Raw genomic sequence first — 224,099 nt, forward strand, 5'->3', positions numbered from 1 at the left:
CCGCAGCGCGGTTCGTCCCTACCCTCCCTGCCCGAGTTGATGCAGCCGACATCCACATTGATCCCGAACGCGGTATCGCTCTTGCCGCCTACGGTGAGGGCGCCCTGCTGGCACAGCAGATGTCATCAAGCGTGGAGATTGCCGATAGTGACCGGGCAGCGCTTGCTGGCGCTCCGGTCATCACCGACCGGGGCCATCGGTTCGGAGAGGTGGAACGTCTCGCGTCAGAGCCCGGAGCCGGGCTGGTGCTGATGGTTCGCCTTGGTGGCGCTGGCGGCGGTATACAGCCTGTACCGTCCTCGTGTGCTGCTTTTGTCCGCGAGACAGGGCTGGTCATCGTGCGCACCTGTAATCTCGGCACGATCTGAGCAAAGCCTAGTCGTCCCAGCTCTTGCTTATGGGGAAGGAGACGGCGGCTTCATAGCCGCCCAGCCCGCTGACGCGTGTTTCAAATTGGCCGCCCAGCTGCTGGGCAAAAGCATGCATCAGGGACGAGCCTGTACCAGCGCTGGCCGAAGGATCAACGCCGGTGCCATCATCGCCAATCGAAATCAGGCACTGATCGTCTTCCTCACACGTCAGACGCACCAGTATGCGCCCCGTCTCTCGGCCGGAGAAGGCATGTTTGAAGGCATTGGTGACCGCCTCGGTGACGAACAGGGCCATGGGTGCGGCCTGATCGGGGCTCAGAGCCAGCTCTTCACAATCCACGTCCACCCTGATCTTGCTGTCATGTCCGCCCAGAACGTCGCCCAGATTGCGGATCAGGTCGTTCAGGAACGGCGCGACTTCAATGAAACGCAGATCATCGGTTTCGTAGAGACTGCGGTGGACCAGGGCGAGCGCATTGATCCGCCGGCGTGCATCCATCAGCGCCTCTGCCGCTGCCGGATCGCTTATCCGGCCAGACTGCAGATTCAGAAGGCTGACAATCACCTGGAGGTTATTCTTGACCCGGTGATGGATTTCCCGGAGCAGGCCCGAGCGCTGGTCAACGGCGTCTGCAAGCTCGGTACGTTGCTCGTCCAGCGAGGCGGCCATCTGTTCCATCACCGCCGCAAGCCGGGCCACCTCACGCGGCGCCTTGCGTGCGCGCTGCGGCACCAGATCCAGACGGCCTGCGGCGTATAGCTGTGCGATACGCTGGAGATAGGTAAGCCAGCGCAGGATGAAATAGTCCACCGCCACCCAGACACAAACCAGCACCAGCAAGGTCATGAGAGCCGGTATCGCGAACGTGCTGATGACGCTGATACCACTCCAGTCCTCAAACACGCGTGCGGGCGCCGCTATGGCGACTCCGAGCCGTTCCGGGATCAGCGAAGCAACGATCACCTCATAGCCGGACCGCATGCCTGTGCCTTGCGCGCGGATAGCTTCGCCAGGCTGGGCCTGCTCCAGAAGTGCGCCGACAGCGACATTCTCGAACAGATTATCAATGATGGTGCTGCCTTCGAGTTTCAGGGCGCCCTGGCGGCTGATCAGGGCGATCTGGGCGTCCGCGCTCAGCCGCTCGCGCCGGACAAGGCGTGCCGCGGCACTCATGTCTGTCGCAACCGCAACCACGCCGGCAAAGGTGTTGGATTCTGTCCCGTCAGCGGCCGGGACCGCGCGCAGGCGCCTGACGGTCAGTACCACCTGGCGCTGGGACATGGCACCGAAAACCACATCGCTATGGGTCCTGTCAGCGCCGTCACGTAACGCCTGAAACCAGTCGCGGGAGCCGAAATTCCGCTCATTGGTGGCCGGTTGCACGGCAGAGCAGACAAGCTCGCCTTGCGCATCCAGAACGGCGATGTTCGAGACGGTTTCGTCCGCCCGGGCCATGTGCTGGAGCGTTCGTTCGCACGCCGCGGGATCATCCATCAGCGCAAAAGACCAGGACGCAATCGCGCCTGCCTTGCCGTCAGCGCGCGAAAAGGCCGCTGTTATGGCTTCTGAGGCTGTGAGCGCAGCTGCATGCAGGCGGTCAATCTCGCGTTCGCGCTGCTGCTCATACTCCATAAGCCCCTGCACACTCGACAAGACGAGCAAAGGCATGAGCGCAAGGACCAGCACTGCGAGTAGCTGGATCCGCAGACCCCTGCGCGATCCGTTTTCCAGCGCTTCCGAGACCCCCGTCAGCAATACCGTCAGGCCCCCGATGTGAGGGATTTGACCTCAGCCATGATCAGATCAGCCGATTCAGAGGGCTTTATGTCGTCACCGGCAGAGCGCTGTTTGGGACCGGATTCCAGTATCGCGGCCAGTGCAGCGCGCGCCCGGCTGACCCGGCTTTTCACCGTGCCTACCGCGCATCCGCAGATATTGGCCGCTTCCTCGTAGGAAAAGCCGCCCGCACCAACCAGAATGATCGCCTCGCGCTGGTCATCGGGAAGCTCGAGCAGCGCGCGGCGCGTCTCGTCCAGCTCCATCACGCCATTCATCGAGGAGGGACCAGTCAGCGTCCGGTCCGCCTGTTCCTGGTCCCAGGCCACCTGGCGCCAGCTCCGCCTGCAATTTGAGTAGAACTGGTTGCGGACGATCGTGAATATCCACGCTCGGAAGTTTGACCCGGCGCGGAAGCGCTTGCGCGCATTCCACGCTTTCATAAGTGCATCCTGGGTCAGATCGTCTGCCGCGCTGTCATCGCCTGTCAGTGAGCGGGCAAAGGCTCGCATGTAGGGAATGGCCTCGGCCATCTCCCGCTTGAATTCGCCGACGGGCAACGGTTCGGCAGGCGTGTCCGCAACTGTATCGCAATCGGGGCTAACCATGTGTCAGCCCTCATTCCCGTTGGAGCCGTTCTTCACCGGGCCGCTCTGGTCATCCAGCTCGTCCAGCGCCGCCAGCATCTGCTCGAAATCGTCCGGCACGCCTTGACGTACGACATCGTCGTATACGGCTTGCAGGCGCGCACCTATGACACGCTGGCGGCTCTTGACCGCCTGCGCGTCCGGTTTGTCATCAGACTTGTTCATAGCACTCATACTTACTCTTTGCGGTTGCGCTTCATTCCGGCGGTACGGCTATCTGACATAGCGCCTGAAACATCTTGCTGTATCGTCCCATCGAGCCACAAAACGCGCCTGCGTCAAAGAGGTTCCGCTGAACGGCTGTATTTGTCAGCTGCCATGGAACGGGTATCGGCCGCGCGCGTTAACAGGGCAGGTTCCGTCCGGAGGAGACTGATGAGTTTTTCGAATGCTATCCGCCCGCATCTGCCATATTTGCGGCGCTACGCCCGTATTCTGACGGGGTCCCAGACAAGCGGTGACGCGTATGTGCGCGCTTGCCTGGAAGCTGTTCTTGCCAATCCGCAAGGGTTTGACCGCGAGCAGAGTCCGAAGATTGCGCTCTATCAGCTTTTCCACGCCACCTGGGACAGTTCCGGCGGCCTGGAGTTCGCGTCGGCGCTGGACAAGCGTCTGTCGCAGATAACCCCGCTGCACCGCCAGGTGATGCTGCTCACCTCCGTCGAGGGGTTCAGCCTTGAAGATGCTGCAACCATCATGCGCATCAGCAAGGAGCAGGCGGAGGGCGCTCTGGTAAGTGCGCAAAAAGAGCTGGAGCAGGGGCTTGCCACCTCCGTGCTGATCATTGAGGACGAGCCGATTATCGCCCTCGATCTTGCCACTGTGGTCGAGCGTCTGGGGCACCGCGTGTGCGATACCGCCCGCACCCGCAGCGAGGCTGTGCAGAAGGCCGAACAGCATCGTCCTGGCCTCGTGCTCGCCGACATTCAGCTGGCCGACAATTCTTCCGGCATTGATGCGGTGCGTGACATTCTCGCCGCTCAGGATGTGCCCGTGATCTTCATCACCGCCTATCCTGAGCGTCTGCTCACCGGCGAACGCCCGGAGCCGACCTATCTCATTACAAAGCCGTTTATGCCTGAAACCGTTGCCGCGACGATCAGCCAGGCGCTGTTCTTTGCAGCGGAACCTGCTGAAGCCTCCTGATCTGGAAGGGATGAACCATGTTTGGCTGGGCCTTGCTGTTCCTGATAATCGCCATTGTGTGCGCGGTATTGGGCTTCATGACACTTGCCGGAGCGGCCGCGACGATCGCTCAGGTGCTTTTTGTTATCGCGTTGGGGCTAGCTGTCCTGTCGGCGGTCATCCAGGCATTCCGTGGGCGCCCGCCGGTATAAATTCTCAGTTCTGAAGACATTAAAAGCCAGATCATAACATAAATTATGGTCTGGCTTTTTTAGTGAATTATTCTGGAACGGATACGAGGGTGTAACGTTTGTCTGCCTAGGAGCTTTCGACTCCTGATTATATGGAGGTGGACATGAAAATGTTTCTGAAAACATGCACGATTATTGCCACAGGTGGCCTGCTGTCGCCGATGGCTTTCGCAGACGAACCGTCATCCGGAAATCCCGACCGCTCACAGGAAGCGCGTGAATGGGCCGGAGACCGTGCTGACCAGGCTGGCAACTGGGCATCTGAAACCGGCGATACGCTGGGTAATGCCATTCTTCCGGACCGCACGCGCCTGACCGCGCGGACCCTGACCTCGACGGACCTTGAGTATGAGGGCGGTTCGGCGCCGATCCGTGATCTTCGCATGAGCACGGATGGCGAGATCGAGGCGATTGTCGTCGCCCATGGCGGTTTCCTTGGCATGTTCGGTGATGAGGTCGAAGTTGATGCCGTGTCGGCGTCTGTTCGCCATGATCTCGACGATGGCGAAATTGTCGTCGAGGCCAATATCACCGAGGCCCAGATGGAAGCCGTGGCAGAGGGCGAGCGTTCGGCCATGTCGCTGGAGCTGGTTGAAGAGCGCTCCGATACGGCGCTCTACTATTCCGACCTCTCCGGCGCGGAAGTCCATGGCGCCAACGGTGAAGCCATCGCGGTCATCCGCGATGTGGAACTGAGCGCAGATGGCCGGGCCGAATACGCCATCGTCCGCGATAGCGGCTTCTTCAACATGCTGGGCGAAACGGGCCGTCTGGCCTTTTCCGACCTGTCGCTTGAGCACAATGGCGATGGTTGGGAAGTACACGCCCGGTCGATCACCGAAGCTGATATCGAGCGTATTACCGAGGACGACGATGCCCGCTAGATAGCGGAGTATCCGTGCCAAAATGGCCCCTGCGCGGCAATGCGCGGGGGCCTTTTTTATTCTGTGCCGGGCTGCAGGGTGAACAGGCCGCTCAACATGGACTGCTCGGCCCGGTGCAGGGGCAAGTCGAGAATGAAGGCGGTTTCCGCCAGCGAAAAACCTTCTACACACACGAGTATCAGTGAGGCTCTTGCCGTGAAGGGCAGGCCCCACAGGGCCGCCGCAAACGAGGCAGGGCTTGCCGGGGCCGACGCTGGAAATGACCGCAGATTGGTGTTGGCCACCGGGCTGGCGTGCTGCAGCCGGGATGTAAACTGACGGAACAGCTCGCGCTCGGTACTGGTCAGCTGCGCGTCCGGGTCATTGGCGGGCGTGTCGGCAAGAAGCCGGCCAAGCACAATGCCGGCGGCGGCCAGATCAGCGGTCAGCAGGAATCCGTACCTGTGAAGGCGGATGGCGAGGGGGAGTTTGGAAACGGGCATTGGCTGACGGCATTGCCGCCTGCTCCTTTGTCTAACGCCCACTCCCCTTACCAATCGCGCGCGTCTGGCGCGCTAACATAGATTGTCTGGCGGCCCTCATGCCTGCCCGGCGCCTGCGAGGTCCAGCGCGTGATCGGGCCGGGCCAGATGCAGATAGCGGGTATCGTAGTCGGCTTCGCGCGCCAGCGCGTCGATGTCGGTGATCCGCAGCCGGCCTTGTGCTTCAAGGACGACCAGACCCTCGCGCCGCAATTCACTCAACGTGCGCGATACATGGACAGGTGTCAGGCCAAGGCAGTCAGCCATCACCTCGCGGGTCAGCGCCACCTCGACAAGCCCGTCGCTGGGTCCGCCGCCAAGCGCCTGCCGCCGGACGAGTTCGAGCAGCAAATGCGCCAGCCGGACACGCGCGCTGCGGCGGCCGATGCGGACGATGTGCTCGCGTAGAATGCCCTCCTCCTGAACCACGCTCCACAAGAGCGAGGTTGCCACTTCCGGGTCGTCGTGGAGCAGTTGCAGAAACCGCGCAGGATCGACTTCGCACAGCATGACCGCAGTCATCGCTTTGACGGAATGGTCAGCCCGGGTGTCGATCAGGCCCTGAAGGTCGCAAATGTCGCCGGGCAGCAGCATGTTCAGTATCTGGCGCCGCCCATTGGCCAGGTTGCGATAGCGCATGGCCCAGCCGCTTTCGATCCAGAACAGCGAGCTTGTCCTCTCCGCCTGCCGCATGAGGCAGTGACCTGGCTCCACCAGACGATTGCGTTTTCTGCAGGCGAGCAGCGCTTGCGCGGCGCGGTCACCCAGCTTGCCATGATGGCGCAGGCGCAAGATGAGAGGGCTTGTCATAGGGGACATCTCCACGGTGATCGCCCGCACAACGGCCGGGGCAAGCTGAAGATATACGTCCAAGCGTGAAGCCCGGTTCCGGGCCCTCAACGCAAATGCGCCCGCCGGAGCGGCGGGCGCATGGGAATATGCAGTCAAGACAGAAAGGCAAAACTACAGGTTTTCCAGTTCTTTCTCGGCCTCTTCGCGAGTTTTCCCGTAACGTTCCTGAATCTTGCCGACGAGCTTGTCTTTCTCGCCATCAATCTGTTTCAGGTCGTCATCGGTAAGCTTGCCCCAACGGCTTTTTATGTCGCCAGTGAGCTGTTTCCACTTGCCTTTGATTTCGTCGGAATTCATCTGGTTCTCCTTATCATGCCCCATCTGTAAACGTAGCTCATGCCGGGCAGTTCCGCCAAAAAACTGGCAGATGGCAGGGATCGCGTTGGAAAGTGCCGCGTTAGATGGTCTACAGTGAGGAGGACAGCTGTTTGCGGATTTGCCGCATACGGTTGAACTTCGTCTGTGGCATCATATCTGGAAAACTCATCGCCGGTTCCGGCGGATCATCCGGATTTTTCAACAGTATTGATTTCAGGAGGCATTTTGTATGTGCGGTATTGCCGGTGAATTGCGTTTTGACGGAGAACCTGCCGACATCTCCGCGCTGGAGGCTGTCACGGGCCTGATGACGCCGCGCGGACCGGATGCGGGCGGTCTTTATGTCCAAGGCGCGGCCGCCCTTGGGCACCGTCGCCTCAAGATCATCGATCTTACCGATGCCGCACAGCAGCCCATGGTCGATTCCGAGCTTGGTCTTTCGGGCGTGTTCAATGGCTGCATCTATAACCACAAGGAGCTGCGTGCGGAGCTGGAGGCCAAGGGCTACCGCTTCTTTTCTGACGGTGACACCGAAGTGCTGCTCAAAGGCTATCACGCCTGGGGGGAGGATTTCGTCCAGCGTCTGAACGGCATGTTCGCCTTCTCCATTGTCGAGCGAGATTCAGGACGTGTACTGATTGGGCGCGATCGCCTGGGCATCAAGCCCCTCTATTATAATGAGACAAAAGGCGCGTTCCGTTTTGCATCGAGCCTGCCTGCGCTGCTGGCCTTTGGCGATATTGACACCTCGCTGGATCCCCAGGCGCTCAATTTCTATTTCTCCTTCCATGCTGTTGTCCCGGCGCCGTGGACGATATTGAAGGGCGTGCGCAAGCTGCCCCCGGCAACACTCCTGAGGATCGAGCCTGACGGCACGCGCTCCGAGCGCCGTTTCTGGACATTGCCCTTCGGCCCGCGCGATGACGAAGCCGGTCTGTCGCGCGGCGAGTGGAAAGAGCGTGTCGCCGATGCGATGCGCCTGGCCGTTAAGCGGCGTCTCGTTGCGGATGTGCCGGTCGGCGTATTGTTGTCGGGCGGGCTCGACAGCTCGCTGATTGTCGGCTTGCTGGCAGAGGCCGGGCAGACGGGCCTGAAGACCTTCTCCATCGGCTTTGAGAGCGTGGGCGAAGAGGCTGGCGATGAGTTTCAGTACTCGGACATCATCGCGGAGCGTTTCCAGACCGATCATCATCAGATCCGCATTGATACCGCCCGCGCATTGCCTGCGCTGGAGCGCGCGATCGGCGCCATGAGCGAGCCGATGACCAGTCATGACTGCGTGGGCTTCTTCCTTCTCAGCGAAGAGGTGTCAAAGCACGTCAAGGTCGTTCAGTCCGGTCAGGGCGCTGACGAGATCTTTGCCGGCTATCACTGGTATCCGCCCATGCTGGACGCCAACGATGCCGTCGGGACCTATGCCAAGGCCTTCTTTGACCGTGACAGCGCGGAAATGGGCGAGTTGCTGCACGATGGATGGGCCGATGGCGATTTCGCCCGCAAGTTCGTCGCCCAGCACTTCGCGAAAGGCGGGGCGGAGCGGCCGATAGACAAGGCCTTGCGCATCGATACCGAGATCATGCTGATCGACGATCCTGTAAAGCGGGTCGACAACATGACCATGGCGTTTGGGCTGGAGGCGCGCGTGCCTTTCCTTGATTATGAAGTGGTGGAGCTGGCGGCGCGTGTACCTGCGGAGCTGAAAATCGCTGATGGAGGCAAGGGCATATTGAAAGATGTCGGGCGCGACGTGATACCGTCCGAAGTCATCGACAGGCCCAAGGGATACTTCCCGGTGCCGGCGCTGAAATACCTGCGCGGCCCGTATCTGGAGCGGGTTCGTGACGCTGTCACATCAGACAGCTTCCGGTCGCGTGGCATCGTGCAGGATGGCTATGTCGACAGGCTTCTGGCAGACCCGGAGGCCCATATCACGCCTTTGCGCGGCTCGAAGCTCTACCAGATCGGCTTGCTCGCCATGTGGCTTGAAGCGCATAATGTGTAATCGGGATGTGATCGGAGGCGGCACATGAGCCAGCCACGCAAGTCCGGCAAACGCAACCCGATGGGTCACCGCCTGAAGCGTATGCGCGATCAGTCCATGCGTGCTGCTGTTCCGGGTGCGGACGATGCGGCGCCTCCCTCTCTGCCCGCCAATGTTGTCGTTGATTGTGGCTGGGGGCGGCTGGCCTTTGCCCAGACCTTTGAAACCGCCGACGAGCTGGTGGACGTTCTGCGCAGCGAGGAAAGCGCAAAGCGCGACATCGCCTTCTACATCCGTGACCCTCATGTGGTGCTGGCCGCTGCGCCGCAGGAGCTGTTTCTCGATCCGTCGCATACCTACAGACTTGATCTTGCCACCTACCGCCCGCGCCGAACCCCTGTTCGCGGCTATTTTGTCCGGCGGCTATGTTCCGAGGCGGATGCCAAGGCGGTAAACCGGATCTACCGGGCACGCGGCATGGTGCCCGTGGAACCAGAATTTTTCTGGCGCCAGCGCGACAGCCGCACACTGACGGTCCTGGTGGTGGAGCACGATGAAACGGGCGAAGTTCTGGGGGCCGTCACGGGCGTCGACCATAGCCGGGCTTTCAATGACCCCGCGCACGGCTCCTCGCTCTGGTGCCTGGCGGTGGACCCGCGCGCCAGCCAGCCGGGCATTGGCGAAGCGCTTGTGCGCCGCCTGGCGGAGCTTTTCCAGGCCCGCGGTGCGGCGTTTCTGGATCTCTCCGTGCTTCACGACAATGAATCCGCGATAGCGCTCTACGAGAAACTTGGCTTCAAGCGCATCCCTGTGTTCACGCTCAAGCGCAAGAACACGATCAATGAAAAGCTCTTCATCGGTCCGCCCCCGGAGGAGCAGCTGAACCCTTATGCCCGCATCATTGTCGATGAAGCCCGGCGGCGCGGCATCGGCATCGAGGTACTGGACGCGGAAGGCGGCTTCTTCAGGCTGAGCTGGGGTGGGCGCGCCGTCACCTGCCGGGAATCCTTGTCTGAACTGACGACGGCGGTGGCGATGAGCCGTTGCGATGACAAGGCCGTGACGCGCCGGCTGATGGAAGCGGCCGGTGTTCCGGTGCCGCGCCAGCTCAGCGCAAATGCCAGCGAAGCCGACCGTACAGCATTTCTCGATGCGTGCGGCTCGGTGGTGGTCAAGCCGGCCCGGGGGGAGCAGGGGCGCGGTGTTGTGGTGGGCATTGAGACGCTTGCCGATATGGACGCTGCACTGAAGCACGCCGCATCGATTGGGCCTGACATTCTGATCGAGGAGTGCGTGCAGGGCGATGATTTGCGCGTGGTGGTGATAAATGACGAGGTGGTCGCGGCTGCGCTGCGCAAGCCGCCTGAAATTCTCGGCGATGGCGAGCGTACCATCCGCCAGCTGATAGAGCGTTTGTCCCGGCGCCGGTCAGCGGCCACGCAAGGAGAGTCCCGCATCCCGCTTGACGATGAGACGGGCCGGTGCGTACGGGCAGGCGGCTACAGCCTGGATGATGTTTTGCCACGCGGCGCGCACCTGCGTGTGCGCCGGACGGCCAATCTGCATACGGGTGGCACGCTGCACGACGTAACCGCCGAGCTTGGCCCGGCTATTGCGGCCAGTGCCCTGAAGGCGGCGCGCGCCATTGATATACCTGTGGCTGGCATGGACTTTATCGTCACCGATCCGGCAGGCACCCACCATGTCTTCATTGAAGCCAATGAACGTCCCGGCCTTGCCAATCACGAACCTCAGCCGACTGCCGAGCGCTTCATCGACCTGCTGTTTCCGCTGTCGGCGAGGCGCCCTGAATGAAGAATAGCGTCATGCCCCTTATCGACGACACCTATATTGCAAGCTTTCTCAAGACCTTGCTCGAGACCCCAAGCCCGACCGGCTACACCGATGCGGTAACACGGGTGTGTTGTGCCGAACTGGAGAGGCTGGGTGTCAGCTATGAGATAACGCGCCGCGGCGCGATCCGCGCCCGGCTGCAGGGTGGCCGCCGCCAGCCGGCCCGCGCCCTCATCGCGCATGTCGACACGCTGGGCGCGCAGGTGAAATTCCTCAAAGAGAACGGACGCATGGAGCTGGTACCGATCGGGCACTGGTCCTCGCGCTTTGCAGAAGGCGCGCGCTGCACGGTCTTTACCGCCGGGCACGGCGCGTTCCGGGGTACGATCCTGCCGCTCAAGGCGTCGGGTCACACCTTCAATGAAGAGGTGGACACACAGCCCGTGGCCTGGAGCCAGGTCGAGTTGCGCCCTGACATAGTGGCCGAGAATGCGGCGGATCTGGCCGTCACGGGCTTCAATGTCGGAGACTTTGTCGCCATTGATCCGCAGCCGGAGTTTCTCGATAACGGCTTTGTGGTTTCGCGCCATCTCGACGACAAGGCCGGTGTCGCGGCGATGTTTGGCGCCATCAAGGCCCTGGTTGAGGGCGAAGTGCAACTGGCGGTCGATACCTATTTCCTGATTTCAGTGACCGAGGAGGTGGGCCATGGCGCAAGCTCGGTTCTCACGCACGACATTGCCTCCATGGTGACCATCGATAATGGCACCACCGCGCCTGGACAGAATAGCCGGGAGTTTGGTGTCACCATAGCGATGGCCGACCAGACCGGGCCGTTTGACTATCACCTCACCCAGAAACTGCTGCGCCTGTGCCGGGAGGAAGAGATCGAGCATCAGCGCGACATATTCCGGTATTACCGCTCGGATTCGGCAGCGGCGATTGAATCCGGGGCCGATGTGCGAACGGCGCTGGTCACGTTCGGCATAGACGCCAGCCACGGCTATGAGCGCATCCACATGCATGCCTTGCACTCAGTGGCGCGCCTGATTCATGCCTATGCCGCATCGCGCGTGGAGATACGCCGCGACGCCGAACCGCTCACCGATTCGCTCAAAGGCTTTACCGGCCTGCCCATGGACCCGGCCAATGAGGAAAGCTGGGATGGGCGCGATGATGCACCCGAGCGCCCGTCTGAAGGCGGCCAGAACTAGCCCGCCGCTGCCAGCCCGACAGGGGCCGGCTCCGGCCAGCTGATGTCGGGCAGACCGGCGATTTGCGGGCGGGCAAAAAGGAAGCCTTGCATCAGATCAATGCCGAGCGACTGAAGTGCATGGAACTCTTCGACGGTTTCGATGCCTTCAGCGACAAGTTTCAGATCGAGAAGCCCGGCGGTCGCAACTATCCCTTTAAGGATGGCATTGCGGCCTTTGTCGGCATGTACATTGCGCACCAGCCCCATATCCAGCTTGATGACGTCGGGGCGGAACTCTGCCAGCAGGCCGAGGCCGGAAAACCCGGCCCCGAAATCATCAATCGCGGTAATCAGATTACGCGCCTGATACTCGCGGACAATGGATTTGACGTGATCCACGTCCTCCATTTTTTCGCCTTCAGTAAATTCGAGCATGATCCGGTTGACCGGGAAGCCGGTCCGGTCCGCGGCGTCCAGTGTGGCGCGGATGCAGGCGGCTGGCACATAGACGGCGTTGGGCAGAAAGTTGATGGACAGGATCGGGCCGTCAGCCTCGTTGAACAGCGCCGCTGCCATCTCGATGGCTTTTACCCGGCAGGACTGGTCGAACGCGTAGCGGTTCTCGGCTGTCACCTGATCAAGGACCCAACCCGCTCCCTGGCCTTCCGGGCCGCGAACCAGCGCTTCATAGGCCCACACCCGGCGGGCCCGGATGTCGATGATCGGATGAAACGCCATGGTGAAATCGAAGGGCGCCTTGACGCCGTCGCGGCATGCAGAGCAGGGCATAAGGCTGATCCGTAAAGCTTAAAACGTCATGAATTCTAGCTCCACAATCATAATAAGTTCTTACACTTAACGGGCGCCGGCGGCCCCCGCTGCCTGCCAGGCCTAACAGGGCTTGCGGCCCGGCAAAAACTGCTAAGATGGCTTCCGCATTGCAGCATAAACTGGATATTGCCCCATGAAATACGATCCCGCCCGCGCCGCCGAGCCCTTCCCCGTCGACAGTCAGGATGTGCAGGGGCTCGCCGATGGCCTTGCCCGGCTCCTGACCGTGGAGGAACTCGACACCGATCTTTACCGGGGGCCGCGCAATCCCGGCGGCAAGGGCCGCGTGTTTGGCGGACAGGTGGTGGGCCAGGCACTACGCAGCGCGGCAGCATCGGTCGATCCGGACCGCGTAGCTCACTCGCTGCACGCCTATTTCATGCGCGCGGGCAATGAGGACTACCCCATCATCTTCCGCGTAGAGCGCGATTTTGATGGCGGCAGCTTTTCCACCCGCCGTGTGATCGCCATGCAGAAGGGCCAGCCCATTCTGAACATGGCGGCCTCCTTCCAGCGTCACGAGGAAGGCCTCTCCCATTCGGACGACATGCCGGAGGTGCCTGGCCCGGAAGAACTCAAAAGCGAAGCGGAACTGGCGCTGGAACAGAAGGATTCCCTGCCGGAAGCCTTCTTCAACATGGTCACCCGCCCGCGCCCGATAGAGCTGCGCCCGGTCGGCCCGTGGTCGCCCGGCAATCCGCCAAAGCTCGATCCCGTGCGCCATATCTGGTTCCGCGTGCGCGGCAATCTGGGTGACGACCCGTTACTGCATCAGGCCGCGCTCGCCTATGCGTCCGACATGGCGCTTCTGGGCACGTCCATGCAGCCGCACGGGGTCAGCTGGGTGTCGCCGGGCCTGCAGTCCGCGAGCCTTGATCACGCGGTCTGGTTCCATGGGCGTGTACGCATGGATGAATGGCTGCTCTACACCACGGACAGCCCGTGGGCGGGCGGCGGACGCGGCTTTAACCGGGGCCGGCTCTTTACCCGCGATGGCAGGCTGGTCGCCTCCACCACGCAGGAAGGCCTGATCCGGGTACGCAAGAAGTAGGGCTGGGAATATCCTCGCGCATTGTCATCCTCCGGCCGCGAAGCGGTCCGGGGGACCCATGCCTCTTTTAGTTCCGCAACGCATCCGCGTTGCGATGTTCCGCGAAAAGTCGCGGGCAGCCGGTCGGCCTTGCGGCCCCTGCCGGGGCCGGACTGGCTCCCCGGCGCGCAGAGCCGCAAGCGCGAACGCGCGCCCGAGCTAATGCGAGGAGCGACGCACGGATGTGCGGAGCATCAAGAGAAAATGGGTGGCCCGGACAAGCCGGGCCATGACACCTCAAGAGCCTCTCAACGCCGCGAACCACGGCTCCATGCGGGAAATCGCCTCCTTCACCTCCGGCGTCGACACAGCGAAGCTGAAGCGCATGAAGCGGTGGCCATTGACCGGATCGAAATCGAGCCCCGGTGCGGTGGCCACAAAGGTGTCGCGCAGGAGCCGCTCGCAGAAGGCCAGCGAGTTGTCCGTTAGATGGCCAATATCAGCCCAGATATAGAAGGCTCCGTCCGGCGGCGCGATGGAGCTCAGCCCCATGCGCGGCAGGGCTTCCAGCAGCGCGGCCCGATTGGCGCGATAGGTCTGCACATGGGCTTCCAGCTCCTTGTGGCAGTCCATCGCGGCCAGTGCCGCATGCTGGCTTAAGGAAGGCGGCGTGAGGAAGAGATTGCCGCGATAGGCGCGCACCGTGTCGGCCTTGTCCTCAGGCGCAATGATCCAGCCCAGCCGCCAGCCCACCATGGAATAGTATTTGGAGAAGCTGTTGACGATGAAGGCCCCGTCATCGAACTCCAGAACGCTGGGCGTCGGCTTGTCGTAAGCGATGCCGTGATAGATCTCGTCGGAAATGATCCGTATGCCGCGCGCCTTGCAGACTTCAGCGATGGCGGCGAGTTCTTCCGGTGGCAGGATGGTGCCGGTAGGATTGGCCGGGCTGGCGATGATAATGCCGGCTGGTGCCGGGTCCATCTCCGCAAGCATCTGCGCACTGAGCTGGTAGCGGGTCTCCGGCCCGCAATCGATCTCGACGGGCTGCAGATGGATGGCGCGCGAGGTGTTGCGATAGGCGACGTAGCCGGGGCGCGCCATGGCGATGCGGTCACCGGCTTCAAACCCTGCCAGCATGGCCAGCAGCAGGGCAGGAGAGGCCCCTGCGGTCAGGACCACACGCTCCGGCGCAATATCCAGCCCATAGGTTTCGCGATACTGCGCGGCGATGCGGGCACGTAGCGGCGCGCTTTCCCAATAGCTCATCGCATCACTGTCGAGCACGCGGTGCGCGGTCTCAATGGCGGCCTTTGGCGCGCCGGTGGAGGGCTGGCCAAACTCCATATGGATGACGGGCTTGCCTTCGGCTTTCAGCCGGTGGGCAAGCTCTGAAATGGCAATGGCCTTGAAGGGTTCGATGCGTGTCGTCATGCGGCCTGTCTAGCCGCCAATCAGCCCCCGCAAAAGCCCCGATGCACGGCGCACCGGATCACGCCGGATGGAGCGCTCCTCCTCACCAACATAGTGGAAGATACCGCCTAGCGCGCGCTCCACGGCAAAGTCGGTCAGCTGGCCGCGCAAACTCGCCGCCGGGCTGTTCCCGCCGCCGCGCCCAAACAGCCCGCCAAGGCCGGAGCGCTGAGTGACAAGGTTTGATGCTCCATCGAGCGCGGAATATGCGCCAGACGCAGTGAGCGTCTCTTCCATGGGCGGACGTAAGAGGCGCGTCAGCGGCGTTTCAGTGCGGCCTCTCAAGTACTGCGTGGCGGCCGTATCCGGCCCACGCAGGATCGAGGCGGCATCCTGGATCGTCAGGGACCGGATGGCATCGACGACTAGGCGGCGCGCGGGCGGCATGGCCTGTTCCGCCGCGCGGTTCATGCGCATTTCCACATCATCGAGCGGCCCGGCGAGGCCCAGCGGCTGCAGGCGCTGCTGCGCGCTGCGCATCGTGCCGGGCAGGGGTATGCGCACCACCGGATCGCCAAAGAAGCCGTCACGCCGGCCAAGCCGCGTGGTCGCCGCTTCGGTGGCGGTGGTGAGAAGCTGGCGGATGGCCGCGCCGCCATCGGCTTGCGCAAAGCCCGCAGGCGTGATTGCGAAGGCCAGCCCCGTGGCCAGAAATGTGCGGCGGTCCATTGGTATAGCTCCTCAGCCCTTGATGCGTGCAAGAGTGACTATACGCCGATGAACGGGGGCTGACAGAAAAACCGGAGCCTATTTATTCCGCCGCGATTTTGTCGGCGCCCGCCGCGCCTGCATCACGGTGGCGCAGCGCCCGGCCCAGCTTGGTCGTGCCATGATCCTTGGTGAAGCCGTCCTTCGTCCAGACCAGCCCGCCACCGACCAGCACGTGGGTTACCACACCGTCAGAACGGTTCACCAGCTGCTCGTGGTCGAACACATCGCGATGGATGAATTGCAGCCCGGCATCGGAATCGTAGGTCTTGAGGGCCTCAGGGTCGATGATCGCAATATCGGCCACATCGCCGGTTTCGATACGGCCGGCCTCGATGCCGATGAAGTCTGCCGGGTCGCGCGTGAGGCGTTTCACCTGCGCGGCGACGCGTTCCATGCCATCGGCCTGCGCCAGCTGCAGGCAGCGTAGATTGCCGTCATAGAAGGCCATATTGGTCAGGTGCGCACCGGAATCGTTGAAGCCGGGGAAGATCTGCGGATCAACCAGCAGCTTTTTCACCACCTCCATGTCCCGGTTGGCCGAGATCGTCCACCAGCGCAGATCGGTATCGTAAAGCTGGAACAGGCCGATGATGAAATAGGGCTCGCCGACATCCGGCGTGGTCGCCATCAGCGGCAGGGCATCAAACGCCGCGCGCTCCTCTTCGGAGCGGATGACGTCCGGCATGCCAAAGCTGACCTGATAGCGCCGGAACACGTCCTCGAAGGTTTCGCCTACCCAGTCGGCCGGGCAGCCCGAATGGAACACCATCTGGGCCATGTCACGGTCGAACGCCATCTGCTCGGCGCGCATCTTGCGCTTGAAACCAGCCAGCCCGCCCTGCTTGCCGTGCATCCACATGGCAGCAAAGCGCGCCTGATAGTCCGGGTCGGCAAGAATGCGCTGGCGCGCCTCGCGGTCTTCAAGATCGGGCTCGTTCAGTTCGCGCAGTTCAGGAATTTCCTCCGCCAGCGGATTGACCGGCCCGTCCCAGTAGAGCCGGAAGGGGGCGGCGAGCGCCTGAAAGCGGAAATGACCCTTGAAGAGGCTGGAATTCAGCAAACGCGTCAGGATTTTGGCGAGCTTTACCAGATTGCGGTTTGCGGCGACGTCCATTGCGGCGACGGCGGTGACTTTGAGCGGTTTGCCGTGCGCGCGTCCGCTGGTCAGCAGGAAGTTGCGGAACACTTCTGCCGGATTGTCCTTTGGCGGGGTTGCCTGCCACAGCCTGTCCCAGCGGCGCAGGATCGCGGTCAGGCGCTTCAATTCCTTGTAGCTGCCGAACTGGGAGGGGATTTTGGTCTTGCGGTGCGGGTCTTCGGCCAGGAAGTGGAAGGGCAGCGCGTCGGTTGAGAAGCCGACATAGCCCTCGCCCATCGCGGTCTCCAAAAGGCTCTCCATCTTTTGCAGCTCGTCTTCGCGCGGATCACGCGTGACGCTTTCCCTGAGCCCCATCACTTCGGCGCGCAGCATGGAGTGGGGCACCATGGGGATCACATTGATGCCGAGTTTCAGCGTATCGAGATGGTCCAGATACTCAGCCGTCGTCGTCCAGGTCGCGAGGTCGGCAGCTTTTTTCAGCACGTGCTTGGGCATGTTCTCCACGCGCGCAAAGCAATCGACGATCGGATCCTCGCCATTGCGGCGCTGATGGCCAAAGCAGATACCCAGCGAGCAGTTCGACATGAGCACGGTCGTGGTGCCGTGACGCACCGCTTCGGGCAGGCCCGGATCAAGCTCAACCTCAAGGTCGAAATGGGTGTGGATGTCCAGTAGCCCCGGCATCACCCACTTACCCTCGGCCTCGATCACGTCTGTCGCCTTGGCCGGATCAAGCCCTGTCCCGCGCGCGGCGATCCGGCCATCCTTAATGGCGACATCGCCGGTCACCGGCATGGCGCCGGTCCCGTCAATGACGAGGCCGCCCCGGATCAGTGTGTCCCATTCGCGTCTGGCGGCCATCAGGGCCTCCCTTGTTTTGTTGCTCTAAAGAGTTTGCGGCATGCCGTGGAAATCCAGAAAGGCGGCCAGCACCGCGTCTGGCGCTTCCACCTGCGGGTAATGGCCGATCCCCTCAAGGATCACCGTGTCGGGGTCCGGCACCAGCTCGCGATAGCGGGCAACCATGTGCGCGCCCGATACCGGATCAGCCCCGCCATCGATGACCCGCAAGGGAATTTGCGCCGCCTGCAGCGCGCCAACCCAGCGTTCGCGGTTCTCGCGCCGCTCGGCGATATAGCGGATCAGCTTGTGGCCAATGGCGGGCATGCCGCCATTGGCGGTCACCAGCGCCCAGAACTCCTTGAGCGCCGCATCATCGGGCTGGGTGTCCGGACCGAACACCTCGGAAAAGCCCTTGCGGAAGCGCTTTTGCGTCATCAGGCGCGAGATTAGAAAGCCGATCGGCGAATGCAGGAGCTTCTGGTTGAAGGTCGCGTGATGGGTCTCCGGGAAGAGGCCGCCATTCAGGAACACGACCGATTGCAGCTTGGGCGTCCCGCCTTCGCTTTTGTTATGCCGGGCGAGCAATTCCTGCGCGACCGTATCGCCATAATCATGGGCTAGCACATGGCATTCGGCGATCCCCAGCGCCGCGCACAGGCCCGCATGCAGGTCGGCCTGATCACGGATGGAATAGTCATAAGACGGGGGCTTCGCCGAGAACCCGAACCCGATCATGTCCGGCGCGAGCAGGCGGAAACGGGCGCTCAAAGGCGCCCACATATCCACCCAGTCCCAGCTGGCGGTGGGAAAGCCGTGAATGAGCATCAGGACCGGCTTTGACGCGTCGGACCAGTCGCCGCCCTGCCAGAACGCGATTTCGTGCCCGCGCCAGTCATGGCGCTGGGCGGTCTTGCGCCAGTCTTCCAGGCTCGGCCTTGCGGCCATGCTGTCTCCTCCCGTCATGCTTTTCGCTTCAGACTATTGTTCACTGACACATCACTCAACAGGTTTTGCCGTATTGCGGTGCGCGCCCGTATTGGGAATGGTGGGCGAACCTGTCTGGAGGTCTTGCGCGTGCGCCCCGATGTGGATGTCATCATTATCGGTGCAGGGCTTGCCGGCCTCATGCTGGCAGAGCGTCTGGCCGTTTCGGGCCGCCGCCGCATGCGGGCCGAGGTGCTGGAGCAGGCCGCCGCAATCAATTTATCAGGGCGCAGCTGGAGCTGGTACGAGGCGGGAAAGCCAAGGACCGCCTTCGCCGCCAGCTGGCCAGCCTGGCAGGTGGGCGGGGGCAATCTCACGGCCGGGCGCAGGTTTGCAGACGGCCGCTACGGCCTCATGCGCAGCGAGACGGTGGTTCAACGGGCGGTGGATACGATTCAAGCCAGCCAGGATGTTGAGCTGCGCACCGGAGTCACCGTGAACGCGATGTACAGGGCATCCGGTTTCGTCCGGCTGGAAACCTCTGATGGCACGCTGACCGCCCTGCGGGTGATCGACACCCGGCCCGCCGGAGCAGAGCTGATGGACGCCGCGCGCTGGGTGCGCACAGGCGTGCGCGCTGAAGTCCGTGCCGGCTCTGCTTGCTTTGCGCCTGACACGGCTATTCTGGTGCATCGCCTGCGCCAGGAGGGCCGCGCCCTGGCTTTTGAGACCATTCTGCCTCTGGCCCCTGATCAGGCGGTCGTGGAGGCTGTTCGCATAGCGCCTTCAGGTGATGAGCGCCGCCCCGAGTTCGACGGCGCGCTGGAGCGTATTACCGGGGGCGGTGCTGCTGATACCGGTGTGCGCACGCGCAGCGCCAGCCCTCTGGGGCTGTCTGACCATTGGCCGCTAATGGCCGGCCCGGCCCACCTCGCCGCCAGCCGCGGGGCGGGCCTTGCCCTTGTCGGCGCGCCGGGACGCGATGCGCACCGGGCACTTGCCTGGGTTGAACCGGCCTTTGGCGCGCTTGTCGATGGCCGCCAGCCGCCCGGCCTTCATGTGCAGCCTGTGCTGGCCTGGCTGGCTGGCCGCGCCGTCATTAACCGCCTGATGTCCCGCCCCGCCCGGCTTGTCACGATGGCCGAGAGGACGGCTGGAGATGGCCTTGTGAGGTCACTGGGCGGTGCCGGCACGGTTCGCGGCGCGTTGAATCTGCTCTGGGCCAGCCGCTAGGCGCTGGCGAACGGGAAGGACGTCACCGCGCCATCGGATGCCGATGATACCAGCGCCGCATACTTGGCATAGGCACCGGACGGGTAGCGTGGTGCGGGCGGCGTAAAGCCTTCCGCCGCGCGCGCTTCCAGATCGGCGTCCACGTCAATCCGCTGGGCTTCCACATCGATGCGTATGCGGTCACCGTCGCGCAGGAAGGCAATCGGACCGCCATGGGCCGCTTCGGGCGCGACATGGCCGACCATGAAGCCATAAGTGGCCCCGGAAAAGCGTCCATCCGTGATCAGGGCAACATCATCGCCAAGGCCTGCACCCTGCAGGGCAGCCGTGACGGCCAGCATTTCGCGCATGCCCGGCCCGCCGGCGGGCCCTTCATAGCGGATCACCACCACATCGCCTTTTGCAATGCGCCCGGACTGAACGGCGGCAAAGCAGGCATCCTCGCTGTCGAACACGCGCGCCGGACCCTCAAAAGCCAGACGGTCATGCCCTGCCAGCTTGGCAACGCAGCCCTTCGGGGCCAGATCGCCATATAATATTCCGAACCCGCCGCGCGCCTTGAGAGGTTTGTCCGCTGTAAGGATGACGTCCTGGCCTTCTGCCTCTTGCGCGTGGGCGGCAAGCCCGAACAGGCTATCGCCGGTAATGGTGGGCGCGTCGGTGATCTTGCCCGCTTCCATCAGCCGCCGGGCGAGGAGCGCGGTGCCGCCCGCCCTTGCCATGTCTGGTGCCATATAGCGTCCGCCGGGCTTCAGATCGGCGATGACGGGGGTCTGGCGCGAGATCGCGTCAAAATCATCAATGCCAAAGGCGTCAGGTCCCAGACCGGCCTCGCGCGCCACCGCTACAAGGTGCAGGACGGCATTGGTCGACCCGGCAGTGGCGCTGACGGCGGCGGCGGCGTTCTTGAGCGATTGAGGGGTAACAAACTGTCTGGCATTACGCCCCTCACGGAAGGCTTCGACGACCAGCTCCCCGGCGCGCCGGGCGGCATCGGGCTTTCTGGGATCCGTTGCCGGAATATCATTGAGACCCATCGGAGAAAGGCCCAGAACGGTCAGGGCCAGTGCCATCGTATTGGCGGTGAACTGCCCGCCGCACGCGCCTGCTCCGGGGCAGGCTTGCCGTTCTACCTCGCCAAGTTCGTCCTCGCTGATCTTGCCAGCAGCGCATGCGCCGACCGCCTCGAACACGTCCTGGATAGTGACTGCCTTGCCGTGCAGCTTCCCCGGCATGATCGATCCGCCATAGAGCACGACGCTCGGCAGATCGAGACGTGCTGCGGCCATGGCAGCGGCCGGGATAGTCTTGTCGCATCCGGCCAGGAACAGGACCGCATCAAGGCAATGTCCCCGTACGGCCAGTTCGGCTGAATCGGCCACACATTCCCGGCTCATCAGGCTGGCGCGCATGCCTTCGGTGCCCATCGCGATGCCATCAGTAACGACGATGGTGTTGAAATCCACCGGCGTGCCACCGGCTGCGATGATGCCCTCGCGCGCGTAGTCAGCCAGCCGGTTCAGATGCATGTTGCATGGAGTGACGCTGGTCCAGGTATTCACAATGGCGATCATGGGTTTCGCCATTGCTGCATCGTCATAGCCTGCAGCCCGTAACATGGCCCGTGCCGGTGCCCGGCTGGGCCCTTCGACAAGTGTTCGCGACGGTGAAGAGGGGTGCCTTGCCATTATGCGTGTCCTGCGGCTGTTTGTGTGTAGGGAAAGGCGGCGGCCAGCGCTGCAGCCAGCGCGTCGGCATTCGCTGCCAGCTCATCCACCCTCGACGGGCGGCTTATAACGGCTTTCAGCGGTGTGCTGGGCTCGATAGCCTGTCCGATGAGAGGTTCGACAATGTCGGCAAACTTGTAAGGATGGGCGGTTGCCGCCGCGATCCAGACGCGCTGCTCGCGCGCGGCTTCAGGCAGGCGGTGCCAAGCCTCTGCCGCGATGGCGGAGTGCGGGCACCATATATAGCCTGTCCGCTCAAAATCGTTCCGGATCCGGGCGCGGATGGCATCATCATTGACAAGTTCAACACTGATGGCGCGCTGATCCGATGCCAGATGATCGAGCCGTTCGAAATTGCTGGGCGTGCCGATGTCCATCGCGTTCGCCACCGTAGCTATGGATGGACGCGGCCGGTACACGCCGGTCTGGTTCCATTCGTGCAAGGTGGCATTGGCATTGGTCGCGATGACCACCGGGCCGATGGGCAGGCCCATGGACCGCGCATAGAGTGCGGCCAGCCCGTGCCCCAGATTGCCGCTGGGGATTATCAGTCCGGGGACAGTGCCGCTGGCGCGCCATGCTTTCAGTGCCGCGTCGGCCAGATAGACCATTTGCGGCAATAGCCGCACGATATTGATTGAGTTGGCTGATGTCAGCCGGAACCGGCGTACCAGCGCGTTGTCGGCAAATGCCTGCTTTACAAGGGCCTGACAGGCGTCGAAATCGCCGCTGACGCGGTAGGCGCGCACCGGATCATTCCAGCAGGTCAGCTGGTGCTCCTGGAACCGGGACACCCGCCCTTTCGGGTACAGCACCGCCAGCCGCACACCTTTGCGGCCTTCCGCTGCCTGAGCGGCCGCGCCGCCGGTATCCCCGGAGGTGGCCACCAGAACCGTAAACGGATCATCTTCAGCGCCGAGATGATCCAGAGCACCCATCAGGAAACGTGTGCCGAAATCCTTGAACGCGCCGGTAGGCCCGTGAAACAGCTCCAGCGCCCGCAGGCCGGGTCTCGCCGGGTCGGGAATCGTGAGGGGGACGGGAAAGTCAAAAGCGCCCGCGCACAGGGACGGCAAATGAGCTTCCAGTGCGTCGTCCTCGAAGAAGGGGCCGAGAAGCCTCTCCGCAAGGCTGGCCAGTGACAGATCCGGACCCAGATCCTCAAGGGTCATCCGCGGCAGCGATTGCGGGATGAACAGCCCGCCTCCCGGCGCACTGCCCTGGCATATCGCCTCGCTCAGCCGGGCAGGCTGGCTACCGCGCGTTGAGACGTATTTCACCCCACCGCCTCCGATACCGGCTCGAGCCTCGCGCCGCGCGAGTTTATCGCGGCGTGATAGATGTGCGCCGACTGCCCCGCGGCGGCGAAAGCCGCGCGCATGGCCTCTTCAACATGCTCGCGGTCGCTCTCCTGGCACCAGGCAAACATGGATGGTCCCGACCCGGAGAATGAACAGCCCAGCGCGCCGGCCTGCAAGGCGGCAGCTTTCACGGCCGGGAGGGCGGGCAGCAGATAGCGGCGCTGGGGCTCGACCAGCACATCATCCAGTCCGGCACGGATCAGATCATGATCGTCTGCTGCGCAGCCCGCGACAAAGGCCGCCAGCCTGCGCGAATGTTCGACAACCGTCTCCATGGCCACGGACGGACGCAGTATCCCGCGCGCGGCGCGTGTCTCGATTTCGGCATCCGGGTGGGCAACGATGGAGACAAGGCCCGATGGCGCCGGTATGCGCCGCACCTGAGAGGCGTCCAGCCTGGCGGCAATAACCAGCCCGCCCAGAAGGCTTGCCATGACATTGTCCCAGGGCGGCGGATCAGACGATACGCGCTCGCCCTCAAGGCCGAAGGGCAAAAGCTCTGCATGAGGATAGGGCTTGTCGAGCAGGGCGTTGACGGCAACAGCGGCCGCAACCGCCGAGGCGGCAGACCCGCCCATGCCCGCGCTGAGCGGGACGCCTTTGTCGATGTCCAGCCTTACGCCGAAATCGGCTCCGGCATCATCCAGAAGGGCTTTGGCGGCCGCCAGCGCGGTATTGCGCTCGGGGGAATCGGGCAGGCTCTTCAACCGGCCGGACACCTTGCCAAGCCGCACGCCGGGCTCGGCCTCGCGCCGCGCCGTGACCTCGTCCTGAAGGGCGTCGAAAGCCTGGCCCAGAATGTCAAACCCCGGCCCGACATTGCCGATACTGGCCGGCGCACTCGCTCTTGCGATGTCTGTCATCGCGCGCATCCTTTCCTTGCCGCCCATCGGTCAGGCCCTCAGCAGTGCAGGCGCTCTGGACGGTGCCGATGCGGCGGGTTCCGCGCGATCAGGCTCCGACAGTCCGCGATGAATGTCCATGATGTCTGCAAACACCGCTGCAGCGGTCGGCCAGCGTCCGGCGCCCTTGCCAAACAGGGTGATTTCGCCGCCGTCTGCGTGGACAAGGGTGAATCGGTTCTCCTCGTTGCGGGCGCCCGCCAGCGGGTGCTCCACGGGTACCGCGCGCACCCGTACTTCTGCCTTCACCTCTCCGTTTTCAGATAGCTCGCAAACGCCGATCTGCTTGAAAGCCATGCCCTCGTCACGGGCAGATTTCACGGCTGCAGGGTCAATGTCGGCCAGCGAGTCCTTGGGTATGCCGGCGGGATCAACCGCCTTGCCGAAAGCGGCCCGGATAAGCAGGGACAGCTTGTCGGCAGCGTCATGACCTTCAACATCGGCTGCCGGATCGGCTTCGGCAAACCCCAGGCGTTGCGCTTCTTTCACCGCACGGTCGAACGCGTCGCCTGCGGCCAGCCGGTCCAGCAGAAAGTTCGCCGTGCCGTTCATCACGCCTTCAATCCGCGCAGCTCCGCCAGTGGCGGCCAGCCGGTCCAGCGTTTCCAGAATGGGCGTGCCGCCACCGACAGCGGCGCTGAAGGAGAGCCGGGCTCCACCGTCACGCGCGGCGGCGTGCAGACGGTCATAATGGCGGGCAAGGGCCGCCTTGTTCGCGGTGACGATATGGGCACCGCGGTGCAGGGCATCGGCCATTATGTCCGCAGGCAGCTCGGCGCCGCCCAGAAGCTCCACCACCAGATCCGGCTCGCCCGAGAGTGCGGCATCAAGAGTATCGGTGAAGCGTACCGGGCCATTACCTGGCCGCGATGCCGTATTGCGGACGAGTACGGGATTGATCTCAAACAGATCTGGCCGCGAACGCAGATGAGCTAGCACGCCTGCGCCGACGGCGCCGCAACCCAGCAGCGAAACGCGTAAACGCCGCGCCGGCCTCGCTGCCGCCTTGCGGGCCGGAGCCGCGCAGATGCGGGTGGCATCACCGGCGCCCATGGCTGCGATCTCGATGACGAGATTGGCAGCCTTCGCCGCCGCGATGGCCTTGGGTTGTATCAGGCCCGCGCTGACATCGGCGGCCGCGTCATAGTCCAGCTCTGCATAGCGTTCTGCCTGCGGGTTCTCGGCCGGATCTTCGGCGTAGACGCCGTCCACGTCCTTGATCAGGCGGACGCGCGCCGCCCCGCACTGCGCCGCAAAGAAGACCGCCGTCAGATCGGTGCCGCCACGTCCGAGCGTGACAGCGCCGAAACGGGCATGCATGGCGGTGAATCCCGGTACGGCCAGCACTTCATGATTGCAGAGCGCGTCTGCCACGGCCCGTCTGTCCAGCGCGCACAGATCGGCGTCCATCGGATCGCCCTCGGCTTCCAGTCCGATTTCATGCGGGTCCAGAACGCTCGTACGAACGCCGATCCGTCCCAGGGCCAGCCCCATCAGGGCGGCGGAGCGCAGCTCGCCCACCCTGGCAAGCCGTGCCATCGTGGCGGCGTGGGGCGTCGCCCCGCCGCCGCCAACCAGCTCGCCCTGCGCCAGCAGCGCATCGGTTTCTCCGGCGAGCGCGGAGACCACGGCGATGACTTTCTCGCCGCGCCGCACATGGCGGAAAACTTCCTGCGCTGCCGCGTCGTAATCGGCTTCTGATCCGAGCACGGAGCTGCCGAACTTGAGCACGCAAAGGGGCGCTGCGCCGGCTTTCATCGATTGGGGTTTCATGGCGGTGTCCTGTCTGGTGCTGAAAGTCTGGCCGGGTGGTTCAAGGCACGAAAAAACCCGCTCGCCGGGTGGGGAGCGGGTCGGTTTGGTGTGGTGAGGTTTACCTGCCTCGTCAGACCATATCCGCTCCGCCCCCGGTGCCGCCGGTGGTGGTGATGATGATCGTGGTAATGGTGATCTGAAGCGCAGGCACAGCGCGGCCGCCTCGGGCTTCAGCCCGGACGGTGGCGTTGCTGGTGAAGGCGTTAAGCGCCGACATTGATCTGCTTCCTCAATCTGACCGGCAAACGCATTGCTGCGGCTGCTAAGACTTGCTCAGCTTCGGTGCAAATTGTGCGCGGCGTCAAACAAAATTTTCCAGAAATGTCTCCAAAGCACACGGAATTTGACCCGGAAGCGGGTATAAGATGCTGAAAAAATTGTAGAAAATAAAAATTACACTAAGCGCCAAATTTCCTCTTGCGCTTTTGCTGCGCTTGGCTCACGGTTTTTGCAGATGCGAGACGTATCGGTTTCGCGCCGCCAAAACGCAGCCGTCAGGGCTGATGAAGGAAACAGAAGCATGAGCCGCCGCGCCATTGCCATGGCTGCCCGCGCAGAGCGCGAGACCCGGACACGGATGATTGCCGTGACCGGGCTCATTACGCTTGTACTTGTGATTGTACTTACCATTCCCATACCGGGAGCGGTTGTCCCTGCCTGACGGTCCATACAAGACCTGAAATGCAAGAACCCCCGCTCCCACCCGGAAGCGGGGGTTTTCTTTTGCGCCAAACGCACACCAAGGAGACCTCGAGAATGCAAGCCCGGATCTACACAGACAACGATGCCAACCCGTCCGCGATAAAGCCGGGGCCGGTGGCCATTATCGGCTATGGCAGTCAGGGCCGCGCCCATGCGCGCAATCTGCGCGACAGCGGCCATGATGTGATTGTCGGCGCGCGCGCCGGCGGCCGGGCGGAGGCTGCGGCGAAGGGAGACGGTTTTGCCGTGATGAGCCCGGCCGAGGCCGCAAAGGCCGCTTCGCTGATCGCACTTCTGACCCCCGATATGAGCCATGCCGAGGTTTATACCCGCGACATTGCGCCGAATATGAGCGCAGGCGACGCCCTGCTGGTCGCGCACGGCTTTTCCATCCATTACGGCCAGATCCAGCCTGCGAAGGACGTCGATGTCATCCTCGTCGCTCCCAAAGGGCCGGGCGATCTGGTCCGCCGCGAGTATGAGCGCGGGGCTGGCGTGCCGAGCCTCTTTGCCGTCTGGCAGGATGCGTCCGGAAAGGCGCGTGACAAGGCGCTGGCCTATTGCGCGGGCAATGGCGGCACGGCGGGCGGCGCCATCGAGACCACATTTGCCGAGGAAACCGAAACCGATCTCTTCGGAGAGCAGGCGGTTTTGTGCGGGGGGGCCAGCGAGCTGGTCATCGCTGGCTACGAGACACTGGTGGAGGCCGGGTACCAGCCTGAAGTGGCCTATTTCGAGTGCCTGCACGAGCTGAAGCTGATCGTCGACCTCATGTATGAGGGCGGTCTCGCCAAGATGCATTCCTTCATCTCGGAGACCGCCAAATATGGCGATCTGGTTTCCGGTCCGCGGGTCATCAATGCCGAGACCAGAGAGCGCATGCGCGAGGTGCTGCGCGACATCCAGACAGGCAGCTTTGCCCGCGACTGGGTGCTGGAAAATCAGGCAGGCAAGCCGCGCTATGCAGCTCTCCTGCGCGAGGATCTCGACCAGCCGATCGAGCACACCGGCGAGCGCCTGCGTGCGCGCATGGGCTGGCTGCAGCCCGGCGCGAATGCCGGTCAGGCGTAGAAGGCAGGGAACCGGATCATGACGCCCGCATCGCCCCCCAAACTGGATACAAGGCCGGACACGCGTTCGGGTGCGCAGCTGGTCATCGACGCGCTGGAGCATCAGGGTGTGAGCCATGTCTTCGGCTATCCGGGCGGCGCGATCATGCCGGTCTATGACGCGCTGACGGCCTCCAGCCTGAAGCATATTCTGGTCCGCCACGAACAGGCCGCAGCGCTCGCCGCTGATGCCTGGGCGCGGGTGACAGGCAAGCCTGGCGTGTGTCTGGCCACCTCTGGCCCAGGAGCGACCAATCTCGTCACCGGGCTGGCCAATGCCTTCATGGATTGCGTGCCCATGGTGGCCATCACGGGTCAGGTGGCGACCCCTCTGATGGGCACTGACGCCTTTCAGGAGATCGACACTTTCGGCCTCACCCTGCCGGTCGTGAAGCATTCCTGGCTGGTGCGCGATGCGGCGGACATCCCTGACGTTTTTGCTGAGGCTTTCCACTTTGCCAGATCGGGCAGGCCCGGCCCGGTTCTGATTGATCTTCCCAAGGACGTAACGCAGGCAAACGGCATTTCCCCCCGTTCGTTGGCCTGCCGGACGGCGGCGCGGGCCGTGTTTCCCCTGGATGCGAAGGCGCTCGCTGCTGCGGACCGTCTGATCGCTTCGGCCCGCCGCCCCGTCCTCTATTTCGGCGGCGGCATTGCGCTGGGCAGGGCCGAGGACGCGTTGCGCGCCTTCTTCCAGCGGTCGCGCATTCCTGCCGTGGCCACGCTGAAGGGCCTGGGCGCGCTACCCACCGACTGGCCGGGCTTTCTCGGCATGCTGGGCATGCACGGCACGCGGGCTGCCAACATGGCGGTGCATGACAGCGATCTGCTGATCTGTGTCGGTGCGCGCTTTGATGACCGGGCCACCGGCCGGCTGGACACGTTCGCCGCCAATGCCCGCGTTGTGCATATCGATGGCGATGCAGCGGAAATCTCCAAGCTGCGTGAGGCAGATGTGGCACTGGCGGGTGATGTTGCTGCAATCCTCTCCGCCCTGTCTGGCCAGACAGGGCCGATTGATGGCTGGCGGCGCACCTGCGAGGAGAATGCCGGGCGCTGGGCCTTCCGCTATGACGCGCCGGGTTCGGGCGTCTATGCGCCTGCCTTGCTCAAACAGATCTCCGAAGCCGCCGGGGACAAGTTCATCGCCACCTGCGATGTTGGCCAGCACCAGATGTGGGTGGCCCAGCATTGCCGCTTCTCACGGCCGCAAGCCCATCTGACCAGTGCCGGGCTCGGCACGATGGGCTATGGCCTGCCAGCAGGTATAGGCGCGGCTCTGGCCGAGCCGGACGCGACGGTTGTCACCATCAGCGGTGACGGCTCCATCATGATGAATATTCAGGAGCTGGCGACCCTGCGCCGCTATCGCATCCCGCTGAAAATCGTCCTTATCGACAACGCCCAGCTCGGCATGGTCCGTCAGTGGCAGGAGCTGTTCTACGAGGAGAATTTCTCCGAGGTCGATCTCTGGGATAATCCCGACTTTGCCGAGCTCGCACGAGCCTTCGGCATCGAGGCGTTCACGCTGGACCGCCGGGCCGATGTGCCGGGCGCCGTGGAGCGTCTTCTGTCCACGCGCGGGCCGGTCCTGTGCCATGTGCGCATCGACCCGCGTGAAAATGTCTGGCCGCTTGTGCCGCCGGGCAAAGCCAATTCCGACATGATGGAGGCCTGAGCCATGACCACACAGATCGATATCGATTTCCTGCCCGCCGAAGGGGCCGTGGTGCGTCTCATCGGCCTTGTAGAGCGCCGGGGCTATGAGCTGGACGCCATGAGCTATGCGCCTGCCAGCACGACGCACAGGCTGACCATGACGGTGCGGCCGCGCCCCGGTCCGCGCCGGATTGAAACCCTGAAGGCGCAGATCGCACGCATGTATGGCGTGACCTCTGTCAGTGAGCGGATGGGTTCACCCAGACTGGAAGCTGCATCATGACCCGGCAGATCACCGTATTCGATACGACCTTGCGCGATGGCGAGCAGGCGCCTGGCTTCTCCATGACCGAGGCGGGCAAGCTGTCCATGGCCAGAGCGCTGGCCGCCCTGAAAGTTGATGTGATCGAGGCGGGCTTTGCTGCTGCGTCACCCGGCGATGCCAGGGCGATTGCCCGCATCGCCGCCGAGATTGAAGGCCCGCGCATCTGCTCGCTGGCGCGGGCGTCGAAAGCCGACATCGATGCAGCGGCAGCGGCTCTGAAGGCCGCGCCGAAAAAGCGCATCCATGTCTTCCTCGGCACCAGCCCGATCCACAGGGAATTCAAGCTGAAAATGACCCCGGCGGAAATACTCTCCGCCATCTCCGACATGGTCGCCCATGCCCGCACCTATTGCGATAATGTGGAATTTTCCGCCGAAGACGCGATCCGTACGGAGCCCGGCTTTCTGGTTGAGGCCCTGTCTACGGCTGCTGCTGCGGGGGCCAGCACGCTGAACGTGCCCGATACGGTTGGCTATGCCACGCCGGACGAGATTTTCGAACTGTTCCGCATGCTGGGAAAAAAGGTCAGCCGGAATGACGATGTGATCTTCTCGGCCCATTGTCACAATGATCTGGGTCTGGCGGTTGCCAATTCTCTGGCGGCGATCCGCGGAGGGGCGCGTCAGGTGGAGTGTACCGTTAACGGTATTGGCGAGCGGGCCGGCAATGCTGCGCTGGAAGATATTGTCATGGCGATCCGTACACGGCGCGATGCTACGGGCGTCGCCACCGGCATCGAGACCCGCGAGATCATGAATGCCAGCCGCACTTTGTCGCGCATCACCTCAACCCTGCCGCCGCGCAACAAGGCGATTGTAGGGGCTAATGCTTTCGCCCACGAGGCCGGTATTCACCAGCACGGCATGCTGATGAACCGTGAAACCTACGAGATCATGAAGCCGGAAGATGTCGGCTGGCCATCCAGCTCGCTGGTCCTTGGCAAGCACTCTGGCAAGCACGCCCTGGCCGCGAAGGCTGCCGAACTGGGCTTCAAGCTGGATGATGAGGCCTTCGCGCGTGCCTTCGCCGAATTCAAGCGCGTGGCCGACGAGATCGGTACCGTCGATACGGCGCGTCTGGCCGCCATTCTGTCGCGCAGTGAAGGCGCGTCCGACGACGAGCTGTGGGAGCTCTCGAGGGTCGAGATCCGCGCTCCTCTGGCCTCCAATGCCGAGCCGGTGGCGCGTGTGGAACTCAACCATCCCCGCCGGGGGCGTGTGACAGATGTCGCTGCAGCGCCTGGCGCCATGGACGCGGCTTTTCTCGCCGTCAGCCATATCATCGGTATCGAGGGCAGCGTCGACTCCATCGACATGCGCTACATCGCGGCCGAGGCTGACGAGGCTGGCAAGGCAGGGCAGGCCGCCGACGTGCTGATCGACATGACTGTGTCGAGCTGCGGTGAAAGCTTTACCGGCCGCGCGCGCAACCGCGATATCCTGCCGGCCTGTGTTGGCGCGTATATAGACGCGTTGTGCAATGCCAGCGCCGTCGCCCGCCATCGTGCGGGCAGCGGCCCCGATCATCCAGCGGCCAATGGTGTCGCAGCAGAATAGGAATACGCCGATGAGCATTCAGGAAGTCGAACATATCTGGCACAATGGCCAGCTTATACGCTGGCAGGACGCCAAGGTGCATGTGCTCACCCACGCCCTGCACTATGGCACCTCGCTGTTTGAGGGTATCCGCGTCTACGACACGCCGGACGGGCCGAAGGGTTTCCGCGTGCATGACCACATGCAGCGCCTGGTGGATTCGGCGAAGATTTACGGCATCGAGCTGGACTATGACGCTGAAGCGCTGACCAAAGCCTGTCTGGATACGGTGGCCGCCAATAATTTGCGTTCGGCCTATATCCGTCCCGTGGCGTTCCTGGGCTATGGTTCAATCGGTGTTGCACCGCTGACCCTGCCGCCGGTCGAGATTTACATGGCCGCCTTCCCCTGGGGTGCATATTTGGGAGACGAGGGCCGCACCAAGGGCGTGGATGTCTGCGTCTCCTCCTGGAACCGCCTTGCGCCCAATACGGCCCCGACCGGCGCCAAGGCCGGCGGCAACTACCTTTCCAGCTTCCTCATCTCGCGCGAAGCGAAGTTGAACGGTTTTGCCGAAGGCATTGGTCTTGATACCGAAGGCCGCCTCTCTGAAGGCGCGGGCGAGAACATTTTTGCGGTTAAAGATGGCCGCATCCTCACCCCGCCGGCGGCCTCATCCATCCTGCAGGGCATTACCCGTGACAGCATCATCAAGCTGGCAAAGGCCGAAGGCATTGAAGTCGTCGAGCAGGCTTTGCCGCGCGAGATTCTCTACCTCGCCGACGAGATTTTCTTCACCGGCACAGCGGTGGAGCTGACGCCGGTGCGCTCGGTCGACCGCAAGCCCACCCGTGCAGGCGGCCCCGGCGAGATCACCAAGTGCCTGCAGGACCGCTTCTTCGGCCTGTTCGAGGGGCGCACGCCCGACCGCTGGAACTGGCTGGAGCCGGTTCCCGCCACCACTACTGACAAGGAAGCCGGAAATGGAACGCGCATCGCCGTCTGAACCGCGCACGCTGTTCGACAAGCTGTGGGACAGTCATATCGTCATGCCGGAAAGCCCTGAGGCACCGGCCATGCTCTATGTTGATCTTCACCTTGTACACGAGGTGACGAGCCCGCAGGCTTTCGCGATGCTGGACGAGCGGGGGCTGAAGGTGCGTGCGCCGTCACGCACCTACGCCACGCTCGACCATTCCACACCCACCACACCGCGCAGGAAAGGGCAGCGTCCGGCCTATATCAGCCCGGCGGCCAAGGCGCAGGTGGAGCGTCTGGAGGAAAACTGTGCCCGCCACGGCATTCCCCTGGCGGGCTGGGGCAGTTCAGACCGGGGTATTGTCCATGTGATGGGGCCGGAGCTGGGCCTGACCCAGCCCGGCATGACCATTGTCTGTGGTGACAGCCATACCTCCACTCATGGCGCGTTCGGTGCGCTGGCCTTTGGCATCGGCACCACCGAAGTCGCCCATGTGCTGGCCACGCAGACCGTGCTCCAGCGCAAGCCGAAGACGATGAAAGTCCATGTCGATGGCCGCCTGCCCTACGGGGTCGGTGCCAAGGATTTGATCCTGGCCATCATCGCAAAGCTCGGCGCGGGCGGGGCGTCGGGTTACGTCATCGAGTATTGCGGCCCGGCCATCGAGGCGCTCTCCATGGAAGGGCGCATGACGGTCTGCAATATGTCGATCGAGGCGGGCGCGCGCGCCGGCCTGATCGCGCCTGATGAGGTGACGTTCGCCTGGCTTTCAGGCCGGGAGTACGCGCCCAAGGGTGCGGCCTTTGAGGCGGCTCGCCTGAAGTGGAAGCAGTTGCGCAGCGATTCCGGTGCCAGCTTTGACCGCGAGGTGCATCTCGATGCCAGCCGTCTCGCCCCCATGGTCACCTGGGGCGCATCCCCCCACATGGCTGCGCCCGTGGATGCGATGGTTCCGGCGCCCGCAACAGCCGACGATGTCAAAGCGCTCGCATGGATGGGCTTTACCCCCGGCGAAACGCTGATGGGCGAGGCGGTCCACACCGTCTTTGTCGGCTCGTGTACCAATGCGCGCCTGTCGGACTTGCGTGAGGCCGCCTTCATCATGGCCGGACGCCATGTGAAGCCCGGCGTGCGCATGCTGGTTGTTCCCGGCTCGGAGCGCGTGCGCAAGGCAGCAGAAGCCGAGGGGCTGGATGCGATCTTCCGCACCGCCGGAGCTGAATGGCGCGAACCCGGCTGCTCAATGTGCATCGCCATGAATGGCGATAGCGGCAGGCCGGGGGAGCTGGTCGTCTCGACCTCCAACCGCAACTTTGCCGGCCGTCAGGGCCCCGGCGTGCGCACGGTGCTGGCAAGCCCCGCCACCGCCGCTGCGGCGGCTGTCGCCGGTGCGATTACCGATCCGCGAAAGATGATGGAGATGTGTGGTGCAGCGTGAACCCATAACCGAAATCCGCTCGCGCAGCTTTGCCTTGCAAGAGCACAATATCGATACCGACCAGATCATCCCGGCCCGCTTCCTGACCACCACAGAGCGCGGCGCGCTGGCCGATGCCTGCTTTCGCGACTGGCGCTTCGACGGGGCGGGAAAGCCTACCGATCACCCGCTGAACGCGGTTGAGACCGAGACCCATTCCGTTCTCATCGCGGGCGATAATTTCGGCTGTGGCTCCTCGCGCGAGCACGCGCCCTGGGCCTTGCGTGACTTTGGCGTGCGCGCCGTCATCACCACGCGCGCGGGCGATATCTTCAAGGCCAATGCGGCCAATAACGGGCTGGTCGTGGCCGAGATTGATGCCGAGGCGCATGCAGCACTACTGGAGCGGACAGGCGAGGAAGTGACTGTAAGCCTTGCCGATATGAGCGTCACCAGCGGCAATGTGCGGGCTGGTTTCACACTGGAGCCATTTGCCCGCACCTGCCTCATTGAAGGCCATGACGCGCTCGGCTTCCTCCTGGCGCGCGAGGATGCCATTACCCGCTTCGAGCAGGCCAGCGCGGCCTGAGACCGGCGCTGCCCGTCAGGGCTTTGCCAGAAACGCTGGAGCCTAGTAGAAGCGGCGGTTCATCCGCCGCTTCGCCTGTTTTCAAGGAAGGTTGCCTGCCCGTGTCCGACACTTATGATTTCACCGCGATTGAAACCAAATGGCGCCAGCTCTGGGCTGAGCGGGACACGTATCGCACGCCGGACCCCAAGCCCGGCGATCAGACCTTTTTCGTGCTCGACATGTTTCCCTATCCGTCGGGCGCAGGCCTGCATGTCGGCCATCCTGTGGGCTATCTCGCGACCGATATCGTGGCGCGCTACAAGCGCATGGCGGGCTTCAACGTGCTCCACCCGATGGGCTGGGACAGTTTCGGCCTGCCCGCCGAACAGCACGCGATAAAGACCGGCGAACACCCGGAAGTTTCCACCACCAAGAATATCAAGACCTTCCGCCGCCAGATGGATCTGCTGGGTCTGGGCTATGACTGGAATCGCGAGATCACCACGTCTAAGCCGGACTATTATAAATGGACGCAGTTCATCTTCGTACAGATGTACGAGGCCTGGTTCGACAAGCAAGCGAACAAGGCCCGTCCTATTCGCGAACTGCCCATCCCCGATGATGTGAAGGCCGCTGGCAAGCTCGCCATCCAGGACTATCAGGACAAGCACCGGCTGGTCTATTTCGACGATGCGCTGGTCAACTGGTGTGAGGCGCTGGGCACCATCCTCTCCAATGAAGAGGTGTTTGACGGCAAGTCCGAGCAGGGTTTTGACGTGGTGCGCGTGCCGATCCGCCAGGTGAAGATGCGCATTACGGCCTATACGGAGCGTCTTCTGGCAGGGCTTGAGGGGCTCGACTGGCCAGAAGGCATCAAGGACAGCCAGCGCAACTGGATCGGCCGGTCTGAAGGGGCCGAAATCCGCTTTGCGATTGATGGCGCGGACCAGAGCGTTACCACGTTTACGACGCGCGCCGATACGCTCGCGGGCGTGACCTTCCTCGCACTCGCGCCGGAGCATCCGCTGGTGGCAAGTCTGGTGCCTGCAAGCCATCGCGCGGAGGTGGACGCCTATTGCGAGGCGGCGGCCCGCAAGTCCGATCTCGACCGCACGGTGGATGCCGAGAAGACAGGCGTGCCTTCAGGTCTCATCGCCATCAATCCGGTGTCCGGCGCCAAAGTGCAGATCTTCGTCGCCGACTATGTGCTGCCTGATTACGGCACCGGCGCAGTGATGGGCGTGCCGGCCCATGATGAGCGCGATTTTGCCTTTGCGAAGAAGTATGGCCTGCCAGTCTTCCCCGTTATTGATCCGGGCGCGGACACCCCTGAGCGCGACGCCGTGCTGAAGGGCGAAGCCTGCTGGACCGAAGACGGCATCATGCTGGATCCGCCCGCCGGGACCGAAGCCGGGCTCTATCAGGCTGGCCAGCGTTGGCGCGATGCGCGCGAGGCGGTCGCCGACTTCCTTGAAACCCGTGGCCTCGGCAAGCGGGTTGTCAGCTATAATCTGCGCGACTGGATTTTCTCCCGCCAGCGCTATTGGGGCGAGCCGATCCCGATCATTCACTGGGAAGATGGCACGCGCACCAGCCTTGATGTGTCAGAGTTGCCGCTGACCCTGCCCCATGTCGATGACTACAAGCCGACGAGCTATGACGCGCCGGCTCTTGCGCGCGCGGCTGGCTGGGTGGAGGTGACCGATCCCAAGACCGGCATGAAGGGGCGGCGCGAGCTGAATACCATGCCGCAATGGGCCGGCTCGTGCTGGTATCCGCTGCGTTTCATGGACCCGAAGAACGCTGATGCGCCGGTTGATCCGTCTAAGGAGAGAGCGTGGGGGCCGGTTGATCTCTATGTGGGCGGCGCCGAGCATGCGACGCTGCACCTGCTCTATGCGCGCTTCTGGTATCTGGCCTTGCACGATCTCGGCGTCATTTCGACGGCCGAACCGTTCAGCAAGCTTGTCAATCAGGGCATGCTCACCTCGTTTGCCTACCAGAATACGCGCGGCGTGATCTTGCCCGTGGACGAGGTTGAGGAGCGCGGCGAGGGCGAGTTTGTCCACGTGCCGACAGGTGACCGGGTTGAACGCATTGGCGCGAAGATGTCGAAATCCTTGCGCAATGTGGTGACGCCAGACGATGTGGTAGCGCAATACGGATCGGATGCGTTCCGCGTCTGCCTGATGTTCATGGGGCCTGTGGAGGGCGGGCGCGTCTGGGAGACCGAGAAGGCGGCCGCCTCGCTGAAGTTCCTGCGCCGCGTCTGGAATTACGCCCTGTCCGGTATTGCCAGCCCGGCCGATGCGGAAAGCTCAGCTGTCACTATCGCCACCGGCAAGCTGGTCGAGGCGGTGACGGAGGATCTGGAGAATCTGCGCCTCAACACCGCCATTGCCGAGCTGATGAAATTCCTCAATGCGGTAGAGGGTCAGCCTGTCACCAGGGACGGACTTTTGACCTTCCTGCGTGTGCTGGCCCCCTTCGCCCCGCACATGGCCGAGGAGCTGTGGGAACGTGCCGGACAAAAGGGCAGTGTCTTCCATGCGGACTGGCCAAAGGCTGATGCCGACATGCTGCGCGCTGCGGTCGAAACAATCGAGATCGTGGTGCAGGAGGGCGGCAAGAAGCGCGGATCTGTGCAGCTTGCTCCGCAGGCGGATGATAAGCTGGTGAGGGATGCGTCCATCGCCATGCTGAAGGAGACGGGCCGCGATGTCGCAGGGCTCGATCCGGCCCGCATCATCGTTGTGCGCGACAAGAAAACCGGCTGGGTGCGGCTGGTGAACATACCAAAGGTGGGATAGCACCATAACCTGCTTGCAGGTCCTCAAACACAGGCTACCCTCTCCGGTAAAGATGCAAATATCGGGGAGGGTTTCATGCGGCATATATGGCTAGGTGTGTTGGGCGCGTTGGCGGTATCGGCCTGTGCAGGCAGCGCGGAACAGCGCCCGCCCGAACCGCTGGAGGCAAGCCTTCGCACGGTGGAGCAAGGCGAGCTGGTCGGCTTCCAGCATTCGCCCGGCGCCTGGGCCTGGCGCGGTGTGCCGTTTGCGGCTGCGCCCGAAGGCGATCTGCGCTGGCGCGCACCGCGCCCCGCCCCGGCCTTCAATGGCCGCTTCGAGGCGTTGGACCATCCTGAGCCCTGCCCGCAATTTACCAGCGCCCTTCAGGCGTCTTCTGGTGTGCGGCCCGGACAACTGGTCGGCAGCGAGGATTGCCTGCGCCTCGACATTTACGCGCCCGAAGGGGCAAGCGCGGACAACGCCTCGCGTCCCGTGATGGTGTGGATTCATGGCGGCGCCAATGTATGGGGCTTTGCCGGGCAGTATGATGGCGCGCAGCTGGCCAAGGATCAGGATGTGGTGGTGATCGCCATCCAGTACCGGCTCGGCGGGCTGGGCTTCTTCGCCCATGACGCCATTCGCAGCGATGCCACGGACCCGCGCGATGCGGCGGCAAATTTCGCGCTTCTGGACCAGATCGCGGCGCTGGAATGGGTGCGCGGGAACGCGGCCCAGTTCGGTGGTGATGCCGGCAATGTGACCATTTTCGGCGAAAGCGCTGGCGGGCATAATGTGGCGGGCCTGCTCGCCTCCCCGTTGGCGTCCGGCCTGTTCCACCGCGCCATCATTCAGTCGGGCAGCTTTGACAGTGTCAGCTGGGAAGCGGCCAGCGGCGCCGAACCTGGCCAGTCCAATACGTCAGCGGACATCGCTCTGCGTATAGCTGGAGATGGCTACACTGCCGACGCCCTGCGCAGCGCCGATCTGGAAACCGTGTTCAACGCCTATCGCGGAGAGGATGGCGCGCCCTTTCTCAACCTTCCGCGCATGATCGAGGACGGGGTGACGATACCGCGTGATGGCCTCGCCAACGCGTTTGCTTCGCCCGACACCTTCAATGCCGTGCCCGTCGTCACCGGCACCAACCGGGACGAGATGAAGCTGTTCAACGCGTTCCGCGACGATCTGGTGAAGCGCTATTTCGGCGTCATCCTGATCAGCCGCGATGCGCAATTCTACGACACCGTAGCGGAGTATCAGAGCCGCACCTGGCGCATCCTGGCGGTCGATCAGGCGGCCAGCCTCATGCAATCCGGCGGCCATCGCGATGTCTGGGCCTACCGGTTTGACTGGGACGAGCAGGGCCGCGCCCTGTTCGTGATGGACCTCTCCCATCTGCTGGGCGCAGCCCATGCGATGGAGATACCCTTCGTCTTTAACCATTTCGATTTCTTCGGGCGTCTGGATGGTGCGATGTTCAACAACAACAATGCCAGCGGGCGCGAAGCGCTGGCCGCTGCCATGGGTGCCTACTGGGCCGAGTTTGCCCGCACCGGCGAGCCGGGAACGGGCGGGCCGACCAACCTGCCGAGCTGGGAGCGGTGGAATGCTGACGGCCTGCTGATGCGTTTCGACAGCCCGGACGATAATGGACAGGAGCTCATCACGGGCACGGACAGTTTCGAGGCGCTGGAGGCTGACCTCGCCGCCGATACCCGCCTCGATGATGCCCAGCGCTGCGCGGTGGTTGAGGCTATCGCCGCCTGGCGTCCGCGCGGCAGTCTGGATACCATGCGCCAGCGGCTGAATTGCGGCTAGCCTGGAGGCTCTTGCCAGAGTGAAGTGAACAGTGTTCACTTTTCTTCAGGCAGAGGGTTCGGAGGCAAGGCGCCATGGCCGATAATCATGCGCAGAGTGTGGACGTGCTGATCGTCGGGGCCGGTATTTCCGGTATTGGCACGGCCTGGCATTTGCAGCACCGCGCACCCGGACAGAGCTATGCCATCATTGAGGCACGCGCGCAGATCGGCGGCACCTGGGATCTCTTCCGCTATCCCGGCATACGCTCTGACTCGGACATGTACACGTTCGGCTATAATTTCCGCCCCTGGGTGGACGGCAAGGTGTTTGCCGACGGGCCGAGCATTCGCCGCTATGTCACCGATACCGCGCGTGAGGCCGGGATTGACCAGCATATCCAATTCAATACGCGAGTCATTGCGGCCAGCTGGGATAGCAGGACTGCCCGCTGGACGGTGACTGCGGAAGGGCCGGGAGGCCGCCAGGCAATCTCCGCCCGGTTCCTGATGATCTGCTCTGGCTATTACCGTTACGAGCAGGGCTATATGCCCGAATTTGAGGGGCTGGCCGACTTCGCTGGTGAGATCATCCATCCACAGAAATGGCCTGAAGGCCATGATTATGCGGGCAAGCGCGTGGTGATTATCGGCTCTGGCGCGACGGCGGTGACGCTGGTGCCGGCAATGGCGGAGAAAGCCGCGCATGTGACCATGCTGCAGCGCTCCCCCAGCTATATCGCGGCGCGTCCCTCACGCGATGCGATTGCCGATGCCTTGCGCAAGTTTCTGCCCGGACGGCTCGCCTACACGCTCTCGCGGGTGAAGAATATCACCCTGTCCATGTTCTTCTTTCAGCTGTCGCGCCTCTGGCCGGACTTCGTGAAGCGTGGCGTCATCAAGGCGATACGCGCAGAGCTGGGAGAGGATTTCGACGTCGAGCGCCATTTCTCGCCGCACTACAAGCCATGGGACCAGCGCTTCTGCCTTGCCCCCGATGGCGACTTCTTCGCGGCCCTGAAAGGTGGCAAGGCCAGCATCGTCACCGATCATATCGAACGCTTCGAGAGGGCCGGCATCCGCCTGAAATCCGGCGCGCTGATCGAGGCCGACCTCATCGTGCCGGCGACGGGGCTGGAGATGCAGGTCGGTGGCGGCATGGACATAAGCGTGGATGGCGAGGCGCTGGTGCCGGCCGACAAGATCACTTATCGCGGCATGATGCTATCCGGCGTGCCCAATGCCGCTCTGGCGTTCGGCTATACCAATGCGTCCTGGACGCTCAAGATCGATCTGACGGCTGAGCGTGTCTGCCGCCTGCTGAACCATATGCAGCGGCAGGGCCAAGATTACTGCGTGCCAGTGCCGCCTGCCGATATTGAGCTGGCACCGCTGCTCGATTTCTCGTCCGGCTATGTCCAGCGCGCCCTGCCACACCTGCCCCGGCAGGGGACTAAAGCGCCCTGGCGCACCTATCAGAACTATGTGCAGGACATGCTGACCATCCGCTATGGCCGTCTGGAAGACGGGCATTTGCAGTTTCGAAAGGCGCAGGCCGATGCCGGTGAAGCCGGTCTGCCGCGCGCTGCTGAATAGCTACTCGTCAGGAGCTTCAACGCGCTCCACGGGCGGCATGGCCCAGCTTCCATCCAGCACGCTTTCCTGCGGCCAGTAGAGGCGTGCCAGCAGGGTGAAATCGCCGCTTTCCGGCGCAGGCAGCCAGTTCGCCTCGCGGCCCTCCTCTGGCGGCCCCGCATGAATGTCGAGCGTGATCGTTCCATCCTCATCAGCCACCAGTGCATCCCGGCTGGTCAGGGCGAAACGGTTTGCCTCATTGGCGATGAAATACCCGTCAGCGTCATAGAGCGTCACCGACCAGAAGGCGTTGACGGGCGGCAGGTCATCGGCTTCGAACCGGATCTGATAGCGCTCACCACCCCGCAAGGGCTCGCCATGCATATCCGTACGCGCCGCCGGATAAACCGCATCTTCGGGCAGGTTGGCGCCAAGGCCGTAGAGGGCTACCCCGGCCCTGTAGGCATAATCGGTCCCGTAGCGGCCAATATGGCTCTCCGGCACGACCCACCCTGTAGCTTGTGAGGGGCCTTCGGACAGCCGCTCGCGGGCCAGCCGTACCCCGCGCAGCATCGCCTGCATTGCCAGAATGCCGTACTCCGACCAGTCCACGCTCTCGCCGGGGCCAGCCCCCAGGGCCTGCATCCGCGCCAGCGCGCCGCGATCAGCATACGCAGGCGGATTGTCCATCATCAGGGCACCCAGCCGGCTGAAAAAGTCCGGCGCATCCATTGCCGCCACCCGTTCGGGCGGCGAGGGCAGGGACGGGTTTGCAGCGGGCCTTTCCAGCGCGATCCCATGGCCGCCGGGCATGGCGCGGTACGGATAGAGCCGCAGCGCATCCTGCAAGCGGTGGGCCGCCGACAGGTCGGTTTCGCCGTCTATTTCGATGCGGCCCAGCAACCAGGCGGTCCGGGTTGGCGAGCGGTAGAGCGTCATGCCCTCCGGTGCGGTGCCTTCAAAATCGGGACCGGCGATCAGCACACTGACCGAACCATCTCCCAGAGTGCGCACGCCCGGATCGGCGAACACGTTCGTCCACGCATCCAGCCCCTGAAAGAGCCAGTAGCGCCCTTCCATGGCGGGTATGTCGAGTTGCAGCGGGTGTACGCCAAGCTCAAGCCACGCGATGGAGTAAAGCGTATCCACGTTGGGACGCACCACCGCGGTGAAACCGGCGCCCGGCAGGCTACGGATATGCCCCAGCCGGTTGGGCGGCAGCCCGCCGCTTTCCGTCACATCGCGCCGTGTCTCGTCCATCAGGACCAGCGGATAGCCGTAAACATAGGACTGGCCGGCGGCCTGCCCCAGCTCCTGCAGGGTCAGTTCGAGCGGATTGCGTGTCGACCATACCCAGCCCATCGCCAGCACGCCCACCAGAGCGCTGACAATAACAGTGGCCATCAGAATACGGCGGCGGTTGCGGTGCATCGGCCCGGATTCCCTGTCGATTCCTGTTCGCAATAATTACCATCAACGCCCTGCTGCGGCAGCGCAAGGGCGCTGACAGCCCCGGCGGTTTGCGCTATCGCACGCATCATCATGGCTCCACCCCTTCTCACCTTGCAGGATATAAAGCTGAGCTTCGGGGTCACCCCCTTGCTCACGGGCGCCGAGCTGATGGTCGCACCCGGCGAGCGCATCTGTCTGGTGGGCAGGAACGGGTCTGGCAAGTCCTCCCTGATGAAGATCGCTGCAGGCCTGTTGGAGGCAGATGCAGGCGAGCGTTTCATCCATCCCGGCGCCACCGTGCGCTATCTGCCGCAGGAACCGGACCTGACGGGCTTTGACACCGTGCTCGCCTATGTCGAGGCCGGGCTGACGCCCGGCGATGATCCGTGGCGCGCGCGCATGCTGCTCGAAGCGCTGGGGCTGACCGGCGAGGAAAACCCGGCCCGCCTGTCGGGCGGGGAGGCGCGCCGGGCCGCTCTGGCGCGTACGCTGGCCCCGGAACCCGACATTCTCTTCCTCGACGAGCCGACCAACCATCTCGACCTGCCCGCTATCGAGTGGCTGGAGGATGAGCTGTCGCGCACGAAAAGCGCGCTCGTGCTGATCAGTCACGACCGGCGCTTTCTGGAAAACCTCTCGCGTTCCACGGTCTGGCTGGACCGGGGCATCGCCCGGCGGCTCGACAAGGGGTTTGCCCATTTCGAAGACTGGCGCGACGAGGTGCTGGCGGCCGAAGAGCTGGAACACCATAAACTCGCCCGCCAGATCGCGCGCGAGGAAGACTGGATGCGCTATGGTGTCACCGCCAGGCGCAAGCGCAATGTACGCCGTGTGGATGAGCTTAAAGCCCTGAAAGCCCGCTATCGCAGCCATTCCGGACCGCAAGGTGTGGCCAATCTGGAAGCCTCCGATGCTGAACAGTCCGGCAAGCTCGTCGTCGAGGCGAAGAATATTTCAAAGCGCTTCGGCGAGCGGGTGGTGGTGCGCGATTTCTCCACGCGGATCCAGCGCGGTGAACGTCTCGGACTTGTCGGGCCGAACGGGGCAGGCAAGACGACGCTGCTCAACATGCTCATCGGCAATCTGCAGCCCGACACCGGATCGGTGCGGCTGGGTGTCGGACTTGAGATCGCCCAGCTCGACCAGAAGCGCGCTCAGCTCAAACCCGGCTGGACGCTGGCCGAGGCGCTGACCGGCGGGGGCGGCGACCATGTCGAGATCAACGGCCAGACGCGTCACATCGCGGCCTGGATGAAGGACTTCCTGTTCCGTCCCGAACAGGCGCGCACGCCGGTTCACGTGCTTTCGGGCGGCGAACGCGCCCGCGTCATGCTGGCACGGGCGTTGGCCCTGCCGGGCAATGTCATGGTGCTGGACGAACCGACCAATGATCTCGATCTGGAAACCCTCGACCTCTTGCAGGATCTGATTGCCGACTATGCGGGCACAGTGCTGCTGGTCAGCCATGACCGCGATTTTCTCGACCGCACGGTAAACCGCGTCATCGCCTATGAGGGCGATGGCGACTGGCAGGTCTATGCGGGCGGCTATTCCGACATGGTGGCCCAGCGCGGCGAGGGCGTGCGTGCGCGCGCCCAGCAGGAAAGCGCGCAAAAGCAGACGGCTGCACCCGCCGCGAAATCACCGGCCTCAGCGCCGCCGCAGCAGCGGGCCAAGCTCTCCTTCAAGGACAAGCATGCGCTGGAAACCCTGCCCGGAGAGATCGAGGCGCTGGGGAGCAAAATCGCCAAGCTGGAGGCCGAACTCGCCGATCCGGCGCTGTTCTCACGCAATCCGGACCGCTTCCATGCCGCTAGCGGTGAACTGGCAAAAGCCAGTGAAGAGCGCGAAGCCAAGGAAGAGCGCTGGCTGGAGCTGGAAATGCTGCGTGAGGAACTGGAAGCCGGGCGCTAGCCCTCCTCATTGCGCAATGCTGCGCCTGCGATATGGTGTCCCGGATACTTGGGTCTGAAGGAAAATGTGCCGTGGCTGCGTCCGCATCCGAGCTGATTTCCGGTGTGCGCCGCGCCGTCGTGAAAATCGGTTCTTCCCTTCTCATTGATGCGCAAACGGGCGGTCCGGACACCGCCCGTTTCGAGGCGATTGCCGGAGCGCTGGCGCGCTGGCGTGCGCGCGGCATCGAAACCGTACTGGTATCCTCTGGCGCCGTGGCGCTGGGCCGCAAGCGGCTGAACCTGCCCGCCGGCAAGCTGGCACTCGATCAGAAGCAGGCCGCCGCAGCAGCAGGACAGACGGCGCTGATGATGGCGTGGAATGGCGCGCTGGAACCCCACGGCATGCCCGCCGCGCAGGCGCTTTTGACTTTTGATGACATGGAAAGCCGCCGCCGCTGGCTCAATGCGCGCGCGACACTGGATGCGCTGCTGGCTGCCGGTGCGCTGCCCGTCATCAATGAGAATGATACGGTTGCCACCGCCGAGCTGCGCTATGGTGATAATGACCGGCTGGCCGCGCGCGTGGCGCAGATGTGCGATGCGGAACTGCTCGTCCTCCTGTCGGACGTGGACGGGCTCTACAGCGCTGATCCGTCGCGTGTTCCCGGCGCAAAGCTCGTCGCCCATGTCGCGGCGATAACGCCGGAGATCGAGGCGCTGGGCGGGGAGCCGGGCAAGGCCGGCACAGGCACGGGCGGCATGGCGTCGAAGATTGCCGCTGCGCGCATTGCCGCGCGGGCTGGCATCGCCACGATCATTGCCGCTGGCGCTGAAGATGATCCGCTGGACAGGCTGAGCAGAGGCGCGCCCCATACGGTGTTTGCACCGGAGACCTCGCGTACCAATGCGCGGCGCAGCTGGATTTCCGGTGCGATAGCGCCTCGGGGTACGCTTCACCTCGACGATGGAGCGGCCCGGGCTGTACGGTCGGGCAAAAGCCTGCTGCCCGCCGGGATCGCGCGGGTGGACGGTGAGTTCTCGCGCGGGGAGACAGTGGCGTTGGCGGGCGTTGACGGCGCGGTGCTCGCCAAGGGAATTTCTGCCTACGGGGCGGAGGAATTGCGCCGGATTGCGGGCCTGCGCTCAGCCGATATTGAAGCGGTGCTGGGCTACCGGCGCGGCGTGGCCGCCATCCATGTCAACGATCTGGTGCTGGAGGATCAGGGATGAGCAAGTATCAGCCCGGCTGGGCAGGCCGCGCTGGCGCAGACCTTCGCGCCGCTGCGCGCACGCTGGCAGACACAAGCGCGGACAGGCGTACCGCCGCGCTCACCGCCATGGCCGATGCGCTTCAGGCAGCCTCAAAAAGCGTGCTGGCTGCCAATGCGGATGATGTGGCCCGCGCTCAAAGCAATGGAACGGGCGGGGCCATGCTGGACCGGCTGCGCCTTGACCCGGCAAGGCTTGATGGGATTGTCGAGGGTATCCGCGCCGTTGCCCGTCACACCGACCCGATAGGGCGTGAGATCATGCGCTGGACGCGTCCCAACGGCCTCGTCATGGCGCAGGTGCGCGTGCCCATCGGCGCGATCGGTGTGATCTTTGAAAGCCGCCCTAACGTGGCTGCTGATGCGGCGGCCCTGTGCGTGCGTTCAGGCAATGCAGTGGTGCTGCGCGGCGGATCGGACGCGGCCTCCAGCGTCGCGGCTATTATCGCGGCACTGCGAGGCGGCTTGCGCGAGGCGGGCCTGCCGGAAGCCATCATCACCACGCCGCCCGATGCAGACCGCGCCTATGTGGGTGACATGCTGGCCGGGGTGGATGGCGCGCTGGATCTCGTCATTCCGCGCGGCGGCAAGGCGCTGGTCAAACGCGTGCAGGAAGAGGCACGGGTGCCGGTGCTCGGTCATCTCGACGGGCTCTGCCATGTCTATGTGGATGGCGCAGCGGAGCCGGACATGGCCGAACGCCTGGTGGTGAACTCCAAGATGCGCCGCACCGGCGTGTGCAATGCGGCTGAGTGCGTGCTGATCGACCGGCAGGCTGGCGAAGCGATGGTCACGCGCCTCGTCAGCGCCCTGCAGGCTGCCGGGTGCGAGGTGCGTGGCGACAGCGCGGTGCGAGCCCTCGCGTCTTCTGTGACGCCCGCCAGCCCGGAAGATTTCGACACCGAATATCTCGACGCCATCGTCTCCATGGCGGTGGTGGAGGGGGTGGAAGGCGCGCTGGTTCATATCACCCGCCATGGTTCCGGCCATACCGAGGCGATCATCACCGGCGACGAGACGGCAGCGCACACCTTCCTCGCCCGCGTGGATGCCGGCGTAGTCATGCACAATGCCTCGACCGGATTTTCAGACGGCGGAGAGTTCGGCTTCGGAGCCGAGATAGGCATCGCCACGGGCCGCATCCATGCGCGCGGACCCGTCGGCGCCGATCAGCTCACCAGCTGGAAGTACCAGGTGTTTGGGACGGGGCAGACAAGACCCTAGAGCGCAATCCGAAAAGTGGGCACCGGTTTTCGGGAAAATTGCGCTCCAGATAAAAAGTTAGAGCGTGTGGCCTGACACAAGTCAGGTCATACAACGCTCTAACGCGCCTCCAGCCCCAGCGTCTCGAACATCTGCGCATCGCGCGTCAAAGACGGGTTGGGCGTGGTCAGCAGCTCCTCGCCGACGAAGATCGAGCCCGCACCGGCGAGAATGCACAAGGCCTGCAACTCCCGGCTCATGCCTTCGCGGCCCGCCGACAGACGCACCACCGAGAGCGGCATGATGATCCGGGCGGTGGCGATGGCGCGCACGAAATCAAGCCCGTCCAGCGGAGCCGACCCGGAAAGCGGCGTGCCCGATACCGGCACCAGATGATTGATCGGCACGCTTTCCGGGTGCGGGTCCAGCCGGGCCAGCTCGGTCAGAAGGCCAATACGGTCCTCCGCCCCTTCGCCCATGCCGATAATACCGCCGCAGCACACCTTGATGCCCGCGCTGCGTACCCGTGCAAGCGTCTCTATCCGGTCCTCCCAGGTGCGGGTGGTGATGATCTTTTCGTAGTATTCCGGCGAGGTATCCAGATTGTGATTGTAATAGTCGAGCCCCGCCTCTTTGAGCCGTTCGGCCTGGCCCTCTTCCAGCATGCCAAGCGTCATGCAGGTCTCCAGGCCGAGCGCCTTCACGCCTTCAATCATCTCGCAGATTTTCGGCTCGTCGCGTGTCTTTAGCGAGCGCCAGGCCGCGCCCATGCAAAAACGCGTGGCCCCGCCCGCCTTGGCCGCACGCGCCTTTTCCAGCACCGTATCCGTGTCCATGAGCTTGGACGCTTTAAGCCCGGTATCGAATTTGGCGGACTGATTGCAATATCCGCAATCTTCTGCGCATCCGCCGGTCTTGATGGAGAGGAGCTGGCTCTTCTGCACCTCGCCAGCACGGTGATGGAGGCGGTGGATTTCGCCCGCCGCATGCATCAGTTCGGCAAAGGGCGCATCATGGATCGCCTTGACCTCTTCGCGGGACCAGTCAGAACGGGGCGTGCCCGCAGCGCGAATCGTGTCGATCAGTGAAAGCGTCATGATGTTGTTCAAATCCTCAAATGGCCGGAGCGCTACATTAGGCGAGGGCGGCAGGCCGCCTCAAGCGCGTTGGGCGGCCAGGCTGGCAGACGTGTTCAGCCCCTGGTGGGGCTGGCTTTTCCTGATGGCGCTTCTGGCCACCAGCGTCTTCGCCCTTTGGCCAGGCAATGCCAGCTCGCCCTCAGCGCTGGGCTGGCATGTCGTTCACCATCTCGCCGCCTTCATCATACTGACCATGCTGGGGCGCGCCGCATGGCCTGGCCTGCGCCGGGTCTGGCTCTTTGCGCTTCTCTGGGCCTATGGCGGGCTGATAGAGCTTCTGCAATCGCTGCCGGTCATCAACCGTTCCATGTCGCTCTATGACTGGGCCGTGGATGCTGCCGGGATCATGCTGGGCCTTGTTCTGGTCTGGATCGCGGGCCGCCTGGCCGGTGAGCCGTGGTAGAAACCGGACGCACGCTGCACACACCCTGGCGCGATGGCCCGCCGCGCTTTGCTGTTGGCCTGAAGCCCATACCGCCGGAGAGCTGGCTTGTCCCTGATACACAGGCCGCCAGCCTGCCGGCGCGCCGCAGCCTGCTGGCGAACCGCGCCCTGACGAGTTTTGAGGCCGCTGCGGCCGGCCCTGCAGCGCGTGAAGCGGCAGCGCGGGCGATAGGCCATCTGCAGGACGCTGGCATGGATGCGCCCGAGCTGGCGGAGGGTCTGCCCGCGCTCTGGCAGCTCGCCCATCATGTCAGCGACGATCTGGTGCTGATGATGCCGGGCAGGGATGGCTGGTATGTGGGCGCGGCAGTGCTCACCTCGCCCACCTTCTTCTCCCTCCCCCATGCCGCGGGAAAGACACTTCACGCACTCCACCGGCCCGTCCCCGGCGGGGAGCAGCTGTCCAGCCGGATTGCCCGCGTGTTCGACCATGTCCGCCCCGGACAGGTGCTCGAGCGCTTCAACTGGACCCTGCAGGCGGGTGATGACCGATTCACGCCGGATGGCGCGCCCTTGCGCGCACGGGCACTGGCGGCAGAGCCGGGCGACGTAGAAGCCCTCCTGCATGTGCGGGTAGAGCGCCAGACGATCACGAAGCTGGCGACTAGCGGCGCGGTCCTCTTCACCATCCGTATCTGCCTTGATCCGGTGGCGGCGCTGGACGCAAAAGAAAAGGCCGCTCTCGGAGCGGCCTGGCACGGTGCGGATGACGCCGCACGCGGCTACAAGAAATGGGCAGTGCTGGACCATCTGGTGGCCACAGCACTGCCCCTTCCCTGATTTACCCGGCGGGCTTCTCGCCTTTCACACTCTCTGACTTGGCCGAAACCACCGGCTTGCCGTCCGCATCACGCGGGGTATCGCCGTGCCAGGCAGGCGGCACGATACCCTTGCGGTCATATTCCTGCGTATAGCGGATCACGACGCCGGTCAGCAGGAGAATGGCAATGACGTTCGGGAACAGCATCATCGAGTTGGCGACATCGCCCACCCGCCAGAGCCCGTCCACATTGACGATCAGCGTGCCGAGGAAAGCAACCGCCACCCAGACAAAGCGGAACGGACGCGCCGCCCAGTCGCCAATAATGTAGGTGGCCGATGTTTCGGCATAATAGGACCAGCCGATTATGGTGGTGAAGGCAAAGAGCGCCTGCGCCGTCAGAATGATCCAGCCGCCCGCATAAATGCCCTCCGCAAAGGCAGCGGTCGTGATCGCCGAGGCCTGGAGGGCGTCGGACTGCCAGGCAAACTCCACGATGGAGCCGTCCAGATTGGCATAGCTGCCCGATACGACGAGGATGACCAGCGCGGTCATGGTGCAGATGATCATTGTGTCGATGAACACGCCCAGCATGGCGATCTCGCCCTGCTTGACGGGGTTGCTGGTCTGTGCGGCGGCGTGCGCGATGGGCGCCGACCCTTGCCCCGCCTCGTTGGAAAACAGGCCGCGCGCCACACCGGCGCGGATGGCCGCCAGGATGACATAGCCGGCAAACCCGCCTGCCGCTTCCCTGAAGCCGAAGGCCTCGGTGAAGATCAGTACGAAGGCGTCGGGGATCTCGGACGCATGAGTGATCAGGATGATCAGGGCGATCAAGATGTAGGCCGCTGCCATGAAGGGCACGACGCGTCCTGCCACCGTGCCGATGGACTTGATGCCGCCAATGATGACGGCAAAGACCAGGAGGGCGAGGGCCGCGCCGACAACCCAGCGCGGAAGATCAATCCCGAGCGAGGTGCTGGCCTCGACGGCGGACTGGGTGACCGAGTTGGCCTGAATGGCGCCGCCAGTAGCAAGTGCGGACAATATGGTGCCGATGCAGAACAGCACGGCCAGCCATTTCCAGTTTTTGCCCAGCCCGTTCTGGATGTAGTACATGGGACCACCATGATAGTGGCCGTCGGGATGTTTTTCGCGGAAACGCACGGCCAGCGATGACTCGGCATAGGCGAGCGCCATGCCGAAAATGGCCGTTACCCACATCCAGAAGATCGCGCCCGGCCCCCCAAGCGTAATGGCGGTTGCCACACCGGCCAGGTTGCCGGTGCCGACCTGACCGGAGAGCGCGGTCGACAGCGCCTGCCAGGGCGTGATCTCACCCTCACCGCCGCTTTTGCGCCCTGCCCACAGCTCGGCAAAGGCCGGGAAGAGCCGTTTGAGCGGACGCCCGCCCAGCACGATCATCGTGAAAATACCAGTACCCAGAAGGGCGATGGTGATGATGCCAACGGGCAGGATGCGCTGCTCGCCCCACGTGCCTCCCCAAAGGAAGTCACTGAAAATCGTGACATTGTCGAAGAAAGTGTCCATTCCCGCTCCCCGGAATTTACTGATTTTGGCAAGACCCTAGGCAGGCGCATGCAAGACGGGAAGCCCCCGCGTGCAAATGGCGCTGAATTTCTACGGCGTGCCTGCCGGTTGATACGGCGTGATGGCAAACACGCCCCACGGCCACAGATCATCGTTCATGTCGGCCAGATCACTTTGGTTAAGGCGCGGCCAGACCAGCATGACGGGCCCCAGCCCGCCAACGGCCAGCGGATCGCCATCCGCCCTGAGCGCCAGTATCGGCTCGTAGCGCGCGATTAGCTCTGCCGGCACCTCGGCCTCGTACCCGTCAAAAGCGGTCAGACGGACGCTGGCCCCCTCCAGCCCGGCGCTGCGCAGCACATCAGACAGGCGCGGCCCGTCGAAGACGCGCGGCGCGCTGCCGACGGGAAAGTCCGCCCGTATCTGGCGCCAGCTCATCGCGGTCAGCTCCGGCCGGGTAAATCCGCGCGCGCCCTGCATCTCGATGCCGTAAATGGCATAGAGGCCCTCATAGGCAACAGGCCGGCTGCCACGATGGTCGCTATCGACCCCGGTGATGACCAGAACCACCGGGCCGGTGCGGGCGATCGCGTCTGAGTCCACGCTGTCCCGGCCGCAGCCGGTCAATATCAGACCCGTTGCAAGAATTGTGATGAGGCCCACAAACCCGGCCAGGGTGATACGCCGAGCGCGTGTCGCAATCTGCCAAGCCATCCGGTCTTCCCCTGTCGTGTCTGTCCCGGTGGGGCCACCATGCGCGAGTGCGCGGCGAAACGCTAGTGTGCAGCGCCCTGCAGGCTCGCGCGGAGGCGGGCTGCGAACCAGTCATGGGCAAAGGCTGTGCCCGCCTCATCATGACGCACGCGCGGATCGAATGGCTCATCAGGGGCGTCAAAGGCATGGGTCAGGCCATCGAGCACCTGCCATTCAATCTGCGCGCCGTCTTCGCTCTGCCATGTGAACATGTCGGCGCAGGCACCCGGATTGGCGATCATGTCATCAGCGGCCAGAAGGGCGTGGACGGGCGGAGAGGCAGTCAGGGCGTGGCGATGCACCCGGCTGAGAAAGCCGCACCACGGATAGACCAGCATGACCGAGTGAACACCTTCCAGCGCATTGTCCGGCATCGCGTCCATCCCGCCGGGCGGCGCGCCGTCATGGGCCAGCGTCAACGTGTCCAGCAAGGTCCAGCCGCCATGGCTCCAGCCGATGAGGGCCAGCCGGGAGGCATCAATGCCGGGCAGTGACCGGGCATGGGCGAGGGCGGCAACAACATCACCCGCCCGTTCATCGCCCCGCATCCGCGCAGCGGTACATACCGTCAGGCGGGCGCCCATCCGGCCAATTCCGCGAGCCGCGTGGGAGTCCACGATCAGCGCGGCTACTCCCGCCTCATTGGCAATGGCGGCGTAGTCATGCTGGACGGAGATCACCCCGCCGCAGCCGGAAAACATCAGCACCGCCGGGACAGGTTCCGAGGTGTCTTGAGGCATCTGAACGCTGATATACGGCTCCAGCATGGCGATCCGCTGTTCAAGCGTATCAGGCGCATTGCTGCAGGCCGCCAGCAGCAGTGCGGTGAGCGCCAGAATGGCGGCCCGCCAGACCATCAATGCCGGAAATGGCGCATGCCGGTGAAGACCATGGCAAGGCCGGCCTCATTGGCGGCTTTGATCACTTCCTCATCGCGGATCGAGCCGCCCGGCTGGATGATGGCCGTGGCACCGGCCTCAATGGCCGCGTTCAGCCCGTCGGCAAACGGGAAGAAGGCGTCCGACGCGCACACAGAGCCGCGCGTGCGCGGTTCGTCCCAGCCATTTTCCTGTGCGGCGAGCTCGGCTTTGCGCGCCGCCAGTACCGCCGCATCCAGCCGGCTGGTCTGGCCCATGCCGATGCCGGAGGTGGTGCCGCCCTTGGCGTAGACAATGGCATTAGACTTCACATGCTTGACCACCCGCCAGGCAAACAGGAGATCGGCCAGCTCGGTTTCGCTCGGCGCGCGCTCGGTGACGGTTTTGAGATCCTTGGCCAGCACATGGCCGGTATCGCGCGACTGGACCAGCAGGCCGCCCGCCACCGATTTGACCATCCATGCGGCCTGCGCAGGATCGGCGAGACCATTTGTCACCAGTACGCGGACATTCTTCTTCGCCGCCAGGACTTCCATTGCCGCATCATCGGCTTCCGGCGCGATCACCACTTCAGTGAAGTGCGAGGCGATGAGATCGGCCGTATCGGCATCCAGCTTGCGGTTAAGAGCGACAATGCCGCCAAACGCGCTGACCGGATCGGCAGCAAACGCACGGTCATAGGCGGTGGCAAGGCTGTCGGCAGCGCTGACCCCGCACGGATTGGCGTGCTTGACGATGACGCAGGCCGCCTGCTCCTCGGCGTCAAACTCGCTGACCAGTTCAAACGCGGCGTCTGCGTCGGCCAGATTGTTGTAGGACAGCTCCTTGCCCTGCAGCTGCCTGGCCGAAACAATGCCGGGCCGCGGCGCGGGGCTGGCATAGAGGGCCGCGTTCTGGTGCGGGTTCTCGCCATAGCGCAGGCCTTGCGACAGCGTGCCGCCAATGGCGAAGAAGCGATTGTCGGGCTCTTCCGTCTCGGTCGCCAGCCGCTCGGCAATCGCGCTGTCATAGGCGGCGGTGCGGGCAAAGGCTTTGGCTGCCAGATGGCGGCGCAGGGCGAGCGTGGTCTGCCCCTCATGCTTTTCCATCTCGCCAATGACCTTCTCCAGATCATCGCCTTCCACGCACACGGTGACATTGGCGTGGTTTTTCGCGGCAGCGCGGATCATGGCCGGGCCGCCGACATCGATCTTGGCAATACAGCCATCAATGTCCGCGCCGGAGGCCACGGCTTCCTCGAACGGGTAGAGATTGACCATGAGAAGGTCGATGGCCGGAATGCCATGCTCTTCCATCGAAGCGAGATCATCTTCCCGGTCGCGCCGGGCCAGCAATCCGCCATGAATGCGCGGATGCAGGGTTTTCACCCGCCCGTCCATCATTTCAGGGTATCCGGTGACATCGGCTGCGTCGCGCGCCTCCAGCCCGGATTCGCGCAAGGTGGCGAGCGTACCGCCGGTGGAGACCAGCTCGACACCCATCTCCGACAGCCTGCGGGCGCGGGCCACCAGGCCGGTCTTGTCCGATACCGAGATCAGCGCACGGCGTACCGGCGCAAGGAATTCATCCGACATGAGGGGAATGCTCCATACAAATCTGGCGTCTGGCTATCACGCCCCGCCGACGCGACCAAGGCGCTGGAACGCCCATCTTACACGGTTTGGCGGCCGCTCGCCTCCCCCATACGATTCTGCCTCGCCGGAAATCACCAGCTGGGTGGACCGCACTGGCGTGGCACCGCTTGCCAGATAGACCGACCGCTCCAGGCGGACAGGGCCGCCATCTGTGCGGAACCGCCAGCCATCGCCATTGGGCAGGACCAGCAGGGCGCTAAGGGAATCGCGTGACAGGGATGCCTTCACACCCGGATGCAGATGGAAGCGTATGGCGAAGCTGAGCAGCTTTTCAGGATCATCGGGCGGGCCGTCCTCGACAGGGCGGTAAATGCCGTCCTCGCCGCGCAGATCGCCGCCATCCACAGCCAGAAACAGGCGCCGGCGTATGCCGACGCCAAATTGTGCCCGGTAGCCGTCATGACTGGATTCCAGCCACACCCCGACATCTTCTTCATTGCGCCGCGCGCGCACCGGATCCGGCCCGGTCTCGAACCGCTCGCCCAGAAGATTGCGCTTCCAGCCCGGACGGATGAGACGGGCCGACGATGTCTCTTCAAGCGTCAGCGCAGAATGGGCCGCTGTGGCGCGCACGGCCTCGCGCCAGCCCGGAGGCTGGTCGTCGCTCCAGCCGCAATTAACAATCAGGCGGCCGCCCGGCGGGGCAAACTCGAACGATAGCGCGCTGGCATGGGCGTTCACCCCGTGCGCGCCTTTGGCCGGCCCGGCAGCATCGAGAATCACGACCGTGCCGCCTGCTTCCGCCCGGTGATAGCCGGAATGGGGCGCGACATTGAAAGGTTTCACCTTTTCGCGCCCGCGCATTGCGGTTTCGATGAGCCGCGTTGATCCTTCGCCGCCGCCATGAAAGCTGGCCAAGCCCTTTGGTCCCATGCGGAAGAAGCGGACCCCGCCTGCCAGCCGGTCCATCGCCCGGTTGATTTCGGTGTCGAGGGTCAGCCCTTGCGCGTTGGCCAGCGTATCGAGCTGCACCAGTGCGGCGAGGATCCGCGCGCTGGTCAGCGGTGCGCGGCTGATATGGCCGCCATCGGAAAGAATCTGGGCTTTCAGATCGGCTGCCAGCTGGCGTTCACCGGCCTGCCGGGTGCGCTGGCCCAGCTCCATGCTTATCGCCGCTGCCGTCAGGGCGATAGCAGCGTCAATCCGATCAGCACTGGCAGGCAGGAGTTGCAAGGCGCGCCGCAGCCGCGCCGCTTGCCGGACGAGGCTTTTCATCCGGGTGTCGCGGGCGCGCCGGTCCTCTCCGCTGTCCAGCAGGGGCAGGACTTGCAGCCAGACATGCACCCGGCGGGCCAGAATGGCCGGGCTCCAGGCAAAGCTGTTCCACCGGCCAAACCATGACAGCCAGTCATCTATCAGCGTGAGGGCCGCGTCCTGCGCATCGCCCTCGCGCACTGCCAGCAAGTCGGGGAGCCATTCAAAGCTGTGCAGCCGCGCAGCAAAGGCGCGCGAGGGCGCTGGCAGGGCCCAGACGCTTTCGCCTGCGGGCACGTTCAGCGTCTCCCCGCCCAGCGTGAACCGGCCGGCCAGCAGCGCCGCGCCGCGTGCGGCATCGCCGCCGGGCAGCGGTTCAAGCGGGTGAAGCGTGCGCCTGCCCGCGCCGCCTGACAGAGACAACATGCGGTAGGGTGGCAGGAAATTGGCAAAATCGGAAAACTCGCGGCGCATCGCGCCAAGGGCGGCCTGACCTATATCCCGGCTGGTGACGAGAGTGCCCATGGGCGCTGTGTCAGCCTCCGCGCAGAGCTTTGATATTGGCCGCGTAGCGTGCCGGTCCGCCGGTGAAAACGGCAGAGCCCGCCACCAGCGCATCCGCGCCCGCGTCCACGCATTGCCGGGCGGTCTCAGGGTTCACCCCGCCATCGACCTCGATCAGCGTGCCGCAGCCGGCTGCATCGATCAGGCTGCGCAGCGCCTCGATCTTCTTCAGCTGGCTGGCAATGAAGCTCTGCCCGCCAAAGCCGGGATTGACGCTCATCACCAGCACCAGATCCAGATCCTCGATCACAGGCGCCAGTATTTCCGCTGGCGTGGCCGGGTTCAGCGCCGCACCGGCCTTCACGCCGTGCGATTTGATCGTCTGGATGGTGCGGTGGAAGTGCGGCCCGGCTTCCGGGTGGGCGGTAATCATGTCCGCGCCCGCATCGGCAAACTGGGCGATATAGGGATCGACCGGCGAGATCATCAGATGCACGTCGAAAGGCTTTCTCGACCAGGGGCGCAGCGCCTTCACCACGGCCGGGCCAATGGTGAGGTTGGGCACGAAGTGCCCGTCCATCACATCGACATGGATCCAGTCGGCCCCCGCCTCGTCTATAGCCTTCACTTCTTCGCCCAGCCGGGCGAAGTCCGCAGAGAGGATAGAGGGTGAAATCTTGACCGTGCGCGCCATGGTAACGGGCATATCAGCGCCCCCCGTCAAGGGCAAGCTGGCCCTGCCAGTCAGGATTAATCAGGCTTCACCAGCCGTGCGATGAAGAAGCCGTCCAGCCCGCCTTCGCTTTCCCACATATCCGGCCGCGTGCGCACATCGCCCTCTGGTGTGAGAGCATCGCCAAGACCGGGCAGTTCATCGGCGCTGACGGGTTCGCGGCGGGCACCCGGCGTGCGGGCCAGGAAGGCTGCGATCTGCGCTTCGCCCTCTTCCGGTTCCAGCGAGCAGGTGCAGTAGACCAGCCGCCCGCCGGGCTTGAGCATGGCAAACGCATTGTCGAGCAGCTTTGCCTGCAGGGCGGCGAGGTTCGCAATGTCAGCCTCCCCCTTGGACCACGCCACATCGGGGCGGCGGCGCAGCGTGCCGGTCGCGCTGCACGGCGCGTCCAGCAATACCGCGTCGAGCTTCTGGTCGGGGTGCCAGCTGGTGGCATCGGCGGTGATGATCGTGGCTTTAAGACCCGTCCGGACGAGGTTTTGTGTCACGCGTCTCAGGCGTTTCTCCGAGCGATCAACCGCGATGACATCCGCGCCCGCGACCGCCAGCTGCAGCGTCTTGCCCCCCGGCGCGGCGCAGATATCGGCAATGTGCTCGCCTGCCTTGGGCGCCAGCAGCTTTACCGGCAGGGCGGCGGCTGCGTCCTGCGCCCACCAGTCGCCGGCCTCGAAGCCGGGCAGCGCCGTGACATCGCCAATGCCGTCCTTGCGCACCGTCCCGGTGGGCAGCAGCGCCCCGCCAATCTCCGCCGCAAAATCTGCCGCGTCGAAACCGGGCTTTGTGGAGAGGTCCAGCGGCGGGGCACCGGCTCTGGCCAGCGCCATCGCGCGGGCCGTGTCCTCGCCGTAAATCTCGCTCCATCGCGCACGCAGCCAGTCTGGCAGATCGGCCAGCGGATCGGCTGCCACGAATGCCTCCGCCCCGCGTTCGGACACGCGGCGCAGCACGGCGTTCACCAGCCCTTTCAGGCGGCGGCCCTCTTCGGCAGCGCCGGTAATCCTGACCCAGCCATCGACCACGGCATGCGGCGGCGTCATCAGCACCAATAGCTCGGCTGAGGCGAGGGTGAGCACGGCCCGGCCGAACACCTCGCGCGGACGCAAGGGCTTGTCGAGGAAGGTGTTAAACGCCGCTTCCAGCGTGCCCCGGCGGCGGATCGCGGCAGAGAGGATCGCGCGGGCAAAGGCGCGGTCGCGCGCCTCCATCGCCTTGTAGCCGGGTTGGGCCGACAGCGCGCTATCGAGCGCCGCGCCGTCCGCCTCCATGGCGAGAAAGGCTTTGAGCGCCGCCTCACGGGCGGTCAGCGGGCGGGGTCTGGGGCGAGTGGCAGGCCTAATTGTCACGCCGCCCAGCAAAAACACGAGCCATAATCGTTGCTGCTGGAAGGCCTCCAACACCGAGGACGGCGATGGCTACAGGAACAGCCCAACCCGCATCAATCCCATAAAAAGCCGGAACGGCCTTCATCAATGCGGCGATCGCCAGCGCAAAGAAGCCCAGACCAAACTGGGATATTTGTCCCCAACGGCGAAGACTGCGGGACTGAGCGGCTTCTGCTCGTTCAATTTCCAATCGATGGTCGCGTTGGGCCACAGCCCCTCGAACAATTTCTCTGAACAGCTCTTCGTCGAGAGCTTTGTAGTCTCGTAACATCGAAGGTGGTGGATAGGCGCCCGTCGTCATTTCCATCATGCTCATAAGAGCCGGGTTTTGCGCAAGTTGTTCAGCTGTAATGATTTCTCCCGTCTCTGCCGAAAGCTCTTCACTCAATTTTTCTAAGCCGCGCTTGTCGGCGCTGGCGCTGTGATCGTCATTCATTCAGCCTGCTCCAACGGAAGAGAAAGCTGCTCAGAGGCGTTTTGATTTTGATTGTAATTTTTTATTATTACAGACAATGCTTTTTTGAATTCAGATGCGTTTCTGTCAATGGAACTGACCGAATTGTATAGTGAGGCATAAAAGTCATTGGCGAAGTTTTGCCAATCAGATTTACACGATTTGAATTCATCTAATTCTATGTCGAGGTTTAACTGAACGTAGTCAGAGTCCCAACTGTTCATCCCAACTAGCACGTGGTGGAGGTGGTCGGGACGGCGCCGGTTCGTATGCGTTGCCATTCTTAAAATTCGCAAAGCAGCACGAAGCTCGATATCTTTCGTGTTTACAGCGGTTGACATGGCAGGCTCCAAACCTCTCGAAGGCGATAGGATTACGCAATTCGATCCCTTAGTATATGGGTAAGCGCGCTAGGGTTGGGTAGCCTCTCTCTCCAGACGGCGCTTTTCGCTGGCCCGCTGCTTCACGCTTTCAGAGCGCAGCTGCCCACAAGCGGCAAGGATGTCGCGGCCGCGCGGCGTGCGGATCGGGCTGGCATAGCCGGCCTTGTTCACGATGTCGGCAAAGCGCTCGATCGTCGCCCAGTCAGAGCACTCGTAAGGCGAACCCGGCCACGGGTTGAACGGGATGAGGTTGATCTTCGAAGGGATGCCCTGCAGCAGGCGCACCAGCGCCTTGGCCTCTCCGGGCGAGTCGTTCACGCCCTTGAGCATCACATATTCAAACGTCACCCGCTTGGAGTTGGAAAGTTCCGGATAGGCGCGGATCGCGTCCAGCAGCTCGGCAATCGGGTATTTCTTGTTCAGCGGCACCAGCTCGTCGCGCAGCGCGTCATTGGTGGCGTGTAAGGAAATCGCCAGCATCGTGTTGGTGCGCGCGCCCAGCTCCTCGATTTTCGGCACCACGCCAGAGGTGGAGACCGTAATGCGGCGGCGGCCAATGCCGATGCCCTCGCCATCGGAAATCACGTCAATCGCATCAGCGACATGGTCGAGATTATAGAGCGGTTCGCCCATGCCCATGAACACCACATTTGTGATCTGGCGGTCTTCCAGCCGGCTCGGCCACTCGGCCAGATCATCCTTGGCGATCAGCACCTGCTGGACGATCTCGGCGGCGGTGAGATTGCGCACCAGCGCCTGCGTGCCGGTATGGCAGAAGGTGCAGTTGAGCGTGCAGCCCACCTGGCTGGACACACACAGCGCGCCCGACCGGCCAACGCCTGGAATGAACACCGTCTCGCATTCCACGCCCGGCGACAGCTCGATCAGGTATTTGCGCGTGCCGTCGACACTCACCTGCCGCTCGGTCAGGCGGGGACGGGCGAGGGTGAAATGCTCAGGCAGACGCTCGCGCAGCTCCTTGGAGATGTCCGTCATCGCGGCAAAATCAGTGATGCCGTACTGATAGACCCAGCGCCAGATCTGGCCTGAACGCATCTTCGCCTTCTTCTCCTCGACCAGCCCGGTGGCGATGAGGCAATCGCGAATCTGGTTGCGCGTCATCCCGGCGAGGGATGGCGTGACGGCAGGCCGGTTGGCGGCGGAAAGATCAAGGGTCGTGCTCATGGCCGCGCGATATACGCCAATCAGGGCGAAAATGCGAGACCGCCTGCCCGATGCGGGTTCTCTGCCGTGACAGCGCGCGCTAGGTTCGCGCTGCAAGCCATTATGCGGACTGATCCATGAAACTTCTCTGCCATCCCCTCGCCGCGCAGGCCCCCACCATCCGTGCCGCCTCCGGCCGCCGCCAGTGGATGGATGACACGCCTGAAAGCTTTGCCTATCGCTGCCTGCCACTGGCGGTGGCTAATCAGCATGGCTGGGAGGTGTTCACGCCCTCAGGCCTCACCGCGCGCTGGAATGGCGGGGTGCGGGTGGAGGATGTCGAGGTGATCCTCGATGATCCGCTGACCATGCACCAGCCGGGCAGCGCCATGACCAATTTCGGCTCTGGCATCCTCACCTTCGAGATGAGCTTTCTCCTGCGTACACCGCCGGGCTGGAACACCTGGGTCACAGGGCCCATTAACGGCATCAAGGACGGCATCGCGCCGCTATCCGGTGTGATCGAGACCGACTGGAGCCCCTATTCCTTCACCATGAACTGGCGCTTTACGCGGCCCGGCGAGGTGCGCTTCGAAGCGGGGGAGGCGGTCGCCCATTTCTTCCCTGTGCGCCGTGATCTGTTTGACCGGATCACGCCGGAGCTGCGCACCATCCATTCAGACCCCAAGACGCTGGAACAGCTCAATGCCTGGCGCGAAAGCCGCGAGGATTTCGCGGGCCGCCTGAAAACCGGCGACAAGGCAGCGGCAGAGGAAAAATGGCAGAAGGGCTATTACCGGGGCCTGATGCCGGACGGAAAAAAAGGCCCCGCCGACCACAAGACGAAAGTGCGGGTGGCCGAGTTCAAACCATCAGAGCCCAAGCCGGGGAAGGGGCGGTAGGGCGATGAGCCTTGTCAGCAGAATGCTGCGGATGTTGGGCTTCAAGTCCTACGTCAAGATTCCCGGCAAGGGGTTCGATGACCTGACACACCGCGAACTCGCCTCCATGATCGAGGCATGCCTCGATGGCGAAAACAGCGATTTCGAGTATAGCGCATTATATGAGTTCACTCTCATGAAATACAAAAAGGAGCATCTCGAGAACGCGCGCCGGGCTATTATGGAAATTCAGGAAAACTGCAAAAGTCCCGTGGAGTACGATGGCTTTCGGACTGTCGAAGGGAGAAAGGCCCTTCGGCTGTTGATGGAGGAATGGCGCCGTTGATTGCGGCTATGCCCTACTTCCGCACCAGCGGCCAGGCGAGCTCGTGCGCGGTGCTGACCGGCTCCAGCCCTTCAATCCCGTAGTGTTCGGGATAGCGCCGCGTGATCTTGGCGGTGCCGAACAGCACATCCCAGAAGAAGAGCAGATTGCCGTAATTGCCCTTGTAGTGCGTCACGCCGTCTTCCTTGTGAAGGCCGTGATGGGCGGCATGGGTGGCGGGCGTGGAGATGGTGCGCTCGATCACCCACATCAGCGGTGAGAGCGCCTTGATCCGGTAGAGCGGCTCGTCCCAGCGCCAGGAGGAATGGGCGCCGAAAATCACACTCATTTTCACGATCAGATAGGCGATATAGACCGGGCCGAACCCCAGATAGACCAACACAGCCGACACCCAGATACCGGGCATGAAGAGATAGTAGAAAAGATTGTTCCGGTAGGCGATGCGCACGCTCATATACCCGCCCGAATGGTGCGCGCGGTGCAAGTTATAGAGCCAGGGGAAGGTGTGGCTCGCCCGGTGCCACCAGTATTGCGTCATGTCATCGCCGATCAGCAATATGGCGAGCATCACCCACCAGGGCAGGAAGGCCAGCGCGCCTTCAGAGCCGGGCCGCACCCATTCCACCAGCAGCGGCGCAATCGCGAAGATGGCCGGCACGGTCAGAAGGATGATGGTCAGCGTCGAGACCGCCTCGATCACCGCATCGCGCGTCGAGACGCGTCCTTTCGGGCTGAACCGGCCGACAAGAATTTCCAGCAACGCAAAGCCGATGAAAATGGCCGGGATGACAAGCTTTTCGTCGAACATGGATGGGGCTCCTCTTGACCCCACCATCTGCGACCCAAATCATAACTTCCAATACAAATAATTGATCGAAACATAACCAGATGGCATGGTGTGCGCATGCTCACCCTGCGCACCGCCCGCCTCTTCATCGCTTGCGCCGATCACGGCACGCTCACGGCGGCGGCTGGCGTGCTGAACGTCTCCCAGCCTGCGGCCACCAAGTCCCTTGCCCAGCTGGAAGCCGCGCTCGGCGGCGCGTTGTTCGAGCGCGCGGGCCGCCGCCTCTCCCTGACCGCGCTGGGCGAAGCCCTGCTGCCGCGTGCCCGCGCGCTGGTACAGCAGGCGCGCGATATGGAGGCGGAGGCAAAGCGCTGGCGCTCGGGCGAGGACGGCCTGATCCGGCTCGGTGCTGGCCCGGCAGTGGCGTTCAGCCTGCTGCCCGATGCCGTGAAACGGTTTTACGCCTCTGGCAGCGCCGCGCGCCTGACCGTGCGCTCTGGCGCCGCCGGGGAGTTGATCGAGCGCCTGCGCCGGGGCGAGCTGGACATGGTGGTGGCCGACCGGGGCGATGACGAGGCTGATCCGGCCCTTGCCACGCGCGCACTGCCTGATCAGGGCCTTGCCGCTGCCGTCCGGCCCGGCCACCCGGCACTGGCAGGCGCGCCGCTGGAGGATTTCCGCATCGCGACCGCCACGCCGCCAGAGCGCCTGCGCCAGTTTCCGCTCGGCTGGAATGCAGGCGCGCCGGGCATTGTCTGCGATGATTATGGCGTGCTGGCGCGCGCCTGCGCGGTGTCGGACCATATCCTGATCGCGCCGGAGCCGGTGATGGCGCGCATCCTCACCGAGTACGCGCTTGTACCTCTGCCCGGCCCGGTCTCGGGCCTTGTCGTGCGCCCGGCCCTGATCTGGCGCAGTGATGCGCCGGCCAGCGCCGCGCGCGAGGGCCTGTGCGCGTGTTTTGAGGGGGTGGCCGAGCACTAGACCTGAGATGAGCCGCCATGTTTGGGGCTTCAGCGTTGGGCTTTTTCGCGGCGTGTGCTGGGCTAAAGGGCAACTTCATTCACGAATTCTTACCTCCGGATGCGCGACGACTTGTGTTCAGGTGCTGCGTAGTGGCGCCGGTTGAGGAATTGCAGGAATGTTCGCGAGATCAAATGGCGACGAGCGTGTGCTGAAGGCGTTGCAGGCCTCCTATGCGGTAATCGAGTTCAAGCCCGACGGTACGATCGTCAAGGCCAATGATAATTTCCTTGGCGCCCTGGGTTACCGGCTGGAGGAGATTGCCGGGCGGCATCACAGCATGTTCGTTGAACCAGCCGAGGCCGCATCAGCGGACTACGCCGCGTTCTGGCAGGCGCTGCGCGCTGGCAAGCACCAGGCGGCCGAGTTTGAGCGCGTCAGGAAAGACGGCAGTAAGATCTGGATTGAAGCCAGTTATAATCCGGTACTGGACCAGAAGGGCGAGGTGGAGCGGATCGTGAAGCTCGCCCTGGACGTGACGGATAAGCGTCTGGCGCGCTTTGACTACGAAAGCCAGATCGCCGCGATCAACAAGTCCCTGGCCGTGATCGAGTTTGATCTCTCAGGCCATATTCTCACGGCAAACACCAATTTCTGCGACGCGATGGGGTATTCGCTGGCGGAATTGACCGGCCAGCATCACCGGATGTTCTGTGAACCTGCCTATGCGGCGTCGCCCGAGTATGACGGCTTCTGGAAGCGTCTGGCCGGGGGCGTTTTTGAGGCGGGCGAGTTCAGGCGGCTCGCGAATGGAGGCCGGCCGATCATCCTGCAGGCGAGCTATAATCCCGTGTTTGATCTTGCCGGGCGTCCGGTGAAAGTGGTCAAGCTCGCCAGCGACATCACCGAGCGGGTTAATGCAAGGACGGCGAGGATTGCTGGCGAGCTGAGCCAGATTGCCAGAGGCACGGCAGAATCCGTAACCATGGCGCGTGAGTCGGAAACGGCTTCCGGGCAGGCGTCAGAGAATGTTCAGGCCATCGCGTCCGGCATTGAGGAACTGTCGGCCTCGTTTGGCGAAATCGGACGGCGCGTCGGCCAAGCGCTCGAAACGTCTCGCCGGGCCGTGGACAGCGCGCGCGAGACACGCACGACGATGTCCGGCCTGTCTGAGTCAGCAAATGCCATCGGGAAGGTTGTCGAGCTGATCAATGCCGTGGCCGAGCAGACCAATCTGCTGGCCCTCAACGCCACCATCGAAGCTGCCCGTGCCGGGGAAGCCGGCAAGGGCTTTGCCGTGGTGGCGTCGGAAGTGAAATCACTGGCCGGTCAGACCGCGCGTGCCATTGGCAGCATTACCGAGCAGATAAACGTTGTGCAGACATCGACCGAAGAGGCCGTCCGGGCGATTGACGATATCAGCAAGGTTATCAGCCAGGTCGACGAGATTTCTTCCAGCATTGCTGCGGCCGTAGAGGAGCAAGGCGCGGTAACAGAGGAAATCAGCCGTAACATGCAGACCGCCGCTGCAAGCGTGGCGCAGGTATCGGCAACGGTGCGGGGGATCGTCCAGTCAAGCGAGTCGATTGACGAATCGACCCGGCGCGTGGGTGATCTGGCAGCTCAGGTCGGCTGAGCCCTGCGCGGCTGGCAGGCCATGAACGCCTAACGCAGCCGCGTCGTCTTTTTCTTCTTTTTTGCCCCTTGGGCCGTCATCACCAGCACGCCGGTAAAGCCAAGGGCAAAGAGCGCGCCGACAACCGCGCCCGCCACCCAGCTTTCCATGAGCAGGGTGAACAGGAGCGCCAGCAGCACCCCTGTCCCGATGGGCAAGACCATCACCCTTAAAGGCGGCAGTTTGCGATTATTCCGTGAGGCCGGTGATGTCACGATAGAAGGTCCATGTCATGCGCTCTGTGGTGATGAAACCCCAGTTCCACGCATCATGGAAGTCGCTTAGCGGATTTTGTTCCTGAATGGCCGCAAGATCATGGCCCTCCTCCACCAGCGCGGCAACGCGCGCGCGGCCCTCGATCAGCATGTCACGGCTGGCGATCAGGTCATTACGGGATGAGAGCGGGCCGTGGCCGGCGATGAAGCGGGTCTCCTCATCGCTAAAGCCGATAATCTCGTCCAGCGCCGCGATATAGCCTTCTACCGAGCCACCGGCATCGAGATCGATGAAGGGGTAGAGGCCCGAAAACAGCAGATCGCCCATATGGATGATGTTCGCACTGGCGATGTTGACGATGATGTCGCCATCGGTGTGCGCATTGGCAAAGTGCAAGACCTCGCCGGTCACGCCGAACTGCATCAGCATCATGGCCTGGCTGACGAAAATGTCCGGCAGGAAGGCCTCATCCAGCGCTTCGGGCGTGCTGCCGGTCAGCTGATTCAGTACAGGGTTGGCGAGGCGCTCGGCGACATTGCGGTGGGCGAGGATGCCGGCTCCCAGAGCGGCGAAATGCGCATTGCCCAGCACGTGATCGCCGTGGAAATGGGTGTTGATGACCAGCGTCGGCGCGCGTCCGCCGCTGGCTTCGCGTACCGCGCTTTCAAGATCATCCAGGAAAGGCGGCATCTGGGTATCGATCATGATCAGGTGATCGCCCGCATCGATAAGCCCCACATTGCCCGCCCGGTCATTGGCGATCATGTAGATGCCGTCTCCAAGATCGGTGGTCTCAAAACTGTTTTCCTGCGCGCAGGCCCCGGCAGTCAGGGCAAGGCTTGCAGCTATGGTGGTGAGGGTTCGCAACATGGGTGTCTCCCTAGGATTTTCCGTAGCATACATGGTTCGGCGCAAACGGGTTCCAAGCTTAACCTCGAATTCACCACAGCGCGCCAGTTTCGGCTGCTGTGATGATCCGCTTCGCCCTCGCCCCTGTTCTGGTTGCTGTGACCGCCGCGCTGTCGGCGGCTGCGCCCGCTTGGGCGCAGGCCTGCGACACACCGTCGGGCCAGCCTGTGCCGCGCTTTGTCACGCTGAGATTTTCTGAAGTGCGCGGGCGTATCGGCCCGTCGACCAGCCATCCGGTGCGCTGGGAGTATCGCCGTCAGGGCCTTCCCGTAGAGATCGTCGCCGAAACTCCCGACTGGCGGCGCGTGCGCGATCCGCAAGGCGAGGAAAGCTGGATGCACCGGCGCACGCTCTCTGGCCGCCGCGCAGTGCATGTGATCGAGGAAACCGGGCTGCACACGCGCCCCGATGTCGAATCGCCGGAGACAGCACGCGCCGAACCCGGCGCGATCCTGTGGCTGGAGCGTTGCCGCTCCGGCTGGTGCCGCCTGGAATCCGATGGAATACGCGGCTGGGTCATAGCCGCTCATCTATGGGGCACCTATGCTTACGAGCAGGCGGCCGCGCCGGACCCTGAGTCTGCTGCCGGGCCGCCCTGTCATGGCGCGCGGTCCGTGGCGCAGGAAGCCGCCGTGCAGGGCGCGGCAGGCCTGTAGGCACGGCACGGCTGCATCGGGGGGAGACACGGGCGCTTTGCCCGGTCTAGATTGCCCGCCAATCAGCAAGCGCCGGTTCGGTGTGAACCGCCTTGAAAATCCCTTCGCCGTTCTGGCGCCAAGGCGCGCCGTTCAGGATGGCTCATCAGGCAGAGACACACATGTCCCAATACCCTTCCAGCTTTAATTATGACGGTCTGATCGAGTGCGGAAAAGGCCAGCTTTTCGGCCCCGGCAACGCCCAGCTTCCCTTGCCGCCCATGCTGATGGCAGACCGCATCACCCACATCTCCGGTGAGGGTGGCAAGTTCGGCAAGGGCCAGGTCGTTGCAGAGCTGGATATCAATCCCGATCTCTGGTTCTTCGCCTGCCATTTCGAGGGCGATCCGGTGATGCCGGGCTGCCTTGGCCTTGATGCGATGTGGCAGCTGGTCGGCTTCTTCCTTGGCTGGTCAGGCGCGCCGGGCAAGGGCCGTGCGCTGGGCGTGGGCGAGGTGAAGTTCACCGGCCAGGTGACCCCGGACGTCAAGAATGTGCGTTACGTGATTGATCTCAAGCGCGTCATCATGCGCAAGCTTGTGCTCGGGCTTGCCGATGGCCATGTCGAGGCGGACGGGAAGGTGATCTACACCGCTTCCGATCTGCGCGTGGGCCTGTTCAAGCCCGAGGACATGAACCAGTCAGGAGCGTCTGCATGAGACGGGTTGTCGTAACCGGAATTGGCATTGTTTCGTCCATCGGGGAAGACAAGGAAAAGGTCGCAGCGGCGCTGAAAGCCGGCAAGTCCGGCGTGATTGCCGCGCCCGAATACACCGAGCTGAACTTCAAGTGCCAGGTCCATGCCCGCCCGCCGGTGAAGGCGGCCGACCATGTCGACAAGCGCGCCATGCGCTTCATGGGTGAGGGTGCGGGCTGGGCCTATATGTCGATGGAGCAGGCCATCGCCGATGCCGGCCTTGAGCCGGGCGATGTGTCCAATCCGCGCACCGGCCTGATCGTCGGTACGGGCGGCCCCTCGACCGAGGCTATTGTCACCGCCGCCGATGTGACGCGCGAGAAGGGTCCGCGCCGCATCGGCCCGTTCGCGGTGCCCAAGGCCATGGCCTCCACCGGCTCGGCAACGCTCGCCACCCCCTTCCAGATCAAGGGGATCAATTATTCGATCAGCTCGGCCTGCACGACTTCGCTGCATTGCATTGGCGCGGCGGCTGAACAGATCCAGTGGGGCAAGCAGGATGTGATGTTCGCCGGTGGCGGCGAGGAGCTGCACTGGTCGCTTTCCAACCTGTTTGACGCCATGGGCGCGATGAGCTCGGCCTATAATGACACGCCGGAGCGCGCCAGCCGCGCCTTTGACAAGGACCGCGACGGCTTCGTCATCGCGGGCGGGGCGGGCATTCTGGTGCTGGAAGAGTATGAGCGGGCGAAAGCACGCGGCGCGAAAATCTATGCCGAGATCGTCGGCTATGGCGCGACATCCGATGGCCATGACATGGTACAGCCCTCCGGCGAAGGCGCGGTGCGCTGCATGCAGAACGCCATTGCCGAGGCGGGCGGGCGCAAAATCGACTATATCAACCCGCACGCCACCTCCACGCCCGTGGGCGACATCAAGGAGATGGGCGCGCTGCGCGATCTGTTTGGGAAAAATGTCCCGGCGCTCTCGGCGACCAAGTCGATGACGGGCCACTCTCTGGGCGCAGCCGGTGTGCAGGAGGCGATCTACTGTCTTTTGATGATGCGCGACGGCTTCATCGCCCCGTCCATCAATATCGACAATCTCGACCCCGAATTTGACGGCCTGCCCATCGTGCGTGAGACGACAAAGGCCGAGATCACCACCGCGCTGTCGAACTCGTTCGGCTTTGGCGGCACCAATGGCACGGTGATCTTCTCGAAGGTGTAGGGGATTTTTATAGTTCCGCAGCCCATCCGGGCTGCGATGTTCCGCGAAAAGTCGCGGGCGCGCGTTCGCGCTTGCGGCGCTGCGCGCCGGGCAGTCCACCTCATTTCGTCATTCCAGAAAGCGCGTCAGCGCTTATCTGGAACCCAGTGCTTCTGGAAAAACTGGGTTCCGGGTCTCTCCTGCGGCTCGCCCGGAATGACGAGGTGTGTGGGTTGCGACCCACCAAGAATCCCACTTTTCCACCGTCATGCTCATCACATTTTCACGTCTGGCGCACACTAGGGGTGGACGTTAGGGTTAGCTTAACCACAATATCTAGATGTTGAGGGCGAGGCGCGATGTGATTCACGCAAGGGGCGCGGCAAATACGCGCCTTGCCGGAATCGGCCGCGCGCCCAACCATAGTCTCAACGCGCCAGACAGAAGGATTTGCATTCGCCATGAGCACCGGCCCCATCATTTCCAGCGACCGCCCCGGCCTGTTGACGCCCAGCTTTGCCTACAAGCCCTTCCGCTATCCGTGGGCCTATGAGTACTGGAAGCGCCAGCAGCAGGTTCACTGGCTGCCTGAAGAGGTGCCGCTGGGCGAGGACTGCAAGGACTGGGCGACCAAGCTCACCGATGGCGAGCGCAATCTGCTCACGCAGATTTTCCGCTTCTTCACGCAGTCTGATGTGGAGGTGGGCGCGAACTACATGGAAAACTACATGCCGCTCTTCAAGCCGGTTGAAGTGCGCATGATGCTGGCCTCCTTCTCCAACATGGAGACGGTCCACATCGCGGCCTATGCGCTGCTGCTGGAAACCATCGGCATGCCCGACACCGAATTCTCCGCCTTCATGGAGTATCAGGAGATGTCGGCCAAGCACGACTATCTCGGCAAGTTCGGGGTGGAGACCGACCGCGACATCCTCACCTCCATGGCGGTGTTTGGCGGTTTCACCGAAGGGCTGCAGCTCTTTGCCAGCTTTGCCATGCTGATGAACTTCCCGCGCTTCAACAAGATGAAGGGGATGGGCCAGATCGTGTCCTGGTCGGTGCGCGATGAATCGCTGCACTGCGAGGGCATGATGAAAATGTTCCATACCTTCGCCGAGGAGACGGGCGCCTATACCCAGTCCGTCAAGGACGACATCATCGATTGCTGCAAGACGGTGGTGAGCCTTGAAGACAAGTTCATCGAGCTGGCCTTCGAGGCCGGCGAGGTGGAAGGCATGACGCCGGACGATATCAAGGCCTATATCCGCTATATCGCCGACTGGCGCCTGCAGCAACTCAAGCTCCCGCCCGTCTATGGCGCGAAGGAGCACCCGCTGCCCTGGCTCACCGAGATACTCAACGGGGTGGAGCACGCCAACTTCTTCGAGGCGCGCGCCACCGAGTACTCCAAGGGCGCGACCAAGGGCGACTGGCACGGCGATGAAGGCGTGTGGTCGAACTTTGACAACTGGGTCTCCAAAAAGCGCACCCTGCCAACACAGGCCGAACTCGCGGAGTAGGGGCTACGGCCCATCCGGGAATGAGAAAGGGGCGGGGCAACCCGCCCCTTTTTTCTTGTTGTTGTCGGGTGAGTTTGAAAAACCGGATAAAGTTTGTTGAAGCAGGTTGCGCTAACCCCTGCACATTCCTAAGTGCATTGGTACGGCGTTCGCGCCGTGGTTTCGTTCCAGAAGCCCGTCCGCTTGGCGGCGAGCTTCGCAGGAGCGCTTCGCGTTAGTTGGTCCGGGCACCATGTGACCGTGTCGATCGGGGCGAGCGTTGATCTGCGGGCCAATGCTGCAATGGGGACTAATGCCCTAAGCGAAGAAGAGGAGTAAGGGCTATGGGTTTTTCTTACGAACGGCGCCACGAGGCCGGACGGCGGGGTCGCGCCAACACACGTTCTTGTTTTGTTCTGCCAAATTGGGCGGGGCTGGCTCGAGCAGCGGCGGGACATTTGGCTACGGTCGCTCTGAGGGCTTGCCCTTGGCTTCGCGCCGTGGTTGATTTCCAGAAGCCCGTCCGCTTGGCGGCGAGCTTCGCAGGAGCGCTTCGCGTTAGTTGGTCCGGGCACCATGTGACCGTGTCGATCGGGGCGAGCGCTTGAGCCTTGACGGAAGGGGCCGCTGAACTCCTCACCCCTTCCGGTACAAGATGAACGCGCTCCAGAAAAACTTCTCAACAAAAGCTCTCGCAGACTGCTACTCGCGAAACAGATCTAAGTTTCGTAAGGCAGGCTCCGCAGGAATTGACGGCGTCGGCCTGATCGATTTCGATGACGAACTTACCGAAAACATAGCAGACCTATCAAAGCAGATCATTTCAGGCGCCTATGTGCATAAGTCTCTGAAGGCATTTGCGTTTTTGAAGTCGAACGGCAAGGTTCGTTGGATTTGCGTTCCAACTATTCGGGACCGGCTTGTGCAGAGAAGAGTCGCAGAAGTCATTCTTCAGGGCGCCCACAGCAAGATTAGAACGGAGTTCGGCTTTGGCGCCCTCAAAAGGGAGGGGGCCGAGGCAGAGCGCACGGCGACCAAGGTTGCTTTAGCCCTACGACAAGAGAGCCCGTGGGTTGTAAAGTCTGATATATCAGCATTTTTTGACGAGTTGCGCCGGGATTCTGTAAAGGCTGCGTACCGAAACGTATGCAGACAGCGCTCATTGTACGCCCTTATCGATCAGGTGATCGATGTAGAGGCCGTGCCGCGTCCGGGAACTCCGCATAAGATGAATGAGTCCGGGATTACGCGTGGCCGCGGGCTTCGCCAAGGAATGCCTTTGTCGCCATTACTAGCTCACATCTCACTGGTAGCACTTGATAACTTCCTAGAAAGTCGCGGCATCAAGTTTGTGCGTTATGTGGACGATCTGGTCTTTTTTGGCGTTTCCAAAGATGAGGCGGTGCGGGCATTTGAAGTTGCTAAGAGCTGGCTTTCGGAAAGACATCTAGAGCTTCCAAATATACGGGAAGGGAAAACAGAGATATGCAAACCAAGTCAACATGTTGAATTTCTTGGAATAGATATATACAAAGCAAAAAACATCTATAGAATGCGAATTCCCAGTTCGAAATTTGATAGATTAGACGGCCGATTTTCTGAAAAGTCGTTCTTAAATCTTGAAAATCCAGCGCACGGCGAGGTTTTGTCTGCGCTCAGATTTGTATCCTCCGCGCGCAAGTCATATTCTGGTGTTTATCGCTTTCTTGATAACTGGCCTGCGTTCGAAAACAAGATCAGAGACTACGAACGACGATCCATTAGGATAATCTCTAAACGTTTGTCCGACATTAGTACGAAGAGGGGAGGGCTATCTCCGGAAGTGCTTCGAGCTTTCGGTGTCGCCCCTTAAAGGGGAGACGACAAACCCACCCCTCCCCCTCCCTCCCGCACAGTGCTAAACCTTGCCTTTCGGGATCAAGCGGAAGGGTGAGCGGCGCGTGATGGAGATACTGGCCCCATTGCTGGGTGGACTTGGCCTGTTCATGCTCGGCATGGCGCTGATGACGGACGGGCTGAAAACCGCCGCTGGCGATGCGCTCAAATCCATTCTCGGCGCATGGACACGCACCCGCGCGCGCGGCCTCGTCGCAGGCGCGTTCATCACGGCAGCAGTGCAGTCCTCCAGCGCAGTGACGGTCGCCACGATCGGGTTTGTCAACGCTGGCCTGTTGACGCTGGGTCAGGCGATCTGGGTGGTGTTCGGCGCCAATGTCGGCACCACGATGACGGGCTGGCTGGTCTCGCAAGTGGGCCTGAAGCTGGACTGGGGCGCGCTCGCCCTGCCGCTGATCGGACTGGGCATGATTGCGGGGCTGGCGCTGAAATCCCGCCCCAGGCTTGGCGGCGCGGCGCAGGCGGTTGCGGGCTTTGGTCTCTTCTTTCTGGGCGTCGGGCTGTTGCAGCAGGCCTTTTCCGGCCTCACCCCGCAGATTGCCGCTCTTGATCTGGAAGGGGCGGGAATGTTTGCCATCCCGCTCTTCATTCTGGTCGGCGCGCTGCTGACCACGCTCACCCAGTCCTCCAGCGCCGCCATGGCCATCACCCTGTCGGCGAGCGCAGGCGGCGCTGTGCCGCTATCGCTGGCCGCCGCGGCCGTGATAGGGGCCAATATCGGCACTACCTCGACCGCGCTTCTCGCCTCGATAGGGGCAACGCCCGCCGCCCGCCGCGTGGCGATGGCGCACGTGGCGTTTAACGCGGTAACGGCCATCGGCGCGCTGGCCTTGCTGCCGCTCTTGTTGTGGGCGTCAGAAGGCGTACTGGACGGCGCGCATCTGGTCGATGACACGCCCGGCCGGCTGGCCGCCTTTCACACGATTTTCAACCTGCTGGGCGTTCTCCTGATCCTGCCGCTCGCCCCGCGCCTGACGCGCTGGCTGGCGGGTCTGTTCAGCACGCCTGATGAAGCCGTGTCGCGCCCGGAATATCTGGATTCCAACCTGTTGCAGACGCCGTCCCTGGCGGTGCGCTCGCTGGCGCTGGAATGCTGGCGGCTCCATACGCTCGCGCTGGATCTGGCCTCTGCGTATCTGGGCGAATCCGGTAGGCGCACTACCGCGCCCGATCACCGGCGCGAAGCGCTGTCCGAACTGGCAGGCGCCATCCGGGATTTTATCGATCAGCTGACGCAAGTGAGCCTGCCGCCCGAAAGCGGCAAGGCGCTGGCCGACCTTGTCCGCGTCATCCAGCATACCGAGGAATTGCTGCAGGCCAGTGCGCAGCTGCAGGCCCTGCCTGCTCCCCGGACCGGACCTGCCCTGAAACCGGCCTGGGACGGGATGGATGCTGAGGTGCGCGCCAGCCTGTCCATAGCGGCAGACCGCGAGACCTTCACCGACACGGCCGCCCAGACCGAAAAGGCATTCCAGTCGTTGAAAAAGACGCTGCTGGCGGCGCTGGCCGAGGGTTCGGCGGGGCTGGGCCCGGTCGATACCGGCCTTGTCCGCGCGCAGGTCTTGCGGCGTATCGCCCTGTCGGCACGCGATGGGCGCCAGCGGCTGGGTGACTGGCTCAATGGCGGCGAGCCGGAAGCCGTCGAGCCGGATTGATACCGCCCGCAGCATAGCTCGGCATGCCCTTCAGCGTGTCTAACGGGCCGTGCGTATGGCCATTGCGCCGGCGAGGCATTAGCTCTGAAAGCCTGATGGTTGTGAAAGGGATGGATATGCGTTTTGCCGCCGCTTGTGTTTCGCTGATGGTTGCGGCAGGTCTGGCCGCCTGCTCGCCAGAGCCTGAGGAGATAGATGTGTCCAGTCTCGAGGTCACAGCCATTGATGAGCCCTACAGCGCCGAGGCCGATGCCCATGGCGAGCTGGACGCGGCCTATGAGCGCGCAGCGGAGCGCGGCACGCGCGTGCTGGTGAAATTTGGTGGCAACTGGTGTCCGGATTGCCGGATCTTCGCTGGTATGCTGGAGCTGGCGCCGGTGCGCGCCTACGCCGATGCGCACTACGAGATCGTGGCGGTCGATGTCGGCCGGTATGAGCGCAATATGGATGTCGTCGCCCGCTTCGGTCTGGACGAGCTCGAGGGCGTGCCGACCGTCATCATCACCACCGCACAAGGCGAGATCATCAATACCGGCACGTCTGCCGAATGGCGCACCGCGCGCGAACGCAACCCCCAGGACGTGCTCGATTACCTCACCCGCTACGCTGAAGCACCCGTGCCGGAAAATGCGCAGCGCGCGGTCATATCGCGCCCATGACCAGCCTGCCCTTTGCCGAGCTGCACGCCTTTTGTGATGGTGACGCGCCGCACACCGGCAATCCGGCGGCGGTGGTCCTGCTGGAGGGCGAGCTTGATGACGAAACGCTCGCCGGCATAGCCAGATCGAACAATCTGTCCGAGACCGCCTACCTGCTGGCCGATGGTGAGGATCATTGGCAGCTTCGCTGGTTCACGCCCGGCGCTGAGGTGGATTTCTGCGGACATGCCACGCTGGCCGCAGGCGCTTGGCTTCTCGGCAATGGCCGCACGGCAGGTGATATTGCCCGCTTCTCCACCCGCTCCGGACCGATGAGCGTGGCGCGCAGCCTGTTGAGGTCTTCGAGCTGGTACGCGCCGAACCCTGGCCCTGGTATATGGTGGTCTATGACCGCGCAGAGGCGGTCAGCGCCCTTGAGCCGGATATGCGCGTACTGAAAGACAGCGGCGCTCTTTGGACGGTCACTGCGCCGGGCGGCGATGGCACGGACTTCGTATCACGCCTGTTCGCGCCCGCGATCGGCGTAGACGAGGATCCGGTAACAGGTTCGGCCCATTGCGCGCTCGCTCCGTTCTGGGCGGAGCGTCTGGGCAGGGATGTCCTCAATGCCCGCCAGACCGGCCCGCGTCCCGGTCATCTGGTGGTAAAGGCCGGGCGGGCTGCGCCCGGAACAGGCCGCGTGGGTCTGGAGGGGCGTGCCCGGCTGTTTGTCGAAGGCCAGCTATACCTTTAGGCAGCATACCCTCATACAATGCTTGCCTTGCCGCTGACCGCCATGGTCAGGTGACGGCTGCTTTGGGAATGTGTATTGCAAGCCCGTAATGCGGGGCGTAGGCCGCCGCACGGGCTTTTGAGGGAAACAGGTATGCGGGCTTTTCTGGGCGCTGTTGCGCTTGCGGCGGGTATTGCTATTGCGGCGGCTGCCGCCGTTCAGGACCGGGCAGGTGCTGGCGTACAGAATCCGGCGCAGTCACTGCCTGTTGAGTCTGATCCCACCATACTGACGTCGCGCGACTACACGCGCATCCTGCAGCAATTCCAGAAACCCGCGCCCCAGCGCCCCGGCGATGCCCGTCCGGCCGGATTTACCGGCGATGACAGCTGCCGTCACGCCAATGACGGCGAATGTGACGAGCCGGGGATCGGCACAGGCGCGTGCGCGGCTGGCACCGATTATTCAGACTGCTGGCGCATCGCAACGGGCCAGGAAGATGATAGCTGCCGCTGGGCCAATGATGGCGAGTGCGATGAGCCCGGCTTTGGCACCGGCGCCTGCACGCAAGGAACGGACGTTACCGATTGCGGCGATGTCACCCATTTGCGCTTCCGTGACGATTCTTGCGAATTTGCCTTTGACGGCGTCTGTGATGAACCGGAGATCGGTACCGGGCGTTGCCCGGCGCGCACAGACCGCGCAGATTGCGGCGGGCGTCACCGCCCGCTGACCATCAATGACCATTTCTTCGGCAATGATGACCGTGTCCTCATGGATACGGCGCAGTTTCCGTGGAGCGTGGTCGGCACGATCCAGGCTGATCGCGGCGGCACCTGCACAGCGACGCTGGTTGCTCCGAACGTCATCGCGACGGCTGCTCACTGCATTCATAGCGACGGCCAGCTTTATGCGGGGGGCGTGTTTACGACCGGGTTCGCGCTTCCGGGCGGGCCGCGCACGGCACGTGTCGTCGATCATCTCATCGATGAGGAATGGGATAATCAGCGCTTCAGCCAGACTGACGACATTGATGGCACGGACTGGGCGCTGCTGCGCCTCGATCAGCCGCTTGGCGACGAGCTTGGCTATGTCGGTGTGCTCGACATCGTCGCAGACCGCAGCGAGCGTGAGGTGGGCGAGGCGCGCATCTGGCAGGCCGGTTATTCGTGGGACACCGGCGATAATCTCTCAGGCAATGAGGATTGCCGCATCCTCGTCGCTTACCCCGATGACACCATTTCCCACGATTGTGACACTACGCGTGGCGATTCCGGCTCACCCTTCATGGTCTATGAGGGCGGCGAGTGGCAGGTGATCGCAACGGACTCCAATTTCCGGCGCAATCCCGACGGCCCCTTCATCTATATCTCTTCACGCTCCAGCCGCTGGGTGCATCTGCTCGACGACTTTGCCGCCGGACGTATCGGTGCAGGCGGCGTGCGTCCGCAGGGCCCCGGAAAGCCCGGCTCGCCGGTGGCTATCAAGGCTGACGGCTAGAAGGGCGGCGCGTCAGAATTCCCGCACGATCGAGATGTCGGTGCGGCTGTCGCCCCGGACAAATCCCGGATTGGGCTCGAACTCGTAGCGGTAGCGGTATTGCAGGCGCAGCGACCACAGATCGTTGAGAGCCGAGTTCAGTCCGAACAGCTGGTCGAACCGGCTGGTATCGGCTACCAGCAAGCCTGTTTCCGAGGTGAAGTTGATGGACTCGGTCAGGCGCCAGGCGAGGTCCGACCCGACATCAAGCGCGCCAACTGTCTGTGTGCCGTGGCCGGGTTCGCCAAGGATGCGCACACCCGGACCCGCACGCAATATCCATGTCCGGCCAGGGCTGGTCAGGACGCGGTAACCGCCACCCACACCGGCAAAGGCCGTCCAGTCATAGCTGGCGATCCGGTCGCGTTCATAATCAGCTGCCGCAAAATAGGTAAAACGCTCACCAGCCTCGCGCTCGCCGCGCAGCCGGGTGCGGAAATTGTCCCGCCCGATCGTGCCGTTCACTTCTGAATAGGCATAGTCGATATGGCCCTGGAAGCCCCAGCCGGACAGCTCCCTGCGGACCTGCAGGCCAAATGTATAATCTTCGCGCGCTGTATTGCCGCTGTCGAAGCGTACCCCAAGGCTCGCCCGGCCCTGCCATAGCTCCAGCCGCCCGGAGGCAAAGGTGCGCGCAACGCCGACAGGCACCGCGGCCACCGTGCCGACAATGCCGTTAGTGTAGCCGGCCGCGTCGTCTTCCTCGGCGATCTCCTCAACGGCGGCAATGGCCGCATCGTCCGGAAGCTGCGGAGGCTCCAGGCCCAGCGCCTGGCGCGCTGCATCACCGCGCCCCAGCCCTTCTGCCGCGCGTACGATCTCGTCTGCCGGGCGGGTGAGCGCGATCAGCTGGACGGCGCGTGTGAACTCGGTGCGCCCCTGTTCATTGGCCGCCTCCAGCAGCTCGGTCAGGATACCGGGAAGCTGTGCTTCCTGCGCTGCCGCAGTGCCTGACAGTGCGACGGCGATTGCGAGGGCCTGCAGGGCGGGATGAGTACGGGCGCGAGGCGACATGGGGGTGTCTTCCTTCGAGGGCTTGCAGAGCCAGGTTCAAGATCATGCGCCGATGAGGGGTTCTGGCGCACGCAAACCTGTTCTAGCGTGATCGCAAGGCCGAGGCCAAACACCCTATGGAGTCGATCTGCATGTCAGAACAGGATAACGAGTTTTCGTCAGCAAACCGTTACAAGGAAGCTGGCGCGCTAATCCCGGAATGGACCGGCGCGGCCTATCTGGGCGTCGCCATCTTTGCCGCCCTGGTGTTTCTGGTGCTCGATCAGGTGACGGCGGGCGGTGCCCAGATCGCCCTGGTGAAAGTCAGCGGCATCATCCTGTTGGCGATGTACGCCGCCTTCCGAAAGGCGTTTGTGCTGGCTCTGGCGCTTGTCCTGTCTGCCGGCGGTGATTTCGCGCTTGCCCTGAACCCGCCGGAAATGGAGGCGGGGATCGGCTTTTTCGGTGCGGCCCACCTCGTCTATCTGGTGATCTTTGCCGGGTTTATCCTCAAAGATGGCTGGCGCAAGGACGGTCTGGTGCTCGCGGTGGCCCTGCTGGCCTTCGGCATTGCGATGTTTGTCTGGCTGCGGCCGGGCATGGGCGAGCTGCTGGTGCCGGCCAGCGCGTATCTGGGCATTATCCTTGCCATGGTCATCGCCGCCGGGCTGGTGCGCGGGCCTCGCCTGATCGTGGCCGGTGCGCTGCTCTTCCTCATCTCCGACAGCATGATCGCCGCGCGCCTGTTCCGTGAGACGCTGGTCTTTGACGGTCTGGACTGGGGCGGGGTCGCCGTCTGGATCACCTATTTCGCGGCGCAGTTCTGCCTCGCCATCGGCATCGTGCGTAGAAAGGCATTTCAGGCGGGGTAGAAAATGTATTCAGCAGAAGAAGCCGCAAGATATCTCGACTACTACGTGTCGCCAGACACCAAGGCGGAATATGCCGTGATGCTCACGGGTCCATGGGGCGTCGGCAAAACCCATTTCATCAAATCTTACTTTGAAAGCCGACTGGGAACTCAGCCCCGTCGATCCTCTCTGTGGCCTTGGCAGAACAAGAAGGAGCTAGAGCCACAGCGCCGATATCTTTACGCTAGTTTGTACGGGGTAAGCTCAAAGAATGAGATACTGGACCAGTTTTTTGTCCAGGCTCACCCGGCGTTGAGTTCGACGCATGCCAAAATTGGCGGTGCAATTATAGCTCGCTTTATAAACTTCCGCGCTGGAACCGAGGTGAACTCCGAAGATCAAAACCATGCTCTATTAAAGTCAGTATTTTTGAACTTGAAAGATAAGGTTTTAATTTTTGATGACCTAGAGCGTAGCGAGATGCCAATATCAGAGGCGATGGGCCTGATAAATTCTTTTGTTGAACACGATCGACTAAAGGCAATCATCATCGCTAACGAACACGATATCCGAGATGATGAAAAGGATAAATACAAACGACGAAAAGAGAAGCTTGTTGGAAAAACTATAGAAATTAGATCCGACCCTGATGTAGTTTTGGAGTGCCAATTAAATAGCGTAAAACCTGAAACAGCTGATATAATTCGAATGAACAAGGCGGCGTTTCTTAGAACCTTTAACGCTTGCAGCACTCCTAGTTTCCGAATTATGCGCGCAGTCTTGCATGATTTTGATCATTTGATCAATGCTGTCGATGAACGTTTGCGAAATTCAAAGGAGGTTGCAGGCAGTTTAGCGAATCATATGCTGGCTATTGAGCTAGAATGCAGAGGTCAAGGTGTTGCTTACGAGGAAATCGTTAAAATCGGAACATTCGAGTATTATTATAAAAAATCTAATCCGAATGATAGTGGGAGTTTAGCTGAGCAAACACAGATATTATCTGATATCGAACGCCGATACGATGATATCGATTGGGGGAACACCGTTTTACCCGCGGAGCTGTTAATCAAATTCACGAAATCGGGGATTCTGGAAACCACACAGATTAATGAAAGCATTGCTCAGAATCCTCAGCTCTCGGACCCTGTTGGCATCCCCGCATGGAGGAGACTTTGGCACTATCCGAACCTTTCGGAGGCGGACTACATAGAGGCGAAGAAGGAAATCTTGGAGCTTCTAGATTCCAGGTCCATTGTGGAATTTGAAGAAATATTGCACGTTGCCGGTTTAATTATAAAGCTTTCTGAATATGATGATCATTTTATAACGGATTGTAGTGTGGTTGATTATTTTAAGGGATACATGGAATCTATTCGAGATGTTCGGAAGGTAAACTTTAATCCGGACTTCGCGTCTGGTGATTGGATTTCATATGGTGATTTAGGATTTGTTTCCAGAGAGAGCGAGGAGTTTAAAGGGATTTTAGAAATTGTACGTAACGAGATAAAAATAGAAACTTTGAAATTTTTTAAAGAAAAGGTGGAATCTATAATAGAGATTTTATTCGATGAGCCAACGAAAAGAAGTCTGCTTTATGATTCAGATTTCTCCAGTGAAAAATATGGGCACTACCCGTTTCTTCATCTCGTAGAGCCGGAGATTTTTGCACGAAGATTAATCAGGAATGCGGTCTTGGATCAGGACATGATGAACTGCCTTAAGCGGCGCTATGAATATGATCGTGGCCGTGGGCGGTTGTTTGACGAGCATGATTGGATTGAGCGGCTTAAATTGGCTCTGGAAGCTCAAGCAGCATCGTTAGGCAGCCCACACAGAACAATAGTAAAAGGTCGGTGTGAGCGGTATTTTACGCAGATACAGCAGCTGATCCGGGAAGGCATCGGCATTCAGAAGCACATAAACGCCGCCGAGGCTGACACGGCCCCGGCAACTACGACACAGTCGATTGTTGAGGCCGTCAGGAATGAGCGTGATAGCCGCTGACTAAGCCGCCACCAGTCCGCGTTCTTCGGCGAGGCGCTTCATCTCGGTCTGCAGCTTCTCAAACGCGCGCACCTCGATCTGGCGGATGCGTTCGCGGCTGACATTGTAGACCTCCGCCAGCTCTTCCAGCGTCTTGGGCTCTTCGGCCAGGCGGCGCTCCTCAATGATGTGACGTTCACGCTCATTGAGCCCGCCCATCGCTTCCTGCAGAAGCGTCATGCGGGCGGAGAACTCGTCACTTTCGGCAAGGCTGTCCTCGGCGTCCTCGGCATTGTCGTCCGACAGCCAGTCTTGCCATTCAGCGTCGCCATCGACGCGCATGGGCGCATTCAGGGATGCGTCCGGCCCGGACAGGCGGCGGTTCATCGAGATCACGTCATCATTCGTGACGCCGAGCTTGGTAGCAATCGTGTCCACCTGATCCGGATGCAGATCACCCTCTTCGAGCGCCTGCATCTGGCTTTTCATCCGGCGCAGATTGAAAAACAGCTTCTTCTGCGCTGCGGTAGTGCCCATTTTCACCAGGCTCCAGGAGCGCAAAATGTATTCCTGGATGCTCGCCCGGATCCACCACATCGCATAGGTCGCAAGGCGAAAGCCCTTGTCAGGGTCAAACTTCTTCACCGCCTGCATCAGGCCGACATTGCCTTCGGAGATTACCTCCGCAATCGGCAGGCCATAGCCGCGATAGCCCATGGCGATCTTGGCCACCAGGCGCAAATGGGAGGTGACGAGCTTGTGGGCGGCCTCGGAATCCTCGTGCTCCAGCCAGCGCTTGGCGAGCATGAATTCCTCATCCTTTTCCAGCATCGGAAACTTGCGTATCTCGGTGAGATAGCGCGATAGCCCGCCTTCGGGCGACAATGATGCCAGACGCATGGCGTTCATATTCGTAATCCTCCCTTGGCGGGCAGCTCGTACCGGGTCTCAAGACCAACGCACTGGCTGCCGCCCCCGTTTCGCTGGCACCGATATTGGCGGTGCAGCTTCAGTCCATTTAGGGTGGCGGCAAGCCCTATGCGAGAGGCAGCGAGTGAAGAAATCCTCACCTCTGCCGTCAAGAATACAAAACCGGCCCGGAATTGTCCCGTGACGTTTCAGAAAGGCTGGCTTGCCAGAGCGGCGATTCTGGCCGTATCGCTGGAGCCATGGACACGCAATCTGTCACTATCCGGCGGGCCGGGCCCGGCGATGAAGCTGCGCTGGCGCTCGTAGGCGCTGCCAGTTTTCTGGAATCCTATGCCGGTATTGTCGACGGGCAGGGCATCATCCGCCATTGCCAGGAACGCCACACGCCGCAGGTCTATGCCCGCGCGCTGGCGGATACCTCGCAGGCGCTCTGGCTTGCCGAGATGGCACCCGGCAGCGCGCCGGTCGGCTATCTGCATCTGGCACCCGCTGACCTGCCCGTACCCACCGGGCCGAAAGATATCGAGATCAAGCGGATCTATGTGCTCTCGCGCCTGCATGGTTCAGGCCTCGGACGCGAGCTGATTGGTACGGCTCTTGATCATGCCCGGGAAACCGGCCGGAGCAACGTCGTGCTGGGTGTCTACAAGGGCAATGAAAGGGCACTGGCCTTTTATGGCCGGGCCGGCTTCGAGGCACTGGGCGAACGCCAGTTTGATGTGGGCGGCAATGTCTATTGCGACTGGGTGATGGGGCGCGCGGTCTGAGCCGGCGCCGGCCTTTTCATGGAACTTGCTGGCGTATTTTGCGTTTTCCCTCGGTATCGCGCAGGTGCGCGGGGCATTCGCTCCCGCGCTGGCGCACCCGCTGGACGAAGAGGAGACGCGTCATGATCGAGAAGGAAAAAACGGAAGCACGCCAAGGCGAGCCCGCTCCCAACCATATGACGCGTCACGCTCTGGTAGGCGGCGTCGTGCTTGCCGTTATCGGCATCGTCATCGCCTACATCGTCATCTTCTAGCGCCGCGAGGCTCAAGGCGGCGGTTATGCCGCCTTGATGCCGGAAACAAAGCGGGTCATCTGGCTTTTCAGATCCTCGGAGCGGGAGTTGAGCGTCTTGCAGGCTTCCAGCAACTCGCCCGAGGCTTGCGCATTACCGTCGGAAATCTGGTTGAGCGCCTCGATCGTGGACGCGATCTGGCTTGCGCCCGCCGCTGCTTCCTGAATGGCGCGGGCAATGTCACCTGTCGCTGCGCCCTGTTGCTCGGCAGAGGCTGCGACCCCGCCGGTCAGCGAGTTCAGGTCGCCAATCCGCTTCACGATATCCGCGATCCGCTCCACCGCATGGCCGGTGGCAGCCTCAATAGCGGTCATCTGCGCCTCGATGTCGCCTGTGGCCTTGGCCGTCTGGGTGGCCAGCGCCTTCACCTCGTTGGCCACAACAGCAAAGCCTTTACCGGCTTCCCCTGCACGGGCCGCCTCGATGGTGGCGTTGAGCGCCAGCAGGTTGGTCTGCTCGGCGATCCCCTGAATGAGGGTAACCACCTCACCCACCTTGCTGGCGTTCTCCGCGAGCGTGCGTACATCGGTATCGGTTGCGCGGGCCTGTCCGACAGCTTCGCCAATAAGGGATGAAGCTTCAGAGATCTGACGGGAGATTTCCTGAATTGAGGCTGAGAGCTCTTCCGACGCACTCGCGACAGACTGGACATTGGCCGATGTTTCTTCAGATGCAGCGGCTGCCGAGCTGGACTCTTCGGTTGTGCGGGTCGCGTTGGTGTCCACGATACCAGCCGCTGTGTAGACCTGCGAAGCGGCCTGGAGCACTTCGCCAAGCAGGCTGCCGACTTCGGCTTCGAACCTGTCGGCAGTCTCGATCATGAGCTGGCGCTGCATCTCGCGCTGGCGTGTCTCGTTTTGCTCCTGCTCGGCTTTCATTGCTTCTGCATCGGCCAGTGCCGTGCGCAGCACGCTCACCGTCGACCAGAGCTGGCCGACTTCGTCGCGGGAATGCACGGACGGCACCTCGATCTGAAGGTCGCCGCCGGCCACCTGCTCGAGCACGTCCGTCACTTTGGTCAGCGGCCGGCTTACCTGGAAGATCGCGACGTAAAGCGCGAAGCCAAGGCCGCCCAGAACGCCCAGAATGGCGATGCCGCTCAGCATGATGAAGCGGGTGCGGTAGAAATTGGCAAGATCGGCTTCGATGGCGTTCAGCTGTGCGCGGTCGCGCTCGACCACGGCGTCGATTTCTTCCTGATAGGCACGCCGGTTGGAGCGGTTCTCCATATTGTTGCCCTGCTCATTGGCGAGGGCAGGATCAATACCGCCAAGACGCACTGTCTCGGCGCGGAAGGAGCGGAATTCGGACGAACGTGCCACCACGGCCTCAAAGAGGGCGCGTTCCTCACCCGAGGCCGGCACCAGAGTGCTCCACTCAGCCAGCAGCTCGTCGATCTGGTCCAGCCGGCGCAACAGGCCTTCGCCGAACGGGGCTGCCTGCTCGGTGGTCTGCGAGGCATAGATGCCCCGCGCTTCCATCACCACCGTGGTCACCAGGCGGTTGAGATGTGCCCCGTGATAAGCCCGGGTCGCGGCATTCTCATAGGCGGCTACGCGGGTGTTGTAGGCCTGCATGCTCTGTATGCCGAGGCCCGCCAGAATGACAGACACAACACCCAGTACGCCGACAGCGGCCATGATCTTCAGACGAATGCTCATGTGCGAATCTCCTGCTTTGTATAAATCTATGCACCGCTACGAGTGAACCGCTGGTAAACCATATCGTGGCGGTGTTTCCGGCCGGTGTGTGGATTGAAGAGTTTGGCAGGTGACGAATCTGTCCGGCCGCGGCTAACGTCCCCGCATGGACAGTTTTATCGGACAGATTCTTCTCCCCCTCGCCCTTGCCTTCATCATGCTGGCTCTGGGGGTCGGTCTGACGCCGGGTGATTTCCGGCGCATATTCACAAAACCCAAAGCGCTGCTGGTGGGCGCGGTTCTGCAATATATTTCGCTGCCATTGCTGGCGATTGCGATAGTGGCATTCCTGCCCGCTCCGCCGGTTTTGAAGGTGGGTATTGTCCTTCTGGCGGCCTGTCCTGGTGGTACGACATCCAACCTGCTTACCCACATGGCGCGCGGCGACGTGGCGCTTTCAATATCGCTGACGGCGCTCACCAGCCTCACCTCCATGTTCACTGTGCCGGTTGTGCTGATGATTGCGCTGGCGCTCTTCATGGGACCGGAAGCGCCTTCGGTGGGCCTTGTCACCACAGGACTTGTCATCTTCCTGCTGACGGTTGTGCCGGTTGGCATCGGCATGACGATCCGCCAGTTCGCGCCGAAGGTTGCCAATGTGCTGGACCGCCATTCGCGCCTGCTGTCGGGCATCGTGTTCACCGCGGTCGTGCTGGCAACGCTCATAGCCGACCGCGATGAGCTGGTGGCGCGCTTTGCAGAGGCCGGGCTGATCGCGCTCAGCCTGAACGTGGCGGCCATGCTGGTCGCGTTCTCTGTGGCGAGCCTTGTCATGCTGAAGATGAAGCAGCGTATCGCCCTGACGCTGGAATGCGGGCTGCAGAACGCCACGCTCGCGATCGTCGTGTCGGTATCGATGCTGGGCAGCGTTTCTTACGCCGTGCCTGCCGCGATCTATGGCTTGCTCATGTTCGTAACCGCAGGCGCCTTCATATTGTGGGCGCGCCGCTGGTCAGGGGTGGCGTCGCGGGCCAGGCGCCGGGTGGTGGGTTAAACCCGCCTATCGACTCTGACTCCCCTTCCCGCGTCATTCCGGGCGGAGCGAAGCGCAGACCCGGAACCCAGAAAGAAGCTGCGCGCTGCCTTCACAGCGTTCATGATGGGTGAATGCGCGAACGGGAATTCCAGCCAGCGGTCTACATGCTCGCCAGCCGCCGCAACGGAACGCTCTATTGCGGGGTGACAAGCGATCTGGTGAGGCGCGTGTTCGAGCATCGCGAGGGGCGCGCCTCGGCCTTCACGCGCCGCTATGGCGTCAACCAGCTCGTCTGGTTCGAGATGCATTCCATGATGGATCACGCCATCGCGCGTGAGACGCACATCAAGGGGTGGAAGCGCCAGTGGAAGCTCGAACTCATCGAAGCCATGAACCCGGACTGGCGCGACCTTTACGAGACCCTGTTTTGAAAAGGCTGGGTTCCGGGTCTCGCCAGAGGCTCGCCCGGAATGACGCATGAGATGGAGTTGCGCGGGTCAAGCGAAGCGTCTCGAAGGACGAGGTAAATCATCCCTAAACCCGCTTCAGGGCCGCGTGCAGGCTTTGCAGATCATCGGGCAGGGGTGTTTGGAAGACCATTTCCTCGCGCGTTGACGGATGGACAAAGCCCAGTACCGAAGCATGCAGGGCCTGCCGGCCCAGCGCCTTGATCTCGGGCAGGTCGGGAACGCCTTTAAGCTGGCTGGTCTTTTGGGGACCGTATACCCGGTCGCCGATCAGGGCATGGCCCAGATGCTCCATGTGAACACGGATCTGATGCGTCCGGCCCGTCTCCAGCCGGCATTCCACCAGCGCGGCGAGGGGCGTGCCGATGGGTGCCTTGGCTTCCTGCCCGTAAATCTCCTGCACCTGATAATGGGTGATGGCGTCCTTGCCGCCAGCGCTTTCCCATTTGAGTACCGCCATTTTCAGCCGGTCGCGCGTCGAGCGGGCAAGCCGTGTGGCGATCACCCCTTCGCGCGGACGCGGCGCGCCGCGCGTGAACGCCAGATAGGCGCGCTCGACCGTGTGCTTCGCGAACTGCTTGGAGAGGTAACGATGGGCGATGTCGTTCTTGGCGACAACCAGAACACCGGACGTGTCCTTGTCGATGCGATGGACGATGCCGGGCCGCTCCACCCCGCCAATCCCTGAAAGGCTGTCCTTGCAATGATGGAGCAGGGCATGCACCAGCGTGCCGGTCCACGCGCCGGCGCCGGGATGTACCGTCAGGCCCGCCGGCTTGTTGATGACGATCAGGTCGTCATCCTCGTGCAATATGTCGAGCGGAATGTTTTCCGGCTTGGGCACAGCTGGTTCCAGCGCGGGCATGGTGAGGGTGTAGATATAACCCTCGCGCACCTTGGCTGAAGGATCGGTCAGCGCTTCGCCGTTCACGGCCAGAGCGCCGCCCTCGATCAATGCCTTGCAGCGGGAGCGCGACAGCTCCGGCCATTGTCCGGTAATCCAGCGGTCCAGCCGCTCACCGGCATCATCCGCTCCGGCTTCGATCTGACGGGTGTCTGGTGGGTTCACTGCTTGCATCCTGCCCGGGAGATTGCTGCGCCATGCGTGCTTTTTGTGCAACGCGTCAGTGTAATGCTGCAGCGCGTCAAAGTTCTGTAACATGAATGAAGCGTGCCCGTCACATTAGCGGCGTAGCAGCGGTCCCTCGACGCGGCAAGTGTGCCGCACGCTTTGGGCGAGGGAGCCATTATCATGATCCGCAAGTCAATCCTCATGTCTGCCGTCGCACTGGGTGCGGTATCGGCCCCGGCCTTTGCCGAGCTGAACGAGACGGCGCAGCCGGTTGAAGTGATCCGCGTGACGACGCAGTTCCGTGAGCAGTCCCTCGCCGAAGTGCCGGTAAACGTCACCGCCTTCAATGCCGAGCTGATCGACCGGCTCGACATCCGCAATCTGGAAGATATGGCCGCGTTCACGCCGGGCCTGGTGGTGCAGGAGCAGAGCCCGAACAATACCGGTTATTCGCTGCGCGGCATCACCACAGATAGCGGCGATACCTATGCGGAATCGCGCGTGGCGATCTTCCAGGACGGCATCTCGATCACCCGTTCGCGCGGTTCCTATGTCGAGCTGTTCGACATGGAGCGCATCGAGGTAGCCAAAGGCCCGCAGCCGACCCTGTTCGGGCGCGGCGCGCTCATTGGCGGCATCAACCTGATCCAGAACAAGGCCGAGGATGATTTCTCCGCATCGGCTTTTGCCGGAATTGGCAATTATGACCAGCGCGAGGTCGGTGGCCACGTCAATTACGGGCTTGGCGACGGGCTGGGCCTGCGTCTGGCCGGTGTACACCGCAGCCGTGACGGCCATATCGACAATCTGCTGGGCGGCACGCTGCAGGGCCGCGATGTCAGCGCGGTGCGCGGTGTATTCTCCGCCCGCCTGGATAACGGGTTCAGCTTCGACCTGATCGGCAATTATCAGGAAGACAATGGTCCGGGCACCTCGTTCAAGTCCGGCGTACTGCCGACCCCGGGCGGTGATACCAGCCCGTACACGTCAGCTGCGCTCTTCACCTTCCCCGGTTTTGAAAACGATCAGGGCCTTGGCCTGGAGCGTACGGTCTGGGGCGTGACGGCACTCGCAGAATACGCCCTGAGCGATGCCTGGACGCTCAGCTCGATCACCGGCTACCGCCAGTTTGACTCCCGCGAAGTGTTCGACCCGATCGGGGCGGGCCTTGATCTCATCAACCTTGCCGAGGATGCGCGCGGGCGCCAGTCCAGCCAGGAATTCCGCCTGACTTATGATGCCGGTGACCGCGTGGCCGCCGTGATCGGGGGCACCTGGTTCTACGAATCCGGTACCCAGCGCATCCCGCTCATCGTCAATGAGGCGCGTGCTCAGGCTCTTCTGCTGCAGACCCCCGCTGTTCAGGCCCAGTTTGCCCAGCAGCTGGGTGTTCCCACCGCGGCGCTCTTCCCGACGCTGAGCTTCCTGCTGGGTGTGCCTGCAAGCGACTTCACCAATATCTTCAACCCGTTCCCGCTGTCGATTGGCGGCACGCTGGCGGCCGGCGTTCCCGTGCCGCTCGGCCTTTACCAGGAAGAAGCCGCCAATTCGGGCCGCACCGAGGCGTTTGATCTGTTCGGCGAGATCACGCTGCGCGCCACGGACCGGCTCAGCATCACCGCCGGTCTGCGCTATACCGACGAAAGCAAGCACACGTCGGGTTATGGCGGCTTCGTCAACGCACCGAACCTGATCGTGGGCGGTCGCGCCCTGCTCCTGCCGGGCACGCCCAATGGCGAGGTGGTCAGTCAGTCAGCCAGCTTCAACGACGTGACCTGGCGCGTGGTGGCGGCCTATGAGGTCAATGACCGGCTGAACACCTGGGTGTCCTACGCGCGCGGGCGCCGTCCTGACGTTCTGGCGCTGGACACGACCGCTCCGGGCTTCTTCTCCATTGCACCAGCCGAGATCGTGGACTCGCTTGAAGCCGGCGCCTTTCTGACGCTGGACCGCGGCACCGTTTCCGGCTCCATCTTCCGGTCGGAATACGAGAACTTCCAGTCCAGCCAGTTCGATCCGTTTGACGGTTCGCTGGTGCCGACGAATGCCGGTGAAGCCACCCAGTACGGCCTCGAACTTCAGGCCAATTACGCGATCACCGACGCGATCGAGGTCTACACCACCTACGCCTACAACCTGGCCAAGATCAACGACACGCTGGGCGGGGCGCCGCAGGAGTTTGGCGGCAACCGTTTCCGCTACGCGCCTGAGCACGCTGTATCCATCGGTGTGCGCGCCGAGCTGTTCTCTAATGAAATGGGTACGCTCAGCCTGCTTCCGGCCTATAGCTGGCAGTCCCACATCTTCTTCGATGAGGACAATCAGCGCTTTGCCGGTGTGCGTCAGGACTCCTACGGCCTCTTGCGTGCCCGTCTGCGCTTTGAAAGCGCCGACATGCGCTGGTATGGCGAGGCCTTCGGCAACAACCTCACCGATGAGCAGTATCTCATCGATGCCGGCAATACCGGGGCGACATTTGGCCTGCCGACCTTCATTGCCGGTTCGCCGCGCACCTATGGCGTCCGTCTGGGCGTAAACTTCTAAGCAGCACACGGCCGGGGGGCGGTGCAAAGAGGGCCGGGCCACTGCTTGAAAGAGCAAAGGGTCCGGCCCTTTTTCTTGTGCCTGTCACATTGGGCGGGCATCTTCGCTGACAGACAAATCAGGGTAAGGGCAGGATCATGGTCAAACGTATCGATCTGACGCGCAGGGGCGCGCTTCTGGCGGCGGCGGGTGTGGGGGCGGGCCTTGCTGCCTGTTCACAGGAAGCGCCGCGCTTTGATCCGCTGCCCGCCCCTGAGGGTCCGTTCAAGCACGGCGTAGCATCCGGCGACCCCGATCAGACCAGCTTTATGGTCTGGACCGCCGTCACGGCTGATGGCGATGTCCGCGCCACGCTGGAAGTGGCTACGGACGAAAGTTTCAACACGGTTGTGGAACGCCGCGAAATCAGTCCGCGCGAGGGCGTGATCGCCATTGATGGCGCACTGCCGGTCAAGGCCCTGGTTGAGGGGCTGGAGCCGGGACGGGTGTATTTCTACCGCTTCCGTCACGGTGATGAGGTGTCCCCGGTGGGCCGCACCCGTACGCTTCCCGAGGCCGGTGTCGACCGTTTCCGTATCGCGGCCTTTTCCTGCTCGAACTATCCGTTCGGCTTTTTCAATGCCTACCGCGATGCCGCCGACCAGGGCGATTTCGATCTCGTGGTGCATCTGGGCGACTACATCTACGAGTACGGTTATGGCGGGTACGGGACTGCCGACGCGGAGCGCCTGTCGCGCATGCCTGACCCCATGCATGAAATCCTCACCGAGGAAGACTATGCCCGCCGTCATGCACTCTACTGCTCCGACCCTGACCTGCAGGCGCTCAAAGCGAGCGCGCCATGGATCCTGATCTGGGACGATCACGAAACGGCCAACGATGCCTGGCGCCATGGCGCGGAGAACCATGATCCCGAGACGGAAGGTGATTGGGCCACCCGCCGGGACAATGCGCTGCGCGCCTGGCATGACTGGCTGCCGGTGCGCGAGGCCGAACCGCTCAAAGCGCGCTATGGCGCGGTGGAAATCGGTGATCTCGCAACGCTGATCTTTGTGGAAACCCGTCTGACGGCACGCTCGGAGGAGCTGACCCTCGACACCTTCCCGATCCCTGTGGAATCCGATCCCGAAGACCCTGAAAACAGGGAAGCCGTGCAGCGCTGGCGCGATGAGGTTATCGGGGATCCCGAACGCCGCCTGATCGATGACGAACAGCGCGCCATGATTGGCGGGGCACTGAACGCGTCCGTGCAGGCGGGCAAGCCGTGGCGTATCATCGCCAACCAGGTGCTGATGGGGCGCCTCGAAGCGCCCAACTACCTCACCCAGACACCGTTCTGGCTGCGTACCTATATGCGCCTGCAGGGCGGGTTCAACTGGCATTTCGCCCAGCGGACCGCGCACGGCGTGCCGCTCAATCTGGACAGCTGGGACGGATTTCCGGCGGACCGGGAGCGCCTCTATCAGACGGTGCGTGATGCGGGTGCCGACATCGTCGTGCTGACCGGGGACACCCATAACACCTGGGTCAATGATCTGCATGACGCGCAAGGAAACCGGGTCGGCACCGAGTTTGGCGTCACTTCCGTAACCAGCCCCTCGCCCTTTGAAACGGTGAATGCGCCGGGCGTCGATTTCGGCACGATGGCTGAGGACCGCAACGCGGAAATCCTGCGCAATAATGCCTGGGACAAGGGCTATACCCGCCTGACCCTGACGCGCGATGAGCTGATTGCCGAGCAAATGATCCTGTCCACCATCAAGGATCGCGAGTTCTCGATCCGCCCTGATAGTGTCTGGCGCGTCCGCCCGGCCAATGGCGGGCCGGTGCAGCAGGTAGAACGGCTGGGCTGAAACGAAAACGGGCGGCCCTGAAGGCCGCCCGCCGGTCGTCTCAAACAGGCCTGTCTATTGAGGCTGTCCCATCGCGGCTTCGGCCTGCGCATTGATGCGCGCGGCCAGTTCGGGGTCGCTCTGCGAGCCCGCCGCGATAGCGGTGTATTCTTCGACGCTCAGGCCGCTCTGCTCGACTGCGGCGTGCAGCTCAACCTGGGCTTCCTGCTGGACAGCCATGGCAGCTTCCTCATTCTCCGCCGCGTCCAGCTGGGGCTGATAGGTCTGGATAATCATGTTCACACTCTGGACCGCGGCGATATACGAACCAATCTGCTCGTCGGTCACGCTGGCGGAGTCAGCCGGGGCGGGCTGCTGCATCGGCGCGGCGCCTTGCTGGGCGAAAGCAGCCGGCACGGAGGCGCCAGCGGCGAGCATGGTGGACGCCAGCACGGCTGTCAGGAATGATTTTTTCATGGGTAAGTCCTTTCCCGGTTGCGGAAAATAAGCGCTGTATTGCGCGTGATATGACGGGAACGTTTCAACAGTAACATCGTTCCTGATGAGTATCACCTCAAATGCTGTAATTCATAAATCTGCTCGTCGGCCGCAGCCATCATTACAAATATGTTATAAATTGATTGCAAGGCTTATTTGCCAGCATTTATATTACTGAACATATGTAGAATTTGATTTATACGCGCATGGATCGGTGTGAAGCCGCCATTGCCTGCGCCAGCGCTGACCTTCCGCAGCCAGCCATGGCGCAGGCATGAAAAAAGCCCGCCGCAGGACGGCGGGCTTTTCACCAATGGCCGGGCTTGACCCTTAGCGCTTGGATTGCTCGCACAGGCGCATGAAGCGCTCGCGCAGTTCCGGATTGGCCTTGAACTCGCCGGTAAAGGTCGTGGTGATGGTGGAGACGTGGGGGTGATGCACACCGCGCGTCGTCATGCACTGGTGCTTGGCGTCCACGAAGATGGCCACACCGCGCGGCGCCATCGCGTCATTGATGGCATCGGCGATCTGGGCGGTCATCGTCTCTTGCGTCTGCAGGCGCTTGGAGAAGGCTTCGACCACTTTGGCGATCTTGGAGATGCCGACGACCGCACGGTCCGGCAGATAGGCGACGCACGCCGTGCCAAGGATCGGGGCCATATGGTGCTCGCAATGGCTCTCCACATCGATATGGGTGAGCATGACCATGTCGTCATAGCCCTGCACATCTTCAAAGCGCTTGCCGAGAATCTTGGCGGGGTCTTCGTGATAGCCGCGGAACCATTCTTCATAGGCCTTGACCACGCGCTTTGGCGTTTCGATCAGGCCTTCACGGCGGGGGTCGTCACCGGCCCAGCGCAGCAGGGTGCGAACGGCCTCTTCGGCCTCCTCGCGGCTGGGGCGCTGAACAGGTTCAAGTATTTCGGCGGCAGAGCCGAGGTCGGTTTTTTTCAAAATCGCGTCCATGAAGGGCGGATCCTTTCGTTGTCGGGTCCCGGCCAATGCCTTGCGGCGTGGCCGGTATAGTGCCGGTTTCCGGATCCAGCGGCGGGGCGGGCTTTTGGAAGGCCCTTGTCACATGCTCCAGCGCCGGGGCTTGCAGTCCGGTGGAAAAGACCATGCTTCTCCGTGGGCTGCCATGCATATATGGCGTCATTTCGCCGTTTCCACTGCGTCATGACGTCTTTTCTTTCTAGCGTGCCTGCTGCGCTGTCACAAGCATGTGAGGCCAGTGTGCTCCGCACACCGCTTTGGGGCTGCGCAAGGCGCGCGCTTGAGCTACATAGCGCTCATGACCGACATATTCCTTTACGACACTGCCAGCCGGAGCCGCCGCCGCTTCGTTCCCGCCAACCGTGAGCGGGTGACGATGTATGTGTGCGGCCCCACAGTGTATGGCCCCGCCCATATCGGCAATTTCCGCCCGGCCGTGGTGTTTGACGTATTGTTCCGCCTGCTGCGCGAGGCCTATGGCGCAGATCATGTGGCCTATGCGCGCAATTTTACTGATGTCGATGACAAGATAAATGCGGCTGCGGCTAGCGAAGGTGTTGATATTTCGGTGATCACCGACCGTTTCACCAAAATCTACCACGCCGACAGCGATGCGCTCGGCATTATGCGGCCCACCTTCGAGCCGACCGCGACCGGACATATGGCCGAGATGATCGCCATGATCTCCGGCCTGATCGAGGCGGGCCACGCTTATGAGGCTGAAGGCCATGTCCTCTTCTCGGTGAAGAGCTATGAGGCCTATGGCAGGCTTTCTGGCCGCTCGCTTGACGAGATGATTGCCGGGGCGCGCGTCGAGGTGGCGCCCTACAAGAAAGATGCGGCTGATTTCGTGCTCTGGAAGCCGTCAAAGCCGGGCGAGCCGGTCTGGGAGGCGCCTTTCGGTGCGGGCCGTCCGGGCTGGCATATCGAGTGCTCGGCGATGATCGCCAAGACGCTGGGCGAGACCATCGACATTCATGGCGGTGGTATCGATCTGGTCTTCCCGCACCATGAAAACGAGGTCGCCCAGTCCGCTTGCGCCCATGGCAAACCGCTGGCCAATTACTGGCTGCATAACGGTTTCCTGTCGATGGACACCGAGAAGATGTCCAAATCGCTCGGCAATGTGATCCGCCCGAGCGAGCTGATCGCGCGCGGCATTCGCGGGGAGGTGATCCGCTATGGCCTGCTGACCGGCCATTACCGCGCCCCGCTGGACTGGAATGACAAGCTGATCGAGCAGAGCCGCAAGGCGCTGGACCGGCTCTATGGCGTGCTGCGCCGCTTGGGCGATGTCGAGGCGGCGGACGTGCCAGTGCCGGCATCCGTGCTTGAGGCGCTGGGCGATGACATCAACACGCCGAAAGCCTTTGCGGCTGTGTTTGAAATCCTCGCCCGTGCCAACAAGGCCGCTTCGCCTGAGGAGAAGTCCACAGCCAAGGGCGAGCTGCTGGCGGCAGGCCGCGTGCTGGGCTTCCCGCGGGAGGAGCCCGACAGCTGGTTTGGGCTCGACAGCATCGATGCGGACCGGCGTGCTGAAATCGATGCCCTGCTCAACGAGCGGCAGGCCGCGCGCGTGGCAAAGGACTTCGCTAAAGCCGACCTGTTGCGCGCGCAGATCGATCTAATGGGCATTCTGGTAGATGATACACCCGAAGGCCCTGTCTGGCGGATGAAGGCGATAGAGGAGGCTTGAGCGCCGCCGTGACGACGCCCGACCCCTATTCGCGGGATGTCATCGCGCTGGCGGCGGCCATCCCGCACCTGAAACGGCTGGACGCGCCACACGTGACCGTGCGCAAGGTCTCGCGCCTGTGCGGATCGCAAGTGACGCTGGACATGAACCTTGCCGATGGCCGCGTCAGCGAGATTGGCTGGGATGTCTCCGCCTGCGCGCTGGGGCAAAGTTCGGCCAGCATTCTGGGCAGCGTCATTATCGGCGCAGACCGGCACTTGCTGGCCGAGGGGCTCGATACGCTCAACGCCCTGCTGAAAGGCACTCCGGTGCCGGACAATAGCCCTTTTCGGGCCCTGCGCGTGCTGGAACCGGCTGCACAATATCCCGCTCGGCATGGCTCCATCCGCCTGGCCTTCGAGGCGGCGTTGGAAGCGTTCGACCGGGCCGCCGCGCGCGAAAGATGAATATCTGTCATGTGTTGTCAGAAAAAAAATGCGCAAACGCCCCAGAAGTGGATTGGAATTGCGGCCATCACGGCCTACAGGTGGACCTTGTCGCCGGTATTTTACGCCTTCGGTGTGCGGTGCCGGCATGAGCCCAGCTGTTCGCTCTATGCCATGGACGCCATCATGGCGCAGGGCCTCTGGCGGGGTTCTTGGCTGGCGCTGGGCCGTATCGGCCGGTGCAGGCCGGGAGGGACGCACGGGTATGATCCGGCGCCGTTAACGCGGACCGGCGTACCCTGGTGGAAAATCTGGGCCTTCCGGGGAACGGATGGACCGGCAATAGAGTAGATCAGCTGTAAAAGCGGCACACGAGGGGCAGTAATGAGTTCGGGGGGGCGCATAAGCGCGGTAATGGTCAGTTACCGGACCGGGCCGGTCCTGTTTGACTCGATCCGCTCGGTCCTGAGCGACCCGGATATTCACGAGCTCGTGCTCGTCAATCACGATAATCCGACCAATGTCACCGTCCGTCTGGATACCATGGCGGCGGCTGAGCCGCGCCTGAATGTGATCCACACAGGGGCCAATCTCGGCTTTGGCCGCGGGTGCAATATCGGCGCGCGGTCAGCGTCGGGTGACTACATATTGCTGCTCAACCCCGATACGCTGATCGCACGCGGCGCTGCCCGTATCATGGTTTCCACGGCGCAGACCCTGCCGCCGGTATCCATTGTCGGCGCCCGCATTCTGAACACGGATGGCACCGAGCAACGCGGCGGCCGCCGGGGTGGCCTAACCTTGATGTCGGCCATGCTCAGCTTTACCGGCCTTGCCCGGATCCTGCCCGGCATTCGTGACTTCCACCGTGAAAACGAGCCTCTCCCCTCCGGCCCGGTGGAGGCTCCGTCCGTATCCGGCGCGGCCATGCTGATGAGCCGCGAGACCTATCGCGCCCTGAAGGGCTTTGACGAACGTTATTTCCTCCATGTGGAGGATATCGATATCTGCGAACGGGCTCGGCGGATGGGCGGCAGAATCGTCTTTGAACCCCGCGCAGCCTTTGTTCATGTCGGCTCGACAAGCTCGGCCAATATCCTCCTTGTCGAGTGGTACAAGGCAAAGGGTCTGAACCTGTTTTTCCGCACCTATTCCGGTCCTGCCGGCCAGCTGGCGCTGGTGGTGGCCGGTCCGCTCATGACAATGGCGCTTCTCGGCCGCGCTCTTCTGATCCGCGTGAATGTGCGCGCTTCGCAGGCCCGTAACCGTGTTCGCGCCCGCCTGCGTCTGGCGCAGCGGCGAAGGAATGCAGGCGACTAGGCCGGCCCGGCTTTCGCCGGAAACGCGCCCGCCTTGGCCAGCGCCGATTGTATCGGGTGTTTGAGGGCGGTTTCTTCCAGCCAGTGCGCAACCGAAATCATCCGGTCCAGATCAATACCGGTGTCAAACCCGGCCCGCTCCAGCATGTAGACAACGTCTTCAGTGGCGACGTTGCCCGTGGCGCGCGGAGCAAACGGGCATCCGCCAATTCCGCCCGCGGACGCATCGATAATGGTGACGCCGTTCTGTACCGCTGCATGGATATTGGCCAGCGCGGTGTTGCGTGTGTTGTGGAAGTGCAGGCGCAGCTTCAGGGATGGCGCAGCGTCGCGCACAATGCGTATCGCGCGCTCCACGTCCCAGGGGGTGGCCACGCCGATCGTGTCGCCCAGCGCAAATTCGACGGCTCCAGCGGCTGCAGCCCGCGCCGCCAGCATACCCAGAATGCCCGGATCGACCTCGCCATCGAACGGATCGCCAAAGGCGACCGAAACCGTAGCCGAGAGCGGGATGCGCGCATCATGCGCCAGCACCGCAATCCGGTCGAGAAGGTCGGCGGTTTCCTCCGGCGTGGCGTTCTGGTTGGCCTTGCCAAAGCCTTCAGATGCCACCAGCACATAGTTGATCTCGTCGCAGCGCGCTTCGATCGCCCGGCGCATGCCGCGCTCATTCAGGGCCAGGCCGATATAGGAAACGTCCTTGTCACGGGGTACGGCGTCCATGATTTCGGCAGAATCGGCCATGGCAGGGACAAGCTTCGGATTGACGAAGCTGGCCGCCTCCATGCGCGTCACGCCGGCCTCTACCAGCCGGCCGATAAATTCCAGCTTTACCGGCGTGGTCAGCAAGGTCTTGTCGTTCTGCAGCCCGTCGCGCGGTCCAACTTCAACAATGTCGATCTTCCGGCTCATGGCCCGATCAGCTCCTGACAGCAGCGCAATCGCCCGTGCGGGCGATCAGCAGGGATGTGGCGCGTCCGCGCGAATAGTTGAAGCCCTCAATCTCACGTACACCACACGCGTTCGCGCGAAGCGCATCAAGGAAGCTGGCGGCAACGGACGCCGGCTCGTCTTCCTGCGGGAGGCGCGACAGGTCGATGATCAGGAGCTGTTCGGCAGAGAAGTCGCCGGACAGGGCGGCGAGTGCCGGAAAATCCATCAGATCGGTATCGCTGCGCAGGGCGAAAGCAAGGCTCGGCTCGGTATAGCTGGAGCGGATCACGGTCTGCAGGCTGAGCCAGTCCTGCGCATGAACAAGGGCGGCGGCATCGCGCGAGGGAAATAGATTCGTCTGCGGCGCGATGATCCCGCGCCCGGCCGTCTGCCAGACCAGCCCGGCCAGCACTGCGCACAGCACAGCCGGGCCTGTTCGTGAGCGCGTAGCCAGCACGATGGCGCCGATCGCTGCGGCGATGATCATTACCGCCAGCACCGACGCCAGGACAACGGGCCCGTTATACTGATGGCTGAGAAGGAAGAGAATTGCGCCAAGGAGCAGGCTGGCGGCGACCATCAGCCCTGCCCCGAGCCACCGCCAGAGCGCCGGTGTTGCCTGCCACGCAAGGACGCCCCAGGCAGCGAAGATGGCAAGGGCAGGGTAGGCAGGCAGCACGTAGTGCGGCAGCTTTGTCGGCAGGAGCTCGAACACGATCCAGAAGGGGATGCTCATCACGATGAGCATGCGCGCGGCCGCAGCGTGCTCACCGCCGGAACGTATGGCGGAAATGCCAGCGCGAAGCCCCGCCGGCAGGAAGAGTATGGCCGGGAAGAAGAGAAAGCTTAGCAAAAGGATGTGATAGCCCGGTAATCCGCCATGGCTTTCATGGCCGGTGACGAGCTTGGGTCCCAGATCATCGCCGAGCGCTTCACGCAGGAAATCGCCGCCGGTGGCAATCTGCACCGAGATCAGCCAGGGCAGAAGGATCAGCGTTGCCAGCACAGGGCCGGGCCAGAAGGCGAGTGGCCGCAGCCAGTTCCAGCGCTGCTCCCACAACGCCAGCCCGATGGCCGCCAGCGCCACAGCCATCGGCGTCACCGGCCCTTTGACCAGCGCGCCGAGCGCCATCAGCACCCAGAGCGCGACCGCCCAGCGCTTTGCTGCTTCTGGCGGGCCGGTTCTCAGCCGAATGAGCGCATAGAGCGCCCAGATGGTGAGCCCTGCCAGCATGGCGTCGGTCTTGGCGATGCCACTTTCAATCCCCAAAAGCACGCTGGCGCCCAGCAGAACGCCGGCGTAAAGGCCCGCCGGATGCCCCAGCAGCCTGTTGCCTAGCGCCAGGGTGCCAAGCGCGGCAAGAACAGCGCCTAGCGTTGATGCGAGCCGCCAGGCCCAGATCTGGCGGTTCTCAAGCGCGCCGCTAATGGCTTCGCCCGCGGAGACCGTGGCCAGCTGTATCCAGTGAATGCCGACCGGCTTCTTGTTGCGGTCTTCATCCAGAAAACTGATGCGCACCCAATCGCCGGTTTCGAGCATTTGCGCTGTTGCCTGGGCAAAGCGGGCCTCGTCCCTGTCGAGAGCAGGCAGGGAAAAAACGCCGGCCATCGATGCGGCAAGCGTCACGGCCACAACGATCAGCCAGCCTGGGCGCTGCTGCATCACAGTGCGGACAAGGCGCATCATCTCGGCCCCATAACGGCGTTGCACAATGTAGCCCATTGCATATTCACGCTGGCATGGGCCCGGCTATTGGGTATGTATCGGGTTGGAAGTTGCCGCAAGGCTTGCGGCCGAATGAAGGTGTAATCTGATGTCATCGCTTGCCCCTGCCGTTTCTGTCGTGGTCCCCATGCATAATGAGGAAGGCAATGCTGGCGCGCTCGTGCGCGAGATCGCAGCAGCGCTTGCCGGACAGGCGTTCGAGATTGTCGCTGTAAACGATGCCAGCAAGGATGGCACGCTGGCCGAGCTGCAGGCCGTCAAGGCGGAGGTGGCACAATTGCGCATCGTCAGCCACCGCAATAATGCAGGCCAGTCACGTGCGGTCCGCACCGGCTTCATGATGGCCCGCGCGCCGGTTGTCTGCACGCTTGACGGGGATGGACAGAACCCGCCTGCGGATCTGCCTGCCCTCATAGCGCAGCTTACCCGGGATGGCGCTCCCGGAGCGCTCGCCATGGTAGGCGGCGAGCGCGTGGGGCGGCAGGACAGCGCCTGGAAGAAATTCGCGTCGCGCGTCGGCAATGGCATCCGCAAGCGGCTTCTCAATGACGAGGCGAAGGACACAGGCTGTGGCATCAAGGCGATGCGCCGTGAGGCGTATCTGGCTCTGCCCTATTTCGATCACCAGCATCGCTTCCTGCCGGCGCTAATGAAGCGCGAGGGCTATATTGTGGAATTTCACCCCGTAAGCCACAGGCCGCGCACGGCAGGCACATCAAAATACACGAATATTGGACGTCTTTTCGCCTCGATCAGTGACATAATGGGGGTGATGTGGCTCAATAGCCGCTCCAGGCAAACGGGGGGATGGGAGGAATCCTGAAGTCCCGGAACGCCAAAGGTGAGGAGTATCGCCATGGCAACTGGCGCAGGTAGCGGTGTATTCATGGGCGTAGAAGCGGCACGCCGCCGGAGACGGGGCGGCCCGGTGAGGAGGGGGCTTTCCATGTTTAGCATATTTCCGAAGCTGATTATTCCGATGGTGATCTATGCCATCATCGCTTTTATCGGCGGGGCAGATACGGTGGCAGCGCGGCTTGCTGACCCGCTGTTCGAGATAGGCATGATGTCTGGCGCCACATGGGGGCTGACGCCGGGCGACCTGATCCTGATGCTGGCCCTGCTGTTCCTGTTCGTTGAGATGGTGAAATCGTCAGACACGGGCACGGCGTCCATCATCAATCACGGCATGTCCATGCTGGTGTTCGTTATCGGGCTGGTGCTGTTCCTTCTGGTCGGCCAGTTCGCCACCTCGGTCTTCTTCCTGCTGGTGCTGATGGCCCTGCTGGATACGGTGGCCGGCTTCATCGTCACCATTGTTGCGGCGCGCCGCGACCTTGCAGTAGGTGGCGACGTCTGAGCCAGGGGCTGAGACGTCAAGGCAAGCGGGCCGCTCCTGTACCGGGAGCGGCCTTTTTGCTGCCGTTCAAAGGACGAGAAAGAAGACGCTGACGGCCAGAAGTGCGTCAGCCGCGCGCAGCAATAGCGGCTCGGTCCGGTTCATGCCCGGCGCTCCATGCGCGGGGCTTGCGGGGCAGGTGTAGCGGCCGCGCCGGCATAGCTCGCCCGGTAGCGCCGCCGCTCGGTCTCGTCGGCACGCAGCCCCCGGCGCTGCGAGGTGTGCAGCACTGGCACCCAACCGCTACCCGCCAGCGCCACTGCGTGACCTGAAACCATGCGCGCTGAAGCCACGGCCGGAGACGCCACCGGCGCAAGCGTTTCCGGGCGTGTCCGCGCGGTAGCGTCATCATTGCGGACAATGATGGCCGGGGGCGGGAAGGCGCCGGATACGGGTGTGACGGGTTCGCTCATGCGCAATGTCTGCGCAAGAACGGGGCCAGCCTTTACCCTTCGTAAACCTTTGTAAAAGGCCGGTTAACCGTGTCCAGCGAGCCGTTCTGGCGCACCCTGGCCCGGTAGCCGGTCAGTTGGTGTTCCTTAATGAAACACTAACGCCGCAACGCGTGCTGCCCGCCGTACATATAGCCGCTAGCCGCTAGCCGCCTGCCAGCTTGTCCAGCTTGGCGCGCATCGCCTCCAGCTCGTCACGCAGGGCTTTGACATCATCACTCTTGTCCCTGGCGGCAGGGGCTGGCGTGCCGCTATCCTGCTGGCCTGCGGCATTGAACGGGCTGAACACTTTCATGGCCTGCTCGAACATGGCCATGTTGCGCCGCGTCTGTTCTTCCAGAAGCGCCATCGAGCTTGCCGGTGAGCTCATGGCGCCTGTCATTTTCTCACGCAGCTCGTCCTGCTGGCGCATCAGCCCTTCCATCGACATTTTCAGATAGCCGGGGACAAAAGCCTGCATGGAGTCTCCGTAAAACCCGATCAGCTGGCGAAGGAATTCAACCGGCAGAAGATTGGCGCCCTTGGCCTCTTCCTCGAAAATGATCTGGGCGAGAACCCCGCGGGTCAGGTCTTCGCCGGTCTTGGCGTCGACGACCTCAAACTCCGCATTCTCTTTTACGAGGTCGCGCAAATGGTCGAGGGTCACGTACCGGCTGGCGGACGTGTCGTAGAGGCGGCGGTTTGCGTATTTCTTGATTGTGATCTTGCCGGACTTGGAATGTGCGCTCACGCTATGTCTCCCCCTGGGTTTGTTGCGCCGCATCGTTTTCTCGTGCGGTGTCAGATTCTGACGCGAACGCCCTCGACAACAAGCGGATTCGCGTTAAGAAAGACCATCGCGCGGTATGCGTCATGCTGCAAGCATGCTGCGCTTTTGCTGCGCACAATAGACGGCTCCGATCAAGAGGGCCATAGGGAGGGACTTCATGGCACGCACCGCTCTGGTGACCGGAGGAACGCGCGGCATCGGCAAGGCCATCTGCATCGCGTTGAAGGAGGCCGGGTATACGGTCGCGGCCAACTACGCGGGCAATGATACTGCAGCGGAAGCGTTCAGCAAGGAAACCGGGATTGCCGCCTATAAATGGTCGGTAGCCGATTATGAGGCTTGCGTGGCGGGTATTGGCCGGGTCGAGCTGGCTCATGGTCCGGTCGACATTCTCGTCAACAATGCCGGGATTACGCGCGATGCGCCCTTTCACAAGATGACCCCGCAGCAATGGCGCGATGTGATCGAGACCAATCTCTCCGGGGTCTTCAACATGACCCACCCCGTCTGGAACGGGATGCGCGAGCGCGGCTTTGGCCGCATCATCACCATTTCCTCGATCAATGGACAGAAAGGCCAGTTTGCGCAGGCCAATTATTCTGCTGCCAAGGCCGGTGACATTGGTTTTACCAAGGCTCTGGCCCAGGAAGGCGCCCGCAAGGGGATTACGGTCAACGCCATATGTCCGGGCTATATCGCCACCGACATGGTCATGGCCGTGCCGGAAAAGGTGCGTGAACAGATCATCGAGACCATCCCTGTCGGGCGGCTGGGCGAGCCGGAGGAAATAGCGCGCTGCGTGGCCTTTCTTGCGTCTGATCAAGCCGGTTTCATAACCGGCGCAACACTGACGGCCAATGGCGGCCAGTATCTGGTCTGAAGAGTCGACACCGCAAGAAAACGCGTCAAGGAATTGGCAAGGGGGCAGTTTCGCCGCGAAACTGCCCCTTTTTGCAGAGAGATTGTCGGCCATGAGCAGGGGAATCATCGCCCTTATGCTTGCTGTCGCCGGGGCTTGGGCGGCTTTGGCAAGCGACGGGCTTGGCCAGCAAAATCCGTTCTCGCGCCTGACGGGCCGGGAACAGCCGATTGAAGCATCCGCAGTCTGGTACGAGCGGGCTGATCGCCGTGGACGGCTGGTGCTCGACCGTTCTTCGGTGCCTGCCCTGCTCTGGCAGGAAGGCACGGCGGAAGTTCATGCCGTCTACTCCAACCGGGCTTCCGGCGGAGGCGAGGTTCTGCTCACCGATACAGACCGTGCGATTTTGCGGCTATCCAATCTGGGCGGCGCGACCTTTTTCCCGCCCGATGCCCCTGACGGTGTCATTGTCGAGCTGATCGGTCCGGCGCATACGCTGGTGGCACCGCCCGTGAGTGCAGCAGAATTACAGCGGGCCGCGCGCGATCTGGCTGATTCAGTGACGCGTATAAACCGCAACCAGGTCACGGTAGAGGTTCCCTCGCTCGGCCCATCCGACAACGCCTATCTGGCTGATACGCTGCGTCTGGCCCAGCTGGGCATTGACCGTGCCAATCGCCGGGCCTTGCGGGACCTGCAGTCTGTCCGGGTGCAGACCGGATCGCGTCCCGGCGCGGTCTATTCCGGGGGCACGCTGGAAATCACGATTGCGGCGGGGCGGGGCTATGCCGGCCGCCCCTCCTCGGAATTCATCAGGCGCGCGCTTGATCGCCGCTAGGCGTCAAGCAGCCACTAACGCGCATTGTGTAGTCCGGGCCGCCAGTGCGCAGGCGCCAGTTCAAAGCCGGAAAATTCAAAGCCCGGCGCCACCACGCAGCTGACAAGTGTCCAGGCGCCAAGGCTCTCGGCGGTCTGCCAATGACCTGCCGGGACTACGGCCTGCGGCCGCTCGCCCGACCGGAGATCAGCACCAAGGCGCAGGCTGCGGGCCTCCACACCATCGGCCGACAGGGTCATTACCAGCGGCGCACCCGCATGCCAGAGCCAGACCTCGCTGGCGTCCACACAGTGCCAGGCCGACACCTCGTCGGCGGCCAGCAGGAAATAGATGGCGGTGGAATGCGCCCGCCCGCCGGAGCTGTCCTTGTCCCGGAAAGTTTCGGCATACCAGCCGCCTTCGGGATGCTTCTGCATGGAAAGCATGCGAATGATCTCGTTCGCGCCGAGATCGCCACTGATCGACTTCATCAGAACTGGTCCTTTGCGCTGCGCACCGCCGCATAAACATCGGCATCACTGGCGGCTTCAAGGCCCAGCCGGCCGCGCAAGCCCGGATCATCCCAGCGCAGGAAGGGATTGGTCTGCTTTTCACGACCGAGGGGGAAGGGCGCGGTGGGCTTACCGGCTTTTCGCGCCGCTTCCACCTCGGCGCTGTAGGACTTCAGCGCAGCATTGTCCGGGTCGATACTCAGCGCGAAGCGGGCATTGGCAGCCGTGTATTCATGGGCGCAATAAACCGTAGCCGTATCGGGCAGCGCACGTAGCCGGGCAAGGCCTGCCTGTGCCTGCTGCGGCGTGCCTTCAAACAGGCGTCCGCAGCCCAGCGCGAACAGCGCATCACCGCTGAACAGAACATTTTCGCTCTCAAACCAGTAGGCGATGTGGCCGAGCGTATGCCCGCCAGTGTCGATCACCTCGGCCTCCAGCGCACCGAGCCGGATCCGGTCACCGGGTGACACGCGCGTGTCCACATGACCGATCTTGTCCGCTTCTGCAGCCGGAGCGGTGATGCGGGCACCAAACTGCTGTGCAATATCGGCATTGCCGCCGGTATGGTCCCAATGGTGATGGGTGTTCCAGATCTGGTGGATGTGCCAGCCGGCCAGCTCGGCCTCCGCGATGAGGGCCTTGCCGTCCGGCGTGTCGATGCTGGCTGTCTGCCCGGTTTCACTGCACCGGATCAGAAAGCCGTAATTATCGTCCAGACAGGCGATCTGGCGGATTTCGAGCATGGGCTGGCTCCTCCTTGCTGCGCGGCGCGGGTGTGCTGGCTTACACAAATGCCCTGTCCAACCTATCATCCCCGTCTTCAGAGGCGAGCCCGCCACCGCACCAGGAGCGCCATGCGTACCGAAGCGATCGAGATCGACAGATTCTACCGCTCGCAGCGCGGCGAGGCGGCCCGCACCATGGTCCACCGGCGCCTGCAGGCGCTATGGCCGCAGGTCAAGGGCCTCGACATGCTCGGCTATGGCTTTGCCGGTCCCTATCTGGAGCCGTTCCGCGAACATGCCCGGCGCGCGGTGGCTTTCATGCCCTCAACGCAAGGTGCGGTCGCCTGGCCAGACCGGCATGGCGAGCGGTGCGCGTCAGCCTTGGGCGAGGAAACGCGCCTGCCTTTTGCCGAAGCCATGTTCGACCGCATCGTGGCTGTTCACGCACTGGAGGAGGCCGATGATCTTCAGCGGCTGCTGCGCGAACTCTGGCGGGTACTGGCACCGGAAGGGCGCCTCGTCATCGTCGCGGCGCATCGGGCAGGGGCCTGGGCACGTGTTGACTCAACGCCTTTTGGTCATGGCCGCCCGTTTTCGCGTGGCCAGCTCACCCGGCTGCTGACGGGCGCGCTTTTTGAGCCGGTTGCCTGGGCACGGGCTCTGTATGCGCCCCCCTGGAACCTGTTCTGCGGACCGCGCCTGTCCGGCCTGTTTGAATCGGCAGGTGAGCGCGTCTGGCCCGGATTTGGCGGGCTTATACTGGTTGAAGCGGTCAAGCATGTCGGCGCGATAAGACCCACCGCCGCTGCCGTCCCGGTGCGGCGCAAGGCCCTTGATACCGCGCCCGGAGCCGCGCTATCCCCGCCTGAACCCAGCCGCACCCTCACCGCGAAGGACAAGAGCCAATGATCCCTGATCCCCGTCCGGGCATTCTCGACATCACCCCCTACAAGCCCGGCCTGCCGGCGCCCGCCGGGGCGGTGAAGCTGTCCTCGAACGAGAACCCGCTTGGCTGCAGCGAGAACGCGGCGCGGGCCTTCAAGGACGCAGCGGCGAAATTGCATGTCTATCCTGATGGCAGTGTATCCAGCCTGCGTGAAGCCATCGGCAAGGCCGAAGGCGTTGATCCGGCACGCATCGTTTGCGGTGCGGGCTCGGACGAAATCCTGCAGCTGATCGGCCGTGCATGGCTCGGCGCCGATGATGTGGTCCTGCAAAGCCAGTACGGCTTTCTGGTCTATCGTCTGGTGGCCATGCAGAGCGGCGCCAGCATTGTCAGCGCGCCGGAGCGTGACCACCGCACGGACATTGATGCCATGCTGGAGGCGGCGGCCGAACACAAGCCGCGCATCGTGTTCCTGGCCAACCCGAACAACCCCACGGGCACCTGGGTGCCGCGCGAGGACATCATCCGGCTGCGTGAGGGGCTGGCCGATGACTGCCTTCTGGTGCTCGACGCTGCCTATGGCGAGTTTGTCGATGATCCGGCCTTTGAGTCCGGCATGGGCCTTGTGGACCAGTACGACAACATCATCGTCACGCGTACCTTCTCCAAGATACATGGACTGGCGGGCCTGCGCCTGGGATGGGCCTATGCGCGTGAAGAGGTGATCGGCATTCTCAACCGGGTGCGCGGGCCGTTCAATGTCAGCGTGCCAGCCGTTGAGGCGGGCATTGAAGCCATTGCCGACACCGGCTTCATCACACGCTCAAAGCAGCATAATGCCCGCTGGGTGGACTTTCTGACCCAGCAACTGCGCGGCGTGGGCCTTGAGGTCACGCCTTCTGTCTGCAATTTCGTGCTGGTGCATTTCCCGTCAACGTCCGGCAAGACGGCTGACGATGCCAACCGGTTCCTGACGGCGAAGGGCCTGATCGTTCGCGACGTGAAAGCCTATGGCTTGCCGGATGCCTTGCGCATTTCCATTGGTCTCGACGACGATAACCGCCGCGTGGCCGGCGCACTGTCGGAATTTATGGGTTAGCCCCCGGCAAATCGTCCGCATCAGGTAGCTCCGGCGGCGATGGCAGCTGCCCCGTCAGGGGGCCGGCCTCGCCGATACGCACGGGGCCCAGGAAGATGCCGCCTTGCTGGAAGCGGAATGGCAGCGCCACGCCCTGATCCCGGCGTGGCGCCATCATCAGGGCAAGGCGCAGAGCCTCACCATCGCTGGAGCTGACGACACCGCCTGCCACCAGGGCGGCGACCAGGCTTTCCGGTTCTGTCACCATGACGGAAAGGCGCCCTTCAGGACGCAGCATGGTGTCCACGCCCATGGCGCCTTCGCCGCCCAGACGGGCATTGCCCCAGTGCAGCTCCGCCATGGCGATCTCCGCCCGCCCGCCGCTCTCGCTCCAGCTGGCAAGATTGGCGTCGGCAGCCAGCGCACTCCAGTGGGAGAGCGTTGTATCGGTACGCATCAGTTCTATCCGGCGGCCGAACGCGTTGGCCGTGCGCTCATCCAGCTGATCGGGACCCAGTTCCAGGCCGCGCATTTCAACGCGGATCCGCATCCGGTCTTCATCGACCAGCTCGCTGGACAGAACCAGCTGATCGAGCGCCTCGATCAGAACGTCCCCGCCTTCGCGTTCGATCAGGCGGAACTCTTCCAGCTCTGCCCCGGCGCGCACCGTGCCGGCACGGCTTGAGGCCAGGCTGACGCGTGCGCGCGCTGCGGTGGCCAGCAGGGCGCTGGTTTCCTCATCGCCTTCAAAATCCAGCTCTGCGGGGCTGGCGAACGCAATAATCCAGTGAGAGAGATTATAGGGCAGGGCGCTTGCTGACAGTTCGGGCATCGCCATGCGCCAGCCGCCATCTTCCGGCGGTGCGATGATTTCCGGATCGCGTACCCTTACCGTGAACCGGAAGGGAAACCCGCTGACCGAAAGCCGGTCCACGGTGATGGCGTAGCCTTCGCTTTCGCGCTCCTCAATCCAGTTGTCAGCGGTCTTGCGGATCTCGCCTGACATCCACAGCCAGTATCCGCCATAGGCGGCCAGAAGTACGCCAAAAGCCGCAAAGGGTAATATCAGGCCGAGGCGCGACCGGCGCGCCGGTGCCGGTGTGCTGAAATCGCGGATCATGGGGAAACGTTTCCTTGTGGCGAAGGCAGCAAGGCCTGGGAGGCGGTCTCTATTCGCGTTTCCAGCTCGCTCATGAAGCTCGCGCGCGGCAAGCCAGCCGGAATGGGCGGCAGAAACTCGATGATGATGGTGCCGGGCCTGCGTACAAAGCCTGAAGGGGGCCAGTAAAGCCCGGAATTGAGCGCCACCGGCACGCAAGGCACGTCCATCGCGCCATAAAGCCCGGCAACGCCCGGCTTGTAGCTTTCCGCCTCGCCGGGCTTCACCCGCGTGCCTTGGGGAAAAATGACGACCTGGCGGCCCTCATGGGCGCGCTCGCGCGCGGCGCGCAGCATGGCTTTCAGCGCGCTGGCGCCGGCGGAGCGGTCCACGGCCACATTCTTCAGCTTCATCGCATACCAGCCAAAGAAGGGCAGGTATTTGAGCTCCTTCTTCAGGATGATCGCCGGGTCGGGCAGTATGTGCCAGAAGGCCAGCGTCTCGAACATGGACTGGTGTTTGGAAGCCACCAGAGCTGGCCCGAACGGAATGTGCTCGTGCCCGCGGACCTCGAAGCGAATGCCGCACAGCACCCGCAACCCGCCAAAGACCAGCCAGCGATAGACGGCAAAACACCGCTGAGCCCAGCTGCGCGGTCCCAGAAGAAGCGGCGAACACAAAAGGCCCATCACCGCCATCAGGCCGTACATCCAGACGACGAAAAATGCTGAACCGATAATATGCACGCTGATCTGTCCTGAATGTTTGCCGCTGGGCGGGTTTTACGTGCCGCTATGCCGTCCCGCCAAGGGGCGCGCGCACCGTCTCGCGTGCATAAACGGCAGAAAACTTCAGATATTCCTGCAGCCAGCGGCGCGCGGCACGCGTGCTGGACCAGGGCGGGGGTGTCGCAACGCCATGCGGTATCAGCTCGCGCTCGGGCATGGCGGCCTTCAGTTCCAGCAGGGCGCGCGGCATGTGAAAATCAGAGGTGATGATAACCAGGCGCTGATAGCCGTGCGCGCTCGCCCAGCGCGCGGTTTCCTCGGCATTACCCACCGTATTTGCGGCCTCGATCCCGATATCCACGCAGCAGTCGAACAGTTCGGGTGGCGCGCCGGCTGCGGCACGGATGGCATCCATGGTCACTTCGGGATTGCCGCCGGAAATGAGCAGGCGTGCGCCATGGCCCTGCGCGAGCACCGAAACGCCGGTCGCCACGCGGCCTTCACCGCCGGTAAGCGCGACAATCGCGTCGCCGCTGACCGCTTCCTCCTGCACATGGGAAATGCCCGCCCGGACAAACAGGGCAAAGCCGGCTACCGCCGTTATGACAAGCGCGAATGCGGCAAAGCGGATAAACGAGAAGGCGGCTTTCATCTCCTGCGTCTCTCCTACTGGTGCCCGGAGGGCAGTGACGGGCAGACAGACTATGGCCCCGGCGGGCCTGCCTGCCAATCGTGTGTGTTCACGGCCAGCGCGCTTTAAGTCCCGCTGTGACCGTCAGGCGGGCTGCAAGAGCCGATATAAGGCCGGATACCAGAGCCGCCACCGGCACGATGACGACAACACCCCAGCCCGGCGCAAGGCTGGGCAGGAAGAACAGGGAGGCCGCGCTGCCACCGGCAAGGTTCAAGGCTCCCGCCGCCAGCAGGGCCAGCACAGATCCTGCAGCGCCCGCCTTCAGCCCCAGCATGAAGAAACGCTCCTGGAAAAGGGCGGTGATGAAGCCGTCCGGCGCGCCGACCAGATGCAGGGCCTCTGCCACGTCGCGGCGCATGGAGAGGGCGGCGCGCGCCGCAAACACGATGACGGCGGCTGCCGCCCCGCACACCAGTGCCACCAGAGCGATGGCAAAATAGCGCACCGTGGCCGATGCCCTTGCAATCGCACCGGCCCAAAGCCGGTTGTCATCAACGATCACGCGGTAAGGCGCATCGGCAAACAGGGCATCTACCGCTCCCGGCGCAGGCCTGTTTTCCGGATCAATCTGAAGTGTGACAAGCCGCGGCAGCGGAAAGTCATCGGGCAGGGATGTATTACCCAGCCAAGGCCGCAGGAGCGCCAGGGACGCGCTGCGCGAACGCACTTCAGTGCCGAGTACACCGGGAAGACCGGAGGCCAGCGCGCCCGCCTGCCGGGCGGCCTCATCGCCGTCATCTTCTTCACCGGGCAGAACCTGCAAGGTCATTTCAGAGGCCAGCTGGTCCGACCAGCCGCTGGCCGCCCGCCAGGCGCCTGCCGCGCCAATGACCGACAGGCAGGCGAGGAACACCAGTATGGCGCAGACCGCCAGCAGAGGCAGGTCACGCCCGGCCTCACCGGGCAGTAGCGGAGCGGATCGGCGCGGTTTTGTCATGCGCTTCTCGCCCGCCGGTTGAGCTTGCCATCTGCCAGCTCCAGCACTGGCGCGTTGACCGAGCGGATCAGGGCGATGTCGTGGCTCGCGATCAGTACCGTCGTGCCCAGCCGGTTCAGCTCGACAAACAGGCGCAATAGCCGCCTTGCCATATCCGGGTCTACATTGCCGGTGGGTTCATCCGCAATGAGGATTTCCGGGCGGCTGACCACAGCTCTGGCAATGGCTGCGCGCTGCTGTTCACCGCCTGACAGGGTGGGCGGCAGGGCATCGACCCTGTGGCCGAGCCCTACCCAGTTGAGCAATTCCACTATGTCCTCGCCGTATTGGCGCACATTCTGCCCGGCGACGCGCAAGGGCAGCGCCACATTGTCGAAAACACTCAAATGCTGGAGCAGGCGGAAATCCTGGAACACCACCCCGATACGCCGCCGGAAGGCGGGCAGGGCGCCCCGCTCCATGGCCGTCGTATCCTCGCCAAACAGCGAGACCAGTCCGCGCGAGGGTCTCTCAGCGAGATAAATCAGCCGTAGAAGCGATGTTTTGCCGGCTCCGGACGGTCCGGTCAGAAACTGGAAACTTCCACGCGGTAAATCAAAGGAAATGTCGCTTAACACTTCCGGTCCGCGCCCGTAGCGCATGCCGACATTGTCAAAGCGGACCGCCGGGGCTGATCCGCTTTCGTCTGTCAGACTGCTGGCATTGGTCGGCTGATCCATGGGGAAGGCGTGTCCCGGGGGTCGCGGTTCGGAAGACAGAAGCGAACAGGTGTTACGCCTGCATACGGAAAGCAGGCGAATCTGACTATGCAGGAGATGAGAGGTCGGCGTCCATGATCGTTACCTGCCCTAGCTGCGAGACCCGTTACCGGGTTGATCCCGAGGCCATTGCCCTGCGCAAGGGGCGTGTGCGCTGTGCTGCGTGTGGTCATGGCTGGAAGGCGGATGAAGAGGCACTCACGCTTGAGGAACCGGCCAAGCCGACCCTGCGCAAGGAAGCTGTCGCTTCCGATGCCGCGCCGAGGCCCGTCGGTGGCATGGAAGCGGTCAAACCCCATGAAGTAGTACGCAAGCGCGCCGAAACCCGCCGCCAGCGCAGCCGCCAGACGGTGGAAGGCGCAGGCTGGGCCGTTGTTGCGGCATGCGGCGTTCTCCTGATGGGCGCGGCCTGGCTGTTCCGGGTCGATATTGTCGACACCTTCCCGCGTACAGCCAGCGCCTATGCGGCTATAGGCGTTCCGGTAAACCCGCTTGGTCTTGAAGTGCGTAATCTTCGCGTCACCCCGTCTGAAGACGAGGAGGGCGCGCTGATCATTGAGGGCGTTGTCGTCAACACAACGGGCCGTGACCGTGCGACGCTGCCGCTGCGCGCCGTGATTACCGGCGAAGACGGGGCGGTTCTGGTCGAGTGGGTTGTCATGCTCGATTCGCTGAGCCTGCCGGCCCGCGGCGAAGAGAGCTTCCGGTCGGTTCTCAGCGATCCGCCAGCGGGCGCTGCGGAACTTGAAGTGCTCTTCGCGCCGGAAGGGTGAAGGGCAGACGCTAGAACCTGTCCAGCAGGCGTTCGATATAGGCGCGTTCTTCCGGGGTGAGTGAGCCGTCACCGGCGCGGCGGCGCAGCTCTTCGAGTATGTCGCGCGCGCGCTGGCGCTCCATCTCGGATGGCACTTCGGTGTCCCCGCCAACGCCGCCGCCATCGGTGTCGCGGCCCAGCGGATCGCGATCACCCTGCCCGCGCCCATTGGCTTCGTTTTCCGCCTGCAGTCTCTCGGCCGTTTCGGCAGCGCCTTCGCGCAAGGCGCTTAGGGCTTCGTCCTGCGCGTCCAGCGCGCCTTGCCCGTCACCGCGCTGCAGGGCGCGGCTGGCCTCGTCCATCTGGCGTGCTGCTTCATCAAAGGCGCGTTCGCCCTCTTCGCTCATCCCGTCAGGCATGTTCTCCAGCAGCTCGGCGAGCCGGCCCCGCAATCCGTCCTGCCGCTCGGCCAGTGCGCGCCCCTCCTCGCCCTCGCGCCCTTCCGCAAGGTCGCCGGACCGCGACTGTTCGTAGGTTTCGTCGGTCAGGCCGCGCTGCTCGCCAATGACCTCGCCCAGCTCTTCAAGCGCTTCACGCAAGGCGCGTCCGAGCGCGCTCTCTGTCTGGCCCTGACCGCCGCCGCCCGCCATGATCTGCATGTTGCGCAGAAGCTCGGTCAGCTGTGCCAGCGCCCGGCGTGCGCCTTCGGTATCGCCCAGCTCGGTCGCTTCACGCAGCGCATCGAGCAATTCCTGCAGCATGTCTGCGTTCAGATTCATGCCCTGCCCGCCACCGCTGGCGAGCTGGTCTGACTGCATGGCCTCGCGCATCAGCGCGGCGATATAGTTGCGTGTGGCCTCCTCGAACTGTTCAAACAGCGCCGCCAGCTCCATCTCGTCAGCCCCGCGCGCCAGCGCATCGGAAAGCGCGCGTTCAGCGGCTCTGAGAGCCGCTTCGGCGTCTGCCAGCGTACCCAGCTCCGCGCGCAGGGCGATCTGCCAGAGATCCTCCTCCATATGGTCGAGATCGCCGATCTCGCGGGCCCGGCGCACCTGATGCATGGCCGTTCTCAAGCCCAGAAAAACGATGCGGTCCGGGAAGTGGGCCGAGGGCGCATCACCCAGCGCATCAAGGGCGCGGGCAAGGCGCTGTACGCCGTGTGGAGCCCGTTCCAGACGCAGTTCCGGCTCGTCATCCAGCCACGGCCAGAACCCGTCCTCCACATGGCGTGCCAGTGGTCCCGGGTGGGGCGCGTACTCGCCTGATCCTTCTAGAAAAAGGCGGCGCTCATAGGCCACTGCGCGGGCCATGGCATCAAGGAAGAGGCGCTGGGGCAGACGCAAACCTATCGGCCCGGTCAGACCTGACTGGCCAGCCCCGTCAATGCCTTCCATCCGCACCAATACCCGTTCACCGGCAAGGACATGGCGCGCGGTTTCCACCGTCGCGCGATAGCGGTTCTCCCCGCGTGCTGGCACGACCGCACCTGGCGGAATATCGATGGCGTCCCAGCTATCGTCAGGCGGATTGGCTCCGTCTCCCGGATCACGCGCAATCTGCAGCCGGTAGCGCTCGACGCCGTAATCGTCCGTCGCTGTGAACTCCAGCATCAGAAGGCCCTGCCCGTCGCTTTCCGGTTCGGACACCAGTGCCAGACGCGGTGGTGTGTCCTCTATCACCTCAAGGTCAAGGCGTTCGGTGAAGGCGCCACTGCGCACGATGACAGCGCTATCTGCATTCAGTGTCATGCGCAGCTGGTGAACGCCGGCGCCGATCTCCTCGATCACCGCCTCGCCGCCGGATACGCGCGGCTGGCGGGCAAGGCCGGTAATGCGGGCAGCCAGTACCGAGCCTTGCGGCACCCGCGCTTCGCGCCGTTCGCGCAGAAACACGACCGGCCTGCCGGTATAGTCTGGCGGCTCAACCCAGAACTCGGCCACGGCTCGCTCACCCCCGCCAGCCAGCGGCAGCGGCGAAAATGCGTCAGACAGGCGCACGGTGGCCATGTCACCGGCGTAGACAAAGGCCGTTGCCAGCACGATCACCGCGCTGATCCGCGCGCCATGGGTGTCGAGGCTAGCCCAGGCAGCGCGCGGGCGGCGCGCTTTCACCTGACGCAGGGCCTCGCGCATCCGGCCCCTGTGCGCCAGCCAGAGCACGCTCTCGCCGGTGGCAGGCTCGTCTTCCAGTGCTTCAAACGGGCGCCCTTTAAGGCCGCTATCGGCCTCTACGCGCCGCTGGGCCTCGTTCCGGGATGGCCAGCGCCAGGCACGTACCGCCGGTGTCGCGAAGGCCGCCCCCAGCGCAAGCAATCCAACGGCGAGAACAGCGCGCCAGGGATCACCCATGCGCTCGATCAGCCCCGCCAGTGACAGCGTCGCGTAGACAGCCAGCATGGCCAGTGGCCAGGCCAGTACCGGCGCGGCGCGCTCCCACAGCAAGGCGAGGCGGGCAAGGTGGACGGGCAAGGGTGTCATCGCGCTGGCGAGCCTAACGCGCCCGTCTGCAGCGTGCATCTGCTACATGCACCAGAATGCATGTCAGCGAGCGGTGGCGCCTATTCGTCGTCGAACGGATCGTCGCCGGGCATCGGGGGCAGGCGCTGTTCGGGACGCTCTTCGTCCAGCACGCTGTCATCCTCGCCGGGCGTGCCGTCCTGTACCGGCACGTCCCGTGGATCGCCCCAAAGCGGACCGGGGCGCTCCAGGGCGCCGCGATTGCCGCAGGCGGCAAGGCCTGTTGCGGCCACGCAGACTGCTAGGGTCAGAAATCTCGTTTTCATCTGCTCACTCCTGTGCCAGCCGCTCGGCCCAAAGCGCGCATTGTTCGCGTACGCGTACCGGCGCGGTGCCGCCATAGCTGGTCCGGCTTTCCATCGATGCCCGGGCAGTGAGCACGTTGAAAACCGCCTCGTCAACGCGCGGCTCGATGGCCTGGAAGACCTCAAGCGGCAGTTCGGACAGTGAAACACCGCGCGCCTCGGCTTCTTTCACCACACTGCCTGCAATGTGGTGGGCATCGCGGAAGGGCAGGCCCAGCTCGCGCACCACATAGTCGGCCAGATCGGTCGCATCCGAATAGGCCTCGCCTGCCGCCTCTTCCATTGCCTCGCGGTTGAAAGACAGGTCTGCGGCCATGCCGGTCATCGCCGCGATGGCCAGTTCCAGATCATCAAAGGCGGTGAAAACCAGCGCCTTGTCTTCCTGCAAATCCTTGGAATAGGCCAGCGGCAGGCCCTTGCACACGATGATGAGGCCCTGCAGCGCGCCGGAAATCCGCCCCGGCTTGGCGCGTACCAGCTCGGCCGCATCGGGATTGCGCTTTTGCGGCATGATGGACGAGCCTGTCGAGAAGGCGTCGGTGAGCTTTGCAAAGCCGAAACGGCGTGAGGTCCACAGCACAATCTCTTCGGCAAAACGGGAGAGATTGACCACAGCAATCGTGGCCGCGCTCAAGGCTTCCAGTGCGAAATCGCGCGAGGACACGGCATCAAGCGAATTGGCCATGGGCCGGTCAAATCCCAGCGTCTTTGCCGTCATATCCCGGTCGATGGGGAAGGCCGTGCCAGCCAGCGCCGCTGCGCCAAGCGGGCTTTCATTGAGACGCGCACGGGCATCGGAAAACCGGCCAATATCGCGCTCGGCAGCCTCCACCCAGCACAAAAGGTGATGGCCAAGGCTCACCGGCTGGGCGGTCTGCAGATGGGTAAAGCCCGGCATCACCCAGTCAGCATGGGCCGCCGCCTGTGCCACCAGTGCGCGCTGATAGGCGCGAAGCCCATCCTCCATGCGCGCGCAGGTCTCGCGCAGCCAGAGACGGAAATCGGTCGCCACCTGGTCATTGCGCGAGCGTGCAGTGTGCAGCCGGCCCGCAGGCGCGCCGATACGCTCCTTCAGTGCGGCTTCAATATTCATATGCACGTCTTCGAGCGCCGCCGACCATGTGAAGCTTCCAGCGCGTATGTCGGCGCGGATGGCTTCCAGCCCGGCGGAGATGTCGCGGGCGTCCTCCCTTGAAATTATCCCGCATGCGGCCAACATCGCGGCGTGGGCCAGGCTCCCGTCAATATCCTGCTCTGCAAGGCGCTGATCGACATCCACTGAGGCGTTGATGGCTTGCAGTATGGCCGACGGACCGCCAGAGAAGCGCCCGCCCCACATATCGGTGCCAGATCCGGGCCGGTTGCTGGGGGTATCAGACGTGCTCATGGGCAAAACGGACCTTCTGGAAGGAAAATCATGATTGAACGTTTGGCGGCTTTTTTCAAAGCCCGGGGCCTTGCTAGCGCGATTATCGCAGCGGCGATACTCGGCATTGCCGGGGTTCTATACGTGATTTCCACCGCGCTTGTCAGTTCCACACCCGGTCCGCTTGACAGCTATGCGCGCGGCGCGATGAGCAGCTTCATCTCGGTAAGCGAGCCGCCGCCCCAGCCACTGGGGCGCATCATTACGGGCGAGGGCGAGGAGATCACGCTGGCAGACCGGCGCGGCAAGCTGGTGCTGGTCAATTTCTGGGCCACCTGGTGCGCGCCTTGCGTGGTCGAAATGCCCGAGCTTGACGCGCTGCAGGCAAGGCTTGGCTCTGATGATTTCGAGGTCATGGCGATCTCCATGGACCGCACCATGGATGAGGCCCGCCGCTTCTATGAAGAAAACGCTCTGGAGCATCTGGCGCTCTATCACGATCCCGCGCTTCGCCTTGCCATGGCAGCAGGCTCACGCGGCCTGCCTACGACCATTCTTTATGACCGTCATGGCGGCGAGATTGGCCGCCTGACGGGCGAAGCGGCCTGGGCGAGCGATGACGCTATTGCCCTCATCGAGGCGGCGCTGGAGCGGTATTAGGGGGCAACCTCCATCTCTCACCTCGTCACCCCCACGCAGGTGTTTCATCTCGTTTGATTGTTTGGATACCGCTTCGGTGTCTGCGGGTGTAGAGTATGTGCGGTCCAGACTGGGAGGCCGGTGATGGAGTTGCGTCTTCATGCCAATGCCCGCACGACGCCGGCGACACGGCGTTACATCCAGACCTGTGGCAAGCCGGTTGCTGTGCTGTCGGCCGAGCTGGGGGTGTCAGAGACTACGATAAGACGCTGGCGGGCGCGCAGCGAAGTGGCTGACCGCCCGCATGTGCCCCATACGCTGAAGACCTCTATGAGCGGCGTGGAGGAAGCGCTGGCTGTCGAGCTGCGCTGTCATGTGGGCCTGTCGCTGGATGATGCGCTGGAGGTGATGCGGCGCTGTGTGAAGCCGGACCTGTCACGCGCGGCCCTGCACCGCTGCTGGCGCCGTCATGGCATCTCGGCCCGGCCCGTGCAGGCGCGTGCGCGCACCGGCGTGTTCGAGACCGGCCAGCCCGCCGGGTTCATCCATGTCGATGTGAAGCACCTGACACGCCTGAACCGGCAGCCCGCCTATGCCTTCATCGCCATCGACCGGGCCACGCGCTTCGTCCATCTGGACATCTTCAACACGCGCAGCGCAGCCAACGCCGCCGCCTTCTTCGAGCGCTTCCTGGAAAGCTTCCCGCTGAAGGTCCACACCGTCCTGTCCGATAACGGATCAGAGTTCACAGACCGGTTCGCCGTCGACAAGAAGGGCAAGCCCGAAGACCGTCCCAGCGGTACCCATGCCTTCGACCGGGTCTGCGCCGCCCACGGTGTCAAACACCGGCTCACACGCCCCTTCCGTCCGCAGACCAACGGTATGGCAGAACGCTTCAACCGCCGCCTGCAGGAACATCTCGACGCCCACCCGCCAAACGGACGCAATCAGGGCCGCAACTGCTTCGACACGCACGAGCAGCGCAACGCCTATATCCGAAACTTCGTCCAAAACTATAACCGCACACGCCTGCGATGCCTCGGCTATCAAAGCCCGCTCGAAATCCTCAACAATCTCACGGAACACAACACGCAGGTGGGGGTCCAGAGATCGAAGGGCGAATGCAGTCGCCTACCAGCTCTGGGTTCCCGCCTGCGCGGGAAGGACGAATGGGAAACGTGATTACCGGTCCTTCTTCGCTTGCGCCTTCTTTATCTGCTGGCTGACCCGGCCAACCTCGCGCGGATCAGTGATCTGTTCGTTCTTTTTGTTCGGCTTGGCCTTCATGCCTTTGTCCGCGGTCTTGCTGGACGGGCGCTTGGGGGCGCTCGCGGCAGATTTCAATTCCATGGCGCGCTTCATGCCCGAGGCGGTCGCATTGCGCGCCGAAAGCTGTTCGCGGCGCGTCTGCTCTGAATTGAGGCGTTTGAGGGCCTGGGCGAGCACCGCCATTTTCTGCTTGGTACCGGCATTGTCGCCGGCAGGCTTGGCGCCCTGTGGCTTGGCTTTGCCACGCATTTCCCGGCGCTGGCGCTGACCGATTTCGCGGGCCCGGTCGCGGCGCTCACGGATCAGCTTGATGGTGCTGGACAATTCCTTGTCATCAAGGCTGCCGATTTCGGGATGGTGGGATTTTTCCACCAGCGCGGTTTCGTCCTTGTCGAGAAAACGGGCTTCGTCCTTGCGGCTGATCGCCATGAGCGTACTCCTTTGATGTTTCAGATATTCAGTATGGAACCGATAACGCCCAAAAGGCAAAGGAAGCTGCAAAGAGCGCTGCAATTTGAACTGTCTGGCGGCACGGCAGAAAAAAGCCCCGGAGCGTGGCTCCGGGGCTTTTTCGTGTGCGAGGCAGAAGGGCCTAGTAGCCGATCTTGGCCAGCTCTTCTTCAAACTCCGGCACGGCCTTGAACAGGTCCGCGACGAGGCCGTAATCGGCCACGGAGAAGATCGGGGCTTCCTCATCCTTGTTGATCGCGACGATCACCTTGGAATCCTTCATGCCCGCCAGGTGCTGGATCGCGCCGGAAATGCCGACGGCGATGTAGAGCTGCGGGGCGACGACCTTGCCGGTCTGGCCGACCTGATAGTCGTTCGGCACAAAGCCCGCATCGACCGCAGCGCGGCTGGCGCCAACGGCGGCGCCCAGCTTGTCGGCGACCTTTTCCAGGATGGCGAAATTCTCGCCATTGCCCATGCCGCGCCCGCCGGAGATGACGATCTTGGCAGCGCCCAGCTCCGGACGGTCGGACTTGGAAAGCTCTTCGGAGACAAAGGCGGATTTGGCGGCCGCGTCGGGAGCGGACACCGTCTCCACGCTGGCAGAGCCGCCATCGCCGGCCTTTTCAAACGTGGTCGGGCGCACGGTGATGACTTTCACCTTGTCGTTCGACTTCACCGTCATCAGCGCGTTGCCGGCATAGATCGGACGGATGAACGTGTCCGCGCTTTCAACCGATGTAATGTCGGAGATGAGCATCACGTCGAGCTTGGCCGCCACGCGGGGCATGAAATTCTTGCCCACGGTCGAGGCCGGGGCGAGGATCGCATCATGGCCATCGGCCACCGACAGGACGAGGCTTTCCAGCGCCTCGGCCAGCTTGTGGCCCAGCGCGTCGGACTCCGCCAGCATCACCTTGGCAACGCCCTCCACCTTGGCGGCTTCGTCAGCAACGCTTTTCGCGCCCTGACCAGCGACCAGAATGTGAATGTCTCCGCCGATTTTCTTCGCGGCCGTCACGGCTGCGCGCGTGGCTTCGTTGAGCGATTTGTTGTCGTGTTCAGCAATAACGAGCGTGGCCATGGTTACAGCACTCCTGCTTCGTTCTTCAGCTTTGAAACCAGCTCGGCGACCGATTCCACCTTCACGCCGCCCTGGCGCTTGGGCGGCTCGGAGACCTTCACCACCGACAGGCGCGGGGTGAGGTCAACGCCATAGTCTTCCGGCGTCTTGGCATCGATCGGCTTGCGCTTGGCCTTCATGATGTTCGGCAGCGAGGCATAGCGCGGCTCATTGAGGCGCAGATCGGTGGTCACGATGGCGGGCAGGCCGAAGGACACGGTCTGCAGGCCGCCATCAATCTCGCGGGTGACTTTGAGCGTGTCGCCGTCTTTCTCCACCTTGGAGGCAAACGTGCCTTGCGGCCAGCCGAGCAGCGCGGCCAGCATCTGGCCGGTCGCATTGGCATCGTCATCAATGGCCTGTTTGCCGAGAATGATGAGCTGCGGGCTTTCCTCGCCGGCGATCTTGGCGAGGATTTTCGCCACCGCCAGCGGCTCCACCGTCTCGTCCGTGGTCACGTGAATGCCCCGGTCAGCGCCCATGGCAAGGGCGGTGCGGATGGTTTCCTGCGCGCCTGCCGGGCCGATGGAGACCACGATGATCTCTTCGGCCAGACCCTTTTCCTTCATGCGGATCGCCTCTTCGACGGCGATCTCGCAGAACGGGTTCATGGACATTTTCACGTTGGCAAGGTCGACGCCGGTCTGGTCGGGTTTCACCCGGACCTTCACGTTATAGTCGACCACCCGCTTGACGGGGACGAGGATTTTCATCGGCCGCTCCGGTTGTCTCTGGTTGCGATTGATATGGACGGTAAAGCCAGCGCTGTGCTGATCCTTGCCGCCCATGGTGCAGGGCAAAATAGGCGCGGAAACTGCCTTCGCCCACGCGTCGTGTCAACGCAGGTGCAAAAACTGTCGCGGGGAGTGGCAGGAGACGCCTGCCGGGGCAGGGGCAAAAACGAAACCCCGGAAGCGCGCCATAGGCGCCTCCGGGGTTTGCATGAACCCGTCAGGTCCTGATTTTCCGGCTCGCTAACATGGCCGGGAGATCAGGAAATTATGGTCTATTCGTCCGCGACGCTAAGCTCGGTCTCGATCGACAATTCGATCTCGTCAGACACGAACGGGGCGGCATAGCCCAGGCCCCATTCGGAGCGGACAATAGTGCCCGAGGCGGAAAAACCGGCCGTCTGGCGCTCGTTCATCGGGTGCGGGCCGGAAAAGTTCAGCGTGACGTTCAGCGATACAGGACGGGTTTCGCCCAGCAGGGTCAGGTCGCCGGTCATGACGCCGGTCTGGCCATCTTCTGTTTCAAAGCTCGTGCCGACAAAGCGGGCGGTCGGATATTCGGCCGTGTTGAACAGATCATCCGAATTCAGGTGAGCCTCGAACCCTTCCTGATCGGCGCCGACCCAGAAACCGCCATCAAGATTGAATGTCACGTCGACGGTGGAGTTTTCCGGCTCTTCAAGATCAAGCAGCAGCACGCCTTCATAGTCGGTGAAGTAGATCGACTGGCGCGACATGCCCAGATGGTCCCAGGTCGCGCGGATGGCGGTATGGGTGCGGTCGAACTCGTAGGCGACCGGCTCGGCAAAGGCGGTGGCGCCCATCATCGGCGCGGTAAGGAAGGCCGCCAGCGAGGCAGCAGCAAATACGGTTTTCATCAGGCCTGTCTCCGGTTGTTGAACCTTGGCGTGCGGCCACACGCCGCAGGACCAGACATAGGGAGCGGGCAGGGGCAATTTCCAGTGCGTGGAGTGAAATACCGCGTTGCCGTGATGGAAATAGCGCTCCCTACCGAGTCTTTCCCGGCACCCAGAGCACGTCGGCGCGGCCCTCATCATTGGCGATGCGGGCGGCCACGAACAGGAAGTCAGACAGGCGATTGAGATAGATGATCACCGCATCGCTGACCGGTTCGCCAAGGTCTTTCAGCTCCACGGCCCTGCGTTCGGCGCGGCGGGCTATGGTGCGGGCCAGATGCAGGCGGGCAGCGGCTTCGGTGCCGCCCGGCAGTATGAAGCTCTCCAGCGGTGAGAGCTTCGCGTTGAACGTATCAATGTCCGTTTCAAGCCGGGTGGCCTGCTGCGGCGTGACGCGCAAAGGCTCCCATTCCAGCTTTTGCCCCCTGTCCGGCACGCACAGATCCGCGCCGAGATCAAAAAGCTCGTTCTGTATGCGCAAAAGCGTGTCTTTCAGCGCGCCGTCCTCCAGCGCGGCTATGGCAAGACCTATCGACGCATTGGCTTCATCGACCGTGCCATAGGCCTCCACGCGCGGATCGTGCTTTGCCGCCTCGCTCATATCGCCGAGCCGGGTCGTGCCCTTGTCGCCGGTGCGGGTGTAAATTTTTGTCAGGCGGACCATGGACAAGTTTCCTTTACATTTTTTAAGCTGACCCAGACTGGCCCGTGTGGCATGAGCATTTCAACTCACAACGGCGTAGCGTTACGCGAAAGGCTTCACCATGCTTACTCTGATTGCTTCAGCCCTTGCACTGGCACTGGCCTCGCCCGGTGTTGATGAGGCTGCAGAGGCTCTGCTGGACGATTCCGGTGCGCCGGGCGCTGTCGTGGCGGTTCTGAATAATGACGGTGTTCATATCGGTGTTGCCGGGATGCGCATTCACCGGCGGGACGCGCCGGTGGAGGCGGACGATCTCTGGCATATGGGCTCCAACACCAAGGCGATGACGGCCACGCTTGTGGCCCGCCTCGTCGAACAGGGCGTGGTACGCTGGGAGATGACGGTTGGCGAAGTGCTCGGCAGTCTCTATCTCGATATTCATGACGATCTGGCCGGAGCTGACTTTTCAGCCCTGCTGATGCACCGCTCCGGCCTCGCTGCCAATGCCGGTCCGATTACGGCGATCCGGCTCGGCGGAACCGATTCCAGCCGCGACGCGCCAGCAGACCGCCTGATTTATGCCAGTGCGGTACTGGCCTCTACCGGCGGGCCGGTGGGCGATTTTCTCTACTCCAACGCTGGCTATGTCATTGCTGCGCTGATGCTCGAACAGCTGACGGGTGAAACCTATGAAACGCTTATGGAGCGCGAGGTGTTCGGCCCTCTTGGCATGGACAGCGCAGGCTGGGGGCCTCCCGGCATTCGCGATGCGGCCGACCAGCCGCGCGGTCACCGGCCTGGTATCTTCGGCTTTTCCGCCATTGAGCCGGGTGCCAGCGCCGATAACCCGCCAGCCCTGAATCCCGCAGGGCGTGCCCATATGACGATGGCGGACCTTCTGCGTTTTCTCGACATTCACCGGCGCGGGGCGTCAGGTGAGGAGACGGGTTATCTGTCAGTGGAGAGCTTTGAGCGCCTGCATACACCCGAAGGCAATTACGCCATGGGCTGGGGTGTGCGCGATGACGGTTCGCTCAGCCATTCGGGCTCGAACACCATGTGGCTCGTGACGATGCGGGTAGATGCCGCGCGGGGTGTCACGGCCGCCGCCGGGGTCAATGATGGACGGCTGGGTTCCGTAGCCGGGCCTGTCAGCGCCGCGCTCGATGCCGTGATGGCAGTACCGGACTAGCTGCCAAACGCGCCCTTCGCCCAGAATCCCGCAACGATGACCAGCACCGCGAGAAACTGGAAAAGGACGCGCGCGCGCATCAGCCTGTTTGACCAGGACCGGCCAAAATCTCCGCCGCGTACAAGCGAGTAGATGCCCACGCACAAAATGACGAAAACCACGCCCATGAGAATGTAGAGTAGTATGTCGAGAAATCCGCTCATGGCGCATAGATAGGGCGGAAACCTTCAATCCTCAATCGCGCTCTGCAAGCTGGCAGTGAGGCAATTGCGCGCGGCCCGGTTGCACGGCCCACGTGCGAATTGCTTGCAGTCGCACCATAAAGCTGCTCATCTAAAGAAACTTACCACGCGCTCAGTGAACCGGCCCGGTGAACTGGCGTTTTTGTTTATTTACAACAGGCAGTTTCAGGCTGGCGCTATGCGTGACGAATCCCGACGGCGGTTAACCCGCCGCGATGCCCGTAAGCAGGAAACACATCATCAGGTAATCCAGGCAGCGCGCCGGGTTTTCCTTGATGAGGGCTATGAGCGCGCCACGATCAAGACGATCGCGGACGCGGCGGGCGTCTCCGCCGGCACGGTGTTGAATGTTGCGCCCACCAAGAGCGCGCTGCTCGTTGTGATACTGGGCGAAGAGTATGAGGCAATCCGTGATTCGGTGGACCGGCTGGAAGCGGCCCTGTCGGGTAATCTGCTCGACCGGCTGAGCGCGCTTGTGCAGGTCATCATGGAAGCGCAGCTACGCCACGAAGAGTTGTTTGCCGCTGCCATAGCGCACACCTGGCTGTGGACAGGAGACAGCTATACCGAAGCGGCCGCGCAGATGTCGCAGGCCTGGGGCGCCGTTGAGCGCCTGCTGGCCAAGGGTGTCGAAAAAGGCGAGCTGCGCCGCGATCTGGCTCCTGCCGATGCAGCCCGTCTGATCGAGGATTGCTATACCGGGATTGTCCGGCGCGCCCGCGGCGAACAGCTCGACCGCTCGGCGGCATCTGCCCTGATGCGAAGCCGTCTGGAGCTCGTCATTAAGGGTCTCGCGGCACACTAGGCGGCGGGGCGGGTGATTTTCGCTGGGCGATGTAAAGCCCCGCAAGAATTATGGCCGCGCCGAGAAGCTGGATCGCGCTTAGCGCCTCATCGAACAGCATCCATCCGGCCGCTGCGGCCACTATGGGCTGGACCAGCAGGAGCAGGGCTGCCAGCGGCGCGGGAATACGTCCAAGTCCGAAGATGATGGCGCCCTGCCCCCCGGCATGGACCACCACGCCCAGCAGAATGAGCGGTACCCATCCCTCCCAGCCCGCCGGTAGCAGGGTTTCGCCGAACGCCAGCGCAAGCGCGAGCGATATGGGCGCGGCGATCAGGGTCGACAGGAAGATGACACGCGGCGCGCTTGCGCCATCGCGCGCCTTGCGCACGGTCAGAAGGTAAGCGGCGTACCAGAACGCCGTCAGGATGCTGAAGACATCGCCGGTCAGCCGGTCCGGGTCGATTGTCAGATTGCCCCCTGCCAGCAGCGCGGCGCCGCTGAGCATGACCGCGCAGACCAGTATGAAGCTGCGCGTCACCGTCTCGCGGAATATCAGCCACGAAAACAGCGCCACGAGTATAGGCGTCAGATTGGCCAGCAGGGTCGCATTGGCCGCCGTCGTGATCTTGATGCCCACATGCCAGAAGGCGAGGTCCAGAGCGAAGAATATGCCTGCCAGCGCCATGAGCCGCATGTCGGGGCGTCCCGGCGGTGTGTCTTTGCCGTGCCGGTGGAGTGCCAGCCAGAGCGCCAGGGCGGGCAGGGCCAGCGTCAGGCGCCAGAAGGCGGTGGCCTGCGGTCCGAGATCGGATGCCTTGACCAGAATGGCTGCGAACCCGATGACGCACGCGCCAGCGAGGACCGCAAGCGTGCCAGCCAGCATGCTGGCTGCGGGCAGGTCCGTGCCGGTTGTGGAGGCTGTGCCGTCTGCTGGTTCAGTCATCAGCGCCCGGTCCCTTGACGACATCGCCGCGTTCCAGATGGGTCTCGATGAGCGTGCGTATATCAGCAGCCTCGTACCCGGTTTCGCGCAAATGGCGAAGCGTCATGGACTGGTCGCGCTTGGCGTAGCGCTTGCCGTCCGGCCCGGTCAGCAGGCCATGATGGCGGTAGACGGGTTCGTGATAGCCCAGGAGTGTCTGCAAGAGCCGGTGCAGGCCGGCGGCGGGGCGCAGATCCACCCCGCGTATCACATGGGTGATGCCTTGCAGCGCATCATCGTGGATGGCGGCCAGATGATAGCTGGTACCTGCATCCTTGCGCGCAATCACGACATCACCGAACAGCTCGGGCCTGGCAGGCACGCTGCGTTGCGCATGCGGCGGACCAAGGCTTTCCTCGCGCCAGACTAGCGTGTTGAACCCGTCCCCCAGCTTTTCCGCGCACGCCTTCATGGACAGGCGCCAGGCATAGGGCCGTCCGTCCTCAAGCAGGCGCTTCTCCCGCGAGGGTGGCAGAGGGGTGCCGGTGAAGGCCGGGCCTTCAGGGCCATGTGCAGCAAGGTGCGGCGCGCTGGCTATCTCGGCCATCACCTCCTTGCGGGTCCGGAAGCAGCGATAGGCTAGGCCGTCCGCGATCAGGCGCTCAAGGGCACGGGCATAATCGTCCAGATGCTCGCTCTGGCGGCGGACGGGGCTTTCCCACTCCAGACCCAGCCATTCAAGGTCTTCAAAAATTGCCGCCTCGAACGCCGGCTTGCAGCGCGCGGTGTCTATATCCTCGATACGCAGCAGGAAGCGTCCGCCCGCGGCTTTCGCGGCCCCATAGGCGCACAGCGCCGCATAGGCGTGGCCCAGATGCAGGCCGCCTGTGGGGGAGGGCGCAAATCGGGTGACGAGGCCGGTCATGGGCGCACCATAAGCAAATGCGCGCAATTTCCGCGAGGGGGTTGTCAGCGAAGGCAGGCTGCGCATGATCGCCAGCCTTCCCTTACCCAGATGCTTGGAGACTGGCCCCGATGATCCTGCTTGATGGTCCGCGCATTCCGGCGCGTTCAGGACAGACGAAAAAGCTTGTCATCCTGTTTCACGGCTATGGCTCCAACGGTGCCGATCTGGCAGGGCTTGCCCAGCACTGGGCGCCTGACTTTCCTGATACCGCCTGGGTGGCGCCCGATGCGCCGGAGCCGGTGCCGGGCGCCCCGGGGGGCTATCAATGGTTTCCCATCTCCAGGCTTGATCCGGCAGCCATGGCCTCAGGCGTACGCATGGCAGGCCCGGTTGCCGACCAGTTCATCGCCTCCGAACTGCGCCGCCATAACCTCACCCACGCAGACTTGGCCCTTGTAGGTTTTAGTCAGGGGACGATGCTGGCCCTCCATCTGGGCTTGCGCCAGCCTTCGGCCATTGGCGGCATACTCGGCTATTCCGGCGCGCTGGCGGGCGGTGAGAGCCTGAAAGAGGACATGGTATCCAAGCCGCCTGTCATGCTGATCCATGGTGATCGCGATGATGTGCTGCCTGTCGGTTTCTCGCTGCTGGCCGCCCAGCAGCTGGCCGCAGCTGGCCATGGCGCGGAGTTTCATATCAGCCAGGGCCTGCCGCACTCCATTGGCCCGGACGGGCTGGAGCTTGGTGGCCGCTTCCTCAAGGCAGCGCTTTCGGGCAGATACCGTTCCGCGCTTGCCGCCTGAGCCTCGCCGCCCCACCTTTGTAGAGGCATTCGCGTGCAACAAAGCTGTGTCCCTGGTGTCATAGGCCCGTTGCACGAGTTGGAGTAAAGTCTCTCCAGCGTGCCTGATTTGCTGATTCGTTTCCTGAGTCGGTAATTGAGCGAGGGAGGTGCGTCTTCAGAACGGTTGCGTGTCATAAGCCAGGTGGCCAGAGACACCGGACCGGCGGTTTCGCCGGGAACGTTTGCTCTTTCGCTGCACTATTGCCCTCTGAAGCAGGGGTGCAGACATGATGCGCGTATCCCGAACGGCGCCCGAAGACCTGCGCTGCCTTGTCCTGAACGCCGACTACCAGCCGCTCTCCTATTACCCCTTGTCTACCTGGCCCTGGCAGGAAGCCATCAAGGCGGTCTTCCTTGAGCGTGTTGATGTGGTCTCCGAGTACGAGACGGCTATCCGTTCGCCCTCCTTTGCCATGCGCGCACCGTCGGTCGTGGCCTTGCGAGACTTCATCAGCCAGGATCGTCCGCCCGCCTTTACCCGGTTCAACGTGTTTCTGCGCGATGGCTTCCAGTGCCAGTATTGCGGCTCGAAACAGCTCGACATGCTGACTTTCGATCATGTGGTCCCGCGCTCGCGCGGTGGCCGTACCACGTGGGAGAACATCGTCGCGGCCTGCGCGCCCTGTAATTTGAAAAAAGGCGGGCGCACGCCGGAACAGGCCCGCATGCCGGTCCGCAAGCCTGCCATGCGGCCGAGCGTGCATCAGCTACAGGGGCAGGGGCGGCGCTTCCCGCCCAAATACCTGCATGAAAGCTGGCTGGACTATCTCTACTGGGATGTCGAGCTGGAGCCGTAGGGAGAGCTTCCCGGCTAACTGAAATCCCGGCCAAGCGCAGCGAAGAGCCGGGACCTCGTGCAGAACTGGCAACAGGCCCCGGATACCGCTTTGCGGTTCCGGGGTTTCACAAGCAAGAAACCTACCCCTCGCCCTTCTCGATCTGTACGCGCACCGGCCCGCGTGCATCCAGATGCACATCGCGCTGCGGGAAGGGGAACTGGATGCCTTCGGCCTGAAACGCTTTCCAGATCGCCAGCAGCACTTCCGACGAGACATTGTTCACGCCCTGCTGCGGGTCGGCGATCCAGAAGCGCACTTCCAGATCAATCGAGTTGTCGCCAAACCCGCGCAAGAGGCAGCGGGTCTCCGGCTTGTTCAGTACGCGCTCGACCGAATTGGCGGCATCCACGATCACCTGCATGGCGTGTGGCACATCCGTTCCGTAGGCGACGCCGACCGGCTTCTTGATGCGGACCGCTTCATCGGAGAACGACCAGTTGATCACCTTGGTGGTGATAAACTCCTCGTTGGGGATGAGGTGTTCCAGACCGTCACGCGTCACCACACTGGCAAAGCGCATGCCGAGCGCATTTACCCGGCCATAGGTCTCGTCCAGCGTGATGACATCGCCGGGCTTCACCGAGCGGTCCATCAGGAGGATCAGCCCGGAAATCAGGTTGGAGAATATCTTCTGCAGGCCAAACCCGATGCCCAGGCCCACCGCGCCTGAGAAGATCGCCAGTGCCGACAGGTCGACGCCTGCAATCGAGAGCGCCGCTGCCACCACCACGACCAGCAGCGCAATCTGCACGCTCTTGGTGATGAGCAGGCGCGCGGACGGTGTCAGGGTCGGGACCTGCTCCACCCGCGCCGCGAGCAGCTTCGATATGCGGCTGGCAACCCAGTAGAGCACGACGAGCAATATCGCGGCGCGTACGACGGTCAGAAGTGAGATGCGGCTGTCGCCGACATCAAACCCGACCGATGCCAGAAGCCCCAGAAGCGGTGCCAGAAGACCGACAATGTTCAGCGCCGCCACAAACCAGATCAGGGTGGCGGCGGTGCGCGACCAGAAAGGTTCGGCAATGAAGGCGGTCAGGATGCGGATCAGCACCCAGGCGCCGGTGAGGCTCGCAGCCAGATTGATGGCAAAGGAGCCAAGGCCCGCCTGGTCAAACCCGATGCGTGTCAGGGTGAGGATGAGGAAGGCGATGACAGGCAGGATAAGCGACAGGACGAGGTCACGCGTGGTGGTGTTGACCCGCGACATGAACTGCCAGCCAAAGGCGCGCTCCAGCGCGGTACGCACCGGCGCGCGCAAAAGCCAGCTCACACCGAAAGCGACCACGATCACTATCGTCTGCAGACCGATCTCGGGCGTGATGAAGGCGTCACGTGCCTCCATCAGCACGCCTTGCGCCCGCTCGATCAGCGCGGAGGTCCACTCAGTGGAGAAGGGAGCCGGTTCGTTTGCAGCCATATCAGTACGTTAGGCGGCGGCTTGGACGGGGGCAAGCATGACCCGCGCGCCCTACTTGCCCTCGCGCCACCAGCCAGCGCCCAGAAGCGCCAGAATGAGCGCCGCAATCAGCAGGCCGGGTGCCAGCGGCGTGCGCTGCGACTCCGCCACCGTATAGGCGCCATTGCGCTGCAGGCCGGCCCAGCCGGGCCCGGCCTGCAGGCCATCCGGCCGGGTGCGGCGCAGAGATGGCATTTGCGGAGTTTCAGCGCCGCCCAGCATGAAGCTGCCGCCGCGCGTTGCCCGCACCAGCGGGGCCAGTGCCTCGCGTGTGACACGCAGATCCATGTATTCGCGCGGATTGAGCGGCCCTGCAGAGATGACGGTGGTGGCGTCGCCCGAACGCAGGCGGATCAGCCCGGCCTCATTGCCGGTTTCCGCGCTCGCGGTGAAGCGGCCAGGGCCTGCCTCTTCCATTGCCACGCTCTCCTCGCGCCCCGAAGGCCATGTGATGTCGAGATCAGGTGCGTCATCGCTGAGCGTTGTGCGCGTCACGTTCAGTGTCCCGTCGGACAGCGCGGCCGTCAGGCGCTCCTCGTCCAGCTCCGGCTCGTTCATCAGCCAGTGCGCAACGCGGCGGAACAGCTCGTCATGCGGCCCGCCGCCATCATGCCCGCGCGCCCATAGCCAGGACTGGTCGGAGAGCAGGATGGCCGCCCGTCCCTCTCCCTGCCGTGACAGCACCAGAAGCGGCTCGCCAGAGGGCGTATCCAGCAGGGTTTCGCCTGCCAGTGCCTGCCCGCCCACATAACGGTACCAGCGGCCCCAGCCCTCTTCCTGTCCGCGCATGGGCGCCGTTACCGGGTGGCGCTCGCCGGCGGTGGAAATGCGCGGGCGGAAGGCACCCTCGCGCACAGCCCCTGTGGGACGGGCGGGCAGGACGCTCGCCAGCAGCGACCGGGCGATGGATTCCTCACCGGCATAGTCCGGCCCGGCAGTGATAAGGAGGGCACCGCCCTGATCTACATAGCGCGCGATATTCTGGAAATAGTTGGCGGGCAGAATCCCGCGCCGCCGGTAGCGGTCGAAAATCACCAGATCAAACTCGTGCAGGCGCAGCTCGAACAGCTCGAAGACCGGGAAGGCAATGAGCGCCAGCTCTTCAGGCAGGGCGCCATCGCCCCGGTCCAGCGGACGCAGAATGGTGAAGTGAACGAGATCGACCGACGGGTCGGACTTCAGCAGGTTGCGCCAGGCCCGCGCACCATTATGCGGTTCGCCGGTCACAAGCAGCACACGTAGACGGTCACGCACGCCGGTAACGCTCACCGCCGCGCGGTTATTGATGAGGGAGAGCTCGTTAGGGCCGGGCTCCACTTCCATCTCGATCACGTTCGCGCCCCGGTTCTGGACAAGCGCCTCTACCGTGACCGTCTCGCCGATTGTGGCGCGCGCCCGGATCGGGTCACCGCCATCAAGGCGCAGGGTCAGCATGGCGGTTCCCGCCGGTGCCCCCTCATCCTCCACCCGCAGGCGGAAGCGTACCGGCTCGCCGACAATCCCGAACCTCGGGGCTTCCTCCACGATCAGGCGCCGGTCCGTCGCGCGCGGATCGCCAATGGCGAAATGGTGCAAGGGCGCATCAAGGCCCAGTGACGCTGGATCGGACGGCACATCATGCACCTGTCCCTCCGACAGCATGACGATGCCTGCCAGCCGGTTTCTGGGAATATCGCCAAGCCCGCTGCGAAGCGTGTCGATCAGGCGCGTGCCATCGGGCGTGGCGCCGCCTTCCACCTCAATCAGGTCCAGCCCGTCATCGGCGTCAGCGAAGGCCCGCAGTGACTGGCTGGCGGCTGCCGCATTGGCTGCCCGGTTGCCGATCTCCATCGAGGCTGAATTGTCACGCACCACCAGAAGAATATCGCTTAAAGGATCACGTATCTCGCGCACCAGTGCCGGATTGGCGAGTGCTGCCAGAACGGCGAGCCCGGCCAGCGTGCGCCAGACCCATCCTTTGAGGCCCCGCCAAGCGGCAAAGGCGGAGGCCGCTATGAGCGCGATGCATAGCGCAGTGAGAATCCATTGCGATACCAGCGGGGCGAGGACCAGGCTTGACGCGCTCATGGTTCCAGCGGACGCGGCATATTGCGCTGCCCTCCCTGTCCGAGGCGTTCAAGGATGGCCGGCACATGCACCTGATCGGTCTTGTAATTGCCGGTAAGGGCGTACATGGCGAGGTTTACGCCGACCCTGTAGGCCATCTCGCGCTGGCGCTCGCCGCCTTCGACGGGCAGGAGGGGAATACCATTATCGCCGCGCGCCCAGGCCCCCGCCCAGTCCGCTGATCCGATAATGACGCCCGACACCCCGTCGCGCGCGGTGCCGTCAGGGTTTGATTCCACCCAGACATCGCCGCCGGCCAGCCGTCCCGGCAGACCGCGAAGGAGGTAGAAGGTACGGCCCAGCACATGCTCTGCGTCCAGACGCGCAAGGGCGGGTATCTCCAGCCCTTGCATCACCTGCTCCAGGCCGGGATGCGCGCCGCCGCGCGTGCCGGCCCCGCCATCACGCGTATCGAATATGATCATCCCGCCGGAGCGCAGATAGGTGTTGATATTGGCCGCTGCCGCCTCTGAAACGGGGCGTGCATCAGCGCTGACGGGCCAGTAGATGAGCGGGAAGAAGATCAGCTCGTCCTCGTCCGGATTGATGCCGCGCGGGGCTTCCGGCTCGATGGAACTGCGGCGTGTCACTTCTGAAGACAGTGAAGCCAGCCCGGCCTCGCTGATCCGGTCTGTTTCCGCATTGCCGGTAAGTATATAGCCAAACCGCACCACCAGAGCGCGGTCCAGCGCCTCGGCTATGTCGGTCGGGGGCGTGTCCGGCGCATCGCCCTGTTGCGCCTCAAGCGGCGGCGGGACGGTCACAGACAGGGCCAGCATGACGCCCAGGCCCGCAACGGTCCGCGAGCTGCGCAAGGCCGGTAGGCGCCCGGCAAAGGCCAGCGCGATGATGGTATCGGCCAGCAGCATGAGGAGGGCCAGTGTCAGGAGAGGCCCTGCAAGGCGTTGTTCACGCAGCCCGTCGCGAAATTCGTAAAGTGCGCCCGGCAGGTTGCGGGCGACCGGATCAAGGCGGGTGTCAGGCCCGGTAGCATTCAGCGCCGCGCTGGCCGCGCCTAGCTGCCAGATGCCGGGCGGCGTATCAGCGGCCGGCAAGGCGGACGCAAATTCATCTGCCGGTATGGCGCGTGTCTGGCCTGTGGGTGCGCCAAGGCGGCCAGACCCGTCCAGTGCGCGTTCAATCTGCCAGCTGCCATCACTGCCCGCGCCGCCCGCTCCAGCGCCTTCGGCCAGCGCGATCACCCGGCGCAGCATGGCCGGGAAGGTGCCGGTCAGCGGCAGGTCCGACCAGTCCGGCCCTGCCGTGACGTGGAACAGGACGATCCAGCCCTCGCCCCGCCGGTCTGCCGTGACCAGCGGTGTGCCGTCTTCAAGGCGCGCCCATACGCGCCGGTCGAGATCGGCTTCCGGCTGGGCCAGTACCTGGCTGCGAATGCTGGCATCCTCGCTGACGGAGAGACCGGCAAACGGGCTGTCATCGGCAAACGGGGCGATGCGCTGCGGCTCTTCCCAGTTCAGCGCCCCGCCCAGCAGCCTGCCACCTGCGCGTAGCTGCACAGGCAGCATATCATCGCTGCGCGCGGCCAGGCGTGGCCCGGCAAAGCGGATCAGCAAGCCGCCGGCTTCGACAAACTCTGCGACAGCCGGGTCTTCGATGCGCGCAGCATCCACCATCACAAGGCCGGAGGGTTCGTCTTCGAGTACCCGCTCCAGCGGACCGCGCACCAGCTCGGCGTGGGCGGAGAGGGCCTGCTGCGCATAGTGCAGATCGGAGAGGAGCGGCTGACGGTTGTCCCCGCCTTCCGGCTCGATCAGGGCGATGCGCGGGCGCTGCCAGCTATCGTCGAGCAAATGGACGCCGCCTGCTGAATTGATGCCTTCCAGCCGCACAGAGCGCACCCGGTTGCGCAAATCCAGCGGCAGGCGCGCCGATGCGCTCGCGGTGCTGGCACCCTCCTCAAAGCGGGCCTGCGCGCGGGCGATAACCTGCCCGTCCTGGCCGATGGCGCTGACATCAATCTCGCGGGCTGCGCCGCTGCCTGATCTCAACAGACGCGCCTCAAACCCGTCTGCCGATGCGCTGACGCCGGTGAGTGCGATCACCTGGTCTTGCGCGCCGGGCAGGCTGAGTGTCAGCCGGCCACGTTCGGAAAGCGCGCGGGCAAACGCATTGTCGTCCTCGCTGGCAATGCCATCACTCAGCCAGCGTGTCTCGAAGCGCGCCGGCGCGCTGCCGCTCTCCAGCGCAGCTTCAAGCGCGGCCCGTGCGCCCGCGCGATCAGGGACCCAGGCTTGCGGGCGGGCCGCTTCAAGCCGGGAAAGTGTCTGGCTGGCCTCGGCAAATTCAGGCGGCTGGGTATTGGCGGTCAGAAGCAGCGCGGCCTGCCGGCCGTCAGCGGACGCTGCCTCAGCATAGGCGCGTGCCTGCGCGAGTGTGCGCGGCCAGCCATCCGCGCTTTGCCAGCCATTATCAACGACCAGCAGAAGGGGCGCGTCGCCAGGCAACGTGTCGGCGGGGCGCCAGACCGGCTGGGCCAGAGCCAGAATGATGATGGCAGCGGCCAGCAGGCGGAACAGGATCAGCCACCAGGGCGCGCTTTGGGGCGTTTGCGGCGTCTGGGCGAGGCGTTGCAACAGGCGCAAGGGTGCAAACACAACGTGGCGCGGCGCAGGCGGCGTCGCGCGCAGAAGCAGCCATAGCAGCGGCAGGGCTATCAGTGCTGCCAGCGCCCAGGGCGCCGCAAATCCGATCGGTCCAAGGCTGAGCATCACCCCCGCTCCATGATGCTGGGGGCGAGCGCCTGATGGAGCGCCAGAACGGCTGTACCTGCCGGCCTGTCCGTGCGGTGCGTGAGAAGTGGCCAGCCCGCCTTGCGCGCCATGGCTGCCAGCCCGCCGCCATGCTCGGCCCAGACTTGCCGGTAGCTGTCGCGCGCATCCTCCGCCCGGCCCAGCACGAGCGGCGCGCTGCGCCCGGACGGCTCGGCAAAGCGCGTGCGCCCGGCAAACGGGAAATCTTCCTCTGCCGGATCGATAATGCGCAACAGGATACCGCTCGCACCGCTGGCATTCAGCCGGGCAAGGCGCGACCCCCAGGTCTCTGGCGGATCAAGAAAGTCGCTGGCCAGCACGATACGCGCATGACGCACTATGTCGGCCTGCTCGACCGATCTGGCCGCGCCTGTGCCCTCAGCCAGTGCCCGCGCGGCAATATCAAGGCCTGAACGCCCGGCGCGTGCCCGCCCGGTTTCTCCAAGGGCCGCAATGCGTTCGCCGCCGCGCACCAGTAGCGATGCCAGTGCCATCAGGCAAACGGCAGCCCGGTCCTTCTTCAGGGGCAGGCTTTTTGAGCTCACCGCCATGCCGGGCGATCCATCGCGCCATAGATAGACGGCGTTGGCAGCTTCCCATTCGGTTTCGCGCACGAAGAGATGCTGGCCGCGGGCCGAGCGCCGCCAGTCCACGGCCTGCGCGCCGTCTTCGGTGCGGTGGCGGCGATACTCCCAGAAAGTCTCGCCATGGCCCGGCGTGCGGCGGCCATGCGTACCCAATGCCACGCTTGCGGCAATGCGTTCGGCCTCGGCGAGGAGAGCCGGAAACGGCGCAGCCGCCTGTTCGGCGGCCCGGCGCAGGGTCTGGGTGTGTCGCACGGTCATGGCTGGCTCTTTGCTGCGCAGACCTCTTTCTCCCCCCGTTCACGGGGGGAGTGGCCCGTCAGGGCCGAGGGGGGGAGAGCTGCCAGAACCGCGTCCATGACACCATGCAGGTTGTCGTAAATGTCCGGGTTCCAGAAGCGCAGGACCTGCCAGCCCTGGCTTTGGAGGTAAGTGGTCCTTTCCAGATCATGGGCTTGCTCTCGAAGACGGGTGTGCGTCGCACCATCCACTTCCACGATGAGCTTTGCCTTCACACACGCAAAATCGGCCACATAGGGACCAATCGGGTGCTGTCTGCGAAACAACCATCCATTGAGGTGGCGTCCGCGCAGTCTGGACCAGAGAATGGTCTCTGCATTCGTCAGCTTTTTGCGAAGAACGCGAGCCAAGGGACGTGAACGGGTTTCCTTTTCACGCATTCATCCCCCCTCCGTCAGCTTCGCTGACACCTCCCCCGTAAACGGGGGAGGAAAGAGAGTAGGCAGTTCGTTTCGCAGCTTCATGCCAGTGCCCGTCAGGCCGCCTTGGCGGCGAGGCGTGCAATCAGCCGGTCGACATTCAGCCCGTCGGCCCGCGCCGCAAATGTCAGTGCCATGCGGTGTTTGAGGACTGGTCCGGCCAGCGCTGCCACGTCTTCGGTGGAGGGGGCAAGACGCCCCTGCAGAAGCGCTCTGGCGCGTACCGCCAGCATCAGCGCCTGTCCGGCACGCGGTCCTGGACCCCATGCCACGGCTTCAGCGACTTCAGCGTCCGCAGACCCGTCCGGGCGCGCGCGTTCCAGAAGGTCCAGAATGGCGTTGAGCGTCTGCTCCCCGACAGGCATGGCCCGTACCAGTGTCTGCAAGCCGGCAAGCTCCTGCGCGTCGAGAACCGGCACGGCGCTGTCTTCAGCGGCGCCTGTGGTCGCGATCAATATGGCCCGTTCGGCCTCGCGGCTGGGATAGGGCACGTCAATCTGCATGGTGAAACGGTCAAGCTGGGCTTCGGGCAGCGGATAGGTGCCCTCCTGCTCGATCGGGTTTTGCGTGGCCAGTACGTGGAAGGGCTTGGGCAAATCGTGGCGTACACCCGCAACGGTGACGAAGCCTTCCTGCATGGCCTGCAATAGCGCGGCTTGCGTGCGCGGGCTGGCCCGGTTGATCTCGTCGGCCATCAGCAGGCGGGTGAAGACAGGGCCAGGGATGAAGCGGAAAGAGCGCTTCCCGCTGGCATCCTCGTCGAGCACCTCAGAGCCCAGAATATCGGCTGGCATCAGGTCGGGCGTGAACTGCACGCGCTTGTCATCAAGCCCGGTAACGACAGCCAGCGTGTGTACGAGGCGCGTCTTGGCAAGGCCCGGGGCGCCGACCAGCAGCCCGTGCCCGCCAGAGAGCAGGACGCACAAGGCTTGCTCTACCACCTCTTCAAGGCCGAATATGGAGCGGGCTATCGAGGCGCGGACCTCTGCCAGACGCGCTGTAGCGGCATCGGCGCTGGCGGCAAGCTGGGTGACATCTTCCTTCGGCGCGGTCATGAGCCTATGTCCTTGGTTCGCATTGCTGTAGCCCCAAGGTGCAGCATGCCCCGCTGAAGCTTGAGGTGTCCATGGGTTCACAGCGCACAGAGACGGATGGAATGCAGTCGCTGATCGAGGCGGCGCGCGGCTCCGGCAAGGGTCTGCCGCCGGTCGAGCGCTGGCATCCGGAGTATTGCGGCGAGATGGACATGGTCATCCGCCGCGATGGCAGCTGGTGGCATGAGGGCACGCGCATTGGCCGCGAGGCGCTGGTGCGCCTGTTTGCGCGTATCTTGCGCAAGGACGAGGATGGCGAGACCTATCTCGTCACCCCGGTTGAAAAGATACGTATCGAGGTGGAGGCAGGGCACTTCCTCGCCGTGCGCGTCGATGCGCTGGGCGAGGGGGCAGAGCAGAAGCTCGTTTTCACGACCGATCATGACGAGACCATCATTGCCGGGCCTGAGCATCCCTTGCGCATTGCCTTTGGCGAAGACGGCGAGCCAGAGCCCTATGTCCATGTGCGCGGGCGGCTGGAAGCCCTGCTGACCCGGCCTGTCTTCTACGAGATGGCCAATCTGGCCGTTGAGGGGCAGGCACCCGATGGCCGCAAGGCCACAGGCGTGTGGAGTGACGGTGTGTTCGTGCCGCTGGACCGGAGATGATGCTGGACGATCCGTACCATTTGAATAGCCTTGTGGAGCGTCTCAGCCGGGCGCTCGACCCGGTTGAGGGTTCGCCGCCTGTGCCCGCTCGCGGCGATGGTGATCTGAACGGAACGCCCTCGCCGACCGGACGGGCCTTGCGTCCGGCGGCGGTGCTGGCCCCGCTGGTCATGCGCGAAACCGGGCTGAGTGTCGTGCTGACCCGGCGAGCCGATCATCTCTCCTCGCATGCCGGCCAGATCAGCTTTCCCGGCGGACGTCTAAACCTCGGTGAGGGAGCGGCCGATGCGGCGTTACGGGAAACCGAAGAAGAAATCGGACTGCCACGCAGCCGGGTCCGGCTCATCGGCCGGTTTGACCCCTATGAGACCGTCACCGGGTTCCAGATTACCCCCTTTGTGGGCCTGGTTGACGCCCGCGCTCGGTTTCGCGCCGATCCGGGTGAAGTTGCGGAAATCTTTGAAACGCCGTTCGACTTTCTGATGAATCCCGCCAACCATGTGCTCGAAGAGCGCATGTTTGCCGGTCAGCTGCGCCGCTATTACGCCATGCCCCATGAGGGGCGCTATATCTGGGGGGCGACGGCCGGACTCCTCAAGGCGCTGGCCGACAGGTTCAACGCGTTCCGCTAAAGGTGGTCACCAGACATGCGCTTTCTTCTGACGATTGCCGTCCTCTTTCTTCTCCCCTTTGCGGGCTATTACACTTGGCGCGGCATCAAGGCGGCGCGTTCAGCCGCGGGCGAAGGAGAGAATGGCGAGGCACGCGACCTGCCGCCCCCGCCCTTGCAAGTGCTGGCTCTGGTGGGCGCAGGCCTTGCGATCACCGGGATTCTCGCGCTCGCCATCGGGACGGCCTTTGGCGGCGGCGCCCAGACGGGCCAGTTCCGTCCGCCCGCGCTGGAAGGCGGGCGCGTGGTGCCCGGCCGCATCGATCCGGTAGAGCAGCGCCGCGAAGCGCCGCCGGAGGAGGAACAGGAGCCAGCCGGGGATGGGGCGCGTGGCTGACCGGCTAAGGCCGGAAGATCATGACTGGCTGAGGGATCCGGCCGGGCTCGCGGTCATGGACGCGCTGCTGGCAGCGGCGCCCGGTGGCGCCCGCTATGTCGGCGGCTGCGTGCGCAATGCCTTGCTAGGGGCGCCGGTGAGCGACACCGATATCGCCACCGTGCTGACGCCGCCGCAGACGGTCGCCGCCCTTGAAGCTGCGGGCCTTAAGGCCATACCCACCGGCATTGATCATGGCACTGTCACGGCGGTATCCGGCAAGCGGGGCTTTGAGGTTACGACGCTGCGCAAGGATGTCGCTACCGATGGCCGCCGCGCGGTTGTCGCGTTTTCGACGGACTGGAGCGATGACGCCGCCCGGCGCGATTTCCGCCTCAATGCCATCTATGCAGATCGTGACGGACAGCTTTTCGACCCTGTTGGCGGGATAGACGATGCCATGGCGGGGCGTATCCGCTTTATCGGCGAGCCCGGCGAGCGCATCACGGAAGACTATCTGCGCATACTGCGCTTCTACCGTTTCCACGCCTGGTATGCCCGCACTCCGCTCGATCCTGAGGGCCATGCGGCGTGCCTTGCCCTGAAGGCGGGTCTTGGCCAGCTATCGGCTGAGCGCGTCTGGCTGGAGCTGAAAAAACTGCTCGCGGCGCCTGACCCCAGAGAGGTGCTGGAAGCGATGCAGGAAGGCAACGTTCTTAACGAAGTATTGCCGGAACGTATCGACTTAAAGCTTTTCTTAAGCTTACACTCCCTGCAAGCGCAGGAGTTCTGCCCGCCCGATCCGCTATTGAGGGTGGCGGCGCTCCTCGCGGGGGGAGACGCTATGAGGGTAGACGCGCTCTGCGGCACCATGAAGGTGTCAAACGCCGAACGGACGCGGCTTCATGCCGCCGTCCGGCGCGTGGGCGTTCACCCCGGCATGGACCGCGTGGCGCTGCGCGCCGCTCTTTACGAACAGGGACGTCAGGCGGTGGAGGACCAGCTCCTGCTGGCCGCCGCACGTGGCGAGGGGCGCCGCGATGTGCTCTCACGCGATCTTGATGCCGTCAGCCGCTGGCAGCGTCCCGCCTTTCCGCTGAAGGCTGCCGACCTGCTGGCCATTGGTCTTGAACGCGGCCCGGCGCTCGGCCGCACGTTGAAAGCGCTCGAAGCCCGCTGGGTGGAAAGCGATTTTGTCCTCGGCCGCGCTGACCTTCTGGCCATCGCGCAGCAGCCAGGAGAGTCCTGATGGACGTGTTCTCCCGGCGCTTTCAGTACCGGATCGGCTCCGGTCTCTATGACGATCAGCTTCAGCTGCACGATTATGATGCGGTCGAGCGTTTCCTCAATCAGCGCCGCGGCGAGATTGGCAGCGTTAAGGCTAACGAACACGTCACGCGCGAACTGGTGCTGCGGCATCAGGTCCGGGTGGCCGTAACCCAAAGTCTTGGCGGACGGGGCGCAGGGACATTGCCTGATGGCCCGCGTCTCGCGCTGGCCGATCTGTATGAACAGGTCGCCAATCCGCTGGCCGGTGTGATCCGCCGCCCCAGCCTCGACTGGCTGATGCCGCCGACCACGCCTGATGCGTCCCAGTCCATCCAGCCGCCCGACGGCGAGCCGATCGGTGCCGACCGCTTTGCGATGTGGTCGTGCGTGCTGCTGATGGACTATGTCGAGATGCACTATGCGGCGCTGGCCGATAGCGTGAAGACCGAGTTTGCACGCGATCTCAATTCGCGCCTCGCCAATGGCCGCTCGCCCTGGATGCTGGTCATGGGGTGCTGGCGCCGCGAGGCATGGCCTGCCGACCGGGACAATCCTTTCGATTCGGTGTTGCATTCCCTGTGGTCGGAAACGGACGAAGCCTTGCGCCGTCAGCTCAATGCGCGCCTGGGCGAAAACTATGTGGTGGGCGAGGAAAGCACGGCGCTGGCGCCCTTGCCGCCGGGGGCAGAGGCCCGCCGGGAAGAAATTCGCGAGAAGCTGAAAAAGGCGGCGGCCAAATTGGCTACGGCGGACCGCCTGCTGGTCACGGACCCTGCGCTGACAGAAGTCGGCTACCGCAAGGCCGTGGACGTTGCGCGGGCCGCTTTCGACATTTGCGCCGAGGCGTTTCGTGGCTCCATTCTGGGCCCGTTCGTCAAGTACAAGTCTGGCCGGCGTCCTGCGCAGGGCCGGGCGCGGACCGCAGAAGGGGCAGGCCCTTCCCACAGCACCGCCCATACCCGCGAGCTCTCGCCCGAGGCAGCGGCGTGGCGGCTGCGCAAGCTAAGCGAATATATGATTTCCGGCCATGACCTGCCGCGCGCCTTGCCCGGCGCGGCCGACCGCAAGGCCATGCTGGAGCGCGCGCCGCTGGCCGAGTTTCTCGCGCGGCTTGTTCTGATGGGACCGTCAGAGAGCGAGGCGGAGGAATATGCGCGCATTGTCGGTGCGCCGCGCGGTGCCAGGTACGAGCTGCTGGTTGAAGACGAGGTGGTGGCGCGCATGGTCGTGGACCTGATGGCGCGCCTTGGCGTTTACGCGGCGGGCGCTGACAAGCCGGACCTGCGCACCGAAAGCAGCGGCGGGCGGCTTTCCGGCTTTGTCGATTTCAGGGTACGTGAGGCGCAGCGCGCCGAAATGATGCGCCGTATCAGCCAGTGGGCCGTACGCGTCCTCATCCTCGGCGGAGCGATGGCACTATCCTTCTATGCCGGCCTCATGGCCGCGCAGTACGGCCTTCTCGGCTGACGTCTGGTATGCCTTACGGCCATTTCGCCTCCGGCGGCATGGATGACAGGATCGACGTCACATTGCCACCCGTTTCCAGGCCAAACTTCGTGCCCCGGTCGTAAAGCAGGTTGAACTCGGCATAGCGCCCGCGCCGGATCAGCTGTTCTTCACGATCAGCGTCGCTCCAGGGTGTATCCATGCGCCGGGCCACGATCTCCGGATAGATCTCCAGGAACGCCTCGCCCACATCGCGGGTGAAGGCAAAATCCGCGTCGTGGTTTCCGCTATCGAGATGGTCGTAGAAAATCCCGCCGACGCCGCGCGGCTCGGAGCGATGCTTCAGCCAGAAATACTCGTCGCACCATTTTTTGTACTTCTCGAAATAGGCCGGGTCGTGGGTGTCGCAGGCATCCTTCGCCGCAGCGTGGAAGTCCTTCGCATCCTCGAAATCCTCGCGGCGCTGATAGTCCTGCGTCGGGTTGAGGTCCATGCCGCCGCCAAACCAGCTGACCGTCGTGGTAATGAAGCGCGTATTCATGTGAACGGCGGGCACATGCGGATTGCGCATATGGGCGATGAGCGAGATGCCGGTGGCGAAAAAGCGCGGATCTTCGGCTGCACCGCGCACATGCTTGGCAAACTCCGGCGAGAAGCTTCCGTAGACGGTGGAGCAATGGACCCCGACCTTCTCAAACAGCCGCCCGCGCATCATGCCCATCACGCCGCCGCCAAGGTCTTCGCTGCCATTGCCGCGCTTCCACGGCGTCAGCTCGAACCGGCCAGGCTCGCCAGGGTAGAGATCAGCGGGCGCTTCATCTTCCAGGGCCTCAAACGCTGCACAGATGCGGTCTCGCAGGCCTTCAAACCATATACGGGCTTCCTCGCGGCGGGCTTCCAGCGTGGCGGCGGCAACGGGGGAGGCGGCAGGTTGGCTGGACATTAATAACCCTTTTTCGATCATGGCTTTTCGGGCGGCACAAAAGACACTTAACGCCGCAAGCGCAAGTGACGCAGTGCCGCAGGCTGGCCTTGCCCGTCAAGCTTGGCTAGTTTTACCGGGCCGCAGCAGGGGGCTTGCGGCATTTCATTGCCAGCACGGCACCAGCCCAACGGAGCTGACATGCTTCAGCCGCGACAGGATGATCCGCTTGCGGGCCTTCACAATGCAGCCTCGCGTGAGGATTTGCTGGGCATGTCGGTTGAAGCGCGCGCGCTCGTCAATTCCGGTATCGAGCTGGGCTCGCGCTGGAGTGAAGTTGCCGGCATCATGAACGAAGCGGGCGATATAGCCTGCCTGCTGGGTGCCTGCCACAGGCTGGTCGAGCAGGTGCCCGATGACCCCCAGTCCCATATCTGGCTTGCCAGCGCCTACGCCTCTGGCGGCGATCACCGCTCCGCGCTGCAAACCCTGCAGCCCTTGCTGGCTGCCAATCCGCGCGATGCCGGACTGAACCGGCGTGTCGGGCGTATCCTGCTTGATCTCGGTCTGAAGAACGAGGCGCAAGTCCTGTTCCGCTCGGCGCTGTCCTCCAACGGGCTGGACGCACTCGCCTGGGAAGGGCTCGTCAAAGCCAAGACCTTCGTGGCCGGCGATGATGATCTGGCGCAGCTGGAACAGGCGCGAATCTCTGCGGGTGAAGAGATGAGCGCGCGGGACCGGGGCATTCTGTCTTATGCGCTGGCGAAAGCCTACGAGGATGTCGGCGAGTACGATGTCGCCTCGCGCCGTGTTGCCGAGGCGGCCGCCTTCTACCGCGCATCGGCCCCGTTTGACATGGACCAGCACGAGGAAGGTGTAAGACGGATACTGACTGTCTACGATTCCAGCTTTACCGGCGCAAACGAGGAGGCGGGGCTGATCGACAGCCGTCCGGTCTTCATCGTCGCGCCCCCTTCTTGCGGTGCCAGCTGGCTGGCATCAGTGCTTGCCGCACCGGCCGACGTAGCCGCCTTGCCCCGCAGCAACTCGCTGTTCTGGATGAGCGCGTCACCCTTGGGTGACCAGACGCGCGAGCACATCCATGCAGCGCTCTCGGCGCCGGGCGAGGGCAATGTGCTGACGGGGGTAGGCGAGGCGTATCTGGAGTATGCGCAGGAACTTCTCGGCGATGTGCGCCGCTGGGTTGATCCGACATCGCTGGGCGAACTGGCGGCGGGCGCAATCGGGCTTTGCCTGCCGGCTGCGCGGTTCGTGCGCATTCGCCGTGACCCGCTTGATCAGGCCTGGTCGATTCTGAAAACCCGCTACCAGCGCGCCCGTCACTGGACCTATCACGCAGATGATATTGCCCGCGCGCTCGCTGCCCATAACCGGCTGGTGGAGCACTGGGAAACCCTGTTCCCGGGCCGGTTCCTCACCGTGCGCTACGAGGATCTAGCCGCGGACACCGAGAACGAGGTGCGCCGTATCGCCTTCTTCACCGGCATTGATGCTGACAGTGCTGCAGATGCAGCAGCCCAGCGCAAGAACAGCCTGGATCAAGACCCCGTCGGCCTAAACCAGCGTGCCGGCGCGCGCATTGAGCCGGTGCGCGAAGCGCTCGTGCGGGCGGGCTTCACCCTTCCCTAGCGGCGATATTGCCGGGCGTCCGGCCTGCCTCCAGAACTGGCGCTGCGCTGCGCATGTCTCTGCGGCGCGAGGAAATGGTCCCGCGCCACGGTTTTCCACAAGCCGGCCGCTGTTTCCGGCGTGGCTATTCTGCCCTCAGGAGCCGCTTCAACGGCCCGTCCGCCTGCCAAATCGGCAGGTTGAGACGCTTTCACGCAGATAATCTGGTTGAAAAATTGCGGTTCTCATTCTAATCCCGCCGCACCAGAAAGCGTTGACGGGGCGGACGCTGCGGCGTTGAGACGCAAGGGCGGGGCCGGCCTGTCGCGCTAGATCAATGGGAACGACGTGTCTGCGCGGGCCTTGCGGCTGCGTGCAGACTTACGCCATACAGGTGGCGTAGGCGACGTTACCAGCCGCCGTGAGAGAGGTCTGCGCGTGACAGAAGCTGTTGAAAACACCGGCGCCCATGGCCAAGAGCCAAGCCGCCGCGATTTCATTTACATTGCAACGGGCGGCGCGCTTGCCGTCGGTGGCGCGTTTACGATCTGGCCGTTCATCGACCAGATGAACCCGGCGGCTGATACGCTCGCGCTGGCCTCCACCGAGGTGAATATCGGCGAGCTGGAAGAGGGCCAGGAAATCACGGTGATCTATCGCGAGCGCCCGCACTTCGTGCGCCGCCGCACCGCTGCTGAAGTGGAATCAGCGCGCGATGTCGATATTGCCAGCCTCCCGGACCGGGATGCCCGCAATTTCAATCTGGGCGATGGCGTGCCGGCCACCGACGAGAACCGCTCTGCCATGACGGCCGAAATTGCCGACGGTGTCGAGATCGAAGACGCGCTGCGCGCCGCCCTTCTGGTCACCAGCGCGAACTGTACCCACCTTGGCTGCGTGCCGACCGAAGGCGCCGGCGATTACGGCGCGTGGTTCTGCCCGTGCCATGGCTCTCACTACGACACCTCGGGGCGTATCCGCCGCGGGCCGGCGCCGGAGAATCTCTCCGTGCCTGTCATGACCTTCACCTCAGCCTCAGTGCTGCGTCTCGGCTAGGGGAAAAACAAGCGATGAGCGGACCTTCGACCTACGAACCGAAAACCGGCTTCACCAAATGGCTGGATGCGCGCCTGCCGGTTGTGCGTCTGGGCTGGGACTCCTTTGTGGATTTCCCGACGCCCCGCAACCTCAATTACTGGTACACGTTCGGTGGCATTCTCACCGTCTGCCTGATGATCCAGATCATCACCGGCATCGTGCTCGCCATGCACTACGTGCCCCATATCGACCACGCCTTTGCCAGCGTGCAGCGCATTGACCGCGACGTGAACTATGGCTGGCTGATTCGCTCCATCCACGCGGTGGGCGCATCCATGTTCTTCCTCGCCGTCTACATGCACATTTTCCGGGGTCTCTATTACGGCTCCTACAAGGCGCCGCGTGAATTGCTGTGGATTCTCGGCGTTGTCATCTATCTGCTGATGATGGCCGCTGCCTTCCTCGGCTATGTGCTGCCCTGGGGCCAGATGTCCTACTGGGGCGCGATGGTGATCACCAACCTCTTGGGCGCCTTCCCGATCATTGGCGGCCCGATCACCGAATGGCTGTGGGGCGGGTTCTCGGTGGGTAATGCCACGCTGAACCGCTTCTTCTCGCTGCACTATTTGATCCCGTTCCTGATCGCGGGTGTGGTTGGCCTGCACGTCTGGGCTCTGCACGTGCCGGGCAATAACAACCCGACCGGCATCGAGGTGAAGTCCAATCGCGACACGCTGCCCTTCCACCCCTACTACACCTCGAAGGACGGGTTCGGCATCGCGCTGTTCATGGTGATCTTCGCCTTCTTCGTCTTCTACTGGCCGGACGCGCTGGGTCACTCGGACAACTTCATCCCCGCTGACCCGCTGGTCACGCCTGCGCTGATCGTGCCGGAATGGTATCTCCTGCCGTTCTACGCCATCCTGCGCGCTGTGCCGGACAAGCTGGGCGGCGTGCTGCTGATGTTCGGCGCTATCGGCATTCTCTTTGTGCTGCCGTGGCTCGACACCTCCAAAGTGCGCTCCATGCGTTACCGCCCGCTGGCGCGCTGGTTCTTCGGCTTCTTCGTGGTCGCCTGCCTTGGTCTGGGCTGGGCGGGCGCGGAACTGCCCGACACGCCGGTACCCGGACTGGGCGCAATCGGTGTCGACTTCCTGCTGCTGGGCCGGGTGCTGACCATCTACTACTTCGCCTACTTCCTCGTGATCCTGCCCGTTCTGGGTTTCGTGGAAAAACCATCCGAACGGCCGGCTTCGATCGAGGAATCGGTCCTGGGTAACACGTCCAAACCCGCGCCTGCCGCGGTTCCGGCTGAATAGGAGTGAATGGAACAATGCGTCTGATCCGCACCCTTTTCGTTGCCGCTTCCGGGGCTCTGGCCGCTGTAGGCCTGGCCTCTGCCGCCGGCGAGTACCGCAAGCCGGAAGACCACCGCTTCTCGTTCGACGGGCCTTTCAGCTCGTTTGACCGCGGCGCGGTCCAGCGGGGCTTCTACGTGTTCAACCAGGTCTGCGCGGCGTGCCACAGCCTGGAGCATCTGGCGATCCGCCATCTGGGACAGCCCGGCGGCCCGTTCCATGACCCCAATTACCCCAATCCGAACGACAACCCGATCGTGCGCGCCATTGCGGCCGAGTACATTGTCGAGGACGGGCCGGACGAGTATGGCGACATGTTCGAGCGCCCCGGCCGTCCGTCTGACCGCTTCCCCTCGCCCTATGCCAACGAGGCGCAGGGCCGGGCGGCCAATAACGGCGCCTATCCGCCTGATCTTTCCATCATTACGCGCGCCCGCCACTATGGCGCGCCCTATATCCGCTCGCTGATGATGGGCTACGGGGAAGAGCCGCCTGAAGGCGTCACCGTGGGCGCTGGCCTCTACTACAACCCGTACTTCCCGGGCGGGCTGATTGCGATGCCGCCTCAGTTCCAAGACGGGCTGCTCACCTATAACGATGGTACAGAGGCGACCGTCGAGCAGATGGCCAATGACGTGACCGAGTTCCTGGCGTGGGCGTCAGACCCCCACATGGAGCAGCGCAAGCGTCTCGGCCTGATGGTGCTGGCCTATCTCGTCATTCTGTGCGGCCTGCTGTTCTTCACCTATCGCCAGATCTGGTCGAAAGTGAAGCACTAGGCTACTTCGCAGTAACGCCGATACCTTGCTGAAACGGGCCGTTCCTGCATGGGGCGGCCCGTTTTGTTTTTCTGTTTCAGGCATTATCAGGACGGCATGAAGAAAGACCCGATCGACGTCATCGCCTATGAGCCCCGCTGGGTGGAGGAAGGCCTCAGCCACGCCGAGGCTGTCGCCGCCGCGCTGGGCCCGCTTGCCTTGCGGGTTGACCATGTCGGCTCCACTGCGGTGCCGGGGCTTGCCGCCAAGGACGTCATAGACATACAGGCTCTGGTGATGCGCCTCGAAGACGAGGGGATTGCGGCAGCAATGGCCGGAGCAGGCTACCGCTTCCGCGACGCCAATACCTATGACCCGCCGCATCCCGAAAGCCCGGCCGCGCTGGGCGAGGATGACTGGCGCAAGCTGTACTTTCGTGAGGCAAAGGGCGCGCGCCGCGTCCATATCCATATCCGCCGCAACGGTGCCGCCGCTGCGCGCAATGCCCTTCTCCTGCGTGACTTCTTGCGCGACGACGCGCCGTCCCGGCGTGACTACAGCGAATTCAAGATGGCCCTGGCGGCCAAAACCCGCAAAGATCGCGACGCCTATCAGACGATCAAGCGTCCCTTCATATCCATTGCCCTGCGCAGTGCGGAAAGCTGGGCCGAATTGAGCCGGTGGGTGCCTGGCGCCCCGGATGCCTACTGGAGGAGTGCCGAGTAATGACAGGCTGGGTGTTGGGGATTATCGGCGGATCGGGTCTGTATCAGCTTTCAGGCCTCGAGAATGTGCGCCGGCAGACAGTCGAAACGCCGTGGGGGTCGCCCTCGGGCCAGCTGGTCCGCGGGACGCTCAATGGCGTGGAGCTGGTGTTTCTGACCCGTCATGGCAAAGGGCACCATCTGTCACCCAGCGCCATTAATTACCGGGCCAATATCCATGCCCTGAAGCGTGCGGGCGTGACCGACATCCTCTCCCTGTCGGCCTGCGGTTCCATGAAGGAAGAGCTGCACCCTGGCAGCTTCGTCATCGTGGACCAGTATGTGGATCGCACCTATGCCCGCGAGAAGAGCTTCTTCGGGCCGGGCTGCGTCGCCCATGTTCCGATGGCCGATCCGGTCTGCAAGCGCCTGTCTGCGATGGCGGCGGAGGCGGCGCGTTCTGCGGGCGTAGAGAACGTGGTCGAGGGCGGCATATATCTGGCCATGGAGGGGCCGCAATTCTCCACCCGCGCCGAGAGCCTTCTCTACCGCAGCTGGGGCATGGACGTGATCGGCATGACCAACATGCCGGAAGCCAAGCTCGCGCGCGAAGCCGAACTCCCCTATGCCAGCGTCTGCATGGTGACCGATTACGATTGCTGGCGCGATGCGCATTCCGACGTCGACATCAACGACATCCTGAAAGTGATGGCGGACAATAGCGGCCGGGCCCATGATCTGATTTCAGCTCTGACTTTGGTGATGTCAAAGCAGGAGCGCACCCCCGACCCGGCCGGTATTGGCAGCGTGCTCGATCACGCCATCATCACCGCGCCCGAACACCGCGATCCCGATCTGGTGGCCCGGCTGTCCACGATTGCAGGGCGCGTATTGTCGCGCGGCTAGGACCAGATTTGCACGATAATCCGGAAAAGTTATCCACAGGCTTGTGGTGACAAGGGCGCTGCCGCACTCCGGAAATGCTTGAAAATTACAAATCAATTTATACCACATTCGCGGCAAATTAAAAAAACTATCAAAAATATCAGTTGGATAATAGGGTTTTGCGGGCGGTTTCGCGCGCTCTTTTCATCCGTATCCAGATGTATTACAGTAATGTGACTGATCCGAGACGATTATGTGTCGCGGACCGCGTGGGGACGGCAGTTTCCGTCCATTGTCAGCCGCCGTCCGGCATTCCCGGCCTTGCGTCTGGCCAAGCCTCCCGGGAGGACAAAATGAAATTTGAACAATTTGCTCTCGCTGCCCTTGCATCATTTGCGATCAGTGCCGTGGCTTCAGCCCAGCAGACGCACAACGTGCCGGTCTTCGAATTCGATGTTGAACGGGTCGCGCTCCACGATGAAGCCAACACGGCAGGCATCTATGCGCGTCTGGTCAGCGAGGCGGGCGAGTATTGCGGTGGCATTGTCGCGCGCGAGTCGGTGGAATATCCGGTCTGCGTTGAGGCCATGGTGACCCTTGTTGTCACTGAGCTGGACCATGCGCCCCTTGCGCAGCTTCACGGTGCCGCCACGCAGGCACGCGCGCCGCGTCAGCAGGCTGTTGCGTATAGCGCAGGCTAGCTGCACCCCTTTGCCTTGACGTCTCCCGCGCTGAACAGGATGGTCTGGCCGTCTGTTTAGCGCGGGGAAATTTCATGGACCACATCAAGGCGGCGATCCGGACCATCCCGGACTATCCAAAGCCCGGTATCATGTTCCGCGACATCACCACCCTGCTGGGTGATGCGCGGGCCTTTCGCGCTGCGATAGACGCGATGATCGCGCCGCACGCGGGCTCCAAGATCGACAAGGTGGCCGGTATTGAGGCGCGCGGCTTCATTCTGGGCGGGGCCATCGCCCACCAGCTTTCCATCGGCTTTGTGCCAATCCGCAAGAAGGGCAAGCTGCCCTTTGCCACTATCGGCCAGTCTTATGAGCTGGAATACGGCACGGACGAGGTGGAGATGCACACCGATGCGGTAAAGCCCGGCGAGCGTGTCCTGCTGGTTGATGATCTCATTGCCACCGGAGGCACCGCAGAGGCGGCGGTAAAGCTGCTGCGCCGGGCCGGCGCGCATGTGGAAGGGGCGTCCTTTGTCGTGGACCTGCCAGAGCTGCGCGGCGTGGAGCGTCTCCGCGCGCTCGACGTGCCGGTCGCGACGCTGGTGGCGTTCGACGGGCATTAGGCCCTAAGCTCTCCCGCAAATTGGCATCAGGGGAGGGCGCATCATGTTCATAGGCCATTATGGTCCGGCTCTGGCTGCGCCAGTGCTCGTCCGAACCGTGCCGCTCTGGGCGCTGTTCTTTGCTGTCCAGTTCATCGATGTGGTGTGGGGCGTGCTGATCCTTGCCGGGATCGAGCAGGTGCGCATTGTGCCGGGCTTCACCGACGTGAGCCCGCTGGACCTGCATCATATGCCTTATACGCACTCGCTCCCGGGTGCGCTCGCGCTGTCGGCCCTTTTGGGGCTGGCCTACTGGCTTATTGCGCGCAAGGCGCGCCTCGCTGGCGGCCTGCTGGTGGCCGCGGCGTGCTTTTCGCACTGGCTACTGGACCTGATCGTCCATGTGCCCGACCTCTTGCTCTGGCCGGGCGGGCCGATGGTGGGATTTGGCCTCTGGGACAATCTGGAGCTGGCGCTCGGCCTTGAGGTGGCGCTGGTGATTGCGGGACTGGTCTTCTATCTGCGCGCGACGCGGGGCAAGGGCATTATCGGGCGCATCTGGCCGTTCGTGCTGGTGGGCGTACTCCTCGCGCTGGAGGCGATCCACCTCTTGGGTGAACCGCCTGCCAGCGGTGAGGAACTGGCCATGACCAGTCTGGCCGTCTTTCTGATCCTGACCGGCCTTGCGGCGGTCGCGGACCTTACGCGGGAGTCGCGCGCCTAGCGGTTACCCGCGGCCACGAACTCGCGCACATCACGCGCCAGCTGTTCGATGGACGGGTGGTGCAGATACATCATGTGCCCGGCCTCGTAATAGGTCAGCGTCACGCGTGACGGGTCATAGGCCCGCTGGTTGAACGTCATCTCCGTGCCAAAGAAGGGCGTGGCGAGATCGTAGATGCCGTTGGTGGCCAGTACGCGCAGGTCGGAGTTCTGCCGCATGGCGCGCTCCAGCCAGATCGAGGTGTTGAGGTAGGAGTTGTTGCCGCCGGCCTCGCCCGCATTCCAGTTCCAGTTGCGTACCCCGCCGAGCGTCACATAGGTGTCAGCGATGTCGACGCCGAGATTGCGGGTATAGTGCTCGCGCATCGCTGCCGTGTAGCCCGCCGAGATGCCATAGCCCGACGGATCACCTTCGGGGTTCTCCCGCAGTGAGTCCGGCTCCACCCCGGCAAAGCGGGAATCAAACCGGCCCACGCTGCGGCCATCTTCGCGCAGTATCTCGGTGCGGAAGCGGTTAAGCGGTACGCGCAGGCTGGCTGAACGCAGATAGTCTGCCGACAGACCCGTCAGCTCTGCCATCCGCACGGCAGTGGCGTTGAAGCGGGCTTCATCCACATCATGGCCGCGCAACAGGACGGGCAGGAACTCGTCAGTGGCAAAGTCGCGCGCATCGCGCAGAAAGGCGTTGAAATCATTGCTCCAGGCAGAGCGGTCCACCCGGTTATGGTACCAGGCGGTGGCCGCATAGCCCGGCAGCAATCCGGTCAGGCCCAGCGGATTGTCGGGCCGCGCATTGGCCATCTCCATCACGACCGAGATCAGCACCACGCCGTTGAAGGCGACATTGTTCCAGCCCAGCTCCAGCTCGTTCATCAGCGCCCCGATGCGCGTCGTGCCATAGCTTTCGCCCATCAGGTATTTGGGCGAGTTCCAGCGCCGGTTCTCGGTCAGCCAGATGCGGATGAACTGGCCGATGGCGCGCGCATCCTCGTTGACGCCCCAGAACTGGGCCGGGTCAGCATCGCCCAGAGCGCGGCTATAGCCGGTGCCGACCGGGTCGATGAAAACAAGGTCGGCTGAATCCAGCAGTGAATGCGGGTTGGAGCGGATGTCATAAGGCGCCGCGCCATCGTCTTCGGCCTCGGAGGGCAGGACCAGATGGACCGGGCCGAACACGCCCATATGCAGCCAGAGCGAGGCTGAACCCGGCCCGCCATTGAAGATGAAGGCTACGGGCCGGGTGCGCGGATCAGACACGCCTTCGCGGATATAGCTCGTGGAGAAGATGGCGGCGGTTGCTTTCCCATCGTCATCACGCAGGAAGGTCTCGCCGGCGACCGCCCGGTAGCGCACACGCTGGCCATTCGCGGTAACCTCACCCCGGCTTTCAAACACGCGCGGTTCGCGTGGATCGTTTGCGGTATCGGGCGCCTGTGCGGCAGCGCCGGAAACGCCAAGAACAAGGGCTGCAAGCCCTGCTGCGATGGATCTGATCATGATGCCTCCCCGGTACGGCTGTGGTGCCGTTGTGATCTGGCGGGCAGGCTAGCCGCGATACCTGACGGGTCAATGCGGATGCGCGTTCACAATTGCGTGGCCTCGCCTGCCCGCCTAGAAGCTCATCCCATGAATTACCGCCACGCCTTCCATGCCGGAAACTTTGCCGATGTGCTCAAGCACGCCGTGCTGGCGCTGTGCCTTGAGCATTTCAAGCGCAAGGACAAGCCGTTCGCCGTCATCGACACCCATGCCGGTATCGGCGCCTATGACCTGACCAGCGATGCCGCGCGGCGCAGTCCGGAATGGCAGCAGGGCATTGGCCGGGTCATGGCGGCAGAGCGCCCCGCAGATGTCGAGCGCGTGCTCGCGCCCCTGCTGCGTATCATCAAGGCCATGAATACGGGCGCAGACCTCACCGCCTATCCCGGCTCGCCGGAAGTGTCCGCACGGCTGATCCGTCCCGCTGACCGGGTGCATCTGTGCGAGTTGCACGAGGCGGACTCAAAGACGCTCGACAAGCGCTACGCCCTCAATGCCCGGGTGAAAATGGAACAGCGCGACGGCTACAAGGCGCTCAAAGCCCTGCTGCCGCCGCGCGAGAAGCGCGGCCTTGTCCTCATCGATCCGCCCTTTGAAAGCCGCGACGAGTTTGTGCGCCTTGCCGAAGCGGCGATGAGGGGGTTGGAGCGCTGGCCATCGGGTACGTTTGTCTTCTGGCGGCCTATGAAGGATCTCTGGTCGCTCGACAGGTTCGACGAGGGGCTGGCCGAGTGGCTGGTCACCGAGCGTGATGTGGAGCCATCATCCATTCTGCGCGCCGATATGTGGGTGCGTGATCTTCAGAGCGAGGGCAAGCTGGCCGGCGCGGGCCTCGTCATCATCAACCCGCCCCACACGCTCGAAGCCGATCTGCTGGTCCTGATGCCCTGGCTCTGCGAGGCGCTCAGACAGGGTGAGGGCGCAGGCTGGCGGCTCGATGGCATCGTCACCGGCGAGATGGCGGCCAGCTGGGAGGGATAGGGGGTTCTCACTTCCTGAAACCCCGGAACCGCGAAGCGGTATCCGGGGCCTGTCGCCGCTTCTCCTGCACGAGGTCCCGGCTCTGCGCTTCGCTTGGCCGGGAGTTCACGAAAGAAAAGTCCAGACCCTAACCGCTCGCGCGCACCGTGAACACGCTCTCATCGGGGCGGCGTGGCACGATCACTTCGATGAAATGGGTGGCATAGCGTTTCAGGAATTGTTCCCCGTCGCCGGTCAGGCTGCGCAGCGGTATGAGGCCCGATCCCATGGCATCACCGCGTTCAAAATAGCTGATCAGCCTGCCCGGTGCCGGCGCAGAGAGCCCCGCAGCCAGCAAAGGCAGGCGGGCCGGCGTCATCGCTGATTTCAGCCCGCCCTGCTTCATCAGCACGCGCCGGTCGATATGGAAGACGCGCCGCGAGGCATCGCGCCGGTTCACATGCACTTTTTTCAGTACATGGCGCAGCGCGTATTCCTCCGGCCTTGAAACGGATGCACCCAGACCCGAGGCAAGCTCGTTTTCGGTGGGTGTGGTCAGCCAGACGAAATAATCATTGACCGGCAGGCCGGTATCATCGCGCACCGAAAACACGATCTGATAATGCTCATTGAAGGCGTCCGGACCCAGATCTTCCTCGGAGTCCAGGCTGGCGCGGCGGGCTTCGGCATCGGGCTGGACCAGCGTGCGGGTCGCGGCGTTGACCGCTCTCCAGTCATCACGCACCTGCCGGTAGCCTTTGGCATCATCGGTGCGCAAAGCCTGCAGGATCATCCGCCCCAGACGCCCTGCGCCCGTATCGCCGCGCTCTGAGGGTTCGGTGATGTTGAGATGGTGGCGGTCGGGCAGCACGGCAAAGGCGGTGCTGTCCGGACCACGCCGCGTCCACAAGCGCCGCCAGGGCAGGCCGTCATCGCCGCGCTGGCTGAAATCAACCGTCACCCCCTGCGGGTCGATATGGGCGCTGGCGGCGCGTACCGTGCCGTCCCACGCGCTCTCGCCCAGAATGCCCATCGGCCGGAAGACATCGAGGCCGGTAATGACATAGGGCCGTGTGCCCGCCTCGCTGAACACGCTCTTCCGGTCGCCATCGCGTGACAGACGGTCAGACAGGGCGAGGCGTTCCTGCAGCTCAGAGCCATGCTCCAGCGCGTGCAGGAACTCGGTGCCGGTCTGGAAGCTGTTGCCAAACCCCTTGATCAGCCGCCCCAGCGCCGAGCGGCCCATCACCGCCAGCGGTGAGCCGAAATTGGCCGGGGCCAGCATGACGAGATTATCAACCGGCGCGCCGCCGCCCGCATGCTCGAAGGCGAGCCATTGGCGTACGACCAGCGCGCCGGTGGAGTGGGTGATGACATGGAAGCGCGGCCCCAGCCTGCCATCGGCCTGCATCTCGGCGACAAGCTGACCGAGCCGCCGCGCGCTATCGGCCAGATGCACCTCGTCGGCCATTGACGGGTAGCCGCCCAGCCAGACATGCTCCACGGCGAAGCCCTGTCCGCCGAGAAATCCGGCAAGTTTGCCCATCGATGTATCGCGGGCGCTCCAGCCGTGAACAGTGAGCACGTGACGGGTTGGCATGGCGGGTCTCCGGTAAGGTGAACCCGCCCATACTATGCCTGAAAACACCCCCTGCGGACAGATTTCCGCTAGCCGGGGGCGTCCGTTTCGGCCTCGCCTACGCCAAACAACTGACCGCGCTCGGTAATTGCGACCATCACCAGCGCGGCAACGCCAAGCCCTGCCATGCCCGCCAGCAGGGGAAAGACTGAGTCGTTGAAAGACTGGCCGATGAGAGAGCCAAGGATCGCCCCGCCGATTGCCGTCACTGATCCGTAGAGCGCGGAGGTGGTGCCTGCGCGCTTGCCTGCAGGCTCGAGGACAAGGGCTGAGAAATTGGCCCCCATCATGCCGAACAGCATCATGCCCAGCGTCAGGAGCGGGTAGAACAGCCAGAAGGGCGGCTCGGATACCAGCGCGTAGAGCGCATGCCCGCCATTGATGACGATGAAGACGATAATGGCCCAGTGGGAAATCCGGCGCATGCCATAGCGCTGCACGATGCGCGCATTGATGATGTTGGCTATCGCCAGACCCGCCGCGATGCCGGCAAAGGCCAGCGCGAACCACACCTCCAGCCCATAAAGCTCGCCCATCACCTGTTCGGCGGTCGCGATGAAGGCAAACAGTCCGCCAAAGATGAAGGCGGCGGCCATCATGTAGCCGAGCGTGATGCGGTTGCTTGCCGCCAGCCAGTAATTCTTTGCCGCTGACCCGATCCGTACCGGGATGCGGTTGTCGATGCTGAGGGTTTCAGGCAGGCGCACCAGCATCCAGCCCCACAGCAGCGCGCCGCCCGCCAGCAGGGCGGCAAAAATCCATTCCCAGCTGGCAACGAGCAGGATGGCCTGGCCCAGACCCGGCGCGAGAATGGGCGCGGCCATGAAGAAGGTCATGGCGATGGAGATGATCTGCGCCATCTTGCGCCCTGACACGAGGTCGCGCACGACGGCCGTGGCGATCACGCGCGTGCCGGCTGCCGCGGCGCCCTGCAGCGCGCGCGCGGCCAGCATCCAGCCAAAATCGGGTGCGGCCAGACATAGCAGCGTCGCCAGCGAGTACGCGCCCAGCGAGATCAGCAATACCGTGCGCCGGCCCAGCGCATCGGCCAGCGGTCCGTAGAAAATCTGCGCAATCCCGAAGCCGAGCACATAGGAGGTGATGACCAGCTGGCGTTCATTGCCCAGCGCATCAAAGGCCCGGCCAATATCGGGCAGGGCGGGCAGCATGATGTCGATGGAGAGCGCATTGAGCGCCATCAGCGCGCTCGTCATCGCGATCAGCTCGGTCATGCCAAGCGTCGGGCGCTTCGGATCGGGAGAGGTGAGGGCCACGGCAGGATGTCCAGAACAGGAAGGACGCAAAAACCTTCCACGTCCTGAAGCCTCTCTAGTTAGGCGGTGCGGACAGTTCCGTCGAGCGTCTAGCTGCCAAGCGCGCCGAACACGTCGCGCGTCAGGCGCGGGTCGAAATGCTGCCCGCCATCCACGCACACGATCTGCCCCGACACCGAGGGCGTGGCGAGGAACCAGCGCAGCGTGCGCACCAGATCCTCCGGCGTCGGTCCGCATTGCAGCGGGTTGTCGTCATGCAGCCGCTCGAACGTGGCCTCGTCATGATAGGGACTCGGCAGGGTCAGGCCGGGCGCTACCGCGTTGACACGGATACGCGGCGCGAGGGCGCGCGCCAGCATCTCCGTCATGGCTTTCAGGGCCGCCTTGGAGATGGTGTAGGAGTAGAAGTCCGCGTTGATGTTGAAAAGCTTGTAGTCGAGCAGGTTGAAGATCATCGCGCCTTCCGGGGCCTGCGCGGCGAAGGCCTTTGACAGGAGTACAGGCGCGAGCGTGTTGGCCTCCATATGCGCGCGGAAGCTCTGCGCGCTCACGCTCTCCACGCTGTCATCTTCAAAGATCGAGGCGGAGTTCACCAGCAGGCTGACCGGCCCCATGGCTTTGGCGGCCTCCTCCATCAGCGTTTCGGCATTGGCACCATCGGAGAAGTCGGCGGCGAATACGCCAGCCTTTACGCCTTTGCCCTCAAGCGTCTGCGCCAGCGCTTCGGCTTCATCGCGCGAGCGGTTGCAATGGATGGCAATGTCATAGCCGTCCTTGGCCAGCGCCTCGCAGAATGCGCGCCCTATACGCTTGGCCCCGCCGGTTATCAGCGCCGTCCCTTTGCTCTGTGCCATGTCATGCTCCTGCATCTGGGACGAAACTAAACCTTGCGCGCGTGGTTGAAAGCCCCGACCTGCGGGCAGGGCTTACCTTGCACCGCCCTTCGCAGTATAGAGCGCGCGCCATGATGCTGATTTCTGCCCAGGTGAATATCGAAGCCGCGCACTTCACCCCGATCGGGGATGAGGACGATACGCGCCGCCAGATTCACGGTCATTCCTATCTGGTGCGCGCCTGGGTGCAGGCCGAGCCGGGCGTGGAAGATCTTGACCGGCTGCGTGAAGACCTGTTCTCCGCGGCGCTGCCACTGGACCATGCGCTTCTCAACGAGGTGGAGGGACTGGCCGGTCCATCGATGGAAGCGATTGCCGATTTTGTGGCGCAGCGCCTCGCTCCGCTTTGGCCCGGACTGAGAAAAGTTTCGGTTGCCCGGCCCACTCTCGGTTATGAAGTGGTACGAGAGCTCGCCTGAGCTGAAAGCTCGCATTTCGCCGCCAAACAGGATTTCCGGCATGAAACTGACGCCTGCCAACGCTGATGCAGCCCTTGCTGCACGCGCAGAGCCTGCCGCGAGCGGGGAGCGTCTGAGCGTGCGCGTGGAAGGCCTGCGTCTGGACGCGGAAGTGGGCGTCTATGCCAGCGAGCACGGCCGCAAGCAGCCGATCACCGTCAGCCTTGAGGCCGAAGTGGCCAGTGAGGCTGCGCATCCCGGCGCCGATCTGGGCCATGCGGTGAATTATGCCGCGCTGGCAGAAACCGTGCGCCAGGTGGTGGGCCGCCAGCATCACGAATTGCTCGAAGATCTGGCGCAGGCATTGGCCGATACCATGTTTGCCGAACCGCGCATTGTGCGTATCGCCCTTAGAATCGACAAGCTGACCGCGCTCGATGATGCCGCTTCTGTCGGCGTCAGCTATGAGCGCTGGCGCTGACGCCACGCGCAAGACGGCCTATCTTTCCCTCATGGCCCGCGCACAGAAGCCCCGGACACCGCCTGCAGACACGCCTGACGCGCCTGGCCGCGCCAGCGAGGCGTCTGCGCGTTCCGGGCCGGAGGTGATTGCCGACTACGTCAAGCGCCTGCCGATGAAGCCCGGCGTCTACCGCATGTATGGCGCGGACGGCGAGGTGCTCTATGTGGGCAAGGCCCGCCAGCTGAAATCGCGCGTGTCGAACTACGCCAAGTCCGGCGGGCACAATAACCGCATAGCGCTGATGATCGCGCTGACGGCCAGCATGGAATTTGTCGTCACAGCGACCGAGACCGAGGCTCTGCTGCTGGAAGCCAATCTCATCAAGCGGCTGAAGCCCCGCTTCAACATCATCCTTCGCGACGACAAATCCTTCCCCTACATCCTCATCCGCACTGATCATGCATCGGCCCAGCTGACCAAGCATCGCGGTGCGCGCAAGATGAAGGGCGATTATTTCGGCCCCTTCGCCTCTGCCGGGGCGGTCAATCACACGCTCAACACGCTGCAAAAAGCGTTCCTGTTGCGCACCTGCACCGACAGCGTGTTCGAGGCGCGTTCGCGCCCCTGCATGCTCTACCAGATCAAGCGCTGCGCCGGCCCTTGCGTCGATCTGATCGCGCCGGAACGCTATGAGGAGCTGGTGGGCGAGGCGCGCGAGTTTCTGCGCGGCCGTTCGGGTGCGTTACGTGAACGCTTGCAGGCCGAGATGGAAGAGGCTGCAGAGGCGCTGGACTTTGAGCGCGCCGCGCGCCTGCGCGACCGGCTGCGCGCGATCGCCGCCGTTACCACCAGCCAGGGCATCAACCCGGAGGGCATCGAGGAAGCCGATGTCATCGCCGTCCATCAGGAGGGCAGCAAAAGCTGTGTGCAGGTCTTCTTCTTCCGGGCGGGCCAGAACTGGGGCAACCGCGCCTTCTATCCGCGCCATGATGCCGAGGCGGGGCCTGAAGACGTGCTGGGCGCTTTCATCGCGCAATTTTACGAGGATAAGCCTGCGCCAGCCTTGCTGCTGGTGTCCCATGAACCCGAACAGGGAGAGTTGCTGGCCGACGCTCTGTCTTTAAGGGCGGGGCACGCGGTTGAAATACGCAAGCCCCGGCGGGGCACCAAAACCCAGCTGGTCGATCAGGCGATGACGAATGCGCGCGAGGCGCTGGGGCGCACGCTGGCGGAGTCCAAAAGTCAGGCCCAGCTTCTGGACGGCGTGGCGCGTGTCTTTTCGCTCGAAACCCGGCCCGATCGGATCGAGGTCTACGACAACTCCCACATTCAGGGCTCCAATGCGCTCGGCGCGATGATCGTGGCAGGGCCGGAGGGGCTGGAGAAATCCCAGTACCGCCGCTTCAACATGAAGGGCGGGGATGCGGCCACCAACGATGATTTTGCCATGATGGCCGCCATGTTGCGGCGGCGCTTCTCCCGGCTGGCAAAAGAGCGCGAAGAGGGCGCGCCGGTGCCGGGCCTTGTTCTGATAGATGGCGGCAAGGGCCAGCTCTCCGCCGCGATGGCCGTGATGGAAGAGCTGGGCATGAGCGACATCCCGCTCGCCGCTGTCGCCAAGGGACCGGACAGGAATGCGGGCCGCGAAGATTTCTACATGCCGGGCAGGGCGCCCTTCCGTCTGCCAGCCAATGATCCGGTGCTCTACTATCTGCAACGCCTGCGCGACGAGGCGCACCGCTTTGCGATCACTGGCCACCGCGCTGCGCGCAGCCGGGCGATCAAGGACAATCCGCTCAACGACATTGCCGGGATCGGTGCCTCGCGCCGTGCCGCGCTTCTGAAGCATTTCGGGTCGGCAAGGGCGGTTTCACGGGCGAACCTTGCCGATCTTGAGGCTGTCGAAGGCGTTTCAAAAGCGCTCGCCCGCAAGATCTACGACCATTTTCACGAGCAGGGTTAGGAGACAGGCCATGCTGCGCCATATCCCCAATCTGATCACCGTGCTGCGCGGCGTTGGCGGCATTGCCGGCGCCTGGCTGCTCCTGCAAAGCGCAGGCGCGGCGCTGGAGGAGACGGCGGTTTTCTATGCGGTCCTCTCCGGGCTGATCTTCCTGGTGGCAGCCCTTACGGACTGGCTGGATGGCTGGCTGGCGCGGCGTTTCAGCGCAACCAGCTCACTGGGCGCCCTGCTTGATCCCATAGCCGACAAGGTGCTGACCGGCGCCTATCTGGTGGCCTACACTTTTATCGCCGGAGGCAATCCGGCGCTGGCTGTTCCGGTCGGTATCATCCTGCTGCGCGACATCATCGTCACGGGGCTGCGTCTGGCGGGGCCGCCGCGCGCCGGGGGCGCCTATACGGTTACCAGTGATGCCAAGGCCAAGACGGCCCTGACCATGATTGTAGTCGCGCTACCCTTCATGCTTGTGGCGGCCGGTTTCACGGAGGTAAGAGACTGGTTCTACATCTGGGTTGGCGGGGTCTGGCTATGCGCGGCACTTACCGTCTGGAGTGCGATACCCTATTTGCGCACAGCGCTAAAGAATGGCAATCAAAGGTAGCATTTCAGCGATATGCATCTGAAACTCTTCATTAACCGCATCGTGAGAACGGTGATGTGCATATGCTTATGCGCGCGGACAAGGAGCCGCTTCGATGACCGACTCACAACTTTCCGAGCGTTTTGATTTTCTCAGCTTCACCGAGTCGGACCGTGCGCGTCTGCGCAGCCTGAAGCCGCTTGTCGCGGCCGAGCTGCCGGCGATTCTCGACCAGTTCTATCTCGACATTTCCAAGCACCCCGAAGTCGATGCGATGTTCAAGAGCGCGGAGATGCGCAGCCATGCCCGCCAGAAGCAGCTTGAACACTGGCTGCGCATCTGTGACGCGCAATACGGTGCCGATTATCTCCAGTCCGTTCAGCGCATTGGCGAGACCCACGCCCGGCTTGGCCTGAAACCCGCCTGGTATTTTGGCGGTTACGCCAAGATTGTCGGTGGAATGGTCAAGGCGATCATCCACAAGGCCAATGCAAGCCGCAATTTTCTGCAGCGCTTTGGTAACGATGGCGAGCTCGCAGTAGCGCTCGACACGCTGGTCAAGGCGGCCATGCTCGATATGGATCTGTGCATGTCCACCATCGATGCCTGCGCAGCACGCGCCAAGGCTGAGGAGCGCAACGCGCTCGCGGGTGAATTTGAAAAGACGATCTCTTCCATTGTGTCATCGGTCGCGGCTGCGTCTGAAGAACTGTCAACGACGGCAAAGGCGATGGCGCAGACGGCTGAAGGGACTACCGAACGGTCCTCCAGCGTAGCGGCCGCCTCCGAGGAAGCCAGCGTATCGGCTCGCACGGTGGCTCAGGCAGCCGGCGAGCTCACCCGTGCCATTGGCGAAATATCCGAGCGTGCCAGCGAGGCTGCAGGCGCGTCGTCACAGGCGCGCGAAGAGGCGCGGCGCACTGCGGAGACTATGGCCGAGCTGTCGTCCGCCGCAGAACGTATTGGTACGATTGTCAGCCTGATCGAGACAGTGGCCGAGCAGACCAATTTGCTGGCGCTGAACGCCACGATTGAAGCCGCCCGTGCGGGCGAAGCCGGCAAGGGGTTTGCCGTGGTGGCGAGCGAGGTAAAATCGCTCGCGGCGCAGACCGCAAATGCCACAGAAGAGATTTCCAGCCAGATCGCCAATGTCCAGTCCGTCGTCAACACGGCGGTGAAGGCGATCGAGGCTGTGTCCGGTTCGATTGAGCAGGTGACGGGCGTGTCGGCCTCCATCTCGGCGGCGGTCGAAGAGCAGAGCGCGGCCACAGCCGAAATCGAGCGCAATACCAACCAGTCTGCAGAAAGCTCCGGCATGGTCTCGCAGACCATCACCGAAGTGCTCTGCGGCGCTCAGGAAACCAGCAATTCTGCCGGCGCGGTGGTGAGTGCGGCCGCAGAGCTCGGCAATCAGGCCGAACGGCTGCGCGGAGATGTGTCGCGCTTCCTGGAGCGCATCCGCGCGGCGTGAAGCGGGCTGAAATGCTGCGTAACATCCTGCCACTTTGTAGGCCGGGCAATTCGGTCCATCCTCGGCACTGACTTTGCTGACATAGCGGAGCGAGGATGACCGGACTGCCGCCTGAAACCCATATACTCGTCGTCGATGATGATGACCGTATCCGCACGCTCCTGAGCCGCTTCCTGCGTGAGCGGGGCTTTCGCGTGTCCTCCGCCCCGAATGCGGACAAGGCATTGTCGATGTTGCGCTCGCTCGCCTTTGACCTGCTCATCCTGGATGTGATGATGCCCGGCATGGACGGATTTGAACTGACGCGTGCCGTGCGCGAGGCCCATGATTGCCCGATCCTGCTTTTGACCGCGCGCGGCGAACCCGAAGACCGGATCAAGGGCCTGTCACTGGGCGCCGACGACTATCTGGCCAAGCCTTTCGAGCCTGAGGAGCTGATCTTGCGCGTGCAGGCAATTCTGCGCCGCATGATCCCCAAGAAGCTGGGGGCAAGGCGCGTTCGCTTCGGCAGCTGGATATTCGAGCTGGAAACCGGCCAGCTCCTGCAGGGCGAGGCGCGTGTGCGCCTGACCGGCGGCGAGGCGGCCTTGCTGACAGCCCTTGCCCAGTCGCCCGGAGAGCCTGTCGACCGTTTCCTGCTGTCCGAGCGGGCGGCGGGCGGCGCAGGGGAGCGTGCGATTGACGTGCAGATGACGCGCCTGCGCCGCAAGATCGAGGATGATCCGAAAAATCCTGTTTTCCTCCAGACGGTGCGCGGTGAAGGCTATAAGCTGGTGGCCGAGCCGGTATTCGAGGCCCCGGCGGGAAAGTGAGCACGCGTCCATGAGGCTTGCATTCAAGCGCTATCTGCCGACGAGCCTGTTCGGCCGCTCTCTGCTGATCATCGTCCTGCCGGTGGCGATCATGCAGGTGGCCGTCACCTGGTCCTTTTTCGAGGAGCACTGGCAGACAGTCACGGCGCGCCTGTCTGAAAGTGTGGCTGGTGACGTCGCACTGGTGACTGCCCTGGTCGAACGCTCCGGTCCGGAATCGGTTGATCCTATTGCCAACCTTGCCTTCGAGACCGTCGGCCTGTCGGTGGATCTGCGGGAGGGCGATGTGTTGCCGACCAGCCGGCGCACGGCCTTTTTCCGGGCGCTCGACCGCTCCTTGCGCCGGGCGTTGACCGCGCGGCTGGACAACGAGTTCTGGTTCGACACCACGCGCTATCCTGAATATGTCGATATACGCGTGCAGGTGGATGCAGGCGTCTTGCGTTTCATTGCATCGCGAGAGCGGGCTTTCGCCACCACGGGCCATATCTTCATCTTGTGGATCGTTGGTGCCTCCACGCTTCTCAGCGCGGTATCCATCATCTTCATCCGTAATCAGGCCAAACCCATCCAGCGCCTTGCCGCCGCCGCCGAGGCGTTCGGGCGCGGGCAGGACACAGCCGGTTTCCGCCCCGCTGGCGCGCGAGAGGTGCGCCTGGCCGCGACCGCCTTCATCGATATGCGCGAACGCCTGGTGCGCTATGTCGAGCAGAGAACGGCCCTTCTGGCAGGTGTCAGCCATGATCTGCGTACGCCGCTGACGCGCCTGCGCCTGCAGCTCGCCATGATGCCGGCCGGGCCTGATCGCGAGGCAGCGATCCAGGACATCGCCGAGATGGAAATGGCGCTCGATGAGTATCTGGCCTTTGCGCGCGGGCAGAGCGGCGAAGAAAGCGCACACACCGATCTGGCTGAGCTCTGCCGCTCGCTGGCGGCAAAGGCCGGGCGTTCGGGCTGCGTGATTTCGCTGGACGTGCCGGATGTCCTGACCCGCGAGGTGCGTCCCGGCACTCTGAACAGAGCGGTTTCCAACCTCGTCAATAACGCCGCCGCGCACGGCAATACGGTCAGCCTGTCACTGGTCGATACCGGTGGCCGGATCGAATTCCGCGTCGAGGATGACGGTCCGGGCATTCCGCCAGAGCTTTACGAGGAGGCCTTCCGGCCCTTCAGCCGTCTGGACCCCGCGCGTAACAGCAATACGACAGGTGTCGGGCTGGGGCTGGCGATCGCGCGCGATGCAGCACGTGCCCATGGCGGCGATGTGTTTCTGGAGCACAGCGGGCTGGGCGGGCTGAAGGCGGTTTTGTGGATACCGGCCTAGCGGCCCTAGAGCGCACTGCCGAGCTTGCGTGACTGGCGCTCGGCGGCGGATACGGCGTTACGCACCAGCATGGGCAGGCCGCCACCGGCCATCATCACGTCCAGAGCGGCCTGCGTGGTGCCGCCCGGTGACGTAACGGCACGCCGCAAGGCTGCCGCGTCCGCTGTCTTGCGCTTATGGCCGTCTTCCAGCAACGCGCCGGCACCGGCCACCGTGGCGACGGCGAGTTTCTCGGCCAGCTCTGTGGGAAGGCCTTCGGCTTCTCCCGCCCGCGCGAGCGCTTCGCACATCAGGAAAACATAGGCCGGGCCGGAACCGGACACGGCCGTCACCGCATCCATCATGCGCTCGTCTTCAACCCATTCCACGCTGCCCAGCACTTTCAGGAGCGCGTCGGCAGCGGCGCGGAAATGGGGCGGGTCGGCTTCGATATTGGAAATCGCGACGGAAATGCCCTTGCCGATGGAACCTGGTGTATTGGGCATGGCGCGCACGATGGGATGGCCGGGAAACAGGCGCCCCAGACCGATCAGCCCCGCTCCGGCGAGGATGGAGATAATCAGCGCATCGCGGGGCAGTTTTCCGGCGAGGTCTTCCCCCAAAGCTGGCAGCACCTGCGGCTTTACGGCCAGCACCACGCGGTCGAGACCTGTGGCGGCGGCCTTGGTCAGCGTGGGCATGACCTTGATGGCGTATTTGCCAGCGAGCGCATTGAGCTCTTCTGACGGGTTTGGCTCGACGATGATCAGCGTATCGCAATCCAGCCCGCCCCGGCGCGCGCGCAGCCAGCCTGCGGCCAAAGCCAGCCCCATCCGGCCTGCACCGATAAGTGCGACCTTGCCTGTACGTTCGTTGCTGGCAGACATGGGCTTGACCTTCAGGCCTCCCCGGCCGTGTCAAACATCGCGGCGGCGACAGCCTCCTCGACGCTCTTGCCCCCCCAGACGAGGTAGTGGAAAGCCGGATAGAGCCGTTCGCCGGCCTCCCGGGCAGCCACAATCAGGGCTGCCGCCTGCGCCGGGCTTACCGTCTCTCCGCCAGCCAGCGACAGGGCGTGGCGGAATACAACCGAACCGTCTTCGGCCCAGACGTCGAAATGGCCAAGCCAGAGGCGCTCATTGAGGCGGGTGACAAGCTCGCAGACCTCGCGAAAGCGTGCCTGCGGCGTTTTCAGCTCAAGGCTGGCACAGACATGCATCACATCCAGCTCCGGGCGCCAGGCGAACCAGACCTGATGGTCACGCCACTCACCGGGTACAGCCATGTGCAGCTCGGTATCATCGCGCTCATAGGCGTATTGCTCGGCGATGACCGCCTGCTCCACGCTTTCCAGCGGATCGATTGTCTGAATGTAGGTTTCGGTATGCAGATCCATCATTGCGCCTCCCTCAGAGCACATGCCGGCCTCGTCCCTTGCTGCGACGGTAAGCCGCTCCGGGGAGAGTGTGCAACGGTGTGCAAGGGGTTTGAATTTAAGCCGTTCAGCTGGAAGCCTTTTTCGAAGCGGGCTTGCGCTTCGAAGCCGCCGCAGCGCGCGAGGGAGCAGGCTTTTTGCCCTCCAGCGCCGTCAGACGGGCTTTAAGTGATTCGATTTCCTCGCCCTGCCGGGCGATGATTGCCTGCAAGGCGCGCACTTCCTCGCCCGAAGCGAGATCCATGTCAGCGGCCACGCGTTCGGCCTGCGCCCGGAAAACCGAGCGCGCCTCATCGCCCGCCGCGCGCGCTGCGCCGAAGGCATCGGTCATCAGATCAGCCAGATCAGTGAAAACGGGGTTGCGCGTCTGCATGACAAGACGGTCCTTGCTGGTATAGAGGTCAGGATATAGGCCTTTCGGCCCGTCCAACGCAATGTCCGCCTCGCAGATTTCACCGTTAACGCCGCTCTGGAGACGATACGCCACATGGCCCCGTGCCCCGCGAGTTTCGACCTGATTGATCCCGTCATCTTCGAGATCGGCCCGTTTGCGCTGCGCTGGTATGCGCTGGCCTACATTGCCGGCTTCTTCCTCGGCCTGTTTTACGTTCTCAAGCTGATCGCCCGGCCGCGCCTGTGGACCACACATGCCAGCCCGAAGGCTGCGCCGATGGACCGGGCCTATGTCGAGGAGCTGATGCTGTGGGTGATGGTCGGCGTCATTGTCGGCGGCCGCTTCGGCTATGTCCTCTTCTACCAGACAAGCGCGCTCTGGGAGCGCCCGCTTTGGGTCATAACCGGCATCACCGAAGGCGGGATGAGCTTCCACGGTGGCCTGATCGGCGTCATGCTGGCCATGATAATCACCGCGCGGCTGTGGAAGATTCCGCTGCTGAACGTGTCTGATGCCGTCGCGGCGGCGACGCCCATCGGCCTTCTGCTGGGACGTCTGGCCAATTTCATCAATGGCGAGCTGTGGGGCCGTCCGGCACCCGACCTGCCCTGGGCAATGCGCTTTGCCGATGATCCGCTGTGTGCGCTGCGCCATCCCAGTCAGCTTTACGAGGCCTTCCTTGAGGGCGCGGTTCTGCTGGCGCTCATCGCCTTCCTGATCTGGCGTTTCCGCGCCCTGTCGCGGCCAGGTCTCGTCACCGGCGTGTTCCTTGCCGGTTATGGCGTATTCCGCGCGTTCGTGGAGATATTCCGCGAGCCGGACCGGCATATGCCAGAGGCGCTGCAGGGATATGTCACCATGGGTATGCTCTTGTGCGTGCCGATGATCGCTGCCGGAGCGTACCTGATCTGGCGTTCGCTCAAGGCGCCGCCTGCCTCCGTGCCGGGCGAGGTGCGCCCTGAGCGCAAGAAGTCCCGGTCCAAAGCGGGCTAGCGGTGACTGACGCGGACGAGTTCAACCCGGCGGCGCGCATAGCATCGAATTTGCGCGCGCGCATGGCCTCGCAAGGGCCATTGCCGGTCTCTGTCTTCATGATGGAGGCGCTCTTCGACCCGATGGCAGGCTACTATGCCACGCGCGACCCTATCGGGGCGGGGGCGGACTTCGTGACCGCTCCGGAGATCAGCCAGATGTTCGGCGAGCTTCTGGGCCTGTGGGCGGCGCAATGCTGGCAGGACATGGGCAGCCCGGAGAGCCTTGTTCTGGCCGAGCTGGGCCCCGGCAAGGGCACGATGATGGCCGACATGCTGCGCGCTGCGCGGGCTGTGCCGGGCTTTGCCGATGCCCTGAAAGTCAGCCTGGTCGAGGCCAGCGCCGCGCTGAAAATGGTGCAAGGCCAGACGCTGGCGAGGGCGGGTGTGCCGGTGGGCTGGGCCAGAAGCCTTGAAACCATTCCGGCAGGCCCGGCCATCATTTTCGGTAATGAGTTTCTCGACTGCCTGCCTGTGCGGCAGGCCGTGCGGGTGGAGGGCCAGTGGCGGGAACGCTGCGTGACGCTGCACCCTGATGATGAGAGCCGCTTCGCCTTCGTCACCGGGCCGGTAATCGCTGAGGATGATCCCTTCATCCCTGAGGCTTTGCGCGACAGCCCGGACGGCACGCTGGCCGAGCTGCGCCCCGGTGATGCGCAGGTGATTGATGCGCTGGCTGCGCGTTACTCAGACCATCCCGGCCATGCCCTGTTCATCGATTACGGACCGGCCGTGTCCGAGCCGGGCGATACGCTGCAGGCGATACGTGAGCACCAGAAAGTGGACCCGCTGGATGCGCCCGGCACGGCGGACCTGACCGCGCGGGTGGATTTTGGCACGCTGGCGCAGCGCGCCCGTGCCGCGGCGCTGGATGTCTATGGTCCGGTGGAGCAGGGCGCGTTCCTCAAGGGTCTGGGCATGGAGCAGCGCGCCGCGGCGCTGGCTGCATCCCGGCCTGACCAGCGCGGTACAATCGCCCGCCAGCTTCACCGCCTGACCGCGCCAGACGAGATGGGTGAACTGTTCAAGGTCATCGTCATCAGCGCGCCGGGCCTGCCCGCCCCGCCCCTCGCCGGATAATCCGTGTACGGGATATGGCCTGCGGTGTACAAACACGGCTGCGGCGCTTTCGATACGCCCAACTGTCTGCTATGAGCGCGCCCATCACGGCCAGCGCGAGGGGAAGCTTTCGATGAAACTGATGAGCGGCAACGCCAACCGGCCTCTGGCCAAGGCAATCGCCAATTATCTCGACGCTCCGCTGTCCAATGTCGAGATCGAAACCTTCGCCGATGGCGAGCTCTTCGTGCGCATCGAGGAGAACATGCGCGGCGAGGACGTTTTCCTCATCCAGTCGACCTCCAAGCCCGCCAATGACCACCTCATGGAGCTGCTGATCTGCATGGACGCGCTCAAGCGCGCCAGCGCCCGGCGGATCACGGCGGTCATCCCCTATTTCGGCTATGCAAGACAGGATCGCAAAACCGGCGGACGCACGCCGATCACGGCCAAGCTGGTCGCCAACCTGATCGCCAAGGCGGGTGCAGACCGCGTGCTGACGCTGGATCTGCATGCCGGCCAGATACAGGGCTTTTTCGACATTCCGACGGATAATCTCTTCACCACGCCGGTCTTCGAGCAGGACATCCGCAGGCATTACGATGCATCAGACCTGATGATCGTCTCGCCGGATGTTGGCGGCGTGGTGCGCGCCCGCGCGCTCGCCCAGCGCCTGGGCGCCGACATTGCCATTGTCGACAAGCGCCGCCCCAAGGCGGGCGAGAGCGAGGTGATGAATATTATCGGTGATGTCGACGGCCGCCGCTGCATCATCTTTGATGACATCATCGATAGTGGCGGCACGCTCTGCAATGCCGCTGCCGCCCTGAAGGACCATGGCGCTGCCGAGGTGTCTGCCTACATCACGCACGGCGTGCTCTCGGGCAAGGCCACCAGCCGGATCACGGATTCGGTGCTCAAGGAGCTGGTGGTGACCGATTCCATTGATGTTACCGACAAGGCCGCAGTCTGTGCCAAGGTGCGCGCCGTCTCCATCGCGCCGCTTCTGGCCGAGGCCATCCGGCGTATCGCCAACGAAGAAAGCGTCTCCAAGCTGTTTGACTAGCGGTTGCCAGCAAGAGGGCAGAGCCAACAAGACTCACTGCGCCCTGTTGCACGGCGTGCAAAAACCGGCTAATAGCCCGCGCTCGCTTGAGCGCCGCCCGCTTCCAGGCGGCGAACGCGTTTGAAACCAGAATTTACCACAGGGACCGGACCCCATGAGTGATATTGTTGTTTCCGTTGAGTTGCGTGATCGCACCGGCACCGGTGGCGCCCGTGAATCGCGCCGCTCCGGCCTGGTTCCCGGTGTCCTTTACGGTGGTCCGCGCGGCGCTGTGTCGATCAGCGTCAAGCGCAACGAGCTGGTGAAAGCCATCAATACGGGCAAGCTGATCGCCAACATGGTCGATATCGAGCACAAGGGCGAGCGTCAGCCCGTCATCGCGCGCGACATCCAGTTCCATCCCGTTACCGACGAGCCGATCCATATCGATTTCTACCGTGTGGAAGAAAACTCCGTCATCACGCTGAACGTGCCGGTTCACTTCATCAATGACGAGAAGGCTCCGGGCATCAAGCGCGGCGGCGTTCTCAACATTGTCCGCCACGACATCGAAGTGCGCTGCAAGGCCGGCAACATCCCGACCGAGATCGTGGTCGACCTTTCCGGCTATGACATCGGCGATTCCATCCACATCTCCAGCGTTAAGCTGCCTGAGGGTGTGAAGCCGGTGATCACCAATCGCGACTTCACCATCGCGACGCTGCAAGGCTCGCGCGCTGTCATCGAAGACAGTGTCGAGGGCGAAGATGCCGATACGGGCGCTGCTGAGGACGAGGGCGACGAGGACTAGTCGCCTTTGCGCTGGCCGCTGCGTGCGGCCGGGCGCCTTATACCTTTAAAAGGCGGCGCGGGATGACCTGCAGCCGCCTTTTTCATGACCGGCCCGTGCCGGACAGGCTCGCAAGGGGCATGACATGCTGATCATTGCCGGTCTGGGCAATCCCGAAAGCAAATATCTGAAAAACCGCCATAATGCGGGCTTCATGACGCTTGACGGAATTGCGTCCACGCACGGCTTCGGGCCGTGGCGGGAAAAGTTTCAGGCTGCGATCAGCGAAGGCCTGGTCCAGACGATTGCCGGGCCGAAAAAGACCCTGCTGATGAAGCCTCTGACTTATTACAACAATTCCGGCCTCGCCGTGCGCGCGGCAGCCGATTTCTACCGCGTCGGCCCGGAGGCGGTGACGGTTTTCCATGACGAGCTCGATCTCGCGCCCGGCAAATTCCGCCTGAAGGCTGGCGGCGGGCATGGTGGCAATAATGGCATCCGCTCGATTGCCGCCCATATCGGCCCGGACTTCCGGCGCGGGCGTATCGGCATTGGTCATCCCGGCGACAAGAACATGGTCACCAACTATGTGCTCTCCGATTTTCCAAAAGCCGATGCCGTCTGGTTCGACGCGCTGACCGATGCCATCGCCCGCAGCTTCCCGCTATTGGCAGGCGGAGAGTTTGATGCCTTCCAGACCCGCGTCACCCATCTTGCCCCCGCTCCGGGCACCGCGGACGAGTAACACGCTTTGTCGCGCGCCTTCGCGGCGCTAGACTGCGCCCATGAGCCTTGCTGCGATCATCCTCGCCCTCACGCTTCAGCCCGCGCCGGCCGTGGAGCCGGGCGCCGTGCCCGAACGGGCGCTGCCCTACATCCATGAGGCGGGAGGTTTCGCCCTTACCCTGCCTGCAGGCTGGCGGTATCTGCCGCTGGAGGACGGATCAGGCATCGCATTGCTCCACGATACGCTGGACGCCCGCATTGAGGCCTTCGCGGTGGCGGTGGAGCCATCCGGTGTGCCGGGCCTGCCCGATGACACGCTTGATGCGCTGATCCTGCGTCTCGATGGGCCGGGATTCCGGCGCGGCGCCCATGTCCGTGTGCCGCTGGTAGTGACAGGATCAAGCGTCTCTGACCGCCAACAGGCTGGTGATGTGGAAGCCCTCTCCTATACGGGCGGTGATGCAGGCCGGCGCTGGACGGGTGTCGCTACCACGCGCTGCGGCGCCGACATCATGCTGACGCTGGAGGCAGAGGCGGAGGCTTTTCAGGCGGTGCAGCCGGTCTTCGACGGCGTTCGCGCCAGCTGGGGGCTTCTCCTCGCTGGCGGAGACGAGTTTCCCTGCGGCGGGCGCTGACCGCCCTCACACATTGACGCTGGCCCCCCACGCGTCTAACCCCACGCCAGCTTCGTAAATCCTTTCAGAAGACAGGGGCCATCCATGGGCTTCAAATGCGGTATTGTCGGCCTGCCTAACGTAGGCAAATCGACGCTTTTCAACGCGCTCACCCAGACGGCGGCGGCGCAGGCGGCGAACTATCCGTTCTGCACGATCGAGCCGAATGTCGGCGATGTCGCGGTGCCTGAACCGCGCCTTGAAAAGCTCGCCAGCATTGCCGGTTCGGCCAATATCATTCCGGCCCGGATGAGCTTTGTGGATATTGCAGGCCTGGTGAAGGGCGCCAGTCAGGGCGAGGGGCTTGGCAACCAGTTCCTGGCCAATATCCGCGAGGTGGACGCCGTCGTTTACGTGCTGCGCTGCTTTGTCGATGACGATGTCACGCACGTGGCCGGCAAGGTCGATCCGCTCGCCGATTTCGAAACGGTCGAGACCGAGCTGATGCTCGCCGACATGGAAAGCCTCGAAAAGCGCCGCGCCAACGTGGAAAAGAAGGCCAAGTCCGGCGACAAGGATGCGAAAGCACAAGTGGCGCTCATCGATCTGGCGCTGGAAAAGCTGCGCGAGGGCCAGCCCGCCCGCTTTGCCGAGGTGCCCGAGGATCAGCGCCGCGAATGGCGCATGCTCCAGCTTCTCACCTCCAAGCCGGTCCTCTTCATCGCCAATGTGGACGAAGAGAGCGCAGCCACCGGCAATGCGATGAGCGAGCTGGTGGAAAAGCGCGCTGCGGAAGAAGGCGCGGTCTGCGTCACCATCTCTGCCAAGATCGAGGCTGAACTCGCGCTGCTGGACGCGGACGAGCGCGCTGAATATCTGGAATCGCTGGGGCTTTCCGAACCGGGCCTGAACCGGCTCATCCATGCCGGTTATACCCTGCTGGACCTGCAGACCTATTTCACTGTCGGCCCGAAAGAGGCGCGCGCCTGGACCATCCGCAAGGGCTGGAAAGCCCCGCGTGCGGCGGGCGTGATCCATGGCGATTTTGAAAAGGGCTTCATCCGGGCTGAAACCATCGCCTTTGACGATTATGTTGCGCTGAATGGCGAGGCGGGTGCGCGTGAGGCTGGCAAGCTGCGCCAGGAAGGCAAGGAATACGTGGTTCAGGACGGCGATGTGATGCTGTTCAAGTTCAACGTTTAGACCGCGCCACTGCTTTACAGGTCTGCGTGTGCCGCCCATCCTTCGGGAAATTGCCGTCCGGGGAGGGACAATGAGCTATTCAACGATCACCTATGCCGTCGCGGATCACATCGCGCTCATCACGCTGAACCGGCCGGAGGCGATGAACGCTTTCACCCGGGAGATGGGTGAGGAGATGGCGGCAGCGTTTGACGCCGCCGATGCCGATGCCGAGGTGCGCTGCGTGATCGTGACCGGGGCGGGCAGGGCGTTTTGCGCTGGCGCGGACCTGTCGCTGGGCGCGGAGACGTTTAACGCGGTCTCTCAGGCCGTTGCCAGCGGCGCGCTCGACGAGACCGATCCCAAATGGCGCGACTTTGGCGGTCTTTTGAACCTGCGCATCTTCAACAGCGCCAAGCCGGTGATCGCGGCCATTAATGGCTCGGCGGTCGGTATCGGCGCGACCATGATCCTGCCCATGGACATCCGCATTGCGGCTCAGGGCGCCAAGATGGCCTATCCCTTCACCAAGCGTGGCATCGCCTGGGATGGATGCGCCAGCTGGTTCCTCCCGCGCGTGGTCGGAATCGAGACCGCGCTGGACTGGGGTCTGACGGGCCGCACTTTTCTGAGCGAGGAAGCGCATGAAAAGGGGCTGGTGAGCGAGCTGGTGCCGGCTGACAAGGTGCTGGAGCGCGCCTATGAGCGCGCGCGCCTGATCGTGGAAACCGCAGCGCCTGTTTCGGTGTCGATGAACCGCCATCTGGCCTGGCAGATGCTCGCCGCCACGCACCCGATGGAAGCGCACCGGCTGGAAAGCCGGGCGATCCTGCGCCGTGGCATGAGCGAGGACGCGCGCGAAGGCGTGATGAGTTTTCTGGAGAAGCGCTCCCCCGCCTTCCCCGGCCAGATGCCCGGCGACCTGCCGCCGGGCTGGCCCTACAAGTCTGAACCGGAGTATTGAACTGTCATGGCTAACGAACAAAGGCCCTCAACCGGCATCAGCTTCCGCCAGCTCTTTATCTGGGCGATTCCCTTTGATCTGGGGCTGGTGGGCCTTCTCGTCGTCATTCTGATGGGCTGGGAATTATGGACCGGGATCGGTCTGGTTATCGCCGGCGCCCTTGGCACGGTCATGCTCATCGGCCAGCACTACAAGATTGGCCCCGACAGCTGACGCCAGATCAGGCAATACCCATCGTGAAATACAGCAGGGCAGCCAGATAGGCGCCATAGGCCAGCAGCAGGACCGCCCCGGTCATGCGTCCGAGTGGCCGGCGCGAGAACACCAGCAAGGTGATGAAGATCGCGCTGGCGAGAAACACCCAGAGATCAAGCCGGAAGAAGCCGGGATCAATGGCCACGCCGCCGGAGAACCCGCCTGCAGCAAGCCCGGTAATGCCGCCCACGGCGAAGATGTTGAAGATGTTCGAGCCGATGACATTGCCGATGGCCATGTCGGCCTGACGGCGCACGGCCGCGACGACAGAGGTCGCCAGCTCCGGCAGCGAGGTGCCGATGGCCAGCAGGGTCAGTCCGACCACTGCCTCCGAGACACCGAGCGTGACGGCAAGGCTCGCGCCGCCTTCAACAATCAGATTGGCCCCGATGGGCAGGGCGACGAGGCCGACGATCAGGCTGAAACCGATCCCGAGCGCCGATTTGGGCAGGCCCTCCATGGAGTCCACGCCGGTCAGTTCGGCCAGCATTGGATCTTCGCGTGATCCCATGGCCACGAAGCCGAGATAGACAATGTAGGCGATGATCATCGCGGCCAGTATGGCGCCTTCAAGCAGGCTGAGCGCACCGGGCGCATTGGCTTCCCAGTCCCAGCACAGCGCGATGAACAGCAAGGAGGCGGCCAGTGCGATCAGTGCATTCGTGCGCACGCCCTTGGCCGTGGTGCCCATGGCGGCAATCAGGGCGGGCAGACCGAGCACCAGGAATACATTGGCGATATTCGAGCCGACAATATTGCCAACGGCCAGCCCTGGAGAGCCGGCAAGCGCGGCAAAAACGCTGACCACCATTTCCGGCGCGCTCGTGCCGAACGCGACGATGGTCAGGCCGATCAGCAGGGAGGGCACGCCCGTGCGCTTGGCGACCGCCGTGGCGCCCCGCACCAGATAGTCGCCGCCAAACAGTATGATGATGATGCCGATGACCAGCAGCAGGACATCAAGGAGGGTGGCGGACATGGACGCTCCGGTGCCGGGGGCTGGTCGTCAGGCTCTAGTCGAGGCGCTTGAACTCGATCAGGTTGAAAAGCGCGAAAAGGCCAAAGCAAAGGCCAAGGGCGATGAGGGCTGCCATGAGGTCTGCTCCATTCTTCTTCTGCTGGGCCCGTGAAGGACCACACGAAACTGGCTAGCGGTGTCTATAGCGTGCGTTGCACACTCGCACCAGTACGCCTTGCCGCAATTTTCCGGTTTTGGGTTGACTCCATCGCAGGCCCGTTAACCATACCCTCATGGCTTGCCATGAGGCGTGCCAGCAAAAAAACAGACCAGTCGGGGAGGACATCATGAAAATGTTTGCAGCAGGCCTTGTGGCGGCTATGGGGGTGGCCGGCATCGCGCTGGCGGACGGTCCTGCGGGCCAGGTTTATGAAAGCACCGAAACGGAGTCAGGCTACAGCTACACCTCCACCTTCCATGCCGATGGCCGCTTTACCAATGACATGGGCAATGAGGGGCGCTGGACCTACGAAGATGGCGAGCTGTGCATCATTATCGGTGAATCGTCGCTCTGTAATCCGTTCGAGCCGTCCGAAGTCGGTGAGAGCGTAACGACGGATGAGTGGCGCGCTGACGGGGTGGAGATCACCATTACCCGGATCGAGTAAAGCTCCAAAAGGGCAGCAATCTGAAAGGGCCCGTTGTCTTGGCAGGCGACGGGTTCTTTTATGTTTGGTAAGGTGCGTAAGGCGGGCTGATAGGCGGCACGAGGGGATGACTGCCGCCAGCCCGGTGATGCTGAGGGAGTCACTCCAAATGAATCGTCTGTTTCTTCGTCCGTTTTCTGCGTCGATGACGCTGGCACTATCCGCGATCCTTGCGCCGATCCTTCTGGTGAGTTTTGCGCTGTTCCAGCCTTCATGGCTTCTTATGGTGCAAGACGCGTCCGGCGTCGTCTACCGCTTCATCACCAGCACCGATCTGCCGCCGACCTACCGCGCTGCCTTGCGCCAGTGGACGAGTGAGCCGCAGTTCACGCTGGTGTTCTTCACGATCATCGCGCGCGTCATTATCGCGCTCTTCGCAACGTCCTTCACCATTGCGGTGCGTCCGCTCATGCGCCGCGACTAGGTTGCAGGCACTTGCCGGATGACCAGACAGAAACAAGGGCGGCTCCGGCAGGGGCCGCCCTCGTTCGCAAGGGTCAAGAAAACTCAGAGGCGCAGGTTTTAGTCCGCCGCGTCCTCGATGGCTTCGCCGGTCCGCTGGATGTCTTGTCCCGCACCCTGCACGGTGTTGCAGGCGGCGAGGGCGAACATCATGACGGCAACGCTAAGAATCTGAAGGGTCTCACGCATCGGAATTCTCCTGTCTTCATCCGGCATTTCATGCCGTGGTGACGGGTTAACGCGCGACCTGGAATTTGGCTCCCTCCGTTGCCGATTCTCTCAGAGATCAGCTGGTGATGTCCTCAAGCGCCTCGCCAGTGCGGGTGATGTCGCGGCCGACACCCTGAATGGTATTGCAGGCCGAAAGACCCAGAGCGAGCATGGACAGGGCTGCTGCCATAATCATCCGTTTCATTCCCATATCTCCATTTTAAGGGCCGCAACCGGCCACGGGCCAGTATACCCGATCCTTATACGCCCGGCGTGCCGTTTTGGTCTCACCGCGTCAATTATTGCGTGATGTCGTCAAGGAACTCGCCGACGCGGGTGATGTCGCGGCCAACGCCCTGAATCGTGTTGCAGCCCGTCAGGGCGAGCAGCAGCGCTCCGGCGAGCAGTGTAGATGCAAGCGCTCTCGTCATGGCTTTGATTCCCGGAAAAAACACGTCCCTCGTGCCGTTTTGCCTGCCGATGGTGGACAAAAGGCTAACGCGCCGCCTGCCGGCCAATAGCAAAACGCCCGGCCGCAGCGGGCCGGGCGTCTGCCAGTGTCAGATCGTGCTCTGGAACTACCAGATGCGTACGCGCTCTTCTGGCGGCAGGTAGAGCTCATGCTCTTCAGTGACGCCAAACGCCTCGTACCAGGCGTCCAGATTACGCACCACGCCGTTCACCCGGTACATGCCCGGAGAGTGCGGGCCGGTGGCCAGCTGGGCGCGCAGCGCGTCGTCGCGGAACAGGGTCCGCCAGACCTGTGCCCAGGCCAGGAAGAAGCGCTGATCGCCGGTATAGCCGTCAATCACCGGTGCTTCACCGTCCGGATAGGTCTCGGCCACATAGGCGCGGTAGGCCTCATACGCCATCTGCATGCCGCCCAGATCGCCGATGTTTTCGCCCAGCGCGACGCGGCCGTTCACGCACTCGTCCGGGAAGGGGCAGAAGCCGTTATACTGCTCAACCAGGCGGTCAGACCGCTCGACGAAGCGCGTATTGGTTTCTTCCGTCCACCAGTCGCGAATGCGGCCCTCGGCATCGAAGCGGCGGCCATTATCGTCAAAGCCGTGGCCGATCTCGTGACCGATAACCGCCCCGATAGCGCCGTAATTCATGGCCGGGTCGGCATTCATGTCAAAGAAGGGTGCCTGCAGAATGCCCGCCGGGAAGGTGATCTGGTTCATCAGCGGATTGTAGCTGGCATTGACGATTTGCGGCGGCCAGCTCCACAGGCGGCGGTCAACCGGATCGGGGAAGCGGCGCAGTTGCTCGGCCCAGGCGAATTCGCTCATGCGCACCCGGTTGCCGAAATAGTCATCAGCGCGGATTTCGAGGCCATCATACTCGTTCCAGATTTCCGGATAGCCGATGCGCGGTTCAAACGTCGACAGCTTGGTCAGCGCCTGCTCGCGGGTTTCGTCATCCATCCACTCCAGACGTTCAAGACGGCCCTGGAAGCCTTCCACCAGATTCTGGATCAGCTCGTCCATCTGACGGCTGGCCTCTGGCGGGAAGTGACGCTCGACATAGACCTGCCCGACCGGGTGGCCGAGGGCGCCATTGACCAGCTGCACACCGCGCAGATCGCGCGTGCGTTGCTCTTCGGTCCCGCTCAGCGTGCGGCTGTAGAAGTCGAAATTGGCCTGATCGAAAGCTGATGGCAGCCAGGATGCACGGCCGGAGATGAAGTGGAAGCTGAGCCAGGCTTGCAGAAGATCGACATCCGTCTGCGCCATGAGGGCGCCCGCATCGGTGATGGCGCTTGGCTGGGCAACCACGATCTCGCCTTCTGCGGGCAGGCTGCGGTCGTCCAGCGCCCCTTGCAGGTTCAGCTCCGGGGCCAGAGCGATGAAGTCTTCAACGCTCATCCGGTTATTGGTCAGCGTGACATCGCGTGAGTTTTCGCGGGTCCAGTGAACTTCAGCCAGCGCCGTTTCGAGGTCGAGGATCTGCTGGGCGCGCATCTCGCCATCAGGCATGCCCGCCAGCTCGAAAATCTGCGCGATATAGGCGCGGTAGGCGTCGCGGTATTCCGGAAAGCGTCCGGTGTCGAGCAGGTAATAGTCACGGCTCGGCAGGGCGAGGCCCGACTGGCCGGACCGCATGATGTAGGCGTCCGGGTTTTCCGGGTCCGGGCTGATCGACACCCAGTAGGGCGCGTGATAGTCGCGCCGGGCCATCAGGGCGGCAATGTCCTCAAAGCTTTCGGCTGCCGCAATCGTATCAAGATAAGGCTGGGCCGGTTCCAGGCCGCGCGCCTCGATGGCGTCCGCGTTCATCCAGCTGGCATAGAGGTCGCCGATCAGCTGCTCGTTGGAGCCGGCAGGGCCGCCGCGCTCGCCAGCTTCCAGCACGATGGCCTGAACCTGCTGCTCCACTTCCAGCGACAGCATGTCAAACACGCCATAGCGGGCGCGGTCTGACGGGATTTCGGTGGTTTCAGCCCACACACCGTTGGCATAGGCAAAGAAGTCATCGCCCGGCGCCACATCGGCGTTCATGCCGGCCGTATCAAAGCCGAACGTGCCAAAACGCGGCTCGCCGGCAATTTCGGTGGTTTCGGCAACGGCTGCATCCTCGGCGCCGTCACTGCCGTTCGTGCCTTGTGTGTCGCACGCCATAAGAACGGCCACGCAGCACCCTGCTAGCAGAAAATGTCTCATCTCAGTCTCCCCTTCGGATGCGGCAACCGGGTGGCGGTTCCGCCTCAAAACGGGTGGAAAACTAGGCTCCACCCATAAAAATGGCCATGGCGGGACGCAGTATCTGCGCCCCGCCATGGCAGATTCCAGACCTATTCGGCCGGATGTTCGAGCTGACCGATATCAATATCGGTGCCGCTGGTATCGCCTTCATAGCCTGAGCCGATGCCGGGCCGCTTCTCTCCGGTCCACAAGGACAGGACCGTGCGCTTGATGTCGACGCCGATAGCGTAGAGCGCAGGCACCATGAAGAGCGTCAGGAAGAGGGCGAACACCACCGCAAACCCCAGAGATACGACCATGGGCTTGAGGAATTGCGCGGCCGTGGAGCGCTCCGCGATCATCGGCAGAACGCCGATAAACGTGGTCACGGTCGTCAGCAGGATGGGCCGGAACCGCTGAACCCCCGCATCGACGAGCGCCTGGAATGCGCCGACACCGCGTTCGCGCAGCCGGTTCACGAAGTCCACCAGCACCAGATTGTCGTTGATGACGATGCCTGCTGCGGCCCCCACGCCAAACATGGAGAACAGGGCAAACGGCACACCCAGTATCATGTGGCCGAACACTGCGCCCGCAAAGGCGAAGGGTATGGCGGTCATGATGAGCACGGGCTGGGCGTAGGAGCGGAAAGCAACCGCGAGCAGGACATACATCATGCCGATCATCACGATCTGCAGGATGACAATCTCGCCGAGAAACTCCGCCTCGCCTTCGGCCTGCCCGATGGCGCCCACCGACACGCCCGGATAGCGTTCCCGCCACGCCGGGAAGAACTCCTCGGTGATCTGGCGGCGTATGGCACGTGCGCCATCTGGGTCACTGACCTCGGCGCTGACACGTACCGTACGCTGGCGTTCGCGGCGCTGGATACGGTTGATGCCCGGTGCAAATTCCGCCTCCGCGACAGCCGCCAGCGGGATCTCACGGCCATCGGGTGTACGGATACGCAGCTGGTTGATGGCATCAAGGCTCTCGCGGGCGTCGCGGGGATAGCGCACCATCACCCTGACATCCTCGCCACCGCGCGGCAGACGCTGCACTTCCTGGCCGTAGAAGGCCTGGCGGATCTGCTGGGTTACATCGACCAGGGTCAGCCCCAGAGCCTGTGCGTCGGGCCGCAATACCAGACGCAGCTCATCGGCCGACGTCTGCAGATTGTCGACAACATCATAGGTGGCCGGGAAGCCGCGCAGCGCTTCTTTGAGCTCGTCGGCGGCGGCCCGCAATATGTCGATATCCGGATGGTTGATGGCAAAATCGATCGCCGGTCCAACCTCGTTGAGCGTCGCGTCAAAGCGGATTTCCTCCGCATCCGGTACCGGGCCCAGCTCGTCACGCAGGCGCTGGGCAATGTCGGCGGAGGGCAAGCGTCCGGGCCGCGTTTCGGGCGGAGCAAGACTGATCCATGCCCGGATCTGTCCTTGCGTGGCCAGCGTGGAACGGTTGCGGATGACGTCTATCTCGCCGGGATACTCTTCGCGGTAGGCATTCTGCACGGTCAGTTGCGCCGCTTCCAGCCGCTCACGGATCTCGTCGGTGCGCTGCCAGGGTGTGCCCTCGGCAAGCTGGATATTCACCTGAATGAGGTCACTCTCGATTTCCGGCATGAAGCGGAACGGCACCCGGCCCGTATTCATCAGCACGATCGCCAGCGCAAACAGGCCGACAAAGACCGCAAACGTTGCATAGCGATGGCGCAGGGACAGCGCCAGGAACGGTCCGTAGGCGTGGCGGGAGAACCAGACCAGGCTGTCAGCAATCTTCGCCTGGAAGCGGATGAAATAGCCGGAAACGCCTTTGGGCTCCTGCGGTTTGATATGCGCCAGGTGCGCAGGCAGGATCAGGAAGGCTTCGATGAGCGAGAAGGTCAGCGCGGCAATCACAACCAGCGAAATCTGCCGGGTAAACTGCACTTCCGGCCCTGAGAGCATCATCCAGGGCGCGAACGCCATCATCGAGGTGATGACCGCGAACACGACCGGCTTGGCCACCATCTGCACGCCCACGACGGCCGCGGTCAGCCCTTCCTCGCCGCGCTCCACCCGGTTGTGAATATTCTCACCGACAATGATGGCGTCATCGACGATAACCCCGATCACAATCAGGAAGGCGAAGAGCGAGAGGAAGTTCAGGGTGACGCCGATCAGCGGCAGCAACATGAATGCGCCCGCAAACGCCGTGGCGATGCCGATCGTCACCCAGAATGCCACGATGGGGCGCAGGAACAGGATCAGGATGACCAGCACCAGCGCAAGGCCGAGCAGGGCCGAGTTGCCGATAACGGTAAGCTGGGAATTGAACTGGTCGGCCCCGTCCCACCATTCCGAAATGGTGACGGTCTCCGGCAGGTCGCGCTGCTTGCGCTCGATATAGGCCGAGAGCTGGCGCGAGACATTGATGACATCCGAATTGCCGGTCGACATCAGCGTGATCAGCACCATCGGCTCGCCGTTGAAGGTCGCCTCGAAGGGGCGGTCCTCAAGACCGTCAATGACAGTGGCGATGTCGCGCACGCGGATAATCCCGCCGCCGGGGGTCTGGCGTACAATGATATTTCCGAACTCTTCGCCCGTATCTGCCAGCTGACGCGCGGCAAAGCGCACATCGCCCAGATCGGTGCGCACCGAGCCTGCAGACAGGTTGAGCGAGCTGGTGGAGATGGCCCGTGACAGCTCGGCAATCGTGATGCCGTAGCGGTGCATATTCTCCTCCGAAATCTCGATCGAGACTTCTTCGGGCAGCCGTGCCTGTGTGTTGACAGAGGCGATTTCGGGAATGGCGGCGCTCAGCTCGTTGCGGATTTCGCGGGCTATGCGTTGCAGCTCACGCCGGTCGATATTGCCATGGATAGCGATGCCGGCGACCTGGCTGCGCGACTGCCATTGCGTCACGCGCGGCTGGAAGGCGTCAATGGGCAGGTTGTTGATGGAGTCCACCTGCAGCTTGACCGCGTCGAGGAACTCCTTGGGATCAACGGTGCTATTGCCCTCGATATTGACCCATCCGCTGCCCTCGACTGCGGTAGCGGTCACGCGGCGCACACCATCGACCGCCGTGATGGCTTCCTCGACGCGCAGGATGATCTGTTCCTCGATCTCCTGCGGTGAGGCACCCGGCCAGGCCACCGATACCGTGGCGCCGGCAAATGATGCAGCGGGGTTTTCGTCCCGCTGGATCTGCGAGTAGCCGATAAAGCCGCCCACCAGGGCGATAATCATCAGAAGGTTTGCGGCAATGGAATTGCCCGCCCACCAGGCCAGCAGGCCGCCGTGGGGTTTTTCGTCTGGACGTTCAACCATGGTTCAGATCCTCGGCAGCTGCCTCTAGTCGGCGCTGGCTACAGACGCATTGGCGTCCGGGTTGGCGGTTTGCGACTCACCGGCTTCGGCAGCAGCGGGCTCGATGGTTTCGGTGCCGGGGAATATCGGCTCGCCATCGCTGTCGAGTGCCCGGATGCGCATGCCATCGGCAGCGCCGCGAAGCGGTGAGGTGACAACAAACTCACCTGCCTCGACACCGCTCGCGACGACCAGTCTTTGCGGGCTGCTTTCGACAATATCCACCGTCCTGACAGACAGCGTCCCGTCGGGGCGGGCCACCAGCACCTGGTCTGCGCCGCGCAGGGCGCTGCGCGGAAGGGTGATGGCGGTCTCCAGTGAGCGGCCCGGCACGCGTGCTTCGACAAACAGTCCCATGGCAAGAGGCGCGCCGGCAGCTTCAGCGGCTGCACCAAACGGATCCGCGACCTCTGCAATGGCGTAGAGCGTGCGCGTTTGCGGATCGATGCTGCTATCGGTGCGCACGATGCGGCCCTCCCATTCACGCCACGCACCGGCCAGATTGGCGCCGAGCGTCACAACAGGCGCCGTCTCGAAGCTGTCGGCGCGGAACGCGACCGGAATACCAGCCCGGCCAAGCTCGCTGTCGGTAAAGGGCAGGCGTACCTGGGCGGTGTCGGTGGAGAATATCTCCCCGATCCGGGCACCCGGACCCACATACTGGCCGAGATCAGCCAGTTTCTCGCGGACACGTCCGTTGAACGGAGCCGTGATACGGGTGCGTGCAAGGGCCAGCCGGGCTTCGCGCAAAGATGCCTCCGCGCCGGCCAGCTGCGCGCGCGCATCAGCCAGCTGAGGCTGACGCAGCGTCAGGGCCGACGCATCGCCTTCCCCGATAGCACCCCATTCCTCCGCCGCAAGCTCGGCCTCGGCTTCCTCGCGGACGAGGGCTTGCCGGCGCTGGGTCACAAGCGCTTCGGCGCGGGTCACCGCCAGACGGTAATCCTCATCTTCGAGGCGCACGAGCACGTCGCCCTCTTCAAAGAACCCGCCTTGCGTGAAGCTGGGGTTCACATAGGCGATCCGCCCTGAGACCTGAGCGACAAGCCCGATCTGCGTGACGGGTGAAACCTCGCCCTGCGTGCTGACGAGCAGGCGGACAGGGCTCTGCACCGCTTCAGCGACGAAGACCGCAGCAGGCCGGGGGACTGGCGTCTCGCGCTCGGGACGCGGCTGGGTTGCGCCCAGTATGACGAACAGGGCGATGAACGCGGCGATAATCAGTATCGGCAAACCGATAAGCAGGAAGCGTCCGGTAGTTTTTGACATGACCAACCTCTTGAAGACGTATTCTTTTTATTGTTCTGACGGGATAAGTGCGGCCGGGGCGTTGAACGGTCCGGCAATGGCAAGATGCAAGGCGATACGGTTGTCGATGCGCTCGCGCCGGGCCGTTATCAGCTGGCCTTCGGCCTGTATCAGCCGGGTTTGCGCATCAATAAGCTCGAAAATGGTGCCCACACCGCTCGCATACTGACGCTCGACGAGTTCGAGCGCGGCCTGCGCTTCTTCCCTGGCGGTTTCCAGTGCAGCAACGCGGTCCGCCAGCAGGCTGTCTGCGGTCAGGGCGTTCTCCACCTCGCGCAAGGCGGTGAGGCTGGTGTTGACGTAGCTGGCGGCCTGCGCGCGGGCCAGAGCGGCGGCACGGTCGCGTTCGGCGCGCAGCGCGCCTGCCCGGAATATCGGCGCAGTGATCGATGCCGTCAGGCTTTCCACCAGCGTGGAAGGCGAAAACAGGTCGGAAATCTCCGTCGTCTGGCCGGAATACGAGCCGATCAGCGATAGGGACGGGTAAAGCGCCTTGCGGGCTGCTTCGGCAGAAAATCCGGCAGCCGCCAGCCGGAACTCGGCAGCGACCACGTCGGGCCTGCGGCTGATCAGCTCTCCGGGTGTCCCCGGCGCAGGCAGCGCGGCGAGCATTGGCAGCTCTGCTCCCGGCGTGACAGAACCATCCGGGTAGGCTCCCAGAAGCGTCTGCAGGCCGCGGGCCGTCTGGCTTTCTGCGCGCTGGCGGATGGAGAGCGTGGCTTGCGAGCTGGCGAGCGCAGATCGCGCCGTGCGCACGTCCGAAGAACGCACCACGCCGCGCACGAAGCGCCGCTCGACGATATCGAGCTGACGCTGGCGGGTGGCGACATCATGTTCGGACAGCTCGCGCTGCAACCGGGCTTCGGTCAGCGCGAACCAGGTGCTGGCGACGCTGGCGGCAATGGAAAGCTCCGCGCCGGCATAGTCTGCTTCGGCGGCCTCGGCGCTCAGCGCACTGGCGCGGGCGAGGTTCGATATCCGGCCCCACACATCAGCCTGCCAGCTGACATCAATTCCTGCCGAGTACACCTCGCCTGCAGGACGGGTGACGGCTGTGGTGCCGAAATCCACCGAAGGCAGGCGCGGCGCCTGGCCGGCGCGTGCCGAAGCTCTGGCGGCTTCTGTATTGGCGCGCGCCGCTGCGAGATCCGGGTTGTTGGCCAGTGCCGTGCCGATAAGGCCGGGCAGGGCCCCGTCGCCCAGTGCGCTTACCCAGTCGGGCTCCTGCGGTCCATGCGCTGCGGGCGCACTGACATAGGTGTCCGGCAGGGCGAGATCCGGGGCGGCAGAGAGGTGCGGCGTGCCTGCGCACGCCACGACGATCAATGAGGAGGAGAGTATGAGGCTATACCGGAGCACCCCGGATTCCTTCTTTTCGTGGTGGTTCAAGATGGGGGCACCCTACTGGCGACTATGCGAATGTCAACAAAAGTTTATCGAAAAACGCTAAAAATATCTCGAATTACAGAAAATTCATCTTGTGACCGCTATCCCGGCTTTCACGCCGCAGCCACATTGAGTCGTCAAAAACCCGTGCTAAGACCGGCAGATGACCAGCGAGAACCCCACCGTCAGAACGCGCACCACGCCGGACCGCCCGCGCCGCCGTGACATCGTCATTACGGCGCTGCTCGCACTTGTGGTTCTGCTGGTTTTGCTGGTTGGCGGTGTGCTGGCGCCGGGCGCCTGGCTGGCCGCATCGCTGGCCTTCTCGGCCCTGGCCTTCATCTACTTCCTGACGGCAGTGACGCGAGCCGCGCCCAAACCATCCGCGCAGATCACCCGTCCGGTGGTTTCCAGCGAGTTGGAAACGGCCAGCGCCATGCTGGAGAAAATCGCTGTTCCGGTTCTGCTGATCGGTCCGGGCGGGCGTATCGAGCGGGCCAACCCGGCGGCGCGCGCCTTTCTTGCCCTGGGCGCTGAAGGCGGGCTGTTATCGACGTCCTTGCGTCAGCCGCGCGTGCTTGAGGCGGTCAGTGCGGCGTTGCGCGGGGAACGCGGAACGGTTGTCGAGTATGCGAGCCTTGCGCCGATAGAAAGCCATGTGCGCGCCTTCGTGGAGCCGCTGCGCATGCCCGTAGCGGGTCCCATGCCGTGGCGCGCCATGCTGGTTCTCGCCGACGAAACCTCGTCCAAGCGGGCAGAGCGCATGCGCGCGGACTTCCTCGCCAATGCCAGTCATGAATTGCGCACCCCTCTGGCCTCCCTGTCCGGCTTTATCGATACGTTGCGCGGGCCTGCCCGTGACGACGAGGAGGCAAGGGACCGCTTCCTGACGATCATGCGCGAGCAGACTGACCGCATGCGCCGCCTGATTGATGACCTGCTTTCGCTCAGCCGCGTTGAAATGAACGAGCATTTGCCGCCCTCGGGCGAGGCAGATCTCGGCGCTATTGTCCGTGATGTCGTTGACAGTCTCCGGCCCATGGCTGATGCGCGTTCCATCAGCTTCGAGCTCTCACTGCCCGAAGCACCAGCAAAAGTGACCGGCGACCGCGATCAGGTTTACGAGGTCGTCGAAAATCTGGTTGAGAACGCGATCAAATACTCGCCAGAAGGCGCTGTCGTTACCATCGAGGCCTTGGACAACTGCGCGCGTGATGTTGCCGAACACACGCCCGAAAGACTGGCCCCGCAGAGCGCCCGCCTGCTGCTGGCTGGTCCGCCCTTTGATCCGCGCCAGCGCTATGGCGTCTTGCGTGTTCGCGATAATGGCGCTGGCATTGACCGGCGCTACCTGCCCCGCCTGTCCGAGCGTTTTTACAGGGTCGACGGGCAGAAGAGCGGCCCGACGGCCGGAACCGGGCTGGGTCTGGCCATCGTCAAGCATATCATTACCCGTCACCGGGGCGGCTTCAGTGTCGAAAGCGCGACAGGCGTCGGCTCGGCCTTCTCGGTATTCCTGCCCAAGCCAGCCGAGGCAGTTGCCGCTGCCAGCGCGCCTTCGCCTGCAACGGAGGCCACCGCACTGGAGGCTGAAACAGAGTAATCCCCCGGCCGGGTCTGGCCTTGTCGCAAAACTGTAACGTGACCGTCATATTTGGGTGATCGATCGGCGCCAGTTTGCGCCGCTAACCGGCGAGCGGGTCAAGCAAACCATTCGCCGGACGAGGTTACAGATGCAATTGTCCCTTATCACGGCACTCGCGCTGCTTGTGCTCACGGCTGTCGGTTTCCTTGCCGGCCGCAGCCGTGCGCTCGCGCTTGCCGATAAGGACGGCGGTCGGCTTCACTCGCTGCCCGGCTATCACGGCTATTATGTTGCCATCTGGGCCGGGCTTCCCGGCTTTGCCTTTCTGGCCTTGTACGCCCTCGCCGGCACAATGATCGTGAACACGATCGTGCTGGGTCAGATGGAGCGTGCCGCACAGCCGTTGCAGGTCCGGTATGAACAGGCGCTCAATGCCGATGAGGTCTGGCCGGTGGCTAATCGCGAGATCGCCCGGCTCGAGGGCGAGATAGCGGCGCTTCGCGGCGAAGCCGAACAGGTCATTGCAGCCGAAGGCGTACAGTCGGATGCGGTAACGGCCTTGCGCGGGCGTCAGGACGAGCTGCAGTTCGCCCAGGACGATGCCCGCTTCACGCGCGATGGCCGCGCGGACGTGATCGCCAGTGAAATATTGCAGGCTGTGCCTGAAGCTGGCGATCATGCGCTGGCCCGTGCCGGGTTTGAGTTTGGCCGGCTCCCGGTTCAGGAGCGCGAGGTGTTTCTGGCCGATGCCCGTGCTTTGGCCTTCGGTGATGGCCTCTCCAGCCGCGACACAGCCGAGCTGCGCGCCACCGCCGATGCGCTGGGCCCGGTTCATTCCGCTATCGCATGGGGTGCAAGCCTTGGCGCGCTGGGGCTCGCTCTGGCCGGGCTGGCGCTGGCCCGCACGCATCTGGCAGCGCGTTTTCGCGCGCGTAACCGCGTCGAGTGGGTTATCTCGGCTGCGCTGGCGCTGGCCTCCCTGATTGCGATCCTGACGACGCTGGGCATTGTCTTTTCGCTCCTGTTTGAAAGCCTGCGCTTCTTTGCGGCCATCGACTGGCGGGTGTTCGACTTCCTGTTCGGTATCCAATGGAGTCCGCAGACGGCGATCCGGCCCGGCCAGATCGGCCAGTCCGGCTCGTTCGGCGCGGTGCCGCTATTTGCTGGTACGGCCCTTATCACGCTGATTGCGATGATGGTGGCGGCGCCGGTCGGGCTTTTTGCCGCCATCTACCTGTCGGAATACGCTGACAGCCGGGTGCGGGCCTGGGCAAAGCCGGCCCTTGAAATTCTCGCAGGCGTGCCGACGGTCGTTTACGGCTTCTTCGCGCTGCTGACGGTTGGCCCGCTCTTGCGCGATTTTGCGCTCTTCCTGGGCTATGAAGACGCCGTAACCCAGAGCGCGCTATCAGCGGGTCTCGTGATGGGCGTGATGATTATCCCGTTCGTGTCCTCGCTGTCGGACGATGTCATCAACGCCGTGCCGCAATCGCTGCGTGATGGCGCCTATGCGATGGGGGCGACCAAGTCGGAGACCATCCGCCACGTCGTCTTCCCCGCAGCTTTGCCCGGCATTGTCGGCGCGTTGCTGCTGGCGGTGTCACGCGCGGTGGGCGAGACCATGATCGTTGTGATGGCGGCCGGTCAGGCGGCCAATCTGACGGCCAATCCGCTGGAATCGGTCACCACCATCACCGTCCAGATCGTGACGCTGCTCACTGGCGACCAGGAGTTCAACAGCCCCAAGACGCTCTCCGCCTTCGCGCTGGGCCTGGTTCTGTTCGTGCTCACCTTGATCCTCAACATCATCGCGCTGCGCGTGGTGCAGAGCTATCGGGAAAAATATGACTGACGCGCCCCGCCAAGCGATAGCGGACGCGGTCCGCCAGCGCCTCGCGCGCCGCCACCGTGCGGAGGGCCGTTTCCGGGCCTTCGGTATTGGTGCCATTGCGCTTGCCATCATTTTTCTGGGCGTGCTGCTTGGCACTATCATGCTGCAGGCCAGTGGCGCTTTCACCAATTATGTCATCACCTTGCCGGTCACGCTGGAACGTGAGGTTGCCGATCCACGCGGCGACATGACCGAGGCATCCCTGAGGCGGGGCAGCTATAACCAGCTTCTCCAGCGCAGCTTGCAGTCTGAATTTCCTGCTGCCTCGTCGCGCGCGGATCTGCGTGAGCTGTTCGGGCTCTATAGCGGCTTGAATGCAGCCTCGGTCATGCGCCGCGTGATTGCCGATCCTTCGCTGGTCGGCACGACAATCCGCGTCACCATGCCGGCCAATCACGAGATAGACCTCTATCTGAAGGGCATTACCGTCGACGAGCACATATCCACGGGCAGTGGCTCGATCCAGGCTGATGCCGTGTCGGGCGATGTCACCCTGTCATCGGATACGCCTGCCTTTGCCAATGCCATTGCGCGCATCCGCCAGCAGGCCACGTCTGATCGCGATGCACTTCTGGACCGTGCTGCCCGCCTGGAAGCCGGCGCAGCAGGTGCCGAGAGCCGTGATGCCCGTGAAGCCGGGCTGGCGGCGGCGCGCCGGGCGCGCGATGAAGCGGAACGCTTTGAAGCGGTAATTGATCCTGAAACCCGGATCACGCTCGGTCCGCGTACCGCCAGCCTGTTGATCCGCCTCAATGGCGGTGTGGTCGCCGTCTCTGCCCTGACACCCGATGGCCGCGAAGCCGAGGGCCGGGTCTTGCTGCCTCTGGAGACCGCCAGCGCGTCCGCAGACTGGAGCGAGTGGGTGATTGAAACCCCGGCGGCTGGCCGGCGCATCACCGACCAGCAGGCTGTCTATGCCCGCGCGCTTGAAGAGCGTGGCATGGTCGCGCGCCGCCTCAATACCAATCTGTTTCTCAACGCCGACAGCCGTGAGCCTGAGCTCGCCGGCGTGATGGGCGCGTTCATCGGTTCAATCCTGACCATGCTCGTCACCATGCTGCTGGCCGTGCCGATTGGTGTCGGCACAGCGATTTATCTGGAAGAATTCGCGCCGAAGAACCGCCTGACCGGCTTTATCGAGGTCAATATCAACAATCTGGCTGCTGTGCCGTCGATCGTGTTCGGCCTTCTGGGGCTGGCCGTGTTCATCAACACGTTCGGCATGCCGCGCTCCGCGCCTCTGGTGGGCGGCTTCGTGCTGGCGCTGATGACCTTGCCGACAGTGATCATTTCTTCGCGCGCGGCGCTGCGTGCGGTTCCGCCCTCCATCCGCGAGGCGGCGCTGGGCATCGGTGCCTCGCGCACCCAGGCGGTGTTCCAGCACGTCCTGCCGCTGGCCATGCCCGGCATACTGACCGGCTCGATCATTGGTCTGGCCCAGGCGCTGGGCGAGACGGCGCCGCTATTGATGATCGGCATGGTGGCCTTTGTCGCAGATGCGCCGTCGCTGGGCCTGTCAGGCCTGACCCAGCCTTCTACCGTGATGCCGGTGCAGGTCTTCTTGTGGTCGGGCGCGTCCGAACGCGCCTTCGAGATGCGGACAGCGGCTGCCATTCTGGTGCTGCTGACGCTGATGATAATTTTCAACGCGGCTGCAATCATCCTGCGCCGCCGTTTCGAACGGAGATGGTGAGATGGCAGATTCTGCTGCCCCCACGCAGACCGGCAAGACGGTCTATCACGCCGCCGAGAGCAGCCATACCGTGAAGGTGGCCGCTTCCGGCGTAGAGGTGTTCTACGCCGACAAGCAGGCGCTGCACGGCATAAACCTGGACATCCAGGACCGCTCGGTCACGGCGTTTATCGGCCCGTCTGGCTGTGGCAAGTCCACCTTCCTGCGCTGCATCAACCGGATGAATGACACGATCGATACCGCGCGTGTCTCCGGCTCCATCCGTATCGATGGCGAGGAAATCAATGACCGCGCCGTTGACCCGGTCCTGCTGCGCGCGCGCGTCGGCATGGTGTTCCAGAAGCCCAACCCGTTTCCCAAGAGCATCTTTGACAATGTGGCCTATGGCCCGCGCATTCATGGCCTCGCCTCCGGCAAGGATGAGCTGGACGCCATAGTGGAGACCTCGCTGAAAAAGGCGGGCCTGTGGGACGAGGTAGCTGACCGCCTCGACCAGCCGGGCAATTCGCTGTCCGGCGGCCAGCAGCAGCGTCTCGTCATCGCACGCGCCATTGCCGTGAACCCGGAAGTGATCCTGATGGATGAGCCATGCTCGGCGCTGGACCCTATCGCGACCGCGCGCATTGAAGAGCTGATCGACGAGCTGCGCGAGAATTACTGCCTCATCATCGTGACCCACTCCATGGCCCAGGCCGCGCGGGTGTCACAGATGACCGCCTTCTTCCATCTGGGGCACCTTGTCGAGTACGGCCCGACAGAAGAGATCTTTACCAACCCGCGTGACCGCCGCACGCAGGACTACATTACCGGCCGCTTTGGATAAGCGGCTGGCCGCCTGACCAGGGAGCGCTTTTGCTCCGCAAAAAGGTAACCGCCATGAACAGCCCGGCACAGCAGGGTCATCACATCGTCAAGGCCTTCTCCGAGGAGCTGGAACAGCTTTCGGCCTCCGTTGCCACCATGGGTGGCCTCGCCGAGAGCATGATCTCCGATGCGATTGACGCCATCATCACCCGCGACAGTGATCTCGCGCTGGAAGTCGTCGAGCGCGACAAGCGCATTGACGCCCTTCAGCACGATGTCGAACGCCAGATCATCCGCCTGCTGGCGCTGCGCCAGCCGCTGGCCTGGGATTTGCGCGTCTGTATCGCCGCGCTGAAAATCTCGGCGGATCTGGAGCGGGTCGGCGACCTGGCCAAGAACATCGCCCGGCGCACGCGCGCGCTCAACGAGGCAGAACCGCTGGCGCTCACGAAGTCCGTCGAGCGCATGGGCCGTCTGGTCCAGCGCCACCTTCATGAAGTGCTGGACGCCTATGTCAGCGGCGAGATCGCCGGCGCTGTCGGGGTCTGGGAGCGCGACGATGATGTGGACGAGCACTATAATGCGCTCTTCCGCGAGCTTCTGACCTGCATGGCTGGCGACCCCCAGCTTATCGGGCCGGGTACGCATCTTCTGTTCATTGCCAAGAATCTCGAGCGGGTGGGCGACCACGCCACCAACATCGCCGAGCTGGTTCACTATGCCGTCACGGGCAGCGAGCTTACGGCCGAACGGCCCAAGGGCACGCCGCTTGAAAGCGGCGCTAGCTAGGGAACACTGCCATGCAACCGCATGTTCTGGTCGTTGAGGATGAAGATGCGCTGGCCGAGCTGCTCCAGTACAATCTGAAGAAGGAAGGCTTCCGCGTCACGGTCGCGGCCGATGGCGAGGAGGCAATGATCCTGGTGGAGGAGCGCCAGCCCGACATCATCCTGCTGGACTGGATGCTGCCGCGCGTGTCGGGCATCGAGGTATGCCGCCGCCTGCGCGGACGCCAGGAAACCCGCAATATCCCGATCATCATGCTGACGGCGCGCGGTGAGGAAGCTGACCGTATCCGCGGGCTCGATACCGGCGCCGACGACTACATCATCAAGCCGTTCCTGATGAACGAGCTGTTTGCCCGTGTCCGCGCCATATTGCGCCGTATCCGTCCGGGCCTTGCCGACGACAAGGTGGTGGTTGGCGAGATCACGATCGACCGGGTGGCCCACCGCGTCTCCCGCGCCGGGCGTGACATCCATCTGGGTCCGACCGAGTTCCGCCTGCTGGATTATTTCATGCAGCATCCGGGGCGCGTATTCTCGCGCGAGCAATTACTCGATGCGGTGTGGGGCTCGGATGTCTATGTCGAGGCGCGTACCGTCGACGTGCATGTCGGCCGGCTGCGCAAGGCGCTCAATGACGGCCATGAGGTCGACCCTATCCGCACGGTGCGCTCAGCCGGTTACGCGCTGAACGCGGAATAGAAAAAAGCCCCGGTGACATCACCGGGGCTTTTCTTTCGAGCGTAAGGACTGCGTTCCTAGAAATTGGCTCTCCGGCCCGACGCCAGGCTGTCCAGCACCGCGCGCGCATCCTCGGACGGCTTGCGCTTGCGCTTGGCCTGGGGCTGGTAGGCCATCTGGGAGTGGGCTTCGCAATAGGCTTGACCGGGCGTGGTCTTGTGGCCGCAGAAGCGGAAGCTTGCGTCAGCCGGGTCGCCGACAGGCCATTTGCACATGCCTTCGCGCAAGGTGAGCACGGTGGCGTAGTCGCCAGACGGCAGCACGTGCGGCTCCACAGGAACGGGGGCGGGTGCCGGAGCGCGGACAATGGCCGGCTCACTGCCATTGGCGGTCTTGGGCTTCGCGCCAGCCGTCGACGGGGTTGCTGCCGTGCGCGGCCTCGGAGCCAGCTTGGGCGTTGCAACGCGCCGCGTGGGACGTGACGGTGCGGCCCGGCCCGAAAGGCCAAGCCGGTGGACCTTGCCGATAACGGCATTGCGGGTTACCCCGCCGAGCTGTTTGGCGATCTGGCTGGCGCTCAGACCGTCAGCCCACAGTTTCTTCAGGGTTTCCACCCGTTCATCAGTCCATGCCATGGCGGTGCGCTCCTCGCCTTATACGCTTCGATATTGGACCCCAAGGGATTGGTAGCGATCTTCCCGCTACACCCTACATCTTGGGGTCAGACACGAAATACAGTATCGGCAGGTGACAGCAGCACAAGATGCGGCGCTGATTCGGACGTGGAAAACTTCCGCCTTGCGCACTCGCATCGCGCCGCCGGACCGTGCTAGAGGACGTGCAACTATCCGTCAAAACGAGGCGAAAAGGGTCCGGTCATGCCAGACACGTCCAGCCAGAGCGATGCCGTGAAGGCCAGCCTCGCCGGGGCCGTGCCGCCGCAGCCGCGCGTGATGGGCGCGGTAAACTGGCTGGGCCTGTGGACACTCTACAAGAAGGAAGTGCGCCGCTTTCTGAAGGTCAGCTTCCAGACGGTTGCAGCCCCTGTCGCCACGACCCTGCTCTACATGATGGTGTTTTCGCTGGCCATTGGTGTCACGCGCGAGGCGCCCGGCGGCTTTCCCTTCGTCGTCTTTCTCGGGCCGGGCCTTATCATGATGGGGCTGTTGAACAACGCGTTTGCCAACTCGTCCTCATCGCTGATCGTCGCGAAGGTGCAAGGCAATACGGTCGATTTCCTGATGCCGCCTTTGTCCGCCGGTGAGCTGGCGGCCGCTTTCATTGGCGGGGCGATCACGCGGGGCGTTCTGGTGGCGGCGGCCTCTGCCGCCGTGATTATTCCCTTCGCCTCTCTTCCCGTTGCCCATTTCTGGGCGATTGCATTCTTCGGAATGGGCGCGGCGGCCATGCTGGGCATGGCGGGCGTGATTGCCGGGGTGTGGGCGGAGAAGTTCGATCACCTTGCGGTCATCACCAATTTCATCATCATGCCGCTGACCTTCCTGTCGGGCACGTTCTATTCGATCTCGATCCTGCCCGAGCCTTTCCAGACCATCAGCCATTTCAACCCGTTCTTCTATCTGATTGACGGCTTCCGCTATGGCTTCATCGGCTATGCCGACGGCAATATCGCCATTGGCGTTGCTGTAACGCTTGTCATCAATGCCGTGCTGGTTGTTGCCTGCTACGGCGTTCTGCGTTCCGGCTGGCGGCTGAGAACCTGATTTTCTTTACCGGAGATAACCGACATGCCCACACCGCTTTTTGACACCTATGCCCCGCCCTCGCAGATATTCGAGCGTGGTGAAGGCGTCTTTCTGATCGAGCGCAGCGGCGACAAATATCTCGACTTCATCTCCGGCATTGCGGTGAATGCGCTGGGCCATGCCCACCCCAAGGCCGTGGCTGCCCTGAAAGCCCAGGCCGACAAGCTCTGGCACACCTCCAACATGTTCACCGTGCCGGGACAGCACGAGCTGGCGGCGAAATACTGCCAGAACAGCTTTGCCGACCGCGTCTTCTTCACCAATTCCGGCACCGAGGCGATTGAGTGCGCGATCAAGACCGCGCGCCACTATCATTTCGTCAATGGCCGGCCGGACCGCTACCGCATCATCACCTTCACCGGCGCCTTTCATGGCCGCACCTATGGCGGCATCAATGCGGGCGGCAATCCGGCCTATCTGGAAGGCTTCGGCCCGCGCATGGAGGGGTTTGACTCCGTTCCCTTCGGCGATCACGACGCCGTAAAAGCCGCCATCACCGAAGAAACCGCCGCCATCCTGGTCGAGCCCGTACAGGGCGAGGGCGGCGTACGCGCTTTGCCGGATGTGTGCCTGCGGGGTTTGCGCCAGCTATGCGATGAGCACGGGCTTTTGCTGATCTATGACGAGGTGCAGTGCGGGGCAGGCCGTACCGGCAAGCTCTGGGCGCATGAATGGGCGGGCCGCGCCGCGCCGGACATCATGGCGGTCGCCAAAGGGGTCGGCGGCGGCTTCCCGATGGGGGCCTGCCTTACGACCGAGGCGGCAGGCGCGCACATGGTCGTCGGCACGCATGGCTCCACCTTTGGCGGCAATCCGCTGGCCATGGCCGTTGGCAATGTCGTCTATGACGAGCTGACCGCGCCGGGCTTCCTGGAGCACGTGGTGGACATGTCCAATTTCCTGCACCAGCAACTGCATGGGCTGGCCGATACGCATTCAGCCAAGGTTGAAGAGGTGCGCGGCAAGGGTCTGCTCGTCGGTCTGAAGCTGAAGACCGGCTATGTGAACAAGACACTGGCAAAGCATGCGCGCGATAACCATCTGCTGATCGGAGCGGCCGGAGACAATGTGGCCCGTATGGCCCCGCCGCTGATCATTGAAGAAGCTCACGCCCGTCAGGCGGTAGAGGCGCTGGATAAGGCCCTCACTGCGCTTGAGCAGGGCTGATACCGCACAGCAAGGCTAACCATGGACGAGAACAAGGGTGTATCTGGCCCGGACACGCTGGGTCAGGACGATGACGTAGTAGCCGCATTCCAGCTGGATGCCCGGCCCGTTTCGGGCCGCGTGGTGCGGCTCGGCCCGGTCATTGACGAGATACTCTCCGCGCATGACCTGCCCGTGCCGGTGGCGGCGCTGCTGGGTGAAGCCGTCCTGCTGGCAGTGCTGATCGGGGATTCCCTCAAATTTCAAGGCCGCCTCATCGTGCAGGCCAGCGGTGCCAACACCAATCCCGGCGGTCTGGGCGGCGAGGGCGCTGTCAGCTTCGTGGTCGCGGACTATGCCGTAGGCGAGGGCGTGCGCGGCTTTGCCCGCTATGATGCGGAGCGCGTCGCCGCGCTGCAGGCCGAACACGGCCCGCGCCCCGGCGCCGAGCGCCTGCTGGGTTCGGGTGCCTTTGCGATGACGATTGACCAGGGTTCGGACATGGACCGCTATCAGGGCGTGGTGGCGCTGGATGGTCCTTCGCTGGCGGCCTGCGCAGAACACTATTTTGCGCAGTCCGAGCAGGTGCCCACCCGCATCCGTCTGGCCGTTGGTCAGGAAATGCTCCCCGGCGGAGACATGCGCTGGCGTGCGGGCGGGGCGATCCTGCAGCGCATTGCCGGTGATGATGCGCGCGGCCATGACGCCCATGACTTTGCCGATGCGCAGGTTCTGTTTGATACCGTGGAAGACGATGAATTGCTCGATCCCGGCGTCTCCTCCGGCCGGCTGCTTTACCGGCTCTTCCATGAGGATGGCGTGCGCCTGCAGCCTGGCAAACCGGTTGTGAAACGCTGTACGTGCGAGCGTGAGCGGCTGGCGCGCATCCTTGCCGGTTTCCCGCCCGAAGACCGTGACGAGATGGTCAAAGACGGCGCCGTTGTGATGACGTGCGAGTATTGCAATCGCGACTGGCGCTTCACCGAGGCCGAGATCGACGCGGCGGGGTAGGGCCTTCTGGCTACATTACCAGCTCGTTGTCCGATTTGTCCGCCGCGTTCCGGTCACGCGCCACGATGGCGAGGCCGAATGTGAGAATGCCAACCCGTCCGATCAGCATGAGCAGGATGACCATGAGCTTGCCCAGCGCGCTCAGATCCCCGGTCAGTCCCATCGACAAACCAACCGTGCCGAGAGCCGAAATCGCCTCAAACACCACCATTTCAAAGCTGGCGCCTGCCTCGGTGAGAAACAGCACGAACAGGGCGATGGCCAGCACAAGAAAGTAGAATCCGAAGCTGACGCTCGCCTGGTGGACACGGTCTTCGGAAATCTCCCGGCCCATATAGGTTATGGTATCGCGGCGCTTGAACACGCTGCGCATAAGGCCCGCCAGCGCCGCCAGCGTAGTTGATTTCAGGCCGCCCCCCGTTCCTGACGGGGATGCGCCAAAAACCATCAAAACGAACATCACCATCAGCACAGCCATTCCAAGATTGCCAATAGGCACTGTGTTGAACCCCACCGTCGTGCTTGCGGTCATGACCTGGAAGAAGGCGGCCAACAGCCGCTCGGCGGGGTCCAGCGCAGCGATGCTGGGTTCGGCGACAAACAGGATCACCGTGCCGCCTATGGCAAACTTGGCCGTGATCGAGAGGATAACGGTCGACGTGAAGCCCAGCGACTCCCGCTTGCGGGTCAGCCGCTCAAAAAGCGTCGTCATCACTATGAAACCGATAGCACCCAGATAGCTGAGCGCCGATATGGTGAAGACGATCCCTGCATGGCCGGTGAAGTCTTCAAAACTGTTGGGAAACAGGCTGAATCCGGCGGTGCAGAAGGCCGAGACAGAATGGAATACCGCGCTCCAGAGCGCATTATCGACACCGGCATCGGCGAACATTGGCCATAGCAGCAACGCGCCCACAGCCTCTACGCCAAGCGTGAAATAGACCACACGGCGGATGAACCTTGCCGCGTCGAAGTCTGAGGGCAGCGGAAAGGCAGCGCGCGTCACCGTTTCGCGAAAGCGCGTCCAGCGGTGCGACAGCGACAGCACGAGAAACGACCCGAAGGTCATGTAGCCAATGCCGCCCAGCTGGATCAGCAGCAGAATGATAATCTGACCGAAAAGGGTGTAGCTGCTGCCGGGATCGACAGTCACCAGCCCGGTCGTGGACACGGCTGACGAGGCAATGAACAAATTGTCGAGCGCATTGACCGGGACCGCCTGGGCTATAGGCAGAGACAACAGGCCCCAGCCCGCCAGCATGTAAAAGAGATACCCTGCGAGAAGTAGCTGGGCTGCATCCGCTTTCTTGAAGAAGAGCTTCACCGGCACCCAGATGCCTGCCCAGACGCGAAGAGCGCGCCGTTTCAGGCTGGAAGATGAATCTGCCAACGCAGACTCCGTTGCAACGCCGGTTATGCCCCGGCAAGCGGCGCGCGTTTTATACCTTCTGCCCGCTGTGTCCAGACATATTGCTCACCCGCGCCAGAAGGCAGGCGTGAACAGGGCCAGCATGGTCAGCACCTCCAGCCGTCCCACCAGCATGGTGAAGCTCATCACCCATTTGGCAGCATCCGGCAAAGGCTGGAATGTGCCCGCCGGGCCGATTATGTCGCCAAGACCGGGGCCGACATTGGCTATTGTCGTGGCCGCGCCTGACAGCGCCGTCACCGGGTCCAGCCCGATCAGCGATAACAGCACTGCCGATACCGCAAACGCCCCGAAAAACAGAAACACAAAGCCCAGCACCGAACGCACGGTCGCTTCGGGCACCGGCTTGCCGTCGTAATGGACGGAGCGCACCGCGCGCGGGCGGGCATAGCGATGCAGATAGGTGAGCATGGCCGAAGCGGCAATCTGGTGGCGGAATATCTTGATCGAACAGGAGCTGGAGCCTGCGCACCCGCCCACGAAAAAGAGAATGAAGAAGACCATGACCGGCATGGTGCCCCACTGGGCGAAATCGGCGCTGCCATAGCCGGTGCCGGTCATCACCGAGACCGCATTTACAGCTGCCACGCGCCAGGCGGGTAGCTCGCCAGTGTCCACATCATTCGCCAGCAGGAGCAAGGTCAGGCCCGCACAGGAGATGAATGCAATCGCCAGAAAGGCGCGCACTTGCGGATCGGTAATAATCCGGTCCGGGCGCCCCTGCACCGCGCGCAGAAACACCAGAAAGGGCAGGGCCGAGAGCAGCATGAAGACCAGCGCTACCAGATCCGCACCCTCGTGTGCCCACCCGCCGATCGAGGCGTCGCTGGTTGAAAACCCGCCCGTCGCCACCGTTGTCATGGCGTGGGCCGCCGCATCGAACGCGTTCATCCCGGCAAAGCCATAGGCGATGAAGCAGGCAAAGCTCAGCACCAGATAGATCAGACCGACAGCGCCCGCGATCTCGCCCGCGCGCGGCAGGGCCTTGTCCACCTTGTCAGAGCTTTCCAGCCGGAAGAGCTGCATGCCGCCAATGCCCAGTACCGGCCAGATAGCCATCGCCGTGACGATGATCCCGATCCCGCCAATCCATTGCAGTATGGCCCGCCAGATCAGCACGCCTGCGGGCAGGTCCTGCAAGCCGGTCAGCACCGTCGCGCCGGTTGTGGTGATGCCGGAGACGGACTCGAAGATGGCGTCGGTCCAGCTCATGCCGATACCGGCCAGATGCAGCGGGATAGCGGCCGCCAGACCCAGCACAATCCAAGAGCCGGACGTGACCAGGATCGCGCCTCGGGCATCAAGGTCGAACCCGTCGCCGCGGCCCATCAGCGTCATGATGCCGCCGGTAAATCCGCACAGCACCGCCGAACCGAAAAAGGCATGGGCAGATTCCGCATCGACATGGAGATCGATAATGGCGGGCACCAGCATGGCACCGCCCAGCGCCGCCAGCAGCACGCCCAGAATAAAGATCACGGTGCGGGTATAGATGCTCACGCTATCAGCCTTCCGGCCTAGTGCAGCGTGGCCGGCATGAAGGGGCTGTCGAGCGCAAAGGAGGGAATGGCGGCATTGAATACGGCTCCGTCCGCCCGGCGCATTTCATACTGGCCGCTCATGAAACCCGACGGCGTGGGCAGGGGCGCGCCTGATGTATAGCGGAAGCACTCTCCCGGGGCGATAACCGGCTTCTCCCCGATCACGCCCTCGCCCTTGACCACGCGGGTGCGGCCCTTGGCATCGGTTATCCGCCATTCGCGCGTCATCAGCTGCACCGGCGCGCTGCCTGAATTTTCAATCTCTACAGTGTAGGACCAGATATAGCGGTTCTCGTCCGGCTCGGATTCTGTTTCCAGATAATCCGGCTCGACACGGATGATAACGCCTTCGGTCTCCAGCATATACATGGCGGTGTAAAACTCCTCTGCACAGGATGAGACACGTCTTGGTGCTGCTGCTCAAGAGGTTTCGCGCAGGTATGCCTGCCAGTGCCATTGCAAACCCTGCCGCCATGCGGAACGGTGCGCCCTCTATCCCTCTTTGTGAGTCGCGTCTTTCCCATGTCCAAGCCCGGTATCCTGACCGATCTCGACCTAGCTGCTTTGGTCTCCTCCGGAGCCATTGCCGCGCCGGGCATAGAGGATGGCCAGATACAGCCTGCAAGCCTTGATCTGCGCCTTGGAACAAGGGCTTACCGCCTGCGGGCGAGCTTCCTGCCCGGCCCCGGCCGGACCGTGGATGACTGTCTTGCCTCCGGCCTTGTCATGCACGAGATCGAGCTGACGGGCGGGGCGGTGCTGGAGACGGGCTGCGTCTATCTTGTCCCCCTGATGGAAAGCCTCTCACTTCCGGGCGATTTGAGCGCGGCGATGAACCCGAAAAGCTCCACCGGCCGGCTGGATGTCTTTACCCGTGTCATCGGGAATAATGCGGCCGCGTTCGACCAGCTTCCCGCCGGCTATTCCGGTCCGCTCTGGGTGGAAATATCCCCGCGCACCTTCTCCATCCTGGCCCGTCCGGGCGACCGTCTGGTGCAGGTGCGGCTGCGCCGGGGTGCGCTCAAAGCCGGGCTTTCCCAGGTGCTTAGCGTGGATCTGCAGGCGGCGGGCAATGCGCCTGTCGGCTGGCGGGCCAAGCGCCACAGCCCGCTGGTCGACCTAAGCCGGATTGGCGCGCATGCGGCGCTCGATTTCTGGGAACCGCTATACGCGCCACGTGGACAGATCGTGCTCGATCCGGGGGAGTTCTACATACTGGCTTCACGCGAAGCGGTGGAGATTCCGCTCGAAGACGCTGCCGAGATGGCGCCGATTGCGCCGGAAATAGGGGAGTTTCGCGCCCATTATGCCGGGTTTTTCGATCCGGGTTTCGGCCTTGGCGCACCGGCAAAAGCCGTGCTGGAGGTAAGGGGGCGCGACGTGCCCTTCATCCTGGAACACGGTCAGGCCGTGGCCCGTCTGGTCCATGAGCCGATGGCAGGAAAAATCGGTTCGGCCTATGGCGCGAACGGCTCCAACTATCAGGGGCAGGGCCTGAAACTCGGCAAGCATTTCAAGGCTTAAGGCGCCCTAGGCTGAACAGCTCGCTCCGCCGAGCACGCAGAATTGCGCGCAGAATCTATGGTTCAGCTTCACCGGTTTCAGGCTCTCTGCGAGGGTCCCGGCCAGCTCAAATTGCGGGTCATAGGGCAGGAGGGTGCAGGCGACGACAGCTGGCTTTTGCGCCCCCCGGCGCTTGATAATCATCCGGCTGGACGCGCACATGATATCGGCCGGATTTTTGTTGAGGATGCCCCAGCAATCGACGGTGATTTCAGGCGGTGAACCCGCCGGGTCCATCTCCGGGAAGATCACCATCTCAGCCGGATTGGCCGCATCTATATCCCATCCGTGCGCCGCGATCAGGGCGGCATAGCCCGCGCGTGCCTCTGCCATGGTTTCATCGGTCATCTGGCGGCCTGCCAGCGCCAGCAGGAACCTGTTTTTGCTCAGCCAGTTAATGCCCTCAAGCGTCCCGGCAAAACCACCCGCTCCGCGCTCTGCATCATGCACGTCTGATGTATAGTGATCGAGGCTGATGCGAAGGGTTATCTGCCCCGGATAGCGGGCCTGCAAATCCAGCAATCCGGCCTGCACGCGCGGGCGCATCATGGGCCGCATGGCGTTGGAGAGAATGAGGACGCGATGCCCGCGTTTCAGCGCCGCTTCGGCAAGCCCCGCCATATGGGGATTGAGGAAGGGTTCTCCCCCGGTAAAACCTATCTCGATGGGCCCCGGGACCAGCGCGTCCACCTCGTCCAGATAGGGCTCCAGCTCGTCCGGGCTGATATAGACAAGCCGGTCATTATCCGGCGAGCTTTCGATATAGCAGTGGGTGCAGGCGATGTTGCATAAAGTGCCGGTCAGCACCCAGAGCGTCTGCAATCTGTCAAACGCCACGCTCGCACGGGTTTCGCCCTTCGCGGTGATGTCCGGATCGGTGAAGGGCGCAGGGCTGGGAGCGGCAAGCGTCTGGGTCATAAGGCTTTCTACGCAGCTTGGCGGGTCGGCGGATCAGCGCGGGACGCTAGCAGGGCGGCCGGGCCAAGGCAAAGCGCGCGGAGTTTTCCGGCTTTCACTCCCCATTCAGCCAGGAAACGGTTAGGGTGGAGAGATAGACAGGGGGAGGTCCTTATGGGCGGTCTGTTCAGATTTATCGGGGATGTGTTCAAGCCTATCCTGACCATTGTGGTCACGATTTTCCTTGGCGCCTTCCTGCTCGCGGTGTTCTGGCCGGCGGCGGATGCGTGGATAATCGGCCAGGTGCCGGCCTGGGAGCGGATGTCTCCGGCCATATTGCAGGTGCGCGAATGGCTGGGCATTCACCAGCCCGAACCCGATCCCTGGTGGATGTTCTGGCGTAATGATTAGCGCCTAAAGCCGCTTTGCAAACAGGCGGTTGAAGGCTCCGTCTTCAGCCGTCAGCGCGTCCACGCTGCCGGTCTGCGCGATGCGGGCATGCTCCATCACCAGCACCTCGCGCGCCCGCGCCAGCAGGGCTGGGCGGTGGGTGACGATGAGGACAGATCGTCGCTTGTCTGCATCCAGCCAGGCATCAAGCGCGTCGAGGAATTCGGCCTCTGTCCGGCTGTCCAGCCCTTCGGTCGGCTCATCAAGCAGCATGACGGGCGCATCACGCAGGAAGGCGCGGGCGAGCGCGATGCGCCTTGCCTGTCCGCCGGATACGAGCCGCCCCTCCTCGCCAATCCAGGTCAGCAATCCATCGGGCAGAGCGCGCACGAAATCGGCGGCCCTTGCCTGCTCAAGCGCTTGCCAGAGCTGGCTTTCTGTCGCGTCGGGCCGGGCCAGCAGAAGGTTTGCCCGCACCGTGGTGGACAGCAGATCGGCGCGCTGATCGACGAGGGATAGACGCTGCCTTGTCCGCGCCGGGCCAAGGGCAGCCAAGTCCGTCCCGCCGAGACGAATATCCCCACTATCCGGAGCATAAAAGCCCATCAGCAAACGGATAATACTGGACTTTCCAGACCCCGAAGCGCCCACAAGGGCCAGCCGCCCGCCTTCGGGCAGGGCGAAGCTGACATCTTGCAGGGCGGGGCGGGACTGGCCGCCGGGATAGGTAAATCCGACCGAGCTGAACACCACATCATGGCCATCCGGCAGGGGGAGGGGCGCTTGCGGCTCCTCCATTGCAGGACGCAGATCATCGAGCGCTTTCAGGCGCTTGGCGGCAGAGAGCGTGCGGCCATACTGCTCCCCGGCGAGGACAAGCGGGGCCGCAGCCTCGAACAATCCGAAGGCAATAAACCCGGCCAATGCAGCCAAAGGCGGCGATGCGCCCGCTGCGGCCGCACTGAGGAAACCGGCCACGAAGCTGGCGGGACCCGCAAAGGCGAGTACGGCCGTATTCATCAGCGCCAGTCCGGCAAGGCGGCGCTGGCCGGAGATCCAGCTATCGCTGGCCGCATCGAGGCGCGAAAGCACTGCGGTTTCAGCGCCATAGGCTTTGAGCTCGGCCATGCCGGCGATCAGGTCAGCGGCTTCTGAACGCGTATCGGAGGCAGACTGGGTGACACTTTCCCCGGCGGATTGGCCCAGTTTTGCCGCGAGGAGAGGCAGGCCCAGACCCGACAGGATAAAAAGCCCGATCACGGGCAATATCGCCGCCGGGGCCGTGAATGCGAGGATAAGCACCACCGCCAGCGCGCCAAAAAGCGCGGATAGCGCCGGGGTTACGAGGCGCAGATAGAGCCCGTCGAGCGCATCGACATCGCCGGTCACGCGCGAGAGCAGATCGCCTGCGCGCAAGCCGCCCAGCCCTGCAGGGACTAGCGGTGCGGCCCGGTCAAACACCCACAGGCGCAGGCGCGCCAGGATGCGGAAAGTCGCCTCATGCGTGGCCAGCCGCTCGGCATATCTCCCGAGGGTACGCGCCATGGCAAATCCGCGCACACCGCCCGATGCAAAAAGATAGTTGAAACTGCGCCCCAGCCCCGCCGCACCGGCGATAGCGGCGGCGGTTATGAACCAGCCCGACAGGGATAAAAGCCCGATTCCGGCGAGCAGAGTGAGGATGGCGAGCACAGCGCCTGCACGCAGCCACCAGCGGTCAGGCCGGGCAAGGGAGAGGAAAAAGGCGAGCGTTTTCATGGCGCTCCGCCCTCCTGCAGATCGGCGATCTCGAACACCTCATCGGCAATCGCGCGCACGGCCGGGCTGTGGGTAGCGATGAGGATTGTCCGCCCATTTTTGTTGGAGAGAAGCGCTTCCAGGAAGCGGGCCTCTGCCTCGCCATCAAGATGGGCGGTGGGCTCGTCCATGAGGACAAGTTTCATGTCACGGGCCAGCGCCCGCGCAAGAGCTACCCTTTGTATCTGCCCGCCGGACAAGCCAAATCCGCGTTCGCCAAGGGGGGTGTCGAGGCCGTCCGACAGGTGGATAAGGAAGTCCGCGACGCCGGCCTCTGCCACCGCGCGCTCGATCATCTCTGCCGGGATAGAGCCGTCATGCAGGGTGATATTATCCCGCAAGCTCCCATGAAACAGGCGCGGGTTCTGGCCAATCCAGCCAGCGCGTCCGGCGAGCGGGGCCTCCATCGCCTCGCCGTCTATCCGCACCTCGCCGGAGGATAAAGGCGCAAAACCCATCAGGATTTTAAGCAGTGTGGACTTGCCCGAACCCGACGGACCCCACAAAACACTGATCTTCCCGGACGGAATGGAAAGCGTGATGGGATTCAAACCCTTGCGCCCACCTTCGTAAGTGCATGAGACTCCCGATAGGTCCAGAGAGGGTGAGGTATGAAAGGGGGTCGATGGTACTATGGAAACACCCGATTTCGGGTATTCCAGCAGGGGTTTTATAGTACTGGCGGCGGCTTCGGCGTCGGCGCGGTCATGATAGGCGGCGGATAAACGCCGCAGCGGCATGTAAAATTCCGGTGCCAGGATAAGGACGAACAGCCCCTCGCGCAGGGTGACAGTTTCGCCCGTATCGAAGGGCATCTCCCCCAGCAGCGAGAAGCCGACATAGACCGCGATGGCGGCGACCGAGAGGGCCGCGAAAAATTCCAGAATCGCCGAGGAGAGGAAGGCAAGCCGGAGCACTTTCATCGTGCGCTGGCGGAAATCTTCCGATGCGGCGGCGAGCCCCTCGCGCTCGCGCGGCGCGGCGTTGAACGCATTCAGCAAGGCGAGAGATTGTAGCCGGTCATTGAAGCGCCCGGCGAGGCGGGCGAGCACCGCGATCTGGTCCTTGCTGGCCGCTGCCGCCGCGCCGCCGACAATCGCCATGAAAAGCGGCAGCAGGGGCGCGGTGATGATGAACAGCATGCCCACCACCCAGCTCTGGGTGAAGGCGGCGGCGACCATCAGGATAGGCGCGCCCGCGATCACCGGCATGAGCGGGCGGTAGCGCCCGAAATACCCTTCCAGCTTTTCCACCGCGTCGGTCAGGGCAGAGCCGGCTGCGCCGGTCTCCAGCCGCTCGGTGAAGGCGGGGCCTTTGGCGGCGAGCGCGCGGGCGGCTTCGCCCCGCACATGGGCCTTCACCCGCGCGGCCGCCTCAAACCCTGCGCGCGTCTCCAGGGCTTGAGCGCCTGCACGCACGAGCGCAAACAGGGCAGCGACAAGCGCAGGCATAAGAAAATCCTCGCCATTGACGAGGCTCGCTATCGCGCTGGCGGCAAAGCCCGCAAAGCCGATAAAGAGGCCGTATTGCGCAATGCCGCACGCGCTCGCCAGCATGGACGGCCCGCGCCCGGCCTTCCCCCATGCGGAGAGAAGGCCGCCCAGCGCGCGCCGGTCTTCAGGTGTGAGGGCAGGATTGCTCATCGGCCTCGTTAAAAGCGCATATCGGTGGCCCGCGCCCTGCGGCGCAGCGTCTCAGGGGCCTTTGTCTAACGCAGGGCGCGCGAATTGCCAGAGGGGGGTGAGAGGTTCGGCGCCGTAGCGGGCCGTCATCACCTGGCCGAAGCTGCCATCCCGCCTCTCTTTCTTGCATATCATATTAACACAGTGGCACGGACGCGCGAAGCGCGGGAATGGTTGGGCAGGAAGGCAGGAAGGCAGGAGGGGTAGGCGGGGCAGGAGGGTAGGGAGGGCAGAAGGGCAGGAGGGGTAGGAAGGCAGGAGGGGTAGGAAGGCAAGAGGGCAGGAGTCGGGAAAACGAAAAGTGTGGGCCCCGGCTTGTCCGGCTTCCCCGCTTTATGGGTCCCGGCTCGGGGGCCGGGACCGCGGTTTCTTATGTCCGGCGATTAGCTGGCGGCGCCGGTCGATGCGCATGCCTCTCAACCGGGTCCCCGGCCTCCGAGCCGGGGTCCATCTTTTTGCTCCACACCCTTTTCACCTCGTCATTCCAGAAGCCCGAAGGGCTATCTGGAACCCAGTCCTTTTTGATTCCGCAATGCTTCCGCGTTGCGATGTTCCGCGAAGAGTCGCGCTTGCGGCGCTGTGCGCCGGCTGGATTCCGGGTCTCCCCCGGATCAAGTCCGGGGTTAGCCCGGAATGACGAGGGAGAGGGGTCTTCGCGTGGGCATCTCTGATGCTACCGGCCTCGCGTTTTCCCGGCGCAAGCTAAGGATCCAGAAAAAGACCGGGCCCCGGCTTCTCCGGCTTCCCCGCTTTATGGGTCCCGGCTCGGGGGCCGGGACCGCGGTAGAGAGATCAGCGCCCAATCTGGCAGAATTATCGTAACGGTAACACAACCGGGTCCCCGGCCTCCGAGCCGGGGTCCATCTTTTTGCTCCACACGCTTTTCACCTCGTCATTCCAGAAGCCCGAAGGGCTATCTGGAACCCAGTCCTTTTTGATTCCGCAACGCATTCCCCGCCTTGGCGGGGACAGGCCGCGCCCGCGATGTTCCGCGAATAGTCGCCTGCGCGTCGAAGATTGTCATCCGTCGTCGTTCCCGCGCAGGCGGGAACCCAGAGCCACTTGGCGCTGTCCTCGCTCTACGATCTCTGGATGCCCGCCTGCGCGGGCATGACGAGAAGCGGTAAGCGCGGCCGCTCCCCCCTGCGTCACCCTGCCCTGCGTCAGAATGCGCGCTATCCACAAAAAACCTGAACGTGCATAGGGATAAAAGTCCGCAAATCAGTTATGGGTATTGCCTGTGCTGGTTTGCACCTATCGCTGCGGGGAGTTTTTCCATGATCGACATGGAAGTTGCCGACCTATCACGCTGGCAGTTTGCGCTGACAGCCATGTACCATTTCCTGTTCGTGCCGCTCACGCTGGGCCTGGCCTTCATGCTCGCCATCATGGAGAGCGTCTATGTCATGACCGGCCGTCAGGTCTGGAAGGACATGACGAAATTCTGGGGCGCGCTGTTCGGCATCAATTTCGCCCTCGGCGTCTCCACCGGCATCACGATGGAGTTCCAGTTCGGCATGAACTGGTCCTACTACTCCCACTATGTGGGCGATGTGTTCGGCGCGCCGCTGGCGATTGAAGGCCTGATGGCCTTCTTCCTCGAGGCGACGCTCGTGGGCCTGTTCTTCTTCGGCTGGGACCGGATGAGCAAGCAGGCGCACCTGGCCGTCACCTGGTTCATGGCCATCGGCACCAATCTCTCCGCGCTGTGGATCCTCATCGCCAATGGCTGGATGCAGAACCCGGTGGGCTCCGAATTCAATCCGGAGACCATGCGCATGGAAGTCGTCGACTTCATGGCCGTGCTCTTCAATCCGGTGGCGCAGGCCAAATTCGTCCACACGGTGGCGGCCGGCTATGTCACCGGCGCGCTCTTCGTGCTGGCGATCTCGGCCTGGTTCCTCCTGCAGCGCCGCCATCGCAGCTTTGCCAAGCGCTCCATGACGGTCGCGGCCGCCTTCGGCCTGATGGGCTCGCTCTCGGTCGTGGTGCTGGGCGATGAGAGCGGCTACGCGCTCACCCACAACCAGCGCATGAAGCTCGCCGCCCTTGAAGCGATGTGGGAGACGCATGACGCGCCCGCACCATTGACGCTGGTTGGCTTCCCGGACGTGGAAAACCAGACCACGCATTTTGCCGTCGACATGCCCTGGGTTCTGGGCCTTATCGCCACGCGCTCGCTCGATCAGGAGGTGCAGGGCATTCTGCCCCTCGTCGCCATCGCCGAGACGCGCGTGGAGAACGGCATACGCGCCTATGACGCCCTGCAAAGACTGCGTGCCGACGAGAATGATATTGAAGCGCGCACGCAGTTTGAGGAGACCAAGTTCGACCTCGGCTATGGCCTGCTCCTGCAGCGCTATATGGCAGACCCGCGGGACGCGACGCCCGACCAGATAAGGCAGGCTGCGTTCGACACGATACCCGACGTGCCGGTCATGTTCTGGTCCTTCCGCTTCATGGCGGGGATCGGCTTCTACATGATCCTTCTCTTCGGCACCGCCTTTGTGCTCTGCACGATGCGAAAACACGAGACGCGCTGGTTCCTGTGGGTGGCGCTGTTCTCCCTGCCGCTTCCCTGGATCGCGGCGGAGCTGGGATGGCTGCTGGCCGAATATGGCCGCCAGCCCTGGATCATCGAGGGCATGCTGCCGACCTTCCTTGGCGTCTCCAGCCTCAATGCCACGCAGATATGGATGACCATTGCCGGCTTCACCGCGCTCTATGGTGCGCTGGCCGTGGTCGAGGTGTTGCTGATGCTGCACTTCATCCGCAAGGGCCCCTATGCGGGCAAGGGCGGAGACATGAAGCAACGCCCCACCCACAAGCCCGCGATTGCCGATGACGGCATGACCCCCATTCCGGCCGAATAGGAGAACCGCAAGATGGAAATCCCGATTTCTTATGAAGTCCTGCGCGTCCTCTGGTGGGGATTGCTGGGCGTCCTCCTGATCGGCTTTGCCGCGACGGACGGGTTTGACTTTGGCGTGGCCGGCCTGTTGCCCTTCGTGGCCAAGACCGATGCTGAACGCCGGGTTGCGATCAACACGGTCGGCCCGACCTGGGAAGGAAACCAGGTCTGGTTCATCCTGGGTGGCGGGGCGATCTTTGCCGCCTGGCCGATGGTCTATGCAGTCTCGTTCTCTGGCCTCTATCTGGCGATGTTCGTGCTGCTGGCCGCGCTGATACTGCGCCCTGTCGGCTTCAAATACCGCTCCAAGCGGGAAGATCCGCGCTGGCGGGCCATGTGGGACTGGGCGCTCTTTACCGGCGGCTTTGTGCCCGCGCTCCTGTTCGGCGTGGCGGTCGGCAATGTGCTGGTGGGCCTGCCCTTCCGGCTGGACGATGATCTGCGCGCCTTCTGGGACGGGTCGTTCTTTGACCTCCTCAATCCGTTCGCGATCCTGTGCGGACTGCTCTCGGTGACGATGATGGGCCTGCATGGCGCGGCCTGGCTGTCGATGAAGGCCGAATATGGCCCGGTGCGGGACCGCGCGCGGACCTTTGCCCCCATCTTCGCGGTTCTCTCGATCGTGCTCTTTGCCGGCGGCGGCCTGGTCATGGCCTATGGCCCTTACGGCTTTGCCCAAGTGGGCGATGTGAACCCGGCAGGCCCGTCCAACCCGTTGCGCACCGAAACGGTGGCGGCGGCAGGCGCGTGGCTGTCCAATTATGCCGCCCATCCCTGGATGATCCTGGCACCCGTGCTGGGCTTTGGCGGGGCGTTTGCGGCGCTGGCGGGCCTGAAGCTGAACTCGGAGAGCATCACCTTTATCGGATCGAAGCTCTCCACCTTCGGGATCATCTCGACGGCGGGCCTGTCCATGTTCCCCTTCATCCTGCCGTCGAGCATTCAGCCCAATGCCAGCCTGACCGTGTGGAACAGCTCATCGAGCCAGCTCACCCTGTTCATCATGCTGATCACGACCGCGATCTTCCTGCCCATCATCCTCGCCTACACCTCATGGGCCTTCAAGGTGATGTGGGGCCGGGTGACGACCGAGGAAGTGACCGGCGGCGGCGACTATTATTAGAGCTTTTTCAGCAAAAGTGGGCACCGGTTTTGCGGTTCGAAAAAGCGACAACAACAATGCCGGAACCAACCCTGCCGTTTGCAACCGGCACGTTGGTTCCCGCCATCAAAGGAGTTTGAACCATGTGGTATTTTGCCTGGGTACTCGGCATCGGCCTTGCCTGCTCCTTCGCCATCCTGAACGCCATGTGGCACGAGATGTCGCTGGGCGATGAAGGCGATAGCGGCTCCAGCGAGGAAGCGGCCCGCTGGTAGGCAGGCCGGCAAGGCCGCTCACGATGAGACGGGGTGCATCGTGTCCCTGCGCGCGATCAGCCCCGTCTCGCGTATCCGCCTTGCCCGCTCAACGAGGCCATCGGCGGTGATGTGCCCATAATCCACGTCCCGGCCCTCTGCGGCCGGGAGGGTCTCTTCATTCAGGATGGCAAGGGACCAGTCGTCAAAGTAGCGCTCGTTCACCTCCCCGCAAAACACGATCTCCAGCGTGCGATGGGCGCTGTCGCGCGCGATGCGCCGGAACGTGGCAGACACCGCCTGGCGCGATCCCTCCAGCACTTGCAGGAAACGGTCGCCATCGACGGCCAACACGCCGGTCAGCCCTTCGGGCGGACTATTGCGCAAGCCGGCTGACAATATGCGGCCCATCTCATCGGATACATTGCGCGATCCGGACATGAAATCAGCAACGCTGTGATAGACGAGGCGGGTGAGAAACATGGGTTTCGATCCTTGAATCTGCCGCTGCTGCACCCCCGGCGCGGCAGACGCAGTCAATGGTGCCGGTGTTCGTCTCACAGAAAAGCATAAACGAATTCGCGCGCTTACTCCGCCCGCGCTGCCCGGAAATCATGCACCCGTTCCGGCCCGCCATTCCTGCCCAGGAAAGCGTTGTAGGTTTCAGGGCTTATGGAGGCGGTTGCCGAATGCACCAGCCATTCAGCGCCGGTGAAGACCGGCGTCTGCACGGAATGAAAGCAGCGTCTCTCGCCATCGACGGGCGCCTGCCAGACCTGCTCCACGCACGCGACATCACCCGCGAACGCGCCGCAGGCGAGGACTTCGCGAACGATGTCCGACACGGCCTGACCCAGCGGATCGGCGGTCTCCATGTCTGGCACATAAGCTTCAAAAGGCGGTCCGGCCTGCCGGTAGCGCGCACTGGCTTCGATCACGCGGACAGTGCCATCACGCAATGCCAGCAATGCCACTGAATGTGGTGCGTGGCGCACGATGGTGCGCAGCTGGTCCACCAGGGGCCGGTGTACCGGATTACACAGAAGTTCGCGCAGGCGCGTGGTAATCTCGCATGACGGCTCGATCACCCCGTTCTCCAGCCGCGAGATATAGGACTGGCTGACTTTCAGCCGGCTCGCGGCATCCTCCTGCTTCATATTACTGCGCAGCCGCAAGGCCCGCAGCGCTAGTCCCCACCTGCCAGGCGTCCCCTCACGCCAGGCCCCATTGTCTTGCGTCAACCATACACTCCCCAGAAAATTCCCCTCGACAACCCCCCGGACAGTACCGAATAGCTTTCTGACACGCGGATGCATGCATGTTTTTATTTTATGACAGTAAGGGGGGGGTGCAGTTTTGCTGCACTTGCTGCGCTTTGCCGCATCGCGTACACGCCGCTGTCTTGACCCGTCCCCCGCGCCATTTACTGTCGCGGCTTCGCCCGGCAAGAGGCGGCTAGCGGGAGATCAGACGAGATGGGTTTTTTCAGCGCAATCCAGCGTGAGATTTTCTACACCAAGGAGCTGATCCGGCTTCTGAAAACGCTCAAGTCGATCACGCCGGATTCAACCGATCTGACGCCGGACCTTATCGAGCGCAATGTCGATGCGCACAAAACCCGCCCCGCCTTCATTCTCGAGGACGGCTCCACGATCAGCTATGGCGCGTTTGATGCGTTTGCGAACCGGGTTGCCAACTGGGCGCTGGCCAGCGGTATCAAGCCCGGTGACACGGTTGCGCTCTATATGGGCAATCGCTGGGAATACATCGCCTTCTGGTTCGGCCTGTCGAAAGTGGGGGTGATTGCCGCGCTCCTGAACAATCAGGTGACCGGCAAGGCGCTCGCCCACGGGGTGAATATCGCCGGGGCCGCCCATGCCATCATCGAGGGCGAGCTCAGCCCGGCCTATGCGGCCTCTGCCGAGGCCATCGGCCCGATCACGCCCTGGATATATGATGGTGATGCCGCGTCCGTGCCCGGCGGGCAGGATTTGTCCGGTGCGCTCAATGCCGTCTCTGACGAGCGCCCCGGCCGCGAGCACCGCGCGCACCTGCTGGCCAAGGATCCGTGCCTGAAAATGTACACCTCCGGCACGACCGGCCTGCCCAAGGCGGCGATCGTGGCGCACACCCGTTCGCTCTACTACCTGCAGGGCTTTGCGGTGGCGTCCAACGCCTCGCCGAAAGACCGCATGATGATGGTGCTGCCGCTCTATCACGCCACGGGCGGGCTTTGCGGTGTGGGCTGCGCGCTCTCCAAGGGCGGGGCGCTGATCGTGCGCCGCAAGTTTTCCGCCAGCGCCTTCTGGAAGGACGCCGCCGAGCATGGCGCGACCATGTTCATGTATGTCGGCGAGTTGTGCCGCTTCCTGGTCGCCGCCGATCCTTCGCCGGACGAGAAGAAGCACAAGATCCGCATCGCCATCGGCAACGGGCTGCGCCCCGATGTCTGGCCGCGCTTTGTCGAGCGCTCCGGCATCAAGCGCATCATGGAGTTCTATGGCGCGACGGAGGGCAATGTCAGCTTCCTGAACCTGGATTCCAAGCCCGGCGCCATTGGCCGCGTGCCGCCCTATCTGAAAAGCCGCTTCAACTCGGCGCTGGTGAAGTTTGATCTCGATTCCGAAGCGCCTGTGCGCGACGCCAGGGGGCGCTGCATTCCGTGCGGCCCCGATGAGGTGGGCGAGGCCATTGGCGAGATACGCCCCGATGATGCCCGCTACCGCTTTGACGGCTATGGCGACAAGGAAGCGACCGAGAAGAAGCTCCTGCGCGACGTGTTCAAGAAGGGCGATCTGTATTTCCGCACCGGCGATCTGATGAAGCGCGACAAGCAAGGCTATTTCTACTTCATCGACCGGGTGGGCGACACCTTCCGCTGGAAGTCGGAGAATGTGGCGACCTCGGAAGTGGCCGAGATCATGGGCATGGCGCCGGGCATCGTGCAGGCCAATATCTATGGCGTGCCGGTGGCCGATTATCCCGGTAAGGCCGGCATGGCCGCTCTGGTGGTGAACAAGGATTTCGATCTCGCCACCGTTCATGCGCATGTGACCAAGGAGCTGCCGGCCTATGCCCGCCCGCTCTTTGTGCGCATCCACCAGGAAGACCCGTCAGAGCACACGACTGGCACGTTCAAGCTGAAGAAGACCGATCTGGTGGCCGAAGGGTGGGATCCGGCGAAAATCTCCGAACCGCTCTATATCGATCACCCCGAACAGAAGGCCTATGTGCCGCTGACCGCCGAGATCCGCGCCGCCATCGAAAGCGGGGAGTTGCGGGTTTAGGCGGCTTGCCAAAATACGGAAATTCCGTATAGTCTTGCGGTGAGCGACAGGTTTGATCCGGCCAAGGATGCCGCCAATCTGGCAAAGCACGGCTTGTCACTGGCTTTTGGTGACCGGATTTTCCGCGATGCCGGGCATCTGATCCTGCCGTCAATCCGTCCTGTTGACGGTGAAGAGCGGTTTAAGGTGATCGGCGCGGTGGAGGCAAAGCTGTTCACTGGCGTGTTTACGTGGCGGGGTGGCCGCCCCCGCTTTATCTCGGTTCGCAGGAGCAATTCCGGTGAAGAAAGAGCCTATCATTCTGCCGGCTGATCCCATGGATGACGAGGATTTCGCCGTCTCTGCCGAAGGCATGGAGCGCGGGCAGCGCGCCCGCCTGATCCGGCAGACGCGCAATAATCTCGGCCTGTCGCAGGCCGAGTTCGCCCAGCGTTTCCGCGTGCCGGTCGGCACCTTGCGAGACTGGGAGCAGGCGCGTGTTACCGCGCCCGATTTCGCGATTGCCTATGTGCAGGTGATTGCCCGCCATCCCGACATGGTCGCCGAAGCCCTGAACTGATCAGGCCTTGCCCCGCTCCTTGCGGGCGCTGGCAAGGTCCAGCTCCGGCGCGGCATGATCCAGCGGCGCGTTGACCGGCAGATGGCAGGTCACTTTCGTGCCGCGTCCGGGCGTGGAGTCCAGCTCCACCCAGCCGCCATGCAGGCGCACGATTTCCTTCACCAGAGCGAGGCCGAGGCCCGCCCCGGCGCGGTTCGACTGACCGCGTTCAAAGCGCTCGAACACGCTTGCCTGCCTGTCCTTGTCGATACCCTCGCCATTGTCGGAAACCCACAGGCGCGCCTCGCCGTCCTTCACCTCGGCGCCCACCTCGATGCGGCCGCCCTGATCGACATGATCGAGCGCATTGGTGAGCAGGTTGTAGAGCACCTGTTTCAGCCGGGCGCCATCGGCGCGTACCGGCCCTTCGCCCTTGCCCGCATTGACGTTCAGCTTGATGCCGGCGTGTTCGGCGCGCGGCATGACCAGCTCTGCGGCCTCGGCGGCCAGCGCATCAAGCCGGGTATCGCCCAGATCCAGCTCCAGCTGGCCGGCATCAATGGCGGCAATGTCCAGAATATCGTCGATCAGCTTGGCCAGCTGGGCAGAGGCGGTCTGGATGGCGGCGATCGGGTCTTTCTGCCGGTCAGAGAGCGGGCCCGCAAACCCGCCCGCCAGCAGGTCGGCATAACCGCCAATGGTCGTCAGGGGCGTGCGCAGCTGATAGCTGACATGGCCGACAAAGCCGGTCTTGATCTTTTCAGACGCTTCCAGCGCCTCGGCGCGGTCGCGCAGCGCCTCTTCCACCCGGCGTGTATCGGTAATGTCATCCCATGCGATCAGGGTTGCGCCATCGGGCAGCGGACGGCTGAGCCAGGTCAGCACCGAGCCATCGGCGCGCCGCACCTCGCCCGTCTTGGCGGTGCGTGATTCCGGTGAGGTGTCGGTGATGCGCGCCTTGATGGCCGCCCAGGATTCCTTGTCGGGGTGAAGCGCGTGGCAGGCATCGGCGATGGCGGTGAAGTCGGCCTTCTCCAGCGTTTCCGGGGCCAGCTTCCACAGCGTTTCAAACGCCAGATTATGCAGCTGCAGCTCGCCTTCCGGGCCAAACACGGCCACCGCCTCATGCAGCCGGTCCAGCGTGGCGCGCTGCACCTTGATGAGGGTATTGTAGCGCGCCTGCAGGGCCAGCTGGTCGGTCATGTCTTCAAAGATCAGCAATACGCCGCCCAGCGGATGGCGCTGGCGGGCCACGCGCAAGGTACGCCCATCGCCCAGCGGCCACAGCTCATCGGGCGTCTCGGTGCCCGGCGGGCGCTCATAATAGGCCAGCTCGCCGGCTTTCCAGTTCTTGTAGTCGGCATTGGCGGGGTTGGGCAGAAGCTGGTCCTCGCGCAGCCGGTCCAGCAGTGCGCCGTGGGAGGGCCGGTCATTGAGCACCGCCTCTTCCAGCGCAAACAGCCGGGCAAAGGCGCGGTTGTAGAAGATGAGCTGCTTGGTGCGGTCGAAAATGGCGACCGCCTCGGCCATGTGGTTCAGCGTCTCGTCATGCGCCTCGCGGAAGCGTTTCAGCGCCGCGCGCGCCTCTTCGCCGCGCGTAATGTCAAAGGCTGCGCCCGCCACACCGCCGGAGATGGGGAAGACCACCACGTCCAGCGCCCGGCGTTCGCCCTTGATCACCGCGCCGCGTATATGGGCGACGGGTGCGCTGGCTTTGAGCGCCTCTCCGGCCTGCGCGGGCAGGCCCGGCTCCAGCAAGAGCTGGCGGTCGATCACGTCGGCTGCGCTCTTGCCCTCAACGGCCTCCACATAGGCCGGATTGACCCAGTGCAGCCGGCCCGATGCGCTGATGCGCCAGGAGGGGAAGGGGGCCTTGCCCAGCATGTCGAGGAAGGCCAGCGGATCATCGGCGACGACCGAGCGGGCTTCTTCCAGCCGTCCGCGCGCACCGGATTCCTCAAGGCCGCGAATGGTCGCATCGGCGATCCAGAGGACGAGCTGCGATCCGGCCGGGCGGCCATCGGCCTCGATAAAGCGCCCCGACGGGCCGGACACGGTCAGCGAGAAGGGTTTGCCCTCGCGCATGAGCTCGCCCATGCGCTGGCGCAGCGTGGTTTCCATTCCCCCCGCCGAGCGCGCCTCATAATCGGCGATGCCGTCCAGAAGGGCGGTCGCCGGATCAGGCTCGTTTATCACGCCAGAGCCCAGATCGGCAAACTGGACCAGAGAGGCAAGGGCGGTGGGTGAGCCATAGACGCGCGGCGAGGACCAGCCAGTGGCCTCAGGGTCGGGCGGTGTCTCCCAGACCAGAACCAGGCCGGGATGGGCGCCGAACACGCTGTCTGCGCGGGCCAGACGGTCTTCAAGCCAGGCAATACGCTTTTGCCAGTGGGATCTTGCAGTGCGCACGCCTTCGGTCAGGCGCCAGGCCCACAGGGCGGTCGCCACGGCAAATCCCACCGCGCCGCCGGTAACGATCAACGTTGCCAGCTGAGCCGGCTCGGTGGCCATCATGGCATGCCCCCTTCACTGCGCGGCTGCATCATCAGGACACGTGGCCATCGTGTCAGTGCAGCCGGTCGAATCACCACCTTAACTTAAGGTAAATCCGCAAGCGAGGAGAGGTTATCAGCGTATGCGCACCTGTCCGAGGACAAACTCGAACATCACCGTGCAGCCGGTCAGGTGCGCGCCCTCGGACAAGGGTGCAAACTGCCATTGTTCCACCGCGCGGCGGGCCTCGCGGTCAAAGAAGCGGCCCGGCACGCCTTGCGCAATGCGCACATTCTCCACCGCGCCGGTCTCATCCACGTCGAACTGGACGATGGACCAGCCCTGCTCGCCTCTCGCCCAGCCGCGCGCCGGGTATTCGGGCAAGGGGGCATGGACCGCACTCAAGGGCTCGCCCTGACACCCTTCGCTGGGGGCCATGCGGGCAATATTGGGCATGAGCGGCATTTGCGATTGCGGCATGAACGGCCCGCGCTCACGCGGGTCGGTCATCGGCGTTGGCACGGACACACAGCCCGAAAGGAGTGTGGCAAGGCCTGCAAGGGCAAGAAGAGGGGTGGTGCGCATGGCCGCCAGACTAGCGGCTGGGGCCGGACGCGCCAGCGCTTTTGCGCAGCGCGAATTGCCCGCTTGACATCACATAAGGATATGTTTATGTCCTGATCTTGCGCCGATTTGAGCTTCAGCTTGCGGGCGCGGAACAAATGCAGCTAAAGCGAAGCAGGACAAGACAAAGCGGCCCGGACCGGGCACGACCGGAATAGTCCTGCATCCCTTTGCCATCGGCGCTCTTGCATTTGCCTTTCCGCTCTCCCGCGCGACGGAAAAAAGAAGAGTGGAACTGCCATGGCCCCGCTGGATTACGCACCGAGCTTTGTGTCTCCCGTAACCGTACGCAGCCGGCCCATGCGCGCGGTATTGCTGGGCTGCGGCACGGTCGGCAGCGCGCTTCGCGCCCGCCTGCCGCAAGGCGTGGCGATTGAAGCCATCGCGGTGAGCCGCTGGCGTGATCTGGGCAAGGGTCCGGTACGCGTACTCGACAGTCTCGATGCCGCGCTGGACCTGGCCCCTGATCTGGTCATTGACGCCCTGCCGGGCTGCGCGGGCGCCGAGACGGCGCTGGAGCGCGCGGTTCAGGCCGGTGCCCACATTGTTTCCGCCAACAAGGCCGTCATCGCCCGCCGCCCCGATCTGGAGCGCGCGGCGAAAGAAAAGGGCCGCGCCTTTCTCTATAGCGCCGCGGTGGGCGGCGGTGTGCCCGTGCTGGAAACGGTCAGCGCCCTCAATGCGCGCGGACGCGAAATCACGACCGTAAAGGGCGTGTTCAACGGCACATCGAATTTCGTGCTCGACCGGCTGGCCAAGGGCGAGGCGCTGGACGATGCCGTGCGCGCCGCGCAGGCCGCCGGCTTTGCCGAAGCCGATCCCAGCGCCGATCTCGATGGTGATGACGCGGCAGCCAAGCTGGTGCTGACCGCCCGCGCCGCCTGGGGTGTTGATCTTGATATTCAGGCCATAGCCCGCCAGTCGATCACTGAACTGGCCCCCGGCTTTGCCGCCAAGGCGGCGCGTGAGGGGCTGCGCATCCGGCAGGTCGGGCGTCTGGCCCGCTCGGGCGGCGGCGTTCACGCCGCGGTGCGTCTCGAAGCGGTGGGCGCCGACAGCGTGTTCTACCGTGTGGAGCGTGAAGGCAATGGCGTGGTCATCGCGCTGAAGGATGCGCCGGGCGTGATCCTTACCGGCAAGGGCGCAGGCGGCGCGCCGACGGCGGCCAGCATGGCCGGAGACATTGCCCGTCTGGTCGCGGAGCACGGCTGATGCCTGCCGTGCTTGCCGCCACAGAGGCGGGGGAGGGGGCAGCCGATCCCGCCTGTCCTTTCCCCATAAACGACCATATCACCACGCTGGAGCTGTCCTCCGGTGCGTTCGTAACCGCCAGGGGCCGTGTCTACGGCCCTGCCGGCGCGCCGGGCATTATCGTGCTGGGCGGGATTTCGGCGCACCGCTTCCTGCTGGGCGATCACGCAGACCGGGCCAGCTGGTGGCCGGGCATTGCCGGGCCGGGCCTCGCGCTCGATCCGCTGCGCTATCAGCTTCTCGCCTTCGATTTTCTGGCAGAGGAAGTGGCCCCCTTCCCGCGCGTGGAGGATCAGGCAGAGGCCCTGCTGGCGCTCGCCGATGCCGCTGGTTTCGAGACCTTCCAAATTGTCGGGGCCTCCTATGGCGGCAGCATTGCGCTGGCGCTGGCCGCCCTCGCGCCGGAGCGGGTGACGGGCCTGCATGTGCTGTGCGCGGCCGCTTGTCCCCATCCGATGACGACGGCCCTGCGCGCCATCCAGCGCGACGTCGTCGAGTTTGGCCTCGCGCGGGGAGATGGATCGGGCGGGGTGGATCTCGCCCGCCGCCTTGCCATGACGACCTACCGCACGGCCGACGAGTTCAAGGCGCGCTTTGCCAGCCCGGCGCCGGGCTCGTGCGATGCCAGGGGCGTCGAAGCCTATCTGGCGGCGCGCGGCGCGGACTATGCCGCCCATACCAGCCCGCAGCGCTTTCTGGCCCTGTCGCGCTCCATGGATGCGGTGCGCATCGATCCGTCCGCCATCCGTGCGCCTGCGCGGCTGTTCGCGGTGGCCGAAGACAGGCTGGTGCCGCTGGCCGACATGGAGGCGCTGGCCAATGCCATTCCCGGTGCCAGCCTGCAGACCTGTTCCAGCCTTTATGGCCATGACGGATTTTTAAAGGAGGTGGAGGCCGTGACACGCTTTCTGGAGGCGATATGAGCCGGGACGAGACACGCGAAAGCCTTGCCACGCGCGCCGCGCGCGCCGGGATCAATGCCGATCCGGGCCATGGCGGCATCGTCGCGCCGATCAATGTCGCCGCCACCTATCTGCGCGAAGACCCGGCCATACCCGGCCGGTTTGACTATGCGCGCACCAATGCGCCCACACGCGCCGTGCTGGCAGAGGCTATCGCAGATCTTGAAGGCGGTGCGGGGGCCTGCCTGACCGCCTCCGGCATGGCCGCGATCGATCTGGTCCTGAACCTCTTGCCCGCAGGCGCGCGCATTGTCGCCGCGCATGATTGCTATGGCGGCACGCAGCGCCTGTTCAATGCGCGCGGCCCCCAGCGCGGGTTCGAGATTGTCTATGCCGATGCGACAGACCTTACTGCGCTGGAAACCGCACTTGCGCCCGGCGCGGCGCTGCTCTTTCTGGAAACCCCGTCCAATCCGCGCCTGCGCATTACCGACATTGCGGCGGCGAGCGCGCTGGGCCGCCGGGCAGGCGCCCTCGTCGCGGTCGACAACACCGTGCTCTCGCCCGCCATCCAGCGCCCGCTGGAGCTGGGGGCCGACATATCCGTCAGCTCGCTGACCAAGATCATCAATGGCCATTCCGATATGGTGGGCGGTGTTGTGAGCGTGCGCGATGCGGCGCTTCTGGAGGATCTCGCCTGGTGGCTGAATGCGTCGGGCACAGGGCTGGGGCCGTTTGATGCGTTTCTGGCCACGCGCGGGCTTCGCACCTTGCCCCTGAGGGCCAGAGCACAGTCAGAGGCCGCGCTGGAACTGGCGGGGCGGCTGGCCGGGCATGGCAGCGTGGTCCGCGTCGATTATCCGGGCCTTGCCAATCATCCCGGCCATGAGCTTGCCGCGCGTCAGCAGGCAGGGCTATTCGGGCCGCTATTGAGCCTTGAGGTCAAAGGTGATCCGCGCGTGTTTCTGGAGCGGCTGGAATTGTTCTCGCTGGCACAATCGCTTGGCGGGGCGGAAAGCCTGGTTTCGGTTCCCGCCCTGATGACCCATGCCGCGATGAGCCCGCAGGCGCGCGCCCATGCCGGCATCAGCGATTCGCTGGTGCGCCTGTCGGTAGGGCTGGAGGATGTGGACGATCTCTGGCGCGATCTGGAGACGGCTCTCGCAGCGCTCTAGCGCTCTGCCTTGACGCCGCCCCTATCTGCGCCAGGTCAGCGAGAAGGCGGCGAAGTCTTCAGACGTGTCCCAGGACTGGGTCGGCAGCGACCAGCTGGTTTCGCGGCGCACATAGGCGAGCGAGACATCCACGCCCTGCACCCGCATGGCGAGGCCTGCCTGCTGGTCTCCCACCATGGCATAGGGCTGGAGGGTGAGCGTCTCGCGCAAGGAGCGCGACTCGCCGGGGCGGTAGATCAGCGCCTGACGGTCGGCGCCGGCAAAGAACCACCAGCCGCCATTGGCCGAATCTTCGCTGCCGACATACCGGCCGACCCGCACGGTGGCGCCGAACTCGGTAGCCGACCCGCCATCACCAAAGCTGACACCGGCGCGCGGGCGCAGACCCATATCCAGCTCGCCCTGTCCGCCGGCGCTGTCAAAGCGGCCTTCATAGCGCAGGGCCACGGCCCGCCCGCGCATCCGGTTGGAGGAGAACTGCCAGGCTGGCATGTCCAGCCCCGACGGCGAAAGCGCGGCTGTCACCCAGTCTGGCTCTTCAGCATCAAACATCGCCACGCGCAATTCGCTGCCAGCCGCGCTGCGGGCGATGACGGTCTGCGGCGCATTGAACGCGCCAAAGCTCTGGCGCATCTCGCCCGTGTCGGTAGCCGACAGGCCGGATGATGCGAGCGTTGTTGCGTCGCGGGCGCCGTGTGGCTCCTGAACCCACTCGCCGCGGTCCATGGACAGGCGCATGGAGGGCAGCGGTCCGGCAGAAAGCTCTTCGAGCAGCGGATGAATGATGATGGCGTTGGTATCGAGGGAGGATGCGTCCTGCGCCAAGGCTGCAGGTGTGCCGGCCGCCAGACTGGCGCCAGCAAGGGCTACGGCGCCGGCAAGGCAATATGCCCTCGCGTTGGAACGCCCTGAAATGTGCTTCGCAGTGGTCACGTTGGCGCTCCCCAGTGCCGGTTACGTCACCTCAATATACGCCCGAAGGAGTATCACGTTCCCTCGCAGCGCGCTCGCAGAATCGCGCGCTGCTGCTTAATTGTGTGTGAATACTGCCGCAACCTTGCCACGAAAAAGGGGAGGCTGCGCGCCTCCCCTTTCCCGCTTGCATGTTTTCCAGTGCCTTACTGGCAGGCGAGGCATTCCTCGTACTCGGTCTTGGCCGCGGCCTGCATGGAGCTTTCCATGTCGTCCTTGCCTTCGGTTCCGGCAAAGGCGGTGCGCTGGACCGATTTGGAGCGGCAATAATAGAGCGACTTGATGCCCCGCTCCCATGCCGTCCAGTGCAGCATGTGCAGATCCCATTTATCGACATTGCCCGGCAGGAAGATGTTCAGCGACTGCGCCTGGCAGATATAGGGCGTGCGGTCGGCGGCGTGTTCGATCACCCAGCGCTGGTCCAGCTCGAAGGCGGTCTTGAACACGTCCTTCTCGTCCTGGCTGAGGGCGTCCAGGTGCTGGACCGAGCCTTCATGCTCCAGGATCGAGTTCCAGGTGTGAGGCGTGTTGATACCCTTCTCGTCGAGAATCTTCTCCAGATAGGGGTTCTTCACCGTGAACGATCCAGACAGCGTCTTGTGCGTGTAGACATTGGCCGGGATCGGCTCGATGCCTGCGCTGGTGCCGCCGCAAATGATCGAGATCGAGGCCGTCGGCGCGATGGCCAGCTTGTGGGAGAAGCGCGCCTTCACGCCGCTCTCTGCCGCATCCGGGCAGGCGCCGCGCTCTTCGGCAAGCTTCACCGAGGCGCGGTCCGCACCCTGACGCAGATGCTTGAACAGCTTGCGGTTCCAGCTCGCCGCCATGGCGGACTCAAAGGGAATGTTGAGCGCCTGCAGGAAGGAGTGGAAGCCCATCAGCCCAAGGCCGACAGACCGCTCGCGCCAGGCTGAATAGGTGGCGCGGTCCATCTCGTCGGGCGCGCGGTCGATAAAGTCCTGCAGGACGTTGTCGAGGAAGCGGAACAGATCCTCGATGAAGAGCGGATCGTCCTTCCACTCGAGGAATTTTTCCGCATTGACCGACGACAGGCAGCACACGGCGGTGCGGTCGCGGCCCAGATGGTCGACGCCCGTCGGCAGCATGATTTCCGAGCACAGATTGGACTGGCGCACTTTCAGGCCCAGCTTCTTCTGGAACATGGGCAGCGCGTTGTTCACCGTGTCGGAATAGATGATGTAGGGCTCGCCGGTCTGCAGGCGCAGCTCCAGGATTTTCTGCCACAGCTTGCGCGCGGAGATGGATTTCACCACTTCGCCGGATTTGGGCGAGATGAGCGGGAAGTCCGCATCCTCACGCACCGCCACCATGAACTCGTCGGTGATATTCAGGCCGTGATGGAGGTTGAGGCTCTTGCGGTTGAAATCGCCAGAGGGTTTGCGGATTTCCAGGAATTCTTCGATCTCCGGGTGGTGGATGTCGAGATAGACGGCGGCCGAACCACGGCGCAGCGAGCCTTGCGAAATCGCCAGGGTCAGCGAATCCATCACGCGGATGAAGGGAATGATGCCGGAGGTCTGCCCGTTCTGGCCGACTTTCTCGCCGATGGAGCGAACGCTCCCCCAATAGGTGCCGATGCCGCCGCCATTGGAGGCGAGCCACACATTCTCCGTCCAGGTGGCCACGATGTCGTCCAGCGAATCGCCAACCGAATTCAGGAAGCAGGAGATCGGCAGGCCGCGCTCGGCCCCGCCATTGGAGAGGACCGGCGTGGCCGGCATGAACCAGAGACGCGACATATAGTCGTAAAGGCGCTGCGCATGGGCGGTGTCATCGGCATAGGCCGTGGCCGCGCGCGCAAACATGTCCTGATAGGTTTCGCCGGGCAGGAGATAACGGTCGACCAGCGTTTTCTTGCCGAAATCGGTCAGCAGCTCGTCGCGTGACGGATCGGTCTTCACGCTCTCCACGAGGCGCAGCGTGACGGCTTTGGGCTTGCCCCGCCGCGAGCGTACAGGGCCCTGCGTTGCGGTGCCGGAGATCGGGCTAGAGTCAAACGGCGTCATGGTCCAAACCGCTCCTTCGTGCAGGGCGCAAAAATCCTAGGCGCTGGGCAGAAGAATGCGCGCCGCCTTAACAAAAACCTATACATGCTGTGTGGCTTCCCCCGGAAACCGCAACATATAGTGCTAAGGGTCTGGCCTAGCGTCAACGGCCCAAACACGCTTCAACCCAACTTTTTGGTTAATGAAGCCTTACCACGGACCGCTCCGCATCCGGACTCTTTAACGCTTTCGGGGCTGTAGCCCAGCTGACATTAAATGTGGAAAGTCCGCCAGCAGGTTCAACCCAGATTCAGGAGCTCGGGATCGCCCCCTTGTGCCGCAATGTTGATCGTGACGACGCGCTCTGCTGCAAAGCGGTAGAGATAGTGCGGTCCCCCGGCTTTCGGGCCGGTCCCGGAGAGGCCTTCTCCGCCGAAAGGCTGCACGCCGACGACCGCGCCGGTCATATTGCGGTTCACGTACGTATTGCCCGCCGGAACCGCCTCTCGGACCGAATCAAGGAATCGCTGGAGGCGCGAATGCACACCCAGCGTCAGCCCGTAGCCCTTGCCCGCGAGCTGGGCGGCGAGCTTTGGCAGATCGGCGCGCTTGTAGCGGATTACATGCAGGATCGGTCCGAACACTTCGCGGTCGGCCACGTCCAGCGAGGGCAGCTCCACCAGCAGGGGCGCAAAATAATGCCCTTGCGCTTTCAGTTCATCGCTCAGCGGCGCGCGGTGGAGAATTGTCGCGTCGCGCTCCATGCGTTCCGCGTGGGCGGTCAGCATGGCCAGCGCCTCGTCATCAATGACCGGGCCGACATCGGTCGCCGGATCGGCGGGATCACCCAAGGCGAGCGCATCCATCGCGCCTTTAAGGGCCTCGATCAGCCCGTCAGAGGTCTCTCGCGGCAGGAAGAGGATGCGCAGCGCCGAGCAGCGCTGTCCGGCTGAGCCGAAGGCAGAGAGAATCGCATCGTCCACCACCTGCTCTTTCAGGGCGGAGGTATCGACGAACATGGCGTTGAGCCCGCCCGTTTCCGCGATCAGCGGCAGGATGGCGCCCTCGCGCGATGCCAGCGTGCGGTTGATGATGCGCGCGACTTCCGTCGAGCCAGTGAAGGCAACCCCTGCAAGCAGCGGATGGCCCGTCATCAGCGCGCCCACCTTGCCATCGCCCGGCACCAGTTGCAGCACATCCTTGGGCAGGCCGGCCTTCTGGAAGAGCTTTACGGCCTCGAACGCCACCAGCGGTGTCTGCTCGGCCGGCTTGGCGACGACCGTATTGCCCGCCGCCAGCGCAGCGGCAATCTGGCCGGTGAAGATCGCCAGCGGGAAGTTCCACGGGCTGATACAGGCAAAGACACCCTTGCCCGCCAGCTCCATATGGTTGGTTTCGCCTGCCGGTCCGGGCAGGCGGTCGGCATGGCTGAACTTGGTCTCGGCTTCGGCTGCATAATAGCGCAGGAAGTCCACCGCCTCGCGCACTTCTGCCACGCCGTCATTAAGTGTCTTGCCAGCCTCGCGCGTCAGGATCGCCATGAAGCGGCCGGTCTCGCCCTCCAGCGCATCGGCGAGCTTGCGCAAAATCGCCGCGCGGGCGGCGCCGCCCTGACGGTCCCAGCCATCAAACGCCTTGTGCGCCGCCGTGAAGGCGGCATCGACCATGGCTTCATCGGCCTCGGTGATTTTGCTCACAATCACGGATGAATCCGCAGGGCTCGCCTGTCCGCGCTCCGTCCCGGTCTTCACCTTGCCGGAAATGACCGGGCCGCAGGCATGGGGCATGGCCTTGTCGAAACGGGTCTGTGCCTCTGCCAGCATGTCACGCACATCTTTCTGCGAGAGGTCGGTGCCTGCCGCGTTCTCCCTGTGCGGACCATAAAGCCGGGGCGGGGCCGGAATGAAGGGGTGGCGGTCCATGCTGTCGGCGCCCTCGAACGGACCGCGCGCCACATCGGCAGCCGGAACATCCGGGTCGAGGAAGGAGTGGACGAAGGAGGTGTTGGCGCCATTCTCCAGCAGACGCCGCACCAGATAGGGCAACAGGTCTTCATGGCTGCCGACGGGCGCGTAGACGCGCACCGGGCGCAGCGCGAAGGCGCTGGCGGCGGCCAGATAAAGCGGCTCGCCCATGCCGTGCAGGCGCTGGAACTCATACGCGCCATTGCCCAGCTCGGCGGCGATCTCGCGCACGGCACACAATGAATGCGCGTTATGGGTGGCAAACTGGGGGTAGATCGTGTCCGGCTCGCCCAGCATGGCGCGCGCGCAGGCAAGATAATTGAGATCGGTTGCGGATTTGGTGGTCCAGACCGGGAAGTCCGGCCAGCCATTCATCTGCGAGAATTTCACTTCCGTGTCCCAGTAGGCGCCCTTTACGAGGCGCACCATGAGGCGCCGCCCGCTTTTCCGGCCCAGCTCGGCCAGCTTGCCGATCACCGCATAGGCGCGCTTCTGGTAGGCTTGCAGGGCAAGACCCAGACCGTTCCAGCCAGCCAGTGATGGCTCGTGGGCGAGGCGCTCCAGTATCATCAGCTGCAGGACGAGACGGTCTGATTCCTCGGCATCCAGGCAGAATCCTATGTCAGCCGCCTTTGCCGCCTGCGCCTGTTCGAGCACTTTGGGATAAAGCTCGCGCCAGAGCGCTTCCAGCTTGAAGATATTATAGCGCGGATGCAGGGCGGAGAGCTTGACGGATACTCCATCGACCGTTTCCACCGGCCCTTGCTGGCGCGCCTTGGCGACGGCGGCAATCGCGTCCAGATAGCGGGTGTGATAGCGCGCCGCGTCCGTGTGTGTGCGCGCGCCTTCGCCCAGCATGTCAAAGGAGAAGAGCGGGAAATGCCCCTCAGGCACTTTCCAGGCATGACCGCGCTTGATCGCGCCGCCAATCGTACGCCCCAGCACGAACTGCTCGCCCAGAATGCGCATGGCCTGACGCGTGGCGGTGCGGATGACCGGCTCGCCGACGCGGCCCGCGATATTGCGGAAATAGGCGCCGGGATCCTTTCGCGCCGCCGGATCCAGATCCATCAGCGAGCCCGACAGCATCAGGCCCAGCGTGGACGCATTGACCAGCCAGTTCTCCGACTTCCAGGCGTGCTCGCCCCAGGCGCCTGACCCGATCTTCTCGGCGATCAGCGCATCGGCGGTCTTCGCATCCGGCACGCGAAGCAGCGCTTCGGCCAGACACATCAGGGCAAGGCCTTCCTTGTTGGACAGGCCAAACTCCTGAAGGAAGGATTCCATCAGCCCGGTGCGGGTTTTGGCAGCGCGGGCCCGCTCGACCAGATCAATCGCCGCTGCCGAAACGCGCGCGCGCGCAGCTGTGTCCAGCCCGGCCTTGGCGTTCAGCGCCCGCACCGCCTCGCTTTCAGGTGCGAATTTCAGGGCGTCAATGGCGTCCCAGTCGATACCGGAGGCGGGAGAAGATGCACCGTTCATTGTCGATCCGTGTTCCAGGCCAGAGCTGGGCCGACATTGCCCACAACGCGAACGGGCAGGCAAGGCCACAGCACCGTTACCCTTCGCTTGGGCGGAAAAACACGTTATGAGCACCGGCCCGGCATCCTGCCGGTAGCCCGAACAGGCTTGCGGCATTCGAGAAGAGGCTGGGACATGGACAACACGCCGCTGCGCATACTGCTGGTGACAGACGCCTGGGAGCCGCAGGTCAATGGCGTGGTGCGTACCCTGTCGCGCACGGTCGATGAATGCCGCGCCATGGGCCATGAGGTGGAGGTCATCCATCCGGGCCTTGGCTTCAAGACCATCCCCCTGCCGACCTATCCCGACATCAAGCTGGCGCTGGGCGCGCGTGAGGACCTGGAAGCGCGTTTCCGCGCCTTCGAGCCGGAAGCGATCCATATCTCCACCGAAGGCACGCTGGGCCATGTTGCCCGGCGCATCTGCCTGTCATGGAAGCTGCCCTTCACGACCAGCTACCACACCCAGTTTCCCGAATATGTGCATGCGCGCTTCCCCTTTATTCCGCTGGCGGCGGGCTATGCCTTCATGCGCCGCTTCCACAATGCGGGTAACGGCATCATGGTCGCCACCGAGACGATGCGGGCCGGGCTCGTCAAGCGCGGCTTCAACAATCTCGTCCCGTGGTCTCGCGGGGTGGACACAGACCAGTTCCGCCCGGACCTGCGCGGCATTGATGGCGGGGTCTATAAGGACCTGCCAAAGCCCGTCTTTGCCTATGTCGGCCGGGTCGCGGTGGAAAAGAATATCGAGGCTTTCCTCAAGCTCGACCTGCCCGGCTCCAAGGTTGTCGTCGGGCCGGGCCCGCAGCTCGAAGAACTCAAACGCAAATACAAGGACGTCCACTTCACCGGCGGCAAGTCGGGCGAG

At 63.5% G+C, this 224,099-nt stretch carries 215 protein-coding genes (2 of these 215 running past the window's edge); 120 read left to right on the plus strand and 95 right to left on the minus strand.

The window, feature by feature from the left end; translation table 11 throughout:
• On the plus strand, window positions 1-368 hold the 3' portion of the coding sequence (locus tag X907_RS01390) for a hypothetical protein (RefSeq protein ID WP_127565277.1). The gene continues 247 nt to the left of window position 1, outside the view; the window shows 368 of its 615 coding nt (coding positions 248-615); its start codon lies beyond the left edge, outside the window; it ends in the stop codon at window positions 366-368.
• Window positions 369-375: 7 nt separating this feature from the next.
• Here the strand turns inward: X907_RS01390 and X907_RS01395 are convergent, their stop codons facing one another.
• The 3 genes from X907_RS01395 to X907_RS01405 are packed head-to-tail and all read right to left on the minus strand — an operon-like array spanning window position 376 to window position 2,969.
• A complete protein-coding gene (locus tag X907_RS01395) occupies window positions 376-2,127 on the minus strand; it encodes a sensor histidine kinase (RefSeq protein WP_127565278.1) in 1,752 nt (583 codons plus the stop codon).
• Window positions 2,128-2,132: 5 nt separating this feature from the next.
• Window positions 2,133-2,756 (minus strand): sigma-70 family RNA polymerase sigma factor, encoded by a 624-nt coding sequence (locus X907_RS01400; protein ID WP_127565279.1) that lies wholly within the window; start codon window positions 2,754-2,756, stop codon window positions 2,133-2,135.
• 3 nt (window positions 2,757-2,759) lie between these two features.
• Entirely contained in the window at window positions 2,760-2,969 is a 210-nt protein-coding gene (locus X907_RS01405; RefSeq protein ID WP_127565280.1) for a NepR family anti-sigma factor, read from the minus strand.
• Window positions 2,970-3,170: 201 nt separating this feature from the next.
• Between X907_RS01405 and X907_RS01410 the strand changes: the two genes are divergently transcribed.
• From X907_RS01410 to X907_RS01420, 3 genes are all read left to right on the plus strand, one after another.
• Window positions 3,171-3,941 (plus strand): response regulator, encoded by a 771-nt coding sequence (locus X907_RS01410; protein WP_127565281.1) that lies wholly within the window; start codon window positions 3,171-3,173, stop codon window positions 3,939-3,941.
• A 17-nt stretch (window positions 3,942-3,958) separates the two neighbouring features.
• Entirely contained in the window at window positions 3,959-4,132 is a 174-nt protein-coding gene (locus X907_RS01415) for a DUF1328 domain-containing protein (RefSeq protein WP_127565282.1), read from the plus strand.
• 143 nt (window positions 4,133-4,275) lie between these two features.
• Complete coding sequence (locus X907_RS01420) at window positions 4,276-5,055, plus strand: PRC-barrel domain-containing protein (RefSeq protein ID WP_170175410.1); 780 nt, start codon at window positions 4,276-4,278, stop codon at window positions 5,053-5,055.
• 56 nt (window positions 5,056-5,111) lie between these two features.
• Here X907_RS01420 and X907_RS01425 read toward each other — a convergent pair whose 3' ends face one another.
• The 3 genes from X907_RS01425 to X907_RS01435 all read right to left on the minus strand — a co-directional run bounded on the left by X907_RS01425 (window position 5,112) and on the right by X907_RS01435 (window position 6,725).
• A complete protein-coding gene (locus tag X907_RS01425) occupies window positions 5,112-5,537 on the minus strand; it encodes a hypothetical protein (protein ID WP_127565284.1) in 426 nt (141 codons plus the stop codon).
• Between the two features lie 96 nt (window positions 5,538-5,633).
• Window positions 5,634-6,386: a Crp/Fnr family transcriptional regulator gene (locus tag X907_RS01430; protein WP_170175411.1), complete on the minus strand. Its 753-nt coding sequence runs from the start codon at window positions 6,384-6,386 to the stop codon at window positions 5,634-5,636.
• A gap of 153 nt (window positions 6,387-6,539) precedes the next feature.
• On the minus strand, window positions 6,540-6,725 hold the full coding sequence (locus X907_RS01435) for a CsbD family protein (RefSeq protein ID WP_127565286.1): 186 nt from the start codon (window positions 6,723-6,725) through the stop codon (window positions 6,540-6,542).
• A 250-nt stretch (window positions 6,726-6,975) separates the two neighbouring features.
• Here X907_RS01435 and X907_RS01440 point away from each other — a divergent pair, with 250 nt between their 5' ends.
• From X907_RS01440 to X907_RS01450, 3 genes are read left to right on the plus strand one after another with little or no spacing between them, the layout of a single operon-like run.
• Window positions 6,976-8,748 carry an N-acetylglutaminylglutamine amidotransferase gene (locus X907_RS01440; RefSeq protein ID WP_127565287.1) on the plus strand — a complete coding sequence of 591 codons (1,773 nt, stop codon included), beginning with the start codon at window positions 6,976-6,978 and terminating at the stop codon, window positions 8,746-8,748.
• Between the two features lie 24 nt (window positions 8,749-8,772).
• Window positions 8,773-10,542 carry an N-acetylglutaminylglutamine synthetase gene (gene ngg / locus X907_RS01445; protein WP_127565288.1) on the plus strand — a complete coding sequence of 590 codons (1,770 nt, stop codon included), beginning with the start codon at window positions 8,773-8,775 and terminating at the stop codon, window positions 10,540-10,542.
• Window positions 10,539-11,735, plus strand: a complete 1,197-nt coding sequence (locus X907_RS01450) for an osmoprotectant NAGGN system M42 family peptidase (RefSeq protein ID WP_233352464.1) — start codon at window positions 10,539-10,541, stop codon at window positions 11,733-11,735. Before ngg ends, X907_RS01450 begins: the two co-directional genes overlap by 4 nt.
• Here the strand turns inward: X907_RS01450 and X907_RS01455 are convergent.
• Complete coding sequence (locus X907_RS01455) at window positions 11,732-12,505, minus strand: EAL domain-containing protein (RefSeq protein ID WP_127565289.1); 774 nt, start codon at window positions 12,503-12,505, stop codon at window positions 11,732-11,734. The two genes, X907_RS01450 and X907_RS01455, sit on opposite strands and share 4 nt — an antisense overlap.
• 175 nt (window positions 12,506-12,680) lie before the next feature.
• On the opposite strand from X907_RS01455, the gene X907_RS01460 reads away from it, so the two are divergent.
• The gene (locus tag X907_RS01460) at window positions 12,681-13,598 is read left to right on the plus strand and encodes an acyl-CoA thioesterase (protein WP_127565290.1); all 918 of its coding nucleotides are present in this window, start codon (window positions 12,681-12,683) and stop codon (window positions 13,596-13,598) included.
• A gap of 276 nt (window positions 13,599-13,874) precedes the next feature.
• Here X907_RS01460 and X907_RS01465 read toward each other — a convergent pair whose 3' ends face one another.
• From X907_RS01465 to X907_RS01480, 4 genes are all read right to left on the minus strand, one after another.
• A complete protein-coding gene (locus tag X907_RS01465) occupies window positions 13,875-15,011 on the minus strand; it encodes a pyridoxal phosphate-dependent aminotransferase (RefSeq protein ID WP_127565291.1) in 1,137 nt (378 codons plus the stop codon).
• Window positions 15,012-15,020: 9 nt separating this feature from the next.
• Window positions 15,021-15,719 (minus strand): DUF4197 domain-containing protein, encoded by a 699-nt coding sequence (locus X907_RS01470; RefSeq protein ID WP_127565292.1) that lies wholly within the window; start codon window positions 15,717-15,719, stop codon window positions 15,021-15,023.
• Window positions 15,720-15,801: 82 nt separating this feature from the next.
• Window positions 15,802-17,721 carry an N-acyl-D-amino-acid deacylase family protein gene (locus tag X907_RS01475; RefSeq protein WP_127565293.1) on the minus strand — a complete coding sequence of 640 codons (1,920 nt, stop codon included), beginning with the start codon at window positions 17,719-17,721 and terminating at the stop codon, window positions 15,802-15,804.
• 24 nt (window positions 17,722-17,745) lie between these two features.
• Window positions 17,746-18,648 carry an alpha/beta fold hydrolase gene (locus X907_RS01480; RefSeq protein WP_127565294.1) on the minus strand — a complete coding sequence of 301 codons (903 nt, stop codon included), beginning with the start codon at window positions 18,646-18,648 and terminating at the stop codon, window positions 17,746-17,748.
• A 129-nt stretch (window positions 18,649-18,777) separates the two neighbouring features.
• Here X907_RS01480 and X907_RS01485 point away from each other — a divergent pair, with 129 nt between their 5' ends.
• Window positions 18,778-19,860 carry a lycopene cyclase family protein gene (locus X907_RS01485; RefSeq protein WP_170175412.1) on the plus strand — a complete coding sequence of 361 codons (1,083 nt, stop codon included), beginning with the start codon at window positions 18,778-18,780 and terminating at the stop codon, window positions 19,858-19,860.
• Here X907_RS01485 and ilvD read toward each other — a convergent pair.
• The 5 genes from ilvD to X907_RS14380 form a co-directional block, all read right to left on the minus strand.
• Window positions 19,857-21,548 (minus strand): dihydroxy-acid dehydratase, encoded by a 1,692-nt coding sequence (gene ilvD, locus X907_RS01490; protein ID WP_127565296.1) that lies wholly within the window; start codon window positions 21,546-21,548, stop codon window positions 19,857-19,859. The genes X907_RS01485 and ilvD overlap by 4 nt on opposite strands.
• On the minus strand, window positions 21,548-22,867 hold the full coding sequence (thrC, locus tag X907_RS01495) for a threonine synthase (RefSeq protein WP_127565297.1): 1,320 nt from the start codon (window positions 22,865-22,867) through the stop codon (window positions 21,548-21,550). The genes ilvD and thrC overlap by 1 nt, the downstream gene beginning before the upstream one ends.
• Complete coding sequence (locus X907_RS01500) at window positions 22,864-23,811, minus strand: homoserine kinase (protein ID WP_127565298.1); 948 nt, start codon at window positions 23,809-23,811, stop codon at window positions 22,864-22,866. Before X907_RS01500 ends, thrC begins: the two co-directional genes overlap by 4 nt.
• Before the next feature lie 30 nt (window positions 23,812-23,841).
• Entirely contained in the window at window positions 23,842-25,623 is a 1,782-nt protein-coding gene (locus X907_RS01505; RefSeq protein ID WP_127565299.1) for a homoserine dehydrogenase, read from the minus strand.
• Between the two features lie 112 nt (window positions 25,624-25,735).
• Window positions 25,736-25,882 carry a hypothetical protein gene (locus tag X907_RS14380; RefSeq protein WP_170175413.1) on the minus strand — a complete coding sequence of 49 codons (147 nt, stop codon included), beginning with the start codon at window positions 25,880-25,882 and terminating at the stop codon, window positions 25,736-25,738.
• Between the two features lie 303 nt (window positions 25,883-26,185).
• On the opposite strand from X907_RS14380, the gene X907_RS14385 reads away from it, so the two are divergent.
• The 11 genes from X907_RS14385 to X907_RS01555 all read left to right on the plus strand — a co-directional run bounded on the left by X907_RS14385 (window position 26,186) and on the right by X907_RS01555 (window position 40,146).
• Complete coding sequence (locus tag X907_RS14385) at window positions 26,186-26,326, plus strand: hypothetical protein (RefSeq protein WP_170175414.1); 141 nt, start codon at window positions 26,186-26,188, stop codon at window positions 26,324-26,326.
• Between the two features lie 95 nt (window positions 26,327-26,421).
• The gene (ilvC, locus tag X907_RS01510) at window positions 26,422-27,438 is read left to right on the plus strand and encodes a ketol-acid reductoisomerase (protein WP_127565300.1); all 1,017 of its coding nucleotides are present in this window, start codon (window positions 26,422-26,424) and stop codon (window positions 27,436-27,438) included.
• 18 nt (window positions 27,439-27,456) lie between these two features.
• Window positions 27,457-29,154, plus strand: coding sequence for an acetolactate synthase 2 catalytic subunit (ilvG, locus tag X907_RS01515; RefSeq protein ID WP_127565301.1), 1,698 nt, complete (start codon window positions 27,457-27,459; stop codon window positions 29,152-29,154).
• Window positions 29,155-29,157: 3 nt separating this feature from the next.
• Window positions 29,158-29,418 carry an ACT domain-containing protein gene (locus tag X907_RS01520; RefSeq protein WP_127565302.1) on the plus strand — a complete coding sequence of 87 codons (261 nt, stop codon included), beginning with the start codon at window positions 29,158-29,160 and terminating at the stop codon, window positions 29,416-29,418.
• On the plus strand, window positions 29,415-31,016 hold the full coding sequence (locus tag X907_RS01525; RefSeq protein ID WP_127565303.1) for a 2-isopropylmalate synthase: 1,602 nt from the start codon (window positions 29,415-29,417) through the stop codon (window positions 31,014-31,016). The genes X907_RS01520 and X907_RS01525 overlap by 4 nt, the downstream gene beginning before the upstream one ends.
• Before the next feature lie 10 nt (window positions 31,017-31,026).
• The gene (locus tag X907_RS01530; RefSeq protein WP_127565304.1) at window positions 31,027-32,001 is read left to right on the plus strand and encodes a branched-chain amino acid transaminase; all 975 of its coding nucleotides are present in this window, start codon (window positions 31,027-31,029) and stop codon (window positions 31,999-32,001) included.
• Window positions 31,979-33,412, plus strand: coding sequence for a 3-isopropylmalate dehydratase large subunit (gene leuC / locus X907_RS01535; protein ID WP_127565305.1), 1,434 nt, complete (start codon window positions 31,979-31,981; stop codon window positions 33,410-33,412). The genes X907_RS01530 and leuC overlap by 23 nt, the downstream gene beginning before the upstream one ends.
• The gene (gene leuD / locus X907_RS01540; RefSeq protein ID WP_127565306.1) at window positions 33,402-33,980 is read left to right on the plus strand and encodes a 3-isopropylmalate dehydratase small subunit; all 579 of its coding nucleotides are present in this window, start codon (window positions 33,402-33,404) and stop codon (window positions 33,978-33,980) included. The genes leuC and leuD overlap by 11 nt, the downstream gene beginning before the upstream one ends.
• Window positions 33,981-34,081: 101 nt before the next feature.
• Complete coding sequence (leuS, locus tag X907_RS01545) at window positions 34,082-36,772, plus strand: leucine--tRNA ligase (protein ID WP_127565307.1); 2,691 nt, start codon at window positions 34,082-34,084, stop codon at window positions 36,770-36,772.
• A gap of 75 nt (window positions 36,773-36,847) precedes the next feature.
• Complete coding sequence (locus X907_RS01550) at window positions 36,848-38,572, plus strand: carboxylesterase/lipase family protein (RefSeq protein WP_127565308.1); 1,725 nt, start codon at window positions 36,848-36,850, stop codon at window positions 38,570-38,572.
• Between the two features lie 74 nt (window positions 38,573-38,646).
• Window positions 38,647-40,146: a flavin-containing monooxygenase gene (locus X907_RS01555; protein ID WP_127565309.1), complete on the plus strand. Its 1,500-nt coding sequence runs from the start codon at window positions 38,647-38,649 to the stop codon at window positions 40,144-40,146.
• Here the strand turns inward: X907_RS01555 and X907_RS01560 are convergent, their stop codons facing one another.
• A complete protein-coding gene (locus tag X907_RS01560) occupies window positions 40,147-41,556 on the minus strand; it encodes a DUF1254 domain-containing protein (RefSeq protein WP_127565310.1) in 1,410 nt (469 codons plus the stop codon).
• 111 nt (window positions 41,557-41,667) lie between these two features.
• Between X907_RS01560 and X907_RS01565 the strand changes: the two genes are divergently transcribed.
• The 3 genes from X907_RS01565 (at window position 41,668) to X907_RS01575 (ending at window position 45,964) form a co-directional block, all read left to right on the plus strand.
• A complete protein-coding gene (locus X907_RS01565) occupies window positions 41,668-43,491 on the plus strand; it encodes an ABC-F family ATP-binding cassette domain-containing protein (protein ID WP_127565311.1) in 1,824 nt (607 codons plus the stop codon).
• Window positions 43,492-43,562: 71 nt separating this feature from the next.
• Window positions 43,563-44,702 (plus strand): glutamate 5-kinase, encoded by a 1,140-nt coding sequence (gene proB, locus X907_RS01570; RefSeq protein ID WP_233352467.1) that lies wholly within the window; start codon window positions 43,563-43,565, stop codon window positions 44,700-44,702.
• Window positions 44,699-45,964: a glutamate-5-semialdehyde dehydrogenase gene (locus tag X907_RS01575; protein WP_127565313.1), complete on the plus strand. Its 1,266-nt coding sequence runs from the start codon at window positions 44,699-44,701 to the stop codon at window positions 45,962-45,964. The genes proB and X907_RS01575 overlap by 4 nt, the downstream gene beginning before the upstream one ends.
• A 98-nt stretch (window positions 45,965-46,062) precedes the next feature.
• Here the strand turns inward: X907_RS01575 and bioB are convergent, their stop codons facing one another.
• Window positions 46,063-47,040 (minus strand): biotin synthase BioB, encoded by a 978-nt coding sequence (bioB, locus tag X907_RS01580; protein ID WP_127565314.1) that lies wholly within the window; start codon window positions 47,038-47,040, stop codon window positions 46,063-46,065.
• A gap of 91 nt (window positions 47,041-47,131) precedes the next feature.
• On the opposite strand from bioB, the gene X907_RS01585 reads away from it, so the two are divergent.
• Window positions 47,132-47,485 (plus strand): VanZ family protein, encoded by a 354-nt coding sequence (locus X907_RS01585; RefSeq protein WP_145962651.1) that lies wholly within the window; start codon window positions 47,132-47,134, stop codon window positions 47,483-47,485.
• Entirely contained in the window at window positions 47,479-48,306 is an 828-nt protein-coding gene (locus X907_RS01590) for a heme-dependent oxidative N-demethylase subunit alpha family protein (RefSeq protein ID WP_127565316.1), read from the plus strand. Before X907_RS01585 ends, X907_RS01590 begins: the two co-directional genes overlap by 7 nt.
• Before the next feature lies 1 nt (window position 48,307).
• Here X907_RS01590 and X907_RS01595 read toward each other — a convergent pair whose 3' ends face one another.
• The 10 genes from X907_RS01595 to rlmN form a co-directional block, all read right to left on the minus strand.
• A complete protein-coding gene (locus tag X907_RS01595; protein ID WP_127565317.1) occupies window positions 48,308-49,837 on the minus strand; it encodes an alanine/glycine:cation symporter family protein in 1,530 nt (509 codons plus the stop codon).
• Between the two features lie 90 nt (window positions 49,838-49,927).
• Complete coding sequence (locus X907_RS01600; protein WP_127565318.1) at window positions 49,928-50,551, minus strand: putative pterin-binding protein; 624 nt, start codon at window positions 50,549-50,551, stop codon at window positions 49,928-49,930.
• Window positions 50,552-50,613: 62 nt separating this feature from the next.
• Window positions 50,614-51,447 carry a dienelactone hydrolase family protein gene (locus X907_RS01605; protein ID WP_127565319.1) on the minus strand — a complete coding sequence of 278 codons (834 nt, stop codon included), beginning with the start codon at window positions 51,445-51,447 and terminating at the stop codon, window positions 50,614-50,616.
• Complete coding sequence (purH, locus tag X907_RS01610; RefSeq protein ID WP_127565320.1) at window positions 51,447-53,042, minus strand: bifunctional phosphoribosylaminoimidazolecarboxamide formyltransferase/IMP cyclohydrolase; 1,596 nt, start codon at window positions 53,040-53,042, stop codon at window positions 51,447-51,449. The genes X907_RS01605 and purH overlap by 1 nt, the downstream gene beginning before the upstream one ends.
• Window positions 53,043-53,078: 36 nt before the next feature.
• Window positions 53,079-54,821, minus strand: a complete 1,743-nt coding sequence (locus tag X907_RS01615) for a heparinase II/III family protein (protein ID WP_127565321.1) — start codon at window positions 54,819-54,821, stop codon at window positions 53,079-53,081.
• 10 nt (window positions 54,822-54,831) lie between these two features.
• Window positions 54,832-55,506, minus strand: coding sequence for a ribulose-phosphate 3-epimerase (gene rpe / locus X907_RS01620; protein WP_233352469.1), 675 nt, complete (start codon window positions 55,504-55,506; stop codon window positions 54,832-54,834).
• Window positions 55,507-55,550: 44 nt separating this feature from the next.
• Entirely contained in the window at window positions 55,551-56,894 is a 1,344-nt protein-coding gene (locus X907_RS01625) for an RsmB/NOP family class I SAM-dependent RNA methyltransferase (RefSeq protein WP_233352470.1), read from the minus strand.
• The gene (locus X907_RS01630) at window positions 56,866-57,351 is read right to left on the minus strand and encodes a hypothetical protein (RefSeq protein ID WP_127565322.1); all 486 of its coding nucleotides are present in this window, start codon (window positions 57,349-57,351) and stop codon (window positions 56,866-56,868) included. The genes X907_RS01625 and X907_RS01630 overlap by 29 nt, the downstream gene beginning before the upstream one ends.
• Complete coding sequence (locus tag X907_RS01635; RefSeq protein WP_127565323.1) at window positions 57,348-57,710, minus strand: hypothetical protein; 363 nt, start codon at window positions 57,708-57,710, stop codon at window positions 57,348-57,350. The genes X907_RS01630 and X907_RS01635 overlap by 4 nt, the downstream gene beginning before the upstream one ends.
• Before the next feature lie 69 nt (window positions 57,711-57,779).
• The gene (gene rlmN / locus X907_RS01640; protein WP_127565324.1) at window positions 57,780-58,937 is read right to left on the minus strand and encodes a dual-specificity RNA methyltransferase RlmN; all 1,158 of its coding nucleotides are present in this window, start codon (window positions 58,935-58,937) and stop codon (window positions 57,780-57,782) included.
• A gap of 116 nt (window positions 58,938-59,053) precedes the next feature.
• Here rlmN and X907_RS01645 point away from each other — a divergent pair, with 116 nt between their 5' ends.
• Together X907_RS01645 and X907_RS01650 are read left to right on the plus strand one after the other, a co-directional pair.
• Window positions 59,054-59,818, plus strand: a complete 765-nt coding sequence (locus X907_RS01645) for a DUF6065 family protein (RefSeq protein WP_127565325.1) — start codon at window positions 59,054-59,056, stop codon at window positions 59,816-59,818.
• A 4-nt stretch (window positions 59,819-59,822) separates the two neighbouring features.
• The gene (locus X907_RS01650; RefSeq protein WP_127565326.1) at window positions 59,823-60,143 is read left to right on the plus strand and encodes a hypothetical protein; all 321 of its coding nucleotides are present in this window, start codon (window positions 59,823-59,825) and stop codon (window positions 60,141-60,143) included.
• Window positions 60,144-60,156: 13 nt separating this feature from the next.
• Here the strand turns inward: X907_RS01650 and X907_RS01655 are convergent, their stop codons facing one another.
• Window positions 60,157-60,951: a sterol desaturase family protein gene (locus X907_RS01655; RefSeq protein ID WP_127565327.1), complete on the minus strand. Its 795-nt coding sequence runs from the start codon at window positions 60,949-60,951 to the stop codon at window positions 60,157-60,159.
• Between the two features lie 96 nt (window positions 60,952-61,047).
• Between X907_RS01655 and X907_RS01660 the strand changes: the two genes are divergently transcribed.
• Entirely contained in the window at window positions 61,048-61,914 is an 867-nt protein-coding gene (locus tag X907_RS01660) for a LysR family transcriptional regulator (RefSeq protein WP_127565328.1), read from the plus strand.
• A 157-nt stretch (window positions 61,915-62,071) separates the two neighbouring features.
• On the plus strand, window positions 62,072-63,529 hold the full coding sequence (locus X907_RS01665; protein WP_127565329.1) for a methyl-accepting chemotaxis protein: 1,458 nt from the start codon (window positions 62,072-62,074) through the stop codon (window positions 63,527-63,529).
• A gap of 29 nt (window positions 63,530-63,558) precedes the next feature.
• Here the strand turns inward: X907_RS01665 and X907_RS14390 are convergent, their stop codons facing one another.
• Both X907_RS14390 and X907_RS01670 read right to left on the minus strand, forming a co-directional pair.
• Window positions 63,559-63,726, minus strand: a complete 168-nt coding sequence (locus tag X907_RS14390) for a hypothetical protein (RefSeq protein WP_170175415.1) — start codon at window positions 63,724-63,726, stop codon at window positions 63,559-63,561.
• Window positions 63,727-63,757: 31 nt separating this feature from the next.
• Window positions 63,758-64,654, minus strand: a complete 897-nt coding sequence (locus X907_RS01670) for an MBL fold metallo-hydrolase (RefSeq protein ID WP_127565330.1) — start codon at window positions 64,652-64,654, stop codon at window positions 63,758-63,760.
• 101 nt (window positions 64,655-64,755) lie between these two features.
• Between X907_RS01670 and X907_RS01675 the strand changes: the two genes are divergently transcribed.
• From X907_RS01675 to X907_RS01715, 10 genes are all read left to right on the plus strand, one after another.
• On the plus strand, window positions 64,756-65,349 hold the full coding sequence (locus X907_RS01675; RefSeq protein WP_127565331.1) for an SH3 domain-containing protein: 594 nt from the start codon (window positions 64,756-64,758) through the stop codon (window positions 65,347-65,349).
• Between the two features lie 161 nt (window positions 65,350-65,510).
• The gene (fabA, locus tag X907_RS01680; protein ID WP_127565332.1) at window positions 65,511-66,047 is read left to right on the plus strand and encodes a 3-hydroxyacyl-[acyl-carrier-protein] dehydratase FabA; all 537 of its coding nucleotides are present in this window, start codon (window positions 65,511-65,513) and stop codon (window positions 66,045-66,047) included.
• Window positions 66,044-67,255 carry a beta-ketoacyl-ACP synthase I gene (fabB, locus tag X907_RS01685; RefSeq protein WP_127565333.1) on the plus strand — a complete coding sequence of 404 codons (1,212 nt, stop codon included), beginning with the start codon at window positions 66,044-66,046 and terminating at the stop codon, window positions 67,253-67,255. Before fabA ends, fabB begins: the two co-directional genes overlap by 4 nt.
• A 440-nt stretch (window positions 67,256-67,695) precedes the next feature.
• Entirely contained in the window at window positions 67,696-68,754 is a 1,059-nt protein-coding gene (locus X907_RS01690) for a ribonucleotide-diphosphate reductase subunit beta (protein ID WP_127565334.1), read from the plus strand.
• 634 nt (window positions 68,755-69,388) lie between these two features.
• A complete protein-coding gene (locus X907_RS01695; protein ID WP_127565335.1) occupies window positions 69,389-70,585 on the plus strand; it encodes a reverse transcriptase domain-containing protein in 1,197 nt (398 codons plus the stop codon).
• 91 nt (window positions 70,586-70,676) lie between these two features.
• Complete coding sequence (locus X907_RS01700) at window positions 70,677-72,284, plus strand: Na/Pi cotransporter family protein (RefSeq protein WP_127565336.1); 1,608 nt, start codon at window positions 70,677-70,679, stop codon at window positions 72,282-72,284.
• A 116-nt stretch (window positions 72,285-72,400) separates the two neighbouring features.
• Window positions 72,401-72,943 carry a thioredoxin family protein gene (locus X907_RS01705; protein WP_170175416.1) on the plus strand — a complete coding sequence of 181 codons (543 nt, stop codon included), beginning with the start codon at window positions 72,401-72,403 and terminating at the stop codon, window positions 72,941-72,943.
• Window positions 72,940-73,380, plus strand: coding sequence for a PhzF family phenazine biosynthesis protein (locus tag X907_RS14520; protein WP_233352472.1), 441 nt, complete (start codon window positions 72,940-72,942; stop codon window positions 73,378-73,380). The genes X907_RS01705 and X907_RS14520 overlap by 4 nt, the downstream gene beginning before the upstream one ends.
• A complete protein-coding gene (locus X907_RS14525) occupies window positions 73,368-73,676 on the plus strand; it encodes a PhzF family phenazine biosynthesis protein (protein WP_233352474.1) in 309 nt (102 codons plus the stop codon). Before X907_RS14520 ends, X907_RS14525 begins: the two co-directional genes overlap by 13 nt.
• Before the next feature lie 132 nt (window positions 73,677-73,808).
• A complete protein-coding gene (locus X907_RS01715) occupies window positions 73,809-75,155 on the plus strand; it encodes a trypsin-like serine peptidase (RefSeq protein WP_127565338.1) in 1,347 nt (448 codons plus the stop codon).
• A 12-nt stretch (window positions 75,156-75,167) separates the two neighbouring features.
• On the opposite strand, the gene X907_RS01720 is transcribed toward X907_RS01715, so the two are convergent.
• Window positions 75,168-76,208 carry a DUF481 domain-containing protein gene (locus tag X907_RS01720; protein WP_127565339.1) on the minus strand — a complete coding sequence of 347 codons (1,041 nt, stop codon included), beginning with the start codon at window positions 76,206-76,208 and terminating at the stop codon, window positions 75,168-75,170.
• Window positions 76,209-76,339: 131 nt separating this feature from the next.
• Here X907_RS01720 and X907_RS01725 point away from each other — a divergent pair, with 131 nt between their 5' ends.
• Both X907_RS01725 and X907_RS01730 read left to right on the plus strand, forming a co-directional pair.
• Window positions 76,340-77,059: a lysoplasmalogenase gene (locus X907_RS01725; RefSeq protein WP_170175417.1), complete on the plus strand. Its 720-nt coding sequence runs from the start codon at window positions 76,340-76,342 to the stop codon at window positions 77,057-77,059.
• Between the two features lie 3 nt (window positions 77,060-77,062).
• Window positions 77,063-79,045, plus strand: coding sequence for a P-loop NTPase fold protein (locus tag X907_RS01730; RefSeq protein WP_127565341.1), 1,983 nt, complete (start codon window positions 77,063-77,065; stop codon window positions 79,043-79,045).
• Here the strand turns inward: X907_RS01730 and rpoH are convergent, their stop codons facing one another.
• The gene (gene rpoH / locus X907_RS01735) at window positions 79,046-79,933 is read right to left on the minus strand and encodes an RNA polymerase sigma factor RpoH (protein ID WP_127565342.1); all 888 of its coding nucleotides are present in this window, start codon (window positions 79,931-79,933) and stop codon (window positions 79,046-79,048) included.
• Between the two features lie 201 nt (window positions 79,934-80,134).
• On the opposite strand from rpoH, the gene X907_RS14660 reads away from it, so the two are divergent.
• The 3 genes from X907_RS14660 (at window position 80,135) to X907_RS14665 (ending at window position 80,975) form a co-directional block, all read left to right on the plus strand.
• On the plus strand, window positions 80,135-80,260 hold the full coding sequence (locus X907_RS14660; protein ID WP_257791269.1) for a hypothetical protein: 126 nt from the start codon (window positions 80,135-80,137) through the stop codon (window positions 80,258-80,260).
• On the plus strand, window positions 80,248-80,721 hold the full coding sequence (locus tag X907_RS01740) for a GNAT family N-acetyltransferase (protein ID WP_233352593.1): 474 nt from the start codon (window positions 80,248-80,250) through the stop codon (window positions 80,719-80,721). The genes X907_RS14660 and X907_RS01740 overlap by 13 nt, the downstream gene beginning before the upstream one ends.
• Window positions 80,722-80,843: 122 nt before the next feature.
• Window positions 80,844-80,975 (plus strand): hypothetical protein, encoded by a 132-nt coding sequence (locus X907_RS14665; protein WP_257791270.1) that lies wholly within the window; start codon window positions 80,844-80,846, stop codon window positions 80,973-80,975.
• A gap of 23 nt (window positions 80,976-80,998) precedes the next feature.
• Here X907_RS14665 and X907_RS01745 read toward each other — a convergent pair whose 3' ends face one another.
• A complete protein-coding gene (locus tag X907_RS01745; protein WP_127565344.1) occupies window positions 80,999-82,675 on the minus strand; it encodes a methyl-accepting chemotaxis protein in 1,677 nt (558 codons plus the stop codon).
• A 145-nt stretch (window positions 82,676-82,820) separates the two neighbouring features.
• Here X907_RS01745 and X907_RS01750 point away from each other — a divergent pair, with 145 nt between their 5' ends.
• Together X907_RS01750 and X907_RS01755 are read left to right on the plus strand one after the other, a co-directional pair.
• Window positions 82,821-83,708: a bile acid:sodium symporter family protein gene (locus tag X907_RS01750; RefSeq protein ID WP_127565345.1), complete on the plus strand. Its 888-nt coding sequence runs from the start codon at window positions 82,821-82,823 to the stop codon at window positions 83,706-83,708.
• A 113-nt stretch (window positions 83,709-83,821) separates the two neighbouring features.
• Complete coding sequence (locus X907_RS01755) at window positions 83,822-84,121, plus strand: GIY-YIG nuclease family protein (protein ID WP_127565346.1); 300 nt, start codon at window positions 83,822-83,824, stop codon at window positions 84,119-84,121.
• 103 nt (window positions 84,122-84,224) lie between these two features.
• Here the strand turns inward: X907_RS01755 and X907_RS01760 are convergent, their stop codons facing one another.
• Window positions 84,225-85,226, minus strand: a complete 1,002-nt coding sequence (locus tag X907_RS01760) for an RluA family pseudouridine synthase (protein WP_233352476.1) — start codon at window positions 85,224-85,226, stop codon at window positions 84,225-84,227.
• Between the two features lie 183 nt (window positions 85,227-85,409).
• Between X907_RS01760 and X907_RS01765 the strand changes: the two genes are divergently transcribed.
• Both X907_RS01765 and X907_RS01770 read left to right on the plus strand, forming a co-directional pair.
• A complete protein-coding gene (locus tag X907_RS01765; protein ID WP_127565348.1) occupies window positions 85,410-87,773 on the plus strand; it encodes a TonB-dependent receptor in 2,364 nt (787 codons plus the stop codon).
• A gap of 137 nt (window positions 87,774-87,910) precedes the next feature.
• On the plus strand, window positions 87,911-89,626 hold the full coding sequence (locus tag X907_RS01770; RefSeq protein WP_127565349.1) for an alkaline phosphatase D family protein: 1,716 nt from the start codon (window positions 87,911-87,913) through the stop codon (window positions 89,624-89,626).
• Window positions 89,627-89,680: 54 nt separating this feature from the next.
• On the opposite strand, the gene X907_RS01775 is transcribed toward X907_RS01770, so the two are convergent.
• Together X907_RS01775 and folE are read right to left on the minus strand one after the other, a co-directional pair.
• Window positions 89,681-90,082 (minus strand): DUF4168 domain-containing protein, encoded by a 402-nt coding sequence (locus tag X907_RS01775; RefSeq protein WP_127565350.1) that lies wholly within the window; start codon window positions 90,080-90,082, stop codon window positions 89,681-89,683.
• Window positions 90,083-90,433: 351 nt separating this feature from the next.
• Window positions 90,434-91,069 (minus strand): GTP cyclohydrolase I FolE, encoded by a 636-nt coding sequence (folE, locus tag X907_RS01780; RefSeq protein ID WP_127565351.1) that lies wholly within the window; start codon window positions 91,067-91,069, stop codon window positions 90,434-90,436.
• 325 nt (window positions 91,070-91,394) lie between these two features.
• On the opposite strand from folE, the gene cysS reads away from it, so the two are divergent.
• The 4 genes from cysS (at window position 91,395) to X907_RS01800 (ending at window position 94,537) form a co-directional block, all read left to right on the plus strand.
• A complete protein-coding gene (gene cysS, locus X907_RS01785) occupies window positions 91,395-92,792 on the plus strand; it encodes a cysteine--tRNA ligase (RefSeq protein WP_127565352.1) in 1,398 nt (465 codons plus the stop codon).
• A gap of 8 nt (window positions 92,793-92,800) precedes the next feature.
• Window positions 92,801-93,238 carry an iron-sulfur cluster assembly scaffold protein gene (locus X907_RS01790; protein ID WP_233352477.1) on the plus strand — a complete coding sequence of 146 codons (438 nt, stop codon included), beginning with the start codon at window positions 92,801-92,803 and terminating at the stop codon, window positions 93,236-93,238.
• 9 nt (window positions 93,239-93,247) lie between these two features.
• On the plus strand, window positions 93,248-93,568 hold the full coding sequence (yidD, locus tag X907_RS01795; protein ID WP_127565354.1) for a membrane protein insertion efficiency factor YidD: 321 nt from the start codon (window positions 93,248-93,250) through the stop codon (window positions 93,566-93,568).
• Between the two features lie 63 nt (window positions 93,569-93,631).
• The gene (locus X907_RS01800; RefSeq protein WP_170175418.1) at window positions 93,632-94,537 is read left to right on the plus strand and encodes a glycosyltransferase family 2 protein; all 906 of its coding nucleotides are present in this window, start codon (window positions 93,632-93,634) and stop codon (window positions 94,535-94,537) included.
• On the opposite strand, the gene X907_RS01805 is transcribed toward X907_RS01800, so the two are convergent.
• Window positions 94,534-95,448: a hydroxymethylglutaryl-CoA lyase gene (locus tag X907_RS01805; RefSeq protein ID WP_127565356.1), complete on the minus strand. Its 915-nt coding sequence runs from the start codon at window positions 95,446-95,448 to the stop codon at window positions 94,534-94,536. The two genes, X907_RS01800 and X907_RS01805, sit on opposite strands and share 4 nt — an antisense overlap.
• A gap of 7 nt (window positions 95,449-95,455) precedes the next feature.
• Window positions 95,456-97,156, minus strand: coding sequence for an ArnT family glycosyltransferase (locus tag X907_RS01810; protein WP_170175419.1), 1,701 nt, complete (start codon window positions 97,154-97,156; stop codon window positions 95,456-95,458).
• A 127-nt stretch (window positions 97,157-97,283) separates the two neighbouring features.
• On the opposite strand from X907_RS01810, the gene X907_RS01815 reads away from it, so the two are divergent.
• Together X907_RS01815 and X907_RS01820 are read left to right on the plus strand one after the other, a co-directional pair.
• Window positions 97,284-98,018 carry a glycosyltransferase family 2 protein gene (locus X907_RS01815; RefSeq protein ID WP_127565358.1) on the plus strand — a complete coding sequence of 245 codons (735 nt, stop codon included), beginning with the start codon at window positions 97,284-97,286 and terminating at the stop codon, window positions 98,016-98,018.
• 123 nt (window positions 98,019-98,141) lie between these two features.
• Entirely contained in the window at window positions 98,142-98,555 is a 414-nt protein-coding gene (locus tag X907_RS01820) for a hypothetical protein (RefSeq protein WP_127565359.1), read from the plus strand.
• 140 nt (window positions 98,556-98,695) lie between these two features.
• Here X907_RS01820 and X907_RS01825 read toward each other — a convergent pair whose 3' ends face one another.
• Entirely contained in the window at window positions 98,696-99,007 is a 312-nt protein-coding gene (locus X907_RS01825; protein ID WP_127565360.1) for a hypothetical protein, read from the minus strand.
• A 184-nt stretch (window positions 99,008-99,191) separates the two neighbouring features.
• Window positions 99,192-99,776, minus strand: coding sequence for a polyhydroxyalkanoate synthesis repressor PhaR (phaR, locus tag X907_RS01830; protein WP_233352478.1), 585 nt, complete (start codon window positions 99,774-99,776; stop codon window positions 99,192-99,194).
• 196 nt (window positions 99,777-99,972) lie between these two features.
• Between phaR and phbB the strand changes: the two genes are divergently transcribed.
• Window positions 99,973-100,695 (plus strand): beta-ketoacyl-ACP reductase, encoded by a 723-nt coding sequence (gene phbB / locus X907_RS01835; RefSeq protein WP_127565362.1) that lies wholly within the window; start codon window positions 99,973-99,975, stop codon window positions 100,693-100,695.
• A 91-nt stretch (window positions 100,696-100,786) separates the two neighbouring features.
• Window positions 100,787-101,512 (plus strand): DUF4908 domain-containing protein, encoded by a 726-nt coding sequence (locus X907_RS01840; protein ID WP_170175420.1) that lies wholly within the window; start codon window positions 100,787-100,789, stop codon window positions 101,510-101,512.
• Window positions 101,513-101,526: 14 nt separating this feature from the next.
• On the opposite strand, the gene X907_RS01845 is transcribed toward X907_RS01840, so the two are convergent.
• Both X907_RS01845 and gloB read right to left on the minus strand, forming a co-directional pair.
• Entirely contained in the window at window positions 101,527-101,982 is a 456-nt protein-coding gene (locus X907_RS01845) for a cupin domain-containing protein (protein WP_127565364.1), read from the minus strand.
• Entirely contained in the window at window positions 101,982-102,746 is a 765-nt protein-coding gene (gene gloB / locus X907_RS01850) for a hydroxyacylglutathione hydrolase (protein ID WP_127565365.1), read from the minus strand. Before gloB ends, X907_RS01845 begins: the two co-directional genes overlap by 1 nt.
• 111 nt (window positions 102,747-102,857) lie before the next feature.
• On the opposite strand from gloB, the gene X907_RS01855 reads away from it, so the two are divergent.
• Together X907_RS01855 and hisC are read left to right on the plus strand one after the other, a co-directional pair.
• Window positions 102,858-103,637: a class I SAM-dependent methyltransferase gene (locus X907_RS01855; RefSeq protein WP_127565366.1), complete on the plus strand. Its 780-nt coding sequence runs from the start codon at window positions 102,858-102,860 to the stop codon at window positions 103,635-103,637.
• A complete protein-coding gene (gene hisC, locus X907_RS01860; RefSeq protein WP_127565367.1) occupies window positions 103,634-104,713 on the plus strand; it encodes a histidinol-phosphate transaminase in 1,080 nt (359 codons plus the stop codon). The genes X907_RS01855 and hisC overlap by 4 nt, the downstream gene beginning before the upstream one ends.
• On the opposite strand, the gene X907_RS01865 is transcribed toward hisC, so the two are convergent.
• From X907_RS01865 to ftsE, 5 genes are all read right to left on the minus strand, one after another.
• Entirely contained in the window at window positions 104,703-105,812 is a 1,110-nt protein-coding gene (locus X907_RS01865) for a DUF2125 domain-containing protein (RefSeq protein WP_127565368.1), read from the minus strand. The genes hisC and X907_RS01865 overlap by 11 nt on opposite strands.
• Window positions 105,809-106,537 (minus strand): lysophospholipid acyltransferase family protein, encoded by a 729-nt coding sequence (locus tag X907_RS01870; protein ID WP_233352479.1) that lies wholly within the window; start codon window positions 106,535-106,537, stop codon window positions 105,809-105,811. Before X907_RS01870 ends, X907_RS01865 begins: the two co-directional genes overlap by 4 nt.
• Before the next feature lie 46 nt (window positions 106,538-106,583).
• Entirely contained in the window at window positions 106,584-107,171 is a 588-nt protein-coding gene (locus tag X907_RS01875; protein WP_127565369.1) for a YdcF family protein, read from the minus strand.
• A gap of 88 nt (window positions 107,172-107,259) precedes the next feature.
• Window positions 107,260-108,150, minus strand: a complete 891-nt coding sequence (locus tag X907_RS01880) for a cell division protein FtsX (RefSeq protein WP_127565370.1) — start codon at window positions 108,148-108,150, stop codon at window positions 107,260-107,262.
• Complete coding sequence (gene ftsE / locus X907_RS01885; RefSeq protein ID WP_127565371.1) at window positions 108,147-108,869, minus strand: cell division ATP-binding protein FtsE; 723 nt, start codon at window positions 108,867-108,869, stop codon at window positions 108,147-108,149. The genes X907_RS01880 and ftsE overlap by 4 nt, the downstream gene beginning before the upstream one ends.
• Before the next feature lie 113 nt (window positions 108,870-108,982).
• Here ftsE and X907_RS01890 point away from each other — a divergent pair, with 113 nt between their 5' ends.
• A complete protein-coding gene (locus tag X907_RS01890) occupies window positions 108,983-109,681 on the plus strand; it encodes a DUF3426 domain-containing protein (RefSeq protein ID WP_127569242.1) in 699 nt (232 codons plus the stop codon).
• Between the two features lie 10 nt (window positions 109,682-109,691).
• Here X907_RS01890 and X907_RS01895 read toward each other — a convergent pair whose 3' ends face one another.
• The 3 genes from X907_RS01895 to argH are packed head-to-tail and all read right to left on the minus strand — an operon-like array spanning window position 109,692 to window position 113,870.
• Window positions 109,692-112,178, minus strand: coding sequence for a DUF4175 domain-containing protein (locus tag X907_RS01895; RefSeq protein ID WP_127565372.1), 2,487 nt, complete (start codon window positions 112,176-112,178; stop codon window positions 109,692-109,694).
• Window positions 112,179-112,219: 41 nt separating this feature from the next.
• Entirely contained in the window at window positions 112,220-112,444 is a 225-nt protein-coding gene (gene lptM, locus X907_RS01900) for an LPS translocon maturation chaperone LptM (protein WP_127565373.1), read from the minus strand.
• 4 nt (window positions 112,445-112,448) lie between these two features.
• A complete protein-coding gene (gene argH / locus X907_RS01905; RefSeq protein WP_233352480.1) occupies window positions 112,449-113,870 on the minus strand; it encodes an argininosuccinate lyase in 1,422 nt (473 codons plus the stop codon).
• 30 nt (window positions 113,871-113,900) lie between these two features.
• On the opposite strand from argH, the gene X907_RS01910 reads away from it, so the two are divergent.
• Window positions 113,901-114,509, plus strand: coding sequence for a TlpA family protein disulfide reductase (locus X907_RS01910; RefSeq protein ID WP_127565374.1), 609 nt, complete (start codon window positions 113,901-113,903; stop codon window positions 114,507-114,509).
• A 123-nt stretch (window positions 114,510-114,632) separates the two neighbouring features.
• On the plus strand, window positions 114,633-115,670 hold the full coding sequence (locus X907_RS01915) for a DDE-type integrase/transposase/recombinase (protein ID WP_127565375.1): 1,038 nt from the start codon (window positions 114,633-114,635) through the stop codon (window positions 115,668-115,670).
• On the opposite strand, the gene X907_RS01920 is transcribed toward X907_RS01915, so the two are convergent.
• The 5 genes from X907_RS01920 to X907_RS01940 all read right to left on the minus strand — a co-directional run bounded on the left by X907_RS01920 (window position 115,671) and on the right by X907_RS01940 (window position 119,642).
• Window positions 115,671-116,381: a hypothetical protein gene (locus X907_RS01920; RefSeq protein WP_127565376.1), complete on the minus strand. Its 711-nt coding sequence runs from the start codon at window positions 116,379-116,381 to the stop codon at window positions 115,671-115,673.
• Window positions 116,350-117,291 (minus strand): electron transfer flavoprotein subunit alpha/FixB family protein, encoded by a 942-nt coding sequence (locus X907_RS01925; protein ID WP_127565377.1) that lies wholly within the window; start codon window positions 117,289-117,291, stop codon window positions 116,350-116,352. Before X907_RS01925 ends, X907_RS01920 begins: the two co-directional genes overlap by 32 nt.
• A 2-nt stretch (window positions 117,292-117,293) precedes the next feature.
• Window positions 117,294-118,043, minus strand: a complete 750-nt coding sequence (locus X907_RS01930; protein ID WP_127565378.1) for an electron transfer flavoprotein subunit beta/FixA family protein — start codon at window positions 118,041-118,043, stop codon at window positions 117,294-117,296.
• Window positions 118,044-118,336: 293 nt separating this feature from the next.
• On the minus strand, window positions 118,337-118,939 hold the full coding sequence (locus X907_RS01935) for a YceI family protein (RefSeq protein ID WP_127565379.1): 603 nt from the start codon (window positions 118,937-118,939) through the stop codon (window positions 118,337-118,339).
• Window positions 118,940-119,069: 130 nt separating this feature from the next.
• Window positions 119,070-119,642, minus strand: coding sequence for a cob(I)yrinic acid a,c-diamide adenosyltransferase (locus X907_RS01940; protein ID WP_127565380.1), 573 nt, complete (start codon window positions 119,640-119,642; stop codon window positions 119,070-119,072).
• A gap of 100 nt (window positions 119,643-119,742) precedes the next feature.
• On the opposite strand from X907_RS01940, the gene X907_RS01945 reads away from it, so the two are divergent.
• On the plus strand, window positions 119,743-120,813 hold the full coding sequence (locus X907_RS01945; protein ID WP_127565381.1) for a serine hydrolase domain-containing protein: 1,071 nt from the start codon (window positions 119,743-119,745) through the stop codon (window positions 120,811-120,813).
• Here X907_RS01945 and X907_RS01950 read toward each other — a convergent pair.
• Window positions 120,810-121,016, minus strand: a complete 207-nt coding sequence (locus X907_RS01950; RefSeq protein ID WP_127565382.1) for a twin transmembrane helix small protein — start codon at window positions 121,014-121,016, stop codon at window positions 120,810-120,812. The genes X907_RS01945 and X907_RS01950 overlap by 4 nt on opposite strands.
• Before the next feature lie 217 nt (window positions 121,017-121,233).
• Between X907_RS01950 and X907_RS01955 the strand changes: the two genes are divergently transcribed.
• On the plus strand, window positions 121,234-121,860 hold the full coding sequence (locus X907_RS01955) for a TetR/AcrR family transcriptional regulator (protein WP_127565383.1): 627 nt from the start codon (window positions 121,234-121,236) through the stop codon (window positions 121,858-121,860).
• Here X907_RS01955 and X907_RS01960 read toward each other — a convergent pair.
• Window positions 121,838-122,785 (minus strand): DMT family transporter, encoded by a 948-nt coding sequence (locus tag X907_RS01960; protein WP_170175421.1) that lies wholly within the window; start codon window positions 122,783-122,785, stop codon window positions 121,838-121,840. The genes X907_RS01955 and X907_RS01960 overlap by 23 nt on opposite strands.
• Window positions 122,778-123,689: a tRNA glutamyl-Q(34) synthetase GluQRS gene (gluQRS, locus tag X907_RS01965; protein WP_127565385.1), complete on the minus strand. Its 912-nt coding sequence runs from the start codon at window positions 123,687-123,689 to the stop codon at window positions 122,778-122,780. The genes X907_RS01960 and gluQRS overlap by 8 nt, the downstream gene beginning before the upstream one ends.
• A 110-nt stretch (window positions 123,690-123,799) precedes the next feature.
• On the opposite strand from gluQRS, the gene X907_RS01970 reads away from it, so the two are divergent.
• The gene (locus X907_RS01970; protein ID WP_127565386.1) at window positions 123,800-124,474 is read left to right on the plus strand and encodes an alpha/beta hydrolase; all 675 of its coding nucleotides are present in this window, start codon (window positions 123,800-123,802) and stop codon (window positions 124,472-124,474) included.
• A 271-nt stretch (window positions 124,475-124,745) separates the two neighbouring features.
• Window positions 124,746-125,312, plus strand: coding sequence for an HNH endonuclease (locus X907_RS01975; RefSeq protein WP_127569246.1), 567 nt, complete (start codon window positions 124,746-124,748; stop codon window positions 125,310-125,312).
• Window positions 125,313-125,433: 121 nt separating this feature from the next.
• Here the strand turns inward: X907_RS01975 and X907_RS01980 are convergent, their stop codons facing one another.
• From X907_RS01980 to X907_RS02005, 6 genes are all read right to left on the minus strand, one after another.
• Entirely contained in the window at window positions 125,434-126,774 is a 1,341-nt protein-coding gene (locus X907_RS01980) for a mechanosensitive ion channel family protein (protein ID WP_127565387.1), read from the minus strand.
• Window positions 126,775-126,825: 51 nt separating this feature from the next.
• Window positions 126,826-128,880: a hypothetical protein gene (locus X907_RS01985; protein WP_127565388.1), complete on the minus strand. Its 2,055-nt coding sequence runs from the start codon at window positions 128,878-128,880 to the stop codon at window positions 126,826-126,828.
• Window positions 128,877-131,648, minus strand: coding sequence for a DUF4159 domain-containing protein (locus X907_RS01990; protein ID WP_127565389.1), 2,772 nt, complete (start codon window positions 131,646-131,648; stop codon window positions 128,877-128,879). Before X907_RS01990 ends, X907_RS01985 begins: the two co-directional genes overlap by 4 nt.
• Entirely contained in the window at window positions 131,648-132,535 is an 888-nt protein-coding gene (locus X907_RS01995; RefSeq protein ID WP_127565390.1) for a DUF58 domain-containing protein, read from the minus strand. The genes X907_RS01990 and X907_RS01995 overlap by 1 nt, the downstream gene beginning before the upstream one ends.
• On the minus strand, window positions 132,532-132,954 hold the full coding sequence (locus tag X907_RS02000; RefSeq protein ID WP_127565391.1) for an endonuclease domain-containing protein: 423 nt from the start codon (window positions 132,952-132,954) through the stop codon (window positions 132,532-132,534). Before X907_RS02000 ends, X907_RS01995 begins: the two co-directional genes overlap by 4 nt.
• A 95-nt stretch (window positions 132,955-133,049) precedes the next feature.
• Window positions 133,050-134,048 (minus strand): AAA family ATPase, encoded by a 999-nt coding sequence (locus X907_RS02005; protein ID WP_127565392.1) that lies wholly within the window; start codon window positions 134,046-134,048, stop codon window positions 133,050-133,052.
• A 101-nt stretch (window positions 134,049-134,149) separates the two neighbouring features.
• Between X907_RS02005 and X907_RS02010 the strand changes: the two genes are divergently transcribed.
• From X907_RS02010 to X907_RS02030, 5 genes are read left to right on the plus strand one after another with little or no spacing between them, the layout of a single operon-like run.
• The gene (locus X907_RS02010) at window positions 134,150-134,695 is read left to right on the plus strand and encodes a DUF1285 domain-containing protein (protein WP_127565393.1); all 546 of its coding nucleotides are present in this window, start codon (window positions 134,150-134,152) and stop codon (window positions 134,693-134,695) included.
• A complete protein-coding gene (locus tag X907_RS02015; protein WP_127565394.1) occupies window positions 134,695-135,327 on the plus strand; it encodes an NUDIX hydrolase in 633 nt (210 codons plus the stop codon). Before X907_RS02010 ends, X907_RS02015 begins: the two co-directional genes overlap by 1 nt.
• 15 nt (window positions 135,328-135,342) lie before the next feature.
• On the plus strand, window positions 135,343-135,702 hold the full coding sequence (locus X907_RS02020; protein ID WP_127565395.1) for a hypothetical protein: 360 nt from the start codon (window positions 135,343-135,345) through the stop codon (window positions 135,700-135,702).
• Window positions 135,686-136,930, plus strand: a complete 1,245-nt coding sequence (locus tag X907_RS02025; RefSeq protein WP_127565396.1) for a CCA tRNA nucleotidyltransferase — start codon at window positions 135,686-135,688, stop codon at window positions 136,928-136,930. The genes X907_RS02020 and X907_RS02025 overlap by 17 nt, the downstream gene beginning before the upstream one ends.
• Window positions 136,930-138,417: a hypothetical protein gene (locus X907_RS02030; RefSeq protein WP_127565397.1), complete on the plus strand. Its 1,488-nt coding sequence runs from the start codon at window positions 136,930-136,932 to the stop codon at window positions 138,415-138,417. The genes X907_RS02025 and X907_RS02030 overlap by 1 nt, the downstream gene beginning before the upstream one ends.
• A 13-nt stretch (window positions 138,418-138,430) precedes the next feature.
• Here the strand turns inward: X907_RS02030 and hemF are convergent, their stop codons facing one another.
• Window positions 138,431-139,339 (minus strand): oxygen-dependent coproporphyrinogen oxidase, encoded by a 909-nt coding sequence (gene hemF, locus X907_RS02035; protein WP_233352482.1) that lies wholly within the window; start codon window positions 139,337-139,339, stop codon window positions 138,431-138,433.
• Window positions 139,340-139,519: 180 nt separating this feature from the next.
• Between hemF and X907_RS02040 the strand changes: the two genes are divergently transcribed.
• The 9 genes from X907_RS02040 to X907_RS02080 all read left to right on the plus strand — a co-directional run bounded on the left by X907_RS02040 (window position 139,520) and on the right by X907_RS02080 (window position 147,699).
• Window positions 139,520-140,968 carry a tetratricopeptide repeat-containing sulfotransferase family protein gene (locus tag X907_RS02040; protein WP_127565399.1) on the plus strand — a complete coding sequence of 483 codons (1,449 nt, stop codon included), beginning with the start codon at window positions 139,520-139,522 and terminating at the stop codon, window positions 140,966-140,968.
• Window positions 140,969-141,385: 417 nt separating this feature from the next.
• Entirely contained in the window at window positions 141,386-142,003 is a 618-nt protein-coding gene (gene petA / locus X907_RS02045) for a ubiquinol-cytochrome c reductase iron-sulfur subunit (protein WP_127565400.1), read from the plus strand.
• 14 nt (window positions 142,004-142,017) lie between these two features.
• Window positions 142,018-143,304, plus strand: a complete 1,287-nt coding sequence (locus tag X907_RS02050) for a cytochrome b (RefSeq protein WP_127565401.1) — start codon at window positions 142,018-142,020, stop codon at window positions 143,302-143,304.
• Between the two features lie 14 nt (window positions 143,305-143,318).
• On the plus strand, window positions 143,319-144,122 hold the full coding sequence (locus X907_RS02055; RefSeq protein ID WP_127565402.1) for a cytochrome c1: 804 nt from the start codon (window positions 143,319-143,321) through the stop codon (window positions 144,120-144,122).
• A 96-nt stretch (window positions 144,123-144,218) separates the two neighbouring features.
• Window positions 144,219-144,827: a GrpB family protein gene (locus X907_RS02060; RefSeq protein WP_170175422.1), complete on the plus strand. Its 609-nt coding sequence runs from the start codon at window positions 144,219-144,221 to the stop codon at window positions 144,825-144,827.
• Complete coding sequence (locus X907_RS02065; RefSeq protein WP_127565404.1) at window positions 144,827-145,711, plus strand: S-methyl-5'-thioadenosine phosphorylase; 885 nt, start codon at window positions 144,827-144,829, stop codon at window positions 145,709-145,711. Before X907_RS02060 ends, X907_RS02065 begins: the two co-directional genes overlap by 1 nt.
• 332 nt (window positions 145,712-146,043) lie before the next feature.
• On the plus strand, window positions 146,044-146,391 hold the full coding sequence (locus X907_RS14395) for a UrcA family protein (RefSeq protein ID WP_170175423.1): 348 nt from the start codon (window positions 146,044-146,046) through the stop codon (window positions 146,389-146,391).
• 74 nt (window positions 146,392-146,465) lie between these two features.
• The gene (locus X907_RS02075; RefSeq protein ID WP_127565406.1) at window positions 146,466-146,996 is read left to right on the plus strand and encodes an adenine phosphoribosyltransferase; all 531 of its coding nucleotides are present in this window, start codon (window positions 146,466-146,468) and stop codon (window positions 146,994-146,996) included.
• Window positions 146,997-147,039: 43 nt separating this feature from the next.
• Complete coding sequence (locus tag X907_RS02080) at window positions 147,040-147,699, plus strand: hypothetical protein (protein ID WP_127565407.1); 660 nt, start codon at window positions 147,040-147,042, stop codon at window positions 147,697-147,699.
• Here X907_RS02080 and X907_RS02085 read toward each other — a convergent pair.
• Window positions 147,696-149,195: a S10 family peptidase gene (locus X907_RS02085; RefSeq protein ID WP_127565408.1), complete on the minus strand. Its 1,500-nt coding sequence runs from the start codon at window positions 149,193-149,195 to the stop codon at window positions 147,696-147,698. The two genes, X907_RS02080 and X907_RS02085, sit on opposite strands and share 4 nt — an antisense overlap.
• A gap of 129 nt (window positions 149,196-149,324) precedes the next feature.
• Between X907_RS02085 and X907_RS02090 the strand changes: the two genes are divergently transcribed.
• On the plus strand, window positions 149,325-150,218 hold the full coding sequence (locus X907_RS02090; RefSeq protein ID WP_127565409.1) for a 23S rRNA (adenine(2030)-N(6))-methyltransferase RlmJ: 894 nt from the start codon (window positions 149,325-149,327) through the stop codon (window positions 150,216-150,218).
• 127 nt (window positions 150,219-150,345) lie between these two features.
• On the opposite strand, the gene X907_RS02095 is transcribed toward X907_RS02090, so the two are convergent.
• The 3 genes from X907_RS02095 to X907_RS02105 form a co-directional block, all read right to left on the minus strand.
• Window positions 150,346-151,797, minus strand: a complete 1,452-nt coding sequence (locus X907_RS02095) for an esterase/lipase family protein (protein WP_127565410.1) — start codon at window positions 151,795-151,797, stop codon at window positions 150,346-150,348.
• 68 nt (window positions 151,798-151,865) lie between these two features.
• The gene (locus X907_RS02100; RefSeq protein ID WP_233352483.1) at window positions 151,866-153,110 is read right to left on the minus strand and encodes a multidrug effflux MFS transporter; all 1,245 of its coding nucleotides are present in this window, start codon (window positions 153,108-153,110) and stop codon (window positions 151,866-151,868) included.
• An 89-nt stretch (window positions 153,111-153,199) separates the two neighbouring features.
• Window positions 153,200-153,964 carry an SDR family oxidoreductase gene (locus X907_RS02105; RefSeq protein ID WP_233352484.1) on the minus strand — a complete coding sequence of 255 codons (765 nt, stop codon included), beginning with the start codon at window positions 153,962-153,964 and terminating at the stop codon, window positions 153,200-153,202.
• Window positions 153,965-154,074: 110 nt separating this feature from the next.
• Between X907_RS02105 and X907_RS02110 the strand changes: the two genes are divergently transcribed.
• The 7 genes from X907_RS02110 to X907_RS02140 all read left to right on the plus strand — a co-directional run bounded on the left by X907_RS02110 (window position 154,075) and on the right by X907_RS02140 (window position 161,014).
• Window positions 154,075-154,422 (plus strand): 6-pyruvoyl trahydropterin synthase family protein, encoded by a 348-nt coding sequence (locus X907_RS02110; RefSeq protein ID WP_170175424.1) that lies wholly within the window; start codon window positions 154,075-154,077, stop codon window positions 154,420-154,422.
• A 40-nt stretch (window positions 154,423-154,462) separates the two neighbouring features.
• Window positions 154,463-154,882, plus strand: coding sequence for a dihydroneopterin aldolase (gene folB / locus X907_RS02115; RefSeq protein ID WP_127565413.1), 420 nt, complete (start codon window positions 154,463-154,465; stop codon window positions 154,880-154,882).
• Window positions 154,883-154,913: 31 nt separating this feature from the next.
• Complete coding sequence (uvrC, locus tag X907_RS02120) at window positions 154,914-156,827, plus strand: excinuclease ABC subunit UvrC (RefSeq protein WP_127569250.1); 1,914 nt, start codon at window positions 154,914-154,916, stop codon at window positions 156,825-156,827.
• Between the two features lie 10 nt (window positions 156,828-156,837).
• A complete protein-coding gene (locus X907_RS02125) occupies window positions 156,838-157,428 on the plus strand; it encodes a CDP-alcohol phosphatidyltransferase family protein (RefSeq protein ID WP_127565414.1) in 591 nt (196 codons plus the stop codon).
• 94 nt (window positions 157,429-157,522) lie between these two features.
• Window positions 157,523-158,878 carry a globin-coupled sensor protein gene (locus X907_RS02130; RefSeq protein ID WP_127565415.1) on the plus strand — a complete coding sequence of 452 codons (1,356 nt, stop codon included), beginning with the start codon at window positions 157,523-157,525 and terminating at the stop codon, window positions 158,876-158,878.
• Window positions 158,879-158,973: 95 nt separating this feature from the next.
• Complete coding sequence (locus X907_RS02135; protein WP_127565416.1) at window positions 158,974-159,690, plus strand: response regulator; 717 nt, start codon at window positions 158,974-158,976, stop codon at window positions 159,688-159,690.
• Between the two features lie 10 nt (window positions 159,691-159,700).
• Window positions 159,701-161,014 carry an ATP-binding protein gene (locus tag X907_RS02140; protein ID WP_127565417.1) on the plus strand — a complete coding sequence of 438 codons (1,314 nt, stop codon included), beginning with the start codon at window positions 159,701-159,703 and terminating at the stop codon, window positions 161,012-161,014.
• A 5-nt stretch (window positions 161,015-161,019) separates the two neighbouring features.
• On the opposite strand, the gene proC is transcribed toward X907_RS02140, so the two are convergent.
• From proC to X907_RS02155, 3 genes are all read right to left on the minus strand, one after another.
• A complete protein-coding gene (gene proC / locus X907_RS02145; protein WP_127565418.1) occupies window positions 161,020-161,880 on the minus strand; it encodes a pyrroline-5-carboxylate reductase in 861 nt (286 codons plus the stop codon).
• A gap of 11 nt (window positions 161,881-161,891) precedes the next feature.
• On the minus strand, window positions 161,892-162,392 hold the full coding sequence (locus X907_RS02150) for a type III secretion system chaperone family protein (RefSeq protein WP_233352486.1): 501 nt from the start codon (window positions 162,390-162,392) through the stop codon (window positions 161,892-161,894).
• Between the two features lie 103 nt (window positions 162,393-162,495).
• A complete protein-coding gene (locus X907_RS02155) occupies window positions 162,496-162,915 on the minus strand; it encodes an accessory factor UbiK family protein (RefSeq protein ID WP_233352487.1) in 420 nt (139 codons plus the stop codon).
• Here X907_RS02155 and lgt point away from each other — a divergent pair, their 5' ends adjacent.
• From lgt to X907_RS02200, 9 genes are all read left to right on the plus strand, one after another.
• Window positions 162,916-163,815, plus strand: a complete 900-nt coding sequence (gene lgt / locus X907_RS02160) for a prolipoprotein diacylglyceryl transferase (protein ID WP_127565419.1) — start codon at window positions 162,916-162,918, stop codon at window positions 163,813-163,815. It begins immediately after the preceding gene.
• 2 nt (window positions 163,816-163,817) lie between these two features.
• Window positions 163,818-164,933 carry a class I SAM-dependent methyltransferase gene (locus X907_RS02165; RefSeq protein ID WP_233352488.1) on the plus strand — a complete coding sequence of 372 codons (1,116 nt, stop codon included), beginning with the start codon at window positions 163,818-163,820 and terminating at the stop codon, window positions 164,931-164,933.
• Window positions 164,934-165,045: 112 nt separating this feature from the next.
• Window positions 165,046-165,978, plus strand: a complete 933-nt coding sequence (locus X907_RS02170; RefSeq protein ID WP_127565420.1) for a ribose-phosphate pyrophosphokinase — start codon at window positions 165,046-165,048, stop codon at window positions 165,976-165,978.
• 154 nt (window positions 165,979-166,132) lie between these two features.
• Window positions 166,133-166,768 (plus strand): 50S ribosomal protein L25/general stress protein Ctc, encoded by a 636-nt coding sequence (locus X907_RS02175; RefSeq protein WP_127565421.1) that lies wholly within the window; start codon window positions 166,133-166,135, stop codon window positions 166,766-166,768.
• Window positions 166,769-166,892: 124 nt separating this feature from the next.
• Window positions 166,893-167,492: an aminoacyl-tRNA hydrolase gene (gene pth, locus X907_RS02180; RefSeq protein ID WP_127565422.1), complete on the plus strand. Its 600-nt coding sequence runs from the start codon at window positions 166,893-166,895 to the stop codon at window positions 167,490-167,492.
• 40 nt (window positions 167,493-167,532) lie between these two features.
• Window positions 167,533-168,108 carry a hypothetical protein gene (locus X907_RS02185; protein ID WP_127565423.1) on the plus strand — a complete coding sequence of 192 codons (576 nt, stop codon included), beginning with the start codon at window positions 167,533-167,535 and terminating at the stop codon, window positions 168,106-168,108.
• Window positions 168,109-168,192: 84 nt separating this feature from the next.
• On the plus strand, window positions 168,193-169,290 hold the full coding sequence (gene ychF, locus X907_RS02190; protein WP_127565424.1) for a redox-regulated ATPase YchF: 1,098 nt from the start codon (window positions 168,193-168,195) through the stop codon (window positions 169,288-169,290).
• Between the two features lie 70 nt (window positions 169,291-169,360).
• On the plus strand, window positions 169,361-170,233 hold the full coding sequence (locus X907_RS02195; protein WP_127565425.1) for an enoyl-CoA hydratase-related protein: 873 nt from the start codon (window positions 169,361-169,363) through the stop codon (window positions 170,231-170,233).
• A gap of 6 nt (window positions 170,234-170,239) precedes the next feature.
• Window positions 170,240-170,446: a hypothetical protein gene (locus X907_RS02200; RefSeq protein ID WP_127565426.1), complete on the plus strand. Its 207-nt coding sequence runs from the start codon at window positions 170,240-170,242 to the stop codon at window positions 170,444-170,446.
• 7 nt (window positions 170,447-170,453) lie between these two features.
• Here the strand turns inward: X907_RS02200 and X907_RS02205 are convergent, their stop codons facing one another.
• Window positions 170,454-171,467, minus strand: coding sequence for a calcium/sodium antiporter (locus X907_RS02205; RefSeq protein WP_127565427.1), 1,014 nt, complete (start codon window positions 171,465-171,467; stop codon window positions 170,454-170,456).
• Between X907_RS02205 and X907_RS14400 the strand changes: the two genes are divergently transcribed.
• The 3 genes from X907_RS14400 (at window position 171,466) to X907_RS02215 (ending at window position 172,577) form a co-directional block, all read left to right on the plus strand.
• Window positions 171,466-171,618 carry a hypothetical protein gene (locus X907_RS14400; protein ID WP_170175425.1) on the plus strand — a complete coding sequence of 51 codons (153 nt, stop codon included), beginning with the start codon at window positions 171,466-171,468 and terminating at the stop codon, window positions 171,616-171,618. The two genes, X907_RS02205 and X907_RS14400, sit on opposite strands and share 2 nt — an antisense overlap.
• Before the next feature lie 175 nt (window positions 171,619-171,793).
• A complete protein-coding gene (locus X907_RS02210; protein ID WP_127565428.1) occupies window positions 171,794-172,114 on the plus strand; it encodes a hypothetical protein in 321 nt (106 codons plus the stop codon).
• Window positions 172,115-172,262: 148 nt separating this feature from the next.
• Window positions 172,263-172,577, plus strand: coding sequence for a hypothetical protein (locus X907_RS02215; protein WP_127565429.1), 315 nt, complete (start codon window positions 172,263-172,265; stop codon window positions 172,575-172,577).
• A 98-nt stretch (window positions 172,578-172,675) separates the two neighbouring features.
• Here the strand turns inward: X907_RS02215 and X907_RS02220 are convergent, their stop codons facing one another.
• The 7 genes from X907_RS02220 to X907_RS02250 form a co-directional block, all read right to left on the minus strand.
• Entirely contained in the window at window positions 172,676-172,804 is a 129-nt protein-coding gene (locus X907_RS02220) for an entericidin A/B family lipoprotein (protein WP_127565430.1), read from the minus strand.
• A 97-nt stretch (window positions 172,805-172,901) separates the two neighbouring features.
• Window positions 172,902-173,030 (minus strand): entericidin A/B family lipoprotein, encoded by a 129-nt coding sequence (locus tag X907_RS02225; RefSeq protein ID WP_127565431.1) that lies wholly within the window; start codon window positions 173,028-173,030, stop codon window positions 172,902-172,904.
• Window positions 173,031-173,124: 94 nt separating this feature from the next.
• Entirely contained in the window at window positions 173,125-173,256 is a 132-nt protein-coding gene (locus X907_RS02230; RefSeq protein ID WP_127565432.1) for an entericidin EcnAB, read from the minus strand.
• A gap of 147 nt (window positions 173,257-173,403) precedes the next feature.
• On the minus strand, window positions 173,404-175,491 hold the full coding sequence (locus tag X907_RS02235; RefSeq protein WP_127565433.1) for a M13 family metallopeptidase: 2,088 nt from the start codon (window positions 175,489-175,491) through the stop codon (window positions 173,404-173,406).
• Window positions 175,492-175,622: 131 nt separating this feature from the next.
• Window positions 175,623-178,832, minus strand: a complete 3,210-nt coding sequence (locus tag X907_RS02240) for an efflux RND transporter permease subunit (protein ID WP_127565434.1) — start codon at window positions 178,830-178,832, stop codon at window positions 175,623-175,625.
• 24 nt (window positions 178,833-178,856) lie between these two features.
• Window positions 178,857-180,140: an efflux RND transporter periplasmic adaptor subunit gene (locus X907_RS02245; protein ID WP_127565435.1), complete on the minus strand. Its 1,284-nt coding sequence runs from the start codon at window positions 180,138-180,140 to the stop codon at window positions 178,857-178,859.
• A 27-nt stretch (window positions 180,141-180,167) separates the two neighbouring features.
• On the minus strand, window positions 180,168-181,538 hold the full coding sequence (locus X907_RS02250) for an efflux transporter outer membrane subunit (protein ID WP_233352489.1): 1,371 nt from the start codon (window positions 181,536-181,538) through the stop codon (window positions 180,168-180,170).
• A 190-nt stretch (window positions 181,539-181,728) separates the two neighbouring features.
• Between X907_RS02250 and X907_RS02255 the strand changes: the two genes are divergently transcribed.
• The 6 genes from X907_RS02255 to phoB all read left to right on the plus strand — a co-directional run bounded on the left by X907_RS02255 (window position 181,729) and on the right by phoB (window position 189,025).
• Entirely contained in the window at window positions 181,729-183,168 is a 1,440-nt protein-coding gene (locus X907_RS02255; RefSeq protein ID WP_127565436.1) for a sensor histidine kinase, read from the plus strand.
• Window positions 183,169-183,298: 130 nt separating this feature from the next.
• Window positions 183,299-185,002: a phosphate ABC transporter permease subunit PstC gene (pstC, locus tag X907_RS02260; RefSeq protein WP_127565437.1), complete on the plus strand. Its 1,704-nt coding sequence runs from the start codon at window positions 183,299-183,301 to the stop codon at window positions 185,000-185,002.
• Window positions 184,995-186,734 (plus strand): phosphate ABC transporter permease PstA, encoded by a 1,740-nt coding sequence (gene pstA / locus X907_RS02265; protein WP_127565438.1) that lies wholly within the window; start codon window positions 184,995-184,997, stop codon window positions 186,732-186,734. The genes pstC and pstA overlap by 8 nt, the downstream gene beginning before the upstream one ends.
• Before the next feature lies 1 nt (window position 186,735).
• Complete coding sequence (gene pstB, locus X907_RS02270; RefSeq protein ID WP_127565439.1) at window positions 186,736-187,557, plus strand: phosphate ABC transporter ATP-binding protein PstB; 822 nt, start codon at window positions 186,736-186,738, stop codon at window positions 187,555-187,557.
• A 53-nt stretch (window positions 187,558-187,610) separates the two neighbouring features.
• On the plus strand, window positions 187,611-188,327 hold the full coding sequence (gene phoU, locus X907_RS02275; RefSeq protein WP_127565440.1) for a phosphate signaling complex protein PhoU: 717 nt from the start codon (window positions 187,611-187,613) through the stop codon (window positions 188,325-188,327).
• 11 nt (window positions 188,328-188,338) lie between these two features.
• The gene (gene phoB / locus X907_RS02280; RefSeq protein WP_127565441.1) at window positions 188,339-189,025 is read left to right on the plus strand and encodes a phosphate regulon transcriptional regulator PhoB; all 687 of its coding nucleotides are present in this window, start codon (window positions 188,339-188,341) and stop codon (window positions 189,023-189,025) included.
• 56 nt (window positions 189,026-189,081) lie between these two features.
• Here phoB and X907_RS02285 read toward each other — a convergent pair whose 3' ends face one another.
• On the minus strand, window positions 189,082-189,639 hold the full coding sequence (locus tag X907_RS02285) for a GcrA family cell cycle regulator (RefSeq protein ID WP_127565442.1): 558 nt from the start codon (window positions 189,637-189,639) through the stop codon (window positions 189,082-189,084).
• 243 nt (window positions 189,640-189,882) lie between these two features.
• Here X907_RS02285 and X907_RS02290 point away from each other — a divergent pair, with 243 nt between their 5' ends.
• The 3 genes from X907_RS02290 to X907_RS02300 are packed head-to-tail and all read left to right on the plus strand — an operon-like array spanning window position 189,883 to window position 192,927.
• Window positions 189,883-190,728 (plus strand): ABC transporter permease, encoded by an 846-nt coding sequence (locus tag X907_RS02290; protein ID WP_127565443.1) that lies wholly within the window; start codon window positions 189,883-189,885, stop codon window positions 190,726-190,728.
• A gap of 24 nt (window positions 190,729-190,752) precedes the next feature.
• Window positions 190,753-191,937, plus strand: coding sequence for an aspartate aminotransferase family protein (locus tag X907_RS02295; protein WP_179951437.1), 1,185 nt, complete (start codon window positions 190,753-190,755; stop codon window positions 191,935-191,937).
• A gap of 21 nt (window positions 191,938-191,958) precedes the next feature.
• Window positions 191,959-192,927, plus strand: a complete 969-nt coding sequence (locus X907_RS02300; protein WP_127565445.1) for an Hsp33 family molecular chaperone — start codon at window positions 191,959-191,961, stop codon at window positions 192,925-192,927.
• 10 nt (window positions 192,928-192,937) lie between these two features.
• Here the strand turns inward: X907_RS02300 and X907_RS02305 are convergent, their stop codons facing one another.
• From X907_RS02305 to apaG, 3 genes are all read right to left on the minus strand, one after another.
• Complete coding sequence (locus X907_RS02305; protein ID WP_233352490.1) at window positions 192,938-194,317, minus strand: TrkH family potassium uptake protein; 1,380 nt, start codon at window positions 194,315-194,317, stop codon at window positions 192,938-192,940.
• A gap of 84 nt (window positions 194,318-194,401) precedes the next feature.
• Complete coding sequence (locus X907_RS02310) at window positions 194,402-195,856, minus strand: TrkH family potassium uptake protein (protein ID WP_127565446.1); 1,455 nt, start codon at window positions 195,854-195,856, stop codon at window positions 194,402-194,404.
• 17 nt (window positions 195,857-195,873) lie between these two features.
• Window positions 195,874-196,266 carry a Co2+/Mg2+ efflux protein ApaG gene (gene apaG / locus X907_RS02315; protein ID WP_127565447.1) on the minus strand — a complete coding sequence of 131 codons (393 nt, stop codon included), beginning with the start codon at window positions 196,264-196,266 and terminating at the stop codon, window positions 195,874-195,876.
• Window positions 196,267-196,419: 153 nt separating this feature from the next.
• Between apaG and X907_RS02320 the strand changes: the two genes are divergently transcribed.
• A complete protein-coding gene (locus X907_RS02320; protein WP_127565448.1) occupies window positions 196,420-197,421 on the plus strand; it encodes a 2'-deoxycytidine 5'-triphosphate deaminase in 1,002 nt (333 codons plus the stop codon).
• Between the two features lie 6 nt (window positions 197,422-197,427).
• Here the strand turns inward: X907_RS02320 and X907_RS02325 are convergent, their stop codons facing one another.
• Entirely contained in the window at window positions 197,428-198,378 is a 951-nt protein-coding gene (locus X907_RS02325; protein WP_127565449.1) for a radical SAM protein, read from the minus strand.
• A gap of 153 nt (window positions 198,379-198,531) precedes the next feature.
• Here X907_RS02325 and X907_RS02330 point away from each other — a divergent pair, with 153 nt between their 5' ends.
• The gene (locus X907_RS02330) at window positions 198,532-198,768 is read left to right on the plus strand and encodes a hypothetical protein (protein WP_127565450.1); all 237 of its coding nucleotides are present in this window, start codon (window positions 198,532-198,534) and stop codon (window positions 198,766-198,768) included.
• A 3-nt stretch (window positions 198,769-198,771) separates the two neighbouring features.
• Here X907_RS02330 and cydC read toward each other — a convergent pair whose 3' ends face one another.
• Together cydC and cydD are read right to left on the minus strand one after the other, a co-directional pair.
• Window positions 198,772-200,505, minus strand: coding sequence for a thiol reductant ABC exporter subunit CydC (cydC, locus tag X907_RS02335; protein WP_127565451.1), 1,734 nt, complete (start codon window positions 200,503-200,505; stop codon window positions 198,772-198,774).
• Window positions 200,502-202,187, minus strand: coding sequence for a thiol reductant ABC exporter subunit CydD (gene cydD, locus X907_RS02340; RefSeq protein WP_127565452.1), 1,686 nt, complete (start codon window positions 202,185-202,187; stop codon window positions 200,502-200,504). Before cydD ends, cydC begins: the two co-directional genes overlap by 4 nt.
• Before the next feature lie 1,316 nt (window positions 202,188-203,503).
• Here cydD and X907_RS02345 point away from each other — a divergent pair.
• From X907_RS02345 to cydX, 3 genes are all read left to right on the plus strand, one after another.
• A complete protein-coding gene (locus tag X907_RS02345; RefSeq protein WP_127565453.1) occupies window positions 203,504-205,099 on the plus strand; it encodes a cytochrome ubiquinol oxidase subunit I in 1,596 nt (531 codons plus the stop codon).
• A gap of 12 nt (window positions 205,100-205,111) precedes the next feature.
• Window positions 205,112-206,260 (plus strand): cytochrome d ubiquinol oxidase subunit II, encoded by a 1,149-nt coding sequence (gene cydB / locus X907_RS02350; protein WP_127565454.1) that lies wholly within the window; start codon window positions 205,112-205,114, stop codon window positions 206,258-206,260.
• 122 nt (window positions 206,261-206,382) lie between these two features.
• The gene (gene cydX, locus X907_RS02355) at window positions 206,383-206,514 is read left to right on the plus strand and encodes a cytochrome bd-I oxidase subunit CydX (protein ID WP_127565455.1); all 132 of its coding nucleotides are present in this window, start codon (window positions 206,383-206,385) and stop codon (window positions 206,512-206,514) included.
• A gap of 18 nt (window positions 206,515-206,532) precedes the next feature.
• Here cydX and X907_RS02360 read toward each other — a convergent pair whose 3' ends face one another.
• Both X907_RS02360 and X907_RS02365 read right to left on the minus strand, forming a co-directional pair.
• Complete coding sequence (locus X907_RS02360; protein ID WP_127565456.1) at window positions 206,533-206,976, minus strand: BLUF domain-containing protein; 444 nt, start codon at window positions 206,974-206,976, stop codon at window positions 206,533-206,535.
• 104 nt (window positions 206,977-207,080) lie between these two features.
• Window positions 207,081-207,809, minus strand: a complete 729-nt coding sequence (locus X907_RS02365) for a helix-turn-helix domain-containing protein (RefSeq protein ID WP_127565457.1) — start codon at window positions 207,807-207,809, stop codon at window positions 207,081-207,083.
• Window positions 207,810-207,968: 159 nt separating this feature from the next.
• Here X907_RS02365 and X907_RS02370 point away from each other — a divergent pair, with 159 nt between their 5' ends.
• From X907_RS02370 to X907_RS02380, 3 genes are read left to right on the plus strand one after another with little or no spacing between them, the layout of a single operon-like run.
• On the plus strand, window positions 207,969-209,780 hold the full coding sequence (locus X907_RS02370) for a long-chain-acyl-CoA synthetase (RefSeq protein ID WP_127565458.1): 1,812 nt from the start codon (window positions 207,969-207,971) through the stop codon (window positions 209,778-209,780).
• A 39-nt stretch (window positions 209,781-209,819) separates the two neighbouring features.
• Complete coding sequence (locus X907_RS02375; protein WP_127565459.1) at window positions 209,820-210,092, plus strand: BrnT family toxin; 273 nt, start codon at window positions 209,820-209,822, stop codon at window positions 210,090-210,092.
• On the plus strand, window positions 210,061-210,339 hold the full coding sequence (locus X907_RS02380; protein ID WP_127565460.1) for a helix-turn-helix domain-containing protein: 279 nt from the start codon (window positions 210,061-210,063) through the stop codon (window positions 210,337-210,339). The genes X907_RS02375 and X907_RS02380 overlap by 32 nt, the downstream gene beginning before the upstream one ends.
• Here X907_RS02380 and X907_RS02385 read toward each other — a convergent pair whose 3' ends face one another.
• The gene (locus tag X907_RS02385; protein ID WP_127565461.1) at window positions 210,340-212,832 is read right to left on the minus strand and encodes a sensor histidine kinase; all 2,493 of its coding nucleotides are present in this window, start codon (window positions 212,830-212,832) and stop codon (window positions 210,340-210,342) included.
• A gap of 114 nt (window positions 212,833-212,946) precedes the next feature.
• Window positions 212,947-213,396 (minus strand): energy transducer TonB, encoded by a 450-nt coding sequence (locus X907_RS02390; protein ID WP_127565462.1) that lies wholly within the window; start codon window positions 213,394-213,396, stop codon window positions 212,947-212,949.
• Window positions 213,397-213,675: 279 nt separating this feature from the next.
• On the opposite strand from X907_RS02390, the gene X907_RS02395 reads away from it, so the two are divergent.
• From X907_RS02395 to X907_RS02405, 3 genes are read left to right on the plus strand one after another with little or no spacing between them, the layout of a single operon-like run.
• Window positions 213,676-214,647 (plus strand): hypothetical protein, encoded by a 972-nt coding sequence (locus tag X907_RS02395; protein ID WP_127565463.1) that lies wholly within the window; start codon window positions 213,676-213,678, stop codon window positions 214,645-214,647.
• Window positions 214,647-215,609, plus strand: coding sequence for a homoserine O-succinyltransferase MetX (gene metX / locus X907_RS02400; RefSeq protein ID WP_127565464.1), 963 nt, complete (start codon window positions 214,647-214,649; stop codon window positions 215,607-215,609). Before X907_RS02395 ends, metX begins: the two co-directional genes overlap by 1 nt.
• Window positions 215,606-216,763, plus strand: coding sequence for a trans-sulfuration enzyme family protein (locus tag X907_RS02405; protein WP_127565465.1), 1,158 nt, complete (start codon window positions 215,606-215,608; stop codon window positions 216,761-216,763). Before metX ends, X907_RS02405 begins: the two co-directional genes overlap by 4 nt.
• Window positions 216,764-216,784: 21 nt before the next feature.
• Here X907_RS02405 and X907_RS02410 read toward each other — a convergent pair whose 3' ends face one another.
• From X907_RS02410 to putA, 3 genes are all read right to left on the minus strand, one after another.
• On the minus strand, window positions 216,785-217,696 hold the full coding sequence (locus tag X907_RS02410) for a lipid A-modifier LpxR family protein (protein WP_127565466.1): 912 nt from the start codon (window positions 217,694-217,696) through the stop codon (window positions 216,785-216,787).
• Window positions 217,697-217,881: 185 nt separating this feature from the next.
• Window positions 217,882-219,762 carry a ribonucleoside-diphosphate reductase subunit alpha gene (locus tag X907_RS02415; RefSeq protein WP_127565467.1) on the minus strand — a complete coding sequence of 627 codons (1,881 nt, stop codon included), beginning with the start codon at window positions 219,760-219,762 and terminating at the stop codon, window positions 217,882-217,884.
• Between the two features lie 278 nt (window positions 219,763-220,040).
• On the minus strand, window positions 220,041-223,187 hold the full coding sequence (gene putA / locus X907_RS02420; RefSeq protein WP_127565468.1) for a bifunctional proline dehydrogenase/L-glutamate gamma-semialdehyde dehydrogenase PutA: 3,147 nt from the start codon (window positions 223,185-223,187) through the stop codon (window positions 220,041-220,043).
• A 189-nt stretch (window positions 223,188-223,376) separates the two neighbouring features.
• On the opposite strand from putA, the gene X907_RS02425 reads away from it, so the two are divergent.
• Window positions 223,377-224,099: the 5' portion of a glycosyltransferase family 4 protein gene (locus X907_RS02425; protein ID WP_127569262.1), read on the plus strand. 354 nt of this gene lie beyond the right edge of the window; only the first 723 of its 1,077 coding nucleotides appear in the window; the start codon lies at window positions 223,377-223,379; the stop codon falls past the right edge of the window.

Source organism: Glycocaulis alkaliphilus, assembly GCF_004000605.1.
Taxonomy (GTDB): domain Bacteria; phylum Pseudomonadota; class Alphaproteobacteria; order Caulobacterales; family Maricaulaceae; genus Glycocaulis; species Glycocaulis alkaliphilus.

Excerpts from the sequence above, each read along its gene's own strand:
- X907_RS01400 (WP_127565279.1), bottom strand. The coding sequence starts at position 2,756 with ATGGTTAGCCCCGATTGCGATACAGTTGCGGACACGCCTGCCGAACCG.
- X907_RS01405 (WP_127565280.1), bottom strand. The coding sequence starts at position 2,969 with ATGAGTGCTATGAACAAGTCTGATGACAAACCGGACGCGCAGGCGGTC.
- X907_RS01410 (WP_127565281.1), top strand. The coding sequence starts at position 3,171 with ATGAGTTTTTCGAATGCTATCCGCCCGCATCTGCCATATTTGCGGCGC.
- X907_RS01415 (WP_127565282.1), top strand. The coding sequence starts at position 3,959 with ATGTTTGGCTGGGCCTTGCTGTTCCTGATAATCGCCATTGTGTGCGCG.
- X907_RS01420 (WP_170175410.1), top strand. The coding sequence starts at position 4,276 with ATGAAAATGTTTCTGAAAACATGCACGATTATTGCCACAGGTGGCCTG.
- X907_RS01425 (WP_127565284.1), bottom strand. The coding sequence starts at position 5,537 with ATGCCCGTTTCCAAACTCCCCCTCGCCATCCGCCTTCACAGGTACGGA.
- X907_RS01430 (WP_170175411.1), bottom strand. The coding sequence starts at position 6,386 with ATGACAAGCCCTCTCATCTTGCGCCTGCGCCATCATGGCAAGCTGGGT.
- X907_RS01435 (WP_127565286.1), bottom strand. The coding sequence starts at position 6,725 with ATGAATTCCGACGAAATCAAAGGCAAGTGGAAACAGCTCACTGGCGAC.
- X907_RS01440 (WP_127565287.1), top strand. The coding sequence starts at position 6,976 with ATGTGCGGTATTGCCGGTGAATTGCGTTTTGACGGAGAACCTGCCGAC.
- ngg (WP_127565288.1), top strand. The coding sequence starts at position 8,773 with ATGAGCCAGCCACGCAAGTCCGGCAAACGCAACCCGATGGGTCACCGC.
- X907_RS01450 (WP_233352464.1), top strand. The coding sequence starts at position 10,539 with ATGAAGAATAGCGTCATGCCCCTTATCGACGACACCTATATTGCAAGC.
- X907_RS01455 (WP_127565289.1), bottom strand. The coding sequence starts at position 12,505 with ATGCCCTGCTCTGCATGCCGCGACGGCGTCAAGGCGCCCTTCGATTTC.
- X907_RS01460 (WP_127565290.1), top strand. The coding sequence starts at position 12,681 with ATGAAATACGATCCCGCCCGCGCCGCCGAGCCCTTCCCCGTCGACAGT.
- X907_RS01465 (WP_127565291.1), bottom strand. The coding sequence starts at position 15,011 with ATGACGACACGCATCGAACCCTTCAAGGCCATTGCCATTTCAGAGCTT.
- X907_RS01470 (WP_127565292.1), bottom strand. The coding sequence starts at position 15,719 with ATGGACCGCCGCACATTTCTGGCCACGGGGCTGGCCTTCGCAATCACG.
- X907_RS01475 (WP_127565293.1), bottom strand. The coding sequence starts at position 17,721 with ATGGCCGCCAGACGCGAATGGGACACACTGATCCGGGGCGGCCTCGTC.
- X907_RS01480 (WP_127565294.1), bottom strand. The coding sequence starts at position 18,648 with ATGGCCGCAAGGCCGAGCCTGGAAGACTGGCGCAAGACCGCCCAGCGC.
- ilvD (WP_127565296.1), bottom strand. The coding sequence starts at position 21,548 with ATGGCAAGGCACCCCTCTTCACCGTCGCGAACACTTGTCGAAGGGCCC.
- X907_RS01500 (WP_127565298.1), bottom strand. The coding sequence starts at position 23,811 with ATGACAGACATCGCAAGAGCGAGTGCGCCGGCCAGTATCGGCAATGTC.
- X907_RS01505 (WP_127565299.1), bottom strand. The coding sequence starts at position 25,623 with ATGAAACCCCAATCGATGAAAGCCGGCGCAGCGCCCCTTTGCGTGCTC.
- X907_RS14380 (WP_170175413.1), bottom strand. The coding sequence starts at position 25,882 with ATGTCGGCGCTTAACGCCTTCACCAGCAACGCCACCGTCCGGGCTGAA.
- X907_RS14385 (WP_170175414.1), top strand. The coding sequence starts at position 26,186 with ATGAGCCGCCGCGCCATTGCCATGGCTGCCCGCGCAGAGCGCGAGACC.
- ilvC (WP_127565300.1), top strand. The coding sequence starts at position 26,422 with ATGCAAGCCCGGATCTACACAGACAACGATGCCAACCCGTCCGCGATA.
- ilvG (WP_127565301.1), top strand. The coding sequence starts at position 27,457 with ATGACGCCCGCATCGCCCCCCAAACTGGATACAAGGCCGGACACGCGT.
- X907_RS01520 (WP_127565302.1), top strand. The coding sequence starts at position 29,158 with ATGACCACACAGATCGATATCGATTTCCTGCCCGCCGAAGGGGCCGTG.
- X907_RS01525 (WP_127565303.1), top strand. The coding sequence starts at position 29,415 with ATGACCCGGCAGATCACCGTATTCGATACGACCTTGCGCGATGGCGAG.
- X907_RS01530 (WP_127565304.1), top strand. The coding sequence starts at position 31,027 with ATGAGCATTCAGGAAGTCGAACATATCTGGCACAATGGCCAGCTTATA.
- leuC (WP_127565305.1), top strand. The coding sequence starts at position 31,979 with ATGGAACGCGCATCGCCGTCTGAACCGCGCACGCTGTTCGACAAGCTG.
- X907_RS01550 (WP_127565308.1), top strand. The coding sequence starts at position 36,848 with ATGCGGCATATATGGCTAGGTGTGTTGGGCGCGTTGGCGGTATCGGCC.
- X907_RS01555 (WP_127565309.1), top strand. The coding sequence starts at position 38,647 with ATGGCCGATAATCATGCGCAGAGTGTGGACGTGCTGATCGTCGGGGCC.
- X907_RS01560 (WP_127565310.1), bottom strand. The coding sequence starts at position 41,556 with ATGCACCGCAACCGCCGCCGTATTCTGATGGCCACTGTTATTGTCAGC.
- X907_RS01565 (WP_127565311.1), top strand. The coding sequence starts at position 41,668 with ATGGCTCCACCCCTTCTCACCTTGCAGGATATAAAGCTGAGCTTCGGG.
- X907_RS01575 (WP_127565313.1), top strand. The coding sequence starts at position 44,699 with ATGAGCAAGTATCAGCCCGGCTGGGCAGGCCGCGCTGGCGCAGACCTT.
- bioB (WP_127565314.1), bottom strand. The coding sequence starts at position 47,040 with ATGACGCTTTCACTGATCGACACGATTCGCGCTGCGGGCACGCCCCGT.
- X907_RS01595 (WP_127565317.1), bottom strand. The coding sequence starts at position 49,837 with ATGGACACTTTCTTCGACAATGTCACGATTTTCAGTGACTTCCTTTGG.
- X907_RS01600 (WP_127565318.1), bottom strand. The coding sequence starts at position 50,551 with ATGGCTTGGCAGATTGCGACACGCGCTCGGCGTATCACCCTGGCCGGG.
- X907_RS01605 (WP_127565319.1), bottom strand. The coding sequence starts at position 51,447 with ATGGTCTGGCGGGCCGCCATTCTGGCGCTCACCGCACTGCTGCTGGCG.
- purH (WP_127565320.1), bottom strand. The coding sequence starts at position 53,042 with ATGTCGGATGAATTCCTTGCGCCGGTACGCCGTGCGCTGATCTCGGTA.
- X907_RS01615 (WP_127565321.1), bottom strand. The coding sequence starts at position 54,821 with ATGGGCACTCTCGTCACCAGCCGGGATATAGGTCAGGCCGCCCTTGGC.
- rpe (WP_233352469.1), bottom strand. The coding sequence starts at position 55,506 with ATGCCCGTTACCATGGCGCGCACGGTCAAGATTTCACCCTCTATCCTC.
- X907_RS01630 (WP_127565322.1), bottom strand. The coding sequence starts at position 57,351 with ATGAATGACGATCACAGCGCCAGCGCCGACAAGCGCGGCTTAGAAAAA.
- X907_RS01635 (WP_127565323.1), bottom strand. The coding sequence starts at position 57,710 with ATGTCAACCGCTGTAAACACGAAAGATATCGAGCTTCGTGCTGCTTTG.
- rlmN (WP_127565324.1), bottom strand. The coding sequence starts at position 58,937 with ATGAGCACGACCCTTGATCTTTCCGCCGCCAACCGGCCTGCCGTCACG.
- X907_RS01645 (WP_127565325.1), top strand. The coding sequence starts at position 59,054 with ATGAAACTTCTCTGCCATCCCCTCGCCGCGCAGGCCCCCACCATCCGT.
- X907_RS01650 (WP_127565326.1), top strand. The coding sequence starts at position 59,823 with ATGAGCCTTGTCAGCAGAATGCTGCGGATGTTGGGCTTCAAGTCCTAC.
- X907_RS01655 (WP_127565327.1), bottom strand. The coding sequence starts at position 60,951 with ATGTTCGACGAAAAGCTTGTCATCCCGGCCATTTTCATCGGCTTTGCG.
- X907_RS01660 (WP_127565328.1), top strand. The coding sequence starts at position 61,048 with ATGCTCACCCTGCGCACCGCCCGCCTCTTCATCGCTTGCGCCGATCAC.
- X907_RS01665 (WP_127565329.1), top strand. The coding sequence starts at position 62,072 with ATGTTCGCGAGATCAAATGGCGACGAGCGTGTGCTGAAGGCGTTGCAG.
- X907_RS01670 (WP_127565330.1), bottom strand. The coding sequence starts at position 64,654 with ATGTTGCGAACCCTCACCACCATAGCTGCAAGCCTTGCCCTGACTGCC.
- X907_RS01675 (WP_127565331.1), top strand. The coding sequence starts at position 64,756 with ATGATCCGCTTCGCCCTCGCCCCTGTTCTGGTTGCTGTGACCGCCGCG.
- fabA (WP_127565332.1), top strand. The coding sequence starts at position 65,511 with ATGTCCCAATACCCTTCCAGCTTTAATTATGACGGTCTGATCGAGTGC.
- fabB (WP_127565333.1), top strand. The coding sequence starts at position 66,044 with ATGAGACGGGTTGTCGTAACCGGAATTGGCATTGTTTCGTCCATCGGG.
- X907_RS01690 (WP_127565334.1), top strand. The coding sequence starts at position 67,696 with ATGAGCACCGGCCCCATCATTTCCAGCGACCGCCCCGGCCTGTTGACG.
- X907_RS01695 (WP_127565335.1), top strand. The coding sequence starts at position 69,389 with ATGAACGCGCTCCAGAAAAACTTCTCAACAAAAGCTCTCGCAGACTGC.
- X907_RS01700 (WP_127565336.1), top strand. The coding sequence starts at position 70,677 with ATGGAGATACTGGCCCCATTGCTGGGTGGACTTGGCCTGTTCATGCTC.
- X907_RS01705 (WP_170175416.1), top strand. The coding sequence starts at position 72,401 with ATGCGTTTTGCCGCCGCTTGTGTTTCGCTGATGGTTGCGGCAGGTCTG.
- X907_RS14520 (WP_233352472.1), top strand. The coding sequence starts at position 72,940 with ATGACCAGCCTGCCCTTTGCCGAGCTGCACGCCTTTTGTGATGGTGAC.
- X907_RS14525 (WP_233352474.1), top strand. The coding sequence starts at position 73,368 with ATGCGCGTACTGAAAGACAGCGGCGCTCTTTGGACGGTCACTGCGCCG.
- X907_RS01715 (WP_127565338.1), top strand. The coding sequence starts at position 73,809 with ATGCGGGCTTTTCTGGGCGCTGTTGCGCTTGCGGCGGGTATTGCTATT.
- X907_RS01720 (WP_127565339.1), bottom strand. The coding sequence starts at position 76,208 with ATGTCGCCTCGCGCCCGTACTCATCCCGCCCTGCAGGCCCTCGCAATC.
- X907_RS01725 (WP_170175417.1), top strand. The coding sequence starts at position 76,340 with ATGTCAGAACAGGATAACGAGTTTTCGTCAGCAAACCGTTACAAGGAA.
- X907_RS01730 (WP_127565341.1), top strand. The coding sequence starts at position 77,063 with ATGTATTCAGCAGAAGAAGCCGCAAGATATCTCGACTACTACGTGTCG.
- rpoH (WP_127565342.1), bottom strand. The coding sequence starts at position 79,933 with ATGAACGCCATGCGTCTGGCATCATTGTCGCCCGAAGGCGGGCTATCG.
- X907_RS14665 (WP_257791270.1), top strand. The coding sequence starts at position 80,844 with ATGATCGAGAAGGAAAAAACGGAAGCACGCCAAGGCGAGCCCGCTCCC.
- X907_RS01745 (WP_127565344.1), bottom strand. The coding sequence starts at position 82,675 with ATGAGCATTCGTCTGAAGATCATGGCCGCTGTCGGCGTACTGGGTGTT.
- X907_RS01750 (WP_127565345.1), top strand. The coding sequence starts at position 82,821 with ATGGACAGTTTTATCGGACAGATTCTTCTCCCCCTCGCCCTTGCCTTC.
- X907_RS01755 (WP_127565346.1), top strand. The coding sequence starts at position 83,822 with ATGCGCGAACGGGAATTCCAGCCAGCGGTCTACATGCTCGCCAGCCGC.
- X907_RS01765 (WP_127565348.1), top strand. The coding sequence starts at position 85,410 with ATGATCCGCAAGTCAATCCTCATGTCTGCCGTCGCACTGGGTGCGGTA.
- X907_RS01770 (WP_127565349.1), top strand. The coding sequence starts at position 87,911 with ATGGTCAAACGTATCGATCTGACGCGCAGGGGCGCGCTTCTGGCGGCG.
- X907_RS01775 (WP_127565350.1), bottom strand. The coding sequence starts at position 90,082 with ATGAAAAAATCATTCCTGACAGCCGTGCTGGCGTCCACCATGCTCGCC.
- folE (WP_127565351.1), bottom strand. The coding sequence starts at position 91,069 with ATGGACGCGATTTTGAAAAAAACCGACCTCGGCTCTGCCGCCGAAATA.
- cysS (WP_127565352.1), top strand. The coding sequence starts at position 91,395 with ATGACCGACATATTCCTTTACGACACTGCCAGCCGGAGCCGCCGCCGC.
- yidD (WP_127565354.1), top strand. The coding sequence starts at position 93,248 with ATGTGTTGTCAGAAAAAAAATGCGCAAACGCCCCAGAAGTGGATTGGA.
- X907_RS01800 (WP_170175418.1), top strand. The coding sequence starts at position 93,632 with ATGGTCAGTTACCGGACCGGGCCGGTCCTGTTTGACTCGATCCGCTCG.
- X907_RS01805 (WP_127565356.1), bottom strand. The coding sequence starts at position 95,448 with ATGAGCCGGAAGATCGACATTGTTGAAGTTGGACCGCGCGACGGGCTG.
- X907_RS01810 (WP_170175419.1), bottom strand. The coding sequence starts at position 97,156 with ATGATGCGCCTTGTCCGCACTGTGATGCAGCAGCGCCCAGGCTGGCTG.
- X907_RS01815 (WP_127565358.1), top strand. The coding sequence starts at position 97,284 with ATGTCATCGCTTGCCCCTGCCGTTTCTGTCGTGGTCCCCATGCATAAT.
- X907_RS01820 (WP_127565359.1), top strand. The coding sequence starts at position 98,142 with ATGTTTAGCATATTTCCGAAGCTGATTATTCCGATGGTGATCTATGCC.
- X907_RS01825 (WP_127565360.1), bottom strand. The coding sequence starts at position 99,007 with ATGAGCGAACCCGTCACACCCGTATCCGGCGCCTTCCCGCCCCCGGCC.
- phbB (WP_127565362.1), top strand. The coding sequence starts at position 99,973 with ATGGCACGCACCGCTCTGGTGACCGGAGGAACGCGCGGCATCGGCAAG.
- X907_RS01840 (WP_170175420.1), top strand. The coding sequence starts at position 100,787 with ATGAGCAGGGGAATCATCGCCCTTATGCTTGCTGTCGCCGGGGCTTGG.
- X907_RS01845 (WP_127565364.1), bottom strand. The coding sequence starts at position 101,982 with ATGAAGTCGATCAGTGGCGATCTCGGCGCGAACGAGATCATTCGCATG.
- gloB (WP_127565365.1), bottom strand. The coding sequence starts at position 102,746 with ATGCTCGAAATCCGCCAGATCGCCTGTCTGGACGATAATTACGGCTTT.
- X907_RS01855 (WP_127565366.1), top strand. The coding sequence starts at position 102,858 with ATGCGTACCGAAGCGATCGAGATCGACAGATTCTACCGCTCGCAGCGC.
- hisC (WP_127565367.1), top strand. The coding sequence starts at position 103,634 with ATGATCCCTGATCCCCGTCCGGGCATTCTCGACATCACCCCCTACAAG.
- X907_RS01865 (WP_127565368.1), bottom strand. The coding sequence starts at position 105,812 with ATGATCCGCGATTTCAGCACACCGGCACCGGCGCGCCGGTCGCGCCTC.
- X907_RS01875 (WP_127565369.1), bottom strand. The coding sequence starts at position 107,171 with ATGAAAGCCGCCTTCTCGTTTATCCGCTTTGCCGCATTCGCGCTTGTC.
- X907_RS01880 (WP_127565370.1), bottom strand. The coding sequence starts at position 108,150 with ATGACAAAACCGCGCCGATCCGCTCCGCTACTGCCCGGTGAGGCCGGG.
- ftsE (WP_127565371.1), bottom strand. The coding sequence starts at position 108,869 with ATGGATCAGCCGACCAATGCCAGCAGTCTGACAGACGAAAGCGGATCA.
- X907_RS01890 (WP_127569242.1), top strand. The coding sequence starts at position 108,983 with ATGATCGTTACCTGCCCTAGCTGCGAGACCCGTTACCGGGTTGATCCC.
- X907_RS01895 (WP_127565372.1), bottom strand. The coding sequence starts at position 112,178 with ATGCACGCTGCAGACGGGCGCGTTAGGCTCGCCAGCGCGATGACACCC.
- lptM (WP_127565373.1), bottom strand. The coding sequence starts at position 112,444 with ATGAAAACGAGATTTCTGACCCTAGCAGTCTGCGTGGCCGCAACAGGC.
- argH (WP_233352480.1), bottom strand. The coding sequence starts at position 113,870 with ATGAGCACGTCTGATACCCCCAGCAACCGGCCCGGATCTGGCACCGAT.
- X907_RS01910 (WP_127565374.1), top strand. The coding sequence starts at position 113,901 with ATGATTGAACGTTTGGCGGCTTTTTTCAAAGCCCGGGGCCTTGCTAGC.
- X907_RS01915 (WP_127565375.1), top strand. The coding sequence starts at position 114,633 with ATGGAGTTGCGTCTTCATGCCAATGCCCGCACGACGCCGGCGACACGG.
- X907_RS01925 (WP_127565377.1), bottom strand. The coding sequence starts at position 117,291 with ATGGCCACGCTCGTTATTGCTGAACACGACAACAAATCGCTCAACGAA.
- X907_RS01930 (WP_127565378.1), bottom strand. The coding sequence starts at position 118,043 with ATGAAAATCCTCGTCCCCGTCAAGCGGGTGGTCGACTATAACGTGAAG.
- X907_RS01935 (WP_127565379.1), bottom strand. The coding sequence starts at position 118,939 with ATGAAAACCGTATTTGCTGCTGCCTCGCTGGCGGCCTTCCTTACCGCG.
- X907_RS01940 (WP_127565380.1), bottom strand. The coding sequence starts at position 119,642 with ATGGTCCGCCTGACAAAAATTTACACCCGCACCGGCGACAAGGGCACG.
- X907_RS01945 (WP_127565381.1), top strand. The coding sequence starts at position 119,743 with ATGCTTACTCTGATTGCTTCAGCCCTTGCACTGGCACTGGCCTCGCCC.
- X907_RS01950 (WP_127565382.1), bottom strand. The coding sequence starts at position 121,016 with ATGAGCGGATTTCTCGACATACTACTCTACATTCTCATGGGCGTGGTT.
- X907_RS01955 (WP_127565383.1), top strand. The coding sequence starts at position 121,234 with ATGCGTGACGAATCCCGACGGCGGTTAACCCGCCGCGATGCCCGTAAG.
- X907_RS01960 (WP_170175421.1), bottom strand. The coding sequence starts at position 122,785 with ATGACTGAACCAGCAGACGGCACAGCCTCCACAACCGGCACGGACCTG.
- gluQRS (WP_127565385.1), bottom strand. The coding sequence starts at position 123,689 with ATGACCGGCCTCGTCACCCGATTTGCGCCCTCCCCCACAGGCGGCCTG.
- X907_RS01970 (WP_127565386.1), top strand. The coding sequence starts at position 123,800 with ATGATCCTGCTTGATGGTCCGCGCATTCCGGCGCGTTCAGGACAGACG.
- X907_RS01975 (WP_127569246.1), top strand. The coding sequence starts at position 124,746 with ATGCGCGTATCCCGAACGGCGCCCGAAGACCTGCGCTGCCTTGTCCTG.
- X907_RS01980 (WP_127565387.1), bottom strand. The coding sequence starts at position 126,774 with ATGGCTGCAAACGAACCGGCTCCCTTCTCCACTGAGTGGACCTCCGCG.
- X907_RS01985 (WP_127565388.1), bottom strand. The coding sequence starts at position 128,880 with ATGAGCGCGTCAAGCCTGGTCCTCGCCCCGCTGGTATCGCAATGGATT.
- X907_RS01990 (WP_127565389.1), bottom strand. The coding sequence starts at position 131,648 with ATGCTCAGCCTTGGACCGATCGGATTTGCGGCGCCCTGGGCGCTGGCA.
- X907_RS01995 (WP_127565390.1), bottom strand. The coding sequence starts at position 132,535 with ATGACCGTGCGACACACCCAGACCCTGCGCCGGGCCGCCGAACAGGCG.
- X907_RS02000 (WP_127565391.1), bottom strand. The coding sequence starts at position 132,954 with ATGCGTGAAAAGGAAACCCGTTCACGTCCCTTGGCTCGCGTTCTTCGC.
- X907_RS02005 (WP_127565392.1), bottom strand. The coding sequence starts at position 134,048 with ATGACCGCGCCGAAGGAAGATGTCACCCAGCTTGCCGCCAGCGCCGAT.
- X907_RS02010 (WP_127565393.1), top strand. The coding sequence starts at position 134,150 with ATGCAGTCGCTGATCGAGGCGGCGCGCGGCTCCGGCAAGGGTCTGCCG.
- X907_RS02015 (WP_127565394.1), top strand. The coding sequence starts at position 134,695 with ATGCTGGACGATCCGTACCATTTGAATAGCCTTGTGGAGCGTCTCAGC.
- X907_RS02020 (WP_127565395.1), top strand. The coding sequence starts at position 135,343 with ATGCGCTTTCTTCTGACGATTGCCGTCCTCTTTCTTCTCCCCTTTGCG.
- X907_RS02025 (WP_127565396.1), top strand. The coding sequence starts at position 135,686 with ATGGGGCGCGTGGCTGACCGGCTAAGGCCGGAAGATCATGACTGGCTG.
- X907_RS02030 (WP_127565397.1), top strand. The coding sequence starts at position 136,930 with ATGGACGTGTTCTCCCGGCGCTTTCAGTACCGGATCGGCTCCGGTCTC.
- hemF (WP_233352482.1), bottom strand. The coding sequence starts at position 139,339 with ATGTCCAGCCAACCTGCCGCCTCCCCCGTTGCCGCCGCCACGCTGGAA.
- X907_RS02040 (WP_127565399.1), top strand. The coding sequence starts at position 139,520 with ATGCTTCAGCCGCGACAGGATGATCCGCTTGCGGGCCTTCACAATGCA.
- X907_RS02050 (WP_127565401.1), top strand. The coding sequence starts at position 142,018 with ATGAGCGGACCTTCGACCTACGAACCGAAAACCGGCTTCACCAAATGG.
- X907_RS02055 (WP_127565402.1), top strand. The coding sequence starts at position 143,319 with ATGCGTCTGATCCGCACCCTTTTCGTTGCCGCTTCCGGGGCTCTGGCC.
- X907_RS02060 (WP_170175422.1), top strand. The coding sequence starts at position 144,219 with ATGAAGAAAGACCCGATCGACGTCATCGCCTATGAGCCCCGCTGGGTG.
- X907_RS02065 (WP_127565404.1), top strand. The coding sequence starts at position 144,827 with ATGACAGGCTGGGTGTTGGGGATTATCGGCGGATCGGGTCTGTATCAG.
- X907_RS14395 (WP_170175423.1), top strand. The coding sequence starts at position 146,044 with ATGAAATTTGAACAATTTGCTCTCGCTGCCCTTGCATCATTTGCGATC.
- X907_RS02075 (WP_127565406.1), top strand. The coding sequence starts at position 146,466 with ATGGACCACATCAAGGCGGCGATCCGGACCATCCCGGACTATCCAAAG.
- X907_RS02080 (WP_127565407.1), top strand. The coding sequence starts at position 147,040 with ATGTTCATAGGCCATTATGGTCCGGCTCTGGCTGCGCCAGTGCTCGTC.
- X907_RS02085 (WP_127565408.1), bottom strand. The coding sequence starts at position 149,195 with ATGATCAGATCCATCGCAGCAGGGCTTGCAGCCCTTGTTCTTGGCGTT.
- X907_RS02090 (WP_127565409.1), top strand. The coding sequence starts at position 149,325 with ATGAATTACCGCCACGCCTTCCATGCCGGAAACTTTGCCGATGTGCTC.
- X907_RS02095 (WP_127565410.1), bottom strand. The coding sequence starts at position 151,797 with ATGCCAACCCGTCACGTGCTCACTGTTCACGGCTGGAGCGCCCGCGAT.
- X907_RS02105 (WP_233352484.1), bottom strand. The coding sequence starts at position 153,964 with ATGGCACAGAGCAAAGGGACGGCGCTGATAACCGGCGGGGCCAAGCGT.
- X907_RS02110 (WP_170175424.1), top strand. The coding sequence starts at position 154,075 with ATGATGCTGATTTCTGCCCAGGTGAATATCGAAGCCGCGCACTTCACC.
- folB (WP_127565413.1), top strand. The coding sequence starts at position 154,463 with ATGAAACTGACGCCTGCCAACGCTGATGCAGCCCTTGCTGCACGCGCA.
- uvrC (WP_127569250.1), top strand. The coding sequence starts at position 154,914 with ATGGCCCGCGCACAGAAGCCCCGGACACCGCCTGCAGACACGCCTGAC.
- X907_RS02125 (WP_127565414.1), top strand. The coding sequence starts at position 156,838 with ATGCTGCGCCATATCCCCAATCTGATCACCGTGCTGCGCGGCGTTGGC.
- X907_RS02130 (WP_127565415.1), top strand. The coding sequence starts at position 157,523 with ATGACCGACTCACAACTTTCCGAGCGTTTTGATTTTCTCAGCTTCACC.
- X907_RS02135 (WP_127565416.1), top strand. The coding sequence starts at position 158,974 with ATGACCGGACTGCCGCCTGAAACCCATATACTCGTCGTCGATGATGAT.
- X907_RS02140 (WP_127565417.1), top strand. The coding sequence starts at position 159,701 with ATGAGGCTTGCATTCAAGCGCTATCTGCCGACGAGCCTGTTCGGCCGC.
- proC (WP_127565418.1), bottom strand. The coding sequence starts at position 161,880 with ATGTCTGCCAGCAACGAACGTACAGGCAAGGTCGCACTTATCGGTGCA.
- X907_RS02150 (WP_233352486.1), bottom strand. The coding sequence starts at position 162,392 with ATGATGGATCTGCATACCGAAACCTACATTCAGACAATCGATCCGCTG.
- lgt (WP_127565419.1), top strand. The coding sequence starts at position 162,916 with ATGGCCCCGTGCCCCGCGAGTTTCGACCTGATTGATCCCGTCATCTTC.
- X907_RS02170 (WP_127565420.1), top strand. The coding sequence starts at position 165,046 with ATGAAACTGATGAGCGGCAACGCCAACCGGCCTCTGGCCAAGGCAATC.
- X907_RS02175 (WP_127565421.1), top strand. The coding sequence starts at position 166,133 with ATGAGTGATATTGTTGTTTCCGTTGAGTTGCGTGATCGCACCGGCACC.
- pth (WP_127565422.1), top strand. The coding sequence starts at position 166,893 with ATGCTGATCATTGCCGGTCTGGGCAATCCCGAAAGCAAATATCTGAAA.
- X907_RS02185 (WP_127565423.1), top strand. The coding sequence starts at position 167,533 with ATGAGCCTTGCTGCGATCATCCTCGCCCTCACGCTTCAGCCCGCGCCG.
- ychF (WP_127565424.1), top strand. The coding sequence starts at position 168,193 with ATGGGCTTCAAATGCGGTATTGTCGGCCTGCCTAACGTAGGCAAATCG.
- X907_RS02195 (WP_127565425.1), top strand. The coding sequence starts at position 169,361 with ATGAGCTATTCAACGATCACCTATGCCGTCGCGGATCACATCGCGCTC.
- X907_RS02200 (WP_127565426.1), top strand. The coding sequence starts at position 170,240 with ATGGCTAACGAACAAAGGCCCTCAACCGGCATCAGCTTCCGCCAGCTC.
- X907_RS14400 (WP_170175425.1), top strand. The coding sequence starts at position 171,466 with ATGGACGCTCCGGTGCCGGGGGCTGGTCGTCAGGCTCTAGTCGAGGCG.
- X907_RS02205 (WP_127565427.1), bottom strand. The coding sequence starts at position 171,467 with ATGTCCGCCACCCTCCTTGATGTCCTGCTGCTGGTCATCGGCATCATC.
- X907_RS02210 (WP_127565428.1), top strand. The coding sequence starts at position 171,794 with ATGAAAATGTTTGCAGCAGGCCTTGTGGCGGCTATGGGGGTGGCCGGC.
- X907_RS02215 (WP_127565429.1), top strand. The coding sequence starts at position 172,263 with ATGAATCGTCTGTTTCTTCGTCCGTTTTCTGCGTCGATGACGCTGGCA.
- X907_RS02220 (WP_127565430.1), bottom strand. The coding sequence starts at position 172,804 with ATGCGTGAGACCCTTCAGATTCTTAGCGTTGCCGTCATGATGTTCGCC.
- X907_RS02225 (WP_127565431.1), bottom strand. The coding sequence starts at position 173,030 with ATGAAACGGATGATTATGGCAGCAGCCCTGTCCATGCTCGCTCTGGGT.
- X907_RS02230 (WP_127565432.1), bottom strand. The coding sequence starts at position 173,256 with ATGACGAGAGCGCTTGCATCTACACTGCTCGCCGGAGCGCTGCTGCTC.
- X907_RS02235 (WP_127565433.1), bottom strand. The coding sequence starts at position 175,491 with ATGAGACATTTTCTGCTAGCAGGGTGCTGCGTGGCCGTTCTTATGGCG.
- X907_RS02240 (WP_127565434.1), bottom strand. The coding sequence starts at position 178,832 with ATGGTTGAACGTCCAGACGAAAAACCCCACGGCGGCCTGCTGGCCTGG.
- X907_RS02245 (WP_127565435.1), bottom strand. The coding sequence starts at position 180,140 with ATGTCAAAAACTACCGGACGCTTCCTGCTTATCGGTTTGCCGATACTG.
- X907_RS02255 (WP_127565436.1), top strand. The coding sequence starts at position 181,729 with ATGACCAGCGAGAACCCCACCGTCAGAACGCGCACCACGCCGGACCGC.
- pstC (WP_127565437.1), top strand. The coding sequence starts at position 183,299 with ATGCAATTGTCCCTTATCACGGCACTCGCGCTGCTTGTGCTCACGGCT.
- pstA (WP_127565438.1), top strand. The coding sequence starts at position 184,995 with ATGACTGACGCGCCCCGCCAAGCGATAGCGGACGCGGTCCGCCAGCGC.
- pstB (WP_127565439.1), top strand. The coding sequence starts at position 186,736 with ATGGCAGATTCTGCTGCCCCCACGCAGACCGGCAAGACGGTCTATCAC.
- phoU (WP_127565440.1), top strand. The coding sequence starts at position 187,611 with ATGAACAGCCCGGCACAGCAGGGTCATCACATCGTCAAGGCCTTCTCC.
- phoB (WP_127565441.1), top strand. The coding sequence starts at position 188,339 with ATGCAACCGCATGTTCTGGTCGTTGAGGATGAAGATGCGCTGGCCGAG.
- X907_RS02285 (WP_127565442.1), bottom strand. The coding sequence starts at position 189,639 with ATGGCATGGACTGATGAACGGGTGGAAACCCTGAAGAAACTGTGGGCT.
- X907_RS02290 (WP_127565443.1), top strand. The coding sequence starts at position 189,883 with ATGCCAGACACGTCCAGCCAGAGCGATGCCGTGAAGGCCAGCCTCGCC.
- X907_RS02295 (WP_179951437.1), top strand. The coding sequence starts at position 190,753 with ATGCCCACACCGCTTTTTGACACCTATGCCCCGCCCTCGCAGATATTC.
- X907_RS02300 (WP_127565445.1), top strand. The coding sequence starts at position 191,959 with ATGGACGAGAACAAGGGTGTATCTGGCCCGGACACGCTGGGTCAGGAC.
- apaG (WP_127565447.1), bottom strand. The coding sequence starts at position 196,266 with ATGTATATGCTGGAGACCGAAGGCGTTATCATCCGTGTCGAGCCGGAT.
- X907_RS02320 (WP_127565448.1), top strand. The coding sequence starts at position 196,420 with ATGTCCAAGCCCGGTATCCTGACCGATCTCGACCTAGCTGCTTTGGTC.
- X907_RS02325 (WP_127565449.1), bottom strand. The coding sequence starts at position 198,378 with ATGACCCAGACGCTTGCCGCTCCCAGCCCTGCGCCCTTCACCGATCCG.
- X907_RS02330 (WP_127565450.1), top strand. The coding sequence starts at position 198,532 with ATGGGCGGTCTGTTCAGATTTATCGGGGATGTGTTCAAGCCTATCCTG.
- cydC (WP_127565451.1), bottom strand. The coding sequence starts at position 200,505 with ATGAAAACGCTCGCCTTTTTCCTCTCCCTTGCCCGGCCTGACCGCTGG.
- cydD (WP_127565452.1), bottom strand. The coding sequence starts at position 202,187 with ATGAGCAATCCTGCCCTCACACCTGAAGACCGGCGCGCGCTGGGCGGC.
- X907_RS02345 (WP_127565453.1), top strand. The coding sequence starts at position 203,504 with ATGATCGACATGGAAGTTGCCGACCTATCACGCTGGCAGTTTGCGCTG.
- cydB (WP_127565454.1), top strand. The coding sequence starts at position 205,112 with ATGGAAATCCCGATTTCTTATGAAGTCCTGCGCGTCCTCTGGTGGGGA.
- cydX (WP_127565455.1), top strand. The coding sequence starts at position 206,383 with ATGTGGTATTTTGCCTGGGTACTCGGCATCGGCCTTGCCTGCTCCTTC.
- X907_RS02360 (WP_127565456.1), bottom strand. The coding sequence starts at position 206,976 with ATGTTTCTCACCCGCCTCGTCTATCACAGCGTTGCTGATTTCATGTCC.
- X907_RS02365 (WP_127565457.1), bottom strand. The coding sequence starts at position 207,809 with ATGCATCCGCGTGTCAGAAAGCTATTCGGTACTGTCCGGGGGGTTGTC.
- X907_RS02370 (WP_127565458.1), top strand. The coding sequence starts at position 207,969 with ATGGGTTTTTTCAGCGCAATCCAGCGTGAGATTTTCTACACCAAGGAG.
- X907_RS02385 (WP_127565461.1), bottom strand. The coding sequence starts at position 212,832 with ATGATGGCCACCGAGCCGGCTCAGCTGGCAACGTTGATCGTTACCGGC.
- X907_RS02390 (WP_127565462.1), bottom strand. The coding sequence starts at position 213,396 with ATGCGCACCACCCCTCTTCTTGCCCTTGCAGGCCTTGCCACACTCCTT.
- X907_RS02395 (WP_127565463.1), top strand. The coding sequence starts at position 213,676 with ATGGCCCCGCTGGATTACGCACCGAGCTTTGTGTCTCCCGTAACCGTA.
- metX (WP_127565464.1), top strand. The coding sequence starts at position 214,647 with ATGCCTGCCGTGCTTGCCGCCACAGAGGCGGGGGAGGGGGCAGCCGAT.
- X907_RS02405 (WP_127565465.1), top strand. The coding sequence starts at position 215,606 with ATGAGCCGGGACGAGACACGCGAAAGCCTTGCCACGCGCGCCGCGCGC.
- X907_RS02415 (WP_127565467.1), bottom strand. The coding sequence starts at position 219,762 with ATGACGCCGTTTGACTCTAGCCCGATCTCCGGCACCGCAACGCAGGGC.
- putA (WP_127565468.1), bottom strand. The coding sequence starts at position 223,187 with ATGAACGGTGCATCTTCTCCCGCCTCCGGTATCGACTGGGACGCCATT.